Origin of the sequence: Mesorhizobium sp. (assembly GCF_004962245.1) — a bacterium.
In the GTDB taxonomy this organism is placed as follows: domain Bacteria; phylum Pseudomonadota; class Alphaproteobacteria; order Rhizobiales; family Rhizobiaceae; genus Mesorhizobium.
Map to the genome: position 1 here is coordinate 1 of NZ_SUHQ01000013.1, position 161,872 is coordinate 161,872.

Annotated in this window: 164 protein-coding genes, 1 tRNA gene and 1 pseudogene; 63 read left to right on the forward strand and 103 right to left on the reverse strand. The window is 62.3% G+C overall.

Annotation, left to right across the window (positions count from 1 at the left end; all coding sequences use genetic code 11):
- Positions 1–59 precede the first annotated feature (59 nt).
- Entirely contained in the window at positions 60–680 is a 621-nt protein-coding gene (locus E5X88_RS15185) for a methyltransferase (protein WP_292162564.1), read from the forward strand.
- 291 nt (positions 681–971) lie between these two features.
- Here E5X88_RS15185 and E5X88_RS15190 read toward each other — a convergent pair whose 3' ends face one another.
- Positions 972–1,238, reverse strand: coding sequence for a BrnA antitoxin family protein (locus tag E5X88_RS15190; protein WP_292162928.1), 267 nt, complete (start codon positions 1,236–1,238; stop codon positions 972–974).
- A 109-nt stretch (positions 1,239–1,347) separates the two neighbouring features.
- On the opposite strand from E5X88_RS15190, the gene E5X88_RS15195 reads away from it, so the two are divergent.
- The gene (locus tag E5X88_RS15195; RefSeq protein WP_292162565.1) at positions 1,348–1,716 is read left to right on the forward strand and encodes a hypothetical protein; all 369 of its coding nucleotides are present in this window, start codon (positions 1,348–1,350) and stop codon (positions 1,714–1,716) included.
- Between the two features lie 72 nt (positions 1,717–1,788).
- Here the strand turns inward: E5X88_RS15195 and E5X88_RS15200 are convergent, their stop codons facing one another.
- The 4 genes from E5X88_RS15200 to E5X88_RS15215 are packed head-to-tail and all read right to left on the reverse strand — an operon-like array spanning position 1,789 to position 5,464.
- Positions 1,789–2,073 (reverse strand): copper-binding protein, encoded by a 285-nt coding sequence (locus E5X88_RS15200; protein WP_292162566.1) that lies wholly within the window; start codon positions 2,071–2,073, stop codon positions 1,789–1,791.
- Positions 2,074–2,099: 26 nt separating this feature from the next.
- Positions 2,100–2,588, reverse strand: coding sequence for a cupredoxin family protein (locus tag E5X88_RS15205; RefSeq protein ID WP_292162568.1), 489 nt, complete (start codon positions 2,586–2,588; stop codon positions 2,100–2,102).
- Between the two features lie 42 nt (positions 2,589–2,630).
- Positions 2,631–3,989, reverse strand: coding sequence for a copper oxidase (locus E5X88_RS15210; protein ID WP_292162570.1), 1,359 nt, complete (start codon positions 3,987–3,989; stop codon positions 2,631–2,633).
- 17 nt (positions 3,990–4,006) lie between these two features.
- Entirely contained in the window at positions 4,007–5,464 is a 1,458-nt protein-coding gene (locus E5X88_RS15215) for a TolC family protein (protein WP_292162571.1), read from the reverse strand.
- 156 nt (positions 5,465–5,620) lie between these two features.
- Between E5X88_RS15215 and E5X88_RS15220 the strand changes: the two genes are divergently transcribed.
- On the forward strand, positions 5,621–6,172 hold the full coding sequence (locus tag E5X88_RS15220; RefSeq protein WP_292162572.1) for a hypothetical protein: 552 nt from the start codon (positions 5,621–5,623) through the stop codon (positions 6,170–6,172).
- 128 nt (positions 6,173–6,300) lie between these two features.
- Here E5X88_RS15220 and E5X88_RS15225 read toward each other — a convergent pair whose 3' ends face one another.
- Positions 6,301–6,738, reverse strand: coding sequence for a YqaA family protein (locus E5X88_RS15225; RefSeq protein WP_292162573.1), 438 nt, complete (start codon positions 6,736–6,738; stop codon positions 6,301–6,303).
- A gap of 32 nt (positions 6,739–6,770) precedes the next feature.
- Here E5X88_RS15225 and E5X88_RS15230 point away from each other — a divergent pair, with 32 nt between their 5' ends.
- From E5X88_RS15230 to E5X88_RS15255, 6 genes are all read left to right on the forward strand, one after another.
- The gene (locus tag E5X88_RS15230; protein ID WP_292162953.1) at positions 6,771–6,995 is read left to right on the forward strand and encodes a hypothetical protein; all 225 of its coding nucleotides are present in this window, start codon (positions 6,771–6,773) and stop codon (positions 6,993–6,995) included.
- A gap of 124 nt (positions 6,996–7,119) precedes the next feature.
- Positions 7,120–7,839, forward strand: a complete 720-nt coding sequence (locus E5X88_RS15235; RefSeq protein WP_292162575.1) for a FadR/GntR family transcriptional regulator — start codon at positions 7,120–7,122, stop codon at positions 7,837–7,839.
- Positions 7,840–7,955: 116 nt separating this feature from the next.
- Complete coding sequence (locus E5X88_RS15240; protein ID WP_292162929.1) at positions 7,956–8,876, forward strand: sialic acid TRAP transporter substrate-binding protein SiaP; 921 nt, start codon at positions 7,956–7,958, stop codon at positions 8,874–8,876.
- Between the two features lie 146 nt (positions 8,877–9,022).
- A complete protein-coding gene (locus E5X88_RS15245; RefSeq protein ID WP_292162577.1) occupies positions 9,023–9,595 on the forward strand; it encodes a TRAP transporter small permease in 573 nt (190 codons plus the stop codon).
- A gap of 3 nt (positions 9,596–9,598) precedes the next feature.
- Positions 9,599–11,005 (forward strand): TRAP transporter large permease, encoded by a 1,407-nt coding sequence (locus E5X88_RS15250; protein ID WP_292162578.1) that lies wholly within the window; start codon positions 9,599–9,601, stop codon positions 11,003–11,005.
- Positions 11,002–12,051: an L-idonate 5-dehydrogenase gene (locus E5X88_RS15255; protein WP_292162580.1), complete on the forward strand. Its 1,050-nt coding sequence runs from the start codon at positions 11,002–11,004 to the stop codon at positions 12,049–12,051. Before E5X88_RS15250 ends, E5X88_RS15255 begins: the two co-directional genes overlap by 4 nt.
- A gap of 53 nt (positions 12,052–12,104) precedes the next feature.
- Here E5X88_RS15255 and E5X88_RS15260 read toward each other — a convergent pair whose 3' ends face one another.
- Together E5X88_RS15260 and E5X88_RS15265 are read right to left on the reverse strand one after the other, a co-directional pair.
- Positions 12,105–14,696, reverse strand: a complete 2,592-nt coding sequence (locus E5X88_RS15260) for a TRAP transporter permease (protein ID WP_292162582.1) — start codon at positions 14,694–14,696, stop codon at positions 12,105–12,107.
- Positions 14,697–14,765: 69 nt separating this feature from the next.
- A complete protein-coding gene (locus tag E5X88_RS15265; protein WP_292162583.1) occupies positions 14,766–15,749 on the reverse strand; it encodes a TAXI family TRAP transporter solute-binding subunit in 984 nt (327 codons plus the stop codon).
- Between the two features lie 116 nt (positions 15,750–15,865).
- Here E5X88_RS15265 and E5X88_RS15270 point away from each other — a divergent pair, with 116 nt between their 5' ends.
- The gene (locus E5X88_RS15270) at positions 15,866–16,738 is read left to right on the forward strand and encodes a MurR/RpiR family transcriptional regulator (protein WP_292162585.1); all 873 of its coding nucleotides are present in this window, start codon (positions 15,866–15,868) and stop codon (positions 16,736–16,738) included.
- Positions 16,739–16,750: 12 nt separating this feature from the next.
- Here E5X88_RS15270 and E5X88_RS15275 read toward each other — a convergent pair whose 3' ends face one another.
- Positions 16,751–18,073 (reverse strand): aspartate aminotransferase family protein, encoded by a 1,323-nt coding sequence (locus E5X88_RS15275; RefSeq protein ID WP_292162587.1) that lies wholly within the window; start codon positions 18,071–18,073, stop codon positions 16,751–16,753.
- A gap of 94 nt (positions 18,074–18,167) precedes the next feature.
- Here E5X88_RS15275 and E5X88_RS15280 point away from each other — a divergent pair, with 94 nt between their 5' ends.
- The gene (locus E5X88_RS15280) at positions 18,168–19,025 is read left to right on the forward strand and encodes a 3-keto-5-aminohexanoate cleavage protein (RefSeq protein WP_292162589.1); all 858 of its coding nucleotides are present in this window, start codon (positions 18,168–18,170) and stop codon (positions 19,023–19,025) included.
- A 64-nt stretch (positions 19,026–19,089) separates the two neighbouring features.
- Here the strand turns inward: E5X88_RS15280 and E5X88_RS15285 are convergent, their stop codons facing one another.
- Positions 19,090–19,389, reverse strand: coding sequence for a DUF982 domain-containing protein (locus tag E5X88_RS15285; RefSeq protein WP_292162590.1), 300 nt, complete (start codon positions 19,387–19,389; stop codon positions 19,090–19,092).
- Between the two features lie 218 nt (positions 19,390–19,607).
- Between E5X88_RS15285 and E5X88_RS15290 the strand changes: the two genes are divergently transcribed.
- The 3 genes from E5X88_RS15290 (at position 19,608) to E5X88_RS15300 (ending at position 24,819) form a co-directional block, all read left to right on the forward strand.
- Positions 19,608–20,669 carry a glycosyltransferase family 4 protein gene (locus E5X88_RS15290; RefSeq protein ID WP_292162592.1) on the forward strand — a complete coding sequence of 354 codons (1,062 nt, stop codon included), beginning with the start codon at positions 19,608–19,610 and terminating at the stop codon, positions 20,667–20,669.
- Positions 20,670–20,705: 36 nt separating this feature from the next.
- On the forward strand, positions 20,706–22,868 hold the full coding sequence (locus E5X88_RS15295; RefSeq protein WP_292162593.1) for an amylo-alpha-1,6-glucosidase: 2,163 nt from the start codon (positions 20,706–20,708) through the stop codon (positions 22,866–22,868).
- A 172-nt stretch (positions 22,869–23,040) separates the two neighbouring features.
- Positions 23,041–24,819, forward strand: a complete 1,779-nt coding sequence (locus E5X88_RS15300; RefSeq protein WP_292162595.1) for a trehalose-6-phosphate synthase — start codon at positions 23,041–23,043, stop codon at positions 24,817–24,819.
- Between the two features lie 70 nt (positions 24,820–24,889).
- Here the strand turns inward: E5X88_RS15300 and E5X88_RS15305 are convergent, their stop codons facing one another.
- From E5X88_RS15305 to E5X88_RS15315, 3 genes are read right to left on the reverse strand one after another with little or no spacing between them, the layout of a single operon-like run.
- Positions 24,890–25,561: an ABC transporter ATP-binding protein gene (locus E5X88_RS15305; protein ID WP_292162597.1), complete on the reverse strand. Its 672-nt coding sequence runs from the start codon at positions 25,559–25,561 to the stop codon at positions 24,890–24,892.
- A complete protein-coding gene (locus E5X88_RS15310) occupies positions 25,558–26,799 on the reverse strand; it encodes an ABC transporter permease (protein ID WP_292162598.1) in 1,242 nt (413 codons plus the stop codon). Before E5X88_RS15310 ends, E5X88_RS15305 begins: the two co-directional genes overlap by 4 nt.
- A gap of 6 nt (positions 26,800–26,805) precedes the next feature.
- The gene (locus E5X88_RS15315; protein ID WP_292162599.1) at positions 26,806–27,831 is read right to left on the reverse strand and encodes an efflux RND transporter periplasmic adaptor subunit; all 1,026 of its coding nucleotides are present in this window, start codon (positions 27,829–27,831) and stop codon (positions 26,806–26,808) included.
- A 148-nt stretch (positions 27,832–27,979) separates the two neighbouring features.
- Here E5X88_RS15315 and E5X88_RS15320 point away from each other — a divergent pair, with 148 nt between their 5' ends.
- On the forward strand, positions 27,980–28,663 hold the full coding sequence (locus E5X88_RS15320; protein ID WP_292162931.1) for a TetR/AcrR family transcriptional regulator: 684 nt from the start codon (positions 27,980–27,982) through the stop codon (positions 28,661–28,663).
- A gap of 108 nt (positions 28,664–28,771) precedes the next feature.
- On the opposite strand, the gene E5X88_RS15325 is transcribed toward E5X88_RS15320, so the two are convergent.
- Positions 28,772–29,176 (reverse strand): cupin domain-containing protein, encoded by a 405-nt coding sequence (locus E5X88_RS15325; RefSeq protein ID WP_292162600.1) that lies wholly within the window; start codon positions 29,174–29,176, stop codon positions 28,772–28,774.
- 83 nt (positions 29,177–29,259) lie between these two features.
- Here E5X88_RS15325 and E5X88_RS15330 point away from each other — a divergent pair, with 83 nt between their 5' ends.
- A complete protein-coding gene (locus E5X88_RS15330; protein WP_292162601.1) occupies positions 29,260–29,967 on the forward strand; it encodes a winged helix-turn-helix domain-containing protein in 708 nt (235 codons plus the stop codon).
- 47 nt (positions 29,968–30,014) lie between these two features.
- Here the strand turns inward: E5X88_RS15330 and E5X88_RS15335 are convergent, their stop codons facing one another.
- The 6 genes from E5X88_RS15335 to tpiA all read right to left on the reverse strand — a co-directional run bounded on the left by E5X88_RS15335 (position 30,015) and on the right by tpiA (position 35,685).
- On the reverse strand, positions 30,015–30,317 hold the full coding sequence (locus E5X88_RS15335) for a DUF982 domain-containing protein (RefSeq protein WP_292162603.1): 303 nt from the start codon (positions 30,315–30,317) through the stop codon (positions 30,015–30,017).
- Positions 30,318–30,590: 273 nt separating this feature from the next.
- Entirely contained in the window at positions 30,591–31,130 is a 540-nt protein-coding gene (locus E5X88_RS15340; RefSeq protein WP_292162605.1) for a DUF1697 domain-containing protein, read from the reverse strand.
- A 20-nt stretch (positions 31,131–31,150) separates the two neighbouring features.
- Positions 31,151–32,788, reverse strand: coding sequence for a CTP synthase (locus tag E5X88_RS15345; RefSeq protein WP_292162607.1), 1,638 nt, complete (start codon positions 32,786–32,788; stop codon positions 31,151–31,153).
- A 138-nt stretch (positions 32,789–32,926) separates the two neighbouring features.
- Positions 32,927–34,039 carry a L,D-transpeptidase gene (locus tag E5X88_RS15350; RefSeq protein ID WP_292162608.1) on the reverse strand — a complete coding sequence of 371 codons (1,113 nt, stop codon included), beginning with the start codon at positions 34,037–34,039 and terminating at the stop codon, positions 32,927–32,929.
- A 211-nt stretch (positions 34,040–34,250) separates the two neighbouring features.
- Positions 34,251–34,739: a preprotein translocase subunit SecG gene (gene secG, locus E5X88_RS15355; protein ID WP_292162610.1), complete on the reverse strand. Its 489-nt coding sequence runs from the start codon at positions 34,737–34,739 to the stop codon at positions 34,251–34,253.
- Positions 34,740–34,917: 178 nt separating this feature from the next.
- On the reverse strand, positions 34,918–35,685 hold the full coding sequence (gene tpiA, locus E5X88_RS15360) for a triose-phosphate isomerase (RefSeq protein WP_292162613.1): 768 nt from the start codon (positions 35,683–35,685) through the stop codon (positions 34,918–34,920).
- A 146-nt stretch (positions 35,686–35,831) separates the two neighbouring features.
- Between tpiA and E5X88_RS15365 the strand changes: the two genes are divergently transcribed.
- The 6 genes from E5X88_RS15365 (at position 35,832) to lexA (ending at position 42,186) form a co-directional block, all read left to right on the forward strand.
- On the forward strand, positions 35,832–37,724 hold the full coding sequence (locus tag E5X88_RS15365) for a SurA N-terminal domain-containing protein (RefSeq protein WP_292162614.1): 1,893 nt from the start codon (positions 35,832–35,834) through the stop codon (positions 37,722–37,724).
- Positions 37,721–38,731 carry an anthranilate phosphoribosyltransferase gene (gene trpD, locus E5X88_RS15370; RefSeq protein ID WP_292162616.1) on the forward strand — a complete coding sequence of 337 codons (1,011 nt, stop codon included), beginning with the start codon at positions 37,721–37,723 and terminating at the stop codon, positions 38,729–38,731. Before E5X88_RS15365 ends, trpD begins: the two co-directional genes overlap by 4 nt.
- 4 nt (positions 38,732–38,735) lie before the next feature.
- A complete protein-coding gene (gene trpC / locus E5X88_RS15375) occupies positions 38,736–39,575 on the forward strand; it encodes an indole-3-glycerol phosphate synthase TrpC (protein ID WP_292162617.1) in 840 nt (279 codons plus the stop codon).
- Between the two features lie 66 nt (positions 39,576–39,641).
- Positions 39,642–40,139, forward strand: a complete 498-nt coding sequence (moaC, locus tag E5X88_RS15380) for a cyclic pyranopterin monophosphate synthase MoaC (protein ID WP_292162618.1) — start codon at positions 39,642–39,644, stop codon at positions 40,137–40,139.
- The gene (glp, locus tag E5X88_RS15385; protein WP_292162619.1) at positions 40,139–41,344 is read left to right on the forward strand and encodes a gephyrin-like molybdotransferase Glp; all 1,206 of its coding nucleotides are present in this window, start codon (positions 40,139–40,141) and stop codon (positions 41,342–41,344) included. Before moaC ends, glp begins: the two co-directional genes overlap by 1 nt.
- Positions 41,345–41,448: 104 nt before the next feature.
- Positions 41,449–42,186: a transcriptional repressor LexA gene (lexA, locus tag E5X88_RS15390; protein WP_292162620.1), complete on the forward strand. Its 738-nt coding sequence runs from the start codon at positions 41,449–41,451 to the stop codon at positions 42,184–42,186.
- On the opposite strand, the gene E5X88_RS15395 is transcribed toward lexA, so the two are convergent.
- Entirely contained in the window at positions 42,180–44,648 is a 2,469-nt protein-coding gene (locus tag E5X88_RS15395) for a ComEC/Rec2 family competence protein (protein ID WP_292162622.1), read from the reverse strand. The genes lexA and E5X88_RS15395 overlap by 7 nt on opposite strands.
- Before the next feature lie 102 nt (positions 44,649–44,750).
- Here E5X88_RS15395 and gltX point away from each other — a divergent pair, with 102 nt between their 5' ends.
- Positions 44,751–46,175, forward strand: coding sequence for a glutamate--tRNA ligase (gene gltX / locus E5X88_RS15400; RefSeq protein WP_292162624.1), 1,425 nt, complete (start codon positions 44,751–44,753; stop codon positions 46,173–46,175).
- Between the two features lie 181 nt (positions 46,176–46,356).
- Complete coding sequence (gene gltA, locus E5X88_RS15405; protein WP_292162627.1) at positions 46,357–47,685, forward strand: citrate synthase; 1,329 nt, start codon at positions 46,357–46,359, stop codon at positions 47,683–47,685.
- A 48-nt stretch (positions 47,686–47,733) separates the two neighbouring features.
- On the opposite strand, the gene lpxB is transcribed toward gltA, so the two are convergent.
- The 11 genes from lpxB to pyrH all read right to left on the reverse strand — a co-directional run bounded on the left by lpxB (position 47,734) and on the right by pyrH (position 59,064).
- On the reverse strand, positions 47,734–48,912 hold the full coding sequence (gene lpxB / locus E5X88_RS15410) for a lipid-A-disaccharide synthase (RefSeq protein ID WP_292162629.1): 1,179 nt from the start codon (positions 48,910–48,912) through the stop codon (positions 47,734–47,736).
- Positions 48,902–49,804, reverse strand: coding sequence for a UDP-2,3-diacylglucosamine diphosphatase LpxI (lpxI, locus tag E5X88_RS15415; RefSeq protein WP_292162631.1), 903 nt, complete (start codon positions 49,802–49,804; stop codon positions 48,902–48,904). Before lpxI ends, lpxB begins: the two co-directional genes overlap by 11 nt.
- Positions 49,791–50,624 carry an acyl-ACP--UDP-N-acetylglucosamine O-acyltransferase gene (lpxA, locus tag E5X88_RS15420; protein WP_292162633.1) on the reverse strand — a complete coding sequence of 278 codons (834 nt, stop codon included), beginning with the start codon at positions 50,622–50,624 and terminating at the stop codon, positions 49,791–49,793. Before lpxA ends, lpxI begins: the two co-directional genes overlap by 14 nt.
- 14 nt (positions 50,625–50,638) lie before the next feature.
- Positions 50,639–51,094, reverse strand: coding sequence for a 3-hydroxyacyl-ACP dehydratase FabZ (gene fabZ / locus E5X88_RS15425; RefSeq protein WP_292162635.1), 456 nt, complete (start codon positions 51,092–51,094; stop codon positions 50,639–50,641).
- Positions 51,094–52,152 (reverse strand): UDP-3-O-(3-hydroxymyristoyl)glucosamine N-acyltransferase, encoded by a 1,059-nt coding sequence (gene lpxD, locus E5X88_RS15430; RefSeq protein ID WP_292162637.1) that lies wholly within the window; start codon positions 52,150–52,152, stop codon positions 51,094–51,096. Before lpxD ends, fabZ begins: the two co-directional genes overlap by 1 nt.
- A 76-nt stretch (positions 52,153–52,228) precedes the next feature.
- The gene (gene bamA, locus E5X88_RS15435) at positions 52,229–54,598 is read right to left on the reverse strand and encodes an outer membrane protein assembly factor BamA (RefSeq protein WP_292162639.1); all 2,370 of its coding nucleotides are present in this window, start codon (positions 54,596–54,598) and stop codon (positions 52,229–52,231) included.
- A gap of 217 nt (positions 54,599–54,815) precedes the next feature.
- Complete coding sequence (gene rseP, locus E5X88_RS15440; protein ID WP_292162646.1) at positions 54,816–55,958, reverse strand: RIP metalloprotease RseP; 1,143 nt, start codon at positions 55,956–55,958, stop codon at positions 54,816–54,818.
- 133 nt (positions 55,959–56,091) lie between these two features.
- Positions 56,092–56,922 carry a phosphatidate cytidylyltransferase gene (locus tag E5X88_RS15445; RefSeq protein ID WP_292162648.1) on the reverse strand — a complete coding sequence of 277 codons (831 nt, stop codon included), beginning with the start codon at positions 56,920–56,922 and terminating at the stop codon, positions 56,092–56,094.
- A complete protein-coding gene (locus E5X88_RS15450; RefSeq protein WP_292162933.1) occupies positions 56,919–57,677 on the reverse strand; it encodes an isoprenyl transferase in 759 nt (252 codons plus the stop codon). Before E5X88_RS15450 ends, E5X88_RS15445 begins: the two co-directional genes overlap by 4 nt.
- 1 nt (position 57,678) lies before the next feature.
- Positions 57,679–58,233, reverse strand: a complete 555-nt coding sequence (gene frr / locus E5X88_RS15455) for a ribosome recycling factor (protein ID WP_292162650.1) — start codon at positions 58,231–58,233, stop codon at positions 57,679–57,681.
- Between the two features lie 108 nt (positions 58,234–58,341).
- On the reverse strand, positions 58,342–59,064 hold the full coding sequence (gene pyrH, locus E5X88_RS15460; RefSeq protein ID WP_126042011.1) for a UMP kinase: 723 nt from the start codon (positions 59,062–59,064) through the stop codon (positions 58,342–58,344).
- Positions 59,065–59,098: 34 nt separating this feature from the next.
- On the opposite strand from pyrH, the gene E5X88_RS15465 reads away from it, so the two are divergent.
- Positions 59,099–59,392, forward strand: coding sequence for a hypothetical protein (locus tag E5X88_RS15465; RefSeq protein WP_292162655.1), 294 nt, complete (start codon positions 59,099–59,101; stop codon positions 59,390–59,392).
- Here the strand turns inward: E5X88_RS15465 and tsf are convergent.
- From tsf to E5X88_RS15490, 5 genes are all read right to left on the reverse strand, one after another.
- Positions 59,382–60,305, reverse strand: a complete 924-nt coding sequence (tsf, locus tag E5X88_RS15470; protein ID WP_292162657.1) for a translation elongation factor Ts — start codon at positions 60,303–60,305, stop codon at positions 59,382–59,384. The two genes, E5X88_RS15465 and tsf, sit on opposite strands and share 11 nt — an antisense overlap.
- A gap of 116 nt (positions 60,306–60,421) precedes the next feature.
- Positions 60,422–61,219: a 30S ribosomal protein S2 gene (gene rpsB / locus E5X88_RS15475; RefSeq protein WP_292162659.1), complete on the reverse strand. Its 798-nt coding sequence runs from the start codon at positions 61,217–61,219 to the stop codon at positions 60,422–60,424.
- 207 nt (positions 61,220–61,426) lie between these two features.
- Entirely contained in the window at positions 61,427–61,705 is a 279-nt protein-coding gene (locus tag E5X88_RS15480) for a DUF4031 domain-containing protein (RefSeq protein WP_292162662.1), read from the reverse strand.
- A gap of 46 nt (positions 61,706–61,751) precedes the next feature.
- Positions 61,752–63,056 (reverse strand): hypothetical protein, encoded by a 1,305-nt coding sequence (locus E5X88_RS15485; protein WP_292162665.1) that lies wholly within the window; start codon positions 63,054–63,056, stop codon positions 61,752–61,754.
- A 122-nt stretch (positions 63,057–63,178) separates the two neighbouring features.
- Positions 63,179–64,006: a cell envelope integrity EipB family protein gene (locus E5X88_RS15490; protein WP_292162667.1), complete on the reverse strand. Its 828-nt coding sequence runs from the start codon at positions 64,004–64,006 to the stop codon at positions 63,179–63,181.
- A gap of 138 nt (positions 64,007–64,144) precedes the next feature.
- On the opposite strand from E5X88_RS15490, the gene E5X88_RS15495 reads away from it, so the two are divergent.
- From E5X88_RS15495 to E5X88_RS15510, 4 genes are read left to right on the forward strand one after another with little or no spacing between them, the layout of a single operon-like run.
- On the forward strand, positions 64,145–64,609 hold the full coding sequence (locus tag E5X88_RS15495) for a RidA family protein (RefSeq protein WP_292162669.1): 465 nt from the start codon (positions 64,145–64,147) through the stop codon (positions 64,607–64,609).
- A gap of 7 nt (positions 64,610–64,616) precedes the next feature.
- Positions 64,617–65,345 carry a glycerophosphodiester phosphodiesterase gene (locus E5X88_RS15500; RefSeq protein WP_292162670.1) on the forward strand — a complete coding sequence of 243 codons (729 nt, stop codon included), beginning with the start codon at positions 64,617–64,619 and terminating at the stop codon, positions 65,343–65,345.
- A 43-nt stretch (positions 65,346–65,388) separates the two neighbouring features.
- Complete coding sequence (locus E5X88_RS15505; protein WP_292162672.1) at positions 65,389–66,606, forward strand: GNAT family N-acetyltransferase; 1,218 nt, start codon at positions 65,389–65,391, stop codon at positions 66,604–66,606.
- Between the two features lie 27 nt (positions 66,607–66,633).
- The gene (locus tag E5X88_RS15510) at positions 66,634–67,065 is read left to right on the forward strand and encodes an HIT family protein (RefSeq protein WP_292162675.1); all 432 of its coding nucleotides are present in this window, start codon (positions 66,634–66,636) and stop codon (positions 67,063–67,065) included.
- 85 nt (positions 67,066–67,150) lie between these two features.
- On the opposite strand, the gene clpA is transcribed toward E5X88_RS15510, so the two are convergent.
- From clpA to E5X88_RS15525, 3 genes are all read right to left on the reverse strand, one after another.
- Complete coding sequence (clpA, locus tag E5X88_RS15515; protein ID WP_292162677.1) at positions 67,151–69,622, reverse strand: ATP-dependent Clp protease ATP-binding subunit ClpA; 2,472 nt, start codon at positions 69,620–69,622, stop codon at positions 67,151–67,153.
- Positions 69,623–69,628: 6 nt separating this feature from the next.
- A complete protein-coding gene (gene clpS / locus E5X88_RS15520) occupies positions 69,629–69,955 on the reverse strand; it encodes an ATP-dependent Clp protease adapter ClpS (protein ID WP_036241697.1) in 327 nt (108 codons plus the stop codon).
- A gap of 275 nt (positions 69,956–70,230) precedes the next feature.
- Positions 70,231–70,560, reverse strand: coding sequence for a phasin family protein (locus E5X88_RS15525; protein WP_126041985.1), 330 nt, complete (start codon positions 70,558–70,560; stop codon positions 70,231–70,233).
- A gap of 343 nt (positions 70,561–70,903) precedes the next feature.
- On the opposite strand from E5X88_RS15525, the gene E5X88_RS15530 reads away from it, so the two are divergent.
- Complete coding sequence (locus tag E5X88_RS15530) at positions 70,904–72,286, forward strand: D-alanyl-D-alanine carboxypeptidase family protein (RefSeq protein WP_292162681.1); 1,383 nt, start codon at positions 70,904–70,906, stop codon at positions 72,284–72,286.
- Positions 72,287–72,332: 46 nt separating this feature from the next.
- Here E5X88_RS15530 and E5X88_RS15535 read toward each other — a convergent pair whose 3' ends face one another.
- The 4 genes from E5X88_RS15535 to E5X88_RS15550 all read right to left on the reverse strand — a co-directional run bounded on the left by E5X88_RS15535 (position 72,333) and on the right by E5X88_RS15550 (position 75,798).
- The gene (locus E5X88_RS15535; RefSeq protein ID WP_292162683.1) at positions 72,333–73,031 is read right to left on the reverse strand and encodes a DnaJ domain-containing protein; all 699 of its coding nucleotides are present in this window, start codon (positions 73,029–73,031) and stop codon (positions 72,333–72,335) included.
- The gene (locus E5X88_RS15540; RefSeq protein ID WP_162457845.1) at positions 73,031–73,762 is read right to left on the reverse strand and encodes a VWA domain-containing protein; all 732 of its coding nucleotides are present in this window, start codon (positions 73,760–73,762) and stop codon (positions 73,031–73,033) included. Before E5X88_RS15540 ends, E5X88_RS15535 begins: the two co-directional genes overlap by 1 nt.
- A gap of 92 nt (positions 73,763–73,854) precedes the next feature.
- Positions 73,855–74,292, reverse strand: a complete 438-nt coding sequence (locus E5X88_RS15545) for a DUF1489 family protein (protein ID WP_292162685.1) — start codon at positions 74,290–74,292, stop codon at positions 73,855–73,857.
- Between the two features lie 102 nt (positions 74,293–74,394).
- Positions 74,395–75,798 (reverse strand): L-serine ammonia-lyase, encoded by a 1,404-nt coding sequence (locus tag E5X88_RS15550; protein ID WP_292162687.1) that lies wholly within the window; start codon positions 75,796–75,798, stop codon positions 74,395–74,397.
- A gap of 161 nt (positions 75,799–75,959) precedes the next feature.
- On the opposite strand from E5X88_RS15550, the gene E5X88_RS15555 reads away from it, so the two are divergent.
- Positions 75,960–76,715: a DUF599 domain-containing protein gene (locus E5X88_RS15555; protein WP_292162689.1), complete on the forward strand. Its 756-nt coding sequence runs from the start codon at positions 75,960–75,962 to the stop codon at positions 76,713–76,715.
- On the opposite strand, the gene E5X88_RS15560 is transcribed toward E5X88_RS15555, so the two are convergent.
- From E5X88_RS15560 to E5X88_RS15585, 6 genes are all read right to left on the reverse strand, one after another.
- Entirely contained in the window at positions 76,652–77,461 is an 810-nt protein-coding gene (locus tag E5X88_RS15560; protein WP_292162692.1) for a YdcF family protein, read from the reverse strand. The genes E5X88_RS15555 and E5X88_RS15560 overlap by 64 nt on opposite strands.
- 28 nt (positions 77,462–77,489) lie before the next feature.
- On the reverse strand, positions 77,490–79,055 hold the full coding sequence (locus E5X88_RS15565) for an amidase (protein ID WP_292162695.1): 1,566 nt from the start codon (positions 79,053–79,055) through the stop codon (positions 77,490–77,492).
- A complete protein-coding gene (locus tag E5X88_RS15570) occupies positions 79,055–79,513 on the reverse strand; it encodes a GNAT family N-acetyltransferase (RefSeq protein WP_292162697.1) in 459 nt (152 codons plus the stop codon). The genes E5X88_RS15565 and E5X88_RS15570 overlap by 1 nt, the downstream gene beginning before the upstream one ends.
- 6 nt (positions 79,514–79,519) lie before the next feature.
- Entirely contained in the window at positions 79,520–79,807 is a 288-nt protein-coding gene (gene gatC, locus E5X88_RS15575) for an Asp-tRNA(Asn)/Glu-tRNA(Gln) amidotransferase subunit GatC (protein ID WP_292162698.1), read from the reverse strand.
- Positions 79,808–79,899: 92 nt separating this feature from the next.
- Complete coding sequence (locus E5X88_RS15580) at positions 79,900–80,316, reverse strand: hypothetical protein (protein ID WP_292162700.1); 417 nt, start codon at positions 80,314–80,316, stop codon at positions 79,900–79,902.
- A gap of 35 nt (positions 80,317–80,351) precedes the next feature.
- Positions 80,352–81,059, reverse strand: coding sequence for a metal-dependent hydrolase (locus E5X88_RS15585; protein WP_292162702.1), 708 nt, complete (start codon positions 81,057–81,059; stop codon positions 80,352–80,354).
- 101 nt (positions 81,060–81,160) lie between these two features.
- Between E5X88_RS15585 and ruvX the strand changes: the two genes are divergently transcribed.
- A complete protein-coding gene (ruvX, locus tag E5X88_RS15590) occupies positions 81,161–81,646 on the forward strand; it encodes a Holliday junction resolvase RuvX (RefSeq protein WP_292162703.1) in 486 nt (161 codons plus the stop codon).
- Here the strand turns inward: ruvX and E5X88_RS15595 are convergent.
- From E5X88_RS15595 to E5X88_RS15605, 3 genes are all read right to left on the reverse strand, one after another.
- Positions 81,613–81,924, reverse strand: coding sequence for a DUF6105 family protein (locus tag E5X88_RS15595; protein ID WP_292162705.1), 312 nt, complete (start codon positions 81,922–81,924; stop codon positions 81,613–81,615). The genes ruvX and E5X88_RS15595 overlap by 34 nt on opposite strands.
- The gene (locus E5X88_RS15600) at positions 81,924–82,478 is read right to left on the reverse strand and encodes a hypothetical protein (protein ID WP_292162707.1); all 555 of its coding nucleotides are present in this window, start codon (positions 82,476–82,478) and stop codon (positions 81,924–81,926) included. The genes E5X88_RS15595 and E5X88_RS15600 overlap by 1 nt, the downstream gene beginning before the upstream one ends.
- A 128-nt stretch (positions 82,479–82,606) precedes the next feature.
- Positions 82,607–84,235 (reverse strand): DNA alkylation response protein, encoded by a 1,629-nt coding sequence (locus tag E5X88_RS15605; RefSeq protein ID WP_292162710.1) that lies wholly within the window; start codon positions 84,233–84,235, stop codon positions 82,607–82,609.
- A 158-nt stretch (positions 84,236–84,393) separates the two neighbouring features.
- On the opposite strand from E5X88_RS15605, the gene E5X88_RS15610 reads away from it, so the two are divergent.
- Genes E5X88_RS15610 through dprA form a run of 4 tightly spaced genes read left to right on the forward strand, consistent with a single transcriptional unit; the run spans position 84,394 to position 88,379 of the window.
- Positions 84,394–85,353, forward strand: coding sequence for an aspartate carbamoyltransferase catalytic subunit (locus E5X88_RS15610; protein ID WP_292162714.1), 960 nt, complete (start codon positions 84,394–84,396; stop codon positions 85,351–85,353).
- The gene (locus E5X88_RS15615) at positions 85,353–86,639 is read left to right on the forward strand and encodes a dihydroorotase (protein WP_292162716.1); all 1,287 of its coding nucleotides are present in this window, start codon (positions 85,353–85,355) and stop codon (positions 86,637–86,639) included. Before E5X88_RS15610 ends, E5X88_RS15615 begins: the two co-directional genes overlap by 1 nt.
- Positions 86,640–86,658: 19 nt before the next feature.
- Complete coding sequence (gene plsY, locus E5X88_RS15620) at positions 86,659–87,246, forward strand: glycerol-3-phosphate 1-O-acyltransferase PlsY (RefSeq protein WP_292162719.1); 588 nt, start codon at positions 86,659–86,661, stop codon at positions 87,244–87,246.
- Positions 87,243–88,379, forward strand: coding sequence for a DNA-processing protein DprA (gene dprA / locus E5X88_RS15625; protein WP_292162723.1), 1,137 nt, complete (start codon positions 87,243–87,245; stop codon positions 88,377–88,379). Before plsY ends, dprA begins: the two co-directional genes overlap by 4 nt.
- A gap of 140 nt (positions 88,380–88,519) precedes the next feature.
- Here dprA and E5X88_RS15630 read toward each other — a convergent pair.
- Positions 88,520–88,595, reverse strand: a tRNA-Lys gene (locus tag E5X88_RS15630).
- 308 nt (positions 88,596–88,903) lie between these two features.
- Between E5X88_RS15630 and E5X88_RS15635 the strand changes: the two genes are divergently transcribed.
- Positions 88,904–89,383 (forward strand): BA14K family protein, encoded by a 480-nt coding sequence (locus E5X88_RS15635; RefSeq protein WP_292162725.1) that lies wholly within the window; start codon positions 88,904–88,906, stop codon positions 89,381–89,383.
- A gap of 129 nt (positions 89,384–89,512) precedes the next feature.
- On the opposite strand, the gene E5X88_RS15640 is transcribed toward E5X88_RS15635, so the two are convergent.
- From E5X88_RS15640 to E5X88_RS15725, 18 genes are all read right to left on the reverse strand, one after another.
- Positions 89,513–89,989 carry a DUF6882 domain-containing protein gene (locus tag E5X88_RS15640; RefSeq protein WP_292162728.1) on the reverse strand — a complete coding sequence of 159 codons (477 nt, stop codon included), beginning with the start codon at positions 89,987–89,989 and terminating at the stop codon, positions 89,513–89,515.
- A gap of 37 nt (positions 89,990–90,026) precedes the next feature.
- A complete protein-coding gene (gene glpK / locus E5X88_RS15645) occupies positions 90,027–91,520 on the reverse strand; it encodes a glycerol kinase GlpK (RefSeq protein ID WP_292162730.1) in 1,494 nt (497 codons plus the stop codon).
- Between the two features lie 116 nt (positions 91,521–91,636).
- Positions 91,637–93,361, reverse strand: a complete 1,725-nt coding sequence (locus E5X88_RS15650) for an ABC transporter substrate-binding protein (protein ID WP_292162733.1) — start codon at positions 93,359–93,361, stop codon at positions 91,637–91,639.
- 77 nt (positions 93,362–93,438) lie between these two features.
- Entirely contained in the window at positions 93,439–93,720 is a 282-nt protein-coding gene (locus E5X88_RS15655) for a DUF2160 domain-containing protein (RefSeq protein WP_292162735.1), read from the reverse strand.
- Between the two features lie 2 nt (positions 93,721–93,722).
- Positions 93,723–94,601: a carbohydrate ABC transporter permease gene (locus tag E5X88_RS15660; protein WP_292162938.1), complete on the reverse strand. Its 879-nt coding sequence runs from the start codon at positions 94,599–94,601 to the stop codon at positions 93,723–93,725.
- A gap of 43 nt (positions 94,602–94,644) precedes the next feature.
- Complete coding sequence (locus E5X88_RS15665; RefSeq protein WP_292162736.1) at positions 94,645–95,511, reverse strand: carbohydrate ABC transporter permease; 867 nt, start codon at positions 95,509–95,511, stop codon at positions 94,645–94,647.
- 2 nt (positions 95,512–95,513) lie between these two features.
- Positions 95,514–96,584, reverse strand: coding sequence for an ABC transporter ATP-binding protein (locus E5X88_RS15670; protein WP_292162739.1), 1,071 nt, complete (start codon positions 96,582–96,584; stop codon positions 95,514–95,516).
- A gap of 12 nt (positions 96,585–96,596) precedes the next feature.
- Positions 96,597–97,679 (reverse strand): ABC transporter ATP-binding protein, encoded by a 1,083-nt coding sequence (locus E5X88_RS15675; RefSeq protein WP_292162740.1) that lies wholly within the window; start codon positions 97,677–97,679, stop codon positions 96,597–96,599.
- Positions 97,680–97,718: 39 nt separating this feature from the next.
- Positions 97,719–99,248 (reverse strand): glycerol-3-phosphate dehydrogenase, encoded by a 1,530-nt coding sequence (gene glpD, locus E5X88_RS15680; protein WP_292162742.1) that lies wholly within the window; start codon positions 99,246–99,248, stop codon positions 97,719–97,721.
- A 126-nt stretch (positions 99,249–99,374) separates the two neighbouring features.
- Positions 99,375–100,142, reverse strand: a complete 768-nt coding sequence (locus E5X88_RS15685) for a DeoR/GlpR family DNA-binding transcription regulator (RefSeq protein ID WP_145713006.1) — start codon at positions 100,140–100,142, stop codon at positions 99,375–99,377.
- Positions 100,143–100,269: 127 nt separating this feature from the next.
- A complete protein-coding gene (locus tag E5X88_RS15690; protein WP_292162749.1) occupies positions 100,270–101,682 on the reverse strand; it encodes an aspartate aminotransferase family protein in 1,413 nt (470 codons plus the stop codon).
- Between the two features lie 55 nt (positions 101,683–101,737).
- A complete protein-coding gene (locus tag E5X88_RS15695; RefSeq protein ID WP_145712604.1) occupies positions 101,738–102,469 on the reverse strand; it encodes a peptidase in 732 nt (243 codons plus the stop codon).
- A 30-nt stretch (positions 102,470–102,499) separates the two neighbouring features.
- Positions 102,500–103,294 carry a transglutaminase family protein gene (locus E5X88_RS15700; protein WP_292162753.1) on the reverse strand — a complete coding sequence of 265 codons (795 nt, stop codon included), beginning with the start codon at positions 103,292–103,294 and terminating at the stop codon, positions 102,500–102,502.
- 7 nt (positions 103,295–103,301) lie between these two features.
- Positions 103,302–104,243, reverse strand: a complete 942-nt coding sequence (locus E5X88_RS15705) for an alpha-E domain-containing protein (protein WP_292162755.1) — start codon at positions 104,241–104,243, stop codon at positions 103,302–103,304.
- Between the two features lie 63 nt (positions 104,244–104,306).
- Positions 104,307–104,687 carry a four helix bundle protein gene (locus E5X88_RS15710; protein ID WP_292162758.1) on the reverse strand — a complete coding sequence of 127 codons (381 nt, stop codon included), beginning with the start codon at positions 104,685–104,687 and terminating at the stop codon, positions 104,307–104,309.
- Between the two features lie 38 nt (positions 104,688–104,725).
- Positions 104,726–106,144, reverse strand: coding sequence for a circularly permuted type 2 ATP-grasp protein (locus E5X88_RS15715; protein ID WP_292162760.1), 1,419 nt, complete (start codon positions 106,142–106,144; stop codon positions 104,726–104,728).
- A gap of 287 nt (positions 106,145–106,431) precedes the next feature.
- The gene (locus E5X88_RS15720; RefSeq protein ID WP_023674883.1) at positions 106,432–106,668 is read right to left on the reverse strand and encodes an Lrp/AsnC ligand binding domain-containing protein; all 237 of its coding nucleotides are present in this window, start codon (positions 106,666–106,668) and stop codon (positions 106,432–106,434) included.
- A gap of 81 nt (positions 106,669–106,749) precedes the next feature.
- On the reverse strand, positions 106,750–107,403 hold the full coding sequence (locus E5X88_RS15725; RefSeq protein WP_292162765.1) for a DsbA family protein: 654 nt from the start codon (positions 107,401–107,403) through the stop codon (positions 106,750–106,752).
- Positions 107,404–107,547: 144 nt separating this feature from the next.
- Between E5X88_RS15725 and E5X88_RS15730 the strand changes: the two genes are divergently transcribed.
- Positions 107,548–107,967 (forward strand): DUF4864 domain-containing protein, encoded by a 420-nt coding sequence (locus E5X88_RS15730; protein WP_292162767.1) that lies wholly within the window; start codon positions 107,548–107,550, stop codon positions 107,965–107,967.
- Positions 107,968–107,975: 8 nt separating this feature from the next.
- Here the strand turns inward: E5X88_RS15730 and tgt are convergent, their stop codons facing one another.
- The 7 genes from tgt to coaD form a co-directional block, all read right to left on the reverse strand.
- Positions 107,976–109,106: a tRNA guanosine(34) transglycosylase Tgt gene (gene tgt, locus E5X88_RS15735; protein WP_292162770.1), complete on the reverse strand. Its 1,131-nt coding sequence runs from the start codon at positions 109,104–109,106 to the stop codon at positions 107,976–107,978.
- Positions 109,099–109,368 carry a hypothetical protein gene (locus tag E5X88_RS15740; RefSeq protein ID WP_292162772.1) on the reverse strand — a complete coding sequence of 90 codons (270 nt, stop codon included), beginning with the start codon at positions 109,366–109,368 and terminating at the stop codon, positions 109,099–109,101. Before E5X88_RS15740 ends, tgt begins: the two co-directional genes overlap by 8 nt.
- Positions 109,358–110,443 (reverse strand): tRNA preQ1(34) S-adenosylmethionine ribosyltransferase-isomerase QueA, encoded by a 1,086-nt coding sequence (gene queA / locus E5X88_RS15745; RefSeq protein ID WP_292162774.1) that lies wholly within the window; start codon positions 110,441–110,443, stop codon positions 109,358–109,360. The genes E5X88_RS15740 and queA overlap by 11 nt, the downstream gene beginning before the upstream one ends.
- Before the next feature lie 5 nt (positions 110,444–110,448).
- Entirely contained in the window at positions 110,449–110,898 is a 450-nt protein-coding gene (locus E5X88_RS15750; protein WP_292162777.1) for a DMT family transporter, read from the reverse strand.
- A gap of 11 nt (positions 110,899–110,909) precedes the next feature.
- Positions 110,910–111,422 (reverse strand): peptidylprolyl isomerase, encoded by a 513-nt coding sequence (locus E5X88_RS15755; protein WP_292162780.1) that lies wholly within the window; start codon positions 111,420–111,422, stop codon positions 110,910–110,912.
- Between the two features lie 30 nt (positions 111,423–111,452).
- Positions 111,453–112,043 carry a peptidylprolyl isomerase gene (locus E5X88_RS15760; RefSeq protein ID WP_292162783.1) on the reverse strand — a complete coding sequence of 197 codons (591 nt, stop codon included), beginning with the start codon at positions 112,041–112,043 and terminating at the stop codon, positions 111,453–111,455.
- Between the two features lie 75 nt (positions 112,044–112,118).
- On the reverse strand, positions 112,119–112,619 hold the full coding sequence (gene coaD, locus E5X88_RS15765; RefSeq protein ID WP_292162786.1) for a pantetheine-phosphate adenylyltransferase: 501 nt from the start codon (positions 112,617–112,619) through the stop codon (positions 112,119–112,121).
- 276 nt (positions 112,620–112,895) lie between these two features.
- Between coaD and E5X88_RS15770 the strand changes: the two genes are divergently transcribed.
- A complete protein-coding gene (locus E5X88_RS15770; protein ID WP_292162788.1) occupies positions 112,896–113,048 on the forward strand; it encodes a hypothetical protein in 153 nt (50 codons plus the stop codon).
- Between the two features lie 51 nt (positions 113,049–113,099).
- Here the strand turns inward: E5X88_RS15770 and gyrA are convergent, their stop codons facing one another.
- Together gyrA and E5X88_RS15780 are read right to left on the reverse strand one after the other, a co-directional pair.
- Positions 113,100–115,907 carry a DNA gyrase subunit A gene (gene gyrA, locus E5X88_RS15775; protein ID WP_292162791.1) on the reverse strand — a complete coding sequence of 936 codons (2,808 nt, stop codon included), beginning with the start codon at positions 115,905–115,907 and terminating at the stop codon, positions 113,100–113,102.
- A gap of 191 nt (positions 115,908–116,098) precedes the next feature.
- Positions 116,099–116,956 carry an AraC family transcriptional regulator gene (locus E5X88_RS15780; protein WP_292162793.1) on the reverse strand — a complete coding sequence of 286 codons (858 nt, stop codon included), beginning with the start codon at positions 116,954–116,956 and terminating at the stop codon, positions 116,099–116,101.
- An 84-nt stretch (positions 116,957–117,040) separates the two neighbouring features.
- On the opposite strand from E5X88_RS15780, the gene E5X88_RS15785 reads away from it, so the two are divergent.
- From E5X88_RS15785 to E5X88_RS15795, 3 genes are all read left to right on the forward strand, one after another.
- The gene (locus E5X88_RS15785; RefSeq protein ID WP_292162796.1) at positions 117,041–117,577 is read left to right on the forward strand and encodes a hypothetical protein; all 537 of its coding nucleotides are present in this window, start codon (positions 117,041–117,043) and stop codon (positions 117,575–117,577) included.
- A gap of 32 nt (positions 117,578–117,609) precedes the next feature.
- On the forward strand, positions 117,610–117,987 hold the full coding sequence (locus tag E5X88_RS15790; protein ID WP_292162798.1) for a VOC family protein: 378 nt from the start codon (positions 117,610–117,612) through the stop codon (positions 117,985–117,987).
- 131 nt (positions 117,988–118,118) lie between these two features.
- Positions 118,119–118,748, forward strand: coding sequence for a MarC family protein (locus tag E5X88_RS15795; protein ID WP_292162801.1), 630 nt, complete (start codon positions 118,119–118,121; stop codon positions 118,746–118,748).
- 9 nt (positions 118,749–118,757) lie between these two features.
- Here E5X88_RS15795 and E5X88_RS15800 read toward each other — a convergent pair whose 3' ends face one another.
- A complete protein-coding gene (locus E5X88_RS15800) occupies positions 118,758–119,183 on the reverse strand; it encodes an OsmC family protein (RefSeq protein WP_292162804.1) in 426 nt (141 codons plus the stop codon).
- A gap of 136 nt (positions 119,184–119,319) precedes the next feature.
- Positions 119,320–119,835, reverse strand: coding sequence for a single-stranded DNA-binding protein (ssb, locus tag E5X88_RS15805; protein WP_145712547.1), 516 nt, complete (start codon positions 119,833–119,835; stop codon positions 119,320–119,322).
- Between the two features lie 235 nt (positions 119,836–120,070).
- Between ssb and E5X88_RS15810 the strand changes: the two genes are divergently transcribed.
- The 5 genes from E5X88_RS15810 to E5X88_RS15830 all read left to right on the forward strand — a co-directional run bounded on the left by E5X88_RS15810 (position 120,071) and on the right by E5X88_RS15830 (position 123,027).
- A complete protein-coding gene (locus E5X88_RS15810) occupies positions 120,071–120,385 on the forward strand; it encodes a metalloregulator ArsR/SmtB family transcription factor (protein WP_029352885.1) in 315 nt (104 codons plus the stop codon).
- Positions 120,382–120,864 carry an SRPBCC domain-containing protein gene (locus E5X88_RS15815; RefSeq protein ID WP_292162809.1) on the forward strand — a complete coding sequence of 161 codons (483 nt, stop codon included), beginning with the start codon at positions 120,382–120,384 and terminating at the stop codon, positions 120,862–120,864. Before E5X88_RS15810 ends, E5X88_RS15815 begins: the two co-directional genes overlap by 4 nt.
- A gap of 21 nt (positions 120,865–120,885) precedes the next feature.
- Positions 120,886–121,491 (forward strand): ATP-dependent Clp protease proteolytic subunit, encoded by a 606-nt coding sequence (locus E5X88_RS15820; protein ID WP_292162812.1) that lies wholly within the window; start codon positions 120,886–120,888, stop codon positions 121,489–121,491.
- 96 nt (positions 121,492–121,587) lie between these two features.
- Positions 121,588–121,884 (forward strand): hypothetical protein, encoded by a 297-nt coding sequence (locus tag E5X88_RS15825; RefSeq protein WP_292162815.1) that lies wholly within the window; start codon positions 121,588–121,590, stop codon positions 121,882–121,884.
- Between the two features lie 528 nt (positions 121,885–122,412).
- Positions 122,413–123,027 carry an AraC family transcriptional regulator gene (locus tag E5X88_RS15830; protein WP_292162818.1) on the forward strand — a complete coding sequence of 205 codons (615 nt, stop codon included), beginning with the start codon at positions 122,413–122,415 and terminating at the stop codon, positions 123,025–123,027.
- Here the strand turns inward: E5X88_RS15830 and E5X88_RS15835 are convergent.
- Complete coding sequence (locus tag E5X88_RS15835) at positions 122,990–124,012, reverse strand: alpha/beta fold hydrolase (RefSeq protein ID WP_292162940.1); 1,023 nt, start codon at positions 124,010–124,012, stop codon at positions 122,990–122,992. The two genes, E5X88_RS15830 and E5X88_RS15835, sit on opposite strands and share 38 nt — an antisense overlap.
- An 863-nt stretch (positions 124,013–124,875) precedes the next feature.
- On the opposite strand from E5X88_RS15835, the gene uvrA reads away from it, so the two are divergent.
- From uvrA to E5X88_RS15855, 4 genes are all read left to right on the forward strand, one after another.
- Positions 124,876–127,797 carry an excinuclease ABC subunit UvrA gene (uvrA, locus tag E5X88_RS15840; protein WP_292162820.1) on the forward strand — a complete coding sequence of 974 codons (2,922 nt, stop codon included), beginning with the start codon at positions 124,876–124,878 and terminating at the stop codon, positions 127,795–127,797.
- 35 nt (positions 127,798–127,832) lie between these two features.
- Entirely contained in the window at positions 127,833–128,303 is a 471-nt protein-coding gene (locus E5X88_RS15845) for a GNAT family N-acetyltransferase (protein ID WP_292162823.1), read from the forward strand.
- Between the two features lie 28 nt (positions 128,304–128,331).
- A complete protein-coding gene (locus tag E5X88_RS15850; protein WP_292162825.1) occupies positions 128,332–129,138 on the forward strand; it encodes a DUF72 domain-containing protein in 807 nt (268 codons plus the stop codon).
- Positions 129,139–129,248: 110 nt separating this feature from the next.
- Positions 129,249–130,400 carry a GGDEF domain-containing protein gene (locus E5X88_RS15855; protein WP_292162827.1) on the forward strand — a complete coding sequence of 384 codons (1,152 nt, stop codon included), beginning with the start codon at positions 129,249–129,251 and terminating at the stop codon, positions 130,398–130,400.
- A gap of 39 nt (positions 130,401–130,439) precedes the next feature.
- Here the strand turns inward: E5X88_RS15855 and E5X88_RS15860 are convergent, their stop codons facing one another.
- The 6 genes from E5X88_RS15860 to urtA form a co-directional block, all read right to left on the reverse strand.
- The gene (locus E5X88_RS15860) at positions 130,440–130,616 is read right to left on the reverse strand and encodes a hypothetical protein (RefSeq protein WP_292162828.1); all 177 of its coding nucleotides are present in this window, start codon (positions 130,614–130,616) and stop codon (positions 130,440–130,442) included.
- A 336-nt stretch (positions 130,617–130,952) separates the two neighbouring features.
- Positions 130,953–131,648, reverse strand: a complete 696-nt coding sequence (gene urtE, locus E5X88_RS15865; protein ID WP_126041867.1) for an urea ABC transporter ATP-binding subunit UrtE — start codon at positions 131,646–131,648, stop codon at positions 130,953–130,955.
- Positions 131,649–131,718: 70 nt separating this feature from the next.
- Entirely contained in the window at positions 131,719–132,465 is a 747-nt protein-coding gene (gene urtD, locus E5X88_RS15870) for an urea ABC transporter ATP-binding protein UrtD (protein WP_292162831.1), read from the reverse strand.
- 3 nt (positions 132,466–132,468) lie between these two features.
- Positions 132,469–133,701 (reverse strand): urea ABC transporter permease subunit UrtC, encoded by a 1,233-nt coding sequence (gene urtC, locus E5X88_RS15875; RefSeq protein WP_292162833.1) that lies wholly within the window; start codon positions 133,699–133,701, stop codon positions 132,469–132,471.
- Positions 133,698–135,314, reverse strand: coding sequence for an urea ABC transporter permease subunit UrtB (urtB, locus tag E5X88_RS15880; RefSeq protein WP_292162835.1), 1,617 nt, complete (start codon positions 135,312–135,314; stop codon positions 133,698–133,700). Before urtB ends, urtC begins: the two co-directional genes overlap by 4 nt.
- 126 nt (positions 135,315–135,440) lie before the next feature.
- The gene (gene urtA, locus E5X88_RS15885) at positions 135,441–136,721 is read right to left on the reverse strand and encodes an urea ABC transporter substrate-binding protein (RefSeq protein ID WP_292162836.1); all 1,281 of its coding nucleotides are present in this window, start codon (positions 136,719–136,721) and stop codon (positions 135,441–135,443) included.
- 336 nt (positions 136,722–137,057) lie between these two features.
- Here urtA and E5X88_RS15890 point away from each other — a divergent pair, with 336 nt between their 5' ends.
- Positions 137,058–137,453 (forward strand): hypothetical protein, encoded by a 396-nt coding sequence (locus E5X88_RS15890; RefSeq protein ID WP_292162837.1) that lies wholly within the window; start codon positions 137,058–137,060, stop codon positions 137,451–137,453.
- 66 nt (positions 137,454–137,519) lie between these two features.
- Here E5X88_RS15890 and E5X88_RS15895 read toward each other — a convergent pair whose 3' ends face one another.
- The 3 genes from E5X88_RS15895 to E5X88_RS15905 all read right to left on the reverse strand — a co-directional run bounded on the left by E5X88_RS15895 (position 137,520) and on the right by E5X88_RS15905 (position 140,141).
- Positions 137,520–139,091 carry a GMC family oxidoreductase gene (locus tag E5X88_RS15895; RefSeq protein ID WP_292162839.1) on the reverse strand — a complete coding sequence of 524 codons (1,572 nt, stop codon included), beginning with the start codon at positions 139,089–139,091 and terminating at the stop codon, positions 137,520–137,522.
- Positions 139,092–139,137: 46 nt separating this feature from the next.
- Complete coding sequence (locus E5X88_RS15900) at positions 139,138–139,668, reverse strand: gluconate 2-dehydrogenase subunit 3 family protein (protein ID WP_292162841.1); 531 nt, start codon at positions 139,666–139,668, stop codon at positions 139,138–139,140.
- A 77-nt stretch (positions 139,669–139,745) separates the two neighbouring features.
- Entirely contained in the window at positions 139,746–140,141 is a 396-nt protein-coding gene (locus E5X88_RS15905) for a VOC family protein (RefSeq protein WP_292162843.1), read from the reverse strand.
- A gap of 242 nt (positions 140,142–140,383) precedes the next feature.
- Between E5X88_RS15905 and E5X88_RS15910 the strand changes: the two genes are divergently transcribed.
- Positions 140,384–140,689 (forward strand): ribbon-helix-helix domain-containing protein, encoded by a 306-nt coding sequence (locus E5X88_RS15910; RefSeq protein ID WP_292162844.1) that lies wholly within the window; start codon positions 140,384–140,386, stop codon positions 140,687–140,689.
- On the opposite strand, the gene E5X88_RS15915 is transcribed toward E5X88_RS15910, so the two are convergent.
- The gene (locus E5X88_RS15915) at positions 140,686–141,396 is read right to left on the reverse strand and encodes a DeoD-type purine-nucleoside phosphorylase (RefSeq protein WP_292162847.1); all 711 of its coding nucleotides are present in this window, start codon (positions 141,394–141,396) and stop codon (positions 140,686–140,688) included. The genes E5X88_RS15910 and E5X88_RS15915 overlap by 4 nt on opposite strands.
- Positions 141,397–141,481: 85 nt before the next feature.
- A complete protein-coding gene (cckA, locus tag E5X88_RS15920) occupies positions 141,482–144,052 on the reverse strand; it encodes a cell cycle histidine kinase CckA (RefSeq protein ID WP_292162849.1) in 2,571 nt (856 codons plus the stop codon).
- Between the two features lie 215 nt (positions 144,053–144,267).
- Between cckA and E5X88_RS15925 the strand changes: the two genes are divergently transcribed.
- On the forward strand, positions 144,268–145,014 hold the full coding sequence (locus E5X88_RS15925; RefSeq protein WP_292162853.1) for a flagellar biosynthetic protein FliO: 747 nt from the start codon (positions 144,268–144,270) through the stop codon (positions 145,012–145,014).
- 97 nt (positions 145,015–145,111) lie between these two features.
- On the opposite strand, the gene dksA is transcribed toward E5X88_RS15925, so the two are convergent.
- Entirely contained in the window at positions 145,112–145,528 is a 417-nt protein-coding gene (gene dksA, locus E5X88_RS15930) for an RNA polymerase-binding protein DksA (protein WP_023717816.1), read from the reverse strand.
- A gap of 264 nt (positions 145,529–145,792) precedes the next feature.
- Between dksA and E5X88_RS15935 the strand changes: the two genes are divergently transcribed.
- The 4 genes from E5X88_RS15935 (at position 145,793) to E5X88_RS15950 (ending at position 149,669) form a co-directional block, all read left to right on the forward strand.
- Positions 145,793–146,296 carry a histidine phosphatase family protein gene (locus E5X88_RS15935; RefSeq protein ID WP_292162857.1) on the forward strand — a complete coding sequence of 168 codons (504 nt, stop codon included), beginning with the start codon at positions 145,793–145,795 and terminating at the stop codon, positions 146,294–146,296.
- Positions 146,297–146,359: 63 nt separating this feature from the next.
- Positions 146,360–147,838 (forward strand): YcjX family protein, encoded by a 1,479-nt coding sequence (locus E5X88_RS15940; protein WP_292162859.1) that lies wholly within the window; start codon positions 146,360–146,362, stop codon positions 147,836–147,838.
- Positions 147,835–148,923 (forward strand): YcjF family protein, encoded by a 1,089-nt coding sequence (locus E5X88_RS15945; RefSeq protein WP_292162861.1) that lies wholly within the window; start codon positions 147,835–147,837, stop codon positions 148,921–148,923. Before E5X88_RS15940 ends, E5X88_RS15945 begins: the two co-directional genes overlap by 4 nt.
- Before the next feature lie 191 nt (positions 148,924–149,114).
- Positions 149,115–149,669 (forward strand): hypothetical protein, encoded by a 555-nt coding sequence (locus E5X88_RS15950; protein WP_292162862.1) that lies wholly within the window; start codon positions 149,115–149,117, stop codon positions 149,667–149,669.
- 85 nt (positions 149,670–149,754) lie between these two features.
- Here E5X88_RS15950 and E5X88_RS15955 read toward each other — a convergent pair whose 3' ends face one another.
- Positions 149,755–150,021, reverse strand: a complete 267-nt coding sequence (locus E5X88_RS15955; protein ID WP_292162864.1) for a hypothetical protein — start codon at positions 150,019–150,021, stop codon at positions 149,755–149,757.
- Between the two features lie 246 nt (positions 150,022–150,267).
- On the opposite strand from E5X88_RS15955, the gene E5X88_RS15960 reads away from it, so the two are divergent.
- Positions 150,268–152,103 carry a monovalent cation:proton antiporter-2 (CPA2) family protein gene (locus E5X88_RS15960; protein ID WP_292162867.1) on the forward strand — a complete coding sequence of 612 codons (1,836 nt, stop codon included), beginning with the start codon at positions 150,268–150,270 and terminating at the stop codon, positions 152,101–152,103.
- A 14-nt stretch (positions 152,104–152,117) separates the two neighbouring features.
- A complete protein-coding gene (locus tag E5X88_RS15965; protein ID WP_292162869.1) occupies positions 152,118–152,663 on the forward strand; it encodes a DUF924 family protein in 546 nt (181 codons plus the stop codon).
- A 51-nt stretch (positions 152,664–152,714) separates the two neighbouring features.
- Here the strand turns inward: E5X88_RS15965 and folK are convergent, their stop codons facing one another.
- From folK to folP, 3 genes are all read right to left on the reverse strand, one after another.
- Positions 152,715–153,227: a 2-amino-4-hydroxy-6-hydroxymethyldihydropteridine diphosphokinase gene (gene folK / locus E5X88_RS15970; RefSeq protein WP_292162871.1), complete on the reverse strand. Its 513-nt coding sequence runs from the start codon at positions 153,225–153,227 to the stop codon at positions 152,715–152,717.
- Positions 153,211–153,570 carry a dihydroneopterin aldolase gene (gene folB / locus E5X88_RS15975; RefSeq protein WP_292162872.1) on the reverse strand — a complete coding sequence of 120 codons (360 nt, stop codon included), beginning with the start codon at positions 153,568–153,570 and terminating at the stop codon, positions 153,211–153,213. The genes folK and folB overlap by 17 nt, the downstream gene beginning before the upstream one ends.
- 147 nt (positions 153,571–153,717) lie before the next feature.
- Positions 153,718–154,560 carry a dihydropteroate synthase gene (gene folP / locus E5X88_RS15980; RefSeq protein WP_292162874.1) on the reverse strand — a complete coding sequence of 281 codons (843 nt, stop codon included), beginning with the start codon at positions 154,558–154,560 and terminating at the stop codon, positions 153,718–153,720.
- A gap of 84 nt (positions 154,561–154,644) precedes the next feature.
- Here folP and E5X88_RS15985 point away from each other — a divergent pair, with 84 nt between their 5' ends.
- Both E5X88_RS15985 and E5X88_RS15990 read left to right on the forward strand, forming a co-directional pair.
- A complete protein-coding gene (locus E5X88_RS15985; RefSeq protein WP_292162876.1) occupies positions 154,645–155,262 on the forward strand; it encodes a DUF922 domain-containing protein in 618 nt (205 codons plus the stop codon).
- Positions 155,263–155,540: 278 nt separating this feature from the next.
- Entirely contained in the window at positions 155,541–157,025 is a 1,485-nt protein-coding gene (locus E5X88_RS15990) for an MDR family MFS transporter (protein WP_292162877.1), read from the forward strand.
- Positions 157,026–157,177: 152 nt separating this feature from the next.
- Here the strand turns inward: E5X88_RS15990 and E5X88_RS15995 are convergent, their stop codons facing one another.
- From E5X88_RS15995 to E5X88_RS16005, 3 genes are all read right to left on the reverse strand, one after another.
- Positions 157,178–158,206 (reverse strand): NAD(P)/FAD-dependent oxidoreductase, encoded by a 1,029-nt coding sequence (locus E5X88_RS15995; protein ID WP_292162878.1) that lies wholly within the window; start codon positions 158,204–158,206, stop codon positions 157,178–157,180.
- 104 nt (positions 158,207–158,310) lie between these two features.
- On the reverse strand, positions 158,311–158,631 hold the full coding sequence (locus E5X88_RS16000; protein WP_006334837.1) for a 2Fe-2S iron-sulfur cluster-binding protein: 321 nt from the start codon (positions 158,629–158,631) through the stop codon (positions 158,311–158,313).
- Positions 158,632–158,731: 100 nt separating this feature from the next.
- On the reverse strand, positions 158,732–159,100 hold the full coding sequence (locus tag E5X88_RS16005; RefSeq protein ID WP_292162879.1) for an Hpt domain-containing protein: 369 nt from the start codon (positions 159,098–159,100) through the stop codon (positions 158,732–158,734).
- A gap of 271 nt (positions 159,101–159,371) precedes the next feature.
- On the opposite strand from E5X88_RS16005, the pseudogene E5X88_RS16010 reads away from it, so the two are divergent.
- Positions 159,372–161,872, forward strand: a pseudogene (locus E5X88_RS16010) (kinesin); the annotation flags it as partial.

Genomic DNA, 161,872 nt, shown 5'->3' on the forward strand with positions numbered 1-161,872 from the left:
GCCGGAGAGCACGGCGACCAATGCCGTTACCTACACCACGCCATGGGGCACGATCCTCGATGTTCGACGGCGAGGATCCGACGATGCTGGCACACTTCTGGGAGGCGATGCATTCGCTTTCCACGATGACCGCGCGCAAGCTCGGCGAAGCCGTGGATCTCAGTCATTTCCGCCGCCTTCTGGACATCGGCGGCGGATCGGGCGCGTACGACATCGAGCTTTGCAAACAGTATGGGGCGCTGCGTGCGACCGTGTTTGACTTGCCGCATGTGGCCGCGATCGCTGCGGGAAAGATTGCCGAGGCCGGCTTGACCGACCGCATCGAGACCGCCGGCGGCAGCTTCTTCGAGCAGCTTCCCGGAGATCACGACGTGCATCTTCTGTCGATGATCCTGCACGATTGGGACGAGGCGAAGGACCGCGCCCTGCTGAGCCGGTCCTTCGAGGCTTTGCCGAGCGGCGGCGCTGTCGTCATCAGCGAGCTTCTCGTCAATGACGAAAAGACCGGACCGGCGCCGGCTGCGCTAATGAGCCTCAACATGCTGATCGAGACGGAAGGGCGAAACTACACACCAGCCGAATACTCGGCGTGGCTCGAGGAAGCCGGATTCCGGCACATCGAAACGGTCTGGTTCGACGCACCCGCCGCGAACGGCGCCGTGATCGGCCGCAAACCATAAGGCGCAAAGCTGAGTGGAATATGTACGCCGCAATGCGGTGCTTTTCGTTGCGTTTTGATGGCTGAGTGCAAACGAGTCTGCATTGCGCCTCAAAACCTTCGGTGAACTCATCGAGGTCCATATGCCATGTGCGATGTTGGCAAGCCCCCGTCCAAGGCCGCAACGCTCAGAATGCTGAAACGGGAGCTCGCAAAATACGCGATGAGTTCGGAGCGGTCGGCCGCAAATATTTCGTCAACCGCAAGGGTATGGTCGAGACGCGGCCCGAACAACTACGCGCCCACATTTCCGTCAGGTGGTGTCGTCTGAACGGTCGTACTCGGCGGCGGTCCGCTTCTGGACCGTGGCCCGCAAGGCGTCGTTGATACGGTCCTGCCAGCCCGGTCCGTCCGACTGGAAATAATCCAAGACAGCCCGATCAATCCTGATTGAAACAAGCTCTCGGACATTTGGAACAGCTGCGGTTTCGTGAACCGGTGCGGCCGGCATCTTGATTGGCTTGAAGGCAGCTTCGGCGGCGGCCATTGGATTTGTCGGTCGGCGTGGAGGATTTGCCATCGCTGGTCCTGACTGGAGATAACGAATCGAAGGAGACATCCAACGCAATGCGCATCGAATATTGACGCAAGACATGGTAGTCTCTCGCCTAGATCCTCGGGAGGAGGAAATGCGCGCCATTGCATTATTTGCCGGCGTGTTGATGGCTACGCCCTCGATGGCGGCGGAGCAACTGGTCTTTTATACTGCCAATTTTCCAGATGCCACCTCGGTCCAGCTCAGCGTCACGAACAACAGTGTCTCGCTGTTAGGGGATTATGACTTTGACGTCGCTATTGGCCTCGTCGAGACGGATGCGAACGGCGTCATCAGGTACGAAGATACCGGCAGGCATCATGCACGCGTTCGCTGTAACTATCCGGCATATGTGAGCGTGGGTACGCGAAAATACCCCATAGGCATGCCACTGAGCCGCCCCGTACATGACGACTGGAAAGAAAATCTCTGGATAGTTCTTTGCGCGGCCCCTTCATCCTGACGTCCGTACCCACAGCATTCTCGACAGGACAGCGCCGCGGTTGACTTTTCAACCCGCGGCGCTGGTCCCGGATCACTTGATGTCGGTGACCGTGATGCGTCCGTTGACGCGGTCGGCTGTGAACTCGATCGCCTGACCCGTTTTGACCTTATCGAGCAGGCCTTGCTCCGCGACGACGAACACCATCGTCATCGCGGGCATGTCGAGATTGGTCAGCGGCTCATGTTTGATCGTCAGCTTCTGCAGTTTGGCGTCGACCTTGACGACCTCGCCCTTCACGTATTCCTGCGCAAGCGCGCTGCCGCCCATGGCGAGCATGAGCGCGAGTGTCGAGAGTGCTTTTATCAATAGTGTCATGATTGTTTCCTTTGCGGTTTTGTCGGTCAGTTGGCGACGCTGATATCGCCCTTCATGCCGGAATCGTAGTGACCCGGGACCAGGCAGGCGAAGCCGAATTCGCCGGCATTGGCGAACGTCCAGATGATCTCGCCTCTGGCGCCGGGCGCCAGCCGGATCGCGTTGGGATCGGCGTGTTCCATTTCGGGGAACTTCTCCATCAGCGTCTTGTGCTCCATGATCCCCTTGTGGACGTCCATGACGAATTCGTGGTCGATCTGGCCCTTGTTGACGAACTTCAGGCGAACGGTCTCACCCTTCTTCACCTTGAGCACGGCCGGTTGGAACAGCATCGTCCCGTCGTCCTTCTCCGACATCGAGATGTTGACCGTCCGCTTTGCCTTGCCAGCCTCGCCAGGGTTGCCGATCGGCATTGCGGCGGCCTTGTCGCCATGGCCTCCGGCGTGGGTTCCACCGGCAAGAGCTGCTCCGGAACTGACCGCCATCAAGACGGCCGCTGCGATTATATGTTTCATGCTGCACTTTCTCTCATTGTTGAGGTTGAGGGTTTCGAGTTCTCATCCCTGTTTGCCGTGACCGCCATGCGTTGCCGGGGCCATCGTTTTTGCGTCGCCTGATTTCGTCGGAGCGGGGACATCCCCTTTCCACTCGTAAGCCACGGTTCCCTCCGGGTGCTTGTACCAGCCCGGATCGGCGTAATCGTTCGAGGCTAGGCCCTCGCGAACCTTCACGACCGAAAACATCCCGCCCATCTCGATGGCGCCGAATTGACCCCAGCCGGTCATCATCGGGATCGTGTTGTCGGGAATCGGCATCTCCATCTCGCCCATGTCGGCCATGCCGCGGTCACCCATGGCCATGTATTCGGGCTGGATCCGGCGGATCTTGTCGGTGACCTTCGAGTTGTCGACGCCGATGAACGTGGGCACGTCGTGGCCCATGGCGTTCATCGTATGGTGTGACTTATGGCAATGGATCGCCCAGTCGCCCTCGTACTTGGCTTCGAACTCATATGCCCGCATGGCGCCGACGGGGATGTCGATCGACACCTCGGGCCACCGCGCCTCCGGCCTAACCCAGCCGCCATCGGTGCAGGTCACCTCGAAGTCGTAGCCATGCATGTGGATCGGATGGTTGGTCATGGTCAGGTTGCCCACGCGGACCCTGACCCGGTCGTTTTTCGCCACTGGAAGATGACTGATCCCCGGAAAGACGCGGCTGTTCCAACCCCAGAGATTGAAGTCGGTCATCTCCATGATGCGCGGGACGTACGACCCCGGTTCGATGTCGAAGGCGTTCAGCAGGAACACGAAATCGCGGTCCACTCGCATGAATTTCGGATCTTTGGGATGAATGACGAAGAAGCCCATCATGCCCATGGCCATCTGGACCATTTCGTCGGCGTGCGGGTGGTACATGAATGTGCCGCTCTTCACGAGGTCGAACTCGTAGACGAAGGTTTTGCCGGGCGGGATTCCGGGCTGGGTCAGACCGGTCACGCCGTCCATCCCGTTGGGCAGGATCATCCCATGCCAATGGATCGTTGTGTGCTCCCGCAGCTTGTTTGTTACGAAGATGCGGACTCGATCGCCCTCGACCGCCTCTATCGTCGGACCGGGGGATTGACCGTTGTAGCCCCAGAGATAGGCCGTCATGCCGGGCGACATCTCGCGCTCGACGGGCTCGGCCACCAGGTGGAACTCCTTCACGCCGTTGTTCATACGATGCGGAAGGGTCCAGCCGTTGAGCGTCACGACCGGCTGGTAGTCCGGTCCGCTTGTCGGGAAGATCGGCGGCTGCATGTCGGGGGACTCCATGATTGGAGCGTCGGGGAGCCCCATCGCGGACGTCTTGGTCCATGCAGTGGCACCGGCGAGCAGGGCTCCCGCGCCTAGCAACTGACGTCTTGAAAGCATTTTCTTCTCCTTGAGTTTCAGTGGCCTTCGGCGCCCGCTTCGGTCGCGGCGGGTGCATCGCCGCCCCCGGACGAGCTTGTGCCGCCGCCGTGGATGGCGGTTCCGAGATTGACGTCGGCCAGCCAGAAATTGCGCTTGGCGTTGAGGGAAAGCATGATCGAGCTGATTTTCGCACGTGTGTCCGCCAGCAGTTCGAACGTATTGGTAATCATGCCGTTGTAGGTGAGGACCGATTCCGCCTCGATCTTCGTTCGCAGCGGCACGACATTGTTCCGATAGTGCCGGGCAATGTCGTAGGTCGAACGGTAGGCGTCATAGGCGGATCTGGCCTCCGACCGGATGTTGACGGCCTTTTCCGCCATCCGATTTGCGGCCTGCATGTAGGCAAGCTCGGCCTTGCGCAGGCGTGCCTTGCCGGTGTCGAAGATCGGGATGACGAATTCGAGCTCCAGAGTGGGTGAGACACTCGTCTCCGTTCCGCCCTCCTCCGACTCCTCGCGTTCCACCTCCACGCCGGAAAGCAGTTCCAGATCGCTGACGTAGCGTGTCGCCTCAGTCAGACCGTAGGATTTCGCCAGCGCCTCCAGTTCAAGCTTCGCGATCTCGAGGTCGACACGATTTTTCAGCGCCTCCGCTTCGATCGCGCGTTTGGCCTTGGCGCCTTTGGGCAGGGCTGGAAGCATGTTGGGGACTGAGTAATCGACGTCCGGCCCCCATAGACCCATCAGCCGGGTAAGTTCTTCCTTGGCAGTGCGGGCGGCGAGCCGTGCCTCCGCCGCCTGACCGGTGATCTCGGCATAGAACACGTGTTCGCGGGCTTGGCCGGTCTTTGTGAAGGCGCCCGTCTCCCCAAGCCTTTGAGCGAGTTCGGAGGCAGCGTCCGCGGCGGCTTGCGCCTTGTCCAGATAGGAAACGCTCTCCCAGGCCGAGACCGCATTGATCCAGGCCCTCCGCGTTTCCGCGGCCAGTCGTAGCGTTTCTTCGGCAGCGCGGAGCTGGGCCTGACGGAAACGTGCATCCGCAACCGCGACGCGCCGCTTGTGGGTCGCCAGCGCAAGGATGTTGCCGACCACCGCTCCTTCAATCGTCCGCACGGGATCGACGCCGATCATGCCGACCGAAATCGTCGGATTGACGAGCATCGATTCCTGCCACATGTCGGCCGCCGACAGGCCGATCTCGGCGTAGGCGGCCTGCAGGCCCTTGTTGTTGAGCAAGGCAACCTGCACTGCGGTGTCCGGGCCGACTGTCTTCTTCTGGACCAGGCGCTTCACGCGCTCCGAGACTGTTCGTGCTTCTTCGCTGGACTGCACCCACACGCTTTTCTTGCCCGTCACGGATTCGGCGCGCGCCGCGACTGTCGTGAAGCCGGCCATCGGTTCTGAAATACCATCAAGGGCCCCGCCGGTCGCGCATCCGGCAGCGATCAGCGGAATGGTTACGACCGCAGCTATGGTCAGAGGCCGGCGCTTCATGATCCGGCTCCCGGCTTTACAGGGGAGTCTTCTGTATTGCGACGCCGCCAATTCTGCGGATCGACAGGCTCCCGATGGCGATAGTCGGCGACGACCGGGTGGTAGTGCGTATCACGGACGCCCATTGCGGGATCGGCCGGATTGAAGGCGGGAAGGATGTCCGGCGGCGTGGTTGCCGCACATCCGGCAACGAACAGCGATGCGAGCATCGCGAAGCTTGCGATTTTCATTATAGACCTGAAGCTTGACGTGTGCGTTTGGCCGCGCGGGAACGGATTCCCGACGCTGCGCGCGAACGCCCCTAAAGGGGGCGCGTCAGTTCAGATGTCTGGGGGGCCTTATGAGCGCTGCGTATTCGCCAAGCGGCAAGGTGACGGCAACGACCGGCGCAAAGCAGCGGGAGACAACATGCTCCATGTCAGGGCAGTCGACCGGCACCGCATTCGCCGGCGCGCAATGGACTTCACAGCTTTTGTCGGTGGATTGCTTGGCGCCGTGATGATGCTCCGACCTGTCCATGTCGTCCGCCGTGGCGTCATGATCGCCCATGTCGTGTGCGGGTGCCTCGGCTTGGATATCCATCCCCGCCTGGAGATCCGCCCCGGCATGAAAACCCGTGGCATTGGCTGTAGCGAAGAGACCAGGCTGAAGAGCCGACATGACCAGGAACACGACCGCCAGCATTGCCCGGAGCCGTATGTTTCCTAGGATCGCAATTCGACCAAGAGTCCTCATTGCACCCTTCCGACAATTGTTCGTCTGATTTGTCAAGGTCGCCGCGGTTCACTTTGCTGCAGCGCAACCAAAAGTGAATGCAACTGCCTGCCATCTTCGGTTTACATCAGGCCCAGCACCGCTCCGGCGACAACCAGATAACGCGATACCTTCGCGAGGGCGACGATTGCGACAAAGCTCCATAGCGGCTCGCGCAAAACCCCAGCGACCACCGTCAGCGGATCGCCAACGATCGGCATCCAGCTCAACAGGAGCGACCATCTTCCATAACGGCGATACCAGGCCGTGGCACGGTTGAGCGTTGCGGGGCGCAGCGGAAACCAGGGTCTGTCCCGGAAGCGTTCGACCCCTCGACCAAGCCCCCAGTTCACCGTAGAGCCAAGGATGTTACCAATGCTGGCGACAAGAACCAGCATTGCGGGCGAGAAGGAACCGGTCGCGAGGAGCCCTGCAAGGGCGGCCTCCGACTGCGCCGGAAGGATGGTTGCCGCGGCGAAGGCAACGAGAAACAAGCCGCCGTAGGCGGCAAGGACATCCATCTACGTTTCGCCTTGCGGAGCGGACTTCAGGGTTGCACATCGATCACGACCATCAGTCCGCCACCGCCCTTCTCTTAGACATTGTTGTTGGTCGTATGATGCCCGATATGGCAGTGGATCAGCCATTCCTGAAGCTGGATAACATAATCGTGGTCGGCCGCAATCTCGTCCTGGGGATTGGCGGGATCGATGATGAGTGCGCTGTGCCACCCAGCCAAATCGCCGATCCGTGGTTCAAAGAAAATCACGGCAAATGAGTTCCATGGGCGTTCTCCACTCCTTGACTCTCCGCTTTTTTCACGGCAGTTTCGATCAATGGTCAGACCAATTTACCGATCCGAGACCCGCCCGATGATTCTGTTGAAGTAGAACGGGGTGACAATGCCGATCCAGGCCGTTGAACCGCGTCGACTTTACCGACAGATCGCCGATCAGCTCAGGCAGTTGATCGACGCGGGCGAGTTCGCAGTCGGCGACCGCCTGCCGACCGAGCGCGAACTGGCCGACCAGCTTGGCATCTCCCGCCCGACCGTCCGTGAAGCGCTGATCGCGCTCGAGGTCGAGGGGCGGATACGCATTCGCGTCGGCTCCGGCATCTACGTCACCGAACCGCCGCGCGCCGACGTATTGGCGGCAGAGACGGACGAAGGCCCGTTCGAGCTGTTGCGGGCACGCGAGTTCATCGAAGGGGCGATCGCCGCCGAAGCCGCCCTCCATGTTCGGCCGGTCGACCTCGAACATATGGACGACGTGCTGCGTCGCATGGAGGACATGCGCCACCCGACCAAGACGACGATCGCGCTCGACCGCGAGTTCCATACGACGGTGGCGGGAATTCTGGGAAACGCTGTGCTGGTGCGCTGCATCGGCGAGCTTTTCGACCAGCGCATGAACCCATATTTCGAGCTGCTGTCGAGCTATTTCGAGAATAGGGATTCCTGGCAGGCCGCCGCTAAGGAGCATCGCGCGGTGCGTGATGCGATCGCGTCGCGCGAGCCCGAAAGGGCGAAGGCCGCCATGCAGGAACATCTGCGTCAGTCGCAATTGAGATTCTCACGCAATTTCGGTGAGAAATCCGTGGCCAGGGAGGTCGCGGAATAGGAGGCGGCCGACCGGGAGGATCCTGTCGGCAAAGTCGAAATCCAATCACAGGGAGGAATATGATGCTGAGAAAATACGCCGTTCTGCTTGGCACGATCGCCGCGATCGCTCTGCCCATGGCTTCGGCCTCTGCACAAACCGCGCTGAAATGGGCTCACGTCTACGAAACGTCCGAACCCTTCCACACGGAGTCGGTGTGGGCGGCGGAAGAGATCAAGAAGCGCACCGACGGCCGCTATACGATCGACGTCTTCCCGGCCTCGCAACTCGGCAAGGAATCCGACATCAACCAGGGGCTGACCCTTGGCACGGTCGACATCATCATCTCCGGATCGAGCTTCGCGGCGCGCGAATATCCGCCGATCGGTGTCACCTATTTCCCCTACACCTTCCGCGACGCCGACCATCTGCTGAAATACACCAAGAGCGATGTCTACAAGGCACTGACCAAGGGCTACGAGGACAAGACCGGCAATCACATCGCCGCCACCACCTACTACGGAACGCGGCAGACCACCTCGAACCGGCCGATCGCCAAATGCTCCGACATGCAAGGCCTGAAGATGCGCGTTCCCGACGTGCCGGCCTATCTCGCCATGCCACGTGCCTGCGGCGCCAACACTGCGCCGATCGCCTTCGCCGAAGTGTACCTGGCGCTGCAGAACGGCACTGTCGAGGCGCAGGAGAATCCACTGACCACCATCGAGGCGAAGAAATTCTATGAGGTGCAGAAGCACATCGTGCTCACCGGACACATCGTCGACCATCTGAACACGATCGTATCGCAGTCGCGCTGGGCCTCGCTTTCCGACGAGGACAAGCAGATATTCACGGAGGTGATGCAGGAGGCGGCCGCCCGCGCCACGGCAAAGATCGTCGCCCGCGAAAAGGAATTGGTGCAGGTATTCAAGGATCGCAGCATCACCGTGACCGACGTCGACCGTGCCGATTTTGAGAAGAATGTGCTTGAGAAGGTCACGTTCGAGGAGTTCGGCTACAACAAGGCCGATTGGGAAGCGATCCGCGCGATCAAGTAGAGTGTCGGGAAAATCGGATGCTCAAACAAAGGGATAGAGCGGCAACCGGATTCGCCGCTTTAACCTGCCCATCCGTCCGGCCCCATGTTGCGCCGGACGGCCTTTCCAATCCTTGACACCCACCAGCTTCGGGAGCCCGCGCGCCGATGGCCGAGGAACACCATACCGAGATAACCGTCGAAGAGATCGCCCACGCTTTCGAGGAGGTGCCGGTACACGTCGACCTGTCGCACCACGGCATCGAGGACTGGATCACGCTCGCCGTGTTCTGGGGCATGGTCGCCTGTGTCTTCCTGCAGTTCTTCACCCGATATGCGCTGAACAACAGCCTTGCCTGGACCGAGGAGATCGCCATCAACGCGCTGGTCGTCGTCGTCTTTCTCGGTGCCTCAATGTGCGTGCGCATTTCGCGCCACATCCATGTCGACGTGCTCTATCACTACCTGCCGGAGCGCGCCGGCCGCTGGCTCGCACTCGCCGTCGACGTCATCCGCGTCGCCTTCTTCGCCTATGGAACCTGGCTAATGTGGCGCTACGTTTCGATCGTGGCGCACGAGCGCATGGTTACCGTCAACTTGCCGCGCCGCTGGTTCTTCTACGCCGTCCTGGCAGGCTTCGCGCTGATGTTCCTGCGCTCGATCCAGGTCTTTATCGGCAACTACAGGCGTGGCTATTCGGTGCTCGAGCGCCCGGGTGCGTTTGAAACGGCGGGGGACTGAGCGATGCTGCTTTTGGTCGGAGGCTTTCTTGTCCTGATGTTGATTGGCGTGCCGGTCGCCGTTTCGATGGCGGCCGCCTCGGTTCTCTACCTCGTCATCTACGGCGTCGCGCCCGACATCATCGCGGCCCAGCGCATGATTGCCGGGGTGGAGAGCTTTCCGCTGCTCGCCGTGCCCTTCTTCATCCTCGCCGGCAACCTCATGAACATCGCCGGCGTCACCGGGCGCATCTACGCCTTCGCCCTTGCCCTGGTCGGCTGGATGAAGGGCGGCCTGGCGCAGGTCAACATCATTGGATCGGTGATCTTTTCCGGCATGTCTGGCACCGCGCTCGCCGACGCAGCCGGCATTGGCACCATCGAGATCAAGGCGATGAAGGATCATGGCTATCCGATCGACGCCGCGGTCGGGGTCACCGCTGCCTCAGCGACGCTCGGGCCGATCTTTCCGCCGTCGCTGCCCTTCGTCATCTATGGCATGATGGCGAATGTCTCGATCGGCGCGCTATTCATGGCCGGCATCTTGCCGGGCGTGGTCATGACCGTGCTGATGATGGTGACGGTCGCCATCTTCGCCTACAGGCGCGGCTGGGGCTCCGACACGTCGTTCGAGCTGCGGCGGCTCGCCGAAGCGGCCGGCGAGGTGCTGGTGGTGGCTGCCTTCCCGCTCGCCTGTTACCTCTTGGTGCAGCTTGGCCTGTCCATCAATGTCGCGGTCGGTATCGCGCTGCTGGTACTGATCGTGGCCGACTGGTATTTCGACTTCTCCGCAGTCATGGCGCTGATGACGCCGGTGATCCTGATCGGCGGCATGACGATGGGCTGGTTCACGCCGACCGAGGCGGCGATGGCCGCCGTGATCTGGTCGCTTTTCCTCGGGTTGGTGCGCTACCGCACGATGACGCTGCGCACACTCGCAAAGGCGAGCTTCGACACGATAGAGACGACGGCCTCCGTGCTCTTCATCGTCACCGCCGCCTCGATATTCGCCTGGCTGCTCACCGTCAGCCAGGCGGCACAGCTGTTCTCGACCTTCATCTTCGCGCTCACCGACAACATGTGGGTCTTCCTCATCCTGGTGAACGTCCTGATGCTGGTGGTAGGCTGCTTCCTCGATACTATCGCGGCGATCACCATTCTTGTGCCCATCCTGTTGCCGGTGGCCGCCGTGTACGGCATCAACCCGGTGCATTTCGGTCTGATCATGACGCTCAATCTGATGATCGGTCTCCTTCATCCGCCGCTCGGCATGGTGCTGTTCGTCCTCTCGCGGGTCGCCAAGCTGTCGGTCGAGCGCACGACCATGGCAATCCTGCCCTGGCTCGTCCCGTTGATCGTCGCGCTGATCCTGATCACCTTCATCCCCGCAATCACGCTGTGGCTGCCGACGCAAATGGGGCTGATCCGATGATCGACAGCGCAATCGCCGCGACGCTGTTCGGCCCTGAGGATCTGCGCGTCGTCGAGCACCCGCTCGGCCCCCTCGCGCCGGGAATGGTGCGCGTGCGCTTCGGCGCAGGCGGCATCTGCGGTTCCGACCTGCACTATTTCCGCCATGCGCGAACCGGCGATTTTGTCGTCACATCGCCGCTCGTGCTTGGTCACGAGGTCGCCGGAGAGATTGTCGAAATCAGCGCGGACGCGCCCGGACTTGCCGTCGGCGATCGCGTGGCGGTCAACCCATCACGCTGGTGCGGACAATGCGCGCGATGCGCGGAGGACCGCGCCAATCTCTGCGAAAACATCTATTTCATGGGCTCGGCGTCGAAAACGCCGCACATGCAGGGCGGTTTTGCCAGCATGTTCGACGCCACGCCCGCGCAATGCGTCAAGGTTCCGCCTGATGTCGCCTACCAGGCGGCGGCACTCGCCGAACCGCTCGCCGTCAGCCTGCACGCAGTGGCGCGGGCCGGCGACATTGCCGGTCGCAACGTCATCCTGTTCGGCGCCGGCCCCATCGGGGTTCTGACCATGCACGCCGCCAGGCTCAAGGGATGTGGCGAGCTCACCGTCGTCGACATAGCCGAGGCGCCGCTCGCCTTCGCCAGCAAACTTGGAGCAGACAGGACGATCGACCTGTCCGGCGGCGACGAGGAGCTCAAGGCGCTGGCGGCCGACAGGGCGATCGATGTCGCGTTCGAGATTTCAGGCACCGCCGCGGGCCTTGCAGCGGCGATCGACAGCGTGCGGCGCGGCGGCACGGTCGTTCAGGTCGGCAATCTTCCGGGCGGTCAGATCCCCGTGGCGGCCAATGCGGTGATGGCCAAGGAAATCGACCTGAAAGGCACGTTCCGCTTCGGCGCGGAATTCAACCAGGCGGTCGCTCTCATCGTCGGCGGGGACATAGACGTTCTGAAGCTGGTGACCGCCGAACGCCCCCTTTCCTCGGCCCGCGATGCATTCCGGCTGGCCGCCGACCGCTCGCAGGGCGTCAAGGTCGTGCTGACCGCCGACTGAGGAGTTTTTCAACCGCCTGCGGTGACCTGGTTTTCACAAGCCCTGCTTGAGGCTCAGGCTTCCTTCCTGTCCGCCTGCTTACGCGCCCGCGCGAACTGCAGTCCGGCGACGCCGGTGGCCGCAGCAAGCGCCAGGCCGATCGGAATGAGACTCGAGGGCTGGTCGGCCTTTCTGAGCACGGCCACGACGTCATACCCGACATCCAGCCCGATGCGCTTGGCGTAGGATCCGAAGGCGACGTTGCTGATCATCAGCGCGTCGCCCGCCTGCGTGATGGTGAGACCGATGCCGCGCAGCCGCTCCAGCGGTTCGCCCGGCTCGCCGAGTGGCACGTTGACCGTCTTACGTACATCCTCGCCCATGAGGTCGACACCCTCGACGACGAAATTGATGCGGCCATCGGTCGGCGTCTGCTCGACTGCCGACAGGAACTCACTCGCCGGCAATTCCTCGTAAGGCGGCGACACCTGATTGAGCCACCAGTCCGGCCGAAACAGCGTGAAGCAGATGAGAAGCAGGGCCGCACTTTCCCAGAGGCGGCTTTTCGTCACGAACCAGTTCATCGTGGCGGCCGAAAACAGCAGGATGGCGATCAACGAGACCGTTGCCACCCAGATCGTTTCGGGCCAGGTATCGACTCCGATCAGCAGCATCGCCGGATTGAAGATGAAGACGAACGGCAGGATCGCGGTACGCAACGAATAGGCCGCGCCCTGGAAGCCGGTGGCAATCGGATCCTCCTTGGAAATCGCCGCCGCCGCGAAGGCCGCCAACCCGACGGGCGGGGTGATGTCGGCCATGATGCCGAAGTAAAAGACGAAGAGGTGGACCGCGATCAGTGGGATTGGCAGTCCGGCCTGCGCGCCGAGATCGACCACGACCGGCGCCATCAGCGTCGCCACCAGGATGTAGTTTGCGGTGGTCGGGATACCCATGCCGAGCACAAGGCTGATCGCGGCGACGAGGATCAGCATCAGGATGACGTTGCCGCCGGAGATGAACTCGACGAGTTCCGTCATCATCAGGCCGAGACCGGTCAGCGTGATCGTGCCGACGACGATACCGGCGGTGGCCGTGGCGATACCGATGCCGATCATGTTGCGAGCACCGAGCGCCAGCCCGTCGATCAGGTCGTCCCAGGCAGCACGCACTGAAGCGGTGAGGTCTTCATTGCGGAATACAGCCATCAGCGGCTTGCGGGTGGCGACAATACCGAGGATTGAAACGGTCGCCCAGAACGCCGAGAGGCCGGGCGACATCTGCTCGACCATTAGGCACCACAGAAGCACCGCGATCGGGATCAGGAAGTCGAGCCCGGTCCGCGTGACGTCCCAGGCGCGCGGCAGTTCCAGGATCGGCGCGTTCGGATCGTCGAGCGCGAGGTCCGGATAGCGGGAGGAATACCAGACGGAGGCGGCGTAGAGAGCTACGCCAGCAATTGCGAGCACCGGTGGCGCGATCCCACCGAAGACAGCCTGGATAGCGATGATGCCGTAATAGACAAAACAGACGGCGAGAATGCTGCCCGACACTCCGAGTCCCATCCGCAGCATCCGTTCTCTTGCCGGCGTCGGACGCTGCGGGATCGTCTTCAGGCCCATCTTTATCGCTTCGAGATGAACCATATAGAGCAGCGCAAGATAGGAGAAGACCGCCGGCAACAGCGCGTGCTTGACAATCTCCGAATAGGGAATGCCAACATATTCGACCATCAGGAAGGCGGCCGCGCCCATGACCGGCGGCATGATCTGGCCATTGATCGAGGCCGAAGCCTCGATGGCGCCCGCCTTGACGCCGGAAAGGCCGGTGCGCTTCATCAACGGGATGGTGAAGATGCCGCCTGAAACCACATTGGAGACGGACGAGCCGGACACGACGCCGTTGAGAGCCGATGAGACCACGGCGACTTTCGCCGGGCCGCCGCGCAAATGGCCGAGCAGCGCGATGGAGATCTGCATCATCCAATTGCCCGCGCCTGCCTTTTCCAGAAGCGTGCCGAACAGGACGAACAGAAAGACGAAGCTCGTCGATACGCCAAGTGCAATCCCGAAGACGCCTTCGGTGGTCAGCCATTGATGGTTGAGAAACTTGTTGAGTGACGCACCGCGATGTTGAATCACGTCCGGCATGTACTGGCCGGCAAAGGTGTAGAAGATAAAGACACATGCCACGACCACCATCGGAAGGCCGAGCGCGCGGCGCGTCGCCTCGAGGAGCAACAGAATGCCGACGGTGCCAGTAACGAGATCGAGCGTGGTCGGCTGGCCCGGCCGTCCGGAAAGCTCGACGTAGAAGAGAAAGAGGTAGGCGCCGGCAAACCCGCCAACCACGGCCAGCACCCAGTCGAGCAGCGGCACGCGATCGCGGGGAGAGGATTTCAGCGCCGGATAGGCGAGAAACGTCAAAAACAGCGCGAAGCCGAGATGGATGGCGCGCGCTTCCGTGTCGTTGAGGATGCCGAAGCCGAAGACGAACGGCAAAGGCGAAGCGTACCAGAGCTGGAAAAGCGACCAGGCAACGGCAACCCAGAGCAGGATTCGACCGACTGTTCCGCCCGGATGCCTGCCGCCGGTATCGGCCTCCGCGACAAGTTGTTCGAGCTCTTCGAGATCGACGCCGGCCGGTTGTTCCTTCACGTCGCTCATGACGCCTCCTGTGGCGGATGGCCCCGGCGGGTCCGCTGAACCCGCCGGACTGTCGTCAGGTCACGAAGCCTACTTCAGCCAGCCCTTCTCCTTGAAGTATTTTTCAGCGCCCGGATGCAGCGGTGCGGAATTTCCTTCCGACACCATCTTGGCCGGATCGAGGTTGGCGAAGGCCGGATGCAGCGACTTGAACTCGTCGAAGTTCTCGAACACCGCCCTGGTCAATTGATAGACGCTCTCATCGGGAACCTTGGCCGAAGTGACCAGCGTGGCGAGCACACCGAAAGTCCCTGTATCGTCGGGATTGTTTGCGTAAAGACCGCCCGGAATGATCGCCTTGGCGTAGTAAGGATTCTCGGCGACGAGCTTGTCCACGACTTCTCCAGTCAACGGCACCAACTTGGCACCGCAGGTGGTCGTCGGATCCTGGATGTTCGCGGAAGGATGGCCGACGCCGTAGAAGAACCCGTCGATCTTGCCGTCACAGAGCGCCGGGCCGTGCTCGTCAGCCTTCAACTCCGATGCAAGCGAAAAGTCGGCCAACGTCCAGCCCATCGCACCGAGCAGACGTTCCATGGAGGAGCGCGTTCCGGAGCCGGGATTGCCGACATTGAAGCGTTTGCCCTTGAAGTCCTCGAATTTCGTCACGCCAGCATTCGGATGCGCCAGGACCGTGAACGGCTCCGGATGGATCGAGAAAACCGCGCGCAGATCGGTATGCGCGCCTCCGTCCTTGAAGGATTCCTCGCCCTTGAAGGCGTTGTACTGGACGTCCGACTGCGCCATGCCGAAGTCGAGTTCGCCTTCCTTGATCGTGTTCACGTTGAATGCCGATCCGCCGGTTGATTCGACCGAACAGCGGATCCCGTGTGTCTTGCGATCCTTGTTGAGCAGGCGGCAGATAGCACCGCCGGCGGCATAGTAGACGCCGGTGACGCCACCAGTGCCGATGGTAACGAAATTCTGCTGCGCCATTGCACTGGCTGAAAACAGCAGCGCGGCCGACAAGGCAGCGATCTGCGCTCCATAGCGTACAGTCCGGGCATGTTTCATCTGGTTCTCCCTTGGTCTTTGCGTGCCGTCGCCGCCGTCCGGTGTTTTTGTGTCAAGGCACGTCGATGCATGCTACAATTGTTGCGCTTTATCAATCAAGGGAAATGCTTGTTACAATGAACACGCGGGAGATGGGTTTCGACGCGCTTCTGGCGCGCATACTGACTGTACTCCCCGAATTGAGCTCAGAACTGCGCAAGGCGGCGCGATTCCTGGTCGACCATCCCGACGAGGTGGCGCTGGTTTCCATGCGGGTGCTGGCCTCGCGATCAGAAGTGACACCGACGACCTTCGTGCGACTGGCGCGCCGGCTGGGCTGCGGCGACTGGGCGGCGCTGCGCAAGCCGTTCGAGGACCGGCTGCGCTCTGGCAAGGCGCCTTTCGCGGCAAGGGCCGATGCGCTTGTCAAGCGCGGGTCGGAGGCGATCTTCGCGGAATCGCTGAGGACGACGGTGGCCAATCTGGCGGCGGCCGAAGCGGTCAACGGCAGTGAAGAAATCGCAAGGGCTTGCGCAATACTGGAGAAGGCGCAGCGCATACGCGTAGCCGGGTTCCGAAGCTGCCGCGCGCCCGCCCACGCGCTCGTCTATCTCTGCCGGATGTTCCGGCGCGAGATCACGCTGCTCGGCGGCGACGGCGGTGCGATCGAGGCGGAACTCGCAGCGCTTGGAAAGAGGGAAGCGATCGTCGCGATCGGCTTTTTGCCCTATTCGCGTGAACTCGGGCCGGTGGTTGAGGCTGCGCAACGACACAGCGTCCCGATTGTCGCGATCGCCGACAGCATGGCTGCTCCGATCGCGCGGCATGCGGACGTTACCTTGCGATTCTCTACCGACAGCCCGTCCTTCTTCCCGTCGGTAGCCGCAGCTATGGCTATCGTGGAAGCGCTGGCTGCAACGATGCTTGCGCGCAGCGGGCCGGCTGCTGCGGCTCGTGTCAGAGAGACGGAACTGGAGTTACAGGCATTCGGGGCCTATCTGCCGGAATGAGGAGCGCTGGCGCTATGCCACCGCAGCGTCTATCGCGTCGCCGAGCCGCTCAACAACAGCGTCGATTGCTGCGGCGTCTATGATGAAGGGCGGCGCAAGCAGCACATGATCGCCGCGCGCGCCGTCGATCGTGCCCCCCGCGGGATAGACGAGCAGGCCTCGCGCCATCGCCTCGCGCTTGATGCGCGCATGTAATTTGCGGTCCGGATCGAACGGTTCCTTCGACGAACGGTCTTCGACCAACTCGAGCCCCATGAAGAGGCCACGGCCGCGGATGTCGCCGACATGGGCGTGGTTGGAAAAGCGCTCACCGAGGCGCCGGGCGAGATGGGCGCCCATCGCCTTGACGTTGTCGAGCAGGTGGTCCCGCTCGATGACCTCCTGGACGGCAAGCGCTGCCGCACAGGCCATGGGGTGGCACACAAAGGTGTGGCCGTGCTGGAAGAAGCCGGAGCCTTCGGCGAAAGCATCGAAGATACGGCGTGAAAGCAGCACTGCACCAATGGGTTGGTAGCCTCCGCCGAGCCCTTTGGCGATTGTCATCAGGTCGGGCGCGACGCCGTCCTGCTCGCAGGCGTGCAGCGTGCCGGTGCGGCCCATGCCGCACATCACCTCGTCAAGGATGAGGAGCACGCCGTAGCGGTCGCAGATTTCGCGGATGCGCCTGAAATAGCCGGGAACGGCGGGCACCGCTCCTGCTGTCGCGCCGACGACAGGTTCTGCGACGAAGGCCATGACAGTCTCCGGACCGAGTTCGAGAATTTTGTCCTCGAGCGCCTGGGCGGCGCGCAGGCCGTAGGCCGCCTCGCTCTCACCGGCTTCCTGGTAGCGGTAGGCGTAGCATGGATCGATGTGATGCGCGTCGATCAGCAATGGGCGGAATTGGGCACGGCGCCACTCATTACCGCCAGCGGCGAGAGCACCGAGCGTGTTGCCGTGATAGCTCTGGCGGCGGGCGATGACGTTTCGCCGCTCCGACTTGCCAGTCTCGACGAAAAACTGACGTGCCATCTTCAGCGCCGCCTCCACCGCCTCGGAGCCGCCGGACACGAAATAGACGTGGCTTATGCCTTGCGGCGCGCCGGCGACCAGCTTGTCGGCCAGCGCCTCGGCCGGCTCATTGGTGAAGAAGCTGGTGTGGGCGTAGGCGAGCTTGTCGGCCTGTGCGTGGAGCGCGGCCGTCACGTCGGGATGGCCGTGGCCGAGGCAGGAAACCGCCGCCCCCCCTGAAGCGTCGATATAGGCGAGGCCATCGCGGTCGAAGAGTTCGATACCCTTGCCGCCAGCCACGACGGGCAGGGTCACATGGATCTGGCGATGCAGGATGTGTGTCATTCTTTCCTCGATTGACGATGGCGCGATTTGCAGCGAACTTACCATGCAACATATGTTACATAGTGCGCAACACTGAAACAGTTGGATTGAACTTATGATCGTCGACAGGAGCATAACCGACCCCGGACTCATCGCGCCGACGGCAATCGCCGTTGCGCCGAACGGTGGACGGCGTGGCAAGGAAGACCACCCTGCCCTGCCGATCGGCCCCCAGGAACTGGCCCGGACCGCCGCAGCCTGCCTCGAGGCGGGCGCCGCCATGATCCATGCGCATGTCCGCGATCGCGACGGCGGCCATTTGCTCGACGCGCATGCCTATCGCGAGGTGACGAAAGCGATACGTGATGCGGTGGGCGAGCGGCTGATTATCCAGATCACCAGCGAAGCGGTCGGCCGATACCAACCGGCCGAGCAGATGGCGGTAGTGCGCGCTACCCGCCCCGAGGCGGTTTCGCTGGCGCTGCGCGAACTGGTACCCGACCCTTCCCATGAGACCGCTTTCGCGGAGTTCCTGTGGTGGTTGAAGAGCGAGCGGATCGCCCCTCAGATCATCCTCTACGCGCCCGAGGAGGCGTCGGCCCTAGCCGCCATGCAGCAGCGCGGGCTAGTGCCTTTCGAGAATATCCCGGTGCTTTATGTGCTCGGCCGCTATACGCCAGGACAGGTTTCGCGGCCGGCCGACCTGCTTCCCTTCCTTGCGCATGACCGTCCACGCTTCGCACACTGGATGGTCTGCGCCTTCGGCCGGGAAGAAACCGCCTGCGTCACGGCCGGTGCGCTGCTGGGCGGTCATGCCCGCGTCGGCTTTGAGAACAATTTTTCTCTGCCTGATGGCACAACCGCCATGGACAATGCGGCGCTTGTGGCTGCGACCAGATGCGCCCTGACCGCCTGCGGCGTCAGGACCGCCCGAGCCAACGACCTCCGCGCCGCCTGGTCGGTCCAACGCTAACGCTCACCCACACCTTGATGCAGATGTGTTCGCTTCGCACAGGTGCAAGCAAGACCGCTGGCGTCTATCGCCTCAGCGCGTAGACATTGCCCTTTTCGCTGTCCATCGGCAGTGCCACATCGTCCTCCAGCAAACGGGTGATCCGGGCAAAGCCCGTAAAAGCCTTTCTTGCTTCCTCGGCAGACATCTCGCCTGTCAGAGCTGCAGCGCAGCAGTTCAGTGCGCATTGATACACCGGCCCGCGCCGCCCCCTTGGCCATTTCCGCAAGAACGCCATCGCTTCCCTAACACCGTCGATGTCTTCCACCGGTTGCCCCGGCCCACGCGAAATTCGCACTGGCGAAAAGAATTGCAGACGATCCATTGGTTCCTTCCGGTCGATCGCGATGCATTCGATCAACCTAGTTAAATTCACGGCCAGCCAATTGGTTCCCGGCAAAGGGCCTGGGGCCCTCGATAAAGTGGCAGCGGACCAGCTGAATGAATCGCCGGCTATGGCCCGACTTCTTGGCGTTGTGGGAACGTTCAGGGGGGCTGGTGCATTTCGACTTCAGCAATGATCCTTGAGGGAAATGCCAGGTTATGAGAATAGCCCATGTGGCACCGCTTCATGAATCCGTGCCGCCCCGGCTCTATGGAGGCACGGAGCGCATTGTCTCCTATCTGACCGAAGGATTGGTCGAGCTTGGCCATGATGTAACCTTGTTCGCCAGCGGCGACACAAGGACGTCGGCAAAATTGGTGCCGTGTCGCGAGCGTGCGCTGCGTCTTGATCCACGTCCGCTAAAATCCGAGACAGCCGCGCATCTCTTGATGCTGTCTGAGGTGAAAAAGCGAGCTCAACAATTTGATATCATTCACTTCCACCTTAGTCATTTCTTGCACTTTTCCTTCTTCTCGCACATATCGGAGCGGACGGTGACAACGCCACATGGCAGGCTCGACTATGTCGATCTGGCGCCGGCCTACGAGCGTTTTCCGCGCTTCCCGATGATCTCCGTCTCCCGCAGCCAAAGAATGGGGCTCGCCAATGCCAACTGGCTGGCGACGATCCACCACGGGCTCCCGACCGATATCTACGAACCGACTTTCGAGACGGACAGAGGAGAACCTTACCTTGCCTTCCTTGGCCGGATGTCGCGCGACAAGCGTCCGGATCGTGCCATCGAGATCGCGCAGCGATCGGGGCTGAAACTGAAGCTTGCGGCAAAGATAGGCGACGACGATCGCGCCTACTTCCACAAGGTGGTCGAGCCGCTGATCGACGGTGACCGTGTCGACTATGTCGGCGAGATCGAGGAGAACAAGAAGGCGGAATTCCTCGGCAAGGCGGTCGGCCTTGTATTCCCGATCGACTGGCCCGAGCCGTTCGGTCTTGCCGTCATAGAGGCGATGGCCTGCGGCACGCCGGTGATCGCCTGGAACGCCGGCGCCATGCCGGAGATCGTCGATCAAGGCGTGACCGGTTTTATCGTGGATTCCATAGAGGGCGCGGTCGCGTTGGTGCCCGGCTTGCGGCGGCTCGACAGGCGGAAGGTGCGAGCTATGTTCGAAAGGCGGTTTTCCGCCAAGAGAATGGCTCGCGACTACGTGGCCGCCTATGCGTGCCTGATCGGCGCCTCTGCCGAAGCAAGAGCGTCGTGAGCGGCGCTATCTCGGGCAGAGAGAGATGTGTAACGAATGACCCAACTCGACGAGCGCAAGCTTGATCCCGCAGTGGCACTTGCCTCCCTGGACGCCACCGCACCTCGAGAGCCGCACCGGCTGTTCGCCCTCAAGCAAGGCGATTGTTTTGCCGTGGCCGACGCCTACGGGGATATCCGCGGCACCGGAGACGGTTTCTTCCGTGACGACACGCGGGTGCTTTCCGAATTCCGACTGGTCGTCGGCGGCCGACAGACATCGCTGCTCGGTGCGTCGCTCAGTCAGGACAATGTCCTCTTCACCTCCAACCTGACCAATCTGCCGATGCAGAGCGTCCGCGGCCGGGACATTCCGCAGGGCGCGATCCATATTGAACGCACCAGGCTACTTTGGCAGGATCGGCTGTTTGAACGCATCACGCTTTCCAATTACAGCCAGGAACACTCCACCATCCGCGTTTCGCTGCATTTTGCAGCCGATTTCCGCGACATGTTCGAAGTGCGCGGCTCGACAAGGCCAAAGCGCGGGATGGCCCATGCTGCCGTGACGGATACGACCTCCGTCCTGTTTCGCTATGACGGGTTGGACGGGCTGGCGCGAATCTCGGCGATATCGTTCTCGCAGGCGCCTGACCATCTGATGACCGACCGAGCGGATTTCCTGATTGCCGTGACGAAGCGCAGCAGCAAGGTGCTGTATGTCGAAGTCGGTTCCGAGGTGGCGGAAGCGCCGAACCGCGATCGTTTCCGCGCCGCCGCGGCCAGGGCTCGTTTCGGCATGCGAGCCAAACGCCGCCATGGCGCCACGACGCACAGTTCAGGGCGCGTTTTCAACGATTGGATCGAGCGCGCCCGGGCGGATGTGGCACTGCTGACCACTGAGCTCGCGACCGGACCTTACCCCTATGCGGGCATCCCTTGGTTTTCGACGGCGTTTGGTCGCGACGGCGTGATCTCTGCGCTGCAGATGCTGTGGCTCAACCCGGGCCTCGCGCGGGGCGTTCTGGCCTTCCTTGCCCAACACCAGGCGACAGAAACGTTGCCGTTCAGCGATTCGCAGCCTGGCAAGATCATGCATGAGACCCGCAAGGGCGAGATGGCGGCGCTGCGGGAGCTCCCCTTCGGCCGCTACTATGGCGGCGTCGATACAACCCCGCTCTACATTCATCTCGCCTGCGCCTTTGCTGACCGTACCGGTGACATGGCGTTCATCGACAGCCTGTGGCAGTCGCTCTGCGCAGCGGCCGAATGGACCGAGGAGGCAAGCCGGGCGACCGGTTTCGTTACCTATCAACGTGCCGCCGAGTCCGGCCTTACCAACCAGGGATGGAAAGACAGCATCGATTCCGTCTTCCATGCAGATGGCCGCATCCCCAAGGGACCGATTGCCCTGGTGGAGGTGCAAGGCTACGTCTTTGCCGCATTCCGGGGACTGGCGGCGCTCGCCCGTCGCCGCGGCGAGGACGACAGGGCCGATCATTGGGACAGCCGTGCCGAGGCCATGCGCGCCGCTGTGGAACGTCATTTCTGGCTGGACGATCTCGGCTTCTATGCCTTGGCGATCGACGGCGCCGGCGAGCCTTGCAAGGTGCGGGCGTCTAATGTCGGGCACCTTCTCTATGTCGGTCTCCCCGACCCGGTACGGGCGAAGATGGTCGCCGATCAGCTGCTTTCGGCGTCCTTCCATTCGGGCTGGGGGCTGAGGACGCTCGCCGACGATGCCGTGTTCTTCAACCCGATGTCGTACCACAACGGCTCGATCTGGCCGCATGACACCGCCATGTGCGGCGCCGGTCTGGCACGCTACGGTGAGCGTGAAAGCGTGGTCCGGCTGATGAACAGTACTTTCGAATCGGCGGTCCATTTCAATATGCGGTTGCCCGAGTTGTTCTGCGGTTTTACCCGCGCGCCGGGCGAAGCACCGATCGCCTATCCCGTCGCCTGCTTGCCGCAGGCATGGTCGGCCGGGTCCGCCTTCATGCTGATGCAGGCCTGCCTTGGCATGGAAATCGACGGCTGGGACAGCGAAATCCGCGTGGCCCGTCCCAGGCTGCCGATTGGCATAGACACGCTCACACTGAGGCACCTGCGCGTAGGCGCGACGGTGGTCGACCTCAACTTCCAACGTGTCGGAGACAGGGTCGTCGCCTTCCTCTCCGATCGACATGAGGGGTTGGTGCCGCTCATCGTGCGGACCTAGCCTGGCTTTGCGCATCGAACTGATCGCGGCGCTCCAATTGTCGGAACCCCTGGCCCGATCCGTGCGTTTCGTAAACCTCACGCCGGCACACGGCAGCTTGTCACCAGTGGCCGGCTGCGGGTTCGAAAAAGAAAAAGGTCACCGACCGGCTGGAGGAAAATTCGTCGTTCCAATGTCAGACTATGGCATAGAGGTACTCTGGGTTCTGATCCTTGCAAGCCTCGGCATTTCCGCTGTTGCCGTGGTGGTGTTTTCGGTATCCCATCGGCGTCAAAGCACACCTGCCGTCGCGTACGCCACCGGCGAGGACGTGGCTTCGGAAGCGGCACGCAAAGTGCTGCGGGAGTTTGAAAAGAACGGCCACTCGGCCGATGCAGCGCTGATCGCTTGGTCGCCCGACATCTTGCGCAAGATCCTGGCCGACGATCTGCCGGATACGCAGGTAATCGTGGTGTCCAACCGCGAACCCTACATTCACAACGTCGAGGATGATGGCGTCGAACTCGTGGTACCGGCCAGCGGATTGGTTTCGGCGCTCGAGCCGATCACCCGTGCGTGCGCCGGTACTTGGATCGCCTATGGCGGCGGAACAGCGGACCGTCTCACGGTCGACAAGAACGACCGGATTGAGGTGCCGCCCGACAACCCGTCCTACGCGCTGCGCAGGGTCTGGCTGACGGAGGCGGAATACCAGGGCTATTATCTGGGTTTCGCCAACGAAGGTCTGTGGCCGCTTTGCCATATCGCCTTCACCCGCCCGATTTTTCGCGCCTCGGATTGGGAGGCCTATGAGGCCGTCAACCGGAAGTTCGCCGATACGGTGGTTACCGAAGCGCGCAACGAGCGGCCGATCGTGCTGGTCCAGGACTACCACTTCGCGCTTTTGCCGCGCATGATCCGCGAGCGCCTGCCCGAAGCGATCGTCATCACGTTCTGGCATATCCCATGGCCCAACTCGGAAGTGTACAGCATCTGTCCATGGCGTGAACGGATCCTGGAAGGTTTGCTCGGCAGCTCCATCGTCGGCTTCCATACCCAGTTCCATGCAAACAATTTTGCCGAAAGCGTCGATCGCTTCCTGGAAAGTCGTATAGAGCGGGCCGATGCGGCGATCTCCTACGGCGGAAGGACGACGCTGGTGCACGCTTATCCCATCTCCATAGAATGGCCGGCGGAACTTTTGGCAAAACTGCCTGATGTCGACAAATGCCGCGCCCGCCTGCGCCAGAGGTTCGGGTTGAAAGCGGATGTCAAACTGTGCGTCGGCGTCGAGCGTCTCGACTACACGAAGGGCATTCTCGACCGACTTCAGGCGCTGGAAGAATTGTTCACGAGACGTCCCGAATGGGTTGGAAAACTGGTTCTCCTGCAGATTGCGGCGCCCAGCCGAGGCACGCTCCCGGCTTATAGGCAACTCCACGATGAATGCCGCCGCTACGCCGAAGAGCTCAACCAGCGCTATGGCAGCGAGGATTACAATCCTGTCCTGATGGTTATCGAACATCACGCGCAGGAACAGGTCTACGAGATCTATCGCGCCGCCGACATCTGTATGGTCACCAGCCTGCATGACGGCATGAACTTGGTGGCTAAGGAATTCGTCGCAGCGCGCGACGACGAACAGGGCGTGCTGCTGCTCAGCACCTTTGCCGGCGCCTCGCGCGAACTCCTTGAGGCGCTGATCGTCAATCCCTACGATACGGCCATGATGAGCGACGCGCTGCTGCGGGCGCTGACCATGACGCCAGACGAACAGCGCGAGCGCATGCGGCCCATGCGCGAGATGGTACGCAACAACAATGTCTATCGCTGGGCCGGCAGTATGCTTCTCGATGCGGCCCGCCTTCGCAAGCGCGGCGACCTCGACCGGGTAACGGCTGCCGGCGAGCGGCCATCGAACAACAACAACGTCATTCCGATATTCGAGCCGACAAGAAAAGCAGCGTCCTGACGAGCCTTCGGCTGCTGCGGGCGCGTCAACGCCCCCTGCCCCATTGCCTTAGACCACTGGAGGAAGCTGATCAGCCGATCTTCCCGTCCACGATGTGAATGCGGCGATCCATGCGCGCCGCCATTTCGAGGTCATGCGTAACCGCCACGACGGTCTTGCCGCGCTCGCGCACCAGATTCTCCAGGATTGTGAAAACCTGCTCGGAGCTCGTGCTGTCGAGGCTCCCCGTCGGCTCATCCGCGAGGATAAGTGGCGGGTCGTTGGCGAGCGAGCGTGCCACCGCGACGCGCTGACGCTGGCCGCCCGAGAGCTGGTCAGGCCGCTTGTCGAGATGTTCGCCGAGCCCCAGGGACGAAAGCAGCTCCCCGGCCCGCTCGCGCATTTCAGGCCGCGCCAGTCGGCCCAGCTTGCGCATTGGAATTTCGACATTTTCGCGCGCCGTGAACTCCGGCAGCAGAAAATGAAACTGGAACACGAAGCCCAGCATCGAAAGGCGGGTCCGCGCGCGCTCCCTTTCATTCATCGGCGCGGTGTCGCGGCCGCCTATTCTCAACGTTCCACCGGTCGGCCGGTCGAGCAGCCCGAGCAGATAAAGCAATGAGGACTTGCCGGAGCCGGAGGGACCGGTGACGGCGACGAATTCTCTCTCGTTGATCGCGAGCGTGATGTCCTTGACCAGCGTGACGGGAACCGTCTCGGGCAACACGCGCGTCAGGTTCTCGGTCTCGATAAGCGCGCTCATGATGCGCCTCTGATGATATCGACAGGGTTCAGGCGTGCTGCACGGCGCGCCGGCAGGTAGCCGGCCACTGCCGCCGAGCCGAGCGCGAAAGCCGAGGCGATGACGTAGTGCATCACGCTCCAGGCGATCGGCAGACGCGTCATCTCCTGGCCGGTCGCGGCGATCTCGAAACGCACCAGCGACAGCGCATAGGTCATGGAGAAGCCGAGCAGCCAGCCGAGCGCGGAGCCGGCAGCGCCGATCGCCAGGCCTTCCAGCAGAAAGAGCCGGCGCATGTCCGACTCCGGGAAGCCCAGCGACTTCATGATGGCGATGTCGCGCGCCTTCTCGTGCGTGATGGTGGAGATGATGTTGTAAATGCCGAAGCCCGCGACCAGCATGATCGCGCCAACGACGGTGTACATGATGACGTTGCGCACGACGAGCGCCTCGAGGATCGATTCATTCGCCTCCTGCCATGCCACGGCCTTGTAGCCCAGTTCGGCCTCGGCGCGGTGCGCCACTGCCGGAGCGCGGTTTGGATCGTCGAGCTTGATGCGGATCTCGTTGATGGCGTTCGGCCGCGCCGAGAGTATCTGCGCATTCTTCAGAAGCACATAGGCTTCACCTTCGTCGCGCGCGGTGGTGCCGGTGTGGAACAGACCAGCTATCTTGAAGTTGCGCGTCAGCCCCTCGGAGGAAACCGCGGTTATCGTGTCGCCGAACCCAGCGCCGAGCCGGCCCGCCATTGTGTCGCCGATGAGCACGTTGTTGCCGCCCGCGGCAAGTGCCGAAAAGCTGCCTTCGACGAAGTCTTCGACGATCGGCGATACACCGGATTCGCGCTCGGGTTCGATCCCGATGATCGCCGCGCCCACTTCGCGGCTGGAATAGCGGATCACACCCTGCGTTTTGAGGCTTGCCGCGAACCGGCCGGGAATCCAGCTCTCGAGCCAGGAGGTCGCGGCGGTCGGATTGATGATGCCGCGGCGATCGTCGCGCGGCCTGAGCCCGGAAATCGCGACTGTCGCGAAGGCATCCTCGGCGGGCTGATGGCGGGCGGTGCGCTGCTCGTCTGTGATGTCGACATGCGGCATCGTGTCGACGAGCTGCCTGACGAAATCGTCCTGACCGCCCTGCATCAGCGCCGCCATAGCGATGGAGAAGCCGACACCGACCGCGACGCCGATCACGGCAACCAGCGTCTGGCGACCGCGGCCGGCAATGTGCGTGACGGCGATGTCGAAGATAAGCGGCATCGTTGCTTATCTCTCCTGGGCGGTAATGCTGACGCGCGCCCCGTCGGCGAGGTCGGCGGGATAGGGCGAGACGACGCGGGTCTTCTCGTCGACGCTAGCCTCCCCGTCGACACCCGACAGAACCTCGACGCCATTGGAGCCGCGAATGCCCGTTCGGATCTCACGCCGCCAGGCCTTGTCGCCCTCGACCACGAACACCTTGTTCCCATCCATTGCAATGGACGGGATCAACAGCGCATTTTTCGAAACGCGGATGACGATGTTCACGTCGGTCGACATGCCTATACGAAGTGGCGTGTCGTCCGGCAGGCGGAAGCGGACGCGATAGGTCTTCGTCACCGGATCGCCCTTGGGCGTGACGCTGTCGACCACCGCTTCCAGGTTCTGCCTGAGGAACGCATCGGATCTAAGCAGCGCGCGCTGGCCGACCTCGACCCGGGGTATATCCTCCTCGTTGACCTCGGCAACCACCAGCAGCGGCTTCGGCTCGCCGACCCAGAACAACACCGTGCCGAGCTCGGCGACCTCACCCACCTCGCCGTCCTGCCTGAGCACGACACCGGCGCTCGGCGCACGTAACACGTAGGTGTCGAGTCGCGCCTTCTGTCCGGCAACCAGCGCCTCGATCTGGCCAAGCTCGCTCTGCGCACGATCGAGAGCCTGCTGGCTCGCCGCACGCCTTTCGGCAAGCACGGTCAGCCGCCGGAGCTCTTCCTGGGCAAGCGCTTGACGCGCTTCGAGCTCGCCAAGCACGGCCCGGGCCTCGCTGTCGTCGAGCTTGGCGAGCACATCGCCTTGTGCAACCCTCGACCCCTCGCAATTACATTGCTCGACGATCCTCTCGCGGACCACAGGAGCGACCTTGGCCCAGGTTCGCGGCTCGACGGAGCCACTCGCGTAGACGATTTCCGCCGCGTCGCCACGCTGTGGCGTCACCACCGAAACCTTGGCCGGCTGCCACAGATACCAAGAGCTGAAAGCAGCAGCGGCCGCGACAAGAACAATGCCGACAATCCAGCGTATCCGTCGCAAGAAACTCTCCCCTCCATCATCGAATCCGAACGTCGGGCGGGACGCAGACATAGCATCAGACCGACCGTCGGTCTATAAAAGTTGCATAAGGAAACGGTTCGTGCTCCTCTTGCTCCACCTGACTTAGCGAGGATCGATTTTGGCCCGAGTGATAAAGCCACCGGAAATACGATCCGCCGAGCTTCTCGACTGCGCCCAGCGGCTTTTCTTCGAGCGCGGCTATGACAACACGACGGTGAACGACATCATCCGCGAGGCCGGCCTGTCAAAGGGCGCGTTCTACCACTACTTCGCATCGAAAGAGGCCCTGCTGGAGGCACTCGCCGCACGTCTTGCGCGCGACAGCTTCACCGAGTTGCAGCCCATGCTCAACGATCCATCACTTGACGGGCTTGGCCGGCTCAATGCGCTCTTTGCGGGCTCGCAGCGGTTGAACGTCGAACTCGCTCCGCAACTGCGCAAGACGTTCTTCGTCGTCTTTCGGCCCGAGAACCTTGCCCTCTTCCATCGGGTTGACCAGGCGGTCAGGGAACTGGCCATGCCGATAATCGCCGACCTCCTCCGGAAGGGAAGCGAGGAAGGCGTGCTCGACGTGCCTGATCCGGAAGCTTTTGCCGAGATGTTCTTGCAGCTCCGGCTGATCTTGCGGGATGTGATGCACCGCGCCTTGCGGCAGGCGGAAGGGGGCAATGTCGACGAAGCAGCGCGGCTGCTCGACGATCGGCTGCGGCTCTACGGCATCGCAATCGACCGGCTTTTGAAGTTGCCTGATGGAACGATAAAAGCGGCGCAACCCGGGTTTGCCCGGGCCTTCCTCGAAGCGGGCCCTTGAAGTCGCCAGAGCCGCGGGCAACAATTCACCGCGCATTGATAGACCAGCTCACCCCGACCCAGCGCTCCTCGTACTGCCACGGAGAGGGCTTGCCGACGCTGTCCAAAATCACGGGGGCGTCAGTGAAAGACCTACACTCGCATTCTCTTCCGGCGTCGCGTTCCAGTAGCCGTATGCCGCGGCGGTCCTCAGGAAATACTGGATCGCGTCGGCTGAGGGAGGATCCGAATACCTGTTTCCCCCGGCGATCGGCTTCCCGACGTCCCGGAAGAACCGGCCTATCCCTGGCGTGCTGACGAGGATCATGACGGCCGCTTCGGCCGACAGGTTTCGAAAGGCGTGCTTCGCCCCGCCCGGCACATGGAAAATGTCGCCCGGCCGTATGGATACCCAGACGAAGCCTTCCGGCGACTGCGAAAGGCCTTCGATCTCGCCGGAAATCTGAATGAAGGTTTCTGGGTCGGCATGGCTGTGCAGCGGCACGATAACACCCGGCGGGATAGTGCCGCGCATGGACGCAAGGTTCGCCATCGCGGGGCGGCGTAAGAAACAGGGCCTAGCACGTCGAGCGTCTCGACATTGCGCGGGTCGACGAGATGTCCCGCGCGCTCGCTGATGGTAGTGTCGAACATCCGATGTCTCCCTTCGATTCGTCATCCCGGCGTATTTGCCCACGCGCCGACAAAGGGCGGCAGCATGATGCACATCCGCTGTTCGACAGCCTCTTTGCGCAGTCGCTCGGCGAGCGTATCGACCTTCATTTCAGCGGCGGTCGCGACACCGACGGCTTCGGCCATCGGCAGCAGGCTGCGCAAGGTTCCAGCAATGTAGTCGTAGATTGGCGAGCGGGGCCCGCTGCCGGCCAGGCCGGCGGAATTCATCTGCGGCGCCGGCAGGCCCGCACCGGCGAAGACCATGGGCAGCCTGCCACCCATGTCGACCTCGAAACCCGCCCGCTCGATCGCCCGGCTGAAGAAGACCGGCAAGGTTGCGGCCGCTTTGCCGGCTGGGAACTCGACATGCGGATGCGGCGCCTGACGTCGCCCGCGGGCGAAGCAACGCCGTTGACCGCCGGGGAGTTCAACCTGTTGGCAGCGTTCCTGCAATCTCCACAGCAGATCTTGAGCCGCGAGCAGCTTCTCGCTGCCAGCAGGATTCACGACGAAGAGGTGTTTGACCGCAGTATCGACGTGCAGATATTGCGACTGCGCCGCAAGCTCGAGGTCAACCCGAGCGAGCCGAAGCTCGTTGTCACCGAGCGGGGGGCTGGCTACGTGTTCGCTGCCTCCGTCGAGGTGCTGTGACCTTGCCGAAAGGCGCCACGTTCAAGGCAGAGTGCAAATACGAACGTTCATCGCCTCAGCGCATGCACGCTATCGATATTTTCGCCGCCCAACGGCAGCGCCATGTCGTCGTCGAGCAAGCGCGTGATGCGGGCGAAGCCGGTAAAAGCCTTTCTTGCCTCCTCTGCCGACATCCGGCCCACCAGAGCCGCGGAGCAGCAATTCACCGCGCATTGGTAGACTGGCCCACGCCGGCCTGTTGGCCATTTACGCAAGAACTCCATCGCTTCGGCTACGCTATCAATTTCTTCGGTAGGGTTTTCCTGCCCACGTGAAATCCGCACAGGCGTAAAAAATTGCAGGCGATCCATCGTTTCCTCCCGGTTTGATCGCAATGTGCTTGATCGAAACCTTATTGAACTTACGGCTGGCCATTTGGTTTCCGGCAAAACAGAGCCGGTGCTGAAAAAGGTAGGCCCAAAAACAAAGTGTCTCATATCATTCGAATGAAATCGAATCACCAAACGTGACAAACGAAGCGAACAACGTTGCGCGCCGATAAGCGCGGTTCTCATGGAATAATTATCGAATATCTCTAGGGCGAGCTCCGCTTCCTGGGCGATTGGCGCCTCAATGCGCCCGCTCTATCCACCGACCATTTCGGCCAGTCTGCGCACCGTGTTCCAATTGCGCGAGGTGCCGACGCCGAGCCGTTTATGGCCTATTGCCGCTAGAAGGCGCGAATTCGGCTTCTCGCGCGAAAAGCAGATCCAGATGTCGCCGCCGACCGGCTGCATCCTTTCATCCTTGCCGGCATAGGCCTCCAGCGCCGTGACGGCTTCAGCGGGAACGGGCCTGCGCATCACGCGCACCGCCACCTGGTCCGCCGCGGCAGCCGATTCGGCGGGAAACGGATTGCCGGCCGCAAGCCTCAACCAGTCATCCGCGCGGCGCACGATGATGTCGACATGGCGGCTGAAGGTCCTTTCGAACGCCGTCTCCAACCGGCGTTCCAACGCGGCGATTTCTGTCTCTTTCGCCTCGAAGACCAGGTTGCCAGTCGCCACCAGTGTGCGCGGGTTGTTCAGCCCCAGGCCTTCCGCCATGGCCCTGAGATCGGACATGACGACCCGGCGCCCATCGCCCAGGATGATGCTGTAAAGCAGAGCGACATAGGTTTGCATGGCGGCGGCCGGTGGCCAGCCTAGACCAGCCGCGACTGTTCCACCGCGGCCTCGATGAAGCTGGCAAACAGCGGGTGCGGGTCGAGCGGCCTGCTTTTCAGCTCGGGATGGTACTGCACGCCGATGAACCAGGGATGGTCGGGGTATTCGACCGTTTCCGGCAGCACGCCGTCCGGCGACATGCCGGCAAAGACCAGGCCGCAATCCTCGAGCCGCTCCTTGTAGTCGATATTGACTTCATAGCGGTGGCGGTGGCGCTCGGAAATCTGCGTATCACCGTAGATGTCGGCGATTTTCGAGCCCTTGGCGAGATCCGCCTGATAGGCGCCGAGCCGCATGGTGCCGCCGAGGTCGCCGGTTTCCCTGCGCTTCTCCAGCATGTTGCCCTTCAGCCACTCCGTCATCAGGCCGACGACCGGTTCCTCGGTCGGGCCGAACTCGGTCGACGAGGCGTGCTCGACGCCGGCCAGCGAACGCGCCGCCTCGATGCAGGCCATCTGCATGCCGAAGCAGATACCGAAATACGGCACTTTTCGCTCGCGGGCGAACTTCGCCGCCAGGATCTTGCCTTCCGCGCCGCGCTCGCCAAAGCCGCCGGGGACCAGAATGCCATGGACCTTTTCCAACCACGGCGCCGGATCTTCCTTCTCGAATATCTCGCTCTCGATCCAGTCGAGCTTGACCCTGACGTGGTTGGCGAGGCCGCCATGCGACAGCGCCTCGATCAGCGATTTGTAGGCGTCCTTGAGGCCCGTGTATTTGCCGACGACGGCTATGGTCACCTCGCCTTCCGGGTTGTGGATGCAGTTGGACACCGCTTGCCAGGGCTCCATGCGCGGCTTCGGCGCCGGATCGATGCCGAAGGCGGCCAGCACCTCCGAATCCAGCCCTTCATTGTGATAGGCCATCGGCACGTCGTAGATGTGCGGCACGTCGAGTGCCTGGATGACCGCGCTCTCGCGCACATTGCAGAACAGCGATAGTTTGCGGCGCTCTTCCCTGGGGATGGGACGGTCGGCGCGGACCAGCAGGATGTCGGGCGCGATGCCGATGCCGCGCAATTCCTTGACCGAATGCTGGGTCGGCTTGGTCTTCAATTCGCCCGCCGTTGGAATGTAGGGCATAAGCGTCAGGTGCACGTAGACGGCGTTGTTGCGCGGCAGATCGTTGCCGAGCTGGCGGATCGCCTCCAGGAACGGCATCGCCTCGATGTCGCCGACGGTACCGCCGATCTCGCACAGGACGAAATCATAGTCGTCATTGCCGTTGAGGATGAAATTCTTGATCTCGTCGGTGACGTGCGGAATGACCTGCACGGTGGCACCAAGATAATCGCCGCGCCGCTCGCGCTCGATGATGTTCTTGTAGATGCGACCGGTGGTGATGTTGTCTTGCTGGTTGGCCGAGCGGCCGGTGAAGCGCTCGTAGTGGCCAAGATCGAGATCGGTCTCGGCGCCGTCATCAGTGACGAAGACTTCGCCATGCTGGTAGGGCGACATCGTGCCGGGATCGACATTGAGATAGGGGTCAAGCTTTTTTATGCGCGCGCGATAGCCTCGCGCCTGCAAGAGAGCCCCAAGGGCCGCCGCAGCGATGCCTTTTCCAAGTGAGGAGACCACGCCGCCTGTGATGAATACATATCGCGCCATGGGAGTCATCGCTTAACGCGGCTGAGTTGATTCCGCCAGAGAAAAAACCGCCGCGAAGGGTTTTTCCTAAGAATGCGCTCTGATCGTAGGCAAACCAAAACAAAAGGGCCGGCGAGGCCGGCCCTTCCGGTACGGTTTGTTAAGGCGTCAGATAATGACGACCTTGGTGCCTACTTTCACCCGACGATAAAGGTCCATGACGTGCTCGTTGATCATGCGGAAGCAGCCGTTGGAGGCGCTCGTTCCGATCGACTGCGGCGCGATGGTACCGTGAATGCGCAGGTGGGTGTCCTTCTTGCCGTCATAAAGGTAAATGGCGCGCGCGCCGAGCGGATTTTCACCGCCGCCGGGCATGCCGTCCTTGTATTGGCCGTAATGCTTCGGCTCGCGCTTCTGCATGTCGAGCGTCGGAATCCAGCGCGGCCATTCCTGCTTGTCGCCAACGGCGACCGTGCCCTTGAACTGCAGGCCTTCACGACCGACCGCGATCGCATAACGGCGGGCGGTCCATGAGGATTCGACGAGGTAGAGGCGGCGCGCGCTGGTATCGATGACGATGGTGCCGGGACTGTAGCCGGTGAATTCGACCTCTTGCGGCACGAACTCCGGGTTCACCTTGAACTGCCTCTTGGCTTCCTTCCTGGCGAGGGCGGCGTCGAGGGCGCGCGTCTCGGGGAGCAGCGACATCGAAGAGGACGAGGACGCGCCTCCGAACAGGCCGGCGAAGAGCCCGACGCTCTGCGGCTTCTGTCCGACAGCCTCGCTGCGCAATTCGCCATTGTTGCGGATCAGCGCGACGTTCATGGGCTCGGCTGAGACGGGCTCGGCCGATTGGATCGGTGCGATGGGTTGAACCGGTTCGATGATTTTGACAGCCTTCCTCGCCGGCTTGGCGCCGGCCAGCGCAGCGGGCTTATTCTTCTTGGCAAGAAACGCCTGCCGTTCCGCGTCGGCCTTGGCTTTGGCCGCCGCGCGCATCGCCAGCTTCCTGGACTCGACCGCCTTGGCTCGAGCAGCCTGCTTGTCGGCCGCGATCTTTGCTTCGATCTTCTTGATCTGGGCAAGATCGTCCGGGGTCGGGTCTTTCTTCTTCTTGAGGAGCTTCAGTTGCGCCGCATCGCTTTTGGCGGCGACGTTGACGACGTCAGTTGTTACTGCGTCCTTAGAGGCCGAATTGCTTGCCGGCATGGCCGCGTAAGCGGGCACACCCAGGCTGAGCGCGGCACATAGGCCGGCTAAAATGAAGCTGCGAAGCTGCATGGCGAAGATCCGATCGTTCTATGCTTGTTGCCCACGGCGTCGCCCGGCGTCCCCCAAGGACCCCGATAGTGCCGCGCACAATCTATAATCGATTAGCCGGAGACGCCTCAAGCGCCCTGTCGTGCCGTGCCCGGTCGAATCTTCGTGATCGTGCGGCATTTGCCGCGACTGTGTTCAAACAACAACAGATCGCGGCGCCGAACGCTGCCGATTACTGGTTTGGAACTTGCGGCGTTACTGGCAGGGTGACGCCGTTTGTGGCCGGTGGCGTGGTCGAGCCCGCCGCTGGCGGTGCAGCGGGAGCCGGCGCCGCGGCATCATCGCCGGAAGGCGGCGTTGGCGCCGTATTGCCGGAAGGCGGCGTCGGCGCCGTGTTGCCAGAAGGTGGCGTCGGCGTCGTGGTGCCAGGCAACTGGTCGAGCACGCCGCCGCTCGCGCCATTCGCCGCGGGCACACGATCGAGAATGTCGATCGGCTTTTCGCTGTAACGAGCGACGATCGACAACGTCAGCGAGGTGGCGAAGAACGCCGCAGCCAGGATCGCCGTCGCCCGCGTCAGCGCGTTGGCGGCACCGCGCGCTGTCATGAAGCCCGATCCGCCGCCGATGCCAAGGCCGCCGCCTTCAGAGCGCTGCAACAGCACCACGCCGACAAGAGCGAGCACGACCATGAGGTGGACGACGATCAGTATGGTTTCCATAATTTATCCTGGCAAAGCCCTGCACGGCCGCAGATACGGCCGCTGATTTGGAGGCGGCTCAATACAATGCTTTGACGGCATTTCCAAGCCCGTGGCCGGAAAATGGGAAGCGATGCGCCCTTTGCAACGATTTCCGCTTCGGCACAGTTCGTCCGAAGTCACTGACGGGCTTCGGATTCTACGAGATATTTCGATAGGCTTCGGCAATGCCGAGAAAGTCTGCCGCCTTCAGGCTGGCACCGCCGACCAGCGCACCGTCGACATTTTTCACGCCGAGCAATTCGACCGCGTTCGACGGCTTGACCGAGCCGCCATAGAGGATGCGCATCTTCGCTGCCGCGCTGCCAAGCTTTTCCGACAGTTTTTCGCGAATATGAGCATGCGCCTCAGCAACGTCGGCGGCGGTCGGCGTCAGTCCCGTGCCGATCGCCCATACCGGTTCGTAGGCGATGACGGTGTTCGACGCCGTGGCATTGGGCGGCACCGAGCCGGCGACCTGGCGCGACAGCACGTCGAGCGTAGCGCCCACCTCGCGTTCGGCTTTCGTCTCACCGATGCAGATGATGGCCACCAGCCCGGCACGCCATGCGGCGGATGCCTTGGCCTGCACAATGGCGTCGTCCTCGTGGTGATCGGCGCGGCGTTCGGAATGACCGACGATGACGTGGCTGGCGCCTGCATCTTTCAGCATCTCGGCCGAAATACAGCCGGTATGGGCGCCGCTCTCCTTGGCGTGGCAATCCTCGCCCCCTGCCCGCACCGGCGTGCGCGACAAAATCTCTGCGGCGTGCGCGAGCAGCGTCGCCGGAACGCAGACCAGCGCTTCGGTCTCCGCATCAAGGCCGCTCATGAAGCCGTTGCCGATCATCCTGAGTTCGTTGAGCGAGGCGCTGGTGCCGTTCATTTTCCAGTTGCCTGCGACCAATGGGCGGATTCCTGGCGTCATGGGATTTGCTTCTCCGGGCAATATATTCGGCTGCGTCCTCACTACCAAACTCAGCCCACAAAGCAATCGACAGTGGCCCGGAAGGACGCTATTGCGCTTGTTTCAAACTCGGCGCATGCGAAAATGCGCAAAAATCGGAAGTGATCATGCTTGGTATCTTGAGAAGCGCGGCGGGGACCTGGGTCGCGAAGGCGCTGCTGATATTGTTGGTGTTGAGCTTCGCCGTCTGGGGCATTTCCGGGCAGCTGGTGGGTGGTTTCGCAGGCCACGATGCCGTTATCACGGCCGGAGGCACCAAAGTGTCGATCAACGAGTATCGCCTCGCCTATGATCGCCAGATCAGCGTGATGTCGCAGCAATTCGGCCAGCGCATCAGCCGCGAGCAGGCGACGGCGCTCGGCCTCGACAACCAGGTGCTGGCGCAACTTGTGTCGGGTGCGGTCCTCGACGAGCAGGCCCGCAAACTCGGGCTTGGGCTGTCCAAGGACCGGCTGGCCCAACTCACCCATGAAGACCCGGCGTTCAAAGGCCCCGGCGGCACCTTCGACAGGAGGACTTTCGAATACATACTGCAACAGGTCGGCATGCGGCCGGAAGACTATCTCAGGAATCGCGCCCAGGTGGCTGTACGTCAGCAGATCGTCGAGGCGGTTTCGGACGGACTCAAGGTTCCGGATACCTTCTTCAAGGCGGTCGCGCTCTATCGCGGCGAAGACCGCACCATCGACTATCTGATCCTGCCGAAATCGCTGGTCGAGCCGATCGAAGCGCCATCCGACAGTGCGCTTTCGGCCTATTTCGAGGAAAACAAGAAGACCTACGCGGCGCCCGAATACCGCAAATTCTCCTATGTCAAGCTCGAGCCGGAAGACATTCTGGATCTGAGCAGCGTGACCGACCAACAGGTCAGCGACGACTACAACAAGAACAAGGGGCGTTACACCACGCCGGAAATGCGCACCATCGAACAGATCGTGTTCAAGACGCCTGATGCCGCGAAGGCCGCGCTCGGTTCGCTACAGACCGGTGCGACCTTCGACAAGATCGCCGCCGCCGAGGGCAAGACGCAAGCCGACATCTTGCTCGGCACCCTGGCCCGGGACAAGATCGCGGACAAGGCGATGGCGGATGCGGCGTTTGCGCTCAACGTCAACGAAGTCAGCCCGGTCGTGCAAGGCGCCTTCGGTTCGGTGCTGCTGCGCGTCACCGACATCAAGCCCGAAGTGGTGAGGCCGCTGGCCGAGGTGTCCGCCGAGATCCGCAAAGACCTGGCGCTGGGCGAAGCAAGCCGCATTCTGCTGGACGTGCATGACAACTACGAAGATATCCGCGCTTCGGGCAGCACGCTGACGCAAGCCGCCGAAAAACTGAAGCTGAAGGTCGTCACCATCGACGCGATCGATCGCACCGGCCAGAGGCCGGACGGCACCATCGTCAAGGACCTGCCGGAATCGCCGGAACTCATCAAGGCGGCGTTCGAGGCCGAACCCGGCACCGAGAATCCCGACCTCACCACCGCCAACAGCGGCTTCGTGTTCTACGAGGTGGATTCGATCACGCCGGCCCGCGACCGCACGCTGGATGAAGTCCGCCAGAAGGTAGTGGCCGACTGGACGGCGGCGGAAACGACCAAGCGGCTCGCCGCAAAAGCGGACGAACTCGAAAAACGTCTCGAGGCCGGCACCACGCTCGATGTGATCGCGAGCGAGCTCAAGCTCGAGAAGCAGACCAAGCGCGGCGTCAAGCGCGAGGCGGACGACGTCGATTTCGGCAAAGAAGGAGCCGCGGCGATGTTCGGCGAAGGTGAAGGCGGGACCGGGCTGATCCCCTCGCCCACCGGCGACGGACAGATTCTGTTCAAGATCGCCGAAGTCTTCGAGCCTGCCGGAGCCGACGCCAGCTCGGTGCCGGACGACGCGCAGAAGTCCTTTACCTCCGGCATGTCCGACGACCTGCTCGGCCAGTTGGTGGCTCAGTTGCAGACGCAATACGACGTTCGCATCGATCAGACCGCCATTACCCAAGCCCTGACCAGATGAGCGCGCTCAAGCCCCATATCGCCAAGGTCGCCGCCGGCACCGCCCTTTCCTTCGAGGAGGCGCGCGAAGCCTTCGACATCATCATGTCGGGCGACGCGACACCCGGCCAGATCGGCGGCTTCCTGATGGCGCTGCGCGTGCGCGGCGAGACGGTGAGCGAGATTTCCGGCGCCGTCGCCACCATGCGCGCCAAGATGCTGCGTGTCGACGCGCCCGCTGGCGCCATCGACATCGTCGGCACCGGCGGCGACAATTCGCACAGTGTCAACATCTCGACCGCATCCGCCTTCGTCATCGCCGCCTGCGGCGTGCCGGTGGCCAAGCACGGCAATCGCGGACTGTCCTCGCAGACCGGCGCCGCCGACGTGCTGACCGCGCTCGGCGTCAAGATCGATATCCCGCCGGAAACGATCGCCCGCTGCATCCACGACACAGGCGTCGGCTTCATGTTCGCACCAGCGCATCATCCGGCGATGAAGCATGTCGGCCCGACGCGGATCGAACTCGGCACCCGCACCATCTTCAACCTGCTCGGCCCGCTCTCCAATCCGGCCGGTGTCGTCAGGCAAATGGTCGGCGTGTTCTTGCCGGAATGGATCATGCCGGTGGCCGAGACGCTGAAGGCACTGGGCGCCGAACATGCCTGGGTCGCCCACGGCGACGGCTATGACGAAATCACCACCACCGGCGAGACTGAGGTGGCAGAGCTGGTCGGCGGCGAGATCCGCAGCTTTACGCTAACCCCGGAAGCGGTCGGGCTGAAGCGTCATACCAAGGAGGAGTTGCGCGGCGGCGACGCTGCCTACAACGCCCAGGCGCTGCGCGACATGCTGGGCGGCGCTGCCGGCGCCTATCGCGACACAGTGCTGATGAACGCCGGCGCCGGACTGGTGGTGGCGGGCAAGGCGACGACGCTTGCCGACGGCGTGGCGACGGCGGCGCAAGCCATCGACAGCGGCCGCGCGCTGAAGGTGCTCGACCGGCTGGTCGAGATTTCGAACGGATAGAGCCGTGTCTGATATCCTGCGCAAGATCGAAGCCTACAAGCGCGACGAGATCGCGGCGGCGAAGGCGCGCGTGCCGCTTGCTGAGATCAAGGCGCGGGCGAAAGACGCCGATGCGCCGCGCGGCTTTCTCTCGGCCCTTGAAGCCAAGCGCAAATCCGGCAGTTTCGCGCTGATCGCCGAGATCAAGAAGGCGAGCCCATCCAAGGGCCTGATCCGCGCCGATTTCGATCCGCCGGCACTGGCCAAGGCCTATGCGGAAGGTGGTGCCGTCTGCCTTTCGGTGCTGACCGACGCGCCCTCCTTCCAGGGTGCGCCTGAATTCCTCACCAATGCGCGCAGCGCCGTGACATTGCCAGCTTTGCGCAAGGATTTTCTGTTCGAGCCCTATCAGGTGTTCGAAGCCCGTGCGTGGGGCGCGGACGCCATCCTGATCATCATGGCGAGCGTGGATGACGCCGTGGCCAGGGAACTCGAAGCGACGGCTTTCGATCTCGGCATGGACGCGCTGGTCGAGGTGCATGACCAGGCCGAGACGGAACGCGCGCTGAAACTGTCGTCGCGGCTGATCGGCATCAACAACCGCAACCTCCGGACATTCGAAACCAGCCTCGAGACCTCGGAGCGGCTGGCGGCGATGGTGCCGGCCGATCGCCTGCTGGTCAGCGAGAGCGGTATTTTCTCGCATGACGACTGCCGCAAGCTGGAAAAAAGCGGCATCGGGACCTTTCTCGTCGGCGAGAGCCTGATGCGGCAACAGGACGTGGCCGCGGCTACGCGCCTGCTTTTGACGGGCAAGGCGCCAGCCCGAAAATCGGAATCGATTTTCGGAGAGCATGATGCATAGATTCAAAGCGTTAGAGCATACTTTGTACGTCCAATTGGACGTACGTCGCTCTACGGTTGTCTGACGATGGCGGCCTCTCTCACCCATCTTGGCGCACAGGGTGAAGCCAATATGGTCGATGTCGGTGACAAGGCGGAGACGACGCGCACGGCAGTCGCCGAGGGCTTTGTCTCGATGCTGCCAGAGACGCTCAAAATGATCCTCGACGGCGATGCCAAGAAGGGCGACGTGCTGGGTACGGCGCGCATAGCCGGCATCATGGCGGCCAAGAGGGCGCACGAGCTGATCCCGCTCTGCCATCCACTGCTGTTGACCAAGATATCCGTCGAGATCGAACCGGATGCGACGCTGCCCGGCCTGAGGGTCACGGCACTGGCCCGCGTCACCGGCAAGACCGGCGTCGAGATGGAGGCGCTGACCGCCGTCTCTGTCGCTTGCCTGACCGTCTACGATATGGCCAAGGCGGTCGACCGGGCGATGGTGATCTCCGGCATCAGGCTGGTGGAAAAGACCGGCGGCAAATCCGGTGACTACAAGGTGGGCGCCCAAGGAGCAGGCAAATAATGGCGCTGCTTCCGGTCTCCGAAGCGCTCGAGCGCCTGCTTGAAGGTGCTGCGCCCTCGCAATCCGAAAGCGTCGCCCTGATAGACGCCGCCGGCCGTGTGCTGGCGGAGCCGCTCATGGCGCTCCGCACCCAGCCGCCCTTCAACGCGTCCGCCATGGACGGCTATGCCGCGCGGGCCGCGGATGTCGCGTCCGTACCCGCAAGACTTTCGGTGATCGGCATGGCGCCGGCCGGTCGCGGCTTCGCCGGGACGGTCGGTGAGAAGCAAGCCGTGCGCATCTTCACCGGCGCGCCGCTTCCCGCAGGCGCTGACACCATCGTCATCCAGGAGAATGTCCGCGACCTTGGCGGCGGCAGCATCGAAGTGACCGCGTCGACGGTTGAAGGCCGCAACATCCGCCGCCTCGGGCTCGATTTCTCGAAGGGCGACGTTCTGCTGGAGAAAGGCCGCCTGCTCGATCCGGTGGCCTTGTCACTAGCGGCGTCGGCCAACCATCCGCAGGTCAGCGTGGTGAAACGGCCGCTGGTCGCCATCATCGCTACCGGCGACGAATTGCTGCCGCCGGGCAGCGACCTTGGCCCCGACCAGATCATCTCGTCCAATGCCTATGGCGTCGCCGCCGCGGCCCGCTCGGTCGGCGCGCGTGCGCTCGATCTCGGCATCGCCGCAGACCGCAAGGAGGCGATCGCCGCGCTGGTGAAAAGAGCGATCGACGCAGGAGCCGACGTCATCGTCACGCTGGGCGGCGCCTCGGTCGGCGACCACGACCTCATCCATGACGTGCTGACCGGCGAAGGCATGACGCTCGATTTCTGGAAGGTCGCCATGCGGCCCGGCAAGCCGCTGATGTTCGGGCGGCTGGGCGACATCCGTTGCATCGGCCTGCCCGGCAATCCGGTGGCGAGCCTGGTCTGCACGCAGCTCTTTCTGAAGCCGCTGCTTGCGCAGCTCGGTGGCCGCGCCTACCGGCAGGACATGCGTCAGGCGCGGCTTGGCGCCGCCATGCCGGCCAACGATCTCAGGCAGGACTATGTACGCGCCGTGGTAAAGGAAGAGGCCGGCACGCTTAAGGCGACGCCGTTCGGCATCCAGGATTCCTCGATGCTCAGAGTGCTGGCCGACGCCAACGGGCTGATCGTGCGCGAGCCATTCGCTCCCCCAGCCGCGACAGGCGCCGCCTGCAGCGTGCTGATGCTACGCTGAACAAAACGTCAACACATTCATTAAACTTTAAACGGTTGCAGAACACAACTGGAACAGATAGTGTTTGTTCTGGGTTTGTTTTTCTGATTCTGTCGGGGGTCGCGATGCTGACACGCAAACAACATGAACTGCTGATGTTCATCCACGAACGGCTGAAGGAAAGCGGCATTCCGCCCTCGTTCGACGAGATGAAGGAAGCGCTAGACCTCGCCTCCAAATCGGGAATCCATCGGCTGATCACAGCGCTGGAGGAGCGCGGCTTCATTCGCCGCCTGCCCAACCGCGCCCGCGCACTGGAGGTGCTGCGCCTGCCCGATTCGATCGCGCCCGGCCTCAATGCGGCGCGCAAATTCTCGCCAAGCGTCATTCAAGGCAGCCTTGGGCAGGGCAACCTCGGACGACAGATCAAACCGGCGCCTTCACGCATGCCTGCGGCCGGAAATGACGACGACGTCGTTGCCACCGTATCCATCCCGGTGATGGGCCGCATCGCTGCCGGCGTGCCGATCGATGCCATCCAGCACCAGACGCATTCGATCTCGGTGCCGCCGGACATGATCATGGGCGGCGAGCATTATGCTTTGGAGGTCAAGGGCGATTCGATGATCGAGGCCGGCATTTTCGACGGCGACACGGTCATCATCCGCAACGCCGACACCGCGAACCCGGGCGAGATCATCGTGGCATTGGTCGACGAGGAGGAAGCGACGCTGAAGAGGTTCCGTCGCAAAGGCGCCTCGATCGCCTTGGAAGCCGCCAATCCGGCCTATGAGACGCGCATCTTCGGGCCGGACCGGGTCAAGGTACAAGGCAAGCTTGTCGGATTAATCCGGCGTTACTGAGCGGCGGCTTTTTTGGGTTTCTCGGCCTTACGGTATGGCGGCAGGCCCCTCGCCTCTCGAGAAAACTTTCGCTGCGCATGCCAGGGCCGGTACGGTTCTTCGACGGCGAAACGAATTTTTGCGCGCGTCGTCGCCGATTGCGGATCGAAGAAGACGGCGGCACTGCCCATGCGAGCGAGTTGCCGTTTGGTCACGACGAGGACCAGCGGATTGCGGCAGGGATCGTAATAGGCTGTAGCATCGTCGATGACGATCAGATCCGCAAAGGCACAGGCTGGCCGCGCGGTTTTGCGGTCGTCGGCGAGCGCGACGATCGCGCCGGATGGATGCCGGGCGAGGCACAGACCGGCAGTGCAGTAGAAAGGCGCGCCCAGCGGCAGGTCTGCCGGATCGGTGATGTCGAACTGCATATCCGTTTTGGCGAATGTCTCCGGCACGATGATCGTCTCGGCCTTCAGGGCGTGTTTCCAGTTGTCGATGGTAAATTCGTTCGGACGCGCCCGGTTGACGGCAAGCTCACCGCTGCCGATCGGCAGAGCGACCAGCCGCGCATTCTCCGAGATCAGCACGTCGGGCGTGGGTGTGTCGGAAATCGTCAGCAGGGCGGCAAGGGCGAAAGGAAGCGCCGCGAGCCGCAGCCAGGTCGTCGCCATGGTAGCGATGACAAGGGCGATCGTCGCCAGCAGGACCGACTGCATCGAAATCAGCCCGACCGCGTCGATGGGCGAGCGCTCCGAGATCCATCCGGACAGGACGATCATCGCTGTCAGCCCCTTGCCCATCACATAGAGGAAAGGCCCGTCGGCACCGAACGGCATCGCCAGGGCGCTGAGCACGGCGAAAGGCATGACCACCAGCGAGACGATCGGCATGATCGCCAGATTGGCGAACAGGCTGAGTGGCGAGACCCGCTGGAAATGCAATATGGCAAAAAGCGCCGTAGCGCTTCCCGCGATGATGGAGGTCATGGCCAGGCCGCCCATCGCCACCAGGAATTTTCGTGTGACGAAGCCAAGTGGCGATCGTCGCGGCGGTGGCGCGATGGCCCTGCCTGCGCGGTAGTCGGACCAGCCGGCATAGGCGCCGACGAGGGCAGCGGTCGCGGCGAAGGACATCTGAAAACTCGGTCCGACAACCTCATGCGGCGACACGACGATGACGGCAATCGCCGAGATCGCCAGATTGCGCATGGTGAGCGCCGCCCGGTCGAACAGCACTGCGATCAGCATCACCGCCAGCATGATGAAGCTGCGCTCGGCCGCGACCACGACGCCCGAAATGATGAGATAGGCCGCAATCGAAAAAAGCGCGGCCGCGGCCGCATACTTCTTGACCGGCCGTCGCGAGGAGAAATGGGGAAACAGCGCGAAAGCGCCGCGCAGCAGCGCCATGACCGTGCCGGCGACCAGTGCCATGTGCAGGCCGGAGATGGAGATGATGTGATAGATGCCGGTGCGCCGCATCGCCTCGTTGATCTCTTCGGGAATGCCGGCGCGCACGCCGACGATCAGCGCGGCGGCGATCTCGCCCTCGGCGCCGCCGATGCTGCCGCGAATATGGTCGGCGATGGTTTCGCGGGCATTTTCGATCGCTGAGGAAAGGCGCGCGGCAAGCGGTGCACCATTTGGCGACGCGCCATCCGGGGGAACAATTTTTGGAGTGCCAAGGAAAAAGCCGCTGGCGCCGATGCCGGCGAAATAGCTGTCGAAGGAGTAATCATAGCCGTCCGGCCGCACCGGACCGGTTGGTGGCAACAGCCTGACATAGCCGGTCACTTTCGATCCGGCGGTCGTGCCCGGCGGTATTTTCAGCGCCGATGCGCGGACCCGCTTCGGCATATAGCGCAGCGTTGGCCGGGCGGTCGAGATCACATCGATGGTCAGCCGGATGCGACCGTTTGCCATCCGGTCGAGGCTGACGACGCGGCCGGTCAGCCGCGTAGGGATTTCCGAGCCGAGCATCTGCGTTCCCGCGCGCCAGGTCTCGACCTTGGCGGCGAGCACGCCGAGCGCACACAGCAGCGTCACCACGAAGCACAGATGCGTTTTGCGCCATGAGCGCGAGACGGCCGCACACAATGCCGTGAGGACCACGACGGCGATGGGTTGCGAAAAGTCAGGTTCGCTCGCCAATGAAAAATAGAAGATCACCCCGCATGCCAGGAAAACCGGCACCAGCAGGAAGGCAACGCCACGGTCGATCTCCATGTCGGCTGCCAAGGCCACGCTGTTGCGGATACCGGACGGCGAGAGATGGCGAAGGTGCCCGCGCAGGCGAAAGGCAGGGCCGATCTTCAGGCTCGGGACCGTTGCAGGCCCCTCCGGCGGCAAGGGCCTGACATCGAGGCGTGGCAGCGAATCCGGCGCCGGTATGACAGGCACCGATGCGGCAAACAGCGACCGTTCGCTGACGCTGCTAACCGCGTCGTCGCTCTCGTCCGTACCGCGGCCTGGTCCAGCCATCGGGTCTGCCCCTTGCGCCCTTGACCTCCTATGCTACATGAACGCGCGACGCGCGAAAGTCCGCGCTACCACATCCGTTTCCTGCGCTTGCCTGAGAGTTCCATGTCCGACAAGGTCGTCACCCGTTTTGCCCCCTCGCCCACCGGCTTCCTGCATATTGGCGGGGCGCGCACGGCGCTGTTCAACTGGCTGTATGCGAAACACACTGGCGGCACGATGCTGCTGCGCATCGAGGACACCGATCGCGAGCGCTCGACCGATGCGGCAACCGCCGCCATTCTCGATGGGCTCTCCTGGCTCGGCCTCACCTGGGACGGCGAGCCGGTATCGCAGTTCGAGCGCGCGCCGCGCCACCGCGCGGTCGCCGAGGAGCTGGTGCGCCTCGGCAAGGCCTATTACTGCTATGCGACGCCGGCCGAGCTGGAGGCAATGCGCGAGAGCGCACGGGCCAAGGGCCTGCCGCCCCGCTATGACGGCCGCTGGCGCGACCGCGACCCGTCGGAGGCGCCGGCCGGCGCCAAGGGTGCCATCCGCATCAAGGCGCCGACCGACGGCGAGACGGTGGTGCATGACCGCGTGCAGGGCGAGGTGCGCTTCCCCAACAAGGATCTCGACGATTTCATCATCCTGCGCTCGGACGGCAATCCGACCTATATGCATGCCGTCGTCGTCGACGACCATGACATGGGCATCACCCACATCATCCGCGGCGACGACCATCTGACCAACGCCGCCCGCCAGACGGTGATCTATCGGGCCATGGGCTGGGAGGTGCCGTCGATGTCGCATATCCCGCTGATCCATGGTGCCGACGGTGCCAAACTGTCGAAGCGGCATGGCGCCCTCGGCGTCGAAGCCTATCGGGCCATGGGCTACCTGCCCGAGGCACTGCTCAACTACCTGGCGCGGCTCGGCTGGAGCCACGGCGACGACGAGATAATGTCGATCGCCGATATGATTGCGTGGTTCGACATCGGCGACGTCAACAAGGGCGCCGCCCGCTTCGACTTCGCCAAGCTCGAGGCGCTGAACGGCGTGCACATGCGCCGGATGAACGACGCCGAATTGCTCGATATCTTCATCGCCACCTTGCCCTATCTCGAAAGCGGACAGGCGATCGCCGCGCGGCTCGACGACAAGAGCAAGGCGCAGTTGCTTGCCGCCCTGCCCGGCTTGAAGGAGCGCGCCAAGACGCTGGTCGAGCTGGCCGACGGTGCCGCCTTCCTGTTCGCCCAGCGGCCGCTGCCGATCGACGAGAAGGCGGCGGCGCTGCTCGGCGGTGAAGCGCGTGATATCCTGCGGGGCGCCCACGCGGCGCTGAAGGCGGTTTCAGGCGACTGGACAGCCGCTGCGGCGGAGGCTGCGATCCGCGAATATGCGCTGGCAGGCGACCGGAAACTCGGCGCCGTGGCCCAACCTTTGCGGGCTGCGCTCACCGGTAAAAGCACCTCGCCGGGCGTGTTCGATGTGCTTGCCGTGCTTGGCCGCGAGGAAAGCCTGGCGCGCATCGCCGATCAAATCGATTAGGAGAACTGGCCCAAGAAGATTGGCATTGAAAGGCGGCTTTCGCAGTGCAACATTAGGTTCTGGCCCAATTTGGCACGCAGATCCAATTGCGGGCGCAAACACGAGCATTCCGATGCTCTCGACGTGTTGCGTTGCGGATATTTCGCCTTTGCCGGCATGAAGAAACAAAAAGGAGTTTGCAATGTCCGAAGCTGCGACAAGACTGGAATTTGGCGGCAAAACCCACGCGTCGACTGCAAAACTGGAACTCGGTGATAAAACTCACGAATTCAAGGTGCGAAGCGGCTCGGTCGGACCTGATGTCATCGACATCGGCTCGCTTTACAGCACCACCGGGGCCTTCACCTACGATCCCGGCTTCACGTCGACAGCAAGCTGCGAGTCGGAAATCACCTTCATCGATGGCGATGCCGGCATCCTTTTGCATCGCGGCTATCCAATCGACCAGTTGGCCGAGCATGGCGACTTCCTCGAAGTCTGCTATCTCTTGCTCTACGGCGAATTGCCGACCAAGGCGCAAAAGGACGATTTCGACTACCGGGTGACGCGCCACACCATGGTGCATGAGCAGATGTCGCGCTTCTTCACCGGCTTTCGCCGCGACGCGCACCCGATGGCGGTGATGTGCGGCGTGGTCGGCGCGCTGTCGGCCTTCTATCACGATTCCACCGACATCTCGGACCCGTATCAGCGCATGGTCGCATCGATGCGGCTGATCGCCAAGATGCCGACGATCGCGGCGATGGCCTACAAATATCATATCGGCCAGCCCTTCATTTACCCGAAGAACGAGCTGAATTTCGCGGCCAACTTCCTGCATATGTGCTTTGCCGTGCCGTGCGAGGAATACAAGATCAACCCGGTGCTGGCGCGTGCGATGGAGCGTATCTTCATCCTGCACGCCGATCACGAACAGAACGCCTCGACCTCGACCGTCCGCCTCGCCGGCTCGTCGGGCGCCAATCCGTTTGCCTGCATCGCCGCCGGCATCGCTTGCCTGTGGGGCCCGGCCCATGGTGGCGCCAACGAGGCGGCCTTGAACATGCTGGGCGAGATCGGCCATGTCGACCACATCCCGGAATTCGTCGCCCGCGCCAAGGACAAGAACGATCCGTTCCGGCTGATGGGCTTTGGCCACCGCGTCTACAAGAACTACGATCCGCGCGCCAAGATCATGCAGAAGACCGCGCATGAGGTTTTGGGCGAACTCGGCATCAAGGACGATCCGCTGCTCGACATCGCCATGGAACTGGAAAAGATCGCGCTGACCGACTCCTATTTCATCGAGAAGAAGCTTTATCCGAACGTCGATTTCTATTCCGGCATCACGCTAAAGGCGCTGGGCTTCCCCACCACCATGTTCACCGTGCTGTTCGCGGTCGCCCGCACCGTCGGCTGGATTGCGCAGTGGAAAGAGATGATCGAAGATCCGCACCAGAAGATCGGCCGCCCGCGCCAGCTCTATACAGGCGCGCCGGAACGCGACTACGTGCCGATTGCGAAGCGGTGAACTTGAGCGAATAGGGATAGCAAGTCGCGAACGTCGAGCGGTGCTCCGCTATTCACTATTCGCCCTTTTGATGCACCCCATCACGACCCTCGCAGCGATGTCGCCGGAAGGTCTGTCGGTGGCCATGCGTCTGGCCACCTCGGCAAAACCGTCCTTCTGCCATGCGCGATAGGGGGAATCGGAAAACAGCGCCTCCAACTGCCGCGCCAGATAGTGCGGCCGCACATATTCGTTGTAGCTTTCCGGCACGACCGGGCGGTCGGCGATAAGATTGGGCAAAGCGGCGCTCCATACGGTGATCAGGCTCTGGGCCATCCGCATGACCGGATCGAAGCGGTAGCAGGAGACCATCGGCACACCCGACAGCGCCAGTTCCAGCGACACCGTTCCCGACGCGATCAGCGCTGCATCGGCCTTGCCGAAAGCCTGCCATTTGCGTTCGGGATCAAGGATGATCTCGGGCTTCTCGTCCCAGCTTGCCACCGAAGCCCTGACCAGGTCGGCAACATGTGGCACCGTCGGCAACAGCAGGCGCAAGCGGTGCCCGCGCGCGCGCAGGATGGAGACCGTCTTGCCAAACGGGTCGACCAGCCGTCGCACCTCGCCGCGACGCGAGCCGGGCAGCACAAGCAGTGTCTTTACGCGATCCTCGGACAGGTCGCGCGGCGAGCTTTGCGCCTTTGCAGCGCCGAGCACGCCCGGATCATGCGTAAGGCGATGACCGACATAAGTGCCGGGCGGACCATCGAGGCGAGCGAGTTCCTTCACCTCGAAAGGCAGGATACAAAGGATATGGTCGACATATGGCTTCATCGCCACCGCCCTGCCCGGCCGCCATGCCCAGACGCTCGGGCAGACATAGTGGACGATCGGGATTGCCGGATCGGCGGCACGCACCTTCTTCGCCACCCGCAGCGAAAAATCCGGGCTGTCGATGGTGATGAGGCAGTCAGGCTTTTCCCCGGCGACCGCGCTGGCCGTCTGGCTGATCCGCCGCATCAGGCGCGGCAGGTCGCGCAGGATGGCGCTCAACCCCGTCAGCGCGATCTCACCGCCGTCGAAGAGCGGCGTGAGGCCGAGCGCCTGCAAATGGCGGCCGCCGATGCCGACGAGCCTGACCTCGCGGCTGGTCGCGCGCTTGAGCGCCTCCACGATGTCGGCGCCAAGTAGGTCGCCGGACTCCTCGCCGGCCACGATGGCGATCTTCAGCGGTCTCTCATTTGCCATGCGCCGGCTCCGCAGCAGGCAGGCCGACCACGAACAGGCCGAGCGCATTGGCGCGGGCGACGACGGTGGGGCCTTCCAGAATTAGCGAGCGCCCGGCTTCGACGGCAATGCCGGCAAGTCCGGCGGCATGCGCCGCCTCTACCGTCTGCGGCCCGATGGAAGGCAGATCGGCGCGCAACTCCTGGCCGGGCTTGGCGCATTTGACCAGGACGCCGCGCGTTCTACCGGCCAGCCTGCCATGACCGCGCAACTGCCTTGTCCGCTCGAGCAATCCGTCGGTTCCCTCGACGCCTTCCAGCGCGATGGCGCGGCCACCGACCGCAACAGCCGCCTGGCCGATATCCAGCGCGCCGATGGCCTTTGCCGCCGCATGCGCCGCGTCGATGTCGCGCCAGTCGGATTTTCGCGGCGCCGCCTTGGTCAGTACCCCCTCGGCCGCGACCAGTTCCGGCACGATCTCATGGGCGCCGACGACCTTGATGCCGCTGCGCTCGATCCTTCGCACGAACAGTTTCAGCACGGTGTCGTCGCCTTGAGTTACACCGACAAGAAGGCTGGGCACCCAGGCGAGTAGGCCGAGATTAAGGCGCATGGCGCTCAGCCTAGGGCGGCGTGTGATATGGCCCGCGGTCACCAGATGGGTAACATGGTGTTTTTTGAGCGTCGGCAGCAGTGAGCCGACATCCTCCAGCCTCAAGGTCACCTGCTCATAGTCGTCAAAATCGGATATGCGGTCGACCTCGCCCGCCGTCATTACGACGAAGGGAGACTTGCCTTGCCTAGCAAGCGCCCTGGCAATTTCGACCGGCAGACTGCCGCCGCCGGCAATAATGCCGACCCTGGCGTCTGGCGCGAGATCAAGGCCTGTCCGGGTGGCCTCAGTCCTCGTCATCTGCATCGTCGCCGTCGCCAGCCTTGAGCGACGGGACGGCGTAGTGCCGCTTGCCGCGACTGGCGATGAAATCGATGATTTTCATAGCGGTCGGCGACGAGGCGAATTCCGCCTTGGCGAACTCGATGTTCTCGCCGACGGTTCGGGAGCGATCGAAAATCGTCCTGTAGGCCTTGCGCAGCATATGGATCTCGGAGCGCGGCAGCCCGGCGCGCTTCAGGCCGATGATGTTGAGGCCGCGAAGGCTGGCGCGATTGCCGACCGCGATGGCGTAGGGAATGACATCGCCGACGATTGCCGAGCAACCACCGAGAAAGGCGTTGTCGCCGACGCGGACAAATTGATGAACAGCACTGAGGCCGCCGATATAGACGTTGTCGCCGATCTCGCAATGGCCGCCCAGCGTCGCCTGATTGGCGAAGGTGGCATTCTTGCCGACGACGCAGTCATGGGCGATGTGGGCGTAGGCAAGGAAGTTGCCGTTATCGCCGATCGTCGTCTCGCCGCGGCTGGAATCGGTGCCGAGATGCATGGTCACACCTTCGCGGATCGTGCAATTCTCACCGATGACCAGCGTAGTGCGGCCGCCCTTGTGCTTGGTGTTCTGTGGCGGCCCGCCCAGTGTCGCCATCGGATAGACCTTGGTCGCCGCACCGATGGTGGTCGCACCCAGCACCGAGACGTGGCTGACCAGTTCGACGCGGTCGCCAATCACCGCGTCGGCACTGATGTGGCAGAACGGCCCGATGCGGACGCCTGCGCCGATTTTAGCGCCTGTCTCGACGACCGACGATGGGTGGATGACTGTCTGGATTTTCATAAGCATTTCGATCGTCAGGCGCTCGCCACCATCATCGCCGAGATATCCGCTTCCGCGGCTTTGACGCCGTCGACCAGAGCCTCGCAGGCGAATTTGAGAAGGTTGCCGCGTTTCTTGATTTTCTTGACATGGATTTTCAACTGGTCGCCCGGAACGACCGGTTTACGGAACTTGGCGTTGTCGATGGTCAGGAAATAGACCAGCGACGGTTTTTCAGTGCCAAGGCTGCGGATGCAGATGGCGCCGGCCGTCTGCGCCATCGCCTCGACGATCAGCACGCCGGGCATGACCGGCTGATCCGGGAAATGACCCTGAAAATGCGGCTCGTTTATGGTCACGTTCTTGATGCCGATAGCGGACTCGTCGCCATCGATATCGATGATGCGATCGATCATCAGGAACGGGTAGCGGTGCGGCAGGAGCTTCATCAGCCCCAATATGTCGACCGCTTCGAGCGTTGTCGCCGCCATCAGCTATTTCCCCCATCGCTCGATTTCCGCGCCCTGGCCAGTCTTCGCAGAGCCGCGATCTCCCGCATGGCTTCCGCCATCGGCTGTGCCGGATACCCTCCCCAGATCTCGCCTGCGGGGACGTTGCTCATGAATCCACTTCTTGCGGCAAGCTTGGCCCCTGTCCCGATGGTCAGATGATCGGCAAGGCCGACACCGCCACCCATGGTGACGTTGTCGCCCACCGTTACGGAACCGGAAATACCCGAAAGGCCGGCGATTATGCAATTGCGGCCGATGCGGACGTTATGGGCGATCTGCACCAGATTGTCGATCTTGGTGCCTTGACCGATGATCGTGTCGGACATGGCGCCACGATCGACCGTGGTGTTCGAGCCGATCTCGACATCGTCCTGGATAATGACCCGGCCGATTTGCGGAACGCGTTCCGGACCCTTGGCGCCGGCCACGAAGCCAAAACCGTCCTGACCGATGCGGGCGCCGCCATGGACGATGACGCGGTTGCCAATCAGCGCGTACTGGATGCTGGCGCCCGGGCCGACATAGCCGTCGCGGCCGAACTGACAGGATGGACCGATAACGGCATGAGGAGCAATGACGGTTCCGCTGCCGACAGAAGCGCGGGGACCGATAACCGCGCCCGCCTCAATGATTGCGCCGGCCTCGATATGCGCCGACGGATCGATATGCGCATGCGGCGAGACGCCGGTTTCACCGGTCAGCGGCGCCGGTGTCGCAGCCGCCGGGAAAAGCAGGCGTCCGACCATCGCGAAGGCCTGTTGCGGGCGCGGATGGATCAGAACGGCAATGCCCGCCGGGGCCTTGCCGGCAAATTCGGCGGGGCAGAGAACCGCCGCCGCGCGCAGCGATTGCATCAGCGCGAAGTTGCGTCTGCCATCGACGAAGACAAGCGCATGCTCGCCGCCTTCGCTTGCCGGCGCCAAGGCTTCGATCGATATTTCGGACTGGCCGGAATCGACAAGCACCGAACCGGTCAGATTCGCGACTTCGCCTGCCGTATACCGGCGTGATGGCGCGAAGAACACCGGATCGGTCATTCCAGAAGCTATATCCAGCTAGGTCGGATCACTCTCTTCCGGACCCCATCGGCCCGGAAGCATCGATGTCCGCCAATCAGAAGCGGGTCGATATGCCGAAGTTGAATTCCTGCACGTCGTCGGTGTCTTCCTTGAGGACCGGGACAGCGTAGTCGATGCGGATCGGGCCAAAGGGCGACGCCCACATCAGACCGACACCGACCGAAGCGCGCCACTGCATGTCTACCGTCGACTGATCGACCAGTGAAGCATCGACCTTGCTGCCATAGAGCGTCGCCGCGTCGGCGAACACCGCGCCGCGAAGGCCGAAACTCTCCGGAATGACCGGCATCGGGAATTGGGCTTCCGCCGAGGCGTTGAAATAGGTGGTGCCGCCGAGATGGTCGTCAAAGCCCTCCGAGTCGACGGGGCCAATGCCGCCATAGGCGAAGCCGCGGATCATGCGGTCGTTGCTCTGGAAATGATCAAAAACGCGCAGGTCGCCACTGCCATAGCCTTGGACATGGCCGGCCCCGCCCGAAATCAGACCCACCAGATCGAGCTGTTCCGACAATGTCTGGTAGACGCTACCACGCGCGGTCACCTTGATGAATTTGGCATCGCCGCCGAGGCCGGCGAATTCCGTGGTCACATTGGCATAGATGCCTTCATGCGGGTTCTTCATGTCGTCGATGGTGTTGTAGACCAGACCTAGACTGACCGACGACTTGAGCCATGGGCTCTCGTCAACACCCTGTCGGATCGCTAGGGAGACGTCGCATTTGAGGGGATCGTAAACCCCTCCAGTCAAGCAACCATCGTCGAGCTTATACTTCTCCTGCGAGATATTATACGCCAGCTGCGTCGAGATGTTGTCGGTGATCGGCAGGCCGAAGCGCACCGTCGCGCCTGTCGTCTCGCTCTCGTATTCGTCGTAGTCCCTGGTCCGGTGGAAGACATCGAAACCGGCGGCAATACGGCGCCCGAGGAAATAGGGTTCAGTGAAGGAGAAGGCGTAGTCGCGCGAATTCTTGCCGCCGCCCGCCGATAGCCTGATGAACTGGCCGCGCCCGAGGAAGTTGCGCTCGGTGATCGACCCTTCGACGGACGGGCCAGCCGTGTCGCCGCCCGTCGAATAGCCGGCACCGACCGAGAACTCGCCGGTCGATTTCTCGACCACGTCGACCACAAGCACGACTTGGTCCGGCTCGGAGCCGGGCACGGTGGAAACCTCGACTTTTTCAAAATAATCGAGCGCTTCCAGCCGCTTCTTCGCGCGCTGGATGAGGACCTGGTTGAAGGCATCGCCTTCACTCACGTCGAATTCGCGGCGAATGACATAGTCACGTGTCCGGTCGTTGCCACGAATCTCGATGCGCTCGACATAGGCCTTGGTGCCCTGGTCGATCGTATAGACAACCGAAATGGTGTGGTTCTCGAAATTGCGGTCGCCGCGCGGCGTCACCTGGGCGAAGGCATAGCCGGAACCGGCGACCTTCTCGGTCAGCGCGATGATAGTGTCCTCGACGTTCTTGGCGTTATAGACATCGCCCTTATGGGTCTCGACCACCGACTGCAGCGATGCACCGTCGACCTCTGGAATCGTGCTCTCGACGCTGACGTCGCCGAATGTGTAGCGGTCACCCTCCTGCACGGTGATGGTCACCGTGTATTTGTTGGTGGCCTCGTCGAGTTCGCCGACCGCGGAAATCACCTGGAAATCGGCATAGCCGTGATTGTAGTAGAAACGGCGCAGCAGTTCCTGGTCGGCGCTCAGCTTGTCTTCGTCATAGACGTCGTCGCGCAGAACGAACGAAAGGATGGACGAGCGCTTGGTGGAGATGACGTCGGACAGGCGGCGGCTCGAATAGGCGCTGTTACCAACGAAATTGATCGCGGCGATCTGGGTGCGGCCACCTTCGTTGATGTTGAAGACCACGTTCACGCGGTTGTCGCCGAGGTCCATGATCTGGGTGGTCACGGCGGCGTCGTCGCGGCCGATACGCCTGTAAGCGGCCTTGACCGCCTCGACATCGGCATCGAGCGCCTGCTGCGAGAACGTTCCGCGCGGCTTCAGCTGGACCGCGGCTGCAAGGGCGTTGTCCTTGAGCTTCTTGTTGCCCTGGAACAGCACCTGGTTGACGACCTGATATTCGGAAACCTTGATGACCAGCGTCGAACCGACCTGGTTGATCTGGACGTCCGAGAACAGTCCGGTGCCGAACAGCGCCTTGACCGCATCGTCGACATCGGAGCTGGAAAAGGCCTTGCCGGGCTTGATCGTGACATAGTTGCGGATCGTATCGGCGTCGACACGCTGATTGCCGCTGACCTCAACCCTTGAAACAACAGCGGCCTCGGCCGCAGATGTGGCAACGAATTGTACTGCGAGCGCGCCTGGCACGACCAGGGCGGCGGACAGGGCCACCGCGGACGCGGCGCTCAGAAACTTGGATGTTGCCTTCATCGGGCTTTTGTACCTTTTCTCGAAGTCCCCACGGCGAGAAAACCGGACGTGCGGTAATTTCCCCTACCGTATTAACCGGATTTTCCCTACACGCAAGGCTCCTGGTTAATTTGTATTTACTTAACTCTGTTGCGTGGCTTTCGCGTCACGCATATCCCCACGCATGGTAAACGGCGTCTCAACGCTGGGTGTGTCGAAGCCAAATTTCTTCATGATTTCAGCACCCAAACAGATCGTTCCAGAAAACAAACCCCATGAAGCCCAAGACGAGAAGCAGGCCGGCTCTATAGCCCATCTCCATCATCCGTTCCGACACCGGTCGCCGAATGACGGCCTCCACGCCGTAGAACAGGAGATGGCCGCCGTCGAGGGGGGGAATCGGCAAAAGGTTGAGAATACCGATCCCGACCGACAGCAAGGCAACGAGCTGCACAAGCCACTCGAAGCCCAGCTTTGCCGCCTGCCCCGACATCTTTGCGATCTTGATTGGGCCGCCCAGCTGGCATTTGTCTTCGCGACCGACGACGAAACGCCGCAGGAAGTGACCGGTGCGCTGAATGATGTATCCCGTCTCCTCGACCGCCGCCCCAACCGCTCCGACCGGGCTATAAGTGATCAGCCTGGGTTGACCGAATTCCTGGTTGTTGACGACGCCGATCACGGCCACCTTGACCTTGTTGCCCAGCCCATCTTGCTGCTCCATCAGCTCCGGCGCCGCAGTAACGGTGACTTCCTTACCGTCGCGAAGCATGACGAAAGTGATGGTATCCCCGCCGCGGCCCGAAACCAGGCGCTGGACGTCGGAGAAGGTCTGGACCTTGCTGCCGTCGACGCTGACGAATCGGTCGCCGGGCAGGATGCCGGCCCTGGCCGCAGGACTGCCGGCGGTGACTTCAGCCACCATTGGCTCCATGACGGGTCGGCCGTAGGCGGAAAACAGCACCGCAAAGACGGCGATCGTCAGCAGGAAGTTGAACAGCGGGCCGGCCACCACGGTCGCCGCGCGCTTCCAGACCGGCTGCGTGTGAAAAGCAACCTTACGCTCGGCGTCGGTCAGCTTTTCGATCTCCTCCGAGTTAGGCTGGCTCGAGGTGGCATTCATGTCGCCAACGAATTTGACGTAACCGCCGAGCGGTATGGCGCAGAGTTTCCAGCGCGTGCCGTGGCTGTCATTGAAGCCGAAGAGTTCCGGCCCGAAGCCGATCGAAAAGACTTTCACGCCGATGCCGCACCAGCGGCCGACGAGGTAATGGCCCATCTCGTGGACGAACACCACCACGGTCAGCACGAATAGGAAAGGCACCAGTGTGCCGAGCAAAAAGCCCTCCGTGCTGAAAACCGATTGAAGAATCCCGTTCAATTCATGCCCTCAAATTCATTCGCAGCATGTTCTTCCGCAACCAGTTTTCCGCAGCAATGATTGTGCCGCGACTGTGACATCAATCCAGGCGAATCCATGGCGCATCCCGCGCCAACCCAAGAAACAATGCCGATCAAGCTGGAAACAGCCACTGTGCCGGATGGTCGGCGCTCGCCGAAATCCAGCCGATGACGTACAGGGCGAAAGCCGCCGCGACAAGCCCGTCGACCCGGTCCATGACGCCGCCATGGCCAGGTATCAGCGTGCCCGAATCCTTGCGGTCGTGGCGGCGCTTCACCCATGATTCGAAAAGGTCGCCGGCCTGGGCGACGATCGAAAGCACAAGCGCAACGACGCCGAGCACCCCGAGATTGCCGGCGCCGGCCGCGGCGGCCAGAAGCAACCCGGCGACCACGCCGCCGACGGCGCCGCCCAGTGCTCCGCTCTGCGTCTTGCCGGGCGAAATCGACGGCGCCAGTTTCGGACCGCCGACAGCGCGGCCGACGAAGTAGGCCGATATGTCGGTCGCCCAGACCACGGCGAACAGGAAGAGAATGGCGACGAGGCCGGGATGGTCGCCGTCGCGCAAAAGAGCCAGTGACAGGCCGGAAACGGCGGCATAGGCAAGGCCGGACGCATCCCATTGTCCCGTCTGGCGGGTCGAGGTCTGGCGCATCGAAGCCGCAACAACCGTGACAGCGACCAGCACAGCCACAAGAAGCAGCAGCCAGGGCGCTGGCAGGCCGGCGATCAAGGCGCCGACGAAGACCAGAAGCAGCGCTTCCGGCAGAAACTCAAGGCCCGCGGCGGGGACCGGGCGGCACATTCGCGTCCATTCGTAGAAGATCAGGATCGTCATGGCGGCGCAAAGCAACCGGAAGGGCAGTCCGCCCAGCCAGGTCAGGCCAAGCGTGAAGACAGCAAGCACCACGGCAGAAATAACGCGAAGCTGGAGGTTGCTCATCCCTTGGCCGTCACGGCGACGTCTTGAGCGCCAAGTCCGCCAAAACGGCGCTCGCGGCCGGCGAAATCGCGCAATGCGTCGGCCAAATGCTCGCGGCTGAAATCGGGCCAGTAGCAAGGCAGGAAGACAAGCTCGCTATAAGCCGCCTGCCACAGAAGGAAATTCGACAGCCTAAGCTCACCGCTGGTGCGGATGACCAGTTCCGGGTCCGGAATGCCATGGGTATCGAGAGCACCGGCGAAGGACTCGGCCGTGATCGCCTCGCTGTCGAGCTCGCCGCGCGCCACGGCCGAAGCGAGCTTTCGCGCCGTACGCACGATCTCGTCGCGTCCGCCATAGTTGAAAGCGATGACCAGAGTCAGCGCCTCGTTGCGAACGGTCAGCGCTTCGGCCTCTTCGAGCAGGGTCCTGATATCAGGCTGCAGCCCTGCCCTGTCGCCGATGATCCTGACCCTTACGCCGTTCTGGTGCAGTTCGGCGAGATCACGACGGATAAAGAGTTTCAACAAGCCCATCAGGTCGCTGACTTCGGACTTCGGCCGCGACCAGTTTTCCGACGAGAAGGCGTAGACGGTCAGGAAGGAGATGCCGAGGCCGGGAGCGGCGCGCACGGTGTTGCGCAGCGCCTCGACGCCGGCACGATGGCCGGCAAGCCGCGGCATGCCGCGCGCCTTGGCCCAGCGTCCGTTTCCGTCCATGATGATCGCGACATGCGCAGGGCTTGTCATAGTTCCGCTTTCGGATCGGACACCGATCCTAAACCTGCATGATTTCAGCTTCCTTATCAGAAAGCAGATGGTCGATGGTGCCGATCATCTCGTCGGTGAGCTTCTGTACCTGGTCGGACCGCTTGCGATGGTCGTCCTCGCTGATATCGCCGTCCTTTTCCGCTTTCTTGAGGAAGTCCATGCCGTCCCGGCGCACGTGGCGCACCGCGACACGCGCATTCTCGGCATAACCATGCGAGATCTTTACCAGCTCCTTGCGGCGCTGTTCGTTGAGCTCGGGCAACGGAATCCTGAGATTGGTGCCGTCGACGATCGGATTGAAGCCGAGATTGGATTCACGGATGGCGCGATCGACCGCGCCGACCATCGACTTATCCCAGACCGAAACCGAAATCATGCGCGGCTCCGGCACCGACACGGTTGCCACCTGGTTGATCGGCATGGCGGTGCCATAGGCTTGCACCTGGATCGCGTCGAGCAGGTTGCTCGAGGCACGGCCAGTCCGCAGCGAAGCCAGATCGTGCTTGAACGCGGCGATCGCCCCATCCATGCGCCGCTTGAGATCATCGTATTCGCCACTCATTGTCATCTCCTCGACCCGTTGGCCCGGGTTCACTGTTTCAGGGGTAATCCCGTGTTCGAGCCCTCAATCCAGAAAACCGGCTCCCGCTTTTCGGGATCGGGCTCCCGATCAATCGTCCGCGACGACCGTGCAACGGCCGCCGCCCCTCAGAATATCGCCGAACCCGCCCCTCTCGTGGATCGAATAGACGATTATCGGAATGTTGTTTTCCCGCGCAAGTGCAATCGCAGCCGTGTCCATGATCGAAAGGCCGCGTTCTATGACTTCGGCATGGCTGATGCGTTCGAAGCGCGTCGCGTTCGGCTCCTTCTTGGGATCGGCCGAATAGACGCCGTCGACCTGGGTGCCCTTGAACAGCGCATCGGCGCCGATTTCCGCCGCGCGAAGCGCTGCCGCCGAATCGGTGGTGAAGAACGGATTGCCGGTGCCGCCGGCGAAGATGACGACCTTGCCCTGGTTCATATAGGCGGTCGCCTGGCGCTGCGAAAAGCTCTCGCAAAGCTCAGGCATGGCGATTGCCGACAGCACCACTGCGTCGACGCCGATCTTGTTCAGCGAGGTGCGCAGCGCCAGCGAGTTGATGACCGTGGCGAGCATGCCCATGTGGTCGCCAGTGACACGGTCTCCGCCCTTCGATGCAACGGCGACGCCGCGAAAGATGTTGCCGCCGCCGATGACGACGCCGACCTCAATACCCATGGCGCGCGCCTCGGCGATGTCGGCGGCGATGCGATCGACGACCGACACGTCGATGCCGAAATGCTGTTCACCCATCAGCGCTTCGCCCGACGCTTTCAGCAAGACACGTCGGTAGAGGGGCTTCACCGTCATCTGGTCCTCATCGTTAAGCGTGTGAGCGTTCTGGGTGGCTGCCCTCGTGCAGGCGCTGCCCCAAGACATTGGCGTTCCGATACACGAAGGGCGCCTCGATGTCACGCGGCGCCCGAGCCGTAAAACGCTCTTCCAGTCTTTAGCCTACGCCGTCAAAAGCACCTTGCATGAGCAGATCCGGCAGCGAGCCAGACGGCTTGTTATCGCCTGCCTGGCCTTCATCGATACCGCGCAAGAAATCGGCCGGGCATCCCTCGCGGACGCCCGGCCGTTAAATCTCATGGTGATGGAGAGCTGTAAGCTGCCGTTCTGGCAGCCTACTTCTTGACTGCCGCCGCAACTTCCGCCGCGAAATCGGTCTCTTCCTTCTCGATGCCCTCGCCGAGCGCGAAGCGCAGATAGGCAGTGATCTTGGCCGGTGCGCCGATTTCTGTCTCGGCGTCCTTCAGTGCTTTCTCGACGGTGATGTCGGGATTGAGCACGAAAGCCTGCTTGAGCAGCACGACCTCTTCGTAGAACTTGCGCAGACGGCCCTCGACCATCTTCTCGATGATCGCTTCCGGCTTGCCGGACTGGCGCGCCTGATCGGCGAAGATCGCCTTCTCGCGCTCGACCGCTGCCGGATCGAGTTCTTCCGTCGTCAGCGCCATCGGGTTGGTGGCGGCGACATGCATGGCGACCTGACGGGCGAAGGCATTGGCGGCCTGCGCACTGCCCAACGTCTCGATGGCGACCAGCACGCCGAGCTTGCCAAGGCCGTCGGCAACCGCGTTATGGACGTAGGTTGCGACGGCGCCATGCTCGACGGCGAGCTTGGCCGAACGGCGGAAGCCAAGATTCTCGCCGATCGTGCCGACTGCGTCCTTGATGGTGTCGGTGACCGACTTGTCCGAACCCGGATACGGGGCGGCTGCGACGACCTCGGTCTTGCCGCCATAGGCGAGCGCGACCTTGGCGACGTTGGCGACGATCTCCTGGAAGGCGGCGTTGCGGGCAACGAAGTCCGTCTCGGAGTTGACCTCGACGATCGCTGCCTCACGGACACCGGAATCGACGCCGATGAGACCCTCGGCCGCGGTGCGGCCGGCCTTCTTGTCGGCCTTGGAGATGCCCTTCTTGCGCAGCCAGTCGACGGCCTCTTCCATGTTGCCGTTGGTCTCGTTCAACGCCGCCTTGCAGTCCATCATGCCCGCGCCGGTCAAGTCGCGGAGTTCTTTGACCTGTGCAGCCGAAATGCTCATTGTCGCCTCTTTGTTTTAAAATGCACCGACGCACCACCGACTCGGTGATGCGCCTGGCGCCGGCACTTAGCGCGCCAAAATATGAGAAAGATGAAGGCCGAAACCGGCCTTCGCTGTTACGCTTCCGGTGTCTCGGCAGCCGGTGTCTCAGCAGCCGGGGTCGTATCGAGTGCCGGCTCGATCGGAGCCTCGGCCAAAGCACCGACGTCGACGCCGAGCGCGCCCTGCTGACGGGCGATGCCGTCGATTGCAGCCTTGGCGATCAGATCGCAATAGAGCTGGATGGCACGGGCCGCATCGTCATTGCCCGGGATCGGGAAGTCGATCTTGTCCGGGTCGCAGTTGGAATCGATGATGGCGACGACCGGGATGCCAAGACGCTTGGCCTCGAGGATGGCGATCGCTTCCTTGTTGGTGTCGATCACGAACATCAGGTCAGGCGTCGAGCCCATGTCCTTGATGCCGCCCAGCGCCTTGTCGAGCTTCTCGCGCTCGCGATCGAGGTTGAGGCGCTCCTTCTTGGTGAGCCCCAGAGCTTCGCCGGCCAGCATCTCGTCGAGCTTGCGCAGGCGCTGGATGGAATTCGAGATCGTCTTCCAGTTGGTCAGCATGCCGCCGAGCCAGCGGGAGTTGACATAGTACTGGGCCGAGCGCTGCGCGGCGTCGGCGACGATGTCGGACGCCTGGCGCTTGGTGCCGACGAACAGCACGCGGCCACCCTTGGCCACAGTGTCGGAAACCTGCTTCAGCGCCTGGTGCAGCAGCGGCACCGTCTGCGAGAGGTCGATAATGTGGATATTGTTGCGGGCGCCATAGATGTAGGGCGCCATCTTCGGGTTCCAGCGGTGGGTCTGGTGGCCGAAGTGAATGCCAGCTTCCAAAAGCTGGCGCATGCTGAAATCAGGCAGAGCCATTCTTGAGTATCCTTTCCGGTTAGCCTCCACGGACACAGGCATTTTTGGACTTTGTCCTCGAACGCCACCGGAGGTTTCAGCCGGATTTCTCCCGGGCAGACACCAAAGTCCGTGTGTGGAATGAGCGGGCATATAGATGGGATGCGCGACAAACGCAAGCGCCGCGGCGTCTGGCAGTCCAATGTGCGGCGATCAACGTACCGGGTATCACGGCCGTATCTTCCCTTTCAGCACGCGGACACGCCGGAAAACAGCAACGATTTCCTCGCGACTGCACTCGATGGCGCCTAGCCGCACCGCGCGGTCGCGTTCGAAGCCGGTTATGTCATAGTGCGGCGCCGATGTCTTCGGCGGCCCCTGATAGGATGAGCGCTTGACACCGAGCTGTGCTGCAAAACGGTGCAGCTCCTCGGTATCGTCGGCCAGCAGGTGACACCAGCGGTGGCCGACCCATTTCCAGATCGCCGCGTCGACATAGACCGCCATGGGGCTTGCCGTACTCCTTCATCTTGCGCCGATCGGGCTGCGTTGATCAGGCGAAGCGATGATAGAAGGGATTCGGATAGAAAATGAAGCCGCCGCCGGCCTCCACGTCGGCGACGATTGCGGTGACGGTGTCCTGCATGCGGCGATGCAATTCCGCAAGCGCGTCTTCGATCGAGCCACGATAGGCGTGCAATCCCAACGGCTCCGGCACCCGGATGTAAGCGCGGCGCGGCCCAGCCGGTTGCGGCACGAAGCGGTTGATCGTGTCGCGCAGCTTGCCCTTGCAATAGTCGTTGCGAATGCGCTTCAGATGCTCGGCGATCTCCTCCTGCGTGATGCGCGGGTTGGCCGAGGCCCACGGCCCGACGCGTTGGAGACGCTGGATCGTGTCCGCCAGCGCACGGACCTGCTTTTGTTCTTCCGTGTTGCCCGTATTGTCCCGCAACCAGCGGCGCGACTGGCGCAACAGCTCCGCGATCTCATTGGCGCCGGGATTGGCCGAAATACGCTCACCGAGACGCCGGCTCAGTTCGAGCAGCAGTTGCTTCTGACGCGCGTCATATGAAGCCTGCTCGTCAGGCGCGATGCCACAGGCAATCTCGTCGCGTAACAGCAGCGTTGTGTAAATGTGGTGGACGCGCTCCGGCAGCGTATCGGCGGCACGGCGTTCGATATTCAGGCTTTTCTCGACATAGGCGCATTCCTGCGCCAGCGCCGGCTCGACATTTTTGGTGAAAGCGAGCTTCCAGACAACCGGCGCGATCCACACCTCGAAGTCCTGGCCCGTAGCGCGAGCACGCTTGAGCGCTTCGAACCCCATCTCGACCGCCCCCGGAAGAAGCGGACCGACGATATTGGCGTGCCAACCGACGCCGCCTTCGGGATGCAGGAGCACACCATGCCCTTTCAGCGCCCAGGCGACCGAGTGTTCCTTGGCCGCAGCGCTGTTACCGGGAATCTGGGCGATCAGATTGTTTGCCAGCCAGAATTTCTGCATGGTCCGGCCGAGGCCGTTGACGACGCCATGCGTGGCCCAGGATGCGGCAAGCGGGCTTGACCTCGAAACGATCTCCTTGTCGATCATCCAGTCGGTAAAGAATTCCGGATGATTGGGCGTGATGAACGTCGCCTTGGCTGCGCCGCAACAGGCCCTCAGCCGCTGCCGGTCGTCGACGGGAAAGTCGATATGGCGGACATTGGCGACGCCGCGCAATCCGGCCAGGCGGTTGAACGGCAACAGGTCGCGAAAGCCGGGAATGCCGTGCAGCATGACAACCCGGTTGACGATCGTCATGGTCTTGATCAGCGCCGGATTGGGCCTCGGCGCCACGAACACATCGATTCTGCTCACCCTGCTCCCCCGCTGGACTGACGCCGGCGGAAAAGGTGAGATGCAATTGCGGCGTGTTCAAGTCGTTTGCCGCCCCGCGCGAGTGGTTAACTCAAGCGGTTGGTTTGGCGGCAGCTGAAGCCCTATTTCGACGGACAGGTTTTCGGCTGATCGAACAACGACAGATTGACCAGCTTGCCGGTCATCGAGAAGTCGTTGTAGTCCATGAGGAGGTCGCGCGTGAGGCCGTTCTCATGCAGCTTGAAGCTGATCCGGTATTCCGGCACCTCCTCGCCTGACTTGTCGGTGTCGTCGAAGTAGGCGATGTCGACTGGCCAATATTTGTCGGTGGCGAGTTTTGCCAATGCCGACGCTTCCGGGTCTGTCTTGTCGGCATCGGTCTTCTTGCCGACGACGACGGTGGTGGTCATTACCTTGTTGGCATCTTCCGAGCCGTCGAACAGGTTGGTTTCATAGAAATTTTCGCCCTTTTCGGCCTTGTCGATCAGTTCGACCAGATGCTGGGTCGGGAACTGGGTGGCCGCCAATTCGAGGCTGCTCTTCTCCGGCTTGTCGATATCGACCTTGAGGCCCTTCGCCTCCTTCGTCGCGGTGCCCTTGACCTCCTTTTCGAGGTTCTGGTCGACGAAGGATTTTGTCACGAACGAGAAGGTCTTGCCTTCAGCGTCCTCAAAAGTGGTCGTTTGCTGATCGGTCAGCCTTGTGTTGTCGTTGGTGACGATCTGGGTGACGAAGCGGAACTTCACCGTGTAGCCTTCGCAAGGCGAGCCATTGAACTCATAAACCATGCGGCCGGTGATGCCGGCGATGCCGGAGCGATCGGAGGCCTTGTCGAGACTGAGGTCATAGACGGCGCGATGCGCCTGCAGCGTCGGCACGGCGAAAGCAGGAGCCGCCGCGAAAAGCGCTGGCAGCAGGACAGCGTGGAATGCGAGGCGCGTCGCGCTCATGAGTGGCTCCGATCATAGCGGCTAATGGCAGGCCGCAGGGAAAGATGGTCCAGCTTAAAAAAAGTCGTGGCGGAAGCGAGGCAAAAATAGCAATTTCGGCCCGGCCTGCGCGGCGTCTTCAAGCAATAAGGAAATACCATGAGTGAAACAATCGAAAAGCGGCTAAGCGATCTCGGCGTGACGCTTCCAGTCGCCGCCGCGCCCGCCGCCAACTACGTGCCTTATTGCAGATCAGGCGATCTGCTGTTCACCGCAGGGCAGTTACCGCTCAAGGAGGGCAAGTTGCAGGCCAGCGGACTGCTCGGCCGCGATGTCGATATTGCAAGCGGCAAGGAGGCGGCAAAATACTGCGCGATCAACATATTGGCGCAGGCCAAGGCGGCGCTCGGCAGCCTCGCGAAAATCCGCCGGCTGGTGAAGATCACCGTCTTCGTCGCCTCGGCGCCGGATTTCGTCGAGCAGCATCTGGTTGCCAATGGCGCTTCCGATTTTCTGGTCGCGGTGCTCGGCGATCGCGGCAAACACGCCCGCTCCGCCGTCGGGAGTGCCTCGCTGCCGCTTAATGCCGCAGTGGAAATTGAAGCCGTCTTCGAAGTCGAATGAGCCTGACATGACCGACCTTTCCTGGCTGACCGCCCGGCCCGTTGCCCATCGCGGCCTTCACGACATGAACAAGACGCGCTGGGAGAACACGCTCTCGGCCTTCGCCGCGGCAGCCGAACGCGGCTATGCGATCGAATGCGACGTGCATTTGTCGTCCGACCGCATCCCGGTCGTTATCCACGACGGCGATCTGAAGCGGCTGACCGGTCAGGACGGTTTTGTCTGGCAGCGCACGGCGGCGGAGATGACGGCGCTCAAGATCGGCGGCACATCAGACCATCTGCCGACGCTGCAGCAGGCGCTCGATCTGGTCGACGGCCGGGTGCCGATGGTCGTCGAGCTGAAAGGGGTTCCCGGCCACGACGAAGGCCTGGTCGCAAGCGTCGGCAAGATGCTCAAGCGCTACAAGGGCAAAGCGGCGATCATGTCGTTCGACCACTGGCTGATCCGTGATTTCCCCAAACACGCACCCGGCATTCCGGGGGGACTGACCGCCTATGGCAAGGACGTCAAGCTGATCGAGGCGCATTTCGCCATGCTGGCGCACGACATCGCCTTCACCTCCTACGCCGCCGGTGACCTGCCGAACAGGTTTGTCAGTTTCGTGCGCGAAAAGCTCAAAATGCCGGCAATCACCTGGACCGTGCTCGACCAGCCGGCGATTGACCTGACCTTCAAATATGCCGACCAGATGACGTTCGAAGGGTTCGAACCCGATCTGGTACAGGTCGCTTGAAAACCGAGCTTGCACAAGCCCTGACGGAGTCTACATAAGCCTCATGGATCAAGGCGATGACGGTGACGGGCAAACGGCGAATGCGGAGTACTCGATCCGCGTCGCAGCCGGCATCGGCGCCTTCACCTGCGCGGAATGGGATGGGCTCGGCGGCACCGCGCGCGGCGATACAGAAAACGGCTACAACCCTCTCGTTTCATTCGCTTTTTTGAGCGCACTCGAGGATTCCGGCTGCGCCGTGCGGCGCACCGGCTGGCAGGGCCATCACCTCAGGCTGGAGACGACGCAAGGCAAGTTCCTCGGGGCCGTTCCCTGCTACCTGAAATCGCACAGCCAGGGCGAATATGTCTTCGATCACGGCTGGTCGGACGCATTCGAGCGCGCCGGCGGGCGCTACTATCCAAAACTGCAATGCGCGGTGCCGTTCACGCCGGTCACCGGCCCTCGCCTGCTGGTCCACAAGGGCGAGGACAGTCGCGCCGTGAAGGCCGGCTTGGCGGCAGGCCTGAAGGCGGTGACGGAAAAGCTAGGCGTGTCTTCCGCGCACGTGACTTTCGCGCAGCAGAAAGATGTCGCGGTGCTGGAGGCGGCGGGCTTCCTGCACCGCACCGACCAACAGTTCCACTTCTTCAATGAAGGGTTTTCGACCTACGACGACTTTCTCGCGACGCTCGCCTCGCGCAAGCGCAAGGCGATGAAGAAGGAGCGGCGCGAGGCGCTCGCTCACGGCATCTCGATCGACTGGCTGACCGGCAAGGACCTGACCGAAAGAGCGTGGGACGACTTCTTTGCCTTCTACATGGATACCGGTAGCAGGAAGTGGGGCCGGCCTTACCTCAACCGCGAGTTCTTCTCGATGATCGGCGAACGCATGGCCGACGACATCCTGCTGGTGATGGCCAGGCGTAATGGACGCTACATTGCCGGCGCCATTAATTTCATCGGTTCCGATGCGCTCTACGGGCGCAACTGGGGCTGCATCGAAGACCATCCTTTCCTGCATTTCGAGGTCTGCTATCACCAGGCGATCGACTTCGCGATCGACCGCAAGCTGAAAGTGGTCGAAGCGGGCGCGCAAGGCCAGCACAAGCTGGCGCGCGGCTATAGGCCGGTGACCATGCATTCGGCGCATTACATCGCGCATCCCGGCTTGCGCAATGCGGTCGCCGACTACCTCAACCGCGAGCGGCGCGAAGTCGAGCGGATGGGCGACTATCTCGAAGGGCACACTCCGTTCCGCAAGGATCTGGCGGACGATTAGAACAAGGCACAATCCGGAGCGCACGCCATGGCCGAAACCACCTACGACAGCACCAACATCTTCGCGAAAATCCTGCGCGGTGAAATCCCATCGCATCGCGTCTATGAAGATGACGCGGTTGTCGCCTTCATGGATGTGATGCCACAAGGGCCAGGTCATACGCTGGTTGTGCCGAAGGCGCCGTCGCGCAACCTGCTAGACGCGGATCCGGCAACGTTCGGTCCACTCTTCGCAATTGTTCAGAAGGTGGCGTTGGCGGTGAAGAAAGCCTTCGGCGCCGATGGTGTCACCATTCTGCAGTTTAACGAGCCCGCTTCAGGCCAGACCGTCTACCATCTCCACGTCCATGTCATCCCTCGCTTCGAGGGCGTTCCGTTGAAGCCGCATAGCGGGCAGATGGAGAAGCCTGAGGTGCTGACTGAGAACGCTGGCAAGATACGGAGCGCGCTGGAAAACTGAGCCGGGCATCCCGGCTTCGGCCACCAATACCTCTTCATCCAACGAAAAAAGCCCCGTCGCCGGGGCTTTTTTGGCTTTCAGGCTATCACCCCTTGCGGGGCAGTTGCGGCACCAGGCTGCGCTTGCTGCCGCCATCCTTGCCCTTGGGCTCCGCCTTCTGCGCGATCGCCTTTTTCGCGACGGGCTTTTTGACGGCAGCTTTCCTGGGCTTCGGCGCGTCGTCCGGTTCTTCCTTCTTCGGCTTGACCGGCGCCTCGTCGGCGAGCGATTCGAGCTTCAGGCCGGTTTCGCCGGTCTCCTTCTTCTCGACAGTGACACGCACCGTGCCGCCCTTCTTGAGCTTGCCGAACAGCACCTCGTCGGCCAGCGGCTTCTTGATGTGCTCCTGGATGACGCGGCCGAGCGGCCGCGCGCCCATGCGCTCGTCATAGCCCTTGTCGGCCAGCCAGGCGATCGCCTCCTGCGACAGGTCGAAGGTGACGCCGCGCTCGGAAAGCTGGGCCTCGAGTTGCATGACGAACTTCTGCACCACCTGGTGGATGACCGGAACCGGCAGCGAGCCGAACGGGATGATCGCATCGAGACGGTTGCGGAATTCCGGCGTGAACAGCCGGTTGATCGCCTCGACATCGTCGCCTTCACGCTTGGTCGAGCCAAAACCGATCGCCGCGCGCTGCGCATCCGAGGCGCCCGCATTGGTGGTCATGATCAGGATGACGTTGCGGAAGTCGATCTGCTTGCCGTTGTGGTCGGTCAGCTTGCCGTGGTCCATGACCTGCAACAGGATGTTGAACAGATCCGGATGCGCCTTCTCGACCTCGTCCAGCAACAGCACGCAATGCGGATGCTGGTCGACGCCGTCGGTCAACAGGCCGCCCTGGTCGAAGCCGACATAGCCGGGAGGCGCACCGATCAGCCGCGAGACGGTGTGGCGTTCCATATATTCCGACATGTCGAAGCGGATCAGTTCGACGCCGAGCGAGGCGGCGAGCTGTTTTGCCACTTCGGTCTTGCCGACGCCGGTCGGACCCGAGAACAGATAGGAGCCGATCGGCTTCTCCGGTTCGCGCAAGCCGGCCCTCGCCAGCTTGATCGCCGAGGTCAACGCCGTGATAGCGGTGTCCTGACCGTAGACGACGCGCTTCAACTCGACGTCAAGGCCGGCCAGCACCTTCTCGTCGTCGGCGGAAACCGTCTTCGGCGGAATGCGGGCGATGGTGGCGATCGTCGCTTCGATCTCCTTGATGCCGATGGTCTTCTTGCGCTTGGCCTCCGGCAACAGCATCTGCGAGGCGCCGGTCTCGTCGATCACGTCGATCGCCTTGTCCGGCAGCTTGCGATCGTTGATGTAGCGCGCCGACAGTTCGACCGAAGCCTTGATCGCCTCAGCCGTGTAGCGAACCTTGTGGAACTCCTCGAAATAGGGCTTCAGGCCCTTCATGATCTCGATGGCGTCCTCGATGGTCGGCTCGTTGACGTCGATCTTCTGGAAGCGCCGCACCAGAGCGCGGTCCTTCTCGAAGAACTGGCGGAACTCCTTGTAGGTGGTCGAGCCGATGCAGCGGATCGTTCCGGACGACAGCGCCGGCTTCAACAGGTTCGACGCATCCATGGCGCCACCCGACGTCGCCCCTGCCCCGATCACGGTGTGGATCTCGTCGATGAACAGCACCGCGCCCGGATAATCCTCGAGTTCCTTGACGACCTGCTTCAGCCGCTCCTCGAAATCGCCGCGATAGCGGGTGCCGGCCAGCAATGTTCCCATGTCCAGCGCGAACACGGTGGCGTTGTGCAGCACTTCCGGCACGTCGCCCTCGACGATGCGCTTGGCGAGGCCTTCGGCGATCGCCGTCTTGCCGACGCCGGGATCGCCGACATAGAGCGGATTGTTCTTGGAGCGGCGGCACAGCACCTGGATGGTGCGGTTGATTTCGGACTCGCGACCGATCAGTGGATCGATCTTGCCGGCCTTGGCCTTGTTGTTCAGATTGACGCAGTAAGCGGTCAGCGCGTCCTGCTGTTGCTTTTTCTTGCCGCCGTCCTCTTGCGGCTCGGCGCCGTTCTGGCCGCCCTGCTCGTCGTCGGCGCCGCGCGGCGACCGCGTCTCGGATGCGCCGGGACGCTTGGCGATGCCATGCGAGATGTAATTGACCGCGTCGTAGCGGGTCATCTGCTGTTCCTGCAGGAAATAGGCGGCATGGCTCTCGCGCTCGGCGAATATGGCAACGAGCACGTTGGCGCCGGAGACTTCCTCGCGGCCGGACGACTGCACATGGATCACCGCGCGCTGGATGACGCGCTGGAAACCGGCCGTTGGCTTGGAATCCTCGTCGTAGCCGGTGACGAGATTGTCGAGCTCGGTGTCGATATAGGTGAGAACCGTATGCTTCAGCTCGTCGAGATCGACGTTGCAGGCGCGCATGACCGCGGCCGCCTCGGTGTCGTCGATGAGGGCGAGCAGCAAATGCTCAAGGGTTGCGTATTCGTGGTGCCGCTCGTTGGCGAGCGTCAGCGCCTGGTGAAGCGCCTTTTCCAGGCCTTGGGAGAAAGCCGGCATGTTACCTCACTTCTTCTCCATCACGCATTGCAGCGGATGCTGATTCTGTCGGGCGAAATCCATGACCTGGGACACTTTGGTCTCGGCCACCTCGAATGTATAGACCCCACACTCGCCCACTCCATGATTGTGAACATGAAGCATGATGCGTGTGGCGGCTTCACGGTCCTTCTGGAAAAAACGTTCCAGCACGTGAACCACGAATTCCATGGGCGTGTAGTCGTCGTTGAGAATGAGAACCCGGTAAAGGCTAGGCTTCTTGGTCTTGGTTTTGGTACGCGTGATGACAGCCGTGCCGCGACCGGCCTCGTTGCCGTCGCTGCCGTTTTGCATACGCACCACATCTCCTGTGGCAGTCAAACCTGTAGTCACGTAGTCCTGCCTTTTCGAATCCCCAAGCGAGTTCGACATGTAGGTGTTCGATGGACGATTTTAAGCCCTTCTGTTTAGCTGACAATATGGCTAGGTGGCCAAACTTGGCGGATTTTCGAAATCGTGAAGGCCGCAGAGCCCCTGATTTCAAATTGCCATGAAAAAACCCGGCCGCGCGTGCGCGACCGGGTCTGCCTTGCAGGCCCGAGGGCCATCCTTCACATGCTATAGCGAAATTACTTCGCTTTTGCGACGATTGATTCGAACGGCTTGTAGGCTTCTTTGGCGAGTTCGGCATAGAGGTCGCCGATCTTGGTGGCTTCGGTGACGAAGGATTCGTAGGACTGCTTGGCAAAATCGGACTGGATCTCGAACGCCTTTTCCAGCGACTTGGCCGACAAAAGTTTCTCGGCTGCTGCGCTGCCGGCTTCGAAGCTCTTCTTGGTGTACTCGCTCGCCTCGGTGGCGATTGCCTGCGCACCCTTGGAAAGCGATGCGAAGCTCTTCAATCCGGAGTCGGCAAACTCCTTGCCGTATTTGCTGAAATCTTCGTAGGTCTGGGTCATTTCACGCATTCCCTTGACGGTTGCCCTGAGGGTGGACGCGCCCTGTCCGGGCCGCGTTGTGCAATGCAAGTAACATATTGTGCGATGCACAAAAAGTCAATGTCGCGCCGAATGCGTCGACGGCCCGCCAGCCCATCACATCGACCCATCGCATCGGCCCAGCCACCGGCCAGCACTGGCAACGGCTAAAATTCGAATAAAGAAAAGCTCAAGCCCGAAGAAAATGGTGAACGCGGCGGTTACCATAAACGGATTGGTAACGCTGGCCACGTAGCTTGGCCGGAAGTGAGGCAGGATCCCTTTGCTCGCCTCCAGCGCAACAAAAAATTCAAAGGAACCATCGGTGCGTCAGGCGTTGTCGGGCATTCTCTCCAAATCCGTGTCCTCTCTGAAAACGATCATGATCCTCGCTTTGGCGATGACATTTGTCGTTGCCGGCGTGGCTCCGTCCTTGGCGGCCAAGTCGGCGGCCATCGTCATGGACGCAAAGACCGGCAAGGTGCTTTATTCTTCGAATGCCGACGGCCGGCGCTATCCCGCCTCGCTCACCAAGATGATGACGCTTTACCTGACCTTCGAGGCCATGGCGAAAGGCAAGATCAGCAAGAATTCCCGGGTCGTCTTCTCGGCCAACGCTGCCGCAGAACCGCCGACGAAACTTGGTGTCCGGCCGGGCGGCGCGATCACGGTCGAGACCGCGATCCTGTCGATGGTGACCAAGTCGGCAAACGACTCGGCAACGGCACTCGGTGAACTTCTCGGCGGCAATGAAACCAACTTCGCCCATATGATGACGGCCAAGGCGCGGGCACTGGGCATGAAGGGAACCGTTTTCCGCAACGCCCACGGCTTGCCAAACCCCGGCCAGTTCACCACGGCGCGCGACATGGCGGTGCTCGGCATCGCGCTGCGGGAGCACTTTCCCCAATATTACGGCTATTTCTCGCAGCGTTCCTTTCTCTATGGCCGCAAACGTATCAATGGCCACAATCGCCTGCTTGGCCGCATCAAGGGCGTCGACGGCATCAAGACGGGCTATACCCGCGCCTCCGGCTACAATCTCGTCTCCTCGGTCTCCGACGGCGACCGTCGCATCGTCGCAGTGGTCATAGGCGGAAAATCCGGCGGCAGCCGCGACAACCAGATGGCCGGATTGATCAATACGTATATGCCGAAGGCGTCGTCGCGCGGCAGCGGCATGCTGGTGGCCAAGGCCAGCGGCGGCAACCCGATCACCGCGCTGGCAAAAGTGTTCCTGCCCAAGGACGACGCACCGACACCGGACAGCAAGCCGGACGGCGATGCCATTGCCTCCCTTGTTGAGGAAACCGAGCCTGTCGTTGAAGAAGCCGCCCCGGTCGTTCAGACCAGGAAGATCAAGGCAGTGGCCGAGGCCACCGTGGACGACGTGGCGACCGCACGGGTCGCAGCAGCCTACGCCGAGCCGGCGGACGTCGATCCCGTCAAGACGGCATCGGTGCCGTCCGGTTGGGCAGTACAGGTCGCCTCTTCGCCAAAACAGTCCGAAGCCCAGGCCGTCCTCGACAAGACGAGCAAGCAGGCGCCTTCGGTCCTGGCCGATGCCGCGGGCTTCACCGTCGCCTTCGAAAAAGACGGCGTCACCTACTACCGCGCCCGGTTCGGCTTTGGTTCGAAGACAGCCGCCTGGAAAGCCTGCAACGCCCTGAAGAAAAAGAAAATCGAATGCTACGCCGTCCAGCAGTAGGGCAGCGTGGAAAGACACCTCCCGGAAAATTCTGCGTCGAAGGAGACTAATGGTGATTGGAGAGCAAGACGTCCTTGGCTTCGTTGATCCGCGCCGCCAGGAAAGACGTGCCACCGATATCGGGGTGCAGGCGCTGCATCAGGCGGCGGTGCGCCTTGCGGACATCCGCCGCGGCGGCCCCCGCTTCAAGACCAAGGATCTTGTAGGCCTCCTCCTTAGTCATGGAGCCAGAACCTGGCGAAACACCCAGCCCTTCGCCACCGTTCGTCTCAGCGTCTTTGCGCCAGACGGGAAATCTGCCGTCAAGATACGTCTCTAGCAACTGGCGACTCTCCGGGTCGCCGGAGAGCTCGCGATAAAGCTGCTGCAATTCCGCAAGGCCCATCGTACCAAGCATCTTGCCTTCATGGCGGCCGGCGAGCACGAGCCCCTCCAGACTGCCGCTATCGTGATCAAGCTCCATTTCGAGTGCCGCGGTGCGCACTGTCGAATGCTTGCCCGGCTCCAGTTTCGCGGTCGGCCGTTTCATCCGCATCGAGCCATACCAGGCGAGCGCCGCCGACAGGATCAAGCCGCCGAGGCCTTGGCGTCCGACCAGAAGCAGGGCAACGCCGATCAGCGCCAGCAGGACCGGCCCAAGCGTTCTCATCGTGCTTGCGAGTCTCGCGGGGTCGGCGCGCAGGAAAACCATGGCCGCGCCAAGCAGCACCAGAAGCAACGCCACGAATAGAAAAAGCGCGCCCATTATTTCCTGCCGCCCCGCAGATGCTCGATCATCAGCTGGTCTTCCGGCCTGCCCCTGGCTTCCAGTGCCTTCAGCCCGCCGGTCGCAAACACGGCGACCGCCGAAAGCAGGCTGGCCAAGGTTGCGGCAGCCCGCCGATCAAATCGGAACCAAGCCCCTTTGGACAGCCGTGCAATTTCCTTGAACGCCTTTTCTGCGCCGGAATCATGGCCTTCCTGAAAGACGAAGACAGGAACGCCGTGCAGGCCAAGGCTGCCGGCCTTCTCGGCCAGGTCGTCGATATTTTCTTCCATCGCATCGCCGATATAGACCAGGGCGTTGACCTTGGCCGCCGCCGTCTGTTTCAGCGCATGGGCGAGTACCTTGCCGATCTGGGTGTGGCCGCTGCGGCATTCGATCCGCGTCATCAACTGCTTCAAGGCGTTCGTGTCGGTAACGAAGCCGGACGAACGGCATTCACCGAGGCCGCGAAAATAGACCAGTTGGACGCTGAGCGCTCCAGCCTTGCCGACGGCGTCGAACATCTCGCCCTGCAGCGCACAGGCGAGATCCCAGGTCGGCTGGCGGCTCATCGTCGCGTCGAGTGAGAGAATCAGCCTGCCAGAGCCGGTCGCGGACGCAGCGAGCGTCCTTGCCTGACGGATAAAGGCGTCGATCTCGCCGGCGCTCGATTGGGACTCGACCGGAGCGGGATTGGCCTTCGCAGGCACGGGCTGCTTCTTGTCGCTCATGAGATTGAAGATGTGGCGTTGTCGCCCAGCTTGCAAGCCCGCCATGAGGCGACCTAGAGCGGCGATCGCAGCAGCTTTGAATTCAGGCCTTCCTAGAGAAGGCCGAGGTCGGCAAGTTCACGCCTGAGTTTCGGCGGCATCTCGACCAATCCCGTTTTCCCCTTGCCGAGATCGACGGGGGCGTCCGACGGTTTCAGGTAGCGCCAGCCCTGAAAGGCGCGACGCGGCTGCCAGTCGGTGCGCACGACCTCGGGGTCGAGGATCAGGTGACAACGGCCAATGCCTTCACTGTCGGTGAAAGGACGGATTTCGGTGATCAACTGGCGGCACTGCACATTGCCCTTGATCACCCAGTAGAGGGAACCGCCGTCGGTGACTTCGGCGCCGCGCGTCGGCACCATGCGTGTGGTGTGGTAATGCTCGGCCGGCTCACCGGCGCGCTGCCGTTCGTCGAGGCGGAAGGCAATCCACTCTTCGAGATCCTCCACGCTGTCGCAGCCGACACAGAGCTTTATGAGATTGAGAGACATGGATTAAGGTTTAGTCCGGCAGGCGAAGGCGTCAACGGCCTGGTCGACTTTCTCCACAGTGCCAGTCTCCCCAGCGCCAGTCTCCGCGGTACAAGGTTTGGCTCAGCACTCGACGATGTTGACGGCCAGTCCGCCGAGGCTGGTTTCCTTGTATTTCTCGTTCATGTCGAGGCCGGTTTGGCGCATGGTCTCGATCGCGGCATCGAGCGGCACGAAATGAACGCCGTCGCCCTTGATGGCCAGCGAAGCGGCAGTCACCGCCTTGACGGCGCCGAGTGCGTTGCGTTCGATGCAAGGCACCTGCACCAGCCCGCCGACCGGATCGCAGGTCATGCCGAGATGATGTTCGAGCGCGATTTCGGCGGCGTTCTCGACCTGCTCGGGCGTGCCGCCCATGACGGCGCACAATCCCGCCGCCGCCATCGCCGAAGCCGAACCGACCTCGCCTTGGCAGCCGACTTCGGCGCCCGAGATCGAGGCGTTGGTCTTGATGATGCCGCCGATCGCCGCCGCGGTCAGCAGGAAATCGCGGATGCTCGGCTGGTCGGCCTCGGGATGGAAATGCAGCCAGTAGCGCAGCACCGCGGGCAGCGTGCCCGCGGCACCATTGGTCGGCGCGGTGACAACGCGCCCGCCGGCGGCGTTCTCCTCGTTCACCGCCATGGCATAGATCGATAGCCAGTCATTGGCGAGCAGCGGGTTGGGCCGGTTCTGTTGCCATTGCTCCTGCAGTTTGTCATGCAATTGGCGCGCGCGGCGGCGCACCTTCAACCCGCCCGGCATAATACCGTCCTGCGACAGGCCGCGCTCAATGCAGCTCTTCATGGCGCTCCAGATGCCGTCGAGGCCGGCGTCGAGCTCCTCGCGCGACATCTGCGTCTCTTCGTTGACGCGCTTCATATCGGCGATGGAAAGGCCGCTTTTCGCAGCCATCGACAGCATCTCGACGGCGTTCTTGAAGGGGTATGGAACCTTCTTGCCTTCGGTCGTCACCGAGCCCTTGGCCTTCATCCGCTGCAGTTCCTCCTCGGAAACCACGAAGCCGCCGCCGATCGAATAGTAGATACGCTTGAGCAACACGCGGTCGTCGGCATCATAGGCGGAGAAGGTCATGCCGTTGGCGTGGCCGGAAAGCGGCGTCTTGCGATCCAGCACCAGATCCGTCGCCGGGTCGAATCGATAGGAGGGATGGCCGGGCGGTGAGATCCGCTTCTCGGCAGCGATGCGGGCGCAGATCTCATCGGCCTGATCGGGGTCTACCGTCTGCGGCGTCTGGCCGGCAAGACCCAGCAGGACGGCGCGGTCGCTGCCATGGCCGATGCCGGTATAGGCCAGCGAGCCGTGCAGGCTGGCGGCGATGCGGTCGACCCTGGCGCCGGACGGACGTGGCCAGTCGTCTCCCGCGACTTCGTCGAGAAAACGCCGCGCAGCCGTCATCGGCCCCATCGTGTGCGAACTCGATGGTCCGATGCCGATCTTGAACAGGTCGAAAACCGAAAGGAACACGCGCTGCTCTCTCCTATTGAAATTTACATATAGGAATTCTTGTGATGTTTCCGCTCTTTCGAAGATGGCGGCGCCGCACCTGCCGACCTTGTTTGCTCCGGCAGCGACATCATTGCGTTCTGCCATCGAAGCGGCGCTACGGCTTGTGGTAAAAGGGTCGTATGGGCGATTCCTTCCATTTGTCGACTGCAGACCTCGCGGCGCTGGCCTTCTTCCTCTTCGTATGGGTGCTGCATACGCTCGCCTCCGACGGAAAGCTGGTCAGCCGCATGTCGCTGACGACGGCGATGAACGCCCAGCGTGAAGCCTGGATGCGGACCATGGCCGAACGCGAAATCCGCATCGTCGACACCGCCATCATGGCAGGTCTTCAACAGGGAACCGCGTTCTTCGCCTCCAGTTCGCTGATTGCGATCGGTGGCTGTTTTGCCCTGCTCGGAGCCTCCGACCAGGTTCTTTCGGTACTGAGCGACCTGCCGCTCGGCGCGACATCATCCCGCTCCGCCTTTCAGATGAAGGTGTTCGGATTGGTGCTGATCCTCGCTTATTCCTTCTTCAAGTTCGGCTGGGCCTATCGGCTGTTCAACTATTGCTCGATCCTGATCGGCGCGGTCCCGATCCTGCATGGCGATGCCTCACGCAACCCGGTTACCGAAACGGCAGTGTGGCGGGCGGCGCGCATGAACATGCTGGCCGGAAAACATTTTAATTCAGGCCTGCGCGGCGTGTTCTTTTCGATCGGTTATCTCGGCTGGTTTGTCGATCCAATGGTGTTCGTGCTGTCGACGCTGCTGTTGCTGGCGGTTCTGGTGCGTCGCCAGTTCTTCTCGGCAGCGCGGCAAGCCGTGATCGGTCAGCCGTCCGAGCCAGCACCGGGTCCGGGGAAAGGCCCGTCGATGCGGCCCGACAGCCAGTAGGCGACGAGCCCGATCCATTCACGGACCGCCGTGGTCGTGGTCTGCAGCGACCCGGAGGGATCGTCGCGAAACAGGCCGATGCCGTCCTTGCCGGAGGTGCGGTAGTCGACTGGCCAGGGAACGGTCGCGAAGCCGGCCTTGTCGAACAGCGCCTTGGCGCGCGGCATGTGGAAGGCCGAGGTCACCAGCAGCCAGGTCTCGCCCGGTTTCGGGGCGACCAGTTTCTTGGTGAAGAGGGCATTCTCGTAAGTGCTGCGGGATTTGTCTTCGAGGATCAGACGGTCGGCCGACACGCCAAAGGCGGTGAGCAGGCGCGGCGCCGTCGTCGCGTCACCCTCGTCCGCCAGCATCAGTCCGCTAGGGCCGCCGGAGATGACCAGCTTCGCCATCGGAAAGCGCCGCGCAAGGATCGCGGCTTCGACGAAACGATCCCCGCTTGCGTTCAGCTCATAGCCGCCGCGCACCACATTGACGGCGCCCTCCAGGCCACCGCCGAGCACAACGATTCCATCAACCTTTTCCGGCAGCGGCGGGCGCGGAAAACGCTCTTCCAACGGATTGAGCATCATTGCGCCAAGCGGGGTCCAGGCCGACAGCCCGAGGATCAGGAAGGCGAGCAAACTGCCGGTGGCCGCCAGCCGCCGTCGGCCAACCATTGCCGCAAGCAACCCGGCCAACAGCAGGACAATCGATAAATTCAGAGGCTGGACGAGGAGCCAAAATACCTTGGAAAGATAGTAGAACACCCCTCACCCCTTCAGATGGGAGACGACACTACCACCACTTTTCCGGCTGGAACGTACCCGCCGCCTGTTCGATAACATGGGCGGTCTGGAACAAGGTTTCCTCGTCGAAGGGCCGGCCGATGAGCTGCAGGCCGAGCGGCAGGCCCTTGGCGTCGAGCCCAGCGGGCACGGCGATACCCGGCAGCCCGGCCATGTTGACGGTCACCGTGAAGATGTCGTTGAGATACATCTTGACCGGATCGGCGGCCATGTCCTCATCGGCGATGCCAAAGGCGGCGGACGGCGTCGCCGGCGTCAGGATGACGTCGACACCCGCCGCGAATGCATTTTCGAAATCCCGCTTGATGAGGTTCCGCACCTTCTGCGCCTGCAGATAGTAGGCGTCGTAGTAGCCGGCGGAGAGCACGTAAGTGCCGATCATGATGCGGCGTTTGACCTCGCGGCCGAAACCGGCGGCACGGGTCTTCTCGTACATGTCGACGATGTCCTTGCCCGGCACGCGCAATCCATAGCGGACGCCGTCATAACGGGCGAGGTTCGACGAAGCTTCGGCCGGCGCCACGATGTAATAGGCCGGCAGCGCATATTTGGTATGCGGAAGCGAAATGTCGACGATCTCGGCACCGGCATCTCTGAGCCAGGCAATGCCCTTCTGCCACAGCGCCTCGATCTCCTCGGGCATGCCGTCGACGCGATATTCCCTGGGGATGCCCACCTTCATGCCCTTGATCGGCTTACCGATCGCCGCCTCGTAGTCCGGCACCGGCCGGTCGACCGAAGTGGTGTCTTTCGGATCGACCGACGCCATGGATTTCAACAGGATCGCGGCATCGCGCACATCGCGGGCGATCGGTCCGGCCTGGTCGAGCGACGAAGCGAAGGCGACGATGCCCCAGCGCGAGCAGCGACCGTAGGTCGGCTTGATGCCGACCGTGCCGGTGAAGGCGGCGGGCTGACGGATCGAGCCGCCAGTGTCGGTGGCGGTGGCGCCGGCACACAAGAGCGCCGAAACGGCGGAGGCCGAGCCGCCCGACGAGCCGCCCGGCACAAGCTGCGCATTGTCCAGCGTGCGCGCGGTCCTGGCGCCGCCGGCCGAGACGAAGCCGCCATCGCCCTGATGCGTGGTCGGCATCACCACCGTGTCCACGCGCGAACGCCGCCACGGATTGACGACAGGGCCGTAGTAGGAGGTCTCGTTGGACGAGCCCATGGCGAACTCGTCCATGTTGAGCTTGCCGAGCATGACGGCGCCGTCGGCCCACAGATTGGCGGTGACGGTCGATTCGTAATGCGGCTTGAACCCATCCAGCACATGGCTGCAGGCCTGGGTGTGGATGCCTTCGGTGCCGAACAGGTCCTTGATCCCGAGCGGAATGCCTTCGAGCGACCCGCCCTCGCCCTTTGCCAGCTTCGCGTCCGAAGCCTTGGCCATGTCGCGCGCCTTTTCGTCGGTGACGACGACATAGGCGTTGAGCGCCGGATTGGCCCGCTCGATCGCCGACAGATAGGCTTCGGTGATCTCGGTTGCCGTGATTTCCTTGGCGCGCAGCTTGGCGCGGGCCTGCGAAATCGTCAGGTGGGTCAGGTCGCTCATCAGGTAAGGCTCTTTTCGTAAAACACCGACCACTCGGAATCGGGATAGTCCAGCACCGGGCCGCAGCGCGAAAATCCGGCGCGTTCATAAACTGTCCATGCAGCCGGATGGCGGTCGCCCGTCTCCAGCACCAGGCGCTTCAGCCCTTCACTGCGCGCCAGCGCCTCGACCCGCTCGACGATCTTCGCGCCGATCTTCTGGCCGCGATGCGAAGGCCGCGTGTACATGCGCTTGACCTCGCCAATGGCGCCATCGTGACGCTTCAGCGCGCCGCAGCCTATGGCAAGGCCGTTGTCGCGAGCGATGAAGACAGTCGTTTCCTTGTCGGCCATCTGCTCGACGGTCATGTGGTAGCAGTGCTCCGGTGGCGTCAATTCCAGCAGCGTGTCGTTGAGCTCCTCGACCAGCCCGCGCACATCGTCCTGCAGCGGCGTCTCGATGGCGATCTCGATTGCCATCGCTGCCTACTCCACGACCTTCGGAACGAGGAAGAAATTCTCTTCGGTCGCCGGCGCATTGGCGACGATATCGGCAGCCTTGCCACCATCGGTGACGACATCCTGGCGTTTCTTCATCTCCATCGGTATCACCGAGGTCATCGGCTCGACGCCGGAAACGTCGACCTCGTTCAACTGCTCGACAAAGCCCAGAATGGCGTTCAGCTCGCCGGTCATGCGCTCGGCATCCTCCTCGCTCACCGCGATACGGGCGAGACGCGCGACACGCTTCACAGTCTGAAGATCAACGGACATATTTGTTTGTGCCTCGGGAAAACCAGTCCGCGCTATAGCGGCGCGGCGTGTGCCGCGCAACATGCATCATGCCAAGAACCGAGCCAGAAGGTCTATGGCAGGGCCACACCGTCGCAGAGGAAATAGCTGCCGCCGTTGCCGCTCGCCTCGCTTTCGTCGTCCACGGGCCGAACCGATACCAGATCGATCTGCTTCGGGCTCAATTGCGTCACGGAGAGAACGTCCGGAAAGACATGGCCCGGCTCCTGACAAATGGCCGTCACCGCCCAGCTCGGCGAGAGCGTCGCCTTGGTGATTTGAAGGAACTCGCAATCATATTCGACGCCTTGCAGGCCACGCGCCGTCAGCACGGTGTTGCCGGCTTCGATCACCGTATCCAGCGTGTCCTTCTTGGCCTGCGCACAGAGCTCCTCCGACTCGAGATAGACGCCTTCGATGAAGTCCTCCGCGGCGGGCGCCGGGAAGGACACAGCCAGAATGGAAATGCAAAGAAGTCCCCTCGAAATCATGTTCTCATTCCATTCTGGCGTCTACCTGGCGTCTTCTACAAACTAATCGTCTCGCCGATCTTCGGCAATGCCACGTTCACGCCGGAACCCTCCATACCCGCCACGAACTTGTCGGCCGTCTGATCGATGATCGGGAACGTGCCGAAGTGACTGGGGATGACAGTCTCGAACTGAAAGAAGCGCCGGCAGGCAAGGGCTGCCACCGCACCACCCATGGTGAAGCGGTCGCCAACCGGCACGATGCCGATCTTCGGCTCGTGCAATTCGTTGATCAGCGCCATGTCGGAAAAGATGTCGGTGTCGCCCATATGATAAAGCGTCTTGTCCTCCGGAAAATGCAGGACGAGCCCGCCCGGATTGCCAAGATAGGTGTTCTGACCATTGTCACCCGGGAACGACGATGAATGCAGCGCCTGGACGAAGGTGGCAGTGAAACCGCCGCAATCGACCGTGCCGCCGATATTGCCGGGATTGATCTTCTTGTCGCTGGCGCCCTTGCCGACCAGGTACATACAGACCTCGAAATTGGCGACCAGCATGGCCCCGCTTTTCCCAAGGACTTCGAGCGCACCGCTGATGTGATCGCTATGGCCGTGGGTCAAAAGGACATGCGTGACCCCTTCCGCTGGTCCTTCCCAGCCGCCCGTCCATGACGGATTGCCAACCAGATAGGGATCGATGAGGATTTTCGCGTCAGCGGTTTCGATGCGGAATGCGGAATGTCCGTACCAGGTCAGTTTCATGAATGCCTTCCTCGATTTTTGCTTCGGCAAAGGATAGAACGCCAGCAGCAAAATTAAAGTGCCACAGCGTCCTTTGCGGGGTGCAGTCGAAGGAAAGCCGTTTGAGCATCATCACGATCGAAGAGTTGCCGGCGCGGCTCGGCGGCGGCAAGACGCTGGCTGGGCTCGATCTCGGCGACAAGACGATTGGCGTCGCGGTTTCCGACCGGGGCTTTGCCTTCGCCCATCCGCGCCCCGTCATCATGCGCAGGAAATTCTCGCTGGATGCTGCAGCGCTGCTCGCCTTGCTGCAGAAGGAGAATGCCGGCGCCGTGGTGCTCGGCCTGCCGGTCAACATGGACGGGTCGGAAGGCCCGCGTGCCCAGAAATCCCGCGCTTTCGTCCGCAACATGGCTGGTGTGACCGACCTGCCCTTCGTCTTGTGGGACGAGCGGCTGTCGACGGTGGCAGCCGAACGGACGTTGATCGAGATGGATTTTTCGCGCCGCAAACGCGCCGGCAAGATCGATTCGGCCGCGGCGGCCTTTATTCTGCAGGGCGTTCTCGACCGGCTTCAGGCGCTCGGCGTCGATGCCTGGTCGAAATAGCGGTCGCGCATTACCCTGATCCAGCCGCCGATCACCCGGCGGCGGCGAAACGCCCAAAACGCCAGGAGCAGCAAACTGTCGACGAAGCAGGCCTTTGCCACCATGCCGGGAATGAGCGCTGGATCAACGCCAAGCATCTCCCCATAGAGCTGGAAGACGAGGTCATGCAATTGACGGCTCAGCATGACATAGCCGAAATTGATGTCGTTGAGCGACAGGAAGAACCAGCCCCAGAATAGGGCGAGCGGGGCGGCCCACAGTGCGAACAAGGTGCGCATCAGTGGCCATCCCTCAAGTTCGTGTCCGGCCGGCCGGAAATACGGGAGAGCGACGAGTTGTGCGCCGCCGCCTTTGCCATCACATGCGCGGCGGCACGGATTTCGCCCGTGCCCGGAACCGCCGCGGCAGAGGCCGACCGCCGCTCCGCGAGCATGACGGCATACGAAGCCAGCAGTGCCGCCAGTTGCACCGCGACCGCCATGAACAGCCCGTTGACGCCTTGCGCGGCGCCACCGACAACGACTAGCGACAGCACGCCGGAGGCGCAGATGAAGGCGATCCGCGTGACGCTGTCATCTGGATTTGCCGGGTCGCTGGTCAGCGTTTCGATAAAGGCCCAGCAGAACAGCACCGCGACGACAAGCAGCGCTACGGCAAGCGGCGCCACGACGATAGCGTTTTCGAGGTCGACGAAGCGGGTGTTCTGAACGGCGACGCCAAGCACGCCAAGCGCTGCCGCAACACCGCGATTGCCGTCGATGCAGATGAACGCCAGCAGGGCGAAAACGACTGCCCAGTGCAAGGCCAGAAAGGAGCTCAATATGTGCCGCATGGCTTTCCTGCTTCTGTAGACAGAACAGTGGGCTTTACGACCTGTCACCGCAATGGAAACCATTTGTTAAGGTTAACGGTCATCCACAGCGGCGCGATAGACGACGCGGAGACCTTCCGAAGCCCTTCTCAGGTGACTGGCGGATAGAGCGTGTCGATGATCATGCGCGCGTCATGGCGCGAATCGAGCATGCCATAGGTGTTGCGCCATTGGCCGGCGAGACGCGTTTCGACGAAAGCGTCGGCGATCCGCCCTGCCCCCAGCCTGCGAAGCTCCGCCGCCGCCGCCGACAGTGCTAGCTGTTCGGTGAGCAGCCGGGCCGAGCCCTCGTCCGTTGCCGCGACCTGCATTGCCGCCTTGAGCACGCCGATGGTGCCGCGCCCACCGGCGCCGAGATCGCGATCGATGCCAGCCAGCACCTCCTCGAACAGGCCGGGCGCACGCCCCAGCACGCGCAGCACGTCAAGCGCCATGACGTTGCCGGATCCCTCCCAGATCGCGTTGACCGGAGCTTCGCGATAGTAGCGGGCGAGCGGCGCCTCCTCGACATAGCCGTTACCGCCGAGACACTCCATCGCCTCGTAGAGCAGCGGCGGCGCGATCTTGCAGACCCAGTATTTGACGACCGGCGTCATGGCGCGAGCGAAGGCCGCCTCGCCACGGTCACTGGCGGCCTCGTCGAAGGAGCGCGCCAGCCGGAACGACAGCGCGGTGGCGGCAGCGACGTCGAGCGCCATGTCGGCCAGTACGCGCTGCATCAGCGGCTGCTCGATCAGATTGGTTCCGAACACCTGCCGGTAACGGGTGTGGTGGACGGCCTCGGCCAGCCCGGCTCGCATGATCGCCGACGAGGCGATCGCGCAGTCGAGCCGGGTCAGCGTCACCATGTCCATAATCGTCTTGACGCCCGCCCCGGGCTCGCCGACCATCTCGCCGATGGCGTTGACGAACTCCACTTCGGACGAGGCGTTGGAGCGGTTGCCAAGCTTGTCCTTCAGCCGCTGGAAGCGAAAGCCGTTGCCCGACCCATCGCCGAGAATGCGGGGAACGAGAAAGCACGAAAGCCCCTCCGGCGCCTGTCCAAGCACCAGGAACGCATCCGACATCGGCGCCGACATGAACCATTTGTGGCCGGTCAGCCGATAGAAGCCGCTGCCGACGCGCTCGGCCTTAGTGACGTTGGCGCGGACATCGGTGCCGCCCTGCTTCTCGGTCATGCCCATGCCGAGCGTCAGCCCGGTCTTTTCGACCGGCGGCTTCTGGCTCTGGTCGTATTTGCGTGTCGTTACACGCGGCGCCCATTCGCGAAACAGTTTTGGGTTGGCCATCAGCGCTGCCAGCGACGCGCTGGTCATGGTGATGGGACAGAGATGTCCGGTTTCGAGCTCGGCCGTCAGATAGAAACGGGCGGCGCGCACCTGATGACGGCGGCCGATCTCGGCGTCGCCATTTTCCCAGACCGACGAATGCAGCCCGTTCGCCATCGAGCGGCGCATCAGCGCATGGTAGGCGGGGTGGAACTCGACCAGATCGATGCGCCGGCCCTGGCGGTCATGGGTTCTGAGCTTCGGCGTCTCGACATTGGCGAGGCGGGCCAGTTCCTGTGCCTCCTGCGTCAGCACGAAACGGCCAAGCCCATCGAGATCCTTGCGCACGGGATCGGAAAAACGTTCGGCAAGCTGGATCAGCAACGGATCGCCCCGCCAGGCGTTGCCGCCTGCCAGCGGCGGCGGCTGGTTGGTCACGTCGTCGGTCACGCATTGTCCTTATCATCACAAGGCCACGAATCCGAAGCCATCAGCGGTTTATAACCCAAGCCGCGCAACGCGCGCGACGAAAATACCGGGGAGAAAGGCCGCAATCCAAAGCTGGTGCTTGCAGCCAAAGGTCCTCCACCCTATAGCAGCGCCTTGAGATGACCGACGCTTCGTCCCTGCCACTGTATCCCCACAGCCACCTTCTGGGCATCCGCGATCTTTCCCCCGCCGATATCGAGCTTTTGCTGGACAGGGCCGATCGGGCGGTCGCCATCTCGCGGCAGTCGGAGAAGAAGACCTCGACGCTGCGCGGCCGCACCCAGATCAATCTCTTCTACGAGGCCTCGACCCGCACGCAGTCGTCGTTCGAGCTTGCCGGAAAGCGGCTCGGGGCCGACGTCATGAACATGTCGGTGGCAAGCTCTTCGGTAAAGAAGGGCGAGACGCTGATCGACACGGCGATGACGCTGAACGCCATGCGCCCCGACATCCTGATCATCCGCCACCAGTCGGCGGGTGCTGCGGCACTGCTGGCGCAAAAGGTCGGCTGCTCGGTGATCAATGCCGGCGACGGCGCCCATGAGCACCCGACGCAGGCGCTGCTCGACGCGCTGACCATCCGCCGAGCCAAGGGTCCACTGTCGAAGCTGATCGTAGCGATCTGCGGCGACATCCTGCATTCGCGCGTGGCGCGCTCCAACATCATGCTGCTCAACGCGCTCGGCGCCCAGGTCCGCGTCGTGGCGCCGTCGACGCTTCTGCCCACCGGCATCGAGAAAATGGGCGTGATCGTCACCCGCTCGATGGCCGAGGGCCTCAAGGACGCGGATGTGGTGATGATGCTACGCCTGCAGCGCGAGCGGATGGAAGGCGCCTTCGTGCCTTCGGTGCGCGAATATTTCCGCTATTTCGGCCTCGATGCCGAGAAGCTGAAGGCTGCCAAGGACGACGCTCTGGTCATGCATCCAGGCCCGATGAACCGCGGCGTCGAGATCGCCTCGGAAATCGCCGACGGTCCGCAGAGCGTGATCCAGGAACAGGTGGAGATGGGTGTCGCCGTGCGCATGGCGGTGATGGAAGCGCTGCTCGATCCCCGCCGCAATCGCGAGGTTGCCTGATGGGCACAACGGTCTTCAGCCAGGCCCGCATCGTCGACCCATCGCGCGGCATCGATGAGGTCGGCACGGTCATTGTCGAAGGCCGCAAGATCGTCGCTGCCGGCAAGGCGGCCTTGAACCAGGGCGCTCCGCAAGATGCTACCGTCATCGACTGCTCCGGCAATGCGATCATCCCCGGCCTGATCGATGCGCGCGTCTTCATCGGCGAACCCGGCGGCGAACACCGCGAAACCATTGCTTCGGCCAGCATGGCGGCGGCCGCCGGCGGCGTCACCTCCGTCGTCATGATGCCCGACACCGACCCGGTGATCGACAATGTCGCGCTGGTCGAGTTCGTGCTGCGCACCGCCAAGGACACGGCCATCGTCAACATCTTTCCGGCGGCGGCGATCACCAAGGGCCTCGAAGGCCGAGAAATGACCGAATTCGGCCTGCTGCGCGAGGCCGGCGCGGTCGCCTTCACCGATGGGCGGCACACCATCGCCAGTGCACTGGTGATGCGCCGCGCGCTGACCTATGCGCGCGATTTTGGCGGTGTGATCGCGCACGAAACCCAAGACGCCGACCTCGCTTCATCAGGCGTCATGAACGAAGGCCTCTATGCAAGCTGGCTCGGCCTTGCCGGCATTCCGCGCGAGGCCGAGTCCATCCCGCTGGAGCGCGATCTTGCGCTGGCGCGGCTGACCGGCGGCGCCTATCACGCGGCCAAGATCTCGACGGCCATGGCGGCAAACGCAGTGACGCGGGCAAAGGCCGACGGCGCGAATGTCACATCAGGCGTGTCGATCCACAATCTGTCGCTCAACGAAAACGATGTCGGCGAATACCGCACCTTCTTCCGGCTGACGCCGCCGCTGCGCGCCGAGGAGGACCGGCTGGCGATGATCGAGGCCGTCAAGGACGGCACGATCGACATCATCGTCTCTTCGCACGATCCGCAGGACGTCGACACCAAGCGGCTGCCCTTCGCCGACGCGGCGGCCGGCGCCATCGGGTTGGAGACGCTGCTGGGCGCGGCACTGCGGCTCTATCATAATGGCGATGTGACACTTCTCAGGCTGGTCGCGACCTTGTCCACCGCACCGGCAAGGCTGTTCGGTCTGCCCGGCGGCACCCTGAAGCCGGGCGCTGCCGCCGATCTTGCGCTGGTCGATCTGGACGAGCCATGGATCGTCAGTGAAAGCGGCATCCGTTCGCGCTCGAAAAACACCTGTTTCGAAGGCGCGCGGCTGCAGGGCAAGGTCTTGCAAACGATGGTGGCGGGCCGCACAGTGTTTTCGGCCTAGGGGCATATTCGGGGGAACAATGGCTTACGGCATCGTCTTGGCGCTGGTGTTCGGCTATCTGCTCGGCTCGATCCCGTTCGGGCTTCTGATCACCCGTGCCGCCGGCCTCGGCGACGTCCGCAATATCGGCTCCGGCAATATCGGCGCCACCAACGTGCTGCGTACCGGCAACAAAGGCCTGGCCGCCGCCACGCTGCTGCTCGACGCGCTGAAAGGCACGGCGGCCGTGCTGATCGCCGGTCGCTTTGCCCCGGAGCTCGGGCCTTGGGCCGGCCTCGGCGCCTTTTTCGGCCATCTCTTTCCGGTCTGGCTCGGCTTCAAGGGCGGCAAGGGGGTTGCTACCTATCTCGGCGTGCTGATCGGCCTTGCCTGGCAGGTGGCGCTCATCTTCGCCGTCGTCTGGCTGGCCGTTGCTTTCCTGTTCCGCTACTCCTCGCTGGCGGCGCTGACGGCTGCGGTCGTTGTGCCGATCGCGCTCTATGTCCTCAGCACGCCGCAGATTGCCGGGCTGTTCGCGTTGATGAGCCTGATCGTCATCATAAAACACCGGGCCAATATTGCGCGGCTGCTGGCCGGCACCGAGGGCAAGATCGGGGCCAAGGAGTGAGCCAGCGCACCGCCGGGCCGCGCCTCAGCGACCGGCAGCGGTTGAGCTGGCTTCGTTTGATCCGCACGCCGAATGTTGGCCCGGCCACCTTTCGCGACCTGATCAACCGCTTCGGCTCGGCCGAGACGGCGCTCGAGATGTTGCCCGAGCTGATGATTTCGGGCGGCGCCAGAAAGATCGTCCGCATCCCCTCGATTGCCGAGGCCGAGGCGGAGCTGGAGACAGCCCGCCGGGCCGGTGCCCGCTTCGTCGGCATCGGTGAGGCCGACTATCCGTCATTGATGAAAAGCATGGACCACCCACCGCCGCTGCTCGCGGTCAAGGGCGAAGGCGCAGTGTTCCGGCTGCCGGCAGTCGCCATCGTCGGCGCCCGCAACGCCTCGCTGGCCGGTATCAAGATGGCGCGGACGCTGGCCACCGAACTCGGCCGCGACGGCTACGGCATCGTCTCCGGCCTGGCGCGCGGCATCGACACGGCAGCACATCAGGGCAGCCTCGCCACCGGCACGATCGGTGTGCTGGCCGGCGGTCTCGACCTGCCCTACCCGCCCGAGAATGCCGGACTATGCAACGAGATTGCCGAGCGCGGTGGCGCCATCATTTCGGAGATGCCGTTCGGCTGGCAGCCGCGCGCCCAGGATTTTCCGCGCCGCAACCGCCTTGTCGCCGGTGCAGCACTGGGGCTGGTCGTGGTCGAAGCCGCGCAACGCTCCGGCTCGCTGATCAGCGCCAGGCTTGCCGGCGAGATGGGCCGGCTGGTCTTCGCCGTCCCCGGCTCGCCGCTCGATCCGCGCGCCGCCGGCACCAACGCCTTGCTCAAGGACGGCGCCACCCTGGTCACCGAGGCTTCGGACATTTCCAGCGCGATCGCGCCATTGGTCGGGGCTCTGGCACCGAGGACTCCGCCGCTCGGGGAGCCGCCCGACTTTTCGGCAACGCCGCCGCCCGGCGAGGACGACCGCGCCCGCGTCGTCGAAGCCCTCGGCCCGACGCCGGTGGCGGTCGACGAAATCATCCGCCACACCGGCCTGCATCCCGCTCAGGTTTTCATGGTGCTGCTGGAACTCGACCTCGCCGGCCGGCTGGAGCGGCATGCAGGCGGGAACGTGTCGCTGGTTTTCGGAGATTTTTGATATTTAACAGAGTCGGCAGCCGGGAGCATCGCGTGATCGCGTCTGCGGCTTTTTGAAACCGCACGGGTTGCAAAAATCGCACGGCTCCGGCTCACTTCCAGACGCCAAAAACTAAGCTATTGAAGTTACATATGAAATAATGGTGAGCGCGCAGGGATTCGAACCCTGGACCTACTGATTAAAAGTCAGTTGCTCTACCGGCTGAGCTACGCGCTCCCGCGGGCTCAGAATGCCGCCCTCGAAATTGCGCGGAACATAGGGAGAGTGCCGCGACCGGTCAACCGGAAAAAGAGGGCGCGCCAGCCGGGCTTTTCCACACTCTCGCAGCGCCTCGCACGCTGCTTCGGCAAAAGGCGGAACGGCCTCTGGCAAGACAAGCTCAACGCCGACATTTCGTCGAGGACGGGCGGGAGAACATTTGAGAGAAACGTTATAAATCAGCAGCTTGCTTTTTTTCGCGGAACAATTGCGTCGCCTGCTCGTTTTTGTCGCTACAAGGGACAGCCCTTTTCAAGGAGAAGATCATGAACAGGATCATGTCGGGCTTGCTGGCGACCGCGCTGTCAGCATCATTCGCTGTAGCGGAGATCGTGCCCGTCAACGCCCAGCCCACTTACGTGCCGCTAGGTCAGGGTGTCTCGTCGGATGTCCAGACTGTCGACCACAGGCGGTGGAGGCGTAGTTTCAACCGCGATCGCGATTTTTCCCGTCGCGATTTTCGTCGTAGTTTCTCGCGTGACGACGGCAGGTATTGGCGCGGCCATCGCGGCTATCGCTATTATCGTCGCGGCTATCGCCGCCATGGCGATTACTGGTTCCCGCTGGCTGCCTTCGCCACTGGCGCGCTGATCACCGGCGCGATCATCAACAACCAGAACCGCGTCTATCGGGGCGATTCCCACACGGAGTGGTGCTACAACCGCTACAGATCCTACCGGGCCTATGACAATACGTACCAGCCTTACAACGGCCCGCGTCGGCAGTGCTATTCGCCCTATGGATAAAGCCCGGGCAAAGTTGAGTAAGGGTTGTTGAGGAGCCCGCGCCGGCAACGGCGCGGGTTTTTCTTCTGGGCGACGAAAGTCAGTATCGCTGCCATGGTGTCCCGAATGCGCGGGAAGACGGACACGTGTTCAGTTTGCCCAACTGATGTTTTTCAGGATCAGATATAGGCCTCCGCCTTCGCCGCGCGGAGAGCGATAGGCGCCAAGGGCGTTGCAAATTCGAACCATTGCCCCGGCCAGTTCCCAACCGAGCGCTTCCAGGTCGTTGTCCGTATCCGTCACATAAGGTTGAGCCAATTCGTCAATGCCGTTCTTCTCTCCGAAGGATCGAACCAGCTTTGCATCGCTAAGCAGCTCGCCAGGCAAGTTTGAATTTGCCCATGCCCAGAGCCAGTTGCGGGCCTCGCCGCTCGTACTGCCCGCAATCTGGATTTCGGTGACGACCTTGACGACCCCTTCCTCTGAGAACAGAAGCTTTCCAGCCTTCAGGTCGTAGTCATAGCGGGGCCAACTACCGAGGCGGAACTCATTCTGCAAGCGTGTATTCTTGGCGTTCAGCTGTTCGAAAGCCTCTTCGCGCCAAGCAGCATACCAGTCTGGATCCATTCCCGGTTCACCCCAGCACGATCTTCTCGCCACCTTCTTATTGCACGCTCAACGTCCTGCGCACAGCATCGCGCCAACCCGCCAGCTTTGCGGAACGTACCGAGACATTCATATCCGGTTTGAACCGACGCTCCAGCGCCCAGCTCTTGGCGAAGTCCCTTGCCTTCGGCCAGACACCCGCCTTCGAACCGGCCAGCCATGCCGCGCCGAGCGCGGTCGTCTCCAGGATGGTCGGGCGGTCGACCGGCGCATCGAGGATGTCGGCCAGCCGTTGCATGGTCCAGTCCGAGGCAACCATGCCGCCGTCGACCCTGAGAACGGTTTTCGCTGACGCGCCCTTCCAATCCTTGCGCATGGCGTCGAGCAGGTCGCGCGTCTGAAAAGCCACGGATTCCAGCGCGGCGCGGGCAAATTCCGCCGGGCCCGAATTGCGGGTCAGCCCGAAGATGGCGCCGCGCGCCTCGGCGTCCCAATGCGGCGCGCCAAGCCCGACGAAAGCCGGCACCAGATAGACTTCTTGAGTCGGGTCGGCGCCCGCCGCCAGCACGCCGCTCTGCTCGGCCTTGCCGATCACCTTGATGCCGTCGCGCAACCACTGCACGGCGGCACCCGCAATGAAAATCGACCCTTCCAATGCATAGGTGGTCTTGCCGTTCAGCCTGTAGGCGATGGTCGTCAACAGTCGGTTCTTCGAGCGCACCAGATCGCTGCCGGTGTTGAGCAGCGCGAAGCAGCCCGTGCCATAGGTGGACTTCATCATGCCCGGCTCGAAACAGGCCTGGCCAATGGTGGCCGCGTGCTGATCGCCGGCTACACCAAGGATTCTTATCTCCGAGCCAAAGAGATTTTTCTCTGTGATTCCATAGTCGTCGGCACAATCCTTCACCTGCGGCAGCATTCTTGCCGGTATGTTCAGGATCGCTAGCAACTCGTCGTCCCAGGCATTCTTTTCGATGTTGTAGACCAGCGTGCGCGAGGCGTTGGTGGCGTCGGTGGCGTGAACCTTGCCGCCGGTCAGCCGCCAGATCAAAAAGCTGTCGATGGTGCCCGCCAGCAATTCGCCCTTCTCCGCGCGCTTTCTGGCGCCCTTCACCTTATCCAGCATCCAGGCGATCTTGGTGCCGGAGAAATACGGATCGAGCAGCAGGCCGGTCTTTCGAGTGAATTTCTTCTCCAACCCCTGCTTCTTCAATTTCTGGCACAGCGGCGCGGTGCGCCGGTCCTGCCAGACAATCGCGTTGTGGATTGGCTTGCCGGTCGCTCTGTCCCAGATGACGACGGTCTCGCGCTGGTTGGTGATGCCGATCGCCGCGACATCCGATGCGCCGCAGCCAGCCGCCTTCAGCGCAGCTTTCACCGTCGCCACGACGCTCGACCAGATTTGTTCCGGATCATGCTCGACCCAGCCGGAGGCTGGATAATGCTGGGTGAATTCCTTCTGCCCGCTGCCCACGACTTTCATCTCACGGTCGAACACGATCGCCCGGCTCGATGTCGTCCCCTGGTCGATTGCAAGGATAAAGCTGCTCATTCCCACTCCCTTGGCCTACTCCCTTGGCCCACTCCCTCGGCGCAAACAGGGGGAGACGGCAAGATGCCGCCTCCCCCGATTGATGTGATGCGGGCGCGGACGCCCGGACCCGATGCTTAATTGCTCCAGCTCTTGACCAACTCGTCGTAGTTGATGGTCTGCGGCTTGTCCTTCTCCGGCTCGATCTTCAGCTGCGGTGCGAGATTGCCCTTGGCGACGGCATCGGCGTTCCACTCTTCGAGGGTCTTTTCCTCGGCCATCTTCGGGCCGATGTCGCCTTGCACGCCGGCACGCTCGAGCCGCTCAAGCACCTTTTCCTGCTCGGCACAGAGCGAGTCCATCGCCTCCTGCGGGGTTTTGGCACCCGACGAGGCATCGCCGATCGCCTGCCACCAAAGCTGTGCCAGCTTCGGATAATCAGGCACGTTGGTACCCGTCGGCGACCACTGGACGCGGGCCGGCGAGCGATAGAACTCGATCAGGCCGCCGAGCTTCGGGGCGCGGTCCGTGAAGCTCTTGTGCTGGATCGTGCTCTCGCGGATCAGCGTCAGGCCGACGTGGCTCTTTTTCACGTCCACCGTCTTCGAGGTGACGAACTGCGCGTAGAGCCAGGCTGCCTTGGCGCGGTCGTCAGGCGTCGACTTGAGGAGCGTCCACGAACCCACGTCCTGGTAGCCGAGCTTCATGCCGTCCTTCCAGTAGACGCCATGCGGCGACGGAGCGAAGCGCCATTTCGGCGTACCGTCCTCGTTCACGACGGGAAGACCGTCCTTCACCATATCGGCGGTGAAGGCCGTGTACATGAACATCTGCTGGGCAATTTCGCCCTGCGCCGGAACCGGCCCGGACTCCGAGAAGGTCATGCCCTGGGCCGCAGCCGGCGCGTAAGCCTTCATCCAGTCGAGATATTTCTGGATGGAGTAGACCGCCGCCGGACCATTGGTGTCGCCACCCCGAGCCACGCAGGAGCCGACGGGCCGCGACTTCTCGTCGACCTTGATGCCCCATTCGTCGACCGGAAGACCATTCGGCAGCCCCTTGTCGCCATTGCCGGCCATCGAAAGCCAGGCATCGGTGAAGCGCCAGCCGAGCGACGGGTCCTTCTTGCCGTAATCCATATGGCCGTAGACCTTCTTGCCGTCGATCTCGCGGCCGGTGAAGAATTCGGCGATGTCCTCATAGGCCGACCAGTTGACCGGCACGCCGAGTTCGTAGCCGTACTTGGCCTTGAAGTCCGCCTTGTTCTTCTCGTCATTGAACCAGTCGTAGCGGAACCAGTAGAGGTTCGCGAACTGCTGATCGGGAAGCTGGTAGAGATCGCCGTCCGGAGCCGTCGTGAACTTGGTGCCGATGAAGTCGGCGAGGTCGAGGTTCGGGTTGGTGACATCCTTGCCCTCGTTGGCCATCCAGTCGGTCAGGCTGCGCGCCTGCTGGTAGCGCCAATGGGTGCCGATCAGATCGGAGTCGTTGACATAGGCGTCGTAGATGTTTTCGCCCGACTGCATCTGCGTCTGCAGCTTTTCGACGACATCGCCTTCGCCGATCAGATCGTGGGTGATCTTGATGCCCGTTATGTCGGCGAACGCCTTGGCCAGCGTCTTCGATTCATACTCGTGCGTCGTGATGGTTTCCGAGACGACCTTGATGTCCATGCCCGCAAACGGTTTTGCGGCATCGATGAACCATTGCATCTCGGCTTCCTGGGCAGCCCGATCGAGCGTCGACATGTCGCCGATCTCGCTGTCAAGGAAAGCTTTTGCCTCGTCCATTCCGGCATAGGCGTTGCCTGCCCCGAGCAACAGGACAAGCGCTGTCGTTGATGTCAAAAATTGCCGTCGCATGTGTTTTCCTCCACTGTTCAGTTTTAAGTTCGATCGGAGCAGCCGCCGCCACGCGGCCGCTCCAACAGTTCCCCCCTCTATACGTAGCGGAACACGCCGACGGCGTAGACCACGGAGAGAGCGAGAGCCCACCACAGGTTGGGTCCGACAAGACCCAGCCAAGCGAGATGGATAAAGGCGCTGCCAAGCAGCGATAGGAAGAGACGGTCGCCGCGCGTCGTCTCGAAGCGCAGCACGCCAACCCGGGGGTTGCCGCCTGGCGAGACGTACTCCCAGACCGCCATGCCGCAGAGCAGCACCAGGATCGTGATGAAAAACACCGCCGTCGGCAGCGTCCATGCCATCCAGGTAAGGTTCATGATCACACCCTCCCCAGGGCAAAGCCCTTGGCGATATAGTTGCGCACGAACCAGATCACGAGCGCGCCCGGAAGGATGGTCAGCACGCCGGCCGCGGCCAGCACGCCCCAGTCGAGGCCCGAGGCCGAGACCGTGCGCGTCATGATCGCGGCGATCGGCTTGGCGGCGGTCGTGGTCAGCGTGCGCGCGATCAGCAGTTCCACCCACGAGAACATGAAGCAGAAGAAGGCCGCGACGCCAACGCCGCTGGCGATCAGCGGCATGAATATCTTCAGGAAGAAGCGCGGGAAGGAATAGCCGTCGATATAGGCGGTCTCGTCGATTTCCTTTGGCACGCCCGACATGAAGCCCTCGAGGATCCAGACCGCCAGCGGCACGTTGAACAGGCAATGCGCCAGCGCCACGGCGATGTGCGTGTCGATCAGCCCGAATGCCGAATAGAGCTGGAAGAACGGCAGCGCGAACACCGCCGGCGGCGCCATGCGGTTGGTGAGCAGCCAGAAGAACAGGTGCTTGTCGCCGAGGAAGCGGTAGCGCGAGAAGGCATAGGCTGCCGGAAGCGCCACGGCGACGGAGATCACCGTGTTCATAACCACATAGATGATCGAGTTGACGTAACCCTTGTACCAGGACGGGTCGGTGAAGATCACCATGTAGTTGGCAATCGTCGGGTTTCTCGGCCATAGCGAGAAGGCGCCGAGGATCTCCTGGTTGGTCTTGAAGCTCATGTTGACCAGCCAATAGATCGGCAACATCAGGAAGATGATGTAGATCGTCGGCACCAGCCACCAGAACCGCGACTCCTCGCCCCGCCGCCGCATCTTGCGGGCCAGCGTGGCGTTCGCCGCCTGCGCTTCCGCGGTAGCGGGAGTTTGCCGCATCAGCGTTCGTCCGTCGGCCGTGGTTTCCTCGAGGCGCGCCATCTCACCGCTCCGCGTCGTAGGCTGTCATGACGGTGTAGAACACCCAGGACAGGAGCATGATGATCAAGAAGTAGACGATCGACATGGCCGCCGCCTCACCGAGGTTGAACTCCCCGATGGCGAGCTTCACCAGATCGATCGACAGGAAAGTGGTGGTATTGCCGGGTCCGCCGCCGGTGACGACGAACGGCTCGGTGTAGATCATGAAACTGTCCATGAAGCGCAGCAGAACCGCGATCAGGAGCACGCGGTTCATCTTCGGCAGCTGGATGTAGCGGAAGATCGCCCAGCGCGACGCCCCGTCGATCTTGGCCGCCTGATAGTAGGCATCGGGGATCGAGACCAATCCTGCGTAGCAGAGCAAGACGACGAGGCTCGTCCAGTGCCAGACGTCCATGACGATGACGGTGATCCAGGCGTCGAATGGGTCGTTGACATAGTTGTAGTTGAAGCCGAGCGCTCGCAGCGAATAGCCGAGCAGGCCGATGTCGACGCGACCGAACACCTGCCAGATCGTGCCGACGACGTTCCACGGGATGAGCAACGGCAGCGCCATCAGCACCAGGCAGACCGGAACGCCCCAGCCCTTTTTCGGCATGTTGAGCGCAATGAAGATGCCGAGCGGAATCTCGATGACGAGGATGATGGCCGAAAAGACCAGGTTGCGGCCCATTGCTTCCCAAAAACGATCGGAATGCAGGATTTCCTCGAACCACTCCGAGCCCGCCCAGAAGAAGACGTTGTTCCCAAAGGTGTCCTGCACCGAGTAGTTCACGACCGTCATCAGCGGGATCACCGCCGAGAACGCTACCAGCAGGAGCACCGGCAGCACCATGAACCAGGCCTTGTTGTTCCAGGTTCTGTCCATGTTCAGCCTCCCATCTCGACGCGCCAGGAATCGGCGTAGAGGTTGATGCCGGCTGGGTCGAAAGCGATCTTCGGATCGGCCGGAATGTCCTCGTCCTCGCCAACGATCGCAGCGATGTCGCGGCCTTCGAAACTGGCGCGCACCACCTTGTGGCGGCCGATATCCTCGACCTTCCGTATTGAAACCGGCATGCCGCTAGCGCCAAGCCTGACATATTCGGGGCGGATGCCGAGTTCGATCGCGCCTGCGGTTCCAGCCTTGGGTGCGCCTGGCAATTCGATCGTCTGGCTGCCGAGCCGCGCGTTCCTGCCTTCGACCGCGACCGGCATGACGTTCATGCCCGGTGAGCCGATGAAATAGCCGACGAAAGTATGTTTGGGGCGCTCGAACAGTTCGGCAGGGGAGCCGATCTGCACGATCTCGCCCTCATACATGACGACGACGTTTTCGGCGAAGGTGAGCGCCTCGGTCTGGTCGTGCGTGACATAGACCATGGTGAAGCCGAAGCGCCTGTGCAACTGCTTCAACTGCGAGCGCAGCACCCACTTCATATGCGGATCGATGACGGTCAGCGGCTCGTCGAACAGGATCGCGTTGACATCGGAGCGCACCAGCCCGCGTCCGAGCGAGATCTTCTGCTTCTGATCGGCAGTCAGCCCCCTCGCCTTTTTCTTGGCCATATCGGCCAGCCCGGTCATTTCCAGCGTTTCGCGCACCTTGCGGTCGACGTCAGGTTCCGGCACGCCGCGGTTGCGCAGCGGGAACGCCAGATTGTCGTAGACGGTCATGGTGTCGTAGATGACCGGGAACTGGAATACCTGCGCGATGTTGCGTTCCTGCGTCGACAAATTGGTCACGTCCTTGCCGTCGAACAAAAGCTCGCCATGCGACGGGTACAACAGGCCTGAAATGATGTTGAGCAGCGTGGTCTTGCCGCAGCCCGACGGCCCTAGCAGCGCATAGGCGCCGCCGTCTTCGAAGGCGTGATGCACCTCCTTAAGCGCATAGTCCTTGTCCGACTTCGGATGCGGACCGTAGGCGTGGCGGATGTGGTTGCAATCGATGCGCGCCATGTGCCTCCTCCCTTAAGCCGCCAGCGTCTGTGGCGGCGTGGCCGAGCGGCCGTTTGCGTCGAACACCATGATGTGCCGCGGATCGATGAACACCTCGATGGTCTGGTCCGGCTCGAACACCAGGATGCCGTGCTCCAGCATCACCCAGCGGACATCGGCGAAGTCGAGATGCACAAAGCTTTCAGAACCGGTGATTTCGGTGACCGACACCTTGGCTCTCACCGGAACCGCTGCCGGGCTTGGCCGGGCAAAAGAGAGATGGTGAGGCTGGAAGCCGATCGTGTAACTCGTATCGGCAATACCGGCGAGTTCGGCCGGCACCGGGAGGTTCACCCCACCATCCAGAAGGAAGCTTGAACCGCTCTTCTTCAGCACAATCGTGTTGAGCGGCGGATCTGCGAACGTCTTGGCCGTGACGAGGTCGTTCGGCCGGCGGAAGACGTCGATCGTCGGCCCGAACTGAGTGATGCGGCCTTCGGAAAGCGTCGCCGTGTTGCCGCCGAGGAGCAAGGCTTCGTGCGGCTCCGTCGTGGCGTAGACGAAGATGGTACCGGTCGCCGCGAATATCTTCGGCAGTTCAGCCCGCAACTCCTCGCGCAGCTTGTAGTCGAGGTTGGCGAGCGGCTCGTCGAGCAGCACGAGGCCGGCGTTCTTGACAATGGCGCGCGCCAGCGCCGTCCGCTGCTGCTGGCCGCCGGAAAGGCTGAGCGGCGTTCGATCGAGATAAGGCGTCAGCTTGAGAAGGGCAGCGGCATTGCGCACCTCCCTGTCGACCTTTGCCTGCTCGGTGCCGGCCACTCTCAGCGGCGAGGCGATGTTCTCGTAAACGGTCATCGCCGGATAGTTGATGAACTGCTGATAGACCATGGCGACGTTGCGCTTCTGCACCGGCACGCCGGTGACATCCTTGCCGTCGAACCAGACCGAGCCGGATGTCGGCACGTCGAGGCCGGCCATCAGCCGCATCAGGCTGGTCTTGCCGGAGAGCGTCGGTCCGAGAAGGACGTTGAGCGAGCCGTGCTGAAGCGTCAGCGACACGTCGCGTATATGCTCCGCCGCGCCGACCGTCTTCGTCACGTTTCTCAGTTCCAGCATGATGCCTCCTCCCGGGCCTTCTGCATCAGTCAGACCCCACTATTCGGCAGCCGCGACATGGCGCCGGCTTATCCCGCGCATGAATTCGTCGAGCACTGCCGTCTGTTCGTGGGTGAGATGCAAGCCGCGCTTGGTCCTGCGCCACAATACATCTTCGGCGGTGACAGCCCATTCGTTTTGAACGAGGTAGCGCACCTCGGCCTCATAGAGGTCGGCGCCAAAGTTGCGGCCAAGGTCGGCGTTCGATTTGGCAAGGCCCAGCAGCATCCTTGCGCGCGTCCCGTAAAGCCGGGTCAGCCGGCGCGCCAGACGCGCATCGAGGAACGGATAGGCCGTTTTCAGTTTTGCCACTTCGGCGTCGAAGCCGCTCGCCGGGAAATCGCCGCCCGGAAGCGGCGCGTTTGCTGTCCACGGCTTGCCGCGCTTGCCGAGAAACCCTTCGATCTTTTCGAGCATCGATTCAGCCAGCCGGCGGTAAGTGGTGATCTTGCCGCCAAAGGCGTTGACGATCGGTGCCGTGCCCTCCCCGCCGTCGGTCTTCAGCACATAATCGCGGGTCGCTTCCTGCGCCTTCGAAGCGCCGTCATCGTAGAGCGGGCGCACGGCCGAATAGGTCCAGACGATGTCCGAACGCTTGACCGGCTGCGCGAAATATTCGCTCGCTGCCGCGCACAGGTAATCGATCTCGGCGTCGCTGATCTTCACGTCCTTCGGATCGCCCGGATAGTCCTGGTCGGTGGTGCCGATCAACGTGAATTCTTCCTCGTAGGGGATCGCGAAGATGATGCGGCCATCCTTGTTCTGGAAGAAATAGGCGCGCGGATCGTCGAACTTCTTGCCGATGACGATATGGCTGCCCTGTACCAGCCGGACATTGTGCACGTCGTTCAGGCCGACGGTGGCGGACAGCACGCGGTCGACCCAGGGACCGGCAGCGTTAACCAAAAGCCGCGCCTTGACCTCCTCGGCGTCGCCGGTCTGCACGTCTTCCAGCCTGACCGTCCAAAGCTCGCCCTCACGGCGTGCGCCGATGACCTTCGTGCGGGTTCGGATCGTTGCGCCGCGATCGGCGGCGTCGCGGGCGTTCAACGCCACCAGCCGCGCATCGTTGACCCAGCCATCGGAATATTCGAAGGCCTTTCGAAACAATGGCTTCAACGGTTTGCCGGCTGGGTCCTTTGCCATGTCCAGCGTCTTGGTCGCCGGCAGCAATTTGCGCCCGCCAATGTGGTCATAAAGGAAAAGGCCGAGCCTGATCAGCCAGGCCGGCCGCAGACCCTTGGCGTAAGGCAGCACGAAGCGCATCGGCCAGATGATATGCGGCGCGTTCTTCCAGAGAACCTCGCGCTCCATCAGCGCCTCGCGCACCAGGCGAAACTCGTAGAACTCGAGATAGCGCAAGCCGCCATGGATCAATTTGGTCGAGCCGGAGGAGGTTCCGCTGGCCAGATCGTTCATTTCAGCAAGGAAAACCGAGAAGCCGCGCCCAACGGCATCGCGGGCGATGCCGCAGCCGTTGATTCCGCCACCAATGACGAAGATGTCATGGATCGGGGATGATACGCCCACAAAATTCTCCCGCGATTTCGCATTGCAGCATTTTTAGGTTTTTTCGAAACCGTGGCGGGATTATTTCGAAATCAGAACGAATGTCAAACGAAATATAAACGGCGAAAAGTGCCGCAACGGCACCCTCTAGGAGAGCGACGTCTCGATCAGTTGAACCTCCGCCTCCTGGCAGATCTTGCGCACCGACGGGATGCCGCAGCGATCTGTGATGAAGGTGTTGACCTGCGACAGATGGCCGATGCGGACCGGCGCTGTCCTCTCGAACTTGGTCTGGTCGGAAACGAGAATGACGTGCCGGGCGTTGGCGATGATCGCCTGCGCCACCTTCACTTCGCGAAAATCGAAATCGAGCAGAGCGCCATCGTGATCGATCGCCGAGGCGCCGATCACCGCGTAGTCGACCTTGAACTGCCTGATGAAGTCGACCGCCGCCTCGCCGACGACGCCACCGTCGGAGCCGCGCACGACACCGCCGGCAATAACAACTTCAATGGAAGGATATATGCGCATCCTATTGGCAACGTTAATGTTATTGGTGATGACCATCAATCCGGCATGATCAAGAAGCGCCTTGCTGACCGACTCCGTCGTGGTGCCGATATTGATGAACAGCGAGGCGTTGTCCGGGATCAGCCTGGCTGCTGCGCGGCCGATCGCCTCCTTCTCCTCGGCGGCGATCTTGCGCCGGGCCTCATACTCCATATTCTCGATACCGGACGGAAACAGCGCCCCGCCATGGATGCGGGAGAGCAGCCGCTGGTCGCACAGATCATTGAGATCCTTGCGAATGGTCTGCGGTGTCACGTTGAAATGCGTTGCCAGGTCGTCGACCAGCACGCGGCCATGGTCCTTGGCCATCTGGATGATTTCGGAATGACGCGGCGACAGATACATCAGGGAAGCTCCCGTTTTCGTTTTTCTTGTCTATATCGGAAAACGAAAGTGATGAAAAGGCATAAGCCGGCTAATGAAAATTGTGTGGCCGCAAAGGCAAACCTCAACGCAGCTATGCCGGCCCCATTCAAGTCAGGTCGCGGGCAATTTCGGTGACGACCTCGAAAGCGGTGTCGATGTCCGCCGCAGTCGTGTCGAACTGGCCGACCTGAAAGCGGATCGCGACCTGGCCGTCCACCCGTGTCTGTGTCAGGTAAATGCGGCCATCGTCGTTGATCGCATTGACCAGCCGTAGATTGTGTTCGTCCAAATCGTCGGCTTCGGCCACCACGTGCCGGAACGAAAACAGCGACAGCATTGGCTCCGTGACGATCTCGAAATCCGGTTCCCTGCCCAGCCGCGCGGCAAGGCCTTCGCTCCAGGCGACATGGTTGCGGATCATCGTTCGCAGATTTTCCAGCCCGTGGGCGCGCAACAGAAACCACAGTTTCAGTGCGCGAAAGCGCCGCCCGAGCGGCACCGACCATTCGGAATAGTTGATGATGCCGTCGCGCCCATGCGTCTTCAGGTAATCTGGCTTGATGGCGAGCGTCCGCACCAGGTCTTCGGGCCGGCGGATGAACTGCATCGAGCAGTCGAACTGCGCGCCCAGCCATTTGTGCGGGTTGAAGACGATGGAATCCGCATGCTCTACGCCCGCCCAGAAATGCCGGTACTCCGGGCAGATCATCGCCGACCCGGCCCACGCGGCATCGACATGCAGATAGAGCCCGTAGCGTTTCGCCACTGCCGCGACATCGGCGATATCATCCGTGCCGCCGGTGCTGGTACCGCCGACGCAAGCGACAATGCCGGCCGGCAGCATGCCAGCTTCCCGGTCGGCGACGATTGCCGCCTCAAGCGCTGCAACATCCATGGCGCGGAAGCGGCCGACAGCGGGAATGCGCACGAGATTCTCCTCGCCGATACCCGACACCCATATCGCCCGGTCGATCGAGGTATGGACCTGGTCGGAGGAATAGACGCGCAATATCGGCTGGCCTTGCAGACCCTTCTTGTTGCCCTGCCAGTCGAGCGCGCGCTCGCGCATGGTCAGCACGGCGGCAAGCGTCGCCGATGATGCCGAATCCTGGATGACGCCGGAAAACCCTTCCGGCAGGCCGAGCGCCTGCCGCATCCAGTCGACGACGCGTGTCTCGAGCTCGGTCGCTGCCGGCGAGGTCTGCCAGAGCATGCATTGCGCGGCCATCGCCGAGACCAGATACTCGGCCACCACTGAGACCGGTGCGGCATTGGCCGGGAAATAGGCGAAGAAGCGTGGATGCTGCCAGTGCGTCATGCCCGGCAGGATTTTTTGCTCGAAGTCGGCGAAGATCGCCTGCATCGGTTCCGCCGCTTCAGGCGGCGAAGTCTCTATGCTCCTAAAGATGTCACCCGGCTCGACCAGCGGCCGCACCGGTCTTTCGCGCAGAGAGTTGCGATAGTCGGCGCCCCAATCCGCGGCGCGCCGCGACCACTGCCGGAAATCATCGTTGTTCATCGCACCTCCGGAATTGTGCGCCTACCGTCGCTGCGCGCTTGCGAAAGATGGGCCGCTACTCGGGAAAATCCGGCAGGCTCGCAAAGGCAGCCTTCAGCGCGCTCGACCAGCCGTCCGAAATGGTGCGGTAGTATTGATCGTCCTGGGCTATCCGCTTCTTCAGACTGACCTTGAAGGCGTCCTTTTCGTAGAACAGCAGATCGAGCGGCAGACCAACCGACAGGTTCGATTTCAGCGTCGAATCGAACGACACCAGCAGCAGTTTCACCGTCTCGGCGAAGCTCATCGTCTTTTCATAGGCACGGATGATGATCGGCTTGCCGTATTTGGTCTCGCCGATCTGGAAAAACGGCGTGTCGTCGGTCGACTCGATGAAATTGCCTTCCGGATAGATCATGAACAGCCGCGGCGCGCTGCCCTTGATCTGTCCACCAAGGATGAAGGAGGCATTGAAATAGGAATCCGCCTTGTCGCCCGACGGCGACGAACTGGCGATGACTTCCTTGACGGTGTCGCCGACCATCCGCACCGTCTGGTACATGGAGGGCGTTTCGAGCAGTGTCGCGTGGCGATCACCAATTGCCTTGGTGCGCTCGTCGAGCAGGCTGACGACGGCCTGCGTCGTCGCCAGATTCCCGGCCGACATCAGCACGATAACGCGCTCGCCCGGTTCCTCCCAGACATGCATCTTCTTGAAGGTCGAGATCGAATCCATGCCGGCATTGGTGCGCGTGTCCGACATGAACACGAGCCCGCGATCGATCTTCAGGCCGACGCAATAGGTCATCGAATCTCTTTGCCAGCAATCCTGCCGGGATTACTGCTCCACCGTAACGGTGACCGCAAGCTGTTCTTCCGCTTGTCCAAGTCGAATTCCCGACACCGGCATGGCGTCGCGGTAATCGCGGCCGGTCGCCACCCTTACATAGCGTTCGTCGGGCGAAATGCCGTTGGCGACGTCGAACGCGACCCAGCCGAGGCCCGCAACATGCGCCTCGGCCCACGCATGGCTTGCCGCCTGCTCGACCGACGCATCCATCATCAGGTAACCGCTGACGTAGCGGGCCGGAAACCCCATGGCACGCGCGGCGGCGGCAAAGATGTGGCTGTGGTCCTGGCAGACGCCGGTCTTGAGCGCCAGCGCATCCTCGGCCGGCGTCGCCGCGTTGGTGGTACCTGGCGTATAGGCGACGCGTTCGCCGATCACGGCCATCAGCCGGTGCAGTCTTTCGATATCGGTCCCCTCGCTAACCGAGGCCGCGAGTTCGCGAATGCCGCTGCCGATCATGGTCAACGGCGTTTCATGGCCAAACAGCCAGAGCGGCGCAAATCCCTGATGTGGCCCGGAGACGCCAGCGGTATCGCGTGTCACCACCTCGCCTGATGCCTGGACGGTGATGAAATCGCGCTCGCCTTCAACACTCAACAGCCGCGTGTCATTGCCAAAATGATCGGTGAAGCGCACTTCCTCGCGCGCCCCTTCGATCTTCAGCGCCCAGGACAAAACGGTCTGCGTCGATCCGCTGACCGGAAGCAGCCGCAGCCGCTGCAACAGATAGTGCACCGGCGCATCATAGCGGTATTCGGTCCGGTGGGTGATTTTCAGCCGCATGGCTTCCTCAATAGAATCGATAGTCCTGCGCGATCTCGTCGCCGAGCCTAGTGTTGTCGCGAATGAAATTGGCCAGGAATTCATGCAGGCCGGCGTCGAATATGTCCTTGATCGACCCAGCCGTCAGCATGGCCTGGGTCTTGCCGGCGGTCACATGACAGGCATGGCGCTCGCCATAATCGTCGCCCAGGAATCTGAGATGCTCCGTCAGAAAACGATAGCAGAAGGTCAGCGAACGCGGCATACGGACATTGAGGATCAGATAGTCGGCGATGTTGCTCGGCTTGTAGTCGGCCTCATAGACCCAGCGATAGGAACGGTGCGCCGACACCGAACGCAGGATCGATTCCCACTGGTAGTTGTCGAGCGTCGAACCGACCCACGAGATCGACGGCAACAGCACGTAGTACTTCACGTCCAGGATGCGTGCGGTGTTGTCGGCGCGCTCGACATAGGTGCCGAGCTGCGAGAAATCGAAGATCTCGTTGCGCAGCATGGTGCCGTAGAACGAGCCGCGGATCAGTGCCGTTTCGCGCTTGATCGCGTCGAGGACGCTGGGCAGGTCGCGTTCGTCGATCGGCCTGGCCAGCATCCGCTTCAGTGACATCCAGGCCTCGTTGATGCTTTCCCAGGTTTCGCGTGTCAGCGCGGTGCGCACCATGCGGGCGTTGTTGCGGGCCGTCTCGATCGACGCCATTGTGCTTGACGGGTTCGATGTGTCGCGCAACAGGAAATCTGCGACGTTGGCGGCCGTATAGTCCTGATATTTCTGCGTGAAGGCGACGTCCGAACCGGCGCTGAGCAGCACCGAATTCCATTCCTCCGAGGCGTTCTGGGTGCGGGTCAGCGCCATGCGCAGCCCGGCATCGACCAGCCGCGCCATGTTTTCCGCCCGCTCGATGTAGCGGTTCATCCAGTAGAGCCCGTTGGCGGTGCGGCCGAGAAGCATGTCAACGTGCCTCGATGTCGAGTGAGTAGCGAATAGGGAATAGCGAATAGGGGAAAAAGGATTTCATGACTTTTGTTGCAAGCTCCTGATCATCGAACGCAACATTTTCCCAATCTCCTCGGCCTGACCAAGTAAACGAATCACCTCTTTCTCGACCATCAAGCCCACTCTTCCGGACAGGATCAGGTGCGTTTCCAATTCTTTGAGAGAGCCTTGCGCAAAGCGCAGAAATTGAATGAAAGCTCCCGTATTTTCTCGTCCGTGCCCCTCCGCGATGTTTGCTGGGATTGACGCCGCCGAGCGCCTTATCTGAGAGGTCATTCCGTATGCTTCTTTGTTCGGGAACGCTGTCGTCACGGAATAGCATTCTACCGCCAATTCGATGGCTGCCTTCCAAACAATCAGGTCCCTGTAAGAATTGATCGCCGTCGCGCACCCCCTCATTTCCCTATTCGCTATGCGCTATTCCCTATTTCCCTACTCTAATCATCCAGCACCCACGTATCCTTCGTCCCACCGCCTTGCGAGGAATTGACCACAAGCGAGCCTTCCTTCAGCGCCACGCGCGTCAGCCCGCCGGGCACGATCTGGATGCGGTCGGAAACCAGCACATAGGGCCTGAGATCGACATGGCGCGGCGCCAGCCCCTTGTCCGTCAGGATCGGACAGGTCGACAGCGCCAGTGTCGGCTGGGCGATGTAGTTCGACGGCTTTGCCGCGAGTCTCTTGGAAAAATCCTCGCATTCCTTCTTGGTCGCTGCCGGCCCGACCAGCATGCCGTAGCCGCCGGAACCGTGCACCTCCTTCACCACAAGCTCGTGGATATGTTCGAGCACGTATTTCAGGCTGTCCGGCTCCGAGCAGCGCCAGGTCGGGATGTTACCAAGGATCGCCTTGCGGCCAGTGTAGAATTCGACGATCTCGGGCATGTATGAATAGATCGCCTTGTCGTCGGCGATGCCGGTTCCCGGCGCATTGGCGATGGTGATGTTGCCGGCGCGGTAGACGTCCATGATGCCCGGTACGCCAAGTGCCGAGTCCGGACGGAAGCTCAGCGGATCGAGGAAAGAATCGTCCACCCTTCGATAAAGCACGTCGACCTGCTTGTAGCCTTCGGTCGTGCGCATCGCGACATGGCCATCGACGACACGCAGATCCTGCCCCTCGACAAGCTGCACGCCCATCTGGTCGGCAAGGAAGGCGTGTTCGAAATAGGCGGAGTTGAAGCTTCCCGGCGTCAGCACGGCAATGGTCGGCGCACCCTTGGTGCTTTGCGGCCGCACCGCCGCCAGCGACTGGCGCAGGAGCTGCGGATAGTTTTCCACCGGCCGCACCTTGATCCGCTGGAACAGCTCGGGAAAGAGCTGCATCATCGTCTCGCGGTTCTCCAGCATGTAGGAGACGCCGGACGGCGTGCGCGCATTGTCCTCCAGCACATAGAATTCATTCTCGCTGATGCGCACGATGTCGACGCCGATAATATGGGTGTAGACGCCGGCCGGCGGCCGCACCCCGATCATCTCGGGCAGGAACGCCTCGTTCCGGGCGATCAGCGCCTTGGGGACGCGCCCAGCGCGCAATATCTCCTGGCGGTGGTAGATGTCGTCGAGAAAGGCATTCAATGCCTGGACGCGCTGCTCTATGCCTTGCGTCAGCCTGCGCCATTCGTTGCCGGAAATGATACGCGGAACGATATCGAAGGGAATAAGACGTTCGGATGCTTCCTGCTCGCCATAGACGGCAAAGGTGATGCCAGTCTTGCGAAACACGCGTTCGGCATCCTGCATCTTTTCGGTAAGCCTGGCCGGATCCTGCTCCTTCAGCCAGTGATCGTAAGCCGAATACGGACTTCTCAATCCGGAGACTTCCGGAAGCATTTCGTCGAACGCTGCCAATCGCATACTCCCCTGTGAGGCCATTTCACTGGCGTCACAGGAGAAAATCAAGCGCAATCGGTGATTTGGAGGATGCAGGCGACCAGTATGTCGCGACTGCCTAAAATTAGGGCAGCGCCAATACGGTTGTAATCAGGCTTTGCCTTATGTCGAGGCAAGTGCCGCAGGTCCTGCAGCCGCGCATCATGTTGCACGTGCAAAGGACGCTGCAGCACTTTGATTTGGCGCATGATCCCCAGCGAAATCGATTCCGACTTTTGCTACGCTGACCTTCGGTTCAGGTGGGTCGTGCGCTAGAAGGCGCGGAAGGTGACGACTGTGAACGTGTCCTTGATGCCGGGAAGAATCTGCACCTTCTCGTTGACGAAGTGGCCGATGTCTTCCTCGTCGTCGACGTAGAATTTGGCGAGCAGATCGTAGTTGCCGGCTGTCGAGTAGATTTCCGAAGCGATCTCGGCATCGGCCAAAGCGCTGGCAACGTCATAGGCCTTGCCCAGATCGCACTTTATCTGCACGAAGAATGCCTTCATTGCCCGGTCCTGCTCAAGCTTGCACGCATAGGCGGCCCTTGTGGCAGACTGCCGCCCGGCTTTCAAGCATCAGGACAGCGCTCAGGCCGCCCTGGCCTTGGCAATGGCTTCTCTCAGTTCCGCCACGGGCATGCCGCGCCGGAACAATTTGCCGCCGATCACCAGAGCGGGGGTACCTTTCAGCTTAAAGGCAGTCGCCTGGGCATCGTTGCGGGAGAGAACCGCATCGATGTCCGGCTGGCGAGCCGCCAGATCGGCGCGGGCCATCGCGACATCAACGCCCGCGGCAGCAAGAATGTCGTGCGTCCGGCGCTCGGAAAGGCCGCGTTCATTGGCCATCAGGGCATCGACCGCCTCGGCATAGTGCACACCGGCCGACAGCGCCATCCGCGCCGCGTCGCGCGAGGTGTCGCCAAAGATCGGCCAATCCTTCATCACCAGGCGGATGCCACGGTCCTCGGCGAGAAGCTTCTTCAGTTCGACAAAGACAAGTTTGCATATCGGGCACTGGTAGTCGACGAATTCGGCGATGGTCACGTCGCCATCGGGATTGCCAAGTGCGGGTATGGCCGGATCGAAGGCCACCTCCGAGACAGTTGGCGCGGTGTTCGCCCAGACGGGCATCGGAGCCAGAATGGCGAAGCTTGCGGCACCTCTCAGCAAAAGGCGCCGGTCGATCGGCTGTTCGAACATCTTTGGTCCCATCAGTTGCGCGGGCAGGTCCACCGTCGTCACGATGAGCGTCGCGCCTTAAAGGAAGCTTAAGTGCGGCCAAACGGCGAAATGTTCTCGGGCGCTGAAACCGTGAAGCGCCGCCGAGCGTATATTATGCAGAGCGTCCTTTGACGGCGACTTCTCTAGGCACAACGGAGACAGGCCATGCGCCGCGCGGTTTTCGCCATTGCAATCGTTCCATTCGTTCTGGCGTCCTCGGCATTTGCCGGCGATGCGCAAGTCAAGGCAGCCCAGGCAACCATCGATGGTCAGCTGAGGGCCTTCATCGCCGATGACGGTGCTGCCGCCTACAGCTTCGCGGCCCCGAACGTGAAGCGGATCTTTCCGACCGTCGACACCTTCATGAACATGGTGACGAATGGCTATCCGCCGGTGCGCAAGCCGCAGGCCTACTCGTTCGGCAAGGTGCAGGAGATGAGCCCGACTTCGATCATCCAGCAAGTGCTGATCGTCGGACCGGACGGCAAGGATTACGAGGCCGTCTACACGCTCGAACAACAGCCCGACGGCAGCTTCCGCATCACCGGCTGCAGCCTGCGCGCGTCCACCTCGCTGAGCACCTGAGCGCTTGGTCACATCGCCGGGATATCGCCCCGCGCCCAGCCCTCGGAAATTTCCGCCGCCCGCGCCTCGAAGGCACCGGCTTGGATGGCGGCGCGAATGTCCTGCATCAGCTTCTGGTAGTAGGAAAGATTGTTCCAGGTCAGGAGCATCGCCCCCAGCGCCTCTTGCGAGCGGACCAGATGGTGCAGATAGGCGCGTGAATAATCCCTGGCGGCCGGGCAGTCGCTTTCCTCGTCCAGCGGTCGCGGATCGTCGGCATGGCGGGCATTGCGCAGATTGACCTTGCCGCGCCGTGTATAGGCGAGGCCATGGCGGCCGGCGCGTGTCGGCATCACGCAATCGAACATGTCGATGCCGCGCGCTACCGATTTCAATATGTCGTCAGGCGTGCCGACGCCCATCAGATAGCGTGGCCTGTCCGCCGGCAGTTCCGGGCAGGTGATGTCGAGCATTTCGAGCATCACCGCTTGCGGCTCGCCGACCGCCAGCCCGCCGATCGCATAGCCTTTGAGGTCCATCGCTTTCAGCGCTTGCGCCGAGCGCAGCCGCAGGGCCGGTATGTCGCCGCCCTGGACGATGCCGAACATCGCCTTGCCAGGCTGGTCGCCGAACGCGGTCTTGCAACGCTCGGCCCAGCGCAGCGACAGCTCCATGGCGCGCTCGATCTCTTTCTCCATGGCCGGCAGCGCCGTGCATTCGTCGAGCTGCATCTGGATGTCGGAATCGAGCAGCCCCTGGATTTCGATCGAGCGCTCGGGCGACATCTCATAGGCGGCGCCGTCGATATGCGAGCGGAAGGTGACACCCTTCTCAGTCAGCTTCCTCAGCTTCGACAGCGACATCACCTGGAAGCCGCCGCTGTCGGTCAGGATCGGATGCGGCCAGCGGGCGAATTCATGCAGGCCGCCAAGCCGCGCCACACGTTCGGCGCCGGGCCGCAGCATCAGATGATAGGTATTGCCAAGGATGATGTCCGAGCCGACGCCGCGCACCTGGTCCATATACATGGTCTTGACCGTGCCGCCGGTGCCGACCGGCATGAAGGCCGGGGTGCGGATTTCTCCGCGCGGCATGGTGATCGCGCCGCGCCGCGCCCTGCCGTTGGTCGCCAGCACCTCGAAAGTAAACGCCTTACCCATTGAATTCCTTGTCATACACCGGCGCGCCTGGAGCTTGCCGGTCCAGCGATTGGCGGTAGCGGATGCAGCCGCGCATGAATTTCGGCCAAGGCGGCACGGCGATTGCCGGCTCGGTCTTTTCCGGCAGCAGATCCCACAGATCGGGGTGATGCCAGCAGAGTTTATGGCCGGTGGAGTCGCGATGCTCGCGAATGCCGGCGCGCAGCTTCTTGACCTCGGCGATCAAGGCATCGCGGTTGAAAGTTTCCAGATCATCGTCCATCGTTCTCCTCCTTGAACAGAAGACTTGCATCTCCGTAGGAATAGAACCTGTAACGGTTCTCGATGGCATTCGCATAGGCCGCACGCATCGTTTCCAGACCGCAAAACGCCGAAACCAGCATGAACAGCGTCGAGCGCGGCAGATGGAAATTGGTCATCAGCATGTCGGCGGCCCTAAAACGGTAGCCGGGCGTGATGAAAATGTCGGTCGGGCCGGACCATCCGGCCAATGTGCCGTCCTCCCGCGCGGCGCTCTCTAGCAGGCGCAGAGAGGTCGTGCCGACGGCAACGATGCGTCCGCCACGCGCCTTTGCCGCGTTGAGTGCGGCGGCGGTTTCCGGGCTGACCGAACCGATCTCGGCATGCATCTTGTGATCGGCGGTGTCGTCGACTTTCACCGGCAGGAATGTGCCGGCGCCGACATGCAAGGTGACGAAGCGCCGCTCGACGCCCCTGACATCGAGCGCCGCGAAAAGCTCCGAGGTGAAATGCAGGCCGGCCGTGGGTGCCGCCACCGCCCCCTCCTCCCTGGCATAGATGGTCTGGTAGTCGCTGCGGTCGCGCTCGTCGTCGTCGCGCTTCGAGGCGATATAAGGCGGCAGCGGAATATGGCCGACGGCGTGCAGCGCCTCGTCGAGGAATGGACCTGACAGGTCGAAGCCGAGCAGCGCCTCGCCGCCGTCGCCCTTTTCGATCACCGTGGCGTCGAGTTGGCCGAGAAAACAGGAATTGGCATCATGGCCAAAATGGATGCGGTCGCCGGCGGCGATGCGCTTGCCGGGCCGCATGAAAGCCAGCCAGCGGTCCGGCGCCACCCGCATATGCAGCGTGGCTTCGACTTGCGCCGCCGCTTCGCCGCGCCGCCTGATGCCTTTCAGCTGTGCCGGAATGACCTTGGTGTCGTTGAAGACCAGCACATCACCGGCCTCGAGCAGGGACGGCAGCTCGCGCACCGTCCGGTCCTCGAACCCCTGACCCGGCCTGACCACGAGCATTTTGGCGCTGTCGCGCGGCTCGGCTGGGCGAAGCGCGATACGGTCCTCCGGCAGTTCAAAGTCGAAAAGGTCGACGCGCATCGAAGTCAGTAGAGCCGGACGAGCAATGCTCCGACAAGCAGCAGCACCGCGCCGGCGACGCGGCCAAGCGAGATCTCGCGCACTGCCACGCCGAGGAAACCGATGCGATCGATAAGCATGCCGGCCAGCAACTGACCGGCGACCAGGAATGCCATCAGCGCCGCCGCACCGATACGCGGCGTGAGGATCGTCGAAAGCGTGACGTAGAACCCCCCAAGCATGCCGCCTGCGATGAACAGCCAGGGCGCCGGCGCCCTCCAGTCCAGCGAAACGCTTTGCAGCTTCACCACCGCGACAGCGATGATGCCGAGCACGATCGCGCCCGACAGGAACGAAAACGCCGCGGCCGCGACCGGGAGCCCCAGGCCGCGCGCCAGCTGCGAATTGATCGGCGCCTGAAAAGCGATGAAGGCGCCGGACAGGATGCCGAGCAGGGACCAGACAACGCCAATCATTGTCGTTCGCTTTACTCGACGTCCGCCGCCACCTTCAGCGACACGATCTTGTCGGGATCCTGCACCGGCTCGCCGCGCTTGATCTTGTCGACATTGTCCATGCCTTCGATGACCTGGCCCCAGACCGTGTACTGACGGTTGAGGAAAGCGGCATCGTCGAAGCAGATGAAGAACTGCGAGTTGGCCGAGTTCGGATTCTGCGAGCGCGCCATCGAGCAGGTGCCGCGGCCGTGATTGGCGTTGGAGAACTCGGCCTTCAGATCGGGTTTGTCGGAGCCGCCCGTGCCGGCCCGCGACGGTGCGAAAGAGGGCTTGCTGGAATTGCCGAATTTCACGTCTCCGGTCTGCGCCATGAAACCGTCGATGACGCGGTGGAACACCACGCCGTCATAGGCGCCTTCGCGCGCCAGTTCCTTGATACGGCCGACATGGCCAGGCGCCAGATCGGGAAACAGTTCGATGACGACCTTGCCCTTGGTCGTTTCCATGATGAGCGCGTTCTCGCGGTCCTTGATCTCGGCCATGTCAGAAATATCCTTTGAAAACAAATGGGTTTACTTGCCGTCGGCGGCGATGCGCACCTTGACCATGCGATCGGGGCCGGTGACAACCCCGTTCTGCGCCGCGTCGCCTTTCTTTATCTTGTCCACCAACTCCATGCCGTTCTCGACATTGCCGACGATGGTGTACTGGCCATCGAGCGGCGGCGCCGGCGCGAACATGATGAAGAATTGCGAATTGGCGGAATCCGGATTCTGCGAGCGGGCCATGCCGACCACGCCGCGCTCGTAGCGCTCGGACGTCGAGAATTCGGCCGGCAGGTCGGGAAGATCGGAACCGCCGGTACCGACGGCATCGGCATTGAAGCCGTTCTTCATGTTGCCGAACTTCACGTCGCCGGTCTGCGCCATGAAGCCATCGATGACGCGGTGGAAAGCGACGTTGTCGTAGGCGCCCTGGCGGACCAGCTTCTTGATCTGCTCGACATGCTTCGGCGCGAGATCTGGCCTCAGCGCGATGGTCACGTCGCCGTCCTTCAGCGTGATGATCATGGTATTTTCCGGATCGGCGGCGAAGGCCGAAGCGGATGCAGCCACAAGACCGAAAAGAACGACAAAGCAGGTAGCGAGCCTTTTGAGCTGCATGGATCTTTCTCCGAAAACCTTTGTTTCATGCATATCGTTGCCCCAAAACCGGGTTCCACTTTTGGGCGACATGCACTATTTCGCGAATTTGGCGGTGAGCGCGCCAGCCACAGCCGCTGGCACGAAGGGGCGGATATCACCGCCCATAGAGGCAATTTGACGGACAAGTGTGGCGTTAATGGTTCGCACAGAAGGGCTGGCAGGCAGAAAAACCGTCTGCAGTTCCGGCGCCATGGTCTCGTTCGTGCCGGCCATCTGCATCTCGTAGTCGAGATCGGTGCCGTCGCGCAGGCCGCGGATCATGATCGACGCGCCCTGCTTCCTGGCCGCGTCGATGACCAGCCCGTCGAAGGCGACGACCTTGATGCGGGCGCCGTCTCGACCGAGTTCGGCCTTCGTCGCCGCCTCGATGAGGTCGACCCGTTCCTCGAAGGAAAACAGCGGCTTCTTGCCGGGATGGATGCCGATCGCCGCATAGACGGTGTCCGCCACGGCCAGCGACGCTTTCAACACGTCGAGATGGCCGTTGGTCAGCGGGTCGAAGGAGCCGGCGTAAAGGGCGATGCGTTCGGTCATGGCAGGTGCTTCTAACGAGCCTCTCTCGCAAAGGCAAATCCGATCAGCGAGCCATTCGAGCATGTCGCCCAAAAGTGCGCAGCGGTTTTGGGACCACGACATGCACCCGAACAGGCACCCAAAGCGCATCGCGCTTTGGGTGAACCTTTTGGTCGGAATGAACGACAGATGAACGGGCCGATCACGAAGGCTTCACGCAGCGTTCACTAGATTGCAGCTTCAGAAGATGAAACCAAAACCCCATTTACACGTTGTTAGGCGCAGGAGAACACGCACATGCTGATCTACATGCTCGCCACCGCAATGACCGTCGCCATGCTGATCGCCACTGTATTCGGGCTGCATCAGGAAGCAGGGCGCGTCCGCGCCAAGGCCAACATCAAGCGGTTCGAAGGCTTCGGTATCCGCAAGCCCTATCGTCACTTCTGAGTTCACTGGCCATCGCGCCGGCCCTCGAGCCGGCGTCGCCGTATCTGGAGCTTATTCGGCGTTATCCGGACCAGCCTCTTCGGCGCCAGTATCCGGACCGGCGTCGCCCTCGATAGTCTCTTCGGCTTCCTCGTCCGATTGCGGTTCCGATATACGCTCCACCGAAACGACTTTTTCGCCGTCGGCCGTGTTGAAGATGGTCACGCCCTTGGTGGCGCGGCTGGCGAAACGAATGCCGTTGACCGGCACGCGGATGACGGTGCCGCCATCCGAAACAAGCATGATCTGGTCGTCATTGCCGACCGGGAAGGTCGCAACCAATTGGCCGATCTCAGCCGCTTTCGACACGTCGGTGGCGCGGATACCCTTACCGCCGCGCCCTGTGAGGCGGAAATCGTAGGACGACGAACGCTTGCCGTAGCCATATTCCGTCACCGTCAGCACGAACTGCTCATGCACTTTGAGGAATTCGTAGCGTTCGTCGGAAAGCTCCGCCTCCTCGCCGACCTCTTCGTTTGTCAACGCGATTTCCTCTTCCTCGCCGGCGGCAATGCCGGCGGCGAGCCGGCGCTCGGCGACCGCCCGCCTGAGATAGGCGGCGCGCTCGGCGGGCGATGCATCGACATGCTCGATCACCGCCATCGAGATCACCCGGTCGGTGTCGGCCATGGCGATGCCGCGCACGCCGACCGAATTGCGGCTTTGGAAGACGCGCACGTCGCTCACCGAAAAGCGGATGCACTGGCCGGAACTTGCGGTCAAAAGCACGTCGTCATTGTCGGTGCAGGTCTCGACGCCGAGAATCTCGTCGCCTTGCTCTTCCAGCTTCATGGCGATCTTGCCGTTGCGGTTGACCTGGACGAAGTCCGACAGCTTGTTGCGGCGCACCGTGCCGCGCGTCGTGGCGAACATCACGTCGAGTTCGCCCCAACTCGTCTCGTCCTCGGGTAGCGGCATGATGGTAGTGATGCGCTCGCCCTGCTCCAGCGGCAGCATGTTGATCAGCGCCTTGCCGCGTGACTGCGGGTTGCCGATCGGCAGGCGCCAGACCTTTTCCTTATAGACGATGCCACGCGAGGAGAAGAACAGCACCGGCGTGTGCGTATTGGCGACGAACAGCCGGGTGACGAAATCCTCTTCCTTGGTCGACATGCCGGAGCGGCCTTTGCCGCCGCGGCGCTGCGCCCGGTAGAGCGACAGCGGCACGCGCTTGATATAGCCGGAATGGCTGACCGTCACGACCATGTCCTCGCGCTGGATCAGGTCCTCGTCTTCCATGTCCGCACCGCCCTCGGAAAGTTCGGTGCGGCGCGGCGTGCCGAACTCGTCGCGCACGGCGATAAGCTCGTCCTTGACGATCTGCTGGATGCGGGCGCGTGACGACAGGATGTCGAGATAATCGACGATCTCCGCACCGATCGTGTTCAGCTCGTCGGCGATCTCGTCGCGGCCGAGCGCGGTCAGGCGCTGCAGGCGCAGTTCGAGGATGGCGCGCGCCTGTTCCTCGGACAGATTGTAGGTGCCGTCCTCGTTGATGCGGTGGCGCGGATCGTCGATCAGCAGGATCAGCGATTCGACGTCGCCTGAGGGCCAGCGCCGTTCCATCAACTGCTCGCGCGCCGTCTGCGGGTCCGGCGCGCTGCGGATCAGCTTTATGACCTCGTCGATATTGGCAACGGCAATGGCAAGGCCGACCAGCACGTGGGCGCGGTCGCGCGCCTTGCGCAGCAGGAACTTCGTGCGCCGGCTGATCACCTCCTCGCGGAAGGCGACGAACGCCTTCAGCATGTCGATCAGCGTCAGCAATTCCGGCTTGCCGCCGTTCAGGGCCACCATATTGGCGCCGAACGACGTCTGCAGCGGCGTGAAACGGTAGAGCTGGTTGAGAATGACGTCGGCGACCGCATCGCGCTTCAGTTCGATGACGACGCGGTAGCCCTGGCGGTCGCTCTCGTCGCGGATGTCGGAAATGCCCTCGATGCGCTTGTCGCGCACAAGCTCGGCCATCTTCTCGATCATCGACGACTTGTTCACCTGGTAGGGAACCTCGGTGATGATGATCGATTCACGGTCGTTGCCGCGCGCCTCGATGTTGACTCGGCCGCGCATGACGATGGAACCGCGGCCGGTCGAATAAGCGCTGTAGATGCCCGAGCGGCCAAGCACGATGCCGCCGGTCGGGAAATCCGGCCCCGGAATGATTTCCATCAGGGCCGGCAGATCGATCGCCGGATTGTCGATAAGGGCAATCGCGCCGTTGCAGACCTCGCCCAGATTGTGCGGCGGGATGTTTGTGGCCATGCCGACGGCGATGCCGCCGGAGCCGTTGACCAACAGGTTTGGAAACCGCGCCGGCAAGACTTTCGGCTCGCTGCCGGACGCATCATAAGTGTCCTGGAAATCGACGGTTTCCTTGTCGATGTCCTCCAGCAATTCATGCGCGACCTTGGTCAGCCGCGATTCGGTGTAACGCATCGCCGCCGGCGGATCGCCGTCGATCGAGCCGAAATTGCCCTGCCCGTCGATCAGCGGCACGCGCAGCGACCAGTCCTGCGCCATGCGCACCAAGGCGTCGTAGATCGAGGCGTCGCCATGCGGATGGTATTTACCCATCACGTCGGCGACCGGGCGCGCCGATTTCACATATTTGCGGTTCCAGTGGTAGCCGCTCTCATGAGCGGCGTAGAGAATGCGGCGATGCACCGGCTTCAACCCGTCGCGCACGTCGGGAAGCGCACGGCTGACGATCACGCTCATGGCGTAATCGAGATAGGAGCGCTGCATCTCCTCGATGATCGATATCGGCTCAATGCCGGTCGGGCCGCCGTCGGCGCCGCGCGGTGTCTTCTGGTCGGTCAAATCAGGTCACAATCTAATCAGGAATCACTTGGTGCTTATATAGGAAGCCGGGCCGAAACTCCAACGTCCGCCGCAGTTTTCCAGTGTCCATTTTTGCGGTGATTTCAAAAGGATACCACTGATTGCGACGATATGGCCGCGGCGCATTTCGTGGCCGCCGGCACAAAGTTCATTATCAGGCCAATTTTGCCTCACAAAGCCGGAACGGCAGATGTGTTCGGCACTTTATCGCCTCGCTGGCGGACCCGATAGGCGCCAGGCGCCTCCCCCATCACGCGCCGGAAACGGCGGTTGAAGGTCGACAAATCATTGAACCCCGCCTCGAAGGCGATCGTCGAGATCGCCTCGTCCGACATGCGCAGCCGCACCGTCGCCCTGTGCAGGCGGGTCTTCAGCAGGAACTGATAGGGCGTCATGCCCGCTACATGCCGGAAGGTGCGCAGGAAATGGTAGGGACTGGTCGCCGTCTCGTCTGCAAGTTCGGCAAGCGAGACCGGCCTTTCGGCATCAAGCTCGATGCGCCGCACCGCCTCCGCGACACGTTTCTGGTCGCGGCGGCTCGGCGACCGGGCGGCGTGCGCAACGCCGGAGGCGGCAGTGACCGCCGCGCCGGCAATGCGCAGACCGAGTTCCTCGAACGCGTCGATGTCGGCTGTCTCCCGCGCGGCTTCCGCCTCGGCCAGCAGCGGTGCAAGCGCTGGCAAGGCCGGCAGCCGCGGCGTCCCGAAGGCCAGCGTCTTCACGCCCGGCAGGTCGGCGACGATCTGTTCCATATAGGCCGGCCCGAAATGGAAGGAGAGGCAACGGTCGCCGGCGCCATGCTCGTGCCCGCACTCGTAGCAGGTGCCGGGGTTGCCGAGCAGAAGCGCGCCCGGCGTCAGCATCGCTGTGCCCTGGAATGCGCGGTAGCGAAAGGTGCCGCTGGTCACCGCGGCGACGCAGAAATTACGATGCTCTTCCTCGAATGGACGATCAGCGGCGCTGGCGGTGCAGACCACGTCCAACACCTTCCAATCGGGTCCAGACGTCAAAGCTCGCGCGGTTGCCATGGTCGAAACATAGCAATTTTTCCCAAGCGCAAGAAGCTGCCAAGGCCTAATCCGCTGGTCTCCTGACAGAACGAGGCCGAAACCATGTTCAACTCATCGTCTTTTGCCGAAGCCCTGCATAGCGATGGGCCGGCCGCGAACCTTGCCGAGAAGCTGAACCTTTACGGGCGCTTCGTCGGCGCCTGGACATTTGACGCCACGCGCCATCTCGAAGACGGCCAGATGCTGACCGGGCGCGGCGAGGTGCATTTCGGCTGGGTCCTCGAAGGCCGCGCGATCCAGGACGTATGGATCCTGCCCGCGCGCGACGCCGGCCCCTCGCCTTCGCTCGGCAAATGGACCTTCTGCGGCACGACATTGCGCGTCTATGACCCCGGCGTCGATGCCTGGCACATCTTCTGGAGCGACCCGCGCAACCAATACTACAGCCGCCAGCTCGGCCGCGCCGAGGGCGACACCATCGTCCAGCAAGGCGCCGACGGCACCGGCGCTTCGGTGCGCTGGAGCTTTTCTCGCATCACCGAAAACTCGTTCCGCTGGCTGGGCGAACGCTCGCAGGACGACGGCGCGACCTGGCGGCTGGAAGTCGAGTTCCTGGCGCACCGCGCAACTGGAAGCTGACGACCCAACATATTGTAACAAAGGAGAAAAAAATGCTGGATCATGTCTCGATCGGTGTCCGCGACACTAACGTCTCGAAGCGTTTCTACGACGCCGCGCTAAAGCCTCTCGGCTACACCTGTCTTAGCCAGTCGCCAGGCTCGCTCGGCTATGGCGCGGAGGCGGTAGCGCTATGGGTGAACGAGGCTCAGCGCCCGGTTTCGGCCGACGGCGAATCCGGCCTGCATTTCTGCTTTGCAGCGCCAACACGGAGCAGCGTCGACGCTTTCCATGCGGGTGCCTTACGTAAAGGCGGCAGTGACAATGGGGCACCTGGCCTGCGCGCCAGCTATGGCGAAAACTACTACGCTGCCTTTATCATCGACCCGGACGGCTATCGCCTCGAGGCCTATTGTGGAGTGGCCAGCTAGGCTCACGCCACCCATCAAGGTTGCCGAACTCCCGCAGTTCAAACGGTTTCCACTGACCCTGCTTTGCTCTACCAATGCCAAGCTTCGGGCAATACCAGTATTCGGGCACGGCCCGGCGGGGAGGGTCAGAGATGCCGAGCTTCGACAGCCTGTTCAACGCCTTCGTCACCATTCTCGTGACCATCGACCCGCCTGGCCTGGCGCCTCTCTTCCTCGCTGTGACACGCGGCATGAACCGCGAAGAGCGCAACCAGGTTTCGGTGCGCGCTTCGGTCATCGGCTTCCTGGTGATGGCGCTGTTCGCAATCGCCGGCGCGTCGATCCTGTCGGTGTTCGGCATCACGCTGCCGGCCTTCCGTGTTGCCGGCGGGTTCCTGCTGTTCTTCATTGCCTTCGAAATGGTGTTCGAGCGCCGGCAGGACCGCAAGGAGAAGATCGGCGACGTCGCCATCACCAGGGACATGATCCACAACATCGCCGCCTTCCCGCTGGCGATCCCGCTGATCGCCGGTCCAGGCGCGATTTCCGCGACCGTCCTGCTGTCCGGCTCGTTTCAGGGTTTTGGCGCCCAGACAGCCCTTGTCGGCATCATCGCGATCTGCCTGGTCATCACCTACATGGTGTTCATTCTGTCAGAGCGCATCGATCGCATCCTCGGCCATACCGGCCGCTCGATCCTGACGCGGCTGCTCGGCGTCATCCTGGCGGCACTCGCCGTGCAGTTCGTCGCCGACGGCATCAAGGCGCTGATGGTGGGGTAGGAACGTGCCCTACTTCGCCGTCGTGTCGATGACTTCGAAGTCGTGGGTGATCTCGGCGGTCTTGGCCATCATAGCAGAAGCCGAGCAGTATTTTTCGATCGAAAGATCGATCGCCCGCCTCACCTTGTCGGGCGAGAGCGCCCGACCCTTGACGATGAAATGCATATGGATGCGCGTGAACACCCTGGGATCGACTTGCGCCCGGTCGGCGTCGAGCTCGACCACGCAGTCCTCGACCGCCTCGCGCCCCTTTTCGAGGATGTGGACCACATCGTAAGCCGAGCAGCCGCCAGTGCCGAGCAGCACCAGTTCCATCGGACTCGGCCCCGGCGTCTTGCCGTCCGGCCCGAACGCGGTCCCCAGCACCACCTTGTGACCGCTGCCGGACTCGCCGACAAAGGTGCGCTCCTCGACCCATTTGATCCGTGCTTTCACCTGATACGTCCTTTCACCGCGCACACCGCTTAAATGCACTGCGTCCCGAAAACCCAGGACAGATTTTCGGGACGCTAATGAATGGCTTCAAACAGCTGGCGTTGTCAGCCCACGCAGAGCCGTCCGCCCCGAAAAATCAGAACGGGATTTCGTCGTCCAGTTCGCGGGAGGCGCCACCGCCGCCCTTATTGCCGCCACCGCCGCGATTGAAGCTCTCGCCCGGGCCTGATTGGCCGAAATCGGAACCGCGGCTGCTGCCGCCACCGGCATAGCTGCCGACCTGACCGCCCTCGCCTTGCCCGCGCGCGTCGAGCATCTGCAGCTCGCCACGGAATTTCTGCAGCACGATTTCGGTCGTGTAGCGGTCATTGCCAGTCTGGTCCTGCCATTTGCGCGTCTGCAACTGGCCCTCGACGTAAACCTTCATGCCCTTCTTCAGGTACTGCTCGGCTACCTTGGCGAGCTGGTCGTTGAAGATGACGACATTGTGCCACTCGGTCTTTTCCTTGCGCTCGCCGGAATTCTTGTCGCGCCAGCTTTCCGACGTGGCGACGCGGATATTGACGACCGGGTCACCCGAATTCAGACGACGGATTTCCGGGTCCGCACCGAGATTGCCCACCAGGATGACCTTGTTGACGCTACCCGCCATGATACTTCTCCGCGCTTATCCGAAACAAAATTCTGTCGCTCACCTTACAGGCTGCGGACAATCGCCGCCTGCCGTGGCTGCCTTTTCCCACAAGGTTTTTGTTCTCTTTTCGTTCTATGTCGCATCGATCCCATTGTCAAGGAATGTCAGCAATCCACGAGGTTCGCAGCGCCATTCCATATGGGCGCGAAAACACCGCTTGCCAAATCAATAAGTATGGACTTATGCTTCTACCATGATCGAAGCAGAGATTTTTCGAGCGCTTTCCGACCCAACGCGCCGCGCCGTCTACGAGCGGCTCGCCGCCGGCGAGATGACGGTATCGGAACTGCGCAGCGGCATGACCGTGTCGCAACCGGCAGTGTCGCAGCATCTCGCGGTGCTGCGCGGCGCCGGCCTGGTGGTCGAGCGGCGAGCCGGCCGCAACGCCTATTATCGCGCCGATCCGCAGGGGCTTGACCCACTGCTCGGCTGGATCGAGCGCTACCGCGCGTTCTGGCCCGAGCGTATCGAAAGGCTCAAGGCGGTTTTGAAGGATATGGACCAATGACGGCAGATTCGATCGAGTTCGAGTGCGAGCTTCCAGACCCGCCGGAAAAAGTATGGCGGGCGCTGACGGTGCCGGACCTGCTCGCGGCCTGGATGATGCCGAACGACATCAAGCCCGAGATCGGCAGCCGCTTTGCCTTTGCCGGACCGGATGTGCCGATCGAGTGCGAGATCCTCGACGCCGAGCCCGAACGCCTGCTGCGCTACTCCTGGCGGGAGCGGCCGGCCCCGGGCGATGCACATGATCCGCTCGCCGGCCCACTGGACAGTCCTTTGGACAGCCCAATGGACAGCATAGTCACCTTCACGCTCGACCGAACTGTGTCGGGCGGCACGCATCTGCGCATCGTCCACGATGGATTTGCGCGAGTAGCTGCGGTTGCGATGGCAGGCGCCGGTTGCCGGCTTTCGCTCAACGCGCGCAGCCCCAAACAAACCATTGCCGCAAACACGCCTCGCCTCTTCCTGCGCGCGGCCTGAGCGACACAACGGAGAAAAGCGATGAGCGGCTTTGCCAACCTGGTGCCGATGGTGATCGAGCAGTCGAGCCGCGGCGAACGCGCCTTCGACATTTTTTCGCGGCTGCTGCGCGAGCGCATCGTCTTCATCAACGGAGAGATCAATGACGGCGTGTCGGCGCTGGTCTGTGCCCAGCTTCTGTCGTTGGAATCCGACAATCCCGACAAGGAGATATCGCTCTACATCAACTCGCCGGGCGGCGTGGTGACCAGCGGCTTCGCCATCTACGACACGATGCAGTACATCTCTTGCCCGGTGTCGACCGTCTGCATGGGCTTTGCCGCGTCGATGGCCTCGTTCCTGCTGATGGCGGGCACGCCGGGCCGGCGCATCGCGCTGCCCAACACCAGCATCGTGCTGCACCAGCCGCTGGGCGGCTTTCAGGGCCAGGCTTCCGATATCCAGCGTCACGCCGAAGGCATCCTGCGCACCAAGAAGCGCATGACCGAACTCTATGCGCATCACTGCGGCCGCACGTTTGAAGAGGTCGAACGCACGCTCGACCGCGACTATTTCATGACCGCCGAGGAGGCAAAGACATGGGGCCTTGTCGACCATGTTTTCGACACCCGCAAAAAGGCGGCGTGAAAAGGTAGCCGGCCGGCCACGGGTGACGATGACCACTTCGACAATTTTATCGCCACCGGTCTGGCTTCGGCCAGCGTGCGGCGATATGGTCCGCCGATGCTCGAAGAGATCTCACGCGCCCGCCTGAACCGGCTGATCATCGGTGTTGCCGTCGCGGCCATGGTCTCCGGCATGGCATTCGCCGAAGACAATTCAACGCCTTCGCGGAAAGGCACGCTGCCCGGCGTGGCCAGCGACTATCGCATCGCCAAGCCGGCTCCCGTGCCCGAACCCGACAACGCCGTGCCGAGCAGCGGCAACGGTCAGTTCAAGATCGGCGATACCGATGTCAGGATTTCCGGCAGCATAACTCTGGATGTCAGTGCCGGCGCGATCAAGGCGCCCCGGCGGTAGGCCGGTGAGTCCGCCAAGCCCTCCTATTGGCGCATGATGCCTGGCATACCTCTTCCCTTTGTCATCTCGCTTTTGCTGATCATTCTTCTCGTGAGGCTGATCAACCGGCGAGAGTCTGCCCTCGGTCCAGAAGTCGCTTTCGTTGGCGCCTGTGCAACGCTGGTAACGATCGCCGGACTGCGCTGGAGCTTTGATGTCCAGGCCATACGGTTCATCCAGCCCGTCATAGCCGCCTCGCTGCCGCCAATCGCCTGGTTCTGCTTTGCCGGACTGACGGGAGCCCGAAGCTCCATGCCGATATGGCTCCATGCCATTCCGATCGGCATCGTGGCAATCCTTTCTGCGACCTGGATGAGATGGCAGCCGCCGATCGATCTGATCTTGGCGGCGTTGTTCCTTGGATATGGATTTGCCTTGCTGCGCCTGGCGTCAGCGGGGCCGGATGGCCTCGGCGCCGCACGACTTGCCGACGCGGCAAAGGCGCAGAAGGCCACTCTGATCGCAGGGCTGGTCCTAATCGGTTCCGGCGTGGTCGATCTTCTGATCGCAGGCGATTTTAATTTCTACCAGGGCACTCACGCTGCTTCGATCGTTGCTATCGCCAACCTGTTGACCCTGCCGCTCATTGCCTATGCCGTGGCAGTCGTTGGGAAAAGCGTATCTCCTCCGGAAGCCATGGACGCCGTGCAGGACAGCCTGACGGACCGGGTAACAGCCTTCGGCCGATCGGAACCGTCCGATCTTGCAACGGCAAACGACACCCGGATTGTTGAAACCGTCGATAGGTTGATGCGCGAAAAGCAGTTGTTTCGCGACCCGGATTTGACATTGAACCGCCTGGCCCGAAGGGCCGCCATCCCATCGCGACAGATCTCGGCCGCCATAAACCGCGTCTGCGGCAGGAACGTATCGCAGGCGGTCAATGAATATCGGATCGAACAGGCGAAACGGCTTCTCGCCAATTCCGACCTGCCGATAACCACCATCATGTTCGAGGCAGGGTTTCAGACGAAGTCGAACTTCAATCGCGAATTCCTTCGGCTGACGGGAACGAGTCCGAGCGACTATCGCCGCTCGAGCACGCAAAATCGCAATGAGAGTGGGGCTATCTCGGTGGAATCGCCCGCTCCAGGAACGCGATAATTCTATCGGCAACCTCACGATGGACGGCCTCTCTCCCCCGTGCTCCTCCGTCCTTGCAGACGATGCCGTCGCCGGGCGTATCCTCTTCGATCAAGGCGACAGCTCCTGGCTTGCAGAGCTGCATGAAGCTGAAATGCATTGCGTCGGGAATCTCGATATAGCTGGATGTCGCCGACGGCAGCTTGGCGGCAAGATATCCCGACTCCAGTTTGGCCGGCATGTCGCCAATGTCGACACCTGCGCCGATGACCAGCGCCGGCACGTGCAAGGCAGCGAGGCTTTCAGGCGTGAAACCACGCGCAAGCCCCAGATCGAGCGAGACGACAGCGCCAATCCTCACATCGGTCAGATCGCCATCCAGCTCTGCGACGGCACCCGGGACAATGCCCAATTCGGCGGAAAGTGCGCAAGCGCGCGGGCTTGAATGCGTCTTGCAGTCCCGCGCGAAAAGGTCCGTGCTGAAGCGTGCTCCGGCAAGCGCAGCGACCGTCCATCCACCAAGAGAATGGCCGATTGCCGCAATGCGGCCCGGTTCGATGGGTCCCGCAAGCGATGTATCACCGATCAGCTCGTCGATCACGCGGCTGAGGTCGTGGGGGCGCTCCCAGAGTCTTGCTGCCTCTGACGGACGTCTGTCGAAGGTCGTTGTTCCAGGGTGATCAGGCGCCGCGACGACGTATCCTTGATGGACGAGTTCGCCTGCGAGCCAACTGAGGTTTCTCCAGCTGCCACCATAGCCATGCGAGAGGACGACGAGCGGATGCAAATCCCTCGACGGATGGGCGTTCCTGATGGCCTGCACGCCGTAGAAGACACGGTTTTCGCCGGCAGCTGCTACCGGGCCATCGTCGCTGGTCGGATACCACAAGCTGACATGCAGCGGCCGCTCCCCCACTGCATCCGGCAACTCGGTTTCCCGAAAGCCGATGGCATCGGCCGCCTGCGCGACGGAGATCGAAAGAAGGGTGAGCAGAACTATCGGCAGAACAGGTTTAAGCGTCGAAATCTCCAACAGAGGTTGAACATGCGTTCATTGTCGGAGATGGCAGTCTGCGGAGACCTATAACGCGATCAAGGACGTGATCCGATGCGGTATTCCTTGTTTCCGATCCCCTCCTTCTTGGCATGTCTCCACGAGCGGCCACTCGCGGCGCATCGTGGCCCGAAACCCGCGCCACCTGAAACGAACAGCCCCGCCGCTGCTTCCGCAAACGGTCGGGGCTTTTTTGGATCTAAAATCCAATCTACCGGGAGTACACTGCCGGCCTTAGATTTCGGATGCTTCGCGGCGTTCAGCCGACGATCCGACTAGTAGTCTCTGATTTTGGGGTAAGGCAGGTCACGGTTTGTCGGGCGGTGCGAACGCCTGGCCCTGACACTTATGCCTGCCGCGGCTCCAACGACACGTGGAGCCTCAAGGGACTGTCCGGTGGAGTCATTCCTCTGCTCTCCTCTTCTGTCCATTGCGACTGGTGCCGTCCGAAGCGCATATCGCAAGAGCCTGCGGCGTCTCGCAGGCCACCTTAGGGTGGCGAGGCCATCGAAAGATGGCCGGCTTCGGTGACGTTTGGAGTCTGCCCCCCTGAGGCTAAGACGTCAACAGTTGGATAGCCGATTACAAAAAATGTGATCGTCAGACGCTTGGTGTGACCTGGGCCGGTACACAGCTTTTGTCAGGAGCGTGTTCAGTCTTTGTTCTTTCTGCTTGCTCGCCCGCGCGAAAGACGGTTAAAGGCTTTGATCGAGAGTTGTGGCGTCTCTCGAAACGGTGGCGAAATTACCTACATAGGGGATGGCCGGGACAACCCGCCATCCCATGAGATTCCAGATCTGAGGCGGCGACCGGCGATGGCCGACCAAAAATATCTTTCTATTCGCGGCGCGCGCGAACACAATCTGAAGAACGTCGATCTCGACCTGCCGCGTGACAGCCTGATCGTCATGACCGGCCTGTCGGGGTCCGGCAAGTCTTCGCTCGCCTTCGACACCATCTATGCCGAGGGCCAGCGCCGCTATGTCGAGAGCCTGTCGGCCTACGCCAGGCAATTCCTCGAAATGATGCAGAAGCCGGATGTCGACCAGATCGACGGCCTGTCACCGGCCATTTCCATCGAGCAGAAGACCACTTCGAGGAACCCGCGTTCGACGGTCGGCACCGTCACCGAAATCTATGACTACATGCGACTGCTGTTCGCGCGCGTCGGCATCCCCTATTCGCCGGCCACCGGCCTGCCGATCGAGAGCCAGACGGTGTCGCAGATGGTCGACCGCGTGCTGGCGGTCGAGGAAGGCACGCGCCTGTTCATCCTGGCGCCGATGGTGCGTGGCCGCAAAGGCGAATACCGCAAGGAACTGCTGGAGCTGCAGAAAAAGGGTTTTCAGCGCGTCAAGGTCGACGGCGTTTTCTACGAGATCGCCGACGTGCCGGCGCTGGACAAGAAGTACAAGCATGACCTCGACGTCGTCGTCGACCGCATCGTGGTGCGCGGCGACCTGGCGACGCGGCTTGCGGATTCCATCGAAACCGCGCTGAAGCTGGCCGACGGGCTGGCAGTGGCGGAATTCGCCGACCGGCCGCTCGACGCCAGCCAGACCGGCGAGGATTCGGTCAACAAATCGAAGAACGAGACGCACGAACGTATTCTGTTTTCGGAAAAGTTCGCCTGTCCGGTGTCCGGCTTCACCATTCCCGAGATCGAGCCGCGGCTGTTCTCCTTCAACAACCCGTTCGGTGCCTGCCCGACCTGCGACGGCTTGGGCAGCCAGCGCGCCATCGACGCCAGCCTGATCGTGCCCGACGACAACCTGTCGCTGCGCGCCGGCGCCGTCAGCCCGTGGGCGAAATCGACTTCGCCCTATTACGCGCAGACCCTGGAAGCGCTGGGCAAGGCCTATGGCTTCAAGCTCGGCGACAAGTTCCGGGAGCTGACCGAAGAGGCAAAGCAAGCCATCCTGCATGGCACTGGCGAGCGCGAGATCACCTTCCAGTATGATGACGGCCTGCGCTCATACAAGACGACCAAGACCTTCGAGGGCGTCATCCCCAATCTGGAACGGCGGTGGAAAGAGACCGAATCCGCCTGGATGCGCGAGGAGATCGAGCGCTTCATGTCGGCCACGCCTTGCCCAGCCTGCCACGGCTACCGGCTGAAGCCGGAGGCGCTTGCAGTGAAGATCGCCGGAAAGCATATCGGCGAGATCACCGAGCAGTCGATCCGCAAAGCCGACCATTGGTTCACCGAGCTGCCCGCCTCGCTCAGCGACAAGCAGAACGAGATCGCGGTGCGCGTGCTCAAGGAGATCCGCGAGCGGCTCCGCTTCCTCAACGATGTCGGGCTCGACTATCTGACGCTGTCGCGCAATTCCGGCACGCTGTCGGGCGGCGAGAGCCAGCGCATACGGTTGGCCTCGCAGATCGGCTCCGGGCTCACCGGCGTGCTCTATGTGCTGGACGAGCCGTCGATCGGCCTGCACCAGCGCGACAATGCACGCCTGCTCGACACGCTGAAGCATTTGCGCGACATCGGCAACACGGTGATCGTCGTCGAGCATGACGAGGACGCAATCCTGCATGCCGACTATGTCGTCGATATCGGGCCTGCCGCCGGCATCCATGGTGGCCACATCATCGCGCAGGGAACGCCGCAGCAGATCATGGCCAGCCCCGCTTCTATTACCGGCAAATATCTGTCCGGCGAACTCGAAGTGGCGACGCCGGCGATGCGGCGCGAGGCGAAGAAGAACCGGCGCCTGAAGGTCGTCGGCGCGCGCGGCAACAATCTGAAGAACGTCACCGCCGAAATCCCGCTCGGCACCTTCACCGCCGTCACCGGCGTGTCCGGCGGCGGCAAGTCGACCTTCCTGATCGAAACGCTGTTCAAGGCGGCGTCGCGCCGCATCATGGGCTCGCGCGAGCACCCGGCCGACCATGACCGCATCGAAGGGCTGGAGTTCCTCGACAAGGTCATCGACATCGACCAGTCGCCTATTGGACGGACGCCGCGCTCCAACCCAGCCACCTACACCGGCGCCTTCACGCCGATCCGCGACTGGTTCGCCGGCCTGCCCGAAGCCAAGGCGCGCGGATACCAGCCCGGCCGCTTCTCGTTCAACGTCAAGGGTGGCCGCTGCGAGGCTTGCCAGGGCGACGGCGTCATCAAGATCGAGATGCACTTCCTGCCGGACGTCTACGTCACCTGCGACGTCTGTCATGGCAAGCGCTACAACCGCGAGACCCTCGATGTCTTGTTCAAGGGCAAGTCGATCGCCGACGTGCTCGACATGACGGTCGAGGAAGGCGTCGATTTCTTCGCCGCCGTGCCCGGCGTGCGCGACAAGCTGGAGACGCTGAAGCAGGTCGGCCTCGGCTACATCCATATCGGCCAGCAGGCGACGACGCTGTCGGGCGGCGAGGCGCAGCGCATCAAGCTGGCCAAGGAGTTGTCGCGCAAGGCGACCGGCAAGACGCTCTACATCCTCGACGAGCCGACCACCGGCCTGCATTTCCACGACGTCGCCAAGCTGCTCGAAGTGCTGCACGAGTTGGTCGACCAAGGCAACACGGTTGTCGTCATCGAGCACAATCTCGAGGTCATCAAGACCGCCGACTGGGTGCTCGACCTCGGCCCCGAGGGTGGCGATGGCGGCGGCGAGCTGGTGGCGTCCGGCACGCCGGAGGACATCGTCCGCGAGAAGCGCAGCTACACCGGCCAGTTCCTCAGGGAACTGCTGGAGCGTCGCCCCGGAGGCAAGCGCGAAGCGGCGGAGTGAACAGGCATACCGGTTGACGTTTGGAAGAACCTTCAATGAAGATCAGAAGAGCGTTTGCCGGTGATCTTGACGCTGTTGTCGCGCTGACCGAAGCCGCCTATGCGCACTACACTGCGTTGCTGGGCGCGCCGCCGATCCCGGTCACCGAGGACTACGTGCCGCGGATCGAACGCGGCGAAGTCTGGCTTTTCGAGCAAGACGAGCAGCCGGCTGGATTGCTGGTTCTCGAGCGGCATCCAGACCATGGCATGATCTTCTCCGTCACTGTCTCCCCTGCCTTTCAAGGCAAGGGCCACGGCATCGCCCTGCTCAATCACGCGGATGAACAGACACGGTTGTGGGGCTTGCCCGAGGTGCGGCTCTACACCAACGCGAAGATGGAACGGAACATCGCGCTCTACAAAGCCTATGGCTTTCACGAGACGGGTCGGCGGCCCAACCCATATCGGCCAGGATGGACGGTCGTCGACATGGCGAAAGCCGTCCAGACGACCGCCATCGCCTGATCCTTTTCAGCAAACCGGGAGGACGACAGTGACTCAATCGGGAACAATTCGCGCCGGCATGGGCGGCTGGACCTTCGAGCCGTGGGATAAGTCCTTCTATCCGGACAAACTGTCGAAGGCCAAGCAACTGCACTATGCCAGCCGGCAGGTGCCGAGCATCGAGGTCAACGGCACCTATTATTCGAGCTTCAAGGAGCCGACCTTCGTCAAATGGGCAAACGAGGCGCCGGACGGTTTTGTCTATTCGCTGAAGGGCAACCGTTTCGTCACCAACCGCCGCGTGCTCGGCGAGGCAGGCGAGTCCATGATGCGTTTCCTGGGCTCGGGCGTCGCTGCACTGGGCGACAAGCTCGGGCCAATCCTGTGGCAGTTCGCACCGACGAAAAAATTCGACCCGGACGATTTCGAGGCCTTCCTCAAGCTCCTGCCGGAAAAGCAGGATGGCGTTGCGCTGCGCCATGCGGTCGAGGTGCGCAACGACAGCTTCATCGTGCCGGAATTCGCCGCCCTGGCGGGCAAATACAGGGCCGCGATCGTCTATGCCGACCACGCCAAATACCCTGGTATCGCCGATGTCACCGGCGATTTCATCTATGCGCGGCTGCAGACCGGCAGCGACGACAATCCCGACTGCTACACGCCGAAGGCGCTCGACGAATGGGCGGCGCGGGCAAAAACCTGGGCGGAAGGCAAGGTGCCGGCCGACCTGCCGCGCGCCGATCCCTCAACCGATGCACCGGTCAAACCGCGCGATGTGTTCGTCTACTTCATCACCGAAGGCAAGGTCCGCGCGCCGTTCGGCGCCATGGCGCTGATGAAGCGTGTCGCGGGCTGATGACCTCGAACCCCGGCCCTTCGTCGCCATCGTAACCTTATCGATACCTCCTTGCTGCATGAATCCCACCAGGCAAAGTCGCGGGATCGATGCGGGCAAGGACGAGGGGCATGTCGCTCGACTACAACTCACTTCTGCTGGCTGTCGGTTTTTCGGCCGCCTGCCTGAGCCTGACGTTGTTCGGCATCTGGCTGACCGCACGGACCGAAAAGTTCTTGCTGACATGGGCGATCAGCGCGTTGTTGATCGTCGGCGACGTTGTCATCTACGGAGACTATATCGAGACGCCCGGACGCATCCTCGGCATCGCGACATTCACCCTGCTCCTGGTTGGGTTCTCGACCATGCTGGGCGCCGCCTACCAATTCAGAAGCGGCCGGTCGCCAATCCCGCTGACGGTTTTCGGCAGTTGCATCTCGCTTGCCATAGCGCTGCCGCCCATGGCGCTCGGATATGATGGTCTCGGCTTCATGTTCGAAAACCTCCTTGCCGCCCTGCTTTTGTTTGCAACGGCCTATCAGTACTGGATGGGGCGCACCGAGGCCCCTGTCCCGATCATCGGCCTCGCCGTGCTCTACTCGGCCACCGGCATATCCTTCGTGCTGTGTGCCTTCGCTCTTGCATGGGATGGAAAGCTCGTCCTTGGACATGCGCCCAGCAACTGGGCCGAGGATCTGAGCCTGGTCATTGTCATCGCCAGCATGACCGGCATCGGCGCCCTTTCGCTGGCGCTCAACCAGGGCCGTCTGGCCCGGCATCACCGTCTGGATGCGTTGACCGATCCGCTGACCGGCCTTCTCAATCGGCGCGCGCTGTTCGATCTCAATGGCGGCGCCCCGATCGGAGCTTTCACGGCGGTGGTCGTGTTCGACCTCGACGGTTTCAAGGCCATCAACGACGAATTCGGCCACGCCACGGGCGATCAGGTGCTGAAAGTGTTCGCCGAGGAACTCGCGGAAAATCTTCGCCCGACCGATGTCGCCGCGCGCATGGGCGGAGAGGAATTCGCGCTGGTCCTGAGGCGAACCCTGCCCGAAACGGTGGAGCTCACCGCCGAGCGCATACGCATCGCCTTCGCCGCGCGCGTCATCGAGACAGAAACCCGTCACCTGACATGTACAGTCAGCGCCGGATACGCTTTCGGCAGCAAGGACGGCATGAGCTTCGACAAGGTGCTCAGCGCCGCCGACAAGGCGCTCTATGCTGCCAAGCGCGGCGGTCGCAACCGCGTCGCCGCCTCGACATTCCGACGCGCAAGCTAGCCGCTTGGCGGCACAGGGCAACCGCCCCTTCGCCTGCCCTCACGCCGCCATCACGACCTCGTTGTAGGCATCGAGATCGACGTAGAAGACCTTGGTGATCTCCGCAATCAGCTCGTCGTGGTCGTATCCTTGCGACTTCAGGATGTTGATGGCGGTCATGATGTCGACGCGCTCGGTGAGTCGTCGTTTCTGGTGATCTTCGAAGTAGCGTTCCATCGGCTGTCCCTGGCCAAGTGCCCCAAATGCGCTGAACAACGAACAGATCGCGGAAAGGAGGTGCTTGCATGGACGTGCCGGCCGAGCCGCGCCTCACCTTGATCCGTCAACGAGACTGATACGGAAAGCGGCCGACTCAACAAGGCCAAGGAAAGCCTAGCACGCAATCTTCGGCGCGCCAGAGGCGTTGAAGAGACGGAGCAGACCTTCGTGAGTTCGTCATCTTTGAGTGTAGCAAATGCGAGGTGCAGCGAAGACCCGAGGATGACGACCGGAGGGGTGTTTTGACCAAGGTTGTGCGCTCCGCCGCCGAGGAGAACCGTCATTCTCCCCGAGCTAGACGGTCAGGAATTTGCGGACGTCCGCACGGTCAAGATCTTCCGCGGGACCAGTGTGGACGATCTGGCCGCGGTCCATGATGTTGACCTCGTCTGCCAGTTCACGGCAGAAATCGAGATATTGCTCGACCAGGAGCACGGCAATACCTGCCTGGTCACGCAGATAACGGATGGCGCGGCCGATATCCTTGATGATCGACGGCTGGATGCCTTCGGTTGGCTCATCGAGCACAAGGAGTTTGGGCCGCATCACCAGCGCCCTGCCGATGGCAAGCTGCTGCTGCTGGCCCCCGGAAAGGTCGCCGCCGCGGCGCGCGAGCATCTGCTTCAGCACCGGGAACAGTTCGAAGACATGGCCGGGAATGTTGCGATCGGCGCGCTTCAATGGCGCAAAGCCCGATTCGAGGTTTTCCCGCACGGTGAGCAGCGGAAAGATCTCCCTGCCCTGCGGCACGAATGCGATGCCCGACCGGGCGCGATCATACGCCGCGCTCCGGTCGAGCGCCTTCCCCTCGAAGGCAACGCTTCCGCTCGTCAGCCGGTGGTGGCCGACGATCGATCTCATCAAACTGGTTTTGCCGACGCCGTTGCGGCCGAGCACGCAGGTGATCTTGCCCGCTCCGGCCTTCAGCGAGACGCCGCGCAGCGCCTGGGCGGCGCCATAGTGGAGCGTGGCGTTGGAGACTTCGAGCATGGTCAGCGCCTTCTCCAACGCCTGAAGAACGAAAGGTCGAAACGATGGAACGGAACGCGCCAGACCATGGTCATCTCCCCAGATAGACTTCGACGACGCGCTCGTCGGCCGAGACGAAATCGAATGTGCCTTCCGACAGGACCGAGCCTTCGTGCAGGCAGGTGACTTTGACGCCGAGCTCGCGCACGAAATGCATGTCGTGCTCGACGACAATGACCGAATGGTCGCGCGCAATATCCTTGAGCAGCCGCGCGGTTTCCTCGGTCTCGGCGTCGGTCATGCCTGCGACCGGTTCGTCGACCAGCAGCAGCTTCGGATCCTGCGCCAGCAGCATGCCGATCTCGAGCCATTGCTTCTGTCCGTGGCTGAGATTGGCGGCGAGTTCGTCGCGCTTGTCGCCGAGCCGGATGATGCCGAGGATATCGTCGATCTGCCGCGCCTCGGCGGCCGAGCGGCGATGGAACAGCGCCGGGAAGATCGAGCGCGGGCCTTTCAGCGCCAGCATCAGATTCTCCTCGATCGTGTGACTTTCAAAGACCGTCGGCTTCTGGAATTTCCTGCCGATGCCCATCATGGCGATGTCGGCTTCGTCATGTTTCGTCAGGTCGACCCGGCCGTCGAAGTAAACCTCGCCTTCGTCGGGTCGGGTCTTGCCGGTGACGATGTCCATCATCGTGGTCTTGCCGGCGCCGTTGGGACCGATGATCGCGCGCATCTCGCCCTTATCGAGCACCAGCGACAGATTGTTGATGGCGCGAAAGCCGTCGAAGGAAACCGAGACGCCGTCGAGATAGAGGATGGTGTTGCTCTTCGACATCGCTCACTCCGCCGGCTGCGGTTCGGGGCCTGACGCGGACCGGTCGACGGGCGTTCTCGCCGCACTGCGAACGATCTTCGGTGGTGCCGGGACATCCGGATCGATGCCGGCTTCCTCGGCGATCGAGGCCGCCCGCAGCGCCTTGGCATTGCCACGCCATGAATCCCACATGCCGACAATGCCCTTGGGCAGGAAGAGCGTGACGGCGACAAACAGTCCGCCCAGCGCAAACAGCCAGAACGCCGGCAGCACGCCGGTGAACCAGGATTTGCCGGCATTGACCAGAAGCGCGCCGATGATCGGCCCGACGATGGTGCCGCGCCCGCCGACGGCCGCCCACACCACGACTTCGATCGAATTGGACGGTTCGAACTCACCCGGATTGATGATGCCGACCTGCGGCACGTAGAGCGCGCCGGCGATGCCGGCCATGACCGCCGATACGGTGAAGGCGAACAGCTTGATGTTCTCCGCCCGCCAGCCGAGAAAGCGCGTGCGGCTCTCGGCGTCGCGTACCGCCATCAGCAGCTTGCCGTATTTGGAACCGACGATTGCCCAGGTGACGAAGACGGCGAGCGCCAGCATGACGGCGCTGGCCGCGAACAACGCCGAGCGTGTCGCATCGGCCTGCACGTTAAAGCCCAGAATATCCTTGAAATCGGTCAGGCCGTTGTTGCCGCCGAAACCCATGTCGTTGCGGAAAAAGGCAAGCAGCAGCGCATAGGTCATCGCCTGGGTGATGATCGACAGATAGACGCCGGTGACGCGGCTGCGGAAGGCGAACCAGCCGAAGACGAAGGCGAGCAGGCCAGGCACCGCAAGCACCATGACCGCGGCAAACCAGAAATGGTCGAAACCGTACCAGAACCACGGCAATTCCCCATAGTTCAGGAACACCATGAAGTCGGGCAGCAGCGGATTGCCGTAGACGCCGCGCGAACCGATCTGGCGCATCAGATACATGCCCATCGCATAGCCGCCGAGCGCGAAGAAGGCGCCGTGGCCGAGCGAAAGGATGCCGCAATAGCCCCAGACGAGATCGAGCGCCAAGGCGAGCAACGCGTAGCAGAGATACTTGCCGGTGAGAGCGACGACATAGGACGGCACGTAGAACGCGCTTGTCGGCGAGACCGCAAGATTGAGCAGCGGCATGATGATGGCGACCGCCAGAAGGATGAAGATCGTGATGGCGATGCGGCGGTCAGCGCCGGCGGCGAAGAAGCGTCCCGTGATCATGCTTCCACCGCCCTGCCCTTCAGCGCGAACAGGCCGCGCGGACGTTTCTGGATGAACAGGATGATAAGGACCAGCACGACGATCTTGCCGAGGACCGCCCCGGCATAGGGTTCGAGGAATTTGTTGACGATGCCGAGCGAGAAGGCGCCGACAAGCGTCCCCCAGAGATTGCCGACGCCGCCGAAGACGACGACCATGAAGCTGTCGATGATGTAGCCGCGGCCGAGATTGGGCGAGACGTTGTCGATCTGGCTGAGCGCGACACCGGCAATGCCGGCAATGCCGGACCCCAATGCGAAGGTCAGCGCGTCGACCCACGGCGTCCTGATGCCCATCGAGGCGGCCATGCGGCGGTTGGCGGTGACGGCGCGCATCTGCAGGCCCCAGGGCGTGCGCTTCATCACATAGAGCAGCACCGCGAACACGCAGAGCGAGAAAACCAGGATCCAGAGGCGGTTCCAGGTCACGGCAAGCTGGCCGATATCAAACGAACCGGACATCCACGACGGATTGCCGACCTCCTGGTTTGTCGGCCCGAAGATGGTGCGCACGGCCTGCTGCAGGATCAGCGAGACGCCCCATGTCGCCAGCAGCGTCTCCAGCGGCCGGCCGTAAAGGAAACGGATGACACCGCGCTCGATGACAAGGCCGACGAGCGCCGCAACGAGAAAGGCGAGCGGCAGCGCGATGACCAGCGACCAGTCGAACAGGCCGGGAAAGGAATTGCGGATCACTTCCTGCACGACAAAGGTGGTGTAGGCGCCGAGCATGACCATCTCGCCATGCGCCATGTTGATGACGCCCATGACACCGAATGTGATGGCGAGGCCGATCGCCGCGAGCAGCAGCACCGACCCGAGCGAGATGCCGTACCAGATGTTCTGACCCGCATCCCACAGCGCCAGCGTCGAATTGATCCTGGCCATCGCCGCCGTCGCCGCGTCCTTGACCGTGCCTTCGGAATTGGCCTCGACGGAGGTGAGCAGGGACAGCGCGTCGCGGTCGCCGCGCGCGCCGATCAGGGCGATCGCCGCAAGCCTGTCGGCCTCCGGCCTGTCCGACACCAGAACGGACGCGGCGCGGGCCTGTTCGAGCAGCGCCTTGACGCTCGCGACGGTCTCGTTGGCGATTGCGGCGTCGAGCGGCTCGATGTTTGTGGCGTCGGGCGTCTTGAACATGGTGGCGGCGGCAGCAATGCGCGCCGCCGGGTCTTTCGCGCCGAGCGTCAGCGTGCCCAGCGCATCACGGATGGCGCGGCGCAGCGTATTGTTGACCTTGACCTTGGTGATGTCGCCTTTGGCCGCGTCGCCGGACTTTTCACCGCTCAGCGGGTCGAGCAGCTCAATGCCGCCGGCGCCGTCCTTGCCGACGAAAACCAGGGAATCGTTCTTGCGGACATAAAGATGACCTTCCGCAAGCGCGGCAAGCGGGCGTTCGACGGCACGGTCGCCGGTGGCCGCGAGCTCATGCACGACGGCTTCGATCGCAGAAAAATTCGAGGCAGTGGCAAATTTGGCGATGATGGCGCGCAGATCGGCTTCGGCAGCGTTCGACGGCAGCAGCGTCCCCAGAAGGAGCAGCAGCGTCAAGCCAATCGCGCGGATGAAGATCATCGGTTTCTGGCGGCTCTTGAAGGGTTGAAATTCGCGTCCGGGCGGACTGGAGGAGAGGAGGCGTTCGCCCGGACGCTTCGCGGTCTTAGGTCGTGAAGAATCCACGACCGGTCAGACCCGGGAGGATCAGTTGGTTCCCTTGCCGCCGCATTTGCCGGTGGCGACATTGAAGTTGCCGCAGGACAGGGGCGCACGCCAATCGGAGATCAGGTCCTTCGAATCAGCCAGATAGTCGGACCACTCGTCGCCCATCACCAGGCCCGGCGTCTGCGAGACGGTCTCGAACTGGCCGTCGGCCTGGATCTCGCCGATCAGCACCGGCTTGGTGATGTGGTGGTTCGGCATCATGGTCGAATAACCGCCGGTCAGGTTCGGCACCGAGACGCCGATCACGGCGTCGATGACCTTGTCAGGATCGGTGGTGCCGGCCTTCTCGACTGCCTTCACCCACATATTGAAGCCGACATAGTGGGCTTCCATCGGGTCGTTGGTGGTGCGCTTGTCGTTCTTGATGAACTTGTGCCAGTCGGCGATGAACTTCTCATTCTCGGGCGTATCGACGCTCTGGAAATAGTTCCAGGCGGCAAGGTGGCCGACAAGCGGACCGGTGTCGAGGCCGGCAAGCTCTTCCTCGCCGACCGAGAAGGCCATGACCGGAATGTCCTCGGCCTTGATGCCCTGGTTGCCGAGCTCCTTGTAGAACGGGACGTTGGCGTCGCCATTGACCGTCGAGACGACCGCGGTCTTCTTGCCGGCCGAGCCGAATTTCTTGATCGCCGAGACTTCGGTCTGCCAGTCGGAGAAGCCGAACGGCGTGTAGTTGACCATGATGTCCTCGGCGGCGACGCCCTTGGCCTTAAGATAGGCTTCGAGGATCTTGTTGGTCGTGCGCGGGTAGACGTAGTCGGTGCCTTCAAGCACCCAGCGCTTCACCGAACCGCCGTCCTCGCTCATCAGATAGTCGACGGCTGGAATAGCCTGCTGGTTCGGCGCCGCACCGGTGTAGAACACGTTGCGCTCGCTCTCTTCGCCCTCATACTGGACTGGGTAGAACAGGATGTTGTCGAGCTCGCTGAACACCGGCAGCACCGACTTGCGCGACACGGAGGTCCAGCAACCGAACACCGCCGCGACCTTGTCCTTGGAGATCAGCTCGCGCGCCTTTTCGGCGAACAGCGGCCAGTTGGACGCCGGGTCGACGACGACAGCTTCGAGTTTCTTGCCGAGCAGGCCGCCCTTTGCATTCTGCTCTTCGATGAGCATCAGCATAGCGTCCTTCAGCGTCGTCTCCGAAATCGCCATGGTCCCCGACAGCGAGTGGAGAATACCCACCTTGATCGTGTCGTCGGCCGCCCTGGCGGGGACGCTCATCAGCAGGCCGGCCACGACCACGCTTGTCGAAAACATTTTTGTTATTGTCGAGAAACTGCCCCTCATATTCAAACTCCCAAGCTGGTTGATCGCATCGCAAACAGACCATGCAACGGCTGTGCCAACCGTGGGAGCAAAGCTAAGTGTACTGAGATTTCCTAGCCCTATCAGCCGGTTAATATATTAGCCGCCGAGTATGGACGGCGCCCCTCAAGGTCGGATTGAGAAAAGATTGCGCAACTCTGCTTAGATTTTGCACAGATATCGATCATTGCCTAAATTTTAGTCCTCTGCCCCTGGAAAATGGCAAACCACAAATGTTGCAGTGCCGCAGGAAAATGGGGCAAGGTCGGCTCTCAAGCGAGCGACGCCATGGCTTTCAGGATTCCCTGTATTTTCAGCATTTTGCTTTCGGTTGCAGCCACCGGCGGCGCACGCGCCGACTTCGCCGACGGCAAATTGCCGGACGGGACCTATCACTGCGAGGTCTATCTGCTTGGCATGTTCCTCAGCCTTGGCGACATCACCATCAAGGGAGATGTCTATAGCGGCCCGGTGACCTTCGGAACCGCCCAGCAGGGCTACAACTATCAGATGGATGCAAATGGCGAGATCACCTGGTTGGGCCCGTTGGGCGGCTACACGGCCGGCGGCAACTCAATCTCGCTCACGCAAGCCACCCTGGACGGTCAAACCAGCCCCTCCTTCGACATCATCATGAAGCAGCCTGACGGCGCCTTCACCGCCTCGACCTGCACAAAGCGTTGAGATGCCAAAAAAGCCGGCGCGGAACCTTGTGGGGTTCCGCGGCGGCAGGCAGTCGGGAGGTTATGGCTAAAGGCTCTTCGCCGACATCTGTTCGGCGATATAATCCGCCTGACGGATCGCCAGCGACACGATCGTCAATGTCGGATTTTCGGCGCCCCCAGTGGTGAACTGGCTGCCGTCCGACACGAACAGGTTCTTGATGTCGTGCGTCTGGCCATGCTTGTTGACGACGCCGTCGGCCGCCTTTTCGCTCATCCGGTTGGTGCCGAGATTGTGGGTCGATGGATAGGGCGGCGTCGGGAAGGTCCGTGTCGCGCCCACCGCCGCGTAAAGCGCCGAACCCTGCTTGTAGGCGTGGTCGCGCATCGCCGTGTCGTTGGGATGGTCGTCGAAATGCACGTCCGCCACCGGCATGCCGTGCTCGTCCTTCATATCGGCATGCAGCGTGATGCGGTTTTCCTCGCGCGGCATGTCTTCGCCGACGATCCACATGCCGGCCATATGGTCGTAGTGATCGAGCGCCGTGGTGAAGGAACGTCCCCAACCGCCGGGATTGAGGAAGGCGGCCATGAACGGCAGGCCGAGCGAGAGTGTCTCGAGTTCGTAGCCGCCGACGAAGCCGCGCGAAGGATCGTTGCGTGCTTCGTCGCGGATGATCCCAGCCATGGTGGTGCCGCGATACATATGCACCGGCTTGTCGAAGACCCCGTAGACCGAGCCCGTGGTGTGGCGCATATAGTTCTTGCCTACCTGCCCGGACGAATTGGCGAGACCGTCGGGGAATTGGCTTGATGCCGAGTTGAGCAGCAGCCGCGGACTCTCGATCGAGTTTCCGGCGACGGCGACGATGCGGGCCTTCTGTTCCTGAAGCTTGCCGTCCTTGTCGGCATAGACGACGCCGGTCACCTTGCCTGACGCATCATGGTTGATCTTGATCGCCATGGCGTTTGGCCTGACCTCGAGATGGCCGGTCGCCTCGCCCTTGGGGATTTCGGTATACAGCGTCGACCATTTGGCGCCCCATTTGCAGCCCTGGAAACAGAAGCCGGTCTGCTGGCAGGCATTGCGGTCGTCACGCGGCTCGGAATTGATCGCCATCCGGCCGGTGTGGCACTCCTTGTAACCGAGCTTGTCGGCGCCGGCCTTCATCACCTTGAAGTTGTTGTTGCCGGGGAGGCCTGGGATGTTGTTGGTGAGCGTCACGCCCAGCTTGTCTTCGGCCTTTGCGTAGTAGGGCTCCAGATCGGCAAGCGTGATCGGCCAGTCGAGCAGGTTTGCGCCTTCCAGTTTTCCGTAGGTCGAAAGCGTTTTGAATTCGTGCTCCTGGAACCGCAGCGAAGCGCCCGCCCAGTGCGTGGTCGAGCCGCCGACAGCCTTGACGATCCACGCCGGCAGGTTGGGGAAATCCTTCGCCACCCGCCAGTCGCCCGAGGTTGTGCGCTTGTCCGTCCAGGCGAGCTGGGCGAATGAATCCCACTCGTCGTTGATGAAATCCTCGTATTCGTGACGGGCGCCCGCCTCCAGGATGACGACATCGATGCCCTTCTGGGCAAGTTCGTTGCCGAGCGTGCCGCCGCCGGCGCCCGAGCCGATGATGACGACCACGCCATCGTTCTTGAGATCAAATGGTGCTGCCATGGTTTCCTCCCATGATGTCTGTTGTATGCGGTTGGTATGACGGGGCTCAGAGCCACTCGATGTCGTCGAACCCGCGCGCCATGTAGCCGCCTTTGGAGTAGGACTCGCCCTCGTAGCCGAAGATCGGCCAGACCTCTTTCTGGTTGTAGAGGCCAACGACAAGCCCGCCGCGGACTGCCTGGAAAAACGGCGTGTCCTCGATCTGTCTCAGCACGGCAACGCGTTGCTCCTCCCAGCCGAGACCGGTGTAGCCGTCCTTGCCCGACTTCAAGTCGAGATCGGCGATGCCCTTTTCGATGAGGTCCTTATGGGCAGGATCCTTGCCGGCCTGCTCGTCATGCGCCTTGACGGCGATTGCGTAATATTTGTCAGGCACTTGGTCGTGCGGGTAGATGTCGCGCGCCATCTGGATCAAAGTCGCCATGGTCTCGGGCTTGAGCGCGGATGTTTCGAGACCCCATGCATGTTCCGGGCTGATGACGGCACGGCCCGAAATGACCAGCAACGCGCCGACACCGCCGCGCTTCAGAAGCTCGCGCCGCGACAGCCCGGGCTTTCTCTCGTAGATGGTGACCATTTGTTCCTCCCTTGCTTGCTATGCACCCGAAGGTGCCGTGGCTGGCGCCGCGCTGGCCGGCGCGGCCGTAATGTCCCCTATTTGAACCGGCCCTGACGCTGAAGAACTTCGATTTTGTAGCCGTCGGGATCCTCGATGAAGAAGAAGCGCGCGAGCAGTGTTCCGTCGCGGTTGAACTCGACGATCTTCTTCGGGTTCAGGCCAAGCGCGCCGAGCCGGTCATGTTCGCTGTCCAGATCGGCGACCGAAACCGCGAGGTGGCCGTAGCCATCGCCGAGCGCATAAGGCTCCTGCCGGCCCTTGTTGACGGTGAGCTCGACTTCGAACTCCGCGTCGGCATTGCTCAAATAGACGAGTGTAAAGGTTTCGAAATCGAGCCGTTCGGCGACGTCCAGTCCAAAGGCTCTTCGGTAGAAGTCGACGGACCGGACCTCGTCCAGAACCCGGATCATGGTGTGGATCGCCTTTGCCAAATGACACTCCGTTGCAGCAACGCTTATGCGCGTCAGCGTGATTATGCGCGGGTTGCGGCAAAGATGGTGGCAGCCGATTACCACGCGCAAATCTGACAATGGGATAGGAGACCACCTAAGGACGAAAGTCCGATTGCTGTTTTCCGCTTTCCAGCCGAAGATAATTGGACACGATAGGCATTGCTCAAAGGCGCGAATCGCTGCTGTTTTGCGCCCAAAATCAACAAGAACGGGAGGTAACGATGTGCAGGGTTTTTGCCGGGCAGGATCCGGAGGGCTATCGACAGATCAACCGATCGATCCGCATCGACGGGCACTCGACCAGCATCCAGCTCGAGGCGACGTTCTGGGCCTTGCTCGACGAGATCGCCGACAGCCAGGGTTTGACGACGCCGAAATTCATCTCGAAGCTCTATGACGAGGCTATCGAGATCAATGGCCAGATTCCGAACTTCGCGTCGATGTTGCGCACGACCTGTGCCCTCTATCTGCGCGGCCATCGGCCGGGCATCGAAGAACACGCGACCCAGAAGCGGCAAGCAGCTTAACTTTCGCTCGCAACATCGAGCGCGAGCCGGGTCATGTCGGTGAAAAGCGCCTGGCGTTCGGAATAGTCGGTCTGCTCGCCGGTCACCACATTGTCGACGACGGTCAGTATCGACAGCGCCCGGGCGCCGAAATGCGCCGCGATGCGATAGAGCGCGCTGGTTTCCATATCCACGGCGAGCGCGCCCTGGGCCTGCGCGTCGGCGAAGCGGGCACGTCCCTCAGGATGATAGAATATATCGCTGCAGGCCGTCAGCCCGGCCTGATGTTCAATGCCTAACTCGGCAGCCTTGGCCAACGCTCGGGAAAACAGTGCCGGATCCGGGCCGGCGTTAGGGCCATAGAGCCCGAAGACCTGACCGCTCTCTGCACTTTCGCCCCGCACCGACTGCGAAATCACCAGGCTGCGCAGTTTGGCCGCGGCAGTCAGGCCACCGCAGGTACCCGTGCGGATCAGTGTCCTGACGCCATGGAAGTCCAACAATTCATGCGCGTAGATCAGGAATGACGAGACGCCGATGCCGGTGGACTGGATGCTGATAGGCTTATCGCGAAACAGGCCGGTAAAACCAAGGGCCCCCCTGCGACGGTTGACGCAGCGCGGCGCCTCCAGAAAGGTTTCCGCCATCCATTCGGCACGCTGCGGATCGCCCGGCAACAGCACTGTTGCGGCATAATCCCCCTTGCCTGCCTCGTTGTGCGGCGTCACGGCATGCTCCCCAAAACCCGCCGCCTGTTTCGCCCATGATCATGCCAGTCTCGCGTCATTACGCAAGCGCGAGAATTAGCAAACCCTAAGATTCCAGCACGTCCTTGACGATTGTGGCCAGTTGCTTGAGCGAAAACGGCTTCGGCAGGAACCCGAAATGCGCGTCTGCCGGCAGGTTCTTGGCGAACGCATCCTCCGCGTAGCCGGAAACGAAGACGAACTTGATGTCCGGCTGCCGCTTGCGCAATTCGCCAAGCAGCGTCGGTCCGTCCATTTCAGGCATCACCACGTCGGAAACGACGATGTCGACCTTGCCGCCGAGCGCTTCGAAGACTTCCAGCGCCTCGACGCCCGAGGACGCTTCGTGGACGGTGTAACCACGCGATGTCAGCGCCCGCATGCCACCCATGCGCACGGCATCCTCGTCCTCGACGAGCAGCACCGTCGCCGAGCCCGACAAATCCTTGGCCGTGTCGGCGATCTTTACCGGTGCAGCCGGCGCCTCGCCGGGTTCACCTGCCAGTCTCGCCTCCGCAATGTATCGCGGCAGGAAGATGCGAAACACGGATCCCTTGCCGACTTCGGAATCGCAGAAGATGAAGCCGCCCGTCTGCTTGATGATGCCATAGACCATGGACAGGCCGAGGCCAGTGCCCTTGCCGACCTCCTTGGTGGTGAAGAAGGGCTCGAAAATCTTCTTGAGCACTTCGGGGGCGATGCCGCTGCCGGTGTCTTCGATTTCGACCACCACATAGTCGGCCGGCGCAAGTTCGCGGTAGGGAAGGCTCTTGCTCTCCTCTGCGGTCACATTCCGGGTGCGCACGGTGAGCTCGCCGCCGGTCGGCATCGCATCGCGCGCATTGACCGCCAGATTGACCACCACCTGCTCGAACTGCCCGATGTCGACCTTCACCGGCCACAGGTCGCGACCATGATCGACCTTCAGCTTGATGTCGTTGCCGACCAGGCGGGCCAGCAGCATCCGGAGATCGGCAAGCACGTCGGTCAGGTTGAGCACTTCCGGCCGCAGCGTCTGCTTGCGCGAGAAGGCCAGAAGCTGCCGCACCAGCGAGGCCGCCCGGTTGGCGTTCTGCTTGATGTTCATGATGTCCGGGAAGGACGGATCGGACGGGCGATGGTTGGTCAACAAAAGGTCCGACGCCATGATGATGGCGGTCAGCACATTGTTGAAGTCGTGTGCGATGCCGCCGGCGAGCTGGCCGACCGCCTGCATCTTCTGGCTTTGCGCCATTTGGCCCTCGAGCGCCTTCTGCTCGGTGGTCTCGACGGCGTAGACAATGGCCGATTCTTCGGCGCCCTCGCCGGTACCGTCGGCGACCGCGTTGACGTAGAAGCGCATGTGCCGTTCCTCGTTGCCGGGAAGCAGCGTATCGATCGGTTCGATGTCGGCCTGCCGTTGTCGCGCTTTCTCGAACGCCACGGCAAAGGCGGGCCGGTCGCGCTCATGGATCACCGTGTCCAACCTCACGCGCCGATCGACCGCGTCCCCGTCGACGACGGAGGAAAACAGCGACAGGAAAGGTGCGTTGGTGCGCAAGATGCGCCCGCTGCTGTCGACGGCTGCTATTGCCATCGGGGTCGAATTGAAGAAACGGGTGAAGCGGATCTCCGAGGCGCGAAGATCGGCGGAAGCGTCTTCGCCCTGCGTCCGGTTGAGCACGATGGTGCGCGTCGGACCGTTGATGCCCTCGCGGCTGGCCGAAACCCGATGCATGAAACGCACGGGCAGCGCCTCGCCCTTCACTGTCGTCAGATCGAGGTCGATGACCGCATTGCGCGTGGTGCCGGGATCGGCCTTGACCGAGCGGACCAGCGCCATGCCGTCGCCGGCGACGATCTCCGGAAGGGTGACGGCGCCAGGCGTGAAGCTCGTCAGGTCGATGCCCAGCCACTCCGCAAGCGTGGCGTTGATGTAGGTGACGCGGCCTTCCTGGTCGGCTGAAAAGAAGCCGGCCGGTGCATGGTCGAGGTGATCGATGGCCTTTTGCAGATCGAGGAAGAACCGCTCCTGCTCGGCCCGTTCCTCCGAGACGTCGGCGAGTTGCCAGGCGAGCAAGGGCAGTCGCTGGCCTGGAACGCTGAAGGCGCGGGCGCGGGCGCGATACCATCGCGCACCCGGCTCGGCGCCGGGTCGAATGGATTGCGCAAGCCGAAACTCCCCGTCGCCGGGCTGGCCGTCGCGCAGGCCGGAGGCGAGCCGGTATATGGTCACCGAGGCCTCGGGAACATCGGACAGCAACCCTTCGACCGTCTTGAGATCCGCGGCGGACGCCGCGCCCGTCATGTCGGCATAGGCCCGATTGGCGTAGACGACCCGACCCTTCGTGTCGGTGACGAGAAGACCTTGCGACATTGAATCGACAAAGGCTTTCGACAGCTCGTCACTCGTCGAGCGCGGTGTGATCTGCACGAAGCCGATGGCGGTGGCGAACAGGAAGCCGACACCGATCATCGCCAGCACGCCGAGCATTCCAAGCAGGAATGGATCGCCAAGACGTTCGCGGAAAAGGCCGAAGACGACCGCGGCGCCCGTCAGAACGACGATGAAAATGATGAGCCGGGTGACCGCACCCGGTCGCGTGCTCTGGTCGACGATCGGTACCGGATAGAAATCGCCGCGCGCTTCCTTGGCCATGTGCCCCCTGCTCGTGAATTCCGGTACTTGCCCCTGCCCGGTTGAATCATATTCTCAGGGCCCGGAAAAGGCCTTGGCGGCAAATGTCCGCTAAAAATGACGCCGTTCGGCTCCCGGCGCTCAAGCTGTTCACGAAGCGTGAAAGGCAACTTGCGGTCGCCTGCCGCAACAGTCTAGTGTCGCGTCTTCTTCGAAAGCCGATTTTGGGGGCACCAATGCTGCAGTGGCTGGATAGCGTGGCGGGTCCTGGTTATGCCGCGGCAATCCTGTGGGCGTTAGTCGCGCTAGTCCTTTTGGTCGTCGTTCTCCTCATCATCAAGCTGATCCGCAGTCTGACCTTCGGAACATTCGTTGCCGGCGGCAGAAACCGCAAGACGCGGCTGGCCGTCATGGACGCCACCGCTGTCGACAGTCACCGCCGGTTGGTGCTGGTTCGCCGTGACGATATCGAGCACCTGCTGCTGATCGGCGGCCCGACCGACGTCGTCGTCGAACGCGACATCAGGCTGTCGGCGCTACGCCGTCCTGCCCTGACCGGAGCCGGAGATAGCGGCGGCCATCAGCCGACGCCCCGGCCACGCGCACCTCAACCCGCCCCAGCGCCGGTGAGGCAAGCACCGCCTCCGCAGCCGGCAAGCGCAACCTCAACGCCTGTCCGGCCCCATCAGACGGCACCGGCGCCGAAGCCGGCAGCGCAAAGCCGCCAGTCGGCGATCATCACGCCGATGCCCACCTACGGGTCGGTGAATGCCAATGCCGTTCGACACGTCCCATCGCCGGCAAGCCAGGATTCCCCGGCAACGCAGGATTCCCTTGACGATACGCTGATGAAGGAGCTCGAGGTTTCGTTCGACGACCCGCATCCCAGCAGCCCGGTGAGCAAGCCAGCGGCAAAAACGCCACCGTCTCTCGATGACGAGATGACGAAGCTTCTCGGCGAGTTGTCCAGCCAGAAAAGATAATCGGCCGGCGAACCGTCAACAAAATCGAACAAAAAAATGGCCGCAAACCGGCCATGAAAAAATTCCTAAGCTGTATTTTAGACGCTTCGCGTGTGCTTCAGTCGTCGCGGTAGACCTTCTCGCGGCGCTCGTGGCGCTCCTGCGCCTCGATCGACAAGGTCGCGATCGGACGCGCATCGAGCCGCTTCAGCGCGATGGGCTCGCCGGTTTCCTCACAATAGCCGTAAGTGCCTTCGTCCAGGCGCTGGAGTGCGGAATCGATCTTTGAAATGAGTTTTCGCTGGCGATCGCGGGCGCGAAGCTCGATGGCGCGGTCGGTTTCCGAAGAGGCGCGATCGGCGAGATCGGGATGGTTGGCGTTTTCTTGCTGAAGGATTTCGAGAGTTTCGCGCGCTTCGCGCAGTATGTCGTTCTTCCAAGTGACGAGCTTCAAGCGAAAGTAGGATTTCTGCCGCTCGTTCATGAACGGCTCGTCTTCGGAGGGTACGTAATCGGCGGTAACGATGTCGTTCATTCGACTCACCCAAACAGCCCTAAATTTGGCGCCTATATATTCGCGGACCGAATGCTGCACAAGCGTAATCGGTGACAGTTTCACGCAATTGTTAATGTCGGGCCGAGGGATATTGTCAACGTCTTTTGCATGTAGGGCACAACTGGATTCATGTATGATTCGTTGAGCTTGAAGAGTGCCGGCCATTGTGCACAAGGCCTTTCTCATGGCTAATCCTGCGGCGCCTTTTGACGAGTTTCGGTGTTTGGCATAAGCGAGGGGCCGGTGAGCAAGCTTTATCTGCTGAGGCATGCGAAGGCCGGATGGGCCCTGCCGGGCGTGCGCGATTTCGATCGTCCGCTCGACGCATCCGGCCTCGCCGACGCCGAAACGATCGGCGCGGCCATGCGGGCCCGCAGCTACATTCCGGACCTCACCCTTTGCTCCAACGCAAAACGGGCGCGCCAAACGCTGGAAGGTCTAGCCGGCCACACCGATACAGGCCGGGTCGTGTTCCTGGACACGCTCTACAGCGAGGATGCTGCCAGCTATCTCAACCTCATCCGCGGTAATGGCGGGTCAGGCTCGCTGCTCGTCATCGGCCACAACCCAATGACAGAAGACCTCGCCATTGCGCTCTCGGGCGACGGCGACGAGACTGCCAGGGGAATGCTGAACTACGGCTTCCCGGCCTCCGGCCTTGCGGTCGTCCGGTTTCCCGGCAGTCTTGCCGATGCTGCGCAAGGCACCGGCTATCTCGAGGCCTTCCTGACACCTGCCGATCTCTGATGCCATTTCAAACCCAGGCGCCTGCGTCTATATCGGGCGTACCGAAGCCCCGAGAGAATTGATTTGGCATCATCGCTGACCACTTTAACCGACGAGGCGAAGATTGCCCTGGATACGCTGTCGGGGCGCGCTACAGGGCTTTTCTCGCCATCGCTGCGGCTGGGTGTTACCGGCCTTTCCCGCGCAGGCAAGACGGTGTTCATCTCGGCCTTCGTCCACAATCTGATCCATGGCGGGCGTTTGCCGCTGTTCGAGGCGCAGAAATCGGGACGCATCGCCCGTGCCTTCCTCGAAGAGCAGCCGGATGACGCCGTGCCGCGATTCCAGTACGAGGATCACGTCGCGGCCCTGGTCGACGACCGCCTCTGGCCGGATTCGACACGTGCCATTTCCGAGCTGAGGCTCACAATCGAATATGAATCGGCATCCGGCTGGAGCCGCATGTTTTCATCAGGCAGATTGTCGGTCGACATCGTCGACTATCCCGGCGAATGGCTGCTCGACCTGCCGTTGCTCGGCAAATCCTATGCCGATTTCTCACGCGAAGCCTTCGAGATGGCCGTGCTGCCGGTGCGCGTCGACCTTTCGCAGGAATGGCGCGCGCTGTCCGCCGCGGTCGACGCGAATGCGGACGCCGACGAGATGACGGCGCGCCGCCTCGCCGAGGGCTTCGCCGCCTATCTCAAGGCATGCAAGCTCGACGAGCGGGCGCTTTCGACCTTGCCGCCCGGCCGTTTCCTCATGCCCGGCGATCTTGAGGGCTCGCCTGCACTGACCTTCGCGCCCTTGCCGGGCCTGAGTGAGCGGCGGGCGCGTTCCGGGTCGCTGCAAGCAATGATGGAGCGGCGCTACGAGGCCTACAAGACGCATGTCGTAAAGCCGTTCTTCCGCGAACACGTCACGCGCCTGGACCGTCAAATCGTGCTGATCGACGCTCTGCAGGCCTTGAACGCAGGCCCCGGCGCGATGGCCGATCTCGAACGTGCGGTGACCGAAATCCTCGCCTGTTTCCGTCCCGGCCGCGGCAACTTCCTGACAGACTTTTTTTCAAGGCGCATCGACCGCATATTGGTGGCGGCGACAAAGGCGGACCATCTGCACCACGAAAGCCACGACCGGCTGCAGGCGATCGTGCGGCGGCTTGCCGACCGTGCCGTGGCGCGGGCGAATTTCACCGGCGCCGATGTCGACGTGGTCGCCTTGGCGGCCGTGCGCGCGACCCGGGAAGGCACGGTCAAGCAGGGCCGTGAGACACTGCCGGTCATCATCGGCACACCGTTGAAAGGTGAAAGGATCAACGGCGAAACATTTGATGGAAATACCGAAACAGCGATATTTCCCGGTGATTTGCCGGAGAGAATTGATGCAGTGTTCGACGTTTCTGGGCCGGACCATCGCCAGAGCAATGAAGATCCGGCGATCCGCTTCGTGCGTTTTCGCCCGCCAAAACTCGAACGCACCGCTGAAGGCGTCACGCTGTCGCTGCCGCATATCAGGCTGGACCGCGCCCTGCAGTTCCTGATCGGAGATCATCTGGCATGACGGCACCCCGCAAGCCGGCAGCATTTCGCATCGAGCCGGAAGTCCCGCCAAAGGGACAGGCCGCCTTTCGCCAGCCCGATGCCCCATCGGCGCGAAAGCCACGCGCGGTGAAGGCGGATGTCTCGGTCGTCGTGCCCGCCGAGATCGACGTCTTCGACGAGCCCGACATCGTCGCCGCCGAACCGCCGCCGGCGACCGCGCCGCGGAAGCGTTCGATGTCAGGCAGTCTGTTTTTCGGCGCATTGGGCATTCTGGTTTCGCTGGCAATTGGCCTTTGGACCGACCGGCTGATTCGCGATCTGTTCGCGCGCTCCGAATGGCTGGGCTGGCTGGCCGCCGCGATGGCCGTGATCGCTGTGCTGGCGCTTCTGGTCATCCTTGTCCGTGAGGTCCTGGCGATCGCCCGCCTCGCCGAGGTCGAAAAGCTGCAAAAGCGAGCACTTGATGCCATCGCCCGCGACGACCCGAAGGCCGCGCGCGCCGTAGTCGACGAACTTTCCGCCTTTGTCGCAGCCAAGCCCGAGACCGCGGCCGGCAGACGTTCGCTGGCTGAATTACGCGGCGAAATCATCGACGGCGGCGACCTGGTGCGCCTGGCCGAGACCGAAATCCTCGGGCCGCTCGATGCGCGCGCCAAGGTGATGATCCTCGAAGCGGCAAAGCGTGTGTCGCTGGTGACGGCGGTCAGCCCTCGCGCTCTGGTCGACGTCGCCTATGTCGTGTTCGAAGCCGGCCGGCTGATTCGGCGCCTGTCGGAACTTTATGGCGGCCGGCCGGGCACGCTGGGCTTCTTTCGGCTGGCGCGCAGCGTTCTCGCCCATCTGGCGGTTACCGGCTCGATCGCCGTCGGCGACAGTTTCGTTCAGCAGATCGTCGGCCATGGCCTCGCCGCTCGGCTCTCGGCAAAGCTGGGCGAAGGCGTCGTCAACGGCATGATGACGGCGCGGATCGGCATTGCAGCGATGGAGACCGCAAGGCCCCTGCCCTTCAGCGCCGCGAGACGGCCCGGCATGGGTGATTTCCTGTCCGCGCTGACGTCGTTTGCAACAAAAAAGCAGAAGGAAACATCCGCTTCCGATACATGACAATCGCCTGGGACGGACGCGTGCTGGTGGGCGCGCAAAGGACGCTGCAGCACTCTGATTTTGCGCACGATCCTGAGTGCAAATCGATTCCGATTTCCCGGTCACGCGCCCAGCGGTGACGAAGCATTAACCAATCTTGTTCATGGTTCGGACGTGCTCAAAACCAGTCTCTTTGTTGCCGGGTGTCGTCGATGAAAAGCGTGATCTTGTCTAGCGTCCTGCCCATGGCGGTCGTGGTTTCAACAACTGTCGGCCTGGTCGAAAGGACCTTTGCAGCGGAACGGGACAAGAAGTTCTTTCAATCGGTGGAAGGCAAATGGGTCGGCCCGGGGGAAATCGTCGCCGGCAAATACAAGGGCACGAAATTCACCTGCAATTTCATTGGTTCGACGCCTGAAGGCACGATCGGCATGTCGCTCGACGGCGGTTGCCGGGTAGGCATGTTCACCCAGCAGATGTCGGCGACGATCCAACACAAGGGCCGCGAGGGCTACAGGGGCAGCTTCATGGGCGGCGCCGCCGGTTCCGGTCTCGACATCATCGGCGGCAACGTGGTCAACGCCAACAAGGTCGTCTTCACCATCAACCGCAATCAGTTGCGCGGCGTCATGCAGGCTCTTGTCCCCAACGACAATTCGATGACGGTGACGGTTGCGGTGCGCGTCGACCAGCAATTGGTGCCGGTCATCGGCATGAAGCTGAAGCGGGTCGATACGCTCCAAGTCGGCTCCATCGCGCCGAACTGAGCGACCATTTGCGCGTCCAAGAACGTGCGGAGTTCAAAAAAGCGGCAGCCGCGGTCGCCGCTTTTTGCAAGCCTCAAGTCAGTGGTCAGCTCTTGATGGCGGCAGTCAGCTCGTCATAGGCCTTGCAGGCCTCGTCGGCCGTCGTGGTGCCCTGATATTTGGTTGTGACCGCCTGGACCTTGGCGGTGAGATCGGCTGCCTTGGCCGGATCCTTTGCAATCACCTCCTGAAGGGCTGCAGTCATGTCCTGAGCCTTCTTGGCCAGCATTTCGGTCGTGCATTCCGGCGCCTTCGAACAGGCCGAACCGGCAAGTGCCGCAATGCCAACGGCAACAAGCAAAAACGTCTTCATGTCAGTCGTCTCCCTCAAAAAAGGCGGCCGACTTGATCGTCGTCCGCCCTTCAATGGCCAAAGCCGCGCGTCCTTAGCGCCTGATTGCAGCAATACGCAATGCGGCGGATGCATAAACTTGTGTAACACGCCCGCAACACAGCACATTCAGGATTTGCACTGTTCGATCTCCGCCGAAGCCCCTATCTTGGCCGCTCGATGCTGCGGCACGTGCAGCGGTCCTTAAGAAAGAACGGAACGGCAGGCATGGCGGCAGAGGCAGCGGGCAGCGATCTTATCCACGTGGTGGCGCTGCTCGCCGCAGGTGTTGTCGCCGTACCTATCTTCAAGCGCATGGGCCTCGGCTCCATCCTTGGCTATCTGGCGGCCGGCGTGGTGATCGGCCCGTTCGGCATCGGCATCTTCTCCGAATCGGAAGCCATTCTCCACGTCGCCGAGCTCGGTGTCGTCATGTTCCTGTTCATCATCGGACTGGAGATGCAGCCGTCACGACTATGGGGCTTGCGCCGGGAGATTTTCGGTCTCGGCGCGCTGCAGGTCGGCGTCTGCGCGGTTCTGCTGACCGGCGTCGGACTGGCGGGAGGTTTTCCGGTCTCGCAATCCTTCGTCGCCGGCGCCGGCTTCGTACTGACCTCGACGGCGATCGTCATGCAGCTTCTGGAAGAACGCGGCGAGATCGCAGCGCCCAAAGGTCAGCGCATCGTCTCCATCCTGCTGCTCGAGGATCTGGCGATCGTGCCGCTGCTGGCCCTGATCGCCTTCCTGGCGCCGAGCGGCGCCGAAGTAAGCATGACCGAGCGGTTGACGGAAGTCGGCATCGGCCTTGCCGCCATCGTCGGGCTGGTGCTTGCCGGACGCTATCTGCTCAACCCGTTCTTCCGCATCCTGGCGGATGCCCGCGCCCGCGAGGTGATGACCGCCGCCGCCCTTCTGGTCGTTCTGGGATCGGCGCTTGCCATGCAGCTCAGCGGCCTGTCGATGGCGATGGGCGCTTTCCTGGCTGGCGTGCTGTTGTCGGAATCCACCTTCCGCCATCAGCTGGAGGCCGACGTCGAACCGTTCCGCGGTGTCCTGCTCGGGCTGTTCTTCCTTGCGGTCGGCATGTCGCTCGACCTGCGTGTGGTCGTCGAGAACTGGCAGCTTGTCGCCATCTACGTCGTCGCCTACATGGTGATAAAGGCGATCGGCATCTACCTCGTCGCCCGCATCCTCAAGACCGGTCACCGCGAAGCGCTCGAGCGCGCCGTCTTCATGGCGCAAGGCGGCGAATTCGCCTTCGTTCTCTATTCCGCGGCGGCGGCGGTCGGCATCATCGACAGCCAGGCCAATGCGACCCTGACAGCGATCGTCATCATATCCATGGTGCTGACGCCGCTGGCCATAGTGGCGCTGCGATATCTCACGCCGCGCGAGGAGCAGTCGCTCGAAGGCGTCGACATCGCCGATGGCCTTTCCGGCAGCGTGCTGATCATCGGTTTCGGCCGGTTCGGCCAGATCGCCAGCCAGCCTCTGCTGTTGCGCGGGATCGATGTATCGATCATCGACAATGACGTCGAAATGATCCAGGCCGCCGCCGATTTCGGCTTCAAGGTCTACTATGGCGACGGCACACGGCTGGACATTCTCCGTGCCGCGGGTGCCGGCCGCGCGCGCGCCGTGCTGATATGCGTCGACAAGGCTGATGTCGCCGTTCGCATTGCCGAACTCATCACGGGGGAGTTCCCCTTGCTCACGGTGCTGGCAAGGGCCTTCGATCGCGGCACCGCGCTGCAATTGATTCGTACGGGCGTCGATTTCCAGCTCCGGGAAACCTTCGAATCAGCCCTCGTCTTCGGCGGCTCCACACTCGAAGCCCTGGGCGTCGACCCGGAAGAGGTCGCCGAAGTGATCGAGGATGTCCGGCGCCGCGACACAGCCCGCTTCGAAATGCAGCTTGCCGAAGGCATTCGCGCCGGACAACGCTTCCTCAAGGGCAACATCGGCACGCCCATCCCGACACCGCTCACCCCGCCACGCCGCACCGGCCAGGCGCTCAACGAAGAGACCGCCGGCGTGCTGCATAAATCCGAATCTGCGGACTGACCGAGGAATCACTGATGGACATGGACAACCGAGCCTTTTCAGTCACCCAATTCTGGCGCGACGCCGGGAAGGATGCATGGTTCGAGAAGAACGACACCTTCGACGCGGAGTTCCGCAATCGGTTTCTCGATCTGCATTACGCCGCCGCCCGGCGTGAATGCGACGACTGGTCGGAGCATGCCGAAGGCTCACTTGCGCTGATGATCCTGCTCGACCAGTTCCCGCGAAATTGCTTTCGCGGCACCGGCCATATGTACGCCACCGATCCGCTGGCAAGGCATTTTGCCGAAAAGGCAATCGCCGCCGGCCAGGATCTGGCGCTCGACGAAGACCTGCGCGTCTTCCTCTATTTGCCCTATGAGCATTCGGAGGACCTCGCCGATCAGCTCAAATCGGTGGACCTCACCACCAACAAGGCTCAATCCTATCTGAAATATGCGGTCGAGCACCTGGAGATCATCCAGCGCTTCGGCCGCTTTCCGCATCGAAACAGGATGCTTGGCCGCGAGACGACGTCGGAAGAACAGGTCTTCCTCGACGGCGGCGGATTTTCCGGCTGAGCTCGGTGCATCGGCCCAAAAAGTGGTTGCAAGGGTTTTGGGCCCGATGCTTTAGGTCAGCCACCAATCCCGGCCGGACGGCAATTGCTCGATGCCGGTGCTGTCGAGAGCGGCAAGTCGCTCCGGCACGCTTCTGCCGCCTACGGTGAGGCCGGGCGCGATCTCGGCCAGCGGCGCCAGAACGAAAGCGCGCTCCAGCATGCGCGGATGCGGCACTTCGAGCCCGGTTTCGTGGATGATCCGATCGCCGAACACCAGAATATCGATGTCGATCAGGCGTGGGCCCCAGCGTTCCTCGCGCACCCGCTTCAGTCTGCGTTCGACGTCGAGACAAAGATCGAGCAATGCATGTGGTGCGAGCGAAGTTGAAATTTCGGCAGCCGCATTGAGAAAATTCGGCTGATCGAGCTTGCCCCAGGGTGGCGTGCGGTAAAGCGAAGAGACGACGACAACGCGCGCGTTCTCGTCGGCGTCCAGCATGCGCAGGGCGGCGCCCATCGACTTTGCCGGGTCGCCGAGATTGCCGCCAAGGCTGAGGTAGACAGTGTTATTCGGGCCAGACAACGGTCACCTCGACATGATCGAGCACGCCGGGCACCGGCGCGTTCGGCTTGCGCACGGTGATCTCGGCTTTTTTGATCTGGGGAAACCGGGCCGTCAACGCCCGGGCCACTTCCAGCGCCAGCGCTTCTATCAGAAACCGCCTCTCCCCGGTTATGATCTTTTCGATCACCCCGAAGGCGACACCATAGTGGACCGTATCCTCGATGGAATCATCGACCAGCGCGCGGCCGGGTTCGACGGTGAGCGTAGCGTCGACATAGAAGCGTTGGCCGAGCGTCTCCTCTTCATCCAGCACGCCGTGCCGGGCGAAGAAGGCGCAGTTTTTCATGCGGATGACATACATCGCTCAGCATCCTGCTCGATTAGGGCGAAGTGCGTCCACCTGGACGCACTAAGTACGCTCTAACGCTTTAAATCCACGCATCAAACCTACGCACCGCGCTTCCGAACCGAAGGTGAGCGCAGCAAGAAATCGATTCCGACTTCGAGCCTATGCGGCGGTTTCACGCGCCAGCATAGCATCCGCAAGCGCCAGCGCATCCGCATTGATTGCGACATCATGGACGCGAAAAAGCTGCGCGCCCTTGAGCCTCAGGATGACGCTCGTCGCCGCCGTTCCAGCATCCCTGGCCGAGGCGTCGCGGCCGGTGACAGCACCGATGAAGCGCTTTCGCGATGTGCCCGCCATCAACGGAAAGCCCAAGGCACCGAGTTCGGAAAACCGTGCCATCAGGTCGAGGTTCTCCTCGGCTGTCTCCTTGGCAAAGCCAAAGCCCGGATCGAGCACGATCTGGTCATCGGCAACGCCGCTCCGGCGGGCGATTTCCAGTGACTTCCTCAAGAAGAAAAACTGGTCCTCGATCACGTCGGGCAGTTTTTGCCGATCACGCCCAGTGTGCATGACGACAAGCCCGGCGCCGGTTTCGGCCGCGACGCGGGCAATGCCTGGTTCGCGCTGCAGGCCCCAGACATCGTTGACGATATGCGCGCCGGCGGCGACGGCAAGCCGGGCGGTGTCCTCGCGATAGGTGTCGACCGAAATCAGTGTCTCGCCAAGCCTGGCGAGCGCCTCGATGACGGGCAACACACGGGCCTGCTCTTCCTCGACGGTTACCGCAGACGCGCCCGGGCGTGTCGATTCTCCGCCGACATCGATGACGGAGGCCCCCTCTTTCACCATCCGGCGCGCCTGGGCCACTGCCTGTTCAGGCACTGCAAACTGCCCACCGTCGGAGAAACTGTCCGGCGTGACATTGAGGATACCCACGATCACGGCCTTGCCGCCAAGGTCGAGATGGCGCCCATGCGCCAACTGCCATTGCCCTGTCGTCATTGTCGATCAACCATGTATGATCCGCCAAAGATCAATTCCGTTGCGTCGGCAACGGCCGTAAAGCAAGGTGGGCGAAGAGGCAACATGACGAAACGACCCTTGCTCTACGCGCTGATGCTCGCATTTGCCGCCTTGCCGGCGGGTGCGGCGAGTCTGGTTAAGACATACAGCTACTTCAGCATCGGCGGCAGGACGCTCGATGACATCGGAACCCAGCTTACGAAACTTGGACCCCAGGTGAAAAGCACCGGGATGCGGCATCCAGGCGCCACGCAGATGGCGTTCTCTACCCGCGTCAGCTACGCGGAAAAATCGAATTCCTGCCGGATTGCCGACGTCAACGTTATCGTCAAGGTCAAGGTGATCCTTCCCGAGTGGCGCCGCCCGCGCAAGGCCGACGCCGGCGTGAGGCTGTTTTGGGCCACATTGTCCGCCGACATCAAGCGACATGAGGACCGCCATGTCGAGATCGCCAAGAACCATGCCCGCGAACTCGAGGATGCGCTGAAGGCGACTTACCCGCAGAAGACCTGCGACGCGGCCAAGGCCAAGGCCGCCGAGATCACCGCCGCTATTCTTGCCAAGCATGACCGGGCCCAGGTGCAATTCGATCGCGTCGAAACCATCAACTTCGAAAGCCGCATCCTGCGGCTGCTGCGCTATCGCATGGAGCGCATCGAGAACGGCCGCCTGCCAGGTTGACTTGGACCAGATGGTAACGATTTAGGCACTGGCAGCGCCTTCGCCTCGACACGTCCGGGATCGCCTGCTATTGCCACGCCGCTGTTATACGAAACGCATGCCGGTCGGTAGTCCGGCGATCCCGCCTGGCGGGATTCGAAGCCCCGTTTGCCCCAACGAGGTCCACAGCCCAATTCAGAGGGTCCGATTTCCGGCCTGTCGCCGTCACCGGCGCTTAGACGGACGGCTCGGCTCTTCCTCTGGAAACAGTGTCGCCAGCGGGCGGACGGAGTGGGTCGATGGATAAAGCTGTCAGCGAAGCGGCCACGGGGCCGGTAGAGGCGTCGCCGCTGACGGAACGCGAAAAGAACGCCATCATCGGCGGCGTGCTGTTGTCGATGCTGCTGGCGGCGCTCGACCAGACTATCGTCGCGCCGGCAATGCCGACCATCGCGCGTTTGCTTGGGCATGCCGAATATCTGCCGTGGATCGTGACCGGGTACCTCTTGACCGCGACCGCCACGGCGCCACTCTACGGCAAGATCTCCGACGTCTACGGCCGCCGGCCAACCGTCTATGCGGCAATCCTCATCTTTCTTGCCGGATCGCTTGTCAGCGCCATGGCTCCCAACATGCTCGTCCTGGTCGTCGGACGGGCTATCCAGGGTGCCGGCGGAGGCGGCTTGTTCGCCCTGACGCAAACTGTGATCGGCGATCTCGTTCCACCGCGCGAACGGGCACGTTACGCCGCCTGGATCGCGGGCACTTGGGCGGTTGCCAGCATCGCCGGGCCGCTGCTCGGCGGCTCTTTCGCCGAACATCTGCACTGGTCGCTGATCTTCTGGATCAACATCCCGCTCGGTCTTCTGGCGATGGCGATCATCGACAAGCCGCTCAAGAAACTGCCGGTCGCCGCAAAGCATCACAGCATCGACGGCCTCGGCGCGCTGCTTCTCGTCGTGGCCACCGCGCTATTGCTTCTTGCACTGAACTGGGGCGGCAGCGCCTATCCGTGGACGTCACGCGAAATCCTCGGGCTGCTGGCCTGCTCGGCGGTCTTTAGCGGCGCCTTTGCGCTGCGGCTCATGCGCGCCGCCGAACCGCTGATCTCGCTCGAAGTGCTCGGCAATCCGATCGTGCTTGCCGGGACGCTGTCGATGTTCCTGCTGCAGGCCGCCAATGTCGGCCTGGCGGTCTACCTGCCCGTCTACCTGCAGTCGATCCTTGGTCTCTCGGCCAGCAATTCGGGCATCGCGATGCTCGGGCTGCTGCTCGGCACCGTCGCCGGCGCGACATTCAGCGGCCGCATGATACCGCGCTTCGTTCATTACAAGCGGATCGCGCTGGTAGGAACGATCTTCGCCATAGCCTGCCTCGGCGTGCTCGGCCTTGTCGCCGGACATGCCTCGCTGATGGTTGTCGAGGTTCTGACGACCTGCATAGGGCTGGGTGCCGGGACGACGTTCCCGGTCGTCACAATCGCGGTTCAGAACGCCGTCGACCGCCCGCATCTTGGTGTCGCGACTGGCGTGCTGGCTTTCCTTCGCTCGCTGGGCAGCGCGCTTGGCGTCGCCATGCTTGGCGCGGTCGCCCTCGGCTACGGCCTTCCGTTGGCCAGCGAAGGCGCGCAGGCGGCCGGCCCTGTCGCATCGGCCACACCGTTCGTGATGATCTTTTTTGCCACCGCGGCAACGCTGCTCGTATCGCTTGTCACGCTCGGGCTGATGCCGGAGAAGCCGCTGCGCGGCCATGCCGAGACCGAGGCGCCGATTCTTGTCGAGTAAATCAAAGGCCCAGGTGTGTTGAGATTTAGATCAGGCCGCGCCGAAAATGCTGGTTTCCGAGAACCGGAACGGAGCGTACTTTCGGGTACGTGAGTACCGGAAGCGCAGGAAATCGGCATTTGCAGGCCGGCATCATCTGAATATCAGCACACCTAGCCGACGACGCCGAGCTTCTTCTGCAGGCTGGTCGACGAGGTCGTGTACTGGAACACGATGCGCTCGCCGGGGCTGATGATGCGCTTGGCCGCCTGCGCCATCAGCGCGACCTCATGAAAGCCCGACAGGATCAGCTTCAGCTTGCCGGGGTACCAGTTGATGTCGCCGACGGCAAAGATGCCCGGTATCGAGGTCTGGAATTTCTCGGTGTCGACGGGGATCATGTTCTCATGAAGATTGAGCCCCCATTCGGCGATCGGTCCGAGCTTCATGGTCAGGCCGAAGAACGGCAGCATGCGCGTGCAAGGTACCTCGATGTCGCCGTCCGGGCTCTTGATGGTCGCTGATGAGAGCTGGCCGTCGGCGCCGGACAATCCACTCACCTGACCGATCTTGAATTCCAGTTCCTTCATCTCCTGCATGGCGTACATTTTGTTGACGCTGTCGGGCGCCGCGCGGAATTCCGGACGCCTGTGGACCAGCGTCACGCTCTTGGCCACCGGCTGCAGGTTCAGCGTCCAGTCGAGCGCCGAATCGCCGCCACCGACGATGATGAGGTCGTGGCCGCGGAATTCCTCCATGCGGCGAACCGAATAGAAGACGCTCTTGCCTTCATAGAGCTCGATGCCCGGGATCGGCGGCCGCTTCGGCTGGAACGAGCCGCCACCGGCGGCGATCACCACAACCTTGGCTTCAAACACCTCATTCTCGTCGGTGATGACGCGAAAGCTGCCGTCCTCGAGCTTTTCAAGGCTTGAGACCATGCGGTTGAAGGTGAAGTCGGGCTTGAACGGCGCAATCTGCTCGAGCAGCTTGTCGACCAGGCCCTGCGCCGAGATCGATGGCCAGCCGGGAATGTCGTAGATCGGCTTTTCCGGATAGAGTTCGGCGCATTGCCCACCGGGCCGGTCGAGTATGTCGATCAGATGGCACTTCATGTCGAAGAGGCCGAGCTCGAACACGGCGAACAGGCCGACGGGCCCTGCCCCGACAATGAGTACGTCCGTCCTGGTGATATCGGTCATGAGTGAGCCTTGTAGAGAATGGCGCGACACTGCATGACCATTGGCCCGCTGCCAAGCCGGGGTCGTAAAAATCGGCTATAAACCCGGGCTTCAGCCCTGGCGCTTCAGCCCTGGCGGGCGGGCACGCGTACAACCAGGCCGTCGAGAGCGTCACGCACCTTGATCTGACAGGAGAGCCGTGAGTTCGGCTGGACGTCGTAGGCGAAGTCCAGCATGTCCTCTTCCATTGCTTCCGGCTCACCGACCTCCGCCGTCCATGCCTCGTCGACATAGACATGGCAAGTCGCGCAGGCGCAGGCGCCACCGCATTCGGCCTCGATCCCCGGCACGGCGTTGCGGATCGCGTTCTCCATGACGGTCGAGCCGTTTTCGGCGTCCACATCAAAATGTGTGCCGTCATGGGCGATGAATGTCAGCTTGGTCATTTGTCACCTGAAGAGAGTCCCAGCCGAGATAATCACTCCGGCAGACAAGTCAACTGCGGCGCGAAAGCGGCGCTCTATGCCGTTTTTTTCGGAAATGGGTTTAACGGCTGATGGCGGCGACGAAATCGCGGACTTCTTCGATCAGGGAGCCAAGCCGCTTGAGGGTATTGGTATCTTCAGGCTGACTTTCGATCGCGCTGGCGCAATCGGCAATGGCGAAGGCGCCGACGCCGCGCGCCGAGCCTTTCAGCCCGTGCGCCAGAAGCAGCCGTTGCCTCACATCGGCGTCGACGATCCTGTCGCGAACGGACAGCGCCTGCTGCACGAACAGTGCCAGCACCTCCTGCTCGAGGCTGCGGTCGCCCATCGTCTGGCGCGCGAGATGCGCCAGATCCACCGGCCGCGACCCAGCCGTTCCCGACACATCGCCGCCAGGCATCGAGAAGGCAATGCCGTTTTCGCCACGCATGAATCTGCAACTCCGTTCTTCCAGTCGAAAAAAATAGGCGCATCCTGTGGACAACGGGTTAATGATTGGCCCGGAAAAATGTTGCGATAACGGCGACGGAATCACAGTTTTGTTAACCTTATATTTAAAGTTTTACGTATCGCACCGAATGCATGTTTTCTTTACCCCGGTGTGTCATTACGATACGACAGGTCCATTTTCAGCCTCTTGCGTGGGACACGATAAGCAGAATCCATAAGTCCCACGGCAGCTTGTACAGGGTAGCGAAGGCATGGCGAAGAAAACAACGACTTCAAAAACGCTCGACAGCGACGTAGCCAAGGAACTCGAAAAGGCACTTGATATCGATCTGAGCGGCGATGCCGGTGACCTCGACATCGCCGCGTCGATGGAAGATCTGGAAGCGCAGATATCGCAGGCTGCCGACGAATTGGCACGCGAAGGCCGCAACCAGAATGCCGAGCCCGTCGCCGACCAAAGCCAGAAGGCGGAGCCTGTCGCCAACCTGGGCCAGAAGACCGAGCCTGTCGCCAACCAGGACCAGAAAGCAAAGCCCGCGGCAAAGACCATGCCGGCTGAACTGCGCCCTGTGGAAACGCGCAATGGCTCACAGCCGGTCGGTTTCACGCCAGCCAATGACCCTCGCCCAAAAGACTACAAGACGCTGCTTCATACCCTCAATCGGCGTGCCTCGAACACGATCTACTGGGTCGTGGCGCTCATTTCGCTCGTCTGGATCGCGGGCGCCGGTGCATTGGCCAATCTGCTGTTTGGACCAGGCATCTGGCAAATCCGCACCGCCGACCAGTTTTTCGCCCGTCCCGAACTGATCGGCCTGGCGGTCGCTACGCTCCTGCCCGTCCTCCTGTTCTGGGCGTTTGCAGCCATGATTCGCCGCGCGCAGGAAATGCGCATCGCCGCTCAGTCGATGACGGAAGTGGCCTTCCGCCTGACCGAGCCGGAAAATATCGCCCAGGATCGCGTCATGATGATCGGGCAAGCCGTTCGCCGCGAGGTGGCGGCCATGGGTGAAGGCATCGAGCGCACGCTTGCGCGTGCCGTCGAACTCGAAACCCTGGTCCACAGCGAGGTGAACCAGATCGAACGCTCCTATTCGGAGAATGAATCCCGTATCCGATCGCTTGTCGACGGACTGGGCAGCGAGCGCGAAGCGGTTGTCAGCCACGCCGAGCGCGTGCGCGCCTCGATCACCAGCGCGCATGAGACGCTGAAGGACGAAATCGGGGCTGCCAGCGACATCATTCGCGACAGCATCCTCAACGCCTCGACCAACCTGTCGATGACCATCAACAACTCCGGCGATACGCTGATCGACAGGATCAACGAAAGCTCGATGTCGATCTTCGATTCGGTGGAAGGCCGGCTCGATTCGATCACGGACCGCCTGTCGACCTCCGGTGAAGCCTTCGCCAGCCTTCTCGATACACGCATCGCCAAGCTGACGGACACGACCGACGGCCTCACCCGGTCATTGACCGATCTGCTCGACGATCGGACGTCCGGCATGGTGTCGCTGCTCGGCGGCGCCGCGCGCACGCTCAGCTCCGAATTTGAAGCCAGCCTCGACGGCATCGAGCGGACGCTGGCCGAACGCGGCCAGGCGTTGATTGGTGAGTTCCAGACCCGCGCCGAAGCGCTGGACACCGGCACGCAGAAACTCAACGCCGCGCTTGAAGCCCGCGCACGCCAGATCAACGAGACCCTGGTCGAGCGCGCGCGCGAAATCGCCCATACCTTCCAGGAAAGCAAGGAGACGCTGTCGGCGATGATCGATCAGGGCAAGACCCAGATCGGCGCCGACATGGCCGACATCGTTTCGTCGACCTCGTCCATGCTTGAAGCGCGCGCCGGCGATTTCGCCGGGCGCATGGAGGCGGCCCGTCATGTAGTGTCACGCTCCTTCGACGCCGATATCCAGCGGCTTGCCGATGCCCGCCTCGGCATCGAGGAAGCCGTCGAGAACCACAGCCGCAAGCTTTCCGAAAGCCGCGAACGCATGGCGGCGGCAATGCAGGACGAACTGGCGAAATTCGCCGAAGGCCGCGCCGGCATCGACGCAGCTGTCACCGACCAGGTGCAGAAGCTTGCTGAAGGCCGCAGCCTGATCGCGCGCGCGCTCGAAGAGGACCTGCGCAAGGTCAACGAGTCACGCGCCGCCATCGATGCTTCGCTCGGCAGCCATCTCGAAAGGCTCGAAGAGGGTCGCAACAGGCTTTCACAGGCCTTGAACGAAGACTCCGGAAAACTTGTACAAGCCCGTACGATCATTGACGAAATGGTTGCCGGTCATGTTGGCAAGCTCGCCGAAGGCCGTAGCATTCTTTCGCGCGCCCTCGAGGCCGATCTCGGCAAACTGGCCGACAGCCGCGCCAGCATCGATGGCTTGGTCGCCGGTCAGGTCGAGAAGATCGCCGAAGGTCGCGCCATACTCGCCAAGGCGCTGGAATCCGACATCGTCGGCATCAAGGGTCTCATCGAGAACCATTCCGCCAAACTGGCGGAAGACCGTGCCGAACTGTCGCGTTCGCTCGAAAGCGACCTGTCCGGCATCAGGGGCCTGGTCGAGGACCATTCGGACAGGCTCTCCAGCGATCGCAGCCTGCTTTCGCAGACGCTCGAGGATGACCTCGCCAAACTGGCCGAAAGCCGGTCGAGCATCGACGGGCTGGTCGCCGGCCAGGTCGAGAAGCTGGCCGAAGGCCGCGACATTCTCAAGCGCGCGCTGGAATCCGATCTCAACACGATCAAGGG

What these genes read in the sequence shown, in the direction of transcription:
- E5X88_RS15185 (WP_292162564.1), top strand. Translation starts at nt 60, where the DNA reads ATGTTCGACGGCGAGGATCCGACGATGCTGGCACACTTCTGGGAGGCG.
- E5X88_RS15190 (WP_292162928.1), bottom strand. Translation starts at nt 1,238, where the DNA reads ATGGCAAATCCTCCACGCCGACCGACAAATCCAATGGCCGCCGCCGAA.
- E5X88_RS15195 (WP_292162565.1), top strand. Translation starts at nt 1,348, where the DNA reads ATGCGCGCCATTGCATTATTTGCCGGCGTGTTGATGGCTACGCCCTCG.
- E5X88_RS15200 (WP_292162566.1), bottom strand. Translation starts at nt 2,073, where the DNA reads ATGACACTATTGATAAAAGCACTCTCGACACTCGCGCTCATGCTCGCC.
- E5X88_RS15205 (WP_292162568.1), bottom strand. Translation starts at nt 2,588, where the DNA reads ATGAAACATATAATCGCAGCGGCCGTCTTGATGGCGGTCAGTTCCGGA.
- E5X88_RS15210 (WP_292162570.1), bottom strand. Translation starts at nt 3,989, where the DNA reads ATGCTTTCAAGACGTCAGTTGCTAGGCGCGGGAGCCCTGCTCGCCGGT.
- E5X88_RS15215 (WP_292162571.1), bottom strand. Translation starts at nt 5,464, where the DNA reads ATGAAGCGCCGGCCTCTGACCATAGCTGCGGTCGTAACCATTCCGCTG.
- E5X88_RS15220 (WP_292162572.1), top strand. Translation starts at nt 5,621, where the DNA reads ATGTCCGGCGGCGTGGTTGCCGCACATCCGGCAACGAACAGCGATGCG.
- E5X88_RS15225 (WP_292162573.1), bottom strand. Translation starts at nt 6,738, where the DNA reads ATGGATGTCCTTGCCGCCTACGGCGGCTTGTTTCTCGTTGCCTTCGCC.
- E5X88_RS15235 (WP_292162575.1), top strand. Translation starts at nt 7,120, where the DNA reads ATGCCGATCCAGGCCGTTGAACCGCGTCGACTTTACCGACAGATCGCC.
- E5X88_RS15240 (WP_292162929.1), top strand. Translation starts at nt 7,956, where the DNA reads ATGGCTTCGGCCTCTGCACAAACCGCGCTGAAATGGGCTCACGTCTAC.
- E5X88_RS15245 (WP_292162577.1), top strand. Translation starts at nt 9,023, where the DNA reads ATGGCCGAGGAACACCATACCGAGATAACCGTCGAAGAGATCGCCCAC.
- E5X88_RS15250 (WP_292162578.1), top strand. Translation starts at nt 9,599, where the DNA reads ATGCTGCTTTTGGTCGGAGGCTTTCTTGTCCTGATGTTGATTGGCGTG.
- E5X88_RS15255 (WP_292162580.1), top strand. Translation starts at nt 11,002, where the DNA reads ATGATCGACAGCGCAATCGCCGCGACGCTGTTCGGCCCTGAGGATCTG.
- E5X88_RS15260 (WP_292162582.1), bottom strand. Translation starts at nt 14,696, where the DNA reads ATGAGCGACGTGAAGGAACAACCGGCCGGCGTCGATCTCGAAGAGCTC.
- E5X88_RS15265 (WP_292162583.1), bottom strand. Translation starts at nt 15,749, where the DNA reads ATGAAACATGCCCGGACTGTACGCTATGGAGCGCAGATCGCTGCCTTG.
- E5X88_RS15270 (WP_292162585.1), top strand. Translation starts at nt 15,866, where the DNA reads ATGAACACGCGGGAGATGGGTTTCGACGCGCTTCTGGCGCGCATACTG.
- E5X88_RS15275 (WP_292162587.1), bottom strand. Translation starts at nt 18,073, where the DNA reads ATGACACACATCCTGCATCGCCAGATCCATGTGACCCTGCCCGTCGTG.
- E5X88_RS15280 (WP_292162589.1), top strand. Translation starts at nt 18,168, where the DNA reads ATGATCGTCGACAGGAGCATAACCGACCCCGGACTCATCGCGCCGACG.
- E5X88_RS15285 (WP_292162590.1), bottom strand. Translation starts at nt 19,389, where the DNA reads ATGGATCGTCTGCAATTCTTTTCGCCAGTGCGAATTTCGCGTGGGCCG.
- E5X88_RS15290 (WP_292162592.1), top strand. Translation starts at nt 19,608, where the DNA reads ATGAGAATAGCCCATGTGGCACCGCTTCATGAATCCGTGCCGCCCCGG.
- E5X88_RS15295 (WP_292162593.1), top strand. Translation starts at nt 20,706, where the DNA reads ATGACCCAACTCGACGAGCGCAAGCTTGATCCCGCAGTGGCACTTGCC.
- E5X88_RS15300 (WP_292162595.1), top strand. Translation starts at nt 23,041, where the DNA reads ATGTCAGACTATGGCATAGAGGTACTCTGGGTTCTGATCCTTGCAAGC.
- E5X88_RS15305 (WP_292162597.1), bottom strand. Translation starts at nt 25,561, where the DNA reads ATGAGCGCGCTTATCGAGACCGAGAACCTGACGCGCGTGTTGCCCGAG.
- E5X88_RS15310 (WP_292162598.1), bottom strand. Translation starts at nt 26,799, where the DNA reads ATGCCGCTTATCTTCGACATCGCCGTCACGCACATTGCCGGCCGCGGT.
- E5X88_RS15325 (WP_292162600.1), bottom strand. Translation starts at nt 29,176, where the DNA reads ATGCGCGGCACTATCCCGCCGGGTGTTATCGTGCCGCTGCACAGCCAT.
- E5X88_RS15330 (WP_292162601.1), top strand. Translation starts at nt 29,260, where the DNA reads ATGTCCCGCGCGCTCGCTGATGGTAGTGTCGAACATCCGATGTCTCCC.
- E5X88_RS15335 (WP_292162603.1), bottom strand. Translation starts at nt 30,317, where the DNA reads ATGGATCGCCTGCAATTTTTTACGCCTGTGCGGATTTCACGTGGGCAG.
- E5X88_RS15340 (WP_292162605.1), bottom strand. Translation starts at nt 31,130, where the DNA reads ATGCAAACCTATGTCGCTCTGCTTTACAGCATCATCCTGGGCGATGGG.
- E5X88_RS15345 (WP_292162607.1), bottom strand. Translation starts at nt 32,788, where the DNA reads ATGACTCCCATGGCGCGATATGTATTCATCACAGGCGGCGTGGTCTCC.
- E5X88_RS15350 (WP_292162608.1), bottom strand. Translation starts at nt 34,039, where the DNA reads ATGCAGCTTCGCAGCTTCATTTTAGCCGGCCTATGTGCCGCGCTCAGC.
- secG (WP_292162610.1), bottom strand. Translation starts at nt 34,739, where the DNA reads ATGGAAACCATACTGATCGTCGTCCACCTCATGGTCGTGCTCGCTCTT.
- tpiA (WP_292162613.1), bottom strand. Translation starts at nt 35,685, where the DNA reads ATGACGCCAGGAATCCGCCCATTGGTCGCAGGCAACTGGAAAATGAAC.
- E5X88_RS15365 (WP_292162614.1), top strand. Translation starts at nt 35,832, where the DNA reads ATGCTTGGTATCTTGAGAAGCGCGGCGGGGACCTGGGTCGCGAAGGCG.
- trpD (WP_292162616.1), top strand. Translation starts at nt 37,721, where the DNA reads ATGAGCGCGCTCAAGCCCCATATCGCCAAGGTCGCCGCCGGCACCGCC.
- moaC (WP_292162618.1), top strand. Translation starts at nt 39,642, where the DNA reads ATGGCGGCCTCTCTCACCCATCTTGGCGCACAGGGTGAAGCCAATATG.
- glp (WP_292162619.1), top strand. Translation starts at nt 40,139, where the DNA reads ATGGCGCTGCTTCCGGTCTCCGAAGCGCTCGAGCGCCTGCTTGAAGGT.
- lexA (WP_292162620.1), top strand. Translation starts at nt 41,449, where the DNA reads ATGCTGACACGCAAACAACATGAACTGCTGATGTTCATCCACGAACGG.
- E5X88_RS15395 (WP_292162622.1), bottom strand. Translation starts at nt 44,648, where the DNA reads ATGGCTGGACCAGGCCGCGGTACGGACGAGAGCGACGACGCGGTTAGC.
- gltX (WP_292162624.1), top strand. Translation starts at nt 44,751, where the DNA reads ATGTCCGACAAGGTCGTCACCCGTTTTGCCCCCTCGCCCACCGGCTTC.
- gltA (WP_292162627.1), top strand. Translation starts at nt 46,357, where the DNA reads ATGTCCGAAGCTGCGACAAGACTGGAATTTGGCGGCAAAACCCACGCG.
- lpxB (WP_292162629.1), bottom strand. Translation starts at nt 48,912, where the DNA reads ATGGCAAATGAGAGACCGCTGAAGATCGCCATCGTGGCCGGCGAGGAG.
- lpxI (WP_292162631.1), bottom strand. Translation starts at nt 49,804, where the DNA reads ATGACGAGGACTGAGGCCACCCGGACAGGCCTTGATCTCGCGCCAGAC.
- lpxA (WP_292162633.1), bottom strand. Translation starts at nt 50,624, where the DNA reads ATGAAAATCCAGACAGTCATCCACCCATCGTCGGTCGTCGAGACAGGC.
- fabZ (WP_292162635.1), bottom strand. Translation starts at nt 51,094, where the DNA reads ATGGCGGCGACAACGCTCGAAGCGGTCGACATATTGGGGCTGATGAAG.
- lpxD (WP_292162637.1), bottom strand. Translation starts at nt 52,152, where the DNA reads ATGACCGATCCGGTGTTCTTCGCGCCATCACGCCGGTATACGGCAGGC.
- bamA (WP_292162639.1), bottom strand. Translation starts at nt 54,598, where the DNA reads ATGAAGGCAACATCCAAGTTTCTGAGCGCCGCGTCCGCGGTGGCCCTG.
- E5X88_RS15445 (WP_292162648.1), bottom strand. Translation starts at nt 56,922, where the DNA reads ATGAGCAACCTCCAGCTTCGCGTTATTTCTGCCGTGGTGCTTGCTGTC.
- frr (WP_292162650.1), bottom strand. Translation starts at nt 58,233, where the DNA reads ATGAGTGGCGAATACGATGATCTCAAGCGGCGCATGGATGGGGCGATC.
- pyrH (WP_126042011.1), bottom strand. Translation starts at nt 59,064, where the DNA reads ATGACGGTGAAGCCCCTCTACCGACGTGTCTTGCTGAAAGCGTCGGGC.
- tsf (WP_292162657.1), bottom strand. Translation starts at nt 60,305, where the DNA reads ATGAGCATTTCGGCTGCACAGGTCAAAGAACTCCGCGACTTGACCGGC.
- rpsB (WP_292162659.1), bottom strand. Translation starts at nt 61,219, where the DNA reads ATGGCTCTGCCTGATTTCAGCATGCGCCAGCTTTTGGAAGCTGGCATT.
- E5X88_RS15480 (WP_292162662.1), bottom strand. Translation starts at nt 61,705, where the DNA reads ATGGCGGTCTATGTCGACGCGGCGATCTGGAAATGGGTCGGCCACCGC.
- E5X88_RS15490 (WP_292162667.1), bottom strand. Translation starts at nt 64,006, where the DNA reads ATGAGCGCGACGCGCCTCGCATTCCACGCTGTCCTGCTGCCAGCGCTT.
- E5X88_RS15495 (WP_292162669.1), top strand. Translation starts at nt 64,145, where the DNA reads ATGAGTGAAACAATCGAAAAGCGGCTAAGCGATCTCGGCGTGACGCTT.
- E5X88_RS15500 (WP_292162670.1), top strand. Translation starts at nt 64,617, where the DNA reads ATGACCGACCTTTCCTGGCTGACCGCCCGGCCCGTTGCCCATCGCGGC.
- E5X88_RS15505 (WP_292162672.1), top strand. Translation starts at nt 65,389, where the DNA reads ATGGATCAAGGCGATGACGGTGACGGGCAAACGGCGAATGCGGAGTAC.
- E5X88_RS15510 (WP_292162675.1), top strand. Translation starts at nt 66,634, where the DNA reads ATGGCCGAAACCACCTACGACAGCACCAACATCTTCGCGAAAATCCTG.
- clpA (WP_292162677.1), bottom strand. Translation starts at nt 69,622, where the DNA reads ATGCCGGCTTTCTCCCAAGGCCTGGAAAAGGCGCTTCACCAGGCGCTG.
- clpS (WP_036241697.1), bottom strand. Translation starts at nt 69,955, where the DNA reads ATGCAAAACGGCAGCGACGGCAACGAGGCCGGTCGCGGCACGGCTGTC.
- E5X88_RS15525 (WP_126041985.1), bottom strand. Translation starts at nt 70,560, where the DNA reads ATGACCCAGACCTACGAAGATTTCAGCAAATACGGCAAGGAGTTTGCC.
- E5X88_RS15535 (WP_292162683.1), bottom strand. Translation starts at nt 73,031, where the DNA reads ATGGGCGCGCTTTTTCTATTCGTGGCGTTGCTTCTGGTGCTGCTTGGC.
- E5X88_RS15540 (WP_162457845.1), bottom strand. Translation starts at nt 73,762, where the DNA reads ATGAGCGACAAGAAGCAGCCCGTGCCTGCGAAGGCCAATCCCGCTCCG.
- E5X88_RS15545 (WP_292162685.1), bottom strand. Translation starts at nt 74,292, where the DNA reads ATGTCTCTCAATCTCATAAAGCTCTGTGTCGGCTGCGACAGCGTGGAG.
- E5X88_RS15555 (WP_292162689.1), top strand. Translation starts at nt 75,960, where the DNA reads ATGGGCGATTCCTTCCATTTGTCGACTGCAGACCTCGCGGCGCTGGCC.
- E5X88_RS15565 (WP_292162695.1), bottom strand. Translation starts at nt 79,055, where the DNA reads ATGAGCGACCTGACCCACCTGACGATTTCGCAGGCCCGCGCCAAGCTG.
- E5X88_RS15570 (WP_292162697.1), bottom strand. Translation starts at nt 79,513, where the DNA reads ATGGCAATCGAGATCGCCATCGAGACGCCGCTGCAGGACGATGTGCGC.
- gatC (WP_292162698.1), bottom strand. Translation starts at nt 79,807, where the DNA reads ATGTCCGTTGATCTTCAGACTGTGAAGCGTGTCGCGCGTCTCGCCCGT.
- E5X88_RS15580 (WP_292162700.1), bottom strand. Translation starts at nt 80,316, where the DNA reads ATGATTTCGAGGGGACTTCTTTGCATTTCCATTCTGGCTGTGTCCTTC.
- E5X88_RS15585 (WP_292162702.1), bottom strand. Translation starts at nt 81,059, where the DNA reads ATGAAACTGACCTGGTACGGACATTCCGCATTCCGCATCGAAACCGCT.
- E5X88_RS15595 (WP_292162705.1), bottom strand. Translation starts at nt 81,924, where the DNA reads ATGCGCACCTTGTTCGCACTGTGGGCCGCCCCGCTCGCCCTATTCTGG.
- E5X88_RS15600 (WP_292162707.1), bottom strand. Translation starts at nt 82,478, where the DNA reads ATGCGGCACATATTGAGCTCCTTTCTGGCCTTGCACTGGGCAGTCGTT.
- E5X88_RS15610 (WP_292162714.1), top strand. Translation starts at nt 84,394, where the DNA reads ATGACCGACGCTTCGTCCCTGCCACTGTATCCCCACAGCCACCTTCTG.
- E5X88_RS15615 (WP_292162716.1), top strand. Translation starts at nt 85,353, where the DNA reads ATGGGCACAACGGTCTTCAGCCAGGCCCGCATCGTCGACCCATCGCGC.
- plsY (WP_292162719.1), top strand. Translation starts at nt 86,659, where the DNA reads ATGGCTTACGGCATCGTCTTGGCGCTGGTGTTCGGCTATCTGCTCGGC.
- E5X88_RS15635 (WP_292162725.1), top strand. Translation starts at nt 88,904, where the DNA reads ATGAACAGGATCATGTCGGGCTTGCTGGCGACCGCGCTGTCAGCATCA.
- E5X88_RS15640 (WP_292162728.1), bottom strand. Translation starts at nt 89,989, where the DNA reads ATGGATCCAGACTGGTATGCTGCTTGGCGCGAAGAGGCTTTCGAACAG.
- glpK (WP_292162730.1), bottom strand. Translation starts at nt 91,520, where the DNA reads ATGAGCAGCTTTATCCTTGCAATCGACCAGGGGACGACATCGAGCCGG.
- E5X88_RS15650 (WP_292162733.1), bottom strand. Translation starts at nt 93,361, where the DNA reads ATGCGACGGCAATTTTTGACATCAACGACAGCGCTTGTCCTGTTGCTC.
- E5X88_RS15655 (WP_292162735.1), bottom strand. Translation starts at nt 93,720, where the DNA reads ATGAACCTTACCTGGATGGCATGGACGCTGCCGACGGCGGTGTTTTTC.
- E5X88_RS15660 (WP_292162938.1), bottom strand. Translation starts at nt 94,601, where the DNA reads ATGCGGCAAACTCCCGCTACCGCGGAAGCGCAGGCGGCGAACGCCACG.
- E5X88_RS15665 (WP_292162736.1), bottom strand. Translation starts at nt 95,511, where the DNA reads ATGGACAGAACCTGGAACAACAAGGCCTGGTTCATGGTGCTGCCGGTG.
- E5X88_RS15670 (WP_292162739.1), bottom strand. Translation starts at nt 96,584, where the DNA reads ATGGCGCGCATCGATTGCAACCACATCCGCCACGCCTACGGTCCGCAT.
- E5X88_RS15675 (WP_292162740.1), bottom strand. Translation starts at nt 97,679, where the DNA reads ATGCTGGAACTGAGAAACGTGACGAAGACGGTCGGCGCGGCGGAGCAT.
- E5X88_RS15685 (WP_145713006.1), bottom strand. Translation starts at nt 100,142, where the DNA reads ATGTATCTGTCGCCGCGTCATTCCGAAATCATCCAGATGGCCAAGGAC.
- E5X88_RS15690 (WP_292162749.1), bottom strand. Translation starts at nt 101,682, where the DNA reads ATGAACAACGATGATTTCCGGCAGTGGTCGCGGCGCGCCGCGGATTGG.
- E5X88_RS15695 (WP_145712604.1), bottom strand. Translation starts at nt 102,469, where the DNA reads ATGACCTATTGCGTCGGCCTGAAGATCGATCGCGGGCTCGTGTTCATG.
- E5X88_RS15700 (WP_292162753.1), bottom strand. Translation starts at nt 103,294, where the DNA reads ATGCGGCTGAAAATCACCCACCGGACCGAATACCGCTATGATGCGCCG.
- E5X88_RS15705 (WP_292162755.1), bottom strand. Translation starts at nt 104,243, where the DNA reads ATGCTTCTCGGCCGCACCGCCAACGGGCTCTACTGGATGAACCGCTAC.
- E5X88_RS15710 (WP_292162758.1), bottom strand. Translation starts at nt 104,687, where the DNA reads ATGAGGGGGTGCGCGACGGCGATCAATTCTTACAGGGACCTGATTGTT.
- E5X88_RS15715 (WP_292162760.1), bottom strand. Translation starts at nt 106,144, where the DNA reads ATGCGATTGGCAGCGTTCGACGAAATGCTTCCGGAAGTCTCCGGATTG.
- E5X88_RS15720 (WP_023674883.1), bottom strand. Translation starts at nt 106,668, where the DNA reads ATGAAGGCATTCTTCGTGCAGATAAAGTGCGATCTGGGCAAGGCCTAT.
- E5X88_RS15730 (WP_292162767.1), top strand. Translation starts at nt 107,548, where the DNA reads ATGCGCCGCGCGGTTTTCGCCATTGCAATCGTTCCATTCGTTCTGGCG.
- tgt (WP_292162770.1), bottom strand. Translation starts at nt 109,106, where the DNA reads ATGGGTAAGGCGTTTACTTTCGAGGTGCTGGCGACCAACGGCAGGGCG.
- E5X88_RS15740 (WP_292162772.1), bottom strand. Translation starts at nt 109,368, where the DNA reads ATGGACGATGATCTGGAAACTTTCAACCGCGATGCCTTGATCGCCGAG.
- queA (WP_292162774.1), bottom strand. Translation starts at nt 110,443, where the DNA reads ATGCGCGTCGACCTTTTCGACTTTGAACTGCCGGAGGACCGTATCGCG.
- E5X88_RS15750 (WP_292162777.1), bottom strand. Translation starts at nt 110,898, where the DNA reads ATGATTGGCGTTGTCTGGTCCCTGCTCGGCATCCTGTCCGGCGCCTTC.
- E5X88_RS15755 (WP_292162780.1), bottom strand. Translation starts at nt 111,422, where the DNA reads ATGGCCGAGATCAAGGACCGCGAGAACGCGCTCATCATGGAAACGACC.
- E5X88_RS15760 (WP_292162783.1), bottom strand. Translation starts at nt 112,043, where the DNA reads ATGCAGCTCAAAAGGCTCGCTACCTGCTTTGTCGTTCTTTTCGGTCTT.
- coaD (WP_292162786.1), bottom strand. Translation starts at nt 112,619, where the DNA reads ATGACCGAACGCATCGCCCTTTACGCCGGCTCCTTCGACCCGCTGACC.
- E5X88_RS15770 (WP_292162788.1), top strand. Translation starts at nt 112,896, where the DNA reads ATGCTGATCTACATGCTCGCCACCGCAATGACCGTCGCCATGCTGATC.
- E5X88_RS15780 (WP_292162793.1), bottom strand. Translation starts at nt 116,956, where the DNA reads ATGGCAACCGCGCGAGCTTTGACGTCTGGACCCGATTGGAAGGTGTTG.
- E5X88_RS15785 (WP_292162796.1), top strand. Translation starts at nt 117,041, where the DNA reads ATGTTCAACTCATCGTCTTTTGCCGAAGCCCTGCATAGCGATGGGCCG.
- E5X88_RS15790 (WP_292162798.1), top strand. Translation starts at nt 117,610, where the DNA reads ATGCTGGATCATGTCTCGATCGGTGTCCGCGACACTAACGTCTCGAAG.
- E5X88_RS15795 (WP_292162801.1), top strand. Translation starts at nt 118,119, where the DNA reads ATGCCGAGCTTCGACAGCCTGTTCAACGCCTTCGTCACCATTCTCGTG.
- ssb (WP_145712547.1), bottom strand. Translation starts at nt 119,835, where the DNA reads ATGGCGGGTAGCGTCAACAAGGTCATCCTGGTGGGCAATCTCGGTGCG.
- E5X88_RS15810 (WP_029352885.1), top strand. Translation starts at nt 120,071, where the DNA reads ATGATCGAAGCAGAGATTTTTCGAGCGCTTTCCGACCCAACGCGCCGC.
- E5X88_RS15815 (WP_292162809.1), top strand. Translation starts at nt 120,382, where the DNA reads ATGACGGCAGATTCGATCGAGTTCGAGTGCGAGCTTCCAGACCCGCCG.
- E5X88_RS15820 (WP_292162812.1), top strand. Translation starts at nt 120,886, where the DNA reads ATGAGCGGCTTTGCCAACCTGGTGCCGATGGTGATCGAGCAGTCGAGC.
- E5X88_RS15825 (WP_292162815.1), top strand. Translation starts at nt 121,588, where the DNA reads ATGCTCGAAGAGATCTCACGCGCCCGCCTGAACCGGCTGATCATCGGT.
- uvrA (WP_292162820.1), top strand. Translation starts at nt 124,876, where the DNA reads ATGGCCGACCAAAAATATCTTTCTATTCGCGGCGCGCGCGAACACAAT.
- E5X88_RS15845 (WP_292162823.1), top strand. Translation starts at nt 127,833, where the DNA reads ATGAAGATCAGAAGAGCGTTTGCCGGTGATCTTGACGCTGTTGTCGCG.
- E5X88_RS15855 (WP_292162827.1), top strand. Translation starts at nt 129,249, where the DNA reads ATGTCGCTCGACTACAACTCACTTCTGCTGGCTGTCGGTTTTTCGGCC.
- E5X88_RS15860 (WP_292162828.1), bottom strand. Translation starts at nt 130,616, where the DNA reads ATGGAACGCTACTTCGAAGATCACCAGAAACGACGACTCACCGAGCGC.
- urtE (WP_126041867.1), bottom strand. Translation starts at nt 131,648, where the DNA reads ATGCTCGAAGTCTCCAACGCCACGCTCCACTATGGCGCCGCCCAGGCG.
- urtD (WP_292162831.1), bottom strand. Translation starts at nt 132,465, where the DNA reads ATGTCGAAGAGCAACACCATCCTCTATCTCGACGGCGTCTCGGTTTCC.
- urtC (WP_292162833.1), bottom strand. Translation starts at nt 133,701, where the DNA reads ATGATCACGGGACGCTTCTTCGCCGCCGGCGCTGACCGCCGCATCGCC.
- urtB (WP_292162835.1), bottom strand. Translation starts at nt 135,314, where the DNA reads ATGATCTTCATCCGCGCGATTGGCTTGACGCTGCTGCTCCTTCTGGGG.
- urtA (WP_292162836.1), bottom strand. Translation starts at nt 136,721, where the DNA reads ATGTTTTCGACAAGCGTGGTCGTGGCCGGCCTGCTGATGAGCGTCCCC.
- E5X88_RS15890 (WP_292162837.1), top strand. Translation starts at nt 137,058, where the DNA reads ATGGCTTTCAGGATTCCCTGTATTTTCAGCATTTTGCTTTCGGTTGCA.
- E5X88_RS15895 (WP_292162839.1), bottom strand. Translation starts at nt 139,091, where the DNA reads ATGGCAGCACCATTTGATCTCAAGAACGATGGCGTGGTCGTCATCATC.
- E5X88_RS15900 (WP_292162841.1), bottom strand. Translation starts at nt 139,668, where the DNA reads ATGGTCACCATCTACGAGAGAAAGCCCGGGCTGTCGCGGCGCGAGCTT.
- E5X88_RS15910 (WP_292162844.1), top strand. Translation starts at nt 140,384, where the DNA reads ATGTGCAGGGTTTTTGCCGGGCAGGATCCGGAGGGCTATCGACAGATC.
- cckA (WP_292162849.1), bottom strand. Translation starts at nt 144,052, where the DNA reads ATGGCCAAGGAAGCGCGCGGCGATTTCTATCCGGTACCGATCGTCGAC.
- E5X88_RS15925 (WP_292162853.1), top strand. Translation starts at nt 144,268, where the DNA reads ATGCTGCAGTGGCTGGATAGCGTGGCGGGTCCTGGTTATGCCGCGGCA.
- dksA (WP_023717816.1), bottom strand. Translation starts at nt 145,528, where the DNA reads ATGAACGACATCGTTACCGCCGATTACGTACCCTCCGAAGACGAGCCG.
- E5X88_RS15945 (WP_292162861.1), top strand. Translation starts at nt 147,835, where the DNA reads ATGACGGCACCCCGCAAGCCGGCAGCATTTCGCATCGAGCCGGAAGTC.
- E5X88_RS15950 (WP_292162862.1), top strand. Translation starts at nt 149,115, where the DNA reads ATGAAAAGCGTGATCTTGTCTAGCGTCCTGCCCATGGCGGTCGTGGTT.
- E5X88_RS15955 (WP_292162864.1), bottom strand. Translation starts at nt 150,021, where the DNA reads ATGAAGACGTTTTTGCTTGTTGCCGTTGGCATTGCGGCACTTGCCGGT.
- E5X88_RS15960 (WP_292162867.1), top strand. Translation starts at nt 150,268, where the DNA reads ATGGCGGCAGAGGCAGCGGGCAGCGATCTTATCCACGTGGTGGCGCTG.
- E5X88_RS15965 (WP_292162869.1), top strand. Translation starts at nt 152,118, where the DNA reads ATGGACATGGACAACCGAGCCTTTTCAGTCACCCAATTCTGGCGCGAC.
- folB (WP_292162872.1), bottom strand. Translation starts at nt 153,570, where the DNA reads ATGTATGTCATCCGCATGAAAAACTGCGCCTTCTTCGCCCGGCACGGC.
- folP (WP_292162874.1), bottom strand. Translation starts at nt 154,560, where the DNA reads ATGACGACAGGGCAATGGCAGTTGGCGCATGGGCGCCATCTCGACCTT.
- E5X88_RS15985 (WP_292162876.1), top strand. Translation starts at nt 154,645, where the DNA reads ATGACGAAACGACCCTTGCTCTACGCGCTGATGCTCGCATTTGCCGCC.
- E5X88_RS15990 (WP_292162877.1), top strand. Translation starts at nt 155,541, where the DNA reads ATGGATAAAGCTGTCAGCGAAGCGGCCACGGGGCCGGTAGAGGCGTCG.
- E5X88_RS15995 (WP_292162878.1), bottom strand. Translation starts at nt 158,206, where the DNA reads ATGACCGATATCACCAGGACGGACGTACTCATTGTCGGGGCAGGGCCC.
- E5X88_RS16000 (WP_006334837.1), bottom strand. Translation starts at nt 158,631, where the DNA reads ATGACCAAGCTGACATTCATCGCCCATGACGGCACACATTTTGATGTG.
- E5X88_RS16005 (WP_292162879.1), bottom strand. Translation starts at nt 159,100, where the DNA reads ATGCGTGGCGAAAACGGCATTGCCTTCTCGATGCCTGGCGGCGATGTG.